This is a genomic window from Mycobacterium tuberculosis complex sp. N0072 (assembly GCF_030323725.1).
Taxonomy (GTDB): domain Bacteria; phylum Actinomycetota; class Actinomycetes; order Mycobacteriales; family Mycobacteriaceae; genus Mycobacterium; species Mycobacterium tuberculosis.
The window spans coordinates 3448224-3678381 of record NZ_CP040689.1 but is presented as its reverse complement, the minus strand read 5'-3'; the positions used below and the strand labels follow the sequence as shown (position 1 = coordinate 3678381).

Sequence of the window (230158 nt, the reverse complement as noted above, 5' to 3'; positions counted from 1 at the left end):
GATCACGCCCACCACTCCCAGCGGATGCCAGGTTTCCAGGAGCCGGTGCCCAGCGCGCTCTGACGCGATGGTGCGGCCGTAGAGCTGGCGTGACAGACCCACCGAGAACTGGCAGACGTCGATCATTTCCTGCACTTCGCCGCGCGCCTCGGCGGTGATCTTGCCTACTTCGACTGTGACCAGTGTCGCGAGGTCCTGCTGGTGTGCGGTGAGCAGCTCGCCGAGCCGGGCCACGAGCGCGCCGCGCACCGGGGCCGGCGTGCTTCGCCATGCCGTAAATGTTGCGGCCGCCGCGGCGATCGCGTGGTCGGCCTGCTCCGGGGTGGTCGGTGCGATGCTGAACAGCACGTCGCCGGTGATCGGTGTGCTCGCGGGCAGGCTGTGTTCGCCCGGCTCGCCAAGGGCGGCGGTTACGCCGATCGCTTGGCAGGCTTCGAGCACCTGGGCTCGTAACGCGTCAGTGGTTATCAGCGCCGCTCCTCCTGGGCGAGCGCGTCATAGAGCGCATACGGGTCGTGAATGTGTCGGCCGATTGCCCCGGCCAACCAATCGACGTTGTAGCCGGCATCGTCGGGTCCGTCACCGGTTTGCGAGTCGCGATCCAGGTTGGAGCGGAAGATGCCCGCGGCCGAAGCGGGCAGGAAGTCTTCGTAGACGATCGGCGCTGACGGGTCACCACCTCGGTAGTAGGCCAAGCCTTGAGCGGCCATCTCCGCATCCGTCGAGGGAAAGTGAGTGGCCCAGACCGCGGCCGGATCTGCGGCCGCCATCGCGGCTTCGTAGCGTTCGCGCCCTCGCGGGGTCAGCGCGACACCGCGCGCCTCGACCTCACCGAACCGCACCCGCAGGATTCCCGGCGTCACGGTACCGTCCTCGTCGCGAAACATGCGTGGTTCGGCCAGCGCGCGAAATGAGGTTTGCCGCAACAACACATCGGGTCCGTCGGTGCGGGGAGGGCCTTGGATGGTGTCGATCATGGTGATGCCGCGCTCGGTCATCCGACGGTACAGATCGTCTATGTCGAGCACCCGAGGCGTCAGATGGTTGATGTGTGTGGAGCCGACTCCAGCGATATCAGCGGCCACCGCCGACACCCTGGACAACTCGTCGTACCAGGATTTCTCGACCGGTTCCCGCGACAGCGCAAACGCGGCCACCGCCGCGGCGACGAAAGCCGGTGCGTCGTCGGCATCGCAGCCGCCGTCAGCCGCGATTGCCCGCGCCTGGGCGAGCAACGCGGGGTCAAAGAGTTGCCGGCGCGCGAGGAAGGTCTGCACTCGGGTGCGTAGGTCGGCATCGAAGTACCGCCGATCCTCGATGGCCAGCATCGAGGTGAACACCCGAAACGGGTTGTGTGCCAGCTCGTTCGCATCGATTGGGCGAAATGCGGTGGACACCACTGGAATTGGTGACTCAGCGGTGCGCAGATCGTAGTAGCCGACCGGCAGCATCCCGAACGCGGCGAACAGGTCGGCGACCGCAGCGAGTTCGGCCGGGTTGCCCACTCGGATGGCGCCGTGGCGCTCGGCGGTGACGCGCTGAAGCGACCCCAGCCGCTCGGCTCGCCGATGCCGGGTCAGGTAATCGGAGTTGACTTGTGCGCATACCTCGACCAGCGTGCCGTAGGCGGGCACCTCAGCGGCGTACATGGCTGACAACCCGGCGGCGAAGCGCGCGCGCAGCTGGCCAGTCTGCAGTCTTTTCGAGCGGCTCATGCGGCACTGCCGTTGCGATAGTCTCCGGCCATGAACGAGGCGCTCGACGATATCGATCGGATCCTGGTGCGCGAACTGGCCGCCGACGGACGTGCGACGCTGTCAGAGTTGGCCACGCGAGCCGGGCTGTCGGTCTCGGCGGTCCAATCGCGAGTGCGCCGGCTGGAGTCTCGTGGTGTGGTCCAGGGATATTCGGCGCGAATCAATCCCGAGGCGGTTGGGGATTTGTTGTCGGCGTTCGTGGCTATCACTCCTCTTGATCCGTCTCAACCAGATGATGCCCCCGCGCGCCTAGAACATATCGAGGAGGTCGAGTCCTGTTACTCGGTGGCCGGCGAAGAGAGCTACGTCTTGCTGGTGCGCGTCGCGTCCGCACGGGCGCTCGAGGACCTGTTGCAACGGATCCGGACAACGGCGAACGTGCGGACGCGAAGCACGATCATTCTGAACACTTTTTACAGCGATAGGCAGCATATACCATAATGTTTCCAGCATAAATATCAATATTCCGTAAATCCTGCTATCATAGCGTCATGGCCGCCGTCGTGAAGTCCGTCGCTCTTGCCGGTAGACCAACAACACCAGACCGGGTTCATGAGGTGCTAGGGCGCAGCATGCTGGTCGACGGTCTGGACATAGTGCTCGATCTGACCCGTTCGGGCGGTTCATATCTGGTCGACGCTATAACGGGTCGGCGCTACCTGGACATGTTCACATTCGTTGCCTCCTCGGCACTGGGTATGAATCCCCCGGCGCTGGTGGACGACCGGGAGTTCCATGCCGAACTCATGCAGGGCGCGCTGAACAAGCCCAGCAATTCCGACGTGTACTCGGTGGCGATGGCCCGCTTCGTCGAGACCTTCGCCCGTGTCTTGGGCGACCCGGCGCTGCCGCATCTGTTCTTCGTCGAAGGGGGCGCCCTGGCGGTGGAGAACGCGCTCAAAGCCGCGTTCGACTGGAAGAGTCGGCACAACCAAGCCCATGGGATCGACCCGGCGCTGGGCACTCAAGTGCTCCACCTGCGCGGGGCATTTCACGGCCGCAGCGGCTATACCCTGTCGCTGACCAACACCAAGCCGACCATTACCGCCCGGTTCCCGAAATTCGACTGGCCACGCATCGATGCGCCGTACATGCGGCCCGGCCTGGATGAGCCCGCTATGGCCGCGCTAGAGGCCGAGGCGCTACGCCAGGCCCGCGCGGCATTCGAGACCCGCCCGCACGACATCGCGTGTTTTGTGGCCGAACCCATCCAGGGCGAGGGTGGCGACCGCCATTTCCGCCCGGAGTTTTTCGCTGCGATGCGCGAGCTGTGCGACGAGTTTGATGCACTGCTGATCTTCGACGAAGTACAGACCGGCTGCGGGTTGACCGGAACCGCCTGGGCATACCAGCAGTTGGATGTCGCACCCGACATCGTGGCGTTCGGCAAGAAGACGCAGGTATGCGGAGTGATGGCCGGTCGGCGGGTGGACGAGGTCGCCGACAATGTGTTCGCGGTCCCATCACGGCTCAACTCGACATGGGGTGGCAATCTTACCGACATGGTGCGCGCCCGCCGCATCTTGGAGGTCATCGAAGCCGAGGGCCTGTTCGAGCGGGCGGTGCAGCACGGTAAGTATCTGCGCGCCCGGCTTGACGAACTCGCCGCGGACTTCCCGGCAGTGGTTCTCGATCCGCGCGGCCGCGGGCTGATGTGTGCGTTTAGCCTGCCGACCACCGCCGACCGTGACGAGTTGATCCGCCAGCTGTGGCAACGTGCGGTGATTGTGTTGCCGGCCGGTGCAGACACCGTGCGATTCCGTCCACCGCTGACGGTTTCAACCGCCGAGATCGACGCCGCGATAGCCGCGGTGCGCAGCGCGTTACCGGTGGTGACGTAAGGCAGCCGCCAAGAGCGGGATGGAGATTCGCCGATGCACGAAGTAGGTGGGCCGTCACGCGGCGATCGGCTAGGCCGGGATGACAGCGAGGTGCACTCGGCGATTCGGTTTGCTGTTGTGGCCGCTGTCGTCGGGGTCGGTTTCCTCATTATGGGAGCGTTGTTGGTCAGCACGTGCAGCGGCGTCGACACCGCGGCCTGCGGCCCGCCCCAGCGGATCCTGCTGGCGCTGGGGGGCCCGCTGATCCTGTGTGCGGCCGGGCTGTGGGCGTTTCTGCGCACCTACCGGGTATGGCGTGCGGAAGGTACCTGGTGGGGATGGCACGGAGCCGGCTGGTTTTTGTTGACGCTGATGGTGCTGACGCTCTGCATAGGCGTCCCACCGATCGCCGGCCCGGTCATGGCACCGTGAGCCGTCGGCCAGGTCGGCCGCGGTCAACAAATAAATGGGTCAGATCCCTCCACAACCCGTTCGACGAGTTCTACCGTTGATGGTAGTGCCTGGTAATGGGCAGAAATGGCGGAATAGGACGGAAACGGAGGAGGCCATGGGCGACACCTATCGTGACCCCGTCGACCACTTGCGGACGACGCGGCCGCTTGCCGGCGAGTCGCTGATCGACGTGGTGCATTGGCCTGGGTATCTGTTGATTGTGGCCGGTGTCGTCGGCGGCGTCGGAGCTCTTGCGGCTTTCGGCACCGGACATCACGCCGAGGGCATGACCTTTGGTGTGGTGGCGATTGTCGTCACAGTGGTTGGTTTGGCGTGGCTAGCGTTCGAGCATCGGCGGATACGCAAGATTGCCGATCGCTGGTATACCGAACATCCCGAAGTCCGGCGGCAGCGGCTGGCCGGCTAGACATCCTAGTGCGGCTGGAAATCCCGGCATCGCGGGGTTTCACCGGCAGCTGCGAATGGGTATCACGGGTACACCATGATGAATCCCGACCATGTTGCGTTAGATCCCCACTACCAGCAGGTCCGACCATGACCGACCAGCTCGAAGACCAGACCCAAGGCGGGAGTACTGTCGATCGAAGCTTGCCGGGAGGGTGCATGGCCGACTCGGATTTACCCACCAAGGGGCGCCAACGCGGTGTCCGCGCCGTCGAGCTGAACGTTGCTGCCCGCCTGGAGAACCTGGCGCTGCTGCGCACCCTGGTCGGCGCCATCGGCACCTTCGAGGACCTGGATTTCGACGCCGTGGCCGACCTGAGGTTGGCGGTGGACGAGGTGTGCACCCGGTTGATTCGCTCGGCCTTGCCGGATGCCACCCTGCGCCTGGTGGTCGATCCGCGAAAAGACGAAGTTGTGGTGGAGGCTTCTGCTGCCTGCGACACCCACGACGTGGTGGCACCGGGCAGCTTTAGCTGGCATGTCCTGACCGCGCTGGCCGACGACGTCCAGACCTTCCACGACGGTCGCCAGCCCGATGTAGCCGGCAGTGTCTTCGGCATCACGTTGACCGCCCGACGGGCGGCATCCAGCAGGTGACGGCGCGCGCTGCCGGCGGTTCTGCATCGCGAGCTAACGAATACGCCGACGTTCCGGAGATGTTTCGCGAGCTGGTTGGTTTGCCTGCCGGCTCACCGGAATTCCAGCGGCACCGGGACAAGATCGTTCAGCGGTGCTTGCCGCTGGCCGATCACATCGCGCGGCGGTTCGAGGGTCGCGGCGAACCGCGTGACGACCTTATTCAGGTCGCGCGGGTCGGGCTGGTCAACGCCGCGGTTCGCTTCGACGTGAAGACCGGGTCGGACTTCGTCTCCTTCGCGGTTCCTACCATCATGGGCGAGGTCCGACGACACTTCCGCGACAACAGCTGGTCGGTCAAGGTTCCCCGGCGTCTCAAGGAACTGCATCTGCGGCTAGGTACCGCCACCGCCGATTTGTCGCAGCGGCTCGGGCGGGCGCCGTCGGCATCGGAGCTCGCCGCGGAGCTCGGGATGGACCGCGCTGAGGTTATCGAAGGTTTGCTGGCGGGTAGTTCCTACCACACCTTGTCCATCGACAGCGGTGGCGGCAGCGACGACGATGCCCGCGCAATCACAGACACCCTGGGCGACGTGGATGCGGGTCTTGACCAGATCGAGAATCGGGAGGTGCTTCGTCCGTTGCTCGAGGCGTTGCCCGAGCGGGAACGAACGGTCTTGGTGCTCAGGTTCTTCGACTCGATGACCCAAACGCAGATCGCCGAGCGCGTCGGTATCTCACAGATGCACGTGTCGCGGCTGCTGGCCAAGTCATTGGCACGGCTACGGGATCAGTTGGAGTAGCCGCCGGGCTTACTTGATCTCGGCGAGCACCGTGCCCTGGGTGATGGCCGCGCCCGCCTCGACCGCCAGCCCGGTGATGGTGCCATCCTTATGCGCGGTGACCGGGTTTTCCATCTTCATCGCCTCGAGGACCACCACTAGGTCGCCGGCCACGACCTCTTGCCCTTCTTCGACCGCGAACTTAACTACGGTGCCCTGCATAGGCGCGGTCACCGCGTCACCGGAGGCCGCCGCGCCGGTGTGCGCACCCCGCTTGCGCGGCTTGGGCTTGCGCCGGATGACACCGACCGGGTCGCAACCGCCGCCATTGGACAGCGCGAGATCAGCCGGCAGCGAGACTTCGACGCGGCGACCGTCGATTTCGACGACCACCTTCTGACGCGGCCGGGCGTCCTCGTCGAGAGGTTCGCCGTCGGTAAAGGGCTCGATGGTGTTATTCCACTCGGTCTCGATCCAGCGGGTATGTACCGAAAAGCCGTTCGCGTCGCCGATGAATGCCGGGTCGGACACCACGGCGCGGTGAAACGGGATGACCGTCGCCAGGCCTTCGACACCGAACTCGTTCAGCGCGCGCCGGGCCCGCGCCAGCGCCTCGGCGCGGTCGGCACCGTGCACGATCAGCTTGGCCAGCATCGAGTCGAACTGGCCGCCGATCACCGAGCCGGTCTCGACACCGGAGTCCACCCGCACACCGGGGCCGGACGGCGGGTGGAACTTTGTCACCGGCCCGGGCGCCGGTAGGAAGTTACGCCCCGCGTCCTCGCCGTTGATCCGGAATTCGATGGCGTGCCCGCGCGGGGTGGGATCCTCGGTGATGTCCAGCTTTTCGCCGTTGGCGATCCGGAATTGCTGCAGCACCAAGTCGATGCCCGCGGTTTCCTCGGTGACCGGGTGTTCTACCTGAAGGCGCGTGTTGACCTCCAAGAACGAGATCAAGCCGTCCTGACCGACCAGGTATTCGACGGTGCCGGCGCCGTGGTAATGGGCCTCTTTGCAAATCCGTTTGGCCGAGTCGTGGATCTCTTTGCGTTGAAAGTCGGTCAGGAACGGTGCGGGCGCCTCCTCGACCAGCTTCTGGTAGCGGCGCTGCAGCGAGCAGTCCCGGGTGCCGGCGACGACGACGTTGCCGTGCTGGTCGGCGATCACCTGTGCTTCGACGTGGCGCGGCTTGTCGAGATAGCGCTCCACGTAGCACTCACCGCGGCCGAACGCGGCCGTGGCCTCGCGCACCGCCGACTCGTACAGCTCCGGAATCTCGTCGATGGTGCGGGCCACCTTCATGCCCTTGCCGCCGCCGCCGTGGGCGGCCTTGATCGCGATCGGCAGGCCGTACTCCTCGGCGAATGCCACCACCTCGTCGGCGCCTTTGACCGGATCGGGGGTACCCGGCACCAGGGGCGCCTGAGCGCGGGCCGCGATGTGACGGGCCGTGACCTTGTCGCCCAGGTCGCGGATCGACTGCGGGCTGGGGCCGATCCAGATCAGGCCGGCGTCGATCACCGCCTGGGCGAAGTCGGCATTTTCCGCTAGGAAGCCGTAGCCGGGGTGGATGGCGTTGGCCCCGGACTTGGCTGCCGCGTCGAGGATCTTGGCGAAGTCCAGATAGGACTCCGCCGAGGTCTGGCCGCCCAGCGCGAACGCCTCGTCGGCCAGCCGAACATGCGGGGACTCGGCGTCGGGTTCGGCGTACACCGCCACGCTGGGCAGGCCGGCGTCGCGGGCCGCCCGGATCACCCGCACTGCGATCTCGCCGCGATTGGCGACGAGAACCTTAGAGATCCGAGCGATCCTCGAGCCGGCGTGACTAGCCACTGCGCCTCCTGTCGGGCTGATTCTTCGTCTCTAAGAGATTTTCTTACAAGTCTTGTCGGGGGAAGTTTAAGCGTCGCGCCGCTGACCCGCTCACGCGGTTCCTCGATTCAGTCCGCTTCGCGCAGCCGGCGCTTGATCCGGGCCAGCATCGCCGACATTCCCCGCAACCGCAGTGGGCTGATCAAGGCAGCCAGACCCAGCTCGGTGTAGAAATCCTCGGGCACCGCCAAGATGTCGGCGGCCGGTTGCTCGTCTAGGCCGGCGGCCAGGATCGAGGCGAACCCGCGCGTGGTTGGCGCTTCGGCCGGCGCGCTGAAATGCAGGCGCACCCGGTTGGGGTCACTCGCGTCGACGTGCAAAAACAGCGGAGACTGGCACTCGGGGACCGGCTCCATAGCGGACTCGGCCAGGTGCGACGGAAGCGCCGGCAGCTCGTTGGCGAATTCCAGCAACAGCCTCAGCTTGTCTTGACCCTGGACTTCGGCGAAGTCGGATACCACCTCTGCTAGCGGCGCGGGCAGGCTCGCGGGCGCGGTCATACGACGGGTACCACTCCTGGTTCTTCGCCCGCGACGATCGGCACTCGCACGGCGTTGCCCCACTCGGTCCACGAGCCGTCGTAGTTCCGTACATCTGCCTTGCCCAGCAGGTGTGTGAGCACGAACCAGGTATGGCTGGAGCGTTCACCGATGCGGCAATAGACGACGGTTTGGTCGTCCGGGTTTATGAAGTCATAGAGCCGTTCCAATTCCTCGCGGCTGCGAAACCGTCCACTTTCGTCGGCGGCCTTCCCCCACGGAATGTGCACCGCCGTGGGGATGTGACCGGCCCGCAGCGCCCCTTCCTCGGGGTAATCGGGCATATGGGTGCGCTTGCCGGTGTACTCCTCGGGAGAGCGTACGTCGATCAGCGGCTGAGCGCCCAGGATGGCCAGCACGTCGTCTCTGAATGCGCGGATGGGTGCATCGTTGCGCTGCACGACGGGATAACCGGTGCAGGTCTTGGTCGGGACGTCCAAGGTGGTTTCCCGGCGCTCGGCGAGCCAGAGGTCACGGCCGCCGTTGAGGAGTCGCACGTCGGCGTGACCGAACAGCGTGAACACCCACAACGCATAGGCGGCCCACCAATTGCTCTTGTCGCCATAGATCACCACGGTGTCATCGCGGGCGATGCCCTTGCGGTCCATCAATTCGGCGAACTGCTCGCCGTTGATGTAGTCGCGCACCCGTGGGTCGTTGAGGTCGGTGTGCCAGTCGATCTTGACGGCGCCGGGAATATGGCCGACGTCGTAGAGCAAGACGTCCTCGTCGGATTCGACGATCGCCAGGCCCGGCGCGCCCATGTGTGCCGACAACCAGTCGGCGGTCACGAGCCGTTCGGGATGGGCGTAGGCCGACAAGGTGGGGCTAGGGTCTGCGGGAAGCGGCACATCATCGAGCCTACCGCTGGCGACCTGGCCCAGTCCGAAGCTACTGCTGCTTGTGCGCTGGGCCGCCCGCATTTCCTGCCCACAGTGCGGCGACGGACAGCCCGCATCGCTGCACGAGCGACCGCAGCAACGGCAGGCTCAAGCCGATCACATTCGACGGATTGCCCTGCACGCCGTCGATGAACCAGCCGCCCAGACCGTCCAGGGTGAATCCACCCGCGACCCGCAGCGACTCCCCACTGGCCAGGTAAGCCTCCAGATCGGAGGCCGAAGGTGTTCCGAAATATACTGTGGTTATTGCTGTTTCAGCAGCACGGTACACGGATTTGTTGTCCTGCAACCGGATAACACCGTGGCCCGTATAGAGTTGGCCGGCCCGGCCCGCCATCGACCGCCACTGCTCGCGCGCCTCGTCGATTGACGCTGGCTTGCCGAGTAGCCTGCCTTCGATGTAGAGCATCGAATCACAGGCAACGACAACGCAATCCGCGGCCACAATGCGTTGCGTTCCGGTCAGCGTGGTCGCGACCTGCGCGGCCTTTGCCGCGGCCAGTACGCACACCACATCGCTCGGGACCGCGTCCGGCCCCAGCGCCGCGATGACGACATCCTCGTCGACGTGCGAGGCGATGACCAGCGGCTCAATGCCGGCATCACGAAGGACTTTGAGCCGGCCAGGGGAGGCGGACCCGAGCACCAGCCGGGTCATCGGCGCATGTGCGTCATTTCTTGCAGTGTGATGCGCTGCCAACTGAAGACGGGGTACCGCAACTGGTCGACCGGCAGCCCCCACCGGGTGGGCTCGGGTTGCGCGGGCGGGGTTGAACCGCTGATACTGCCCAGCACCGCGATCAACGCGGCCAGCTCCTGATCGGTGGGTTGTCCCCGCAGTATCTCGATGTGGGGCTCGTGCGGATGCAGCGGCTTCTCGGTCACAGGGGCCGGATTGTTCGTCTCGTTCCCGTCACTCACTTCGTTCGTTCCGCTCACTCGACTCACAGGGGCCGGATTGTTCGTCTCGTTCCCGTCACTCACTTCTGCCGGATTGTTCGTCTCGTTCCCGTCACTCACTTCTGCCGGATTGTTCGTCTCGTTCCCGTCACTCACTTCGTTCGTTCCGCTCACTCGACTCACAGGTTCGTTCCGCTCACTCGACTCACAGGGGCACGTTCCCATGCTTTTTGGGCGGCAGCTGCGCGATCTTGCGTTCCAGCAGCCGCAGCGCGGTCCCGATGTAGCCGCGAGTATGCGACGGCGGGATCACCGCGTCGACGTATCCGCGTTCGGCGGCCACGTACGGGTTGACCAGTGTGTCCTCGTACTCCTGCTGGAGCCGCAGCCGCAGCTTGTCGATGTCCTCGCCGTTGGCGGCGGCCTCGGCCAGCTGCTGGCGGTACACGAAGCCCACTGCGCCGGAGGCGCCCATCACCGCGATCTGCGCGGTCGGCCACGCCAGGTTGACGTCGCAGCCCATGTCTTTGGAGCCCATAACGCAGTACGCACCGCCGTAGGCCTTGCGGGTGATGACCGTGATCTTTGGCACGGTGGCCTCGCCGTAGGCGTAGAGCAGCTTGGCGCCGCGCCGGATGATGCCGTTGTATTCCTGGTCGGTGCCCGGCAGGAAGCCCGGGACGTCCACCAGCATGACGATGGGGATATTGAAGCAGTCGCAGGTCCGCACAAACCGGGCCGCTTTCTCCGAGGCGTTGATATCCAGGCAGCCGGCGAAGTGTGTCGGCTGGTTGGCGACAATGCCGACTGGCCGGCCGTCGATGCGCCCGAACCCCACCACGATGTTTTGGGCGTAACCGGCCTGTATCTCCAGGAATTCGTCGTCGAGGAGCCGGGTGATCACCTCGTGCATGTCATAGGGCTGGTTGGGCGAGTCCGGGATCAGCGTATCCAATTCGAGGTCCTCGTCGGTGAGGTTCTCCTCGATGGGCCCTGTCGGGGCTGCGGCTTGGTATCGGGGCGCGTCGGTGGAGTTGTTGGGCGGCAGGTAGCTCAGCAGCTCGCGAACGTAGTCGAAGGCGTCCTGTTCGCCCGATGCGGCGTAGTGTGCCGTACCCGACTTGGCCATGTGGGTGTGGGCGCCGCCGAGTTCTTCCATGGTGACTTCCTCGCCGGTGACGGTCTTGATGACGTCGGGCCCGGTGATGAACATCTGGCTGGTCTGATCGACCATGATCACGAAGTCGGTCAGGGCGGGGGAGTAGACGTGCCCACCGGCGGCGGCTCCCATGATCAACGAGATTTGCGGGATGACGCCGGAGGCCAGGATGTTGTTGCGAAAGATACGGCTGTACAGGCCCAGCGAGACGACACCTTCCTGGATGCGCGCGCCAGCACCGTCGTTGATGCCGATGAGCGGACGGCCGGTCTTGATCGCCAGTTCCTGGACCTTGACGATTTTCTCGCCGTACACCTCGCCAAGGCTGCCGCCAAACACCGTGGCGTCCTGGCTGAAGATGCACACGTCGCGCCCGTCGATGGTGCCGTAGCCGGTGACCACGCCGTCGCCGAGCGGGCGTTTTTCACCGAGATTGAAGTTGGTGCTGCGGTGTTTGGCCAGCGCGTCCAGCTCGACGAACGAATCCTCATCCAGCAACGCGTAGATACGCTCGCGAGCCGTCAGCTTGCCCTTGGCGTGTACTTTTTCGACGGCATCCTCACCGACGGGGTGCAGCGACTCTTCCCTGCGTTTGTGCAGCTCCGCCAGCTTGCCCGCGGTGGTGTGGATGTCGATGGTGTGCTCGGTGGACCGCTCTGCGGAATGAGCCGAGCGGTCGGTAACGCTTGTCATGGGAGTCGATGTTATCGGCTGCCGCACACTACTTCCTTAGGCTGGGGCGGTGACCGACCGCGATCGGCTCAGGCCGCCTTTGGACGAACGCTCACTGCGCGACCAGCTGATCGGTGCTGGATCCGGGTGGCGCCAACTTGACGTCGTGGCCCAAACCGGTTCCACCAACGCCGACTTGCTGGCCCGGGCGGCATCCGGGGCCGATATCGACGGGGTGGTGTTGATCGCCGAGCATCAGACCGCTGGGCGGGGGCGTCATAGCCGCGGCTGGGCGGCCACTGCCCGAGCGCAGATCATCCTGTCGGTCGGTGTGCGTGTGGTCGACGTCCCGGTGCAAGCGTGGGGCTGGCTGTCACTGGCCGCGGGTCTGGCGGTGCTCGATTCGGTGGCCCCCCTGATTGCAGTCCCGCCGGCCGAAACGGGCCTCAAGTGGCCCAATGACGTGCTGGCCCGGGGTGGCAAGTTAGCCGGCATCCTGGCCGAGGTCGCGCAGCCGTTTGTGGTACTCGGTGTGGGACTCAACGTCACCCAGGCCCCCGAAGAGGTTGATCCCGACGCGACCTCATTGCTGGACCTCGGAGTGGCGGCACCGGACCGCAACCGCATAGCCAGCAGGCTGTTGCGCGAGCTCGAAGCTCGGATCATCCAGTGGCGCAACGCCAACCCACAACTGGCGGCCGACTACCGTGCTCGCAGCCTGACCATTGGGTCGCGCGTGCGCGTCGAGCTCCCCGGTGGCCAGGACGTCGTCGGGATCGCGCGTGACATCGATGACCAGGGTCGGCTGTGTCTGGACGTCGGCGGTCGAACGGTAGTTGTTTCAGCGGGCGACGTGGTGCATTTGCGTTAACTCGCGCGGAGCTGGCGTCCCCAAAAGATTAAGGTCGCGGGCATGAGCTATCCGGAGAATGTCCTGGCCGCTGGCGAGCAGGTCGTTCTGCACCGCCATCCGCACTGGAATCGCTTAATCTGGCCCGTCGTGGTGCTGGTCTTGCTGACCGGGTTGGCGGCGTTCGGGTCCGGATTCGTCAACTCGACACCTTGGCAGCAGATCGCTAAGAACGTGATTCACGCGGTCATCTGGGGGATCTGGTTGGTGATCGTCGGCTGGCTCACGCTGTGGCCATTCCTGAGCTGGCTGACCACACATTTCGTGGTGACCAACCGGCGGGTGATGTTCCGGCATGGTGTGCTGACCCGCAGCGGGATCGACATACCGCTAGCACGGATCAACAGCGTGGAGTTCCGGGACCGGATCTTCGAGCGGATTTTTCGCACCGGGACGTTGATTATCGAGTCCGCGTCACAAGATCCGCTCGAGTTCTACAACATTCCGCGCCTGCGGGAGGTGCATGCGTTGCTGTATCACGAGGTTTTCGACACCCTGGGCTCCGACGAGTCGCCCAGCTGAGCGAACCGGTTGGCCCGGTTACGCCAGGCCCGCAGCAGGGTGACGTTGCCGTCCTCGAAGCCGCCCTCCAAGACGTCCTCGAAGACTTCGGCGATGCCGCCCGCGGTAAGGGCGGATTCCAGGGCCTTGTCGGGGTTGCGGGCGAACTCGTCGGGGAACACCCAGCGCCGAAACGCCCAGAAGCGGAACGCCATTTGCAGCAAGTTGCCAATAATGTAGGCCGAGATGAAGTCGGCGATGTTTTCCATGGTCAGTGACACCGTTGGCACCCGTAGCTGCAGGATGTAGCTGGAAAACCACAACGGCGCCATGCTCAGCAGCACTCCCACGCCGCTGAACGCAAAGAACAGCAGCGCCTCATGGTGGCGCTCGCGACCGCCGCGGTCGCGGAAGCTCCACTCCCTGTTCAACACGTAGGACGCGATGACGGCGACGATGCCGGCGATCACCTTCGCGGTCACCGGCTTGGGTTCGAGAACCGTCAGCTTGAGGGTGTAGAAAATTGCTGTGTCGATGATGAATGTGGTGCCGCCGACGATGGCAAATTTGATCAGCTCATGGTGGCGCTGCGCATAGGGCTGGACCACCCCGGGAAGGCGCGCGATGGTGGCATCGGCAAAGGACACAACAAGTGAGTGTACGGACGAACACAAAATCGACGCAAAATGATACGTAACGGTTTGGCTGCCGTGGCCGGCAAGTACGCCGGTCAGATGCCGTGACACCATGATGGCCGTGGCGAGCTCACGCACCCCGGCGGTCACCTCGTTCATTGCCCCCCTCGTTGCGATGGTCGGTGGCGGTCAGCTGGCCCGGATGACCCATCAGGCTGCCATCGCGCTGGGGCAGAACCTCCGTGTATTGGTCACCTCGGCAGATGACCCTGCCGCGCAGGTCACCCCCAACGTGGTGATCGGCTCGCACACCGATCTTGCCGCCTTGCGCCGCGTTGCGGCCGGCGCCGACGTGCTGACCTTTGACCACGAGCACGTCCCGAACGAGCTGTTGGAGAAGCTAGTCGCCGATGGCGTCAATGTCGCACCGTCGCCGCAGGCGCTGGTGCACGCCCAGGACAAACTCGTCATGCGGCAGCGTCTGGCTGCAGCAGGCGTCGCCGTGCCCCGCTACGCGGGCATCAAAGACCCCGACGAAATCGACGTCTTCGCCGCACGTGTCGACGCCCCGATCGTGGTCAAGGCAGTGCGCGGGGGTTACGACGGCCGGGGCGTTCGGATGGCACGTGATGTGGCGGATGCCCGTGATTTCGCTCGCGAATGCCTGGCTGACGGCGTGGCGGTGCTGGTCGAGGAACGGGTGGACCTGCGCCGCGAGCTGTCGGCACTGGTGGCGCGTTCGCCGTTCGGCCAGGGTGCGGCGTGGCCGGTGGTCCAGACGGTGCAACGTGACGGCACGTGTGTGCTGGTGATCGCGCCGGCGCCGGCGCTGCCCGACGACCTGGCCACCGCGGCGCAACGGTTGGCGTTGCAGCTGGCCGACGAACTCGGTGTGGTCGGCGTGCTCGCCGTCGAGCTGTTCGAGACGACCGACGGGGCGTTGCTGGTCAACGAGCTCGCGATGCGGCCACATAATTCCGGGCACTGGACCATCGACGGGGCGCGCACCAGCCAGTTCGAGCAGCATCTGCGCGCGGTCTTGGACTACCCGCTCGGCGACAGCGACGCCGTGGTGCCCGTGACGGTGATGGCCAATGTGCTCGGCGCCGCGCAGCCGCCGGCCATGAGCGTCGACGAGCGGCTGCACCATCTGTTTGCGCGAATGCCCGACGCCCGGGTTCACCTCTACGGCAAGGCCGAGCGACCCGGTCGCAAGGTGGGGCATATCAACTTCCTTGGCTCCGATGTCGCCCAGTTGTGTGAACGCGCTGAGCTGGCGGCACACTGGTTGTCCCATGGGCGGTGGACTGACGGATGGGACCCACACCGCGCCAGCGACGATGCAGTGGGGGTACCACCCGCGTGCGGGGGACGAAGCGATGAGGAGGAGCGGCGCCTATGACTCCTGCCGGCGAGCGGCCCCGGGTCGGGGTGATCATGGGCAGCGACAGCGACTGGCCGGTGATGGCCGACGCTGCGGCGGCGCTGGCCGAGTTCGACATTCCGGCCGAGGTTCGGGTTGTTTCGGCCCATCGCACCCCTGAGGCGATGTTCAGTTATGCGCGCGGCGCGGCCGAGCGCGGTCTCGAGGTGATCATCGCCGGAGCGGGCGGGGCCGCGCACTTGCCCGGTATGGTCGCCGCCGCGACGCCGCTGCCGGTGATCGGGGTGCCGGTACCGCTGGGCAGGCTGGACGGCCTTGACTCCCTGCTGTCGATCGTGCAAATGCCGGCCGGGGTTCCGGTGGCCACGGTGTCCATCGGGGGCGCCCGTAATGCCGGACTGCTGGCGGTGCGGATGCTGGGAGCCGCCAACCCCCAGCTGAGGGCCCGGATCGTCGCATTCCAGGACCGGCTGGCCGACGTCGTGGCGGCCAAGGATGCGGAACTGCAGCGGCTTGCGGGTAAGTTAACCCGCGACTAGCACGGAGATTAGGAGGGCTCCAAGATGGTTGGATGGGCCGGAAACCCGTCGTTCGATCTGTTCAAGCTGCCCGAGGAACACGACGAAATGCGATCGGCGATACGGGCTTTGGCGGAAAAGGAGATCGCTCCGCATGCCGCCGAGGTGGACGAGAAGGCGCGGTTCCCCGAAGAAGCGCTAGTGGCGCTCAATTCCTCCGGTTTCAACGCCGTCCACATTCCGGAGGAGTACGGCGGTCAGGGTGCCGACTCGGTAGCTACCTGCATCGTGATCGAAGAGGTGGCCCGCGTCGACGCGTCCGCGTCGTTGATCCCCGCGGTCAACAAGCTGGGCACCATGGGCCTGATCCTGCGGGGCTCCGAGGAGCTGAAGAAGCAGGTGCTGCCGGCGTTGGCCGCCGAAGGGGCGATGGCTTCCTATGCATTGAGTGAACGCGAGGCCGGCAGTGACGCGGCGTCCATGCGGACGCGGGCCAAGGCCGATGGGGATCACTGGATTCTCAACGGCGCCAAGTGCTGGATCACCAACGGCGGCAAGTCGACCTGGTACACGGTGATGGCGGTGACCGATCCCGACCGGGGCGCCAACGGCATCTCGGCGTTCATGGTGCACAAGGACGACGAGGGGTTCACCGTCGGTCCGAAAGAACGCAAGCTCGGGATCAAGGGGTCACCGACCACCGAGCTGTACTTCGAGAACTGCCGCATCCCCGGCGATCGCATCATCGGTGAGCCCGGTACCGGTTTCAAGACCGCGCTGGCCACGTTGGACCACACCCGTCCCACGATTGGCGCGCAGGCCGTGGGTATCGCCCAGGGCGCGCTGGATGCTGCCATCGCCTACACCAAGGACCGCAAGCAGTTCGGTGAGTCGATCAGTACGTTTCAGGCCGTGCAGTTCATGCTGGCCGACATGGCGATGAAGGTGGAGGCGGCTCGGCTGATGGTTTACTCCGCCGCCGCCCGCGCCGAACGCGGTGAGCCGGATCTGGGCTTCATTTCGGCGGCCTCGAAGTGCTTCGCCTCCGACGTCGCGATGGAGGTCACCACCGATGCCGTACAACTGTTCGGCGGCGCCGGCTACACCACCGACTTCCCGGTCGAGCGGTTTATGCGCGACGCCAAGATCACCCAGATCTATGAGGGCACCAATCAGATTCAGCGGGTAGTGATGTCGCGGGCGCTACTGCGCTGATTCGTGGTCGACGGGGCGGTCGGCCGGCTCGTCCGGGCAGATGATGCCGTTCGGACCCACCTCGTATACCCGGGCGGTCGAGATGTCGAAGAATATGCCGATGACCTGTAGATCAGCAGCGGCGACCGCGGTCGCCAAGATCGGGTGGCGGGTCAGCCTTTCCACCTGAACGGCAACGTTTACGATGCTCAGCTGGTCGGCTTCGGGGTAACCGGCGGATTCGGCGCTGCGGCGTGCCGGGTGGTGATTGCGGAACACCACCAGGCTGTCGTGGGCATTCTCGAGCCAACGCATCATGGGAGTCGTCGTGTTGGCCGGGTCGTCTTCCAGGAGCGCCGTCATCGCAGCACACGACGAATGTCCGCAGACGACAACCGAGCTGACGCCGAGCTGGTTGACGGCGAAGTCGAGTGCCGCGTCAACCGATCGGTCGTCCGGATCGGTCGGCACCAGGTTGCCGAGGTTGCGGACGGTGTACAGGTCGCCGGGGCCGCTGGCGGTGATGACGTTCGGCAGAATCCGCGAGTCGGCACAGGTGAGGAACAGCTCATACGGGTCCTGTGAATCGGTCAGCCCGGCGATATGCGGGTGCAGCACGGCCGCGCCATTGCGGTGATACTCGTCGATGCGGTCGAGAACCGAAGCGCTGCCGCGGTCTTTGCCGCGCGCTGATCGCCACGGAACCAGTCCAATCGGATCAGACGCGAAGTGGCGCTTCGGTGGTCGGGCGTGTGCGTGGTGCAGTTTGGCCGGCGACGTTTCCACGATCGCTACCACTCCGCCCCTCGTCTCGTGGGCGCGCCGCCAATCGGAGATGGCCTCGGAAACGGAGTCGTCGATGTAGTCTGCGTTCAGGTTTAACGTCACCTCCGACCCTTCCGGCAGCTTCGAGAGCACCGTGGTCAGGCGGGGCAGCAGCAGGAAGCTCAACGTGCCGTCGATATCGACCCGCCATCGCTTGGACTGCTCGCCGCCGACCGGCTTGACCTCGACGGGCGCGCGTACCACCCGCACCAACAGGAATACGATCGCCACGACCAGCCCGATGGCCACGCCTTCCAGCAGATTGAGGAACACCACACACACGATGGTGATGGCGTAGATTACGAAATTTCCTGTGCGCCAAGCTAGTTTGATGTGCGCCAGCTTGACCAGCTGGGCACCGATCACGATGAGCAGGCCGGCCAGCGCCGCCTTGGGAATCAGTTCCACCAGGTTGGTGAACAGTGACGCAAACAGCAGGATCCACACTCCGTGCAGGATCGTCGACATCCGGGTTCGGGCGCCGGCGGCCACGTTGGCCGAGCTGCGCACGATGACACCGGTGATGGGCAGCCCGCCGAGCAATCCGGACACCACGTTCGCGCTGCCCTGCCCGACCATCTCCCGGTTGAAGTCGGTGCGCGGGCCGTGATGCAGCTTGTCGACACCGACCGCCGACAGCAGCGATTCGACGCTTGCGATCAGCGCAATGGTGAGGACACCGAGCGCGATGGCGCTGATCTCATGAGACCACGGCTGTCCTCCCGGGGACATTTCGGCAAGTTTGGGCAAGCCAATCGCGTCGAAGAAGTTGCCCTGCAGGTCGATTCGTTCGGTTTGTAGCACGGGTAGCAACGCAAGCACGGTCGCGCCCGCGATGGCTACCAGTGGGCCGGGAATGATACGCACCTTGGCGGGCAGCTTTGACCACATCAACAGGATCGCGATAACCGTCCCGCCGACGATCACTTCGTGCAGTTCGTGATGGAGGATGCCGTCCGGCAACGCTACGATGTTCCGCCACGCCGAGCTGTGCGACGTACCACCGAGCAGAACATGAATTTGCTGCAGCGCGATGGTGATACCGATGCCGGCCAGCATGGCGTGCACCACGACCGGGGCGATGGCCAGCGCGGCGCGCGCCATCCGACTTAGGCCGAACACGATCTGCAGTGCACCCGCGGCGATCGTCATCAGACACAGCATCGGCCAACCGAGCTCATCGATCAGCTCGGCGACCACCACGGTCAGACCCGCGGCCGGGCCGCTGACCTGAACCGGCGACCCACCGACCGCCCCGGCGACAATGCCGCCTACGACGGCGGCGATCACACCGGCGATTATCGGGGCCCCGGAGGCGATCGCGATCCCCAGCGAAAGTGGCAACGCAACAAGGAAGACGACAAGTGATGCGGGAACATCGTGCCGCAGATTAGCCAGCATCCACTGTGATCGCGATGCGGGCGCCTCGGTGCAGCTGTTGACTGCGGTGCTCATGTGTTGACTCCTCGGAATGGTCACAGCGTCAGGGCCGGGCCAGAAACACGGCATTGTGTTCGCCGGCGGTGGGCGGGGGATCGGTGACGACCGCGCGGAAGCTGGCGTAGCGCGCCGGTGTGCGGATCACCGTGATGGTGTCCGCCCCGCGACCGACTTCCAGGGTGAGGTCGTTCTCGGCGAAAAGGGGGGTGTCGACGACCTGTTTCCAGGTATGGGCGAGGCAGGCCATGAGGCCGTTTGCCTGCAGCAACTGGACCCATTCGGTGGCGGTCTTGCTGGCCAGTGCCAATTCCAACTCGGCGGTCAACTCGGCGTAGTTGATCGACCGGGAGCGTTGTTCGGCAAATCGTTGATCTTCAACGAGGTCAGGCCGGCCGATGAGGTAGCACAGCTTCTGCCAGTGTTTGGGCACATATGCGCTGATGACGATGTACCCATCGGCGGTGCGAAACGCGTCCGATGGCTGGGTAGCGAAGCCGACTCCCTTGCGCCGCTTGGCCTTCGGTGCCGGTTCAGGCTTCGGCTGGTCGCTAGCGGCCCGATTGAGATGCATCATCAGCTGGTTGGCTTGTAGTCCCACCGCGACGTCGTACATCGCGACCTGGACGACGTCGGCCACCCCGTTCCGCTCGCGGTGCAGCAGCGCGGCCAGCACGGCCTGGGCCAGCACGTGACCGCTGGCGTTGTCGACGAGCTGAAATGGGATGATCTGTGGCTTGCCCTCAGGCGTGGGCATTCCGGTGGTCATGCCGGCCTCGGCGGCCACCACCAGGTCGATTCCCGGCCGGCTGCCGTGCGGGCCGTTGCCGCCGTAAGCGGTTAGGCGCGCGTAGATCAGGTTGGGGTTACGAGAGCGCAAGTCATCAGGGCCTAGGCCCAGCTTTTCCATGGTGCCGGGCCGAAACGCCTCCAAGACAACGTCGGCGGTGTCCGCGAGCCGCAGCATCTGCTGCTTGGCCTGCTCGGTGGTTAGGTCCACCGTCACCGACTTCTTGCCACGATTGTTGGGCAGAAAGTAGGTGGCCAGGGGCGGGCGTCCGGGTAACACCGAGGTGATCTGACGGGCCGCTTCACCGCCGGGCGCCTCCACCTTGATGACTTCAGCCCCCAGGTCGACCAGCACCTGCCCGGCCAGCGGCCCGGCCACGTTCTGGGTGAAATCCAATACCCGAAACCCGTCAAGTGGTTTGGCGGGGTTGCTGGTCGGCATCGGTGGTGACCTTCCCTGGCGTGCGGCATCCTCCCTGAACCATACGGGTTCGCGACGCCGCGGCGACCGCCCGGCATGTCTTGCCTCTACCATCGTCGGGATGGAGACGACGACGGAACACCGCGATGAATCCACGCTGGATTCGCCCGTGTCGGTGGCGCGAGAGGCCGAATGGCAGCGGAACGTTCGGTGGGCCCGCTGGCTGGCGTGGGTCAGCCTGGCGGTATTGCTCACCGAAGGTGCCGTGGGGCTGTGGCAGGGTATTGCGGTCGGATCCGTCGCGTTGACCGGGTGGGCGCTGGGTGGCGGATCCGAGGGCCTGGCCAGCGCGATGGTGCTCTGGCGGTTCACCGGCGACCGCACTTGGTCCGCGACCGCGGAGCACCGCGCACAGCGTGGAGTTGCGGTGTCTTTTTGGCTGACGGCCCCCTACCTCGTTGCCGAATCCATCCGCCACCTAGCCGGCGAGCATCGTGCCGAGACCTCGGTGATCGGCATCGGACTGACGGCCATCGCCCTGCTGCTGATGCCGGTCCTGGGCTGGGCCAACCACCGAGTGGGTGAGCGGCTGGGATCGGGGGCCACCGCGGGCGAGGGCACCCAGAACTACCTGTGTGCTGCTCAGGCCGCCGCGGTTCTGCTTGGGCTGGCGATCACTGCCGTGTGGTCGAACGGCTGGTGGATTGACCCCGCGATCGGGCTGGCCATCGCCGGTATCGCGGTCTGGCAGGGCATCCGCACCTGGCGTGGTCACGGCTGCGGCTGCTAGCGGTCCAGGCGGTAGCGGATCAACCGGGAACTGTTGGCCACCACCGCCACCGACGACGCGTTGTGCAGGATCGCCGCCAGCACCGGCGAGAGCGCACCGCCCGCGCCGATCAGCAGCCCGGCCGCGTTGACGGCGATGGACATGCCGTAGTTCTGCCGGATTACATCCACTGCCCGCTCGCCCAGGTCCCCAACGTCGAGCAGGCGGTGCAGGTCGTCGTTGGCCAGCGCGACATCGGCGGTCTCGACGGCGACGTCGGTTCCGGCAAGGCCCATGGCGATCCCGATATCGGCGGCGGCCAGCGCCGGGGCGTCGTTGATGCCGTCGCCGACCATCCCGACGACGTAGCCGTCGTCCTGCAGCTCGCGCACCGCCGCGAGCTTGTCCTCCGGCATGACCTCGGCGCGCCACTCATCAATCCCCAGTTCGTCGGCGACAACCTGGGCGATCTCCGGGTGGTCGCCGGTGAGCATGACGATCCGGCGAATCCCATTGGCCCGCAGCTTCGTCAGCACCTGGGCCGCCTCCGGACGCACCTCGTCGCGCAGGCTGATCAGGCCGACCAGCGTGCCGTCCACCGCGAGCAGCAGCGGGGTCTCCGCCTGGCGGCGCAGCTTGTCGACCCACTCCGACGCCTTCTTGGACACCCGAACTTTTTCGGCGCGCAGCAACGACGGACTGCCCAGCAGCAGGGTCCGACCGTCGGCCCAGGTCCGCATGCCCAGGCCGACCAGCACCTCGCACTCCTCGTGTGGTGGGATGCTGATGCGGCGTTCCTCCGTCGAGCGGATCACCGCCTCGGCCAGCGGATGACGTGAGTGGATCTCCGAGCTGGCGGCATAGGCCAGCACTTGCTCGGGCTCCCAATCTTTATGCATGGCAACGATATTGGTGACCACGGGGCGGCCCACGGTCAACGTCCCGGTCTTGTCGAACACGATGGCGTCGACGCGGCCCGCCTGCTCGAGGTGGGATCCGCCCTTGATCAGGATGCCACGGCGCGCGCCGTTGCCGATCGCTGCGCTGATCGCGGTCGGGGTGGACAGTCCCACCGCGCACGGGCATGCGATCAACAACATGGTCATCGCGCGCCGCACGTCGCCGGTGATCAGCAACGCGATGGCCGAGACGATGAACGAGGTGGGAACGAAGCGGCGGGAGAAGTTCTCGCCCACCGTCTGGATGGGTGCCCGGTCGAGCTGAGCCTCTTCGACCCTGCTAATGATGCGACCGATGGTGGTTTGGTTGCCTACCGCGTGGGCGCGCACCACCACGCGTCCGCGCACCACGACCGAACCGGCGTGCACGCGCGTTCCGACCACGACGCTGACCGGCAGGTTTTCCCCGGTGATCGCGGACTGATTGACGATCGCTTCGCCGTCGACCACCTCACCGTCGACCGGTATCGCGACGTGCTCGTGGACCACCACCTCGTCACCGATCTGCACGGTGTCGATCGGGACCTGGATTTCGGTGGCCGCGTCGGAGCCTGCAGAAGGATCGGTGAGGCGCACCCAGGCCGTGTCCTGGTTGCCGCGCAGCAGCTCCGAGATGGCCCGCCGGGTCCGCCGCAGCGTCAGATCCTGCAGGTACTCACCGATGTTGAGCAACCACAGGACGGTGAGTGCGACCACGTTCTCGCGCAGGATGAGGCTTGCCACCGTCGCCGCGGAGACCAGGGCATCGGTGCCGGCCTTTCCGGAGCGCAGCGAGCGCAGCGCGCCACGCAGGAACGGATACCCGGTGAAAATGGTGACACCGGTGGCCACCGTCCGCCCGGTGGTTCCGAGCAGCGGTGGCCGCGCGAACACGTAGCGGCGCACCCCGAGCAAGGCCAGTGCCACCCCGCCGATGACCATCCGGAGCACGTCGGTGTTGCGGATCTCGGCCGAGTGCGGCGCACGCGCGGGGATCAGTTCGGCGGCGACGTGCGCGGCGCCCTTGATCGCCGCCAGCACCGCCGCGCGGTCGGCGCGTCTGGGTGAATACCACACGACCACGGACCCGGTGCGCGGGTAGGCGTGCACGACGCGCACACCGTTCTGCTTGGCAACGGCCTCTTCGACCGCGACCGCGCGCCGGGAATCGCAACGGACCCAGTCGACTTTGACCCGCATGCGTCCGGCCGCGTCCGATACCACTTCCAGGGTCATGGCGAGGCGCTCAGTGGTCGTGGTCGTGCAGGTCGCTGATCGCTGGAGTGGGCGATTCCTCGCCGATGCGCTCACGAGCCTCGGCCATCACGTCGGCCACCTTTAGGCGGGCCGATTCCGCGGCTTCCTCGGCCTTGCGGGTTCCGCGCAGACCCAGCGCTGCTGCCGATACCGCGGTCTGACGAAGCGGCGCTTTGGCCGCGGCCTTTTTTAAGATCTCGTAGGCGGTCACGCCGGCCAAGCCGGTGATCACCGTCGTTGTCGCCTTCGCCAAGAACACTTGTATCGCCATTGCCTGTACCTTTCTTCCGGGTCTGTAATTGCAGCGGCAGCTCGTTGCAGTGACATTAACATCTATATATCGCGATATCAATATGTATTGCTCTGATGCCTTCGCCTGCTGGACGCGGCCTGCGTCACAGGACGCGGGTGACCTTTTCGGTCGCAATCCTGCGCTGCAGCATCGCCGGATCGGGATTGGCCACCTGCACCAACGACGCACCGGCGGCCAGGATCGCCAGCAGGCCGTCCACCAACTCATCGGGTCCGGCCCAGGAAGCGGTGGACAGCACCCGATCCGCCGCCGTCAAACCCCTGGCGGCCGCGGACGCCGCGCAGTCGCGCAGGATCTGCTCGACGGATCTACCGGCAAGCACCGGACCGGGGTTGTGTTCGGGAACTATCTGGTCGCCGTGTACCCGCACCGCGGTCGCATAGTCGGTGACGCCGACCGGCAGGCCGGTTGCCGGTCGACCGAATGGATCCAGCGACAGCACGGCTACCTCGCCGGCTACCGCCGCGCTGTTGACGACGGCGTCGGCTTCGGCCAGACGGTCGGCGGTGCACAGTGCCACATCGGCGGGAGAATCGTCGAGTATCGCTTGCGCACCGATCCACCACACGCCGAACAACACCGCCGCGGTCTGCCAATGGGCCGGTAATAGGATCGCGACTCGGCTGGCGGGTCCGGCCGCCAGCTCGTCGCGCAACAGGTTGCCGGTCTTGGCGGCCCAGTTAGCCAGTGTCACCGCGGATAGCTCGATGCGCTCACCGGTGGCATCGTCATAGTAGGTGATGCGCGGGCCGACCGGGTCGGCGCGCAGCATCGGATCCAGGATCGCCCCGCTCAGGGTGGTCGGTGTGGTCAGTTGATGCACTCCGGCGCGTCGGAGCCGGCGGTAAGGATTGGCGACGGCGGGGGAGTCGTGTCGTCGGCGGACCCGAGGTTGAACGCGCGGGCCGGCGATACGACGCCGTTCGGATCACTACCCCCCAGCCCGGAGCCCGGACCGCTGTAGTCGTTGGCCAGCACCACCCGCACCGACCCAGGCGCGATTGACGCATCGGCGACCACCGGCAACCCGCCCAGTTCCTTGGCGACCTGCTGTGCGCCCAGGTCGTCGGCCTTTGCGGCCCGCACCTGGCTGCCAGGCACGTGGTCGCCGTCGTTGTTGCCGACGGATCCGGTGGTAAACCCCTTGGAGCTCAACACCTTTGACACCGCTGCCGCAAGCCCGTTGATATCGGTGTCGTTGACCACGTTGGCCGTGGTCTTGGCGGGTGTGTAGGCCAGCTCGTCGGTCTTGCCCTGGTCCTGCTCGTGCAGCAGGCCGACGACCCAGTCCTGCACCTGACGCGGATCCACCCGCACCACGCTTTGCATGCCGTCGTCGCTCCAGCCGGCGCCGTCGAGCACCGGGATGGTGGCGAAGGCAACGTTACCGCCGGCCAGCTTCTGCAATTGGCGGACGAAATCCATGATGTCCCACCCGGAGGACAGCACCACCGAGCGCTGCACGGCCTGCTCCAACCGCTTCAGCGTGGCGGGGCTGGATAGCGTCTGTCCGGAGATGACCCGGTGGGCCAACGCCGCCATCACCGCCTGCTGACGTACCACCCGGTCCAGGTCGCCGCGGGGCAGATCATGCCGCTGGCGAACGAAGCTGAGCGCTTGCGGACCGTTGAGCTTTTGCCGCCCGGCTGGAAAATCGGCACCCGAAAGTGGTTCGTATACAGGCTCTTTGAGGCAGACGTCGACGCCGCCGAGTGCGTCGGCGATCAACGCGAAACCGAGCAGCCCGATCTCGGCGTAGTGGTCGACGGTGACGCCGGTCAGATCGGCGACCGTCTTGATCAACGCCTCACGCCCGGCCTCGGTGCCGGCGGCGGCCGCTTCGGTCGGCGAGGCACCGGCTTGGACCAGGCCGGCCCGCTTGGTCTCTCTGGTTTGCCCGTAGACGCCGTTGATCTTGGTCTTACCCAGACCGGGAGCCGCGACGTAGGAGTCCCGCGGTATAGAGATTGCGGTCGCCGACTTTCCGTTGTTGGGTACCCGGATCAGGATGATGGTGTCGGTGTTGGTGGCTTCCTCGTCGCCGGCGTGCAATGTCGCCAATTCCTCGGCGCTCAACGGGTTGCCGTGCGCGTCGGTACGGCTGTCCAGGCCGACCAGCAAAATGTCGATCGCGCCGTCGTCGCCGCCGTGCCCCAGCGAGGGCGCCGACATGTGGAAGATGCCGTCTTCGAACGACCGGACACTGCTCCACGCCACCCCGGTGCCAAGGACGATCGCGACGGCCAGTGCCGTGGAAATAGCCCGAGCGGTACGAACCGTACGAACCACACGTTGCGCAGACATCACACTAGACTACTTGTGTAACGGCGCCCTGTCGGGTAGCCAACCCCGGCGTGCCCGAGGCGTGCCAGACTCAAACACATGGCGGGCAGGTCAGAAAGGCTAGTCATCACCGGTGCGGGCGGGCAGCTGGGCAGCCATCTGACGGCACAGGCCGCCCGGGAAGGCCGCGATATGCTGGCGCTGACTTCCTCGCAGTGGGATATCACCGACCCCGCTGCGGCCGAGCGGATCATCCGACACGGTGACGTGGTGATCAATTGCGCCGCCTACACCGACGTCGACGGCGCCGAGAGCAACGAGGCAGTCGCCTATGCGGTCAATGCCACTGGCCCGCAACACCTCGCCCGTGCGTGCGCTCGTGTGGGTGCTCGGTTAATCCACGTCTCCACCGACTACGTATTCGATGGCGACTTCGGCGGCGTCGAGCCCCGGCCCTACGAGCCCACCGATGAAACCGCGCCGCAGGGCGTGTATGCCCGCAGCAAACTCGCCGGCGAGCAGGCTGTGCTGGCAGCGTTCCCGGAGGCTGCCGTGGTACGGACCGCCTGGGTCTACACCGGCGGGACCGGCAAGGATTTCGTCGCCGTCATGCGCCGGCTGGCCGCCGGACACGGTCGGGTGGATGTGGTCGACGACCAGACCGGGTCGCCGACCTACGTCGCCGACCTGGCCGAGGCGCTGCTGGCGTTGGCCGACGCGGGCGTGCGCGGACGCGTGTTGCACGCCGCTAACGAGGGCGTGGTCTCCCGGTTCGGTCAAGCCCGCGCGGTGTTCGAAGAATGCGGTGCCGACCCACAGCGGGTGCGTCCGGTCAGCAGCGCGCAGTTTCCGCGGCCCGCGCCGCGTCCGAGCTATTCCGCGCTGTCGAGCAGGCAGTGGGCGCTGGCGGGCTTGACGCCGCTACGGCACTGGCGCAGCGCACTGGCCACGGCGCTGGCAGCACCTGCGAACTCAACTTCGATCGATCGACGGTTACCCTCAACGCGTGACTGACGTCCTGCCGGTGGTAGCGGTGACCTACTCGCCGGGGCCCCATCTAGAGCGGTTCCTGGCGTCGTTGTCGCTGGCCACCGAGCGGCCGGTCAGCGTGCTGTTGGCAGACAACGGCTCCACCGACGGCACCCCGCAGGCCGCGGTGCAGCGCTACCCCAACGTGCGGCTGCTGCCCACAGGGGCCAACCTCGGGTACGGAACCGCGGTGAATCGGACGATCGCCCAGCTCGGTGAAATGGCGGGCGATGCCGGCGAACCCTGGGTCGATGACTGGGTGATCGTGGCCAACCCGGACGTGCAATGGGGCCCGGGCAGTATCGATGCACTACTGGACGCCGCCTCCCGCTGGCCCCGCGCGGGCGCGCTGGGCCCGCTGATTCGGGACCCCGACGGGTCGGTGTACCCGTCGGCGCGGCAGATGCCCAGCCTGATCCGCGGCGGCATGCACGCAGTGCTCGGGCCGTTCTGGCCGCGCAATCCGTGGACGACGGCCTACCGGCAGGAGCGGCTGGAGCCCAGTGAACGGCCGGTGGGTTGGTTGTCGGGGTCTTGCCTACTGGTGCGCCGGTCGGCGTTTGGCCAGGTCGGCGGATTCGACGAACGTTACTTCATGTACATGGAGGACGTCGACCTTGGCGACCGGCTTGGCAAAGCCGGTTGGCTGTCGGTGTATGTGCCGTCAGCCGAGGTTCTGCACCACAAGGCGCATTCGACGGGTCGCGACCCGGCAAGCCATCTGGCCGCCCATCACAAAAGCACCTATATCTTCTTAGCCGACCGACATTCTGGTTGGTGGCGGGCTCCGCTGCGCTGGACCCTGCGGGGATCACTGGCGCTGCGTTCCCACCTCATGGTGCGCAGTTCACTGCGCAGGTCCCGCAGACGGAAACTGAAGCTGGTAGAAGGGCGGCACTGAGTTGGCAACTCACCAAGTCGATGCGGTGGTCCTGGTCGGTGGCAAGGGTACCCGACTGCGGCCGTTGACGCTGTCGGCGCCCAAGCCAATGCTGCCTACCGCCGGACTGCCGTTCCTCACCCATCTGCTGTCGCGGATCGCCGCAGCGGGCATCGAGCACGTGATCCTGGGTACGTCCTACAAACCCGCAGTCTTCGAAGCGGAGTTCGGCGACGGGTCCGCACTGGGCCTACAGATCGAATACGTGACCGAGGAGCATCCCTTGGGGACTGGCGGCGGCATCGCCAACGTTGCCGGCAAGCTGCGCAACGACACCGCGATGGTGTTTAACGGCGATGTGCTCTCGGGCGCGGATCTGGCCCAACTGCTGGACTTCCACCGAAGCAATCGAGCCGATGTCACGCTGCAACTGGTGCGGGTGGGCGACCCGCGGGCATTCGGCTGCGTACCCACCGACGAGGAGGACCGCGTAGTCGCCTTTCTGGAGAAGACGGAGGATCCGCCGACCGACCAGATCAATGCCGGCTGCTATGTCTTCGAACGCAACGTCATCGACCGGATTCCGCAGGGCCGGGAGGTTTCGGTGGAACGCGAGGTGTTCCCGGCCTTGCTCGCCGACGGCGACTGCAAGATCTACGGCTATGTCGATGCCAGCTATTGGCGGGACATGGGCACACCGGAAGACTTCGTTCGCGGATCGGCGGATCTGGTGCGCGGCATCGCCCCGTCTCCGGCCTTGCGTGGTCACCGCGGTGAGCAGTTGGTGCACGACGGTGCGGCGGTATCTCCCGGTGCGTTGCTGATTGGCGGCACCGTCGTGGGGCGTGGTGCCGAAATCGGCCCCGGCACCAGATTGGACGGCGCGGTCATCTTCGATGGTGTCCGGGTGGAGGCCGGGTGCGTGATCGAGCGTTCGATCATCGGCTTCGGTGCTCGCATCGGACCGCGGGCGTTGATCCGCGACGGTGTGATCGGCGACGGGGCCGACATCGGCGCGCGCTGCGAGTTGTTAAGTGGTGCCCGGGTATGGCCCGGTGTCTTTCTTCCCGACGGCGGGATCCGTTACTCGTCCGACGTTTGAGCTTCTTGCGCCGAGATCGACATCGTTGGCCGGGCACGCGAGGCGCTCACCCGCCGCGGTTATCGCCGAGATCCGCGCTTGGTCCTGCGGTCGCGGAGCGTGAGCCATGCCGCTCGGCAACCTGCGACCAGGCGCGGCGACAAGCCGAGCCCGTCGATCAGAACGTGACGGTCCACGACGTCGAGCGCCTTGTCGATCTCGTTTGCTTTCAGCAGGAGATCAACATCCTGGGCAAGTTCTGCGCTCCCGTACGCCGGCGGTGGCATAGGTAGTTGCTCGGCTTCCCTAGGCTCCAACTCCAAGATGCCGCCCCCATAACTGCGGCCCATGATCTCGGCGAACGCGAATGTCGCGCTGTTGTGGAACACCGCGGCAAGAGTTGCCGGATCGACGTTCGGGTCGAGCCGGACCCGGTGCACGGTATCGGTGCTGGTCGCCGCGGCAGCGTTGACGGTCAGCCGCGGGGCGAAGTGGATCTGGCGCAGCATAAAGAGGTCGGGCATCCACAGCGATGGTGTGCTCCACCATGGCTTGCGGATCGAGCACTTGTAGCCGAGGTGGACGCCGGCCGCTTCACCCGCGGTGATGTGAGCGACGAGAGCTGGATCGGTTGGATAGTCCGCGGCGTCGAGTAGCCACGTTCGGTGGTTGCCGGCGACATCGCATGCCCGGCAATCCTCGTCATAGATCAGCCCGCTGAGTTGGGCGCTGCGAGAGACCAGGGGAACGCAGTGCGCTCGCAATCCCAGCGCTTGTGCCTTGGCATCGGTGAACGTGAAGAAGCTGTTGCGGCCGGTCACGATGCCCACATCCACGTCGGCCAGTTCGCCGAGCCTGATCATAGTGGCGGACTGTTTGAGTCCTCGCAGTAGCCGGATTTGAGCGGGGTCGAGGAAGTACTTGGTCCACTTCTCCTTTTCGTGGAGAAGCGCCGGCGCTGACTCATTGGTGAAGTCCTTGTCCCCCAGCGCGTTCAGATCGTTCGCATCGCCGAGCCTGACGGTGCGTATGTGTGCAGGACCGGGACCGACGACGCCGCAGAACAGCACAACTTCCTGCAGGATTCCGTCGAACACCAGCCGCTCGAAGGTAACCAGGGTGATCTCCCGATAGCGGCTCAGCAGGAATTCGCGTAGCTGCGCCGCGTAGGTGACTTGAAGCAATTCCGCCGGGACCACCAGGCCCACTCGGCCGCCGTCACGCGCTAGCGTCGTGCTCGCCACGACAAACGGGACCCAGGCATTGGTCAGTTTGGTCGGTCGTAGGCCCACACGCCGCATCAATTCGAGTGCCGGATCCCGTTGTTCGGATGCCCAGTTTCCGAAGCGGATGTAGGGCGGGTTGCCGGCAACGCCATCCCAGCTGCCGAGTTGGGTCTTGTGCAGCCAGGTAAAAAGGTTCTCAGTGTCGACGGACGCGAAGTCCCGCGACTTTTTCGCCTCGCGCGCAACGAGTTCCACACCGTGCGCGTGGTCTGTGATGGCGGAGAGTTCGCGCAGGATTCGGCCATCGCCGCAGGATGGTTCGAGGATCTTCGGCCCCGCCTGGTGAACCCAGTGGGCAAGGAATCGGGCCACCGCCGGCGGCGTGTAGTAGCCCCCGCGCACCTTGTCAGCGGACGCAGCCGTTTTGCCGGCGAACGTCGTCATGGGACAAGTATCAAGGGAGCTACCGACATATCTGATGACCGCACCAGGGCGCGTCGGATGACTAGGTTGCATGGGGTGGCTGTCCCTGGAATCGGGCCGGATAGCAGCGGTACACGTCGGCGCTTGGGAAGGTTACAGCTGGTTGGCGTTCGGAACCACCAATGGGATGTTGCCGAGCATCACCGACAGTGCGCCGCCCACAGCGGCATCTATCACGGCGCCTAAGTCCTGTCGTCCTTCTTGGAGAATTTCGAGCCGAGGAGCCACTTTTGACCGAACGCGGTGAATTGATCCGTCGGGAGGTTGATGGTTGGCATCGGCTGCAGGACCGCCATGTCTGGGTAGCCTATCGTCGCTAGAGCGAATGTCACTTCAGGATCAGCAAATCGGCGGCAGGCACCGGGTCGCGCAACCCGGACGGCTCGTCGGCATATCCGATCGCGATGGCGCCCAACGGCTCCCAGTCGACTGGCAGGTCCAGCTCGTCGCGGACCAGGTCAGCGGCAAAGATCGTCGAGCCGATCCAGCAACTGCCCAGCCCGCGCACGGCCAGCGCGACCAGCAAGGCTTGTACGGCCGCTCCGACGGCGACCGTGAACATGGTGTGCTCGGCGTCGGTGCGGGCGGCATCGGGGTAGCTGTGTGCTCCGTCGGGCACCAGCATCGGTATGACGACTTCGGGTGCGTCATAGAGGATCTGGCCGCGTGCCACCCGGCGTTCTATCGCGTCGGCGGGCAAGCCGTCACTGGTGAGATCAGACCGCCACTTGTCTTTCATCCGATCTAGCAGCCGCGCGCGGATGGCCGGTGTCTGCAGCCACACGAATCGGGTCGGCCGGGTGTGATGTGGGGCTGGCGCGGTGAGGGCCTCGGCGACCGCAGCCTCGACGAGGTCGCCCGGCACCGGATCGGTGCTAAACCGGCGAACGGACCTGCGCAACAGTTGGGCTTGCTGGCGACCCAGCTCGAGCGCTTCGGCGGTCCCGAGCCAGAACAGGTCGTTGGCGCCCGGCCGCAGCAGTTGCCGGGCTGTCGAGCCGTCGTCGGACACGCCGAACCCACGCACCACCGCCACCGGCGTCGCGGTCAGTTTGCCTTTGACCAAGTCGGCGGCCGCGGCGATCTCGTCGGCGACTGCGACCTCGGTGACCACCAACTCATTGCCGTATGGGTCGCGGACACCGGCATAGTTGCGCAGCACCGCCAGACCGGCAGCGCCGACTGCGGCATCGGTCTGGCCGTTGCGCCAGGCGCGTCCCATGGTGTCGGTGATGACCACGGCGACGGTGACGCCGAGCCGCTCGCGCAGCCCGGCGCGCAAGGTTGCGGCACTGGCGTCAGGATCGACCGGCAGCAGCGCTAACTCGGACCGGCCGACGTTGGATCCGTCCACGCCGGCGGCCGCCTGAACCAGCCCGAGTCGATTCTCGGTGATCAACGTGCGGTCCTTGCGCGCCAACACGCGCACTGCCTCATCCTCGATCAGCTTGCGGCGCAATCGGTCTCTTTGCTCGGGGTCTTCGGGAGCCGGAACCAGCCGGCCCTCGCATTTGGACACCACCTTGCTGGTAACCACCACGACGTCACCGTCGCGTAGCCACGGTGCCGCCGCGGCGACGGCGGCGCTCAGATCGTCGCCGGGACGGAATTCGGGCAGCCCGATGACGGGCAGGATCTCGATGGTCGAGGCGGAGCCATGTTCGGGGCCGGTCAAGCTACCACTCCCGCAAGGTCGCACCCGGCGCGAACCATCTCAGCCGTCGCGTTCGGGTCGGTCATCAGCAGCGGCACCGACCGCACCGTCACCCCGTCAATCTCAGCGTGGTCGCCGTCGTGCACCAGCCAGCAGTCCAGTATCCCGGTGGCGCACCGCGCGCCGTAGTGCCGGCCCACAGCGGCCGCGGTGGAATCCACCCCGATAACCGAAAGGCACGTATCGGCCATGCCGCGCAACGGCTTTTCGCCGATGATCGGCGAGTAGCCGACGATCGGTGCGGTTGCTTCCCGCAACGCCGCGCGAATCCCGGGGACGGCCAGGATGGCGCCGATGCTGACCACCGGATTAGACGGCGCCAGCATGATGATGTCGGCGTCGGCCAGGGCGGCGATCGCTTCGGTTGCAGCGCTGGACTTTTCAGCGCCGACAAAAGCAAAGCTGTGCGTCGGCACCTGGGCACGGTAGCGCACCCACCACTCCTGAAAATGGATCGCCTTGCGGCTTTCGTCGACCGGGTCGGTGATCACTACATGGGTTTCGCAACGGTCGTCGGTGGCAGGCAGCAAGCGGGCGCCCGGTTGCCAGCGATCGCATAGGGCCTCGGTGATCTGTGACAGGGGGTAGCCGGCCTGCAGCATCTGGGTGCGCACCAGATGGGTGGCCAGATCGCGGTCCCCGAGCTCGAACCAGTCGGGCTGCACGCCATAGCGCACCAGTTCCTGCATGGCGTGCCAAGTTTCGTCACGCTGGCCCCAGCCGCGCTGGGGGTCCACCCCGCCGCCCAGGGTATACATGCAGGTGTCCAGATCCGGGCAGACACGCAGCCCGTGGATCCAGGCGTCGTCGCCGACGTTGACGACAGCGCTCAGTTGGTGGTCGGCGTCCGAGTGGGCAGAATTGGCAGCAAACTGGCCCAGGCCGAGCAGCTGCTGGACCCCGAGCAGGAAGCGGGCGCCGCCGACTCCACCGGCCAGAACGGTGACCTTCACATCGCAGGACAGTACCTCCCGGCGCCCATCACCAAACGTTGGTTACGAGTCACGCTCGACACGCCGGGACCCAACCACAACAGAACCGCGGAAATTTTATTACGAGATGATATGGAAATGCGCCGGCACACTTGACCCGCGTCCCCAACTTGTGTCTAATCACATCAGTGTCATTTCGCGGTTGGCCGGCCGGTTTCGGTGTCGCAGACCGAGATTCGATCACTTGTTCGAATTGGGTTAACTGTACATCAAAACAGTGGGAAACCATTTCACTATCTATCGAGTGAGGAGGCGGAGGCATGTCCTATGAACACCTTCGGGGTGTAATGGGAGGCACACCGCATACCACTACCGGATCGGCTACCGCATCAGCAACGGCAGTTTTGCGACCGCATCTGAGTTTGGTTCCCGAGGCGCCGGCGCCATTCGAGGAACCTCTGCCGCCGGAAGCCACCGACCAATGGCAGGACCGTGCGCTATGTGCGCAAACGGATCCCGAAGCGTTCTTCCCGGAGAAGGGCGGCTCCACGCGTGAGGCCAAGAAGATTTGCATGGGCTGCGAGGTGCGGCACGAGTGTCTGGAGTACGCCCTGGCTCATGACGAGCGGTTCGGCATCTGGGGTGGTCTTTCCGAACGCGAGCGCCGCCGCCTCAAACGCGGGATCATCTGACCCGGCCGCCGGAGTCGGCGGCGCGAACTAGTCGTCGATCGTCGGGTCGATGACGGATGGGTCGACGTCCAGGTAGATGGCCACCTGGGCCACCAGGATTTCGTGCAGCAATTCACCAAGTTCCTCGGTGTCCTTGGCCCGTCGTTCAATTGGTTTGCGAAACAAGACGATTCGCGCGCGCGTCGCATTTCCGCGGACGTCCACGCCGGCCGGGATGAGCCGGGCCAGCGCGATCGGTCCGTCGGCGATGACTTCCGGCGGCCACTGCACACTTTCGGGATCTTTGGCTGCGATCCTCGGGATCTCGTCGACCGCGATGTCCAGCTGCGACACCCGCTCCTGCCAGCGTCGCTCGATGGGTTCGTAGGCTTCCAGCACTGCCATGTCGAACCGCTCGGCCCGGCTGCGCCACCCCGGGACTGTCGGCGGCAGCAGTGGCCCGCGCATCTCGCGGCCCCGCCGGATTGCTCGCCGCGCTACCGACCCGCCCCGCGACCGACGGCTCCACGAGGAGCTGCGGGAATCGCTCACGCGCCGATGGTAACGGTTAAACATCGCGGCGTGGACGGATGCGCGTGTCCGGCGCTTCGGCGGCGTTGGTGCACGATAGCCTTTCGGTCGTGAACGTACCCCGTCGCTGCTGCCGGCCCGGGTGTCCGCACTATGCAGTGGCGACGTTGACGTTCGTCTACTCGGACTCGACGGCGGTGATCGGTCCGCTTGCCACTGCGCGGGAGCCCCATTCGTGGGATCTGTGTGTCGGCCATGCCGGTCGCATCACTGCACCGCGCGGGTGGGAACTCGTGCGTCACGCCGGGCCGCTGCCCAGCCACCCCGACGAGGACGACCTGGTGGCCCTGGCGGACGCGGTGCGCGAGGGTGGCCCGAGCGCGGGGCGCCGGCATCATCCAGGCGGAAATGGCGCGCCACTGCATGGTTTCGACGATTTTCCCGCTGCGGCGACCGGAGCGCCCACCGGGGGTGGCGTGCTTGCGCCGCCCGAGCCTGGGGCCGGGCGCCGGCGCGGACATCTACGGGTGTTGCCCGACCCCGCCGACTAGTCTTCCCATGCTGTTCGAGACCGATTCGGCCCGCGTCGTTCGCGGGCCGATAGGCTGGCGGCCAAGAGTCGCAGAAAATCTAGGTTGTCAGGAGCCCGCGCATGTCTTGGCCCGCCGCGGCTGTGGACCGCGTTATCAAGGCTTACGACGTACGCGGGCTGGTCGGCGAAGAGATCGACGAGTCGCTGGTTACCGATCTCGGCGCCGCATTCGCGCGGTTGATGCGGACCGAGGATGCGCGACCAGTGGTGATCGGTCACGACATGCGGGACAGTTCGCCGTCGCTGGCCGACGCGTTCGCGGCCGGGGTGACCGGGCAGGGCCTCGACGTGGTGCGAGTTGGTTTGGCGTCCACCGATCAGCTTTATTTCGCCTCGGGGCTGTTGGACTGCCCGGGAGCGATGTTCACCGCGAGCCACAACCCGGCGGCATACAACGGCATCAAGATGTGTCGGGCCGCCGCCAAACCAGTCGGAGCCGATACCGGGCTGACCGCCATCCGTGACGACCTGATCGCCGGCGTCGCACGATACGACGGGACGCCCGGAACCATTGCCGACCAGGACGTGCTGGTCGACTACGGGGCGTTCCTGCGATCGCTGGTGGACACCTCGGGGCTACGTCCGTTGCGGGTGGCCGTGGACGCCGGCAACGGCATGGCCGGTCACACCGCGCCGGCGGTCCTTGGGGTGATCGACTCGATCACCTTGTTGCCCTTGTATTTTGAGCTCGACGGATCGTTTCCCAATCACGAGGCCAATCCGCTGGACCCGGCGAACCTGGTGGATCTGCAGGCCTATGTGCGTGACACCGGCGCCGATATCGGGCTTGCTTTCGACGGCGACGCCGACCGCTGCTTCGTGGTCGACGAACGCGGCCAGCCGGTCTCGCCGTCGACGGTTACCGCATTGGTGGCCGCGCGGGAACTCAACCGGGAGATCGGCGCCACCATCATCCACAACGTGATCACCTCCCGCGCGGTGCCCGAGCTGGTCGCCGAGCGCGGCGGTACGCCGCTGCGTTCGCGGGTTGGGCACTCCTATATCAAGGCACTGATGGCCGAGACCGGGGCGATTTTCGGTGGTGAACATTCGGCGCACTATTACTTCCGTGACTTCTGGGGTGCCGATTCCGGAATGCTGGCCGCACTGCATGTGCTGGCCGCCCTCGGTGAGCAGAGCAGACCGCTGTCGGAGTTGACCGCGGACTACCAACGCTATGAATCCTCCGGCGAGATCAACTTCACCGTGGTCGACTCTTCGGCCTGTGTGGAGGCCGTGTTGAAATCGTTCGGCAACCGGATTGTCAGTATTGATCACCTCGATGGCGTGACCGTTGACTTAGGCGACGACAGCTGGTTCAACCTGCGCAGCTCAAACACCGAGCCGTTGCTGCGGCTCAATGTGGAGGGCCGCAGCGTCGGGGACGTTGACGCGGTGGTACGTCAGGTCAGCGCTGAAATCGCTGCCCAGAGCGCACATGCGAAGGCCGGACCGTGAACGTCGCCCGGGCGATCGATCTCGAGGACACCGAAGGCCTGATCGCTGCCGACCGGGGTGCCCTGCTGCGGGCCGCATCGATGGCCGGCGCACAGGTGCGTGCCATCGCTGCCGCGGCCGACGAGGGCGAACTGGACTTGCTGCGCGGTAGTGACCGTCCCCGCTCGGTGATCTGGGTGACCGGCCGGGGGACCGCTGAGACCGCCGGGACCATCCTGGCCTCGACGCTAGGTGCCGGGGCCGCCGAGCCGATCGTGCTCGCCAGTGCGGCGCCGCCCTGGGTCGGGCCGCTTGACGTGCTGATCGTTGCCGGCGACGACCCCGGCGACCCGGCGCTGGTCGGGGCCGCCGCGATCGGGGTGCGCAGGGGCGCGCGGGTTGTCGTGGTGGCACCGTATGAGGGTCCGCTGCGGGACAGCACGGCCGGTCGCGTCGCGGTGCTGGAACCGCGGCTGCGGGTTCCTGACGAGTTCGGGTTGTCCCGGTACCTGGCCGCGGGTCTGGCGGCCTTGCAAACCGTGGATCCCAAGCTGCGCATCGATCTGGCGTCGCTGGCAGACGAGCTGGATGCTGAGGCGCTCCGCAACAGCGCCGGCCGAGAGGTGTTCACCAACCCGGCCAAGGCACTTGCCGCTCGCGTTTCCGGTTGCCAGCTGGCCCTGGCTGGAGACAATGCCGCGACGCTGGCGCTGGCCCGGCATGGGAGTTCGGTCATGCTGCGGATCGCAAACCAGGTTGTGGCCGCTACCAGGCTTTCGGATGCGGTTGTGGCGCTACGTGCCGGGACGCCGCCGGATGCGCTGTTCCATGACGAGGAAATCGATGGGCCGGCACCGCAGCGGCTGCGGGTGTTGGCGCTGGCGCTGGCCGGCGAGCGGACGGTGGTGGCCGCTCGGGTTGCCGGGCTCGATGACGCCTATCTGGTCGCGGCTGAGGATGTGCCGGAGCTGCTCGACGCCCCCGTGGGATCCGGGGGGGCGGTATTGGCCGTTCGGCTGGAGATGGCCGCCGTGTATCTGCGACTGGTGCGAGGATAGATCGCCGGTGGAACTGCTACGTGGCGCGTTACGCACCTACGCTTGGGGATCGCGCACCGCTATCGCCGAATTCACCGGGCGTCCGGTGCCGGCCGCTCACCCCGAGGCCGAACTATGGTTCGGTGCACACCCGGGTGATCCGGCTTGGCTGCAGACGCCGCATGGCCAAACCTCGTTGCTCGAAGCGTTGGTCGCGGATCCGGAGGGGCAGCTCGGCTCCGCGTCGCGCGCGCGATTCGGCGATGTGTTGCCGTTCTTGGTCAAGGTGTTGGCGGCCGACGAGCCACTATCGTTGCAGGCCCATCCGAGCGCCGAGCAGGCGGTTGAGGGCTACCTGCGGGAAGAGCGAATGGGCATTCCGGTGTCCTCACCCGTCCGCAACTACCGCGACACCAGTCACAAGCCAGAGTTATTGGTGGCGCTGCAGCCGTTCGAGGCGCTGGCCGGATTCCGGGAGGCGGCTCGCACCACCGAGCTGCTGCGGGCGCTGGCCGTATCCGACCTCGACCCGTTCATCGACTTGCTGAGCGAGGGGTCCGATGCCGATGGTTTGCGTGCGCTGTTCACCACCTGGATTACCGCACCCCAGCCCGACATCGACGTGCTGGTGCCTGCCGTGCTGGACGGCGCTATCCAGTACGTCAGCTCCGGCGCAACGGAATTTGGCGCCGAAGCCAAGACAGTGCTGGAACTCGGCGAACGTTATCCCGGCGACGCCGGTGTGCTGGCGGCGTTGTTGCTCAACCGCATCAGCTTGGCTCCTGGGGAGGCGATCTTCCTGCCGGCCGGCAACCTGCACGCCTATGTGCGTGGTTTCGGTGTGGAAGTGATGGCCAACTCCGACAACGTGTTACGCGGTGGACTTACCCCTAAGCACGTCGATGTGCCCGAGTTGTTGCGGGTGCTGGACTTCGCCCCCACGCCGAAGGCTCGGCTGCGGCCCCCGATCCGGCGCGAGGGGCTGGGGCTGGTCTTTGAGACGCCCACCGATGAGTTCGCGGCCACGCTACTGGTGCTCGACGGCGATCACCTCGGCCACGAGGTCGACGCGTCGTCCGGCCATGACGGTCCACAGATCTTGTTATGCACCGAGGGTTCGGCGACGGTGCACGGGAAGTGCGGGTCGCTCACGCTACAGCGCGGCACGGCCGCCTGGGTGGCGGCCGACGACGGCCCGATCCGGCTGACCGCCGGCCAACCCGCCAAGCTGTTCAGGGCGACCGTCGGGTTGTGACGGGTTGCCGACGCTCACGCTGCTCTTTTAGCCACAATCGCAGATTGTGAGCAATGGCGCGACCGATGATCGGTACCGACGGCACCATGTACAGGCTGTCCAGCAGCGAAAACCGTCGCAGAAACCATTCGGCGAGAACAGGATCGGTTTCTGCGGCCCCGAGGAATTGGTCGAACAGCGAACCGGCTGGGCGCCACCATCGGGGAAGGGGCTCAGCGGTGGCGTGGTGGAAACTGATGTCGCCGATTGCGTTCATCATCCACACCGGATAGGTGGTCTTGGCGGTGGCCCGATTGAGTTCGGCGGCCAGGTCGCCTTTCATAGCTGAGTTGCGGGCTTTGAGCGCCCGTCGTAGGTGGCCGGCTTGCAGTGAGGTCATCGTCATGCCCTGCCCGAAGGTGGGATTGAAGCTGGCCACCGCATCGCCGAACGGGACGATTCCGCGCGGGAAACGTTCCAGCTTGTCGTAGCGACGCCATCTGCTGGCTGGGAAAGCATGAAACGCCGGACAGCCGATCGGTTGGGCTTGCGCCAGCGCGGCGGTGAAGCGGGCCGGCAGCAGTTTGTCCGCGAGTGCACGCATCTCGTCGAAAGTCGGCGGCGGTTTGGCATCGGCCACCCCGAAGGTGGTGAGGACCCAGGTGCCGTCCTCGTAGCACAGCATGCCTAGCCCCAGCGACTGATCGTGTGAGGCGCCGGCGACCACCACCTTCTCGGCGATCAGCCCGTCGGGAATGCGAAATTGGTGGCTGGCATAGCTGATGCCGATGTCCACGGTGTCTTCGGCCGGCCGCCGATATCCCCACTGCGTCAACCAAACCGGCAGTCGGGTACCCCGGCCGGCTGCGTCGACGACAAGGTCGGCAGCTATGAACTCTTCGCGTTCCCGATCTTGGCCGCTACCAGGGGAATCCAGCAGCACGCCGACCACTCGCTGCTGCCTGCGCTCGAACTGTGGCTCGGTGACCAGGCGCCGCACAATCTGGACGTTGGAGAGCTGCAGGACCCGTCGCCGCAGCTGCCATTCCAGGTGCGGCCGGCTGGGCACGTAGGCGGTGAACTCCTTGCGCAGGGTATGCCCCGTCCCGAGGACATGGCCGGCGGCGCCCAAGTAGATACAGTCCGGCCGGTTCTCAAGCATGGGCACGCCCGCGGCCACCATGTCGTGCAACAGGCCGGGGAACAGGCTGTCGAATTCCTGCGCCCCGCGGGCCATCAACATGTGCAGGTGTCGGTCTTGAGGGACCGTGGCCCGGTTCGCCGGCGCTTCCGGCAACTCGTCGCGCTCGAAAACCGTCACCGTGGAGTAGAAGTCCGAGAGCACCCGCGCGGCGCACAACCCGGCGATGCTAGCTCCGATCACCACGGCGTGGTCCTTCGGGTTCCCTACGCGACCCGTCATCCTCGCAGAGTACCCAGTACTGTGCGGTCACAACGAGTGCGAGAGGACGGGTGCATGGCCGGTCGACGGCGCATGAAGTCGGTAGAACAGTCAATCGCCGACACCGACGAGCCCACCACTCGGCTGCGCAAGGACCTCACCTGGTGGGACCTGGTTGTTTTCGGCGTCTCGGTGGTGATTGGCGCCGGAATATTCACGGTTACCGCGTCGACCGCTGGCGATATCACCGGCCCGGCCATCTGGATATCGTTTCTGATCGCGGCGGCGACCTGTGCGCTGGCCGCGCTGTGCTACGCCGAGTTCGCCTCGACGCTGCCGGTGGCCGGCAGCGCCTATACCTTCTCTTATGCCACCTTCGGGGAGTTCTTGGCCTGGGTGATCGGCTGGAATCTGGTGCTGGAACTGGCGATGGGTGCGGCCGTGGTCGCCAAAGGCTGGTCCAGCTACTTGGGCACCGTGTTCGGATTCGGTAATGGCACAGGCCATCTCGGATCGCTGCAGCTCGACTGGGGTGCGCTCGTGATCGTCACGTTGGTGGCGACCCTGATCGCGTTGGGCACCAAATTGTCGTCGAGATTTTCCGCGGTGGTCACCGCAATCAAGGTGTCGGTGGTCGTCTTGGTGGTGGTCGTCGGTGCCTTCTACATCAGGGCCGCCAACTACTCGCCGTTCATTCCCGAGCCCGAAGTCCAGCACCACGGCGGCGGGCTCGATCAATCCGTCTTCTCGTTGCTGACCGGAGCCCAAGGCAGCCACTACGGATGGTACGGCGTGCTGGCCGGGGCATCGATCGTGTTCTTCGCGTTTATCGGGTTTGACATCGTGGCCACCATGGCCGAGGAGACCAAGCGTCCTCAACGAGACGTCCCTCGAGGGATTCTCGCGTCGCTGGGGGTCGTGACCCTTCTCTACGTCGCGGTATCGGTGGTGCTGTCGGGCATGGTTCCATACACCCAACTGCGGACCGTACCGGGCCGCGGGCCGGCAAATCTGGCCACCGCGTTCCAGGCCAACGGGGTGTACTGGGCCAGCGGCATCATCTCCGTCGGCGCGCTGGCCGGGCTTACCACGGTGGTGATGGTGTTGATGCTCGGGCAATGCCGCGTGCTGTTCGCCATGGCGCGCGACGGCTTGGTGCCGCGGCAATTGGCCAAGACCGGTTCGCGCGGCACCCCGGTCCGGGTCACGGTGCTGGTCGCGGTGTTGGTGGCCACGACGGCGTCGGTGTTTCCGATCACCAAGCTTGAGGAGATGGTCAACGTCGGGACACTGTTCGCGTTCATCCTCGTCTCGGCCGGAGTGGTCGTGCTGCGCCGGACCCGACCCGACCTTCAGCGGGGGTTCACAGCTCCGTGGGTGCCGTTACTTCCGATCGCCGCAGTGTGCGCGTGCCTGTGGCTGATGCTGAACCTCACCGCGTTGACTTGGATCCGGTTCGGGATCTGGCTGGTGGCCGGAACCGCGATTTATGTCGGCTACGGGCGCCGGCACTCGGCGCAGGGCCTTCGGCAAGCTCGAGAGAGCGCGACCCGGAGGTGTTGAACTAGCTTCGCCGCGTATTTACAAATTGCGTTATATGTCTAGACATAAGACGCAAACTGCTCTATTGTCAAATCCCAACGTGGTGTGGCTCATGAGGAGGTTTGGCATATGACCACGCAAATCGGCTCTGGTGGACCCGAAGCCCCCCGGCCGCCCGAAGTCGAGGAGTGGCGGGACAAGAAGCGTTACCTGTGGCTTATGGGCCTCATCGCCCCGACGGCCTTGGTGGTGATGCTGCCGCTGATCTGGGGGATGAACCAGCTCGGCTGGCACGCCGCCGCGCAGGTGCCGCTGTGGATCGGACCGATCCTGCTCTACGTCTTGTTGCCGCTTCTTGACCTACGCTTCGGGCCCGACGGGCAGAACCCGCCCGACGAGGTGACCGACCGGCTGGAGAATGACAAGTACTACCGCTACTGCACCTACATCTACATCCCGTTCCAGTACCTCAGCGTGGTGCTGGGCGCATACCTGTTCACCGCCGCAAACCTCAGTTGGCTCGGCTTTGACGGCGCCTTGAGCTGGGCGGGCAAGCTTGGGGTGGCGCTGTCGGTCGGTGTGCTTGGCGGCGTCGGTATCAACACCGCCCACGAAATGGGGCACAAGAAGGATTCGCTGGAGCGGTGGCTGTCCAAGATCACCCTCGCCCAGACCTGCTACGGGCACTTCTACATCGAGCACAACCGTGGCCATCACGTCCGGGTGTCCACACCGGAGGACCCGGCGTCGGCGCGGTTCGGCGAGACGTTGTGGGAGTTCCTGCCCCGCAGTGTTATCGGCGGCTTGCGCTCGGCCGTTCATTTGGAGGCCCAACGGCTGCGTCGGCTCGGCGTCAGCCCCTGGAATCCCATGACGTATCTGCGCAACGACGTGCTCAACGCGTGGCTGATGTCGGTGGTGTTGTGGGGTGGGCTGATCGCGGTCTTCGGCCCGGCGCTGATCCCGTTCGTCATCATCCAGGCAGTCTTCGGCTTCAGCCTGTTAGAGGCCGTCAACTACCTCGAACACTACGGACTGCTACGGCAGAAGAGCGCCAACGGCCGCTACGAGCGCTGCGCCCCGGTGCACAGCTGGAACTCCGACCACATCGTCACCAACCTGTTCCTCTACCACCTGCAGCGACACAGCGATCACCACGCCAACCCCACTCGCCGCTATCAGACACTGCGGAGCATGGCGGGTGCGCCCAACCTGCCCAGTGGGTATGCATCGATGATCTCGCTGACCTACTTCCCGCCGTTGTGGCGCAAGGTAATGGATCACCGGGTGCTGGAGCACTACGGCGGCGATATCACTCGGGTTAACCTGCACCCGCGCGTGCGGGAGAAGGCACTCGCCCGTTACGGAGCCTCGGCATGATGGCCGCCTACCGGTGCCCGGTCTGCGACTACGTCTACGACGAGGCCAACGGTGATGCCAGGGAAGGCTTCCCAGCCGGCACAGGCTGGGATCAAATTCCCGACGACTGGTGCTGCCCGGACTGCGCGGTGCGCGAGAAGGTCGATTTCGAAAAGATAGGAGGGTAACTAAGTGAACGACTACAAACTGTTCCGCTGTATCCAATGCGGCTTTGAGTACGATGAGGCGCTGGGTTGGCCGGAGGACGGCATCGCGGCCGGCACCCGCTGGGACGACATCCCCGATGACTGGAGTTGCCCGGATTGCGGTGCGGCAAAGTCGGATTTCGAGATGGTGGAGGTGGCTCGCTCGTGAGCACTCCAAGCGCTACTGTCGCGCCTGTGAAGCGGATACCCTATGCCGAGGCCTCGCGGGCCCTGTTGCGGGATTCGGTGCTGGATGCGATGCGGGATCTGCTGCTGACCCGCGACTGGTCCGCCATCACGCTGTCCGACGTGGCCCGCGCGGCGGGCATCAGCCGGCAGACCATCTACAACGAATTCGGTTCCCGGCAAGGCCTGGCGCAGGGATACGCGCTGCGCCTGGCCGACCGATTAGTGGACAACGTCCATGCATCGTTGGACGCCAACGTCGGCAACTTTTACGAAGCGTTCCTGCAGGGCTTTCGGTCGTTCTTCGCCGAGTCGGCGGCAGATCCGTTGGTCATCTCGCTGTTGACCGGTGTCGCCAAGCCCGATCTGCTGCAACTGATCACCACCGACAGCGCGCCGATCATCACCCGCGCGTCGGCCCGGCTGGCGCCGGCCTTCACCGATACCTGGGTGGCCACCACCGATAACGACGCCAATGTGCTCTCGCGTGCGATCGTGCGGCTGTGCTTGAGCTACGTGTCGATGCCGCCCGAGGCCGACCATGATGTCGCAGCGGACCTAGCACGGCTAATAACGCCGTTCGCGGAGCGTCACGGTGTGATCAATGTCCCCTGACCTGCGGGGCTGACCGACGGCGGCTACAGTGACTGCAAGAGCGTACCTAGGCTAAGTAGCCCGCTCGGATCCCTGTGAGCCCCCAAAGAAGGATGAAAGCCCCTATGACCGGAAATTTGGTGACCAAAAATTCGCTGACCCCTGACGTTCGTAACGGCATCGACTTTAAGATCGCCGACCTGTCACTAGCGGATTTCGGCCGCAAAGAACTCCGGATCGCCGAGCACGAGATGCCCGGCCTGATGTCGCTGCGGCGCGAGTATGCCGAGGTGCAACCCCTGAAGGGGGCCCGGATCTCGGGTTCGCTGCACATGACGGTGCAGACCGCGGTGTTGATCGAAACCCTCACCGCGCTGGGCGCCGAAGTCCGCTGGGCCTCGTGCAACATCTTCTCCACCCAGGATCACGCCGCCGCCGCCGTCGTGGTCGGCCCGCACGGCACCCCCGACGAGCCCAAGGGTGTCCCGGTGTTCGCGTGGAAGGGCGAGACGCTCGAAGAGTACTGGTGGGCCGCCGAGCAGATGCTCACCTGGCCGGACCCCGACAAGTCGGCCAACATGATCCTCGATGACGGCGGTGACGCCACCATGTTGGTGCTGCGCGGCATGCAGTATGAGAAGGCCGGCGTGGTGCCGCCCGCCGAGGAGGACGACCCCGCCGAGTGGAAGGTCTTCCTGAACCTGCTACGGACCCGCTTCGAGACCGACAAGGACAAGTGGACCAAGATAGCCGAGTCGGTCAAGGGCGTCACCGAGGAGACCACCACCGGCGTGCTGCGGCTCTACCAATTCGCCGCGGCCGGGGATCTGGCCTTCCCGGCGATCAACGTCAACGACTCGGTGACCAAGTCCAAATTCGACAACAAGTACGGCACTCGGCACTCCCTGATCGACGGCATCAACCGCGGCACCGACGCGCTGATCGGCGGTAAGAAGGTCCTCATCTGCGGCTACGGCGACGTCGGTAAGGGCTGTGCGGAGGCGATGAAGGGCCAGGGAGCGCGGGTCTCCGTCACCGAGATCGACCCGATCAACGCGCTGCAGGCCATGATGGAGGGCTTCGACGTGGTCACCGTCGAGGAGGCCATCGGGGACGCCGACATCGTCGTAACCGCGACCGGCAACAAAGACATCATCATGCTCGAGCACATTAAGGCGATGAAGGACCACGCGATCCTGGGAAATATCGGCCACTTCGACAACGAGATCGACATGGCCGGGCTGGAGCGCTCCGGGGCGACACGGGTCAACGTCAAGCCTCAGGTCGACCTGTGGACCTTTGGCGACACGGGCCGCTCGATCATCGTGCTGTCCGAGGGGCGGCTGCTGAACCTGGGCAATGCCACCGGGCACCCCTCGTTCGTGATGAGCAACAGCTTCGCTAACCAGACGATCGCCCAGATCGAGCTGTGGACCAAGAACGACGAGTACGACAACGAGGTGTACCGGCTGCCCAAGCACCTCGACGAGAAGGTGGCTCGAATCCATGTCGAGGCCCTTGGCGGTCACCTGACCAAGCTGACCAAGGAGCAGGCCGAATACCTCGGCGTCGACGTCGAGGGTCCCTACAAGCCGGACCACTACCGCTACTGAGTGCCTCCCACCCGCGAGCAGACGCAAAATCGCCCATTTTCATGACGAAAAGGGCGATTTTGCGTCTGCTCGCGCCGCCACCGACAGGGCCGCGCCGTGCTAATCGCGATTGAGGGCGTTGACGGCGCTGGCAAGCGGACGTTGGTGGAAAAGCTGTCCGGGGCCTTTCGAGCAGCCGGGAGATCGGTGGCCACACTGGCGTTCCCGCGCTACGGACAGTCGGTGGCCGCCGACATCGCAGCGGAGGCGCTGCACGGCGAGCACGGTGACCTCGCATCGTCGGTGTATGCGATGGCGACGCTGTTCGCGCTCGACCGCGCTGGCGCGGTCCACACGATCCAGGGGCTGTGTCGCGGCTACGACGTGGTGATCCTGGATCGCTACGTCGCCTCCAACGCGGCCTACAGCGCGGCGCGCCTACATGAAAACGCGGCCGGGAAGGCAGCGGCCTGGGTTCAGCGGATCGAATTTGCAAGACTCGGGTTGCCCAAGCCCGACTGGCAGGTGCTCCTTGCGGTCTCTGCCGAGCTCGCCGGGGAACGATCCCGCGGCCGTGCCCAGCGTGACCCCGGTCGGGCGCGCGACAATTACGAACGCGACGCTGAACTTCAGCAGCGCACCGGTGCGGTCTACGCCGAGTTGGCGGCCCAAGGGTGGGGCGGCCGGTGGCTGGTTGTCGGCGCCGATGTTGATCCGGGCCGACTAGCGGCGACTTTGGCGCCTCCAGACGTGCCAAGTTGAGGGTATTTGCCCTAATCAAGCAAGAAACGCCCGTGTGGTGCGCCAGTTTTGTCCCGATGTGGTGACACCATGGACACCATGAGGCAAAGGATTTTGGTCGTTGACGACGACGCTTCGTTGGCTGAGATGCTCACCATCGTGCTGCGGGGGGAAGGCTTCGACACCGCGGTCATCGGCGACGGTACTCAGGCTCTGACCGCGGTGCGCGAGCTGCGCCCCGATCTGGTGTTATTGGATTTGATGCTGCCCGGTATGAACGGCATCGACGTGTGCCGGGTGTTGCGCGCCGATTCCGGTGTTCCGATCGTGATGCTCACCGCAAAGACCGACACCGTGGATGTGGTGCTGGGTCTGGAGTCGGGCGCCGACGACTACATCATGAAGCCGTTCAAGCCCAAGGAGCTGGTTGCGCGGGTGCGGGCGCGGCTGCGCCGCAACGACGACGAACCCGCCGAGATGCTGTCCATCGCCGACGTAGAAATCGACGTACCGGCGCACAAGGTCACTCGCAACGGTGAGCAGATCTCGTTGACACCGCTGGAATTCGACCTGTTGGTCGCATTGGCGCGCAAGCCGCGCCAGGTGTTTACTCGTGATGTGCTGCTCGAACAGGTATGGGGTTACCGGCACCCAGCCGATACCAGGCTGGTGAACGTGCATGTCCAGCGTCTGCGGGCCAAGGTCGAAAAGGATCCCGAGAACCCGACTGTGGTGCTGACCGTTCGAGGAGTGGGGTACAAGGCCGGACCTCCGTGATCCGCGCCGGCGACGATGCAGAGCGCAGCGATGCTAAGGAGCGGCGCCGATGATCTTCGGCTCGCGCCGACGCATTCGGGGTCGCCGGGGTCGCTCTGGCCCGATGACACGGGGCCTCAGTGCGTTGAGTCGAGCCGTAGCTGTCGCGTGGCGCCGATCGCTGCAGCTGCGGGTCGTGGCGCTGACCCTTGGACTATCGCTAGCCGTCATCCTGGCGCTTGGCTTTGTGCTGACCAGCCAGGTCACCAATCGTGTCCTCGACATCAAGGTCAGGGCGGCGATCGACCAGATCGAGCGGGCACGCACCACCGTCAGCGGGATCGTCAACGGTGAGGAGACGCGCTCACTGGACAGTAGCCTGCAGCTTGCGCGCAACACTCTGACGTCGAAAACCGACCCCGCTTCGGGGGCTGGCCTCGCCGGTGCGTTCGATGCGGTGCTGATGGTGCCGGGTGATGGGCCGCGCGCTGCCTCTACTGCCGGACCCGTCGATCAGGTGCCCAACGCGCTGCGCGGCTTCGTCAAGGCCGGGCAGGCCGCCTACCAGTACGCCACGGTGCAGACCGAAGGTTTCTCCGGGCCGGCCCTGATCATCGGGACTCCGACGTTGTCGCGGGTGGCCAACCTGGAGCTATACCTGATCTTTCCGCTGGCGAGCGAGCAAGCCACGATCACGCTGGTGCGTGGCACGATGGCCACCGGCGGCCTGGTACTGCTAGTCCTGCTCGCCGGCATTGCGCTGCTGGTGTCGCGTCAGGTGGTGGTGCCGGTGCGGTCGGCGTCGCGGATCGCCGAACGTTTCGCCGAGGGACATCTGTCCGAACGCATGCCGGTGCGCGGCGAGGACGACATGGCCAGGCTGGCGGTGTCGTTCAACGACATGGCCGAGAGCCTGTCCCGACAGATCGCCCAGCTGGAGGAGTTCGGCAACCTACAGCGCCGGTTCACCTCCGACGTCAGCCACGAACTGCGTACGCCGCTGACCACGGTGCGGATGGCGGCCGACTTGATCTATGACCACAGCGCCGACCTCGACCCCACGCTGCGGCGGTCCACCGAGTTGATGGTTAGCGAGCTGGACCGATTCGAGACGTTGCTCAACGACCTGCTGGAGATCTCGCGGCATGACGCCGGGGTGGCCGAGTTGTCGGTTGAGGCGGTCGACTTGCGCACAACGGTCAACAACGCGCTCGGCAATGTGGGCCACCTGGCCGAGGAGGCCGGTATCGAGTTGCTGGTGGATCTGCCCGCCGAGCAGGTGATCGCGGAGGTCGATGCGCGTCGGGTAGAACGGATCCTGCGCAATCTGATTGCCAATGCCATCGACCACGCCGAACACAAACCGGTGCGGATCCGGATGGCCGCCGACGAAGACACGGTCGCCGTCACCGTGCGTGACTACGGGGTTGGGCTGCGGCCTGGTGAGGAGAAGCTGGTGTTTAGCCGGTTCTGGCGCTCGGATCCCTCACGGGTACGTCGGTCCGGCGGCACCGGGCTGGGTTTGGCGATCAGCGTCGAGGATGCCCGATTGCACCAGGGTCGGCTTGAGGCGTGGGGCGAACCCGGCGAGGGCGCCTGCTTCCGGCTGACGCTTCCGCTGGTGCGCGGCCACAAGGTCACCACCAGCCCGCTGCCCATGAAACCGATCCCGCAGCCAGTTCTGCAACCGGTCGCGCAACCGAATCCGCAACCGATGCCACCGGAATACAAGGAACGTCAGCGCCCACGTGAGCACGCGGAGTGGAGCGGTTGATGCGGCTGACAATTTTGTTGTTCCTTGGTGCAGTGCTGGCCGGCTGTGCCAGTGTGCCCAGCACGTCGGCCCCGCAAGCCATCGGAACCGTCGAACGTCCGGTGCCGTCGAATCTGCCCAAACCGAGCCCGGGTATGGATCCCGACGTGCTGTTACGCGAGTTCCTCAAGGCCACAGCCGACCCGGCCAACCGGCACCTGGCGGCGCGTCAGTTCCTCACCGAATCGGCTTCCAACGCCTGGGACGACGCCGGCAGCGCGTTGTTGATCGACCACGTGGTGTTCGTCGAAACCCGAAGCGCCGAGAAGGTTTCGGTGACCATGCGGGCAGACATTCTCGGCTCGCTCTCGGATGTGGGGGTGTTTGAGACCGCCGAGGGTCAACTGCCGGATCCGGGCCCGATCGAGTTGGTCAAGACGTCCGGTGGTTGGCGCATCGATCGCCTACCCAACGGGGTTTTCCTGGACTGGCAGCAGTTCCAAGAAACGTACAAGCGCAACACCCTGTACTTCGCCGACCCCACCGGCAAGACCGTGGTTCCCGATCCGCGCTACGTCGCGGTGTCCGACCGCGACCAGCTGGCCACGGAGCTCGTCTCCAAACTGCTGGCGGGTCCACGCCCGGAGATGGCGCGCACGGTGCGTAATCTGCTCGCTCCGCCGCTACGACTGCGCGGGCCGGTGACTCGGGCCGACGGCGGAAAGAGCGGAATCGGCCGCGGGTACGGCGGCGCGCGAGTCGACATGGAGAAGCTGTCCACCACCGATCCGCACAGCAGGCAATTACTTGCCGCACAGATCATCTGGACCTTGGCCAGGGCCGACATCAGGGGGCCGTACGTGATCAACGCCGACGGCGCCCCGCTGGAAGACAGGTTTGCCGAGGGGTGGACCACTTCCGATGTCGCGGCCACCGACCCGGGGGTGGCCGACGGTGCCGCCGCGGGGTTGCACGCCTTGGTGAACGGATCACTGGTGGCGATGGACGCACAGCGAGTCACCCCCGTGCCCGGGGCCTTCGGACGGATGCCGGAGCAGACGGCGGCCGCCGTATCACGCAGCGGGCGTCAGGTGGCCTCGGTGGTGACGCTGGGGCGCGGGGCTCCGGATGAGGCGGCGTCTTTGTGGGTCGGCGACCTCGGCGGCGAGGCGGTGCAGTCCGCCGACGGGCACAGCCTGTCGCGGCCCAGCTGGTCGCTGGACGACGCGGTCTGGGTGGTGGTCGATACCAACGTCGTGCTGCGAGCGATACAGGACCCGGCATCGGGGCAACCCGCGCGGATTCCGGTGGATTCGACCGCGGTGGCCAGCCGCTTCCCGGGGGCGATCAACGATCTTCAACTGTCCCGTGACGGGACGCGCGCCGCGATGGTGATCGGTGGGCAGGTGATCCTCGCCGGCGTCGAGCAGACCCAGGCTGGCCAGTTCGCCCTGACCTACCCTCGGCGGCTGGGTTTCGGGCTGGGTTCCTCGGTGGTGTCGTTGTCCTGGCGAACCGGTGACGACATCGTGGTGACACGCACCGACGCCGCCCATCCGGTGTCTTATGTAAACCTCGACGGGGTGAACTCCGACGCGCCGTCCCGCGGGTTGCAAACTCCACTGACGGCGATCGCGGCCAACCCGTCGACTGTGTATGTCGCCGGCCCGCAAGGGGTGTTGATGTACTCGGCGTCTGTCGAAAGCCGACCAGGCTGGGCGGACGTACCGGGGCTGATGGTGCCGGGGGCGGCGCCGGTATTGCCCGGATGAGTGCTGTGCCTGCGTTTTTCGCGACCTGAGCACACCGGCTACCCTCGCAGTGAGGAGGCGCTTGTTGATGTCGCCAAGAGTTCCCCGGCTGCGTTGGGATGATCCCTTCCGTGCCTTGGACATGCTGGCCTCGCTGTGGTCGTCGACCGGGATGTCGCTGGTCAGCGCGGGAGCCGCCCAGGCAGTTGCGGCGCCCTACCGGACGTTGTTCACCACCTTGCAGCAGCTGCTCATCGGCAAGGAAGTCACGGTTCGGATTGGGGACCATGACGTGGTGCTGACCGTCACCGAGCTGGACTCGGCACTGGAACCGCAGGGGCTGGCCGTCGGCCAGCTGGGCGAGGTTCGGGTGGCCGCTCGCGGCATCAGCTGGGATCAGCATCATTTGCACAGCGCCGTTGCCGTCCTGCGCAACGTGCACATCCGCCCGGGTGTGCCGCCGCTGGTGATCGCCGCTCCCGTCGAGTTGTCGTCCGCCCTGCCGACCGAGATTTTCGATGATGTGCTCCGTCAAGCGACGCCGCAGCTGCGCGGTGAGTTGTCCGAGAGCGGAGCGGCCCGGCTGCGCTGGGCGCGCCGGCCCGACTGGGGAGGTCTTGAGGTCGACGTCGACGTGGCGGGCACAACCTCCCAGACGACACTGTGGCTGCGACCGCGCACCGTGATCACCGGACAACGGCGGTGGACACTGCCGGCACGGACACCGGCCTACCGAGTGCCACTGCCTGAGCTGCCGCATGGGCTGCGCATCACCGACGTCAGCCTCGCAGCCGATTGTTTGCAGCTCTCTGCGTTGCTTCCGGAGTGGCGAACGGAGCTGCCGCTGCGTTATCTGGAAAGCGTGATTACCCAATTGAGTCAGGGTGCGCTCAGCTTTGTCTGGCCGCCGCTGCGCAGCGGCGCCGATTGACAGCACTGCTGTCACCGGTGACCGCGACACTTGGTGTGTGCTTGACCTCGTCCTGCCGCTGGAATGCGGTGGCTGCGGTGCGCCGGCGACCCGCTGGTGTGCCGCCTGTGCCGCCGAGCTGTCGGTGGCTGCCGGTGAACCGCACGTGGTGAGTCCTCGTGTTGACCCACAGGTGCCGGTGTTCGCGCTCGGCCGCTACGCGGGCGTGCGTCGTCAGGCGATCCTCGCTATGAAAGAGCACGGCCGTCGCGACCTCGTCGCGCCACTGGCGTGCGCGCTGATTGTCGGTGTCGACCACCTGTTGTCCTGGGGCATGCTCGAAAACCCGCTGACGATGGTGCCTGCGCCGACGAGACGGTGGGCGGCGCGACGGCGTGGGGGTGACCCCGTCAGCCGGATGGCGCGGATTGCGGGTGCCACCCTTGGGCGCCACCATGACGTCACCGTCGTCCCGGCGCTGCGGATGCGAGCGCTAGCCCGGGACTCGGTAGGTCTTGGGGCGTCCGCGCGCGAGCGCAACATCACGGGTCGGGTGCTGTTGCGGGGCCAGCGGCCGCGCAACGAAGTCGTGCTCGTCGACGACATCATCACCACCGGGGCGACGGCGCGCGAGTCGGTCCGGGTCTTGCAGGCCGCCGGTGTGCGGGTGGGTGCCGTGTTGGCGGTCGCGGCCGCGTGAGGATCTGCCTGAGCCGGTGCAGTTGCCAAGACAACGTGAAGAACTCGAAACAGGTCGGTCAATTTGGTGGCACGGTGAGCCGAACACGGGCTAACGTCGAGATCAACCTTTAACGACTCACGCTCGCGCTTCCCAGGTTGAATCAGCATCCCGCGATAGGAGGTGAGCAATCGACATCTTGCTCCGGCGGGCAGCCTGCGGCGGTAACTTCTCCAACCGCTCCCACCCCGTCGGCGCGTCTCCCCGAAGGCCAGGCACGCAGGGCGCGTGTGACGTGGAAAGAGAAACGAGTTGTCACGTATGTCAAGGCTAGCCGTGGATTCAGGTCAGGTTCTGGCCGAACCGAAATCAAACGCTGAGATCGTGTTCAAGGGCCGTAATGTCGAGATCCCCGACCACTTCCGCATCTACGTTTCGCAGAAACTCGCCCGCTTGGAGCGGTTCGACCGGACCATCTACCTGTTCGACGTCGAACTCGACCACGAACGTAATCGCCGCCAGCGCAAGTCCTGTCAGCGCGTGGAGATCACCGCGCGTGGGCGAGGGCCGGTGGTGCGAGGTGAGGCCTGCGCCGACAGCTTCTATGCCGCGCTTGAATCAGCGGTCGTCAAACTGGAGAGCCGGCTGCGCCGCGGTAAGGATCGCCGCAAGGTGCACTACGGCGACAAAACCCCGGTTTCGCTGGCCGAGGCGACCGCGGTGGTGCCAGCGCCGGAGAACGGCTTCAACACCAGACCAGCCGAGGCACACGATCACGACGGTGCCGTCGTCGAGCGGGAGCCTGGGCGGATCGTTCGCACCAAAGAACACCCGGCCAAGCCGATGTCGGTCGATGACGCGCTCTACCAGATGGAGCTGGTTGGACACGACTTCTTCTTGTTCTACGACAAGGACACCGAACGGCCGTCGGTGGTCTACCGCCGGCACGCCTACGACTACGGCTTGATCCGTCTGGCGTGATCGGCGGCGCGCGCCGCGTCGTCACCTACCATGGGAGTCGCCTTATCTAAAGACTCCTACACATGCGGGGACATAGCTGTGCTGTCGAAGTTGCTGCGCCTTGGCGAAGGTCGCATGGTCAAGCGCCTCAAGAAGGTGGCCGACTATGTCGGCACTTTGTCCGACGATGTCGAGAAACTCACCGACGCCGAGCTGAGGGCGAAAACCGACGAGTTCAAGCGGCGGCTGGCCGACCAGAAAAACCCAGAAACCCTCGACGACCTGTTGCCCGAGGCCTTCGCCGTGGCCCGCGAGGCCGCCTGGCGGGTGCTGGACCAGCGGCCGTTCGACGTGCAGGTGATGGGTGCGGCCGCCCTGCACCTGGGCAACGTTGCCGAGATGAAGACCGGTGAAGGCAAGACCCTGACCTGTGTGTTGCCCGCTTACCTCAATGCGCTGGCCGGCAACGGCGTGCACATCGTCACCGTCAACGACTACCTGGCTAAACGCGACAGTGAGTGGATGGGCCGCGTGCACCGCTTCCTCGGGCTTCAGGTCGGGGTGATTTTGGCCACCATGACACCCGATGAACGCCGGGTGGCCTATAACGCCGACATCACCTACGGCACCAATAACGAGTTTGGGTTCGACTACCTGCGCGACAACATGGCGCACTCACTGGATGATCTGGTGCAGCGCGGGCACCATTACGCCATTGTCGACGAGGTCGATTCCATCCTGATCGACGAGGCCCGCACCCCGCTGATCATCTCCGGTCCCGCCGACGGCGCCTCCAACTGGTACACCGAGTTCGCCCGGTTGGCGCCGCTGATGGAAAAGGACGTCCACTACGAGGTCGATCTACGCAAACGCACCGTCGGCGTGCACGAGAAGGGTGTGGAATTCGTCGAAGACCAGCTCGGCATCGACAACCTGTACGAGGCCGCCAACTCGCCGTTGGTCGGCTATCTCAACAACGCTCTGAAGGCCAAAGAGCTGTTCAGCCGCGACAAGGACTACATCGTCCGCGATGGTGAGGTGCTCATCGTCGACGAGTTCACCGGCCGGGTGCTGATCGGCCGCCGCTACAACGAGGGCATGCACCAGGCCATCGAGGCCAAGGAGCACGTCGAGATCAAGGCCGAGAACCAGACGCTGGCCACCATCACGCTGCAGAACTACTTCCGGCTCTACGACAAGCTCGCCGGCATGACCGGCACCGCCCAGACGGAGGCGGCCGAGCTGCACGAGATCTACAAGCTGGGCGTGGTCAGCATCCCGACCAACATGCCGATGATCCGTGAAGACCAGTCCGACCTGATCTACAAGACCGAGGAGGCCAAGTACATCGCGGTGGTCGACGACGTCGCCGAGCGCTACGCGAAGGGACAGCCGGTGCTGATCGGCACCACCAGCGTGGAGCGCTCGGAGTATCTGTCGCGGCAGTTCACCAAGCGGCGCATCCCGCACAATGTGCTCAACGCCAAGTACCACGAGCAAGAGGCGACCATCATCGCGGTGGCGGGCCGCCGCGGCGGCGTCACCGTCGCCACCAACATGGCCGGTCGCGGCACCGACATTGTGCTGGGCGGCAACGTCGACTTTCTCACCGATCAGCGGCTGCGCGAACGCGGCCTGGATCCGGTGGAGACGCCCGAGGAGTACGAGGCGGCCTGGCACTCCGAACTGCCCATCGTCAAAGAGGAAGCCAGCAAGGAGGCCAAGGAAGTAATCGAGGCCGGCGGCCTGTACGTGCTGGGCACCGAGCGCCACGAGTCGCGGCGGATCGACAACCAGTTGCGTGGCCGGTCCGGCCGCCAGGGGGACCCCGGGGAGTCGCGCTTCTATTTGTCGCTGGGTGACGAGCTGATGCGCCGCTTCAATGGCGCGGCCTTGGAGACCTTGTTGACCAGGCTGAACCTGCCCGACGACGTGCCGATCGAAGCCAAGATGGTCACCCGGGCCATCAAGAGCGCCCAGACCCAGGTCGAGCAGCAGAACTTTGAGGTCCGCAAGAACGTCCTCAAATACGACGAGGTGATGAACCAGCAGCGCAAGGTCATCTACGCCGAGCGCCGGCGCATCCTCGAAGGCGAAAACCTCAAGGACCAGGCGCTGGACATGGTCCGCGATGTCATCACCGCCTACGTCGACGGCGCGACCGGCGAAGGCTATGCCGAAGATTGGGATCTGGACGCGTTGTGGACGGCACTCAAAACCCTCTATCCGGTGGGGATCACCGCCGACTCGCTGACCCGCAAGGACCACGAATTCGAGCGCGACGATCTCACCCGCGAGGAGTTGCTGGAGGCACTACTCAAGGACGCCGAACGTGCCTATGCCGCACGGGAAGCCGAACTCGAGGAAATCGCCGGCGAGGGTGCGATGCGCCAGCTGGAACGCAACGTGCTGCTCAACGTCATAGACCGTAAGTGGCGTGAACACCTCTACGAGATGGACTACCTCAAGGAGGGTATCGGGCTGCGCGCGATGGCGCAGCGCGATCCGTTGGTCGAGTACCAGCGTGAGGGCTACGACATGTTCATGGCCATGCTCGACGGCATGAAAGAGGAATCGGTCGGCTTCCTGTTCAACGTCACCGTGGAGGCGGTCCCCGCCCCGCCGGTTGCCCCGGCTGCCGAACCCGCAGAGCTTGCCGAATTCGCCGCCGCGGCCGCAGCCGCCGCGCAGCAACGCAGCGCGGTCGATGGTGGCGCGCGCGAAAGAGCTCCAAGTGCATTACGCGCCAAGGGTGTTGCCAGCGAGTCGCCCGCTTTGACCTATTCCGGTCCCGCGGAGGATGGCTCGGCTCAGGTGCAGCGCAACGGCGGTGGAGCCCACAAGACGCCGGCCGGAGTGCCGGCCGGTGCTAGCCGGCGCGAGCGGCGCGAAGCCGCCCGCCGACAAGGCCGCGGCGCCAAGCCGCCGAAATCGGTCAAGAAGCGTTAGCGCGTAGGTTGCAGATGGGTGTATCGGTTTCTCAGTTCCCAGAAGTCACTTCCCGGCACACCCCGCGCCCCGGCGCGCATGCACATTTCGTTGCACGGCGGCAAGGGGTTCGCTAATCTCACCCGTCGTCGCCGACCTTCGTCGGCGTCGGTTCTGCTGGTAGCGGGGTTCGGCGCTTTCCTGGCGTTTCTCGACTCGACAATCGTCAACATCGCGTTCCCGGATATCCAGCGTTCCTTCCCGTCCTACGACATCGGGAGCCTGTCCTGGATTCTGAACGGCTATAACATCGTCTTCGCCGCCTTCATGGTTGCGGCCGGCAGGTTGGCCGATTTGCTGGGCCGCAGACGGACATTCCTGTCCGGTGTGCTGGTGTTCACCATTGCGTCCGGGCTGTGCGCCGTCGCCGGCAGTGTCGAGCAGTTGGTGGCGTTCCGGGTGCTGCAGGGCATCGGGGCTGCGATACTCGTGCCTGCTTCGCTCGCACTGGTCGTTGAGGGCTTCGACGCGGCGCGCCGCGCGCACGCTATCGGCCTGTGGGGTGCGGCGGCAGCGATCGCGGCTGGCCTGGGCCCGCCGATCGGCGGGCTCCTCGTGGAGTGGGCCGGCTGGCGGTGGGTGTTACTGGTCAATGTTCCGCTGGGCATCGTCGCGGCGATCGCCACCAAGCGCATGCTCGTCGAGAGCCGCGCCTCGGGCCGGCGCCGCATGCCTGACTTGCGCGGTGCGCTGCTGCTTGCGGTAACGCTCGGGTTGGTTACCCTCGGTTTGGTCAAGGGGCCGGACTGGGGTTGGTTGAGCGTGGCCACCGTCGGTTCGTTCCTGGCCAGCGTCCTGACCTCGGTTGGGTTCGTGCACAGCTCGCGGTCGCACCCCGCGCCGCTGGTCGAGCCGGCGCTGTTGCGTAGCCGGTCGTTCGTGGCGGGCAACCTGCTCACGCTGGTCGCCGCAGCGGGTTTTTACTGCTATGGCCTTACCCATGTGCTTTACCTCAACTATGTGTGGCACTACTCGCTGCTGAAGGCGGGTTTCGCGATCGCGCCCGCTGCGGTGGTGGCTGCCGTGGTGGCGGCGGCGCTGGGTCGGGTTGCCGGTCGGCATGGGCATCGCGTCATCGTCCTCGTTGGTGCGCTGGTCTGGGCCGGCAGCCTGGTGTGGTATTTGCAGCGTGTCGGGTCCGAGCCGGATTTCCTCCGCGTGTGGCTGCCGGGCCAACTGCTGCAGGGCATCGGTGTCGGCGCGACGTTGCCGGTGTTGAGCAGTGCAGCGCTGGCCGAGGTCGCCAAGGGCGGCAGCTATGCCACCTCGTCGGCGGTCGTTAGCACCACTCGCCAGCTCGGTGCGGTGCTCGGTGTCGCGGTGATGGTGATCTTGATCGGTAAGCCGGAGCACGGTACTGCCGAGGAGGCGTTGCGGCGCGGATGGGCTATGGCTGCCATCTGTTTCATCGCGGTGGCTGTCGCGGCCGCGGTGCTGGGTAGAACCAACCGCAACCCCGTCCAGATGCCGGCGCCGGAGCCCGCGATCGCGCCGCGGTTGGAGCCACCGATTCCCCAGCCGGCGGCCGCGCCGATTGAGCATTGGGCGGCCGGTGACGCCGATCCGCTGGGGAATCTGCCGCTATTTGCCGGCCTGGACGCGGCCACCTTGGCACAGCTCGGGGAGCACGTTGAGGACGTCGAGTTGGAGGCGGGTTGCTATCTCTTCCACGAAGGTGACCCGTCCGATTCGCTTTACGTGATCCGCACGGGTCGCGTGCAGGTGCTGCAGGACAGCATCGTTCTCAAAGAACTGGGTCGCGGGGAGGTTCTCGGGGAGCTTGGGCTACTTATTGACGCGCCCCGGTCCGCGACGGTCCGGGCGTTGCGCGACACCAAGCTAGTGCGGCTCACCAAGGCACAGTTCGACGAGATCGCCGACCATGGTGCGCTGGCGGCGTTGGTAAAGGTGCTGGCAACGCGGCTGCGGGAGGCACCGCCACCGGCGACTGACTCGACGTCGCCTGAGGTGGTCGTTTCGGTGATCGGAGTGAGCGGCGACGCGCCCGTGCCGGCAGTGGCCGCTGGCCTGCTTACCGCGCTGTCGGCGCGGTTGCGTGCCGTTGACCCCGGCCGGGTCGACCGCGACGGCCTTGATCGCGCGGAGCGAGTCGCCGACAAGGTAGTGCTACATGCCGCGGTCGAGGATGCCGGCTGGCGGGACTTCTGCCTGCGCGTCGCCGACCGGATAGTGCTGGTCGCGGGAGATCCCAACCCACAAGCCGCGCGGCTGCCGGCGCGTGCGCGGGGTGCCGACCTCGTGCTGGCCGGTCCGGCCGCCAGCCGGGAGCACCGGCGTCAGTGGGAGGAATTGATCACGCCGCGATCGGTTCATGTGGTTCATTACCGACGCATCTTGGAAAACGTACGCCCGCTCGCCGCACGCATCGCCGGCCGCTCGATCGGTCTAGTCCTCGGCGGCGGTGGCGCGCGCGGCTTTGCGCACCTCGGGGTTCTTGACGAGCTAGAGCGGGTCGGGGTCACCATCGACCGGTTCGCCGGCACCAGCATGGGGGCGGTTATTGCGGTGTTCGGAGCGTGCGGTATGGACGCGGCAACAGCGGACGCCTACGCATACGAGTACTTCATTCGGCACAATCCGCTCAGTGACTACGCGTTTCCGGTCAGGGGGCTAGTCCGTGGTCGACGGACGCTGACCCTGTTAGAAGCAGCGTTCGGGGACCGACTGGTCGAGGAGCTGCCAAAGGAGTTCCGTTGCGTTAGCGTCGATTTGCTTGCCCGCCGACCGGTCGTACACCGCCGAGGCCGACTCGTCGATGTCATTGGGTGTTCCCTTCGGCTGCCGGGCATCTATCCGCCCCAGGTCTACAACGGTCGACTGCATGTGGATGGCGGTGTGTTAGACAACCTTCCGGTCTCGACCCGGGCAAGTCCTGATGGCCCATTGATCGCGGTGAGCATCGGCTTAGGTGGTGGCGGGCCGGGCTCGGCTCGACAGGACGGCTCGCCAAAAGTGCCAGGAATCGGCGACACCTTGATGCGCACGATGACAATCGGCAGCCAGCGTGGGGCGGATGCCGCACTCAGTCTTGCGCAGGTCGTTATCAGACCCGACACCGGTGCTGTTGGGCTGCTGGAGTTTCACCAGATCGACGCCGCCCGCGAGGCGGGACGCGTTGCGGCCCGCGAGGCCATGCCGCACATCATGGCACTGTTGAATCGCTGATTGGCGCCAATCGGGCCGAACGCCCCAGCTGCACACTCCTGCGGAGCAGAATCAGGTTATGAAGCGTTATTTGACGATCATTTACGGGGCCGCGAGCTATCTGGTATTCCTGGTTGCCTTCGGGTATGCGATCGGTTTCGTCGGCGACGTAGTGGTGCCACGAACCGTAGATCACGCGATCGCGGCGCCGATCGGCCAGGCGGTCGTGGTCAACTTGGTGCTGCTGGGCGTGTTCGCCGTCCAACATAGCGTGATGGCACGACAGGGTTTCAAACGCTGGTGGACTCGATTCGTGCCGCCCTCGATCGAGCGCAGCACCTATGTACTGCTGGCCAGCGTTGCGCTGTTGTTGCTGTACTGGCAATGGCGAACGATGCCGGCGGTCATCTGGGACGTGCGGCAGCCGGCTGGCCGGGTGGCGTTGTGGGCGTTGTTCTGGCTCGGGTGGGCCACGGTGTTGACGTCGACTTTCATGATCAATCATTTCGAATTGTTCGGCCTACGGCAGGTGTATTTGGCTTGGCGCGGAAAGCCGTACACCGAGATCGGTTTTCAGGCTCATCTGCTCTACCGGTGGGTACGCCACCCGATCATGCTCGGATTCGTCGTCGCGTTCTGGGCGACGCCCATGATGACGGCGGGGCACTTGCTTTTCGCGATCGGCGCGACGGGCTACATCTTGGTCGCGTTGCAGTTCGAAGAGCGCGACCTACTCGCGGCGCTGGGCGACCAATACCGCGATTACCGCCGCGAGGTGTCGATGTTGTTGCCGTGGCCGCACCGGCATACCTGAGTCAACGAGATTGCCCGTACCGCTTCTATCTTGGCCGCATTTCGTCAAGGATTGACTCCTATGGACGTCAAGGAGGTGCTGCTGCCGGGGGTGGGCCTGCGATACGAGTTCACCAGCTATCGCGGTGACCGGATCGGCATCGTTGCCAGGCGCAGTGGCGGTTTCGACGTCGTCCTGTATGGCCGCGATGATCCGGACGAAGCCCGACCGGTTTTGCGGCTCACCGATGAAGAGGCCGAGGCGGTGGCTCAGATTCTGGGTGCGCCGAGGATCGCCGAGCGATTTACCGAGCTGACGCGTGAGGTGCCCGGGCTTAAGGCCGGTCAGATTCACATCCGGGCGGGTAGCTTGTTTGTGGACCGGCCGCTGGGTGATACCCGTGCGCGCACCCGTACCGGCGCGTCGATTGTGGCGATCGTGCGTGACGAGGATGTGTTGGCCTCGCCGGGCCCGACTGATGTGCTGCGAGCCGGAGATGTCCTCATCGTGATCGGCACCGAGGACGGGATCGCCGGGGTCGAACAGATCGTCGAAAAGGGCTGAACCGGTGGAGGTTTCGAGGGCGCTGTTGTTTGAGCTCGGCGTCCTGTTGGCGGTGCTTGCGGTGCTGGGTGCAGTGGCACGACGATTCGCGTTGTCGCCGATTCCGGTGTATTTGTTGGCGGGTTTGTCGTTAGGCAATGGCGGCATCTTGGGGGTGGCCGCCGCCGGTGAGTTCATCGCTACCGGTGCGCCCATCGGTGTCGTGTTGTTGCTTTTGGCCCTGGGTCTGGAGTTTTCTGCGACCGAGTTCGCCAGCAGTCTGCGCCACCACCTGCCGTCGGCGGGTGTCGATATCGTCCTCAACGCCACGCCCGGTGCGGTGGCGGGCTGGCTTTTGGGGTTGGACGGTGTTGCCATCCTCGGTCTGGCCGGGGTCACCTACATTTCCTCCTCGGGTGTGATCGCGCGGCTGTTGGAGGACCTGCGTCGGCTCGGCAACCGGGAAACGCCGGCTGTGCTGTCGGTGCTGGTGCTCGAAGACTTCGCGATGGCGGCCTACTTGCCGCTGTTCGCGGTTCTCGCGACAGACGGCAGCTGGCTCGAGGCGGTCGTGGGCATGACGGTGGCGATCGCCGCTTTGCTTGGGGCGTTCGCGGCGTCGTATCGTTGGGGTCATCATGTCGGCCGGTTGGTGACTCATCCTGATTCCGAACAATTGTTGTTGCGGGTGCTGGGCATCACCTTGATCGTGGCGGCGGTGGCCGAGTCGCTGCACGCGTCGGCGGCTGTGGGTGCGTTTCTGGTAGGCCTCACGCTTACCGGGGAGACCGCAGACCGGGCACGCATGGTGCTGACTCCGCTGCGTGACTTGTTCGCCACGATCTTCTTCCTGGGAATCGGCCTGTCGGTTGACCCGGGAAAGCTCGTTTCAATGCTTCCGGTAGCGCTGGCCCTGGCCGCTGTCACCGCAGCGACCAAGGTGGCCACCGGGATGTTCGCTGCCCGGCGGGAGGGAGTGGCACGGCGTGGGCAGCTGCGTGCTGGCACCGCGCTCGTTGCCCGGGGGGAGTTTTCTTTGATCATCATCGGGCTGGCCGGTGCCTCGATCCCGGGGGTTGCCGCCTTGGCCACGGCGTATGTGTTCGTCATGGCGATCGTCGGTCCGATACTGGCCCGCTACACCGGCGGTGGGCTGCCGGCCGCCGCAGTAGCTTCGAACTAGGGTGTGGGCCGGCGATCTCACCCGATGTGCAGGGCGACCATCAGCCATCGGGTTTCGTTACCGGCGGGCCGTTGTTCCACCCGGCAGGCGATCGCATGGATCCGGTCCCCGCGACTGTAGGTGCCGAAGACCTCGGCGGCGGTGTCCGCGGTGTCGGGTCCGGCCGGTGTCAGCCGGATGCGGCGCAGCATGGCCGCGCCTTGTTGGTGTCCGGCCGCCGTGCGGCTCACCGCGAGCACGGAGTCGACGAGGCCGGGTGCCAGCAGGGGGCGCAGCTGGCCCACCGGGCGGCGGCGGTCGATGACCTCCAGCACTCGGCGTAGCGCGGCATCGGCGAAGGTCCCCGCTTGACGCAGCCGCGGTGACTTGGCCGTGGAGGTGACCGCTGCCGGTGCCCGGCCGCTCGGCCTGATTGGTTGTCGGCGAGCTAGCTGCGGGGTGTGCGGCCGCCGGGCTGCGTGCGATGATTGCCCGCACGGCGGGATGTTTCGCGGCGGCGGCTCGTACTCGACGACGGGTGTGACGGCGAAGGTGTCGCCCGGTGAGTTCGCGATAGGACTGATGGTCAAGGGGCACCCTCCAGCATCATCGATCGAACGAGGAGCCTGCTGGAGAGTGGCAGACGAGTGTTGCGCAGCGGTTTGGTTGCTGGCCATCATCGCACAATGCGGGCTTGCGTGTACCCGCGCCGTGAAGTGGTCGGGCTAACCGTTAGCGTGGGCGACGACGTGACTCGTCGCGACGAATTGACAAGGAGGACAGGGCCGTAGTGGTCACCCGGTTGTCTGCATCGGACGCCTCCTTCTATCAGCTGGAGAACACAGCCACCCCAATGTATGTCGGGTTGCTGTTGATCCTGCGCCGTCCGCGTGCCGGATTGAGCTACGAGGCACTGCTGGAAACCGTCGAACAGCGGCTGCCGCAGATACCGCGCTATCGTCAGAAAGTCCAGGAAGTGAAATTGGGCCTGGCCAGGCCGGTGTGGATCGACGATCGCGACTTCGACATCACCTACCACGTCCGGCGGTCGGCCCTGCCGTCGCCGGGTAGTGACGAGCAACTGCACGAGCTGATCGCACGGCTGGCCGCTCGGCCGCTGGACAAATCGCGGCCATTGTGGGAGATGTATCTCGTCGAGGGTCTGGAAAAGAATCGCATTGCCCTCTACACCAAGTCGCACCAAGCCCTGATCAACGGGGTGACCGCGCTGGCGATAGGCCACGTGATCGCCGACCGGACGCGGCGTCCACCGGCGTTTCCGGAAGACATCTGGGTCCCGGAACGGCGGCACCACGCGGTTGCTGCTGCGCGCGGTCGGGGACTGGCTGGTGCGGCCGGGCGCACAACTACAGGCCGTCGGATCCGCGGTCGCCGGGTTGGTAACGAATTCCGGCCAACTCGTCGAGACGGGCCGCAAGGTTCTCGATATCGCCCGCACGGTGGCACGGGGCACCGCGCCCAGTAGCCCGCTCAATGCCACCGTGTCGCGTAATCGGCGATTTACGGTTGCCCGTGCAAGTCTTGATGACTATCGCACGGTGCGGGCTCGCTACGACTGTGACGTCCACGACGTGGTGCTGACGGTGATTGCCGGTGCCTTGGGCAACTGGCTGATGTCACGCGGTGAAGCTGTGGCACCGACCGCGACTGTTCGGGCGATGGCGCCGCTGTCGGTCTATGCCGACGACCAACTCGACTCAACCGGCCCTGGTCAGGCGATCAGCCAGGTGACACCGTTCTTGGTTGACCTCCCGGTGGGGGAGGGCAATGCCGTAGTGCGGTTGTCGCAGATCGCGCACGCCACCGAATCCAACCCGACCGCCGCCAGCCTGGTCGATGCCAGGACTATCGTCACGTTGTCGGGGTTAGCACCGGCCACTTTGCACGCCATGGGGGTGCGGGTCGCCACTAGCTTTTCGGCACGGTTGTTCAATCTGTTGATCACCAATGCCCCCGGAACCCAGTCGCAGATGTACATTGCGGGTACCAAGCTGCTGGAGACCTACTCCGTGCCGCCGCTACTGCACAACCAGGCGCTGGCCATCAGCGTGACGTCGTATAACGGGATGTTGTATTTCGGCATCAATGCCGACCGCGACGCGATGAGCGATGTCGATCTGCTGCCGGGGCTGTTGAGCCAAGCACTGGACGAGCTTCTGGAGGCTTCGCGGTAGTTGTTAGGGGTCGATGGTGATGTGTGGATATACCATCCGTTGATGTGAGCACCGCGACCAACGACGGCGCGTCGTCGAGAGCGAAGGGACACAGATCAGCTGCGCCGGGCCGGCGCAAGATCTCCGATGCCGTCTACCAAGCCGAATTGTTTCGGCTGCAAACAGAATTCGTGAAGCTGCAAGAGTGGGCCCGGCATTCGGGTGCGCGTCTGGTGGTCATCTTCGAAGGCCGTGACGGAGCTGGTAAGGGTGGCGCCATCAAACGGATCACCGAGTACCTCAACCCGCGAGTGGCTCGTATCGCGGCATTGCCCGCGCCGACGGATCGCGAGCGGGGTCAGTGGTACTACCAGCGTTATATTGCCCATCTTCCCGCCAAAGGTGAGATAGTGCTCTTCGATCGGTCCTGGTACAACCGCGCCGGTGTGGAGAAGGTCATGGGTTTCTGTACGCCGCAGGAGTATGTGTTGTTTTTGCGGCAGACCCCGATTTTCGAGCAGATGCTGATCGATGACGGGATTCTGCTTCGCAAATACTGGTTTTCAGTCTCAGACGCCGAACAGTTGCGCCGATTCAAGGCTCGACGGAATGACCCGGTCCGGCAATGGAAGCTCAGCCCAATGGACCTGGAATCGGTGTATCGGTGGGAGGACTATTCGCGCGCAAAGGACGAGATGATGGTGCATACCGACACCCCCGTCAGCCCCTGGTACGTGGTGGAGTCTGATATCAAAAAGCACGCGCGGCTGAACATGATGGCCCACTTGCTGTCCACGATTGACTACGCAGATGTGGAAAAGCCAAAGGTCAAGCTGCCGCCACGGCCGCTTGTGAGTGGCAACTACAGGCGTCCGCCCCGCGAGTTGTCGACATACGTCGACGACTATGTGGCCACGTTGATCGCCCGGTGACGCAAGTCTACATCCCGGCCACCCTGGCCATGTTGCAGCGACTCGTTGCCGATGGCGCGTTGTGGCCGGTCAACGGCACTGCTTTTGCAGTGACGCCGACGTTGCGTGAGTCGTACGCCGAGGGTGACGACGAGGAGCTTGCCGAGGTGGCGCTGCGCGAAGCGGCGTTGGCGTCGTTGCGTCTGCTAGCGGCGGACATCGGCGCCACCGCAGACGCCCTGCCGCCCAGACGCGCGGTGCTGGCCGCCGAGGTCGACGATGCCACGTACCGTCCCGATCTTGATGACGCGGTCGTCAGGCTGGCGGGGCCAATCACGATCGATCAGGTTGTCGCCGCATATGTCGACAATGCCGGCGCTGAGCCGGCCGTGATGGCGGCGATTGCGGTCATCGATGCCGCTGACCTGGGCGACGAGGACGCTGAGCTGGTGGTCGGTGACGCCCAGGACCACGATCTCGCCTGGTACGCCAACCAAGAGCTGCCATTTCTGCTGGACCTGCTCTGACGATGCCGTGGGTGTGACGCAGTCTGCGCGTCCGGGCCTAGATACGGAACCGTAGGTTACGGTACCGTAGCTTTGTTGGGCGGAAGCTAAGGCCGAGCAGGAGCTTCCTATGAGCAAGAAACACACGACGCTTAACGCCAGCATCATCGACACCAGGCGCCCCACCGTCGCCGGAGCCGACCGGCATCCGGGCTGGCATGCGCTGCGCAAGATTGCCGCGCGCATCACGACGCCATTGTTGCCCGACGACTACCTTCACCTGGCAAATCCGCTGTGGTCCGCGCGGGAATTGCGGGGGCGCATCCTAGGGGTCCGCCGAGAGACGGAAGACTCCGCGACCCTGTTCATCAAACCGGGCTGGGGCTTCAGTTTCGACTACCAGCCGGGCCAATACATCGGGATCGGGCTGCTGGTCGACGGGCGCTGGCGCTGGCGGTCGTATTCGCTGACGTCGAGTCCGGCGGCATCCGGGTCCGCGCGCATGGTGACCGTCACGGTGAAGGCGATGCCCGAGGGCTTCCTGTCCACCCACTTGGTGGCCGGGGTAAAGCCAGGGACCATTGTGCGGCTGGCTGCGCCCCAGGGCAATTTCGTATTACCGGATCCGGCGCCCCCGTTGATTCTGTTTTTGACTGCCGGGTCGGGGATTACGCCGGTAATGTCGATGCTTCGAACGTTGGTGCGCCGCAACCAAATCACCGACGTAGTGCACCTGCATTCGGCGCCCACCGCAGCTGACGTGATGTTCGGTGCCGAGCTGGCTGCCCTGGCGGCCGACCATCCCGGTTATCGGTTGTCGGTGCGCGAGACGCGCGCCCAGGGCCGGCTGGACCTGACCCGGATCGGTCAGCAGGTGCCGGACTGGCGTGAACGCCAGACCTGGGCGTGCGGGCCGGAGGGCGTGCTCAACCAGGCCGACAAGGTCTGGTCATCGGCGGGTGCCAGCGACCGACTGCACCTGGAGCGGTTCGCAGTGTCCAAAACGGCGCCCGCTGGAGCGGGCGGGACCGTCACGTTCGCCCGAAGTGGCAAGAGCGTAGCCGCCGATGCTGCCACGTCGTTGATGGACGCCGGTGAGGGCGCCGGCGTGCAGCTACCCTTCGGCTGCCGGATGGGCATCTGCCAGTCGTGTGTGGTCGACCTGGTGGAAGGCCATGTTCGGGATCTGCGCACGGGCCAGCGGCATGAGCCCGGAACCCGGGTCCAGACCTGCGTGTCGGCCGCCTCGGGTGATTGCGTGCTGGACATCTAGTGTTACTCATAGGTAACCTACGGAATCGTAAGTTACGATAGCGTAGGTCATCGGCCGTATGACGCAGGGAGAAGACGATGGCGATCACTGACGTCGACGTATTCGCGCATCTGACGGACGCCGACATTGAAAACCTGGCCGCCGAGCTAGATGCCATCCGCCGAGACGTTGAAGAATCGCGCGGCGAACGCGATGCCCGCTACATCCGCCGCACCATCGCCGCACAGCGGGCGCTCGAGGTGTCCGGTCGGCTACTGCTGGCTGGCAGCTCACGACGCCTCGCCTGGTGGACAGGTGCCCTGACCCTTGGCGTGGCCAAGATCATCGAAAACATGGAGATCGGCCACAACGTCATGCACGGCCAGTGGGACTGGATGAACGACCCGGAGATTCACTCCTCGACGTGGGAGTGGGACATGAGCGGATCGTCCAAGCACTGGCGCTACACCCACAACTTCGTGCACCACAAATACACCAACATCCTCGGTATGGATGACGACGTCGGATACGGCATGCTGCGCGTCACCCGTGACCAGCGCTGGAAGCGCTACAACATCTTCAACGTGGTGTGGAACACCATCCTTGCGATCGGCTTCGAGTGGGGAGTTGCGCTGCAGCACTTGGAGATCGGCAAGATCTTCAAGGGTCGGGCCGACCGCGAGGCCGCTAAAACCCGGTTGCGTGAATTCTCAGCCAAAGCGGGCCGCCAGGTGTTCAAGGACTATGTCGCGTTCCCGGCGCTGACCTCGTTGTCCCCGGGGGCGACGTATCGGTCCACTTTGACCGCCAACGTGGTGGCCAACGTGATCCGCAACGTGTGGTCCAACGCGGTGATCTTCTGCGGCCATTTCCCGGATGGCGCAGAGAAATTCACCAAGACGGACATGATCGGTGAGCCGAAGGGCCAGTGGTACCTACGGCAGATGCTGGGCAGCGCAAACTTCAACGCTGGGCCGGCGCTGCGGTTCATGAGCGGCAATCTGTGCCACCAAATCGAGCATCACCTCTATCCGGACCTGCCGAGCAACCGGCTTCACGAGATTTCGGTGCGGGTGCGTGAGGTCTGCGACAGATACGACTTGCCATACACCACGGGCTCGTTCTTGGTGCAGTACGGCAAGACCTGGCGCACCCTTGCCAAGCTGTCGTTGCCGGATAAGTACTTACGTGACAACGCTGACGATGCACCCGAGACCCGCAGTGAGCGGATGTTCGCTGGTCTGGGGCCGGGTTTCGCGGGCGCCGATCCGGTGACCGGACGTCGTCGGGGGTTAAAGACCGCGATTGCCGCCGTGCGGGGTCGGCGGCGCAGCAAGCGTATGGCTAAGTCGGTCACCGAACCCGACGATCTGGCAGCCTAAGATTGCTCGGCGCGCGACGAGCATGCGGCTAGTCAAGTCTGGCTGAGCACTGCCAGTAGTCGCCGGGCGGCCGCGGCGCGGCGGGCAGCGGGCCCGGACAAGGTATCCAACGCGCATTCGGGATCGGCCGGCGGTCCCATGTGCCCGCACCCGCGCGGACACTCGCGGGTTGCCTCGGCGAGGTCAGAGAAAGCCAATAGCACGTTGTCGGGCTGGATATGAGCCAACCCGAATGAGCGGATTCCTGGGGTGTCAATCACCCAGCCGGAACCGGACAGCGTATCTCCCAACGGCAGCGCCACCGACCGAGTCGACGTGTGCCGTCCCCGGCCGATCTCGGTGACCTCACCAACCGCCCGATCAGCTTCGGGTACAAGACGATTCACCAATGTCGACTTGCCGACCCCGGAATGCCCGAGCAGGACGGTGATCTTGCCGGCCAGCAGGTCCGCCACCGCGAGCAGAGGATCATCGACGCCTGCGGCGGTTACGGTCAATTCCAGGTCGGCGAACTGCTTGCCGAACGGTTCCGCCGGGGCGAGGTCGGTCTTGGTCAGGCAGAGAATCGGGGTCAGCCCGCCGGCGTAGGCGGCGATCAGCGCCCGGTCGACCAGGCCGGTGCGTGGCGGCGGGTCTGCCAGCGCGACCACGATCAGCAGTTGGTCGGCGTTGGCGACCACCACCCGCTCGGTGGGGTCGGTGTCATCGGCGGTGCGTCGCAACACGGTTCGTCGCGGTGCTCGCCGCACGATGCGGGCCAGGGTGTCGGGCCGCCCGGACAGGTCACCGACCACGTCCACGTCGTCGCCGACCACGATCGGGGTGCGGCCGAGCTCGCGGGCGCGCATCGCCGTGATTCGGCGATCGGGGCGGCCGCCCAGCACACACCCCCAGCGGCCGCGGTCGACGCTGACCACCATGGCGGCCTCGGCGTCGGCGTGCTCGGGACGGGTCTTGGTCCGCGGCCGCGAACTCCTGCCGGAGCGCACCTTGACGTCGGACTCGTCGTAGTCGCCGGGCCTCAACCGCCGGACCCCTGCCCGGTTGCCCGCCTCGCCCGCTGGCCGCTGCGCGGCTGGGGGTACCCCCACCCCTGGCCGGGTCCGACCATCTCGGCCCACAGCCGCGGAAACTCCGGCAGCGTCTTGGTGGTGGCGGCGATGTCGTCGACCTCGACTCCGGCCACCCGCAGCCCAATGATCGCGCCGGCCATCGCCATTCGATGGTCCGCGTATGCCCGCCAGATGCCGGGCCGCAACGGCGTCGCGGTGATCACCAGACCGTCGGGTGTTTCCCGGCAGGTGCCCCCCAACCGGTTGATCTCGGTGCTCAGCGCGGCGAGCCGGTCGGTTTCGTGGCCCCGCAGATGGGCAATGCCGCTTAGTCTGGACACCGATCCCGGGGATGCCAGCGCCGCCAGCGCCGCGACCGATGGCGTCAGCTCGCCGACGGCGCGCAAGTCGACGTCAAACCCGTCGTATCCCGTTGGACCGCGCACCTCGAGGGATGAATCAGCATGAATGACAACGGCATTGAGCTGCCGCAAAATTGCCAAGATGTGGTCGGCGGGTTGCACGCTGACTCTAGGCCAGCCGGTGATGCGCACGGTGCCGCCGCTGACCACGGCCGCTGACAGGAAAGCCACCGCGTTGGTCAGGTCCGGTTCGATGTCCCAGCGCCGCGCCGCCACCGGACCGGGGCGCACCTGCCAACGGTTCGGTGTCGAGTCGTCGATGTCGACTCCGGCTTGCCGCAGCATCGCCGCCGTCATCGCGATGTGCGGCGCAGACGGCAGCGACGAACCGGTGTGTTGGACGGTCAGGCCATCGGTGAACGATGCCGCGGACAGCAGCAGCCCGGACACGAACTGTGAGGACGCCGACGCGTCGATGGCCACGGTGCCGCCGGCGAGCGACCCGTTGCCGCGAACCCGAAACGGTAGACCGGTGCCGTCGACGGCGACGCCGAGCTCGCGCAGCGCATCCAGCAGCGGTGCGATGGGCCGTCCCCGGGCTTGCTGATCGCCGTCGAAGGTGACCGGGACGGAGCCCAGCGCCGCCAGCGGCGGAACAAACCGCAACACCGTGCCCGCCAAGCCACAGTCCACCCGAGCGCCGGGCCCCGGTTCGATTCGGCCGCTGACCGTCAGTTCCGAACCCACACCGTCGACGCGCAGGCCCAGGGTCTGCAGCGCGTCCAGCATCAGTTCGGTGTCGCGGCTGCGCAGCGCGCCGGAGATGGTCGATGCGCCCCGGCCTTGTGCGGCCGCCAGCGCCGCTAGCACCAGCGCCCGGTTGGTCTGCGACTTCGAGCCTGGAACGGTCACGGTAGCGCGCACCGGCGTCGGCGCCGTTGGGGCTGGCCATGTCTTCACCGCTTCATCCTGCCGTGTCGGCGGGTGTCGTGGGTACCAGGCACCATAGGAAGCATGTGCGGACGGTTTGCGGTCACCACTGATCCGGCCCAGCTGGCCGAGAAAATCACGGCCATAGACGAGGCCACCGGGTGCGGTGGCGGGAAGACGAGCTACAACGTGGCACCCACCGACACGATCGCGACAGTGGTGTCCCGCCACAGCGAGCCCGACGACGAGCCCACCCGCCGGGTGCGGCTCATGCGCTGGGGACTGATTCCGTCGTGGATCAAGGCCGGGCCCGGCGGCGCACCCGATGCCAAAGGCCCACCGCTGATCAACGCCCGCGCCGATAAGGTCGCCACGTCGCCGGCGTTCCGGAGTGCGGTCAGAAGTAAGCGTTGCCTGGTGCCGATGGACGGCTGGTACGAATGGCGCGTCGACCCCGACGCCACCCCGGGGAGGCCGAACGCCAAGACGCCGTTCTTCCTGCACCGCCACGACGGCGCCCTGTTGTTCACGGCCGGGCTGTGGTCGGTTTGGAAGTCTTACAGGTCCGCCCCACCGCTGCTGAGCTGCACGGTGATCACCACCGATGCCGTGGGCGAGCTGGCCGAGATCCATGACCGGATGCCGCTGCTGCTGGCCGAAGAGGACTGGGACGACTGGCTGAATCCAGACGCCCCGCCGGATCCTGAGCTGCTGGCCCGCCCGCCGGATGTGCGCGACATCGCGCTGCGCCAAGTGTCCACGTTGGTCAACAACGTGCGCAACAACGGGCCTGAGCTGTTGGAGCCGGCCAGGTCGCAGCCCGAGCAGATCCAGCTGCTGTGAGGGTCTGTGCCCACGCGTGTGACGCTGCGGCGAATCCAAGCGCGATTTCTTGCCGCGCCATTACGCTCGCCGGGCGCTCGCGGCAGGTTTGCCTGAAGCCAGTGTGAGTCCGACAATCGCGGGGTGCGCTTTGCGAAGCTGTCCGACGGGCTATCAGACGGGATCGTCACTCTATCGCCACTGTGCCTGGACGATGTCGATGCGCATCTGGCTGGGGGGGACGAACGGCTAGTGCGTTGGCTTAGCGGTATGCCCTCGACTCGAGCAAGCGTCGAAGCGTACATCCGGCACTGCCGCGAGCAATGGGTGACCGGCGGGCCGCTGCGCTCTTTCGGCATCAGGACGGTTGCCGAAACAATAGTGGGTACGATTGATCTGCGTTTCGACGGCGAGGGGCTGGCTAGCGGGCAGGTCAACGTTGCCTATGGGCTCTACCCCAGCTGGCGAGGGCGTGGACTCGCCACTCGCGCAGTCGATCTGGTGTGCCAGTATGCGGCCGAACACGGCGCGACCGAAGCGGTGATCAAGGTGGAGCCGGAGAACTCCGCATCGGCGAGGGTGGCGTTGCGGGCGGGCTTTGCTTTCGTGCGGCGGATCTGTGAGCAGGACGGAACCGTCTTCGACCGGTACGAACGTGTCCTAAGGGCAAAGATGCACGCCGATGAGGTGGATATCGACGAGGATCTGGTGCGGCGTCTGCTGCGTGCACAATTCCCACAGTGGGCGGATCTACCCATTGCACCGGTGCGCTCGGCGGGCACGGACAACGCAATGTACCGGCTAGGCGAGGACCTGGCCGTGCGCATCCCGCGCATTGGCTGGGCCATCGAGAGCCTTCGGACCGAGCAACAGTGGCTGCCGCGGATCGCTGCGCATCTAGGCGTTGCCAGCCCAGTTCCGGTGGGGTTGGGGAGCCCGGCTGAGGGGTTCGGTTGGCCGTGGTCAGTGTGCCGCTGGGTTGCGGGTGAGAACCCGTCGGCAGCCGAGTTCGTCGAGCCCAATCGGGCCGTCGAGGACCTGGCTGACTTCATCACCGCCTTACGGGCCACCGACCCCATGGGCGGGCCGCCCGCCAAGCGGGGTGCGCCGCTGGGGGAGCAGGATGCCGAGGTACGCGCAGCGCTGGCGGCCCTCGACGGGATCATCGACGTCCACGCGGCAACTGCCGCGTGGGAATCAGCCCTACGCGTTCCTCCGTATGCGGGGCCGCCGATGTGGTTCCACGGTGACCTGTCCCGGTTCAACATCCTGACAGCGCAAGGACGCTTGACGGGCGTCATTGACTTCGGTCTGATGGGCGTCGGTGACCCCAGCGTCGACTTGATCATCGCGTGGAACCTCCTGTCGGCGCCCGCCCGTGCTCAGTTCCGCGTCGCGGTCGGCGCCGCCGACGACGACTGGATGCGCGGGCGCGGCAGAGCTCTGGCCATCGCCTTGATCGCGCTCCCGTACTACCAAGACACCAACCCGCCGCTGGCGGCCAGCGCGCGCTACGCCATCGGTGAAGTCCTCGCCGATTTCCGGTACGGCGCTAGGCCCGGATGTTAGCGATGATCGCGCTGATCAAGGTGATCAGGTCCGGCGGGGCCACCGTGACGGCCCAATGCCGTTTGCCGGCACCGCAGTACCCGGTCCCAGCTCAAGGCCGACACATCGACCACGGTCCGCAGCCGCTTGCGCTGACCGAACGGGGAGATGCCGCCGACCACGTAGCCGGTGGCTTGTTCGGCGGCAGCGGGTTTAGCCATGGCCGCTTTGGGCACCCCTAGGGCCGCCGGCCGCCTTCAGCGACAACTTCGACGGCACCGGCACGATCGCGACGGCCCGCTCGTCGGGCAACTCGAGGATCAGGGTTTTGCTGTCGCTAGGCCGGGAGGTACCCCGGCGGGTTGGCGTCTTCCACCCACAGGTCGACGCCGAGCGTCGCACCTGGGACGCAGTCGTAGACCGACAAGTCGGTGACGCCGGATTCGACGAGCACGTCCTCGCACAGCAGCGTCTTGCCGGTGTATTCGGTGGCGGGCTTGTTGACGATGACGTAGGCCGCGTCGGCGTATACCTCGGGCTTGCGGGACCGCGCCATCGCCTCGTCGCCGCCCAGCAGGTTCTGTACCGCCGCGGTGGCCACCATCGTGCGTGGCCACAACGTGTTCGACGCGATGCCGTCGGCGCGTATCTCCTCGGCGATTCCCAGCGCGCACAGCGTCATGCCGTACTTGGCCATCATGTAGGCCGTCGGCCGCAGCCACTTCTTCTCCAGCAGGATCGGCGGGGACAGCGTCAGGATGTGCGGGTTCTCACGGCCTTTCATATGGGGAATGCACGCTTGGGATACTGCGTAGGTGCCACGCACCTGGATGCCGTTCATCAGGTCGAAACGCTTCATTGGCACCTCGGTGATGGACCCTAAGTTGATCGCCGAGGCATTGTTGACGCAGATATCGATGCCCCCGAACTGCTCCACGGTGGTGGCCACCGCGGACGCGACCGCATCCGGGTCGCGGATATCCCCGACGATCGGCAGTGCCTGGCCGCCGGCTTCCTCGAGTTCCTTGGCGGCCGTGAACACCGTGCCTGGCAGCTTTGGATGCGGCTCGGCGGTCTTGGCGATCAAGGCAATGTTGGCGCCGTCGCGCGCGGCCCGCTTGGCGATCGCAAGGCCGATACCGCGACTGGCGCCAGAGATGAACATGGTCTTGCCGTTGAGTGACATGGCGTCACCCTAACGCCCTGCTCGATTCCACCGGACTGCGGGACAGGCCGCATGCGATTCAGCGCTGGAAATAACCCGCTGGCGAACACGGTTGATTGGTTCGGTTCCTGCAGCCACGTGGCTGGCCAGACCGGTGCAGACAGTGTCGGTCGCGGCCTCTACATTGGGACGAGGGGAGTCTGGTGTCAACGGCGACGAGCCTGTTGGGTGAGAAGCGGTTGGCTCGCATGCTCGCACGTCCGGTGTCCGCGCCGGTGCTGTCCGGCGACACCGCAAACGAAGGGACCCAGTTAATCAAGATGGCCGACATCGATGGTGTAACCGGTTCGGCGGGTCTGCAGCCTGGGCCGTCTGAGGAGACAGACGAGGAGTTGACCGCGCGTTTCGAGCGCGACGCGATTCCCCTGTTGGACCAGCTGTACGGCGGTGCGCTGCGGATGACGCGCAATCCGGCCGACGCCGAGGACTTGCTCCAGGAGACGATGGTGAAGGCCTATGCGGGATTTCGTTCGTTCCGGCACGGTACCAATCTCAAGGCCTGGCTCTACCGGATACTGACCAACACCTACATCAACAGCTATCGCAAGAAACAGCGGCAACCGGCGGAGTATCCGACCGAGCAGATCACCGATTGGCAACTGGCGTCCAACGCCGAGCATTCCTCGACCGGGCTGCGCTCGGCTGAAGTCGAAGCGTTAGAAGCGTTGCCGGACACCGAGATCAAAGAGGCGCTGCAGGCATTGCCGGAAGAGTTCCGGATGGCGGTCTACTACGCCGATGTCGAAGGTTTCCCCTACAAGGAGATCGCCGAGATCATGGATACTCCGATCGGCACCGTGATGTCGAGGCTTCATCGCGGCCGACGTCAGTTGCGCGGTCTTTTAGCCGATGTGGCCAGGGATCGGGGGTTTGCCAGGGGCGAGCAGGCGCACGAGGGGGTGTCGTCATGAGCAGCCCGGTGTCAAGCCGCCGTTTGGCGAACTTGGTCAAGGAGAGCCTGCAGGGCTCGGTGTTGGGTGGGGTCGTAAGCGATGCCGTCTTGCCAGCGGTGTCAGATGACGTAAAGCCAGGCGCGGGCGAGGATGCGTACCGCGTGCCGGTGGTCGTGGCCGCGGGCTCGGGTGCGGTTGTGCAGGTCGGCGGCCTAGAGGTTGGCTCGGCGGCTGTCGCCGGCGAAGTCGCAGACACCGTTGCGGAGTTGTTTGTCTGCCGCCCAACCGAACCCGACGTGGGTGACTTTGTCGGACTAGCCGGTGGAGCGGGCGACGCCGGCCAAGCAGGCCAGCAATTCGGGCTGGGCGTCGGCGTGCGGGGCGAGTCGTTCGGCGCTCGTCGGCGCTTGGCCCTGTCGACGGTCGGCGCGTCCGGGGCAACCGCCGGACTCCGCAAAACTCATGATGGACATCACGGCTGTCAAGCGCGCGGGGCGCTAACCCAGCGGCGCCTCTACATCGGCAATCCATCCGAGATCACCGACACAAGGATGGTGCACCAGTGAGCGAAAATTGCGGTCCGACCGATGCGCACGCGGACCACGACGATTCCCACGGCGGCATGGGTTGCGCGGAAGTGATCGCCGAGGTGTGGACCCTGCTTGACGGTGAATGCACCCCGGAAACCCGCGAGAGGCTGCGGCGACACCTCGAGGCCTGCCCGGGGTGCCTGAGGCATTACGGGCTCGAGGAACGGATCAAGGCGTTGATCGGGACCAAGTGCCGAGGCGACAGGGCCCCCGAGGGCTTGCGGGAGCGTCTTCGGCTAGAGATCCGCCGGACCACCATCATCCGTGGAGGGCCCTAGCGCAGTGCGTTAGGAATTGGGCCGCTTGCCGTGGTTGGCCTTGCTGTACTTGCGGTCACGCTTCTTACGGCCACGCTTGGCCATCGGAACCTCCGTCATTGCTCAGGTGCGGGCAGGCAGCGGCCGCCCGGTCATTGCCCAGTTTCTCATGCGGCGTCGCGCGCGACCCCAATAGCCCGCGTGCCGCGCTCCCCAGGGTTCTTATGGTTCGATATACCTGAGTTTGATGGAAGTCCGATGACCAGCAGTCAGCATACGGCATGGCCGAAAAGAGTGGGGTGATGATGGCCGAGGATGTTCGCGCCGAGATCGTGGCCAGCGTTCTCGAAGTCGTTGTCAACGAAGGCGATCAGATCGACAAGGGCGACATCGTGGTGCTGCTGGAGTCGATGAAGATGGAGATCCCCGTCCTGGCCGAAGCTGCCGGAACGGTCAGCAAGGTGGCGGTATCGGTGGGCGATGTCATTCAGGCCGGCGACCTTATCGCGGTGATCAGCTAGTCGTTGATAGTCACTCATGTCCACACTCGGTGATCTGCTCGCCGAACACACGGTGCTGCCGGGCAGCGCGGTGGACCACCTGCATGCGGTGGTCGGGGAGTGGCAGCTCCTTGCCGACTTGTCGTTTGCCGATTACCTGATGTGGGTTCGCCGCGACGACGGTGTCCTGGTGTGCGTTGCGCAATGCCGGCCGAACACCGGGCCGACGGTGGTGCATACCGACGCGGTAGGCACCGTCGTCGCCGCCAATAGCATGCCGCTGGTCGCCGCGACCTTCTCCGGTGGTGTCCCGGGACGGGAAGGCGCTGTCGGCCAACAGAATTCATGTCAACACGACGGCCACAGTGTCGAAGTCTCCCCGGTGCGCTTTGGCGATCAGGTGGTGGCGGTGCTGACACGGCATCAACCCGAACTGGCGGCGCGACGTAGATCCGGCCACCTGGAGACCGCCTATCGGTTGTGCGCCACAGATCTTCTCCGGATGCTGGCGGAGGGCACCTTTCCCGACGCAGGGGACGTGGCGATGTCGCGATCTAGCCCGCGCGCGGGTGACGGCTTCATCCGTCTCGATGTCGACGGTGTGGTCTCTTACGCCAGCCCCAATGCCCTATCGGCTTACCACCGAATGGGTTTGACCACCGAGTTGGAGGGCGTCAATCTCATTGACGCGACGCGCCCGCTGATCTCGGACCCGTTCGAGGCGCACGAGGTAGACGAGCATGTGCAGGACTTGCTGGCCGGGGATGGAAAGGGTATGCGGATGGAGGTCGACGCCGGCGGCGCCACGGTGCTGCTGCGGACTCTGCCGCTGGTGGTAGCTGGTCGCAATGTCGGCGCCGCGATATTGATCCGCGACGTGACCGAGGTGAAGCGGCGCGACCGAGCCCTGATATCCAAGGACGCCACGATCCGGGAAATCCATCATCGGGTTAAGAACAACCTGCAGACGGTGGCCGCGCTGTTGCGGCTGCAGGCTCGCCGGACGTCCAACGCCGAGGGGCGGGAAGCGCTGATCGAGTCGGTGCGCCGAGTGTCGTCGATTGCCTTGGTCCACGATGCGTTGTCGATGTCGGTGGACGAGCAGGTGAACCTTGACGAGGTCATCGACCGGATTCTGCCGATCATGAACGATGTGGCATCGGTGGACAGGCCGATCCGGATAAATCGGGTTGGCGACCTCGGTGTGCTCGACTCCGACCGCGCCACGGCGCTGATCATGGTGATCACCGAGCTGGTGCAGAACGCGATCGAGCATGCGTTCGACCCGGCGGCGGCGGAAGGGTCCGTGACGATTCGAGCGGAACGCTCTGCGCGTTGGCTCGATGTCGTCGTGCACGACGACGGGCTTGGTCTGCCGCAAGGTTTCAGCCTGGAGAAGTCGGACAGCCTGGGCCTGCAGATCGTGCGGACCTTGGTCTCTGCGGAATTGGACGGCTCGTTAGGTATGCGGGACGCCCGCGAACGTGGCACCGATGTGGTGCTACGGGTACCGGTCGGACGCCGGGGACGGTTGATGCTGTAGCGCGCTACGCAACAGTGCGGCCCCGACGTATGTCGGGGCCGCACTGTGCAGAACTGAGTCGTCAGACCCCGGTACGGGCTTTCGTGCGGGCGTTGCGACGCTTCAGCGCGCGCCGCTCGTCTTCGCTCATGCCTCCCCAGACGCCCGAGTCCTGGCCGGTATTCAGTGCCCAGCTGAGGCACTCTGTGGTGACCGGGCACCGATTACAGACCAGTTTCGCGTCAGCGATCTGCGCAAGTGCCGGACCACTGTTTCCTACCGGGAAGAACAGTTCCGGATCCTCGTCACGACAGACCGCCTTGTGGCGCCAATCCATTAGTCGTTACTCCTCACTATGTGCGCAGCGGTACGCACAGGCGTTTCTTCTTGGCTGGTAACGGGTGCACAAGAAAGGCTTCTGTACCCCTACATTTCTCTACATGCAACCTTTTGATCGTTTCACAGGCTCAACAGATGTCAATAGTGTTACGTAAGCGCGTGGGCTATCTCACTCTGGCGATCTCGTTCCACAGCCCTTACCCAGTTGTACTACACTACGCTGCCAGTTTCGCCCAACGTTTGTGTCGCACACCCATCACATCTTTGTTTCTGCAGCTCAGATCCGCTTTCTTGCGGGCGGGGCAACTACGGCGAGGGCGTCGGGAACAGCTCGGAACGTCATCGTCTCGCGCACGCCGAGGTAGTCCCCGTCGAATTGGCTGGCGATCGGGGGCCCCATGGAGGTGACGCGTAGACACGCGACGTCGTCGTTGTTGATGACGTGGTTGAACTCGAACTTGGGCTGTTTTGCGAACATCTGCCGAACCACCCTCAGGGTCGGGACCACCTTCATGCTGGTGGTGGCGAACACTCCCAGCCCCGACTCGAACCTGCAGTCGGGATTGGTCCATACCGGCCGGTTGTTTGCGTAAGTCCACGGACTGGAGTTGGACACGAACACAAAGTGCACTCCGGTAATTGGATCGCGGTTGGGAAGTTGCAGCGTAAGAGCCGGTTCGCGACGAGTGCAGGCGAGCACCGCGCGCACCGCAGCGCGAATATAGCGCCACGCCGTAACCTTGCCGCCTTTGTCGCGTTCGGCCTCTACCGCGGCCACGACCTCGGCGTCGACGCCCATGCCGGCGTTGAACACCGCCCACCGCTCACCGCAGTCGATCAGCCCGATGCGGCGCCACTGCTGGTGGCGGCCGTAGTCGTCGAGCAGCTGGATGAGTTGGTTGGTGGCAGCGATCGGGTCCGCGGAAATCCCTAGCGCGCGAGCTAGTACGTTGGCCGAGCCGCCGGGCACAACCGCAACGGCTGGCACCGGTCGGACCGGCGTCGTGCCGGGGCGCCCCAGCATGCCGTTGACTACGGCGCTTACCGTGCCATCGCCGCCATGCACCACGACCAGGTCCACCCCGTCGGCTACCGCCGCCTGTCCGAGTTCGGTCCCGTGACCGCGGTGGTTGGTGTGCTCAACCGTGAGCTGAAGGCGGCTTTCGAGGGCGTGCGCCAGCAGGTCGCGGCCGGCTGGTGTGGTGGCGGTCGCAGTGGGGTTGACGATCAGCACTGCACGCATGACGCACGAGCTTAGGCCGTGTGACGATGCGGGCCGGGTCGGCCCGTTGAGGAGGACGGCAATGGGCTTAGGCCGTGTGACGATGCGGGCCGGGTCGGCCCGTTGAGGAGGACGGCAATGGGCCTAGGCCGTGTGACGATGCGGGCCGGGTCGGCCCGTTGAGGAGGACGGCAATGGGCCTGGGTGGTGTGACGATGCGGGCCGGTCACGGCCGGGTGACTACGCTGATGCTGTGCCTGTTCGAGCCCCGGCCGCCGTGCGCGGCGCCGGACTGATCGTCGCCGTGCAGGGTGGGGCCGCCCTGGTGGTGGCCGCGGCGTTGCTGGTGCGCGGACTCGCGGGCGCCGACCAGCACATCGTCAATGGCCTGGGCACCGCAGGTTGGTTCGTACTGGTCGGCGGAGCAGTGCTCGCCGCCGGATGCAGGCTGGCGGTTGGCAAGCTTTGGGGTCGCGGGCTGGCGGTGTTCGCCCAGCTGCTGCTGCTGCCGGTGGCGTGGTATCTGATTGTGGGTTCGCATCAGCCGGCGATCGGGATCCCGGTGGGAATCATCGCGCTTGGCGTGCTGGTATTGCTGTTCAGTCCGCCTTCGATCCGCTGGGCCGCCGGGCGTGATCAGCGTGGTGCGGCCAGCGCAGCCAACCGCGGTCCTGACAGTCGATAGATAGTCCACTCGTGCTGCGGTTGCCCGCCGATGCGGTCATACAGTGCGATTGCATCGGAATTCCAGTTCAGCACCGACCAGGCCAACCGCGTGTAGCGGTTGTCGACGCATTCTCTGGCCAGCGTCGACAGCAGGCCACGGGCCAAGCCGCGGCGGCGAAACCTCGGCCAGACGAACAAGTCCTCCACATAGATGCCCGCGACGCCGTCCCAGGTGGAAAAGTTCAGAAACCACAGCGCCATCGCGGCAACTCCGCCATTAACCTCAGCGACGTGGCCTCGCATCGTCGGGAAATCTCCGAAAAGTGCTGTATGTATTTGTGTTTCGGTGACAGTGCATTGATCGGCAGCATACTCGAATTCCGCCCAGCGCGTGAATCATGGCCACGATGTCGGCGGTATCCGCCGGTGTAGCGCGGCGGATGGTATCGGTCACTGCTCAACTCCCAGTGCGGTCAATATCGTGGCGAACTTCGTTGTGGTTTCTTCAAGTTCGTCATCGGGGTCTGATTCGGCGACGATGCCACCGCCAGCGTGCGCAAGGGCTGCGCGTCGATCAGCCGAAAGTTGCGCGCACCGGATAGACACCACCCAATGGCCGTCGCCCCGGCCGTCGCACCAACCAACCGCGCCGGCGTAGAAGCCACGGTCGCCCTCGAGTTCGGCGATGAGCTCGGTGGCAGCTTTTGTCGGGACCCCACCAACCGCCGGGGTGGGATGTAGCGCCAAAGCCAGATCGATTGCCGTCGTCGAGATGTTGCGCAGCCGGCCGGTGATCGCGGTGCACAGATGCCAAACGGCTGCGGTGCGGTTCAACTGGGGCTGGGCTGGGATTGTCAGGTCCTCGCATAGTGGCTCTAGGGCTACCCGCATCGTGTCGACGACCAATTGGTGTTCGTGTCGGTTCTTGGCCGAACTGGCTAGTGCGGCCGCGTTGGCGGCGTCGAGTTTGGGGTCGGCGGCGCGTGGGGCTGAGCCGGCAAATGGCTTGCACATGACGCGATTGCCGGATCGTGCGACCAGAAGCTCTGGGCTGGCGCCGACCAGGGCTGCCCCGGTGTCGTCGTTGCCCGCAGAGGTGAGGTCGACGAGATAGCCGTAAGCGGTCGGGTCGGCGACGACCAACCTGCGCAACAGTACCCGCGCGTCCAGCGGAGCATCGGCGGTCAGTTGCACGGCGCGCGCGAGCACCACTTTGTGCAACGGGCCGTCGAAGGCGGCCAGCAGATCCCGTGCGCGGCCGATCCGGGTCAGGTAGTCGGCAGGTGGCGGAAGGGCGGCGGCGACGCGTACCTTGGGCAGCGGGCCGGTCGGCCAGTCAGGCAGCTTCCGGGCCCGCAGCACGCCATCCGGCACCATCAATGCGGCGGGTCTGCTCACGTCGAAAGGCAACGCGCCCAACAGTATTGGTGCTGTACCTGAGCGAAGTGCCGCTTGCGCGGCCCGCACGTCGCAGTATCGTGTCCGCACCCCGCGGGCAATCAGGGTGCCTCTTGGTCCGCACAGTGCGAACGGTGGTTCTGGGTGCAAGGTTGCCACGTGTGCGCTCACCCGGCTGCGATCGGCTGCGGATGACCGGTCAACCCGAGCACGGCGAGCTGACGCACGCCGTGCTCGAACCCGCAGATCCCGATCGAGGCGGTGGGCATCGCGAAACGGCTGCCTTCGGCGAGCGGTAGCTGGACCCAGCGCGTGATCACCGCGCGGGAGAAGTGGCCATGGCTGACAAACAACACGTCGCGTGAGGACATGTGCTCCAGGGCCAGCGCGACGGCGCTGTCAGCGCGATCGTTTACCTGTGCGACGCTTTCTCCAGCTGGGCAGCCGTGCGTCCACACCAGCCAATCGGGTTCGGATTCCCGGATCTGCGGCGTCGTAAGGCCCTCATAGGAACCGTAATCCCATTCGGCGAGCAGCCCAGTTACCTCATTCACCGTCAGGCCGGCCAACTTGGCAGTATCCAACGTCCGTCGACGCGGGCTACAGATGACAATCGGGTCGTCAAGTTCGAGTTCACCCAGCAGCTGACCAGCCAGCTCTGCCTGCGTTCGCCCGGTATCGGTCAGCTCGACCTCGGTACCGCCGGTGTGCCGGCCCAGCGTCGACCAAGCGGTCTCGCCGTGGCGGAGCAGTAGCAATCGGTGGTTGCGCACGCCCATACCGACAGATTGTGCCCGACGACATCCTAGGCCTGTCGCCCGAACCACTGTGCGAGCAGCATGCCAGGATGACACTGTGACTGCGCGGGCGACGACGAAGGGAGAGCACGATGAGGTGGGGGTCCCTGCCGCTTGCGGGGGAGAGCGGCGCCTATGACTGATACCCGGGTGCTAGCGGTGGCCAACCAGAAGGGCGGGGTGGCCAAGACGACTACGGTCGCCTCGCTCGGTGCGGCGATGGTGGAAAAGGGACGGCGCGTGCTGCTCGTCGATCTGGATCCGCAAGGTTGTCTGACCTTCTCCCTTGGTCAAGATCCCGACAAACTACCGGTGTCTGTGCACGAGGTGTTGCTCGGTGAAGTCGAGCCCAACGCCGTGCTGGTCACCACCATGGAGGGAATGACGTTGCTGCCGGCCAACATTGACTTGGCGGGCGCCGAGGCAATGCTGCTGATGCGGGCAGGCCGTGAGTACGCGCTCAAACGCGCGTTGGCCAAATTCTCCGACCGGTTCGACGTGGTCATCATCGACTGTCCGCCGTCGCTGGGTGTGCTCACCCTCAACGGGCTGACGGCCGCCGACGAGGCCATCGTGCCGCTGCAGTGCGAGATGCTGGCGCACCGGGGTGTCGGCCAGTTTCTGCGGACGGTCGCCGATGTCCAGCAGATCACCAATCCGAATCTGCGGTTGTTGGGTGCACTGCCGACGCTGTACGACTCTCGAACCACCCACACCCGTGACGTGTTGCTCGATGTCGCCGACCGCTACGACCTACAGGTGCTGGCTCCGCCCATCCCCCGTACTGTGCGCTTCGCTGAGGCCAGCGCCTCGGGCTCGTCGGTGATGGCTGGGCGCAAGAACAAAGGCGCGGTGGCCTACCGCGAGCTGGCGCAGGCGCTGCTCAAACACTGGAAGACAGGTAGGCCGCTGCCCACCTTCACGGTGGACCTGTAGCGCGAGCAGACGCAAAATCGCCCGAAAGCCATCGGTTTCGGGCGATTTTGCGTCTGCTCGCGCCAACATAGGCGATCAACCCAGAGCGACTAGTGTGTCGCCACGTTGCTCAATGACCCTGGATCCAGAAACTGCCGGGATCACTGCTGACGTGCTTGGCGGCCGGGTCACCGGGATATAACGGTTGTTGGCACCGCTGACCGGGTCATAGACACCGATCCCGCCGGTGACCGGCACCAGGAGTTGACCTGCCATCATCACCCCTGGCCCCACCGGCGCAGTCGTCTCGCCAGCGGCAATGGTGTAGCGCTGGGTCAGGTTGCCCGCGTCGAAGACCAACAACGCGTCGCCCGTCCACCAGGTCACCAGGTTGCCGGTCCGCGACGCCACGGCCGAAGTTGACGGTGGCTTGGCCAGCAGCGTGCTCGAAACTGTGGCGCCGGTCTCGTCGATCACGTCGACTCTCGGTTGCGCGCCTGATCTTGCAGGCAGGTACACGGCGGTGTTGTTCTGCGATACCACCAATACCCGGGCGCCCGAACCCGGCCGGACCCCCGGTTCCGGGACAATGCGCTGGATGGGCTCGTCGTCCTCCTTGCCCGGGCGTAACAGCACAAGCCGCAGGTCAGCCTGGTTCGTACACGCTTCAAGCACCGATACGGCCGCCGAGCTGGCCGCCGCCGACTCCAGCGTGCACCCGGACTGCAGGCCGCGGTTCGACGGTTTCACCCGGGCATCGATCTCGCCGTAGGCCAGCATCCGGACCATGTCTGAACGCCACAGTTCCAGGCGCGTGTCCCCGGCCGACAACACCGTGGTGCCGTCGGAAAAAAGACGCACCCGCGGATCCGCGTAGCCGCTGCGGGCGGCTCCCCGGCGACCGGTGGATCCATCGATGGTGCTGACCTGACCGCAACCCCGGTCGTACCGATAGACCGCGACGGCGTAGTGGTAGACCCAGGTCACCCCACACAGATCGGTGTCTCGGGCGTAACTCCAGAGCGACTCACCGGTGGCTGGGTCGCGCCCGTCCACCTGGCGTCCGTCGCCAGTAGCCACTGTTCCGCCCACCACCACGGGAACGCGGGTGGCTGGGCTGGCGGCGGTCCACAGCTGCTTCAGCGAGGTCGGGACCTCGCGAGCCGGGGCCGGGGTGGGCACCGCAACCGCCGCCGGCCGGCTGATGGTGGCGCGGGCGTCGCTGGTCCACCAGATCAACGACGCGGCCACGGCCACCACGACCGCGATCGTCGCGGCGGCCGCGATATCGGTCTTGGTGCGGCGCTCCGGTTTAACCATGCGGTGGGCGGGTCAGTTAGCCCGCGCGGCGAAGCCGTCCTGGGCGTGCGTCGGGCGTCGGCGGCGGCGACGACGGCGTCGCGCAGCTTCGCCGTTGCCGGACCGGGAGCCGGACACAACATCGGACCCGGAATCTGATGCGGTGCCGGAGCCCGGCTCCGAGGTGGCGTCGCCGCCCACGATTGGGCTGCTGATTGGGTTGGTGCCGGGGTGTCCGGTGACGGGTTTGCCGCCGCGGGTGCGCCGACGCCTGGGGGTATTGCGGGCGTGCTGTGCCGTTTTCTGGCCGTCGCAGTCGGTGTCACGTCGCCTGCCCTGCGATTTGCGCGCCGGGCCGACGGTACCGCCGGCCGTGGCCGGGATGGCCAGCTCGGCATACAGATGCGGCGAGTTGGAGTATGTCTCGGCCGGATCGGGGGAGCCCAGGCCCAGTGCTTGGTCGATCATGCTCCAACGGGGCAGCTCGTCCCAGTCCACCAGGGTGACCGCGACCCCGGTTCGGCCGGCACGGCCGGTGCGACCGATGCGGTGGACGTACATCTTCTCGTCTTCGGGGCACTGATAGTTGATCACGTGGGTAACGTCGTCGATGTCGATGCCGCGGGCGGCCACGTCGGTGGCCACCAATACGTCGATGCCGCCAGTGCGAAACGCCTTGAGCGCCTTCTCGCGTGCCAGCTGTCCGAGATCACCGTGCACGGCGCCGACTGCGAAACCGCGCTCGGTCAACTCGTCGGCGACCTTCTGGGCGGTCCGCTTGGTGCGGGTGAAGATCATCGTCGCGCCGCGGTCACGAGCCTGCAGCACCCGGCTGACTAACTCCACTTTGTCCAACGCATGGGCGCGGTAGACGAACTGCTCGGTCGCGTCGTGAACCGCTGAGGAATGTGGTGCCTCAGCCCGGATATGCGTGGGCCGGACCATGAACGTTCGGGCCAGCGTGATGATCGGGTCCGGCATGGTCGCCGAAAACAACATCGACTGTCGGTCGGCGGGAATTTGCCGCAGGATTCGCTCGATATCGGGCAGGAAGCCCAGGTCGAGCATCTCGTCGGCCTCGTCGAGCACCAACACGGATAGCCCGCCCAGCTGCAGGTGGCCCTGCTGGCACAGGTCGAGCAGCCGACCCGGGGTGCCGACCACGACGTCGGCGCCGGCGCGTAGCGCCTCGATCTGCGGCTCGTAGGGCCGTCCCCCGTAGATGGACACCACCGACAGCCGGCGCCGTACCGCGGCAGCGTCGTCTGTGTCGGGGCCGGCGGTCAGGTACTTGCCCGCCGTGGCCAGGTCATCGGTGACCTGTAGACACAGCTCGCGGGTGGGGACTACGACCAGGGCCCGCGGAGCGCCAGTGAGCGGTCTCGTGCCGTCGCCGGAGGTGATGCGCTGCAGCAGCGGCACGCCAAAAGCGAACGTTTTGCCCATGCCGGTGCGGGCCTGGCCGATCACGTCCTCGCCGTCGAGCGCGAGTGGCAGGGTGAGTTCCTGGATAGCAAAGGGCCGTTTGATGCCCTCTTCCCCTAATGCGCGGACTATTTCGTCGCGGACTCCAAGTTTGGCAAATGTTGATTCAGTTGTGTGTTTCACTGCGGTCATACGAGGGTAAGCGGCCTTTCGGTGACGGTGTCGGTCGTGTGTCGGTGTTTCTCTGTCGCGGTTCACGCGCGCATGAGTTCCGACTCCGATTACGTCGCCGAGTCGCCGGCCCCTAGCACAGTCCAGGCGGGGCAGACTCCATGCACGCACATTTCGCCGGTAGCGGCAGTCGAACCAATGCCGCCACCTAACGAGCATGATAGCTGGTCGGCCAGCAGGTTCCCATTTGCCGCTGAGCCTGCCTACTAGAGTGTTGCCATGCCATCGCCCTCATCCGCCGATCAGGTGGCCGATTCACCCAGGCCACGGCTGCCGGCGGATCATCCCGGCGTCAACGAATTGTTCGCGTTGCTGGCCTACGGCGAAGTTGCCGCCTTCTACCGATTGACCGATGAGGCGCGCATGGCCCCGGATCTGCGGGGAAGGATCTCGATGGCATCCATGGCCGCCGCCGAGATGGGGCACTACGAGCTGCTGCGCAATGCGTTGGAACGTCGCGGCGTCGACGTGGTGTCGGCGATGTCGAAGTACACCTCAGCGTTAGAAAACTACCACCGGCTGACGACGCCGAGCACATGGCTGGAAGCCCTGGTGAAGACCTATGTTGCCGATGCGTTGGCCGCCGATTTGTATCTGGAGATCGCCGACGGGCTGCCTGACGAGGTTGCTGACGTGGTGCGGGCGGCGTTGTCGGAGACCGGGCACTCTCAGTTCGTCGTCGCCGAAGTGCGCGCAGCGGTGACGGCCAGCGGCAAACAGCGCAGCCGACTGGCGCTGTGGTCGCGTCGTCTGCTCGGCGAGGCGATAACGCAGGCCCAGCTGGTGTTGGCCGACCACGACGAGCTGGTCGACCTGGTGGTGTCCGGTAGTGGTGGACTGAGCCAGCTTGGTGCCTTCTTCGACCGGTTGCAGCAGACCCACGACCAACGCATGCGGGAACTGGGTCTCAGCTAGATCCCAGATCTAGCGAGTGCATGTCGCGATGATCGCATTGTTGGTTGACGCCACCACCGTCTGAGCGCCGGTATTGACGATCGAGCAGTTGAGACGACTGTAAAGGCTGGTCGCGACGACCGATTCGGTTTGCACGCCGGGGTTCAGAACGACCATCTTCGTCCACGGCAGCGACACGTTGAAGTCGGTCACCGGGAAGCCCCGCGCATCGGTGTAGACGACGTTCACCAGGTCGAACAGCTGCTTGGTGCCGGTCACGCGGTAGACGACGGTGCGCGGATTCAGCGGCGCCGGCGGTGGCACAGCAGTCTGAGGTGGCGCGGCGGTGGGGGTTCGCGTCGGCACGGTAGTAGGCCCGGTGCCCGGCGGTGCCACCGTGGTGACCGTCTCCGGCGGGAGCTGCGGCCGCAAGGTGCTGGGCGAAGGGTGGGGTGACGTGCTGGTCGGGGCCGTTGGTCGTGGCGAGGTGGATATCACCGTGCGCGGGGCTGGTGCCCCGACAATGGCCTTGGTCGACGTGCTATCTCCGCTGTTGATAATGACTGCGGTCGCGACCGCGCCAAGCGCCACCACACTGCCGAGGATCGCAGCTACCGGGCGCCATCGGCGGTCAGCCGCCCAGGCAAACTCGCCTTCCGAACAGGTCCGGCCAGCCCCGAAGCCGCTCGAGCTCTCGTCGTCCGGGTAGTCCTGGACTTCCCGGACGTTCCGAACGCACTCGTAGAGGTCGTTAACTGTGTTACCGATGGTGCTGATGTTATCGAGCCCCTGCCGGCGGATGGGGTGTCTGGCGGCGTGTCGGGCTGGCCTAGACCTAACCGTTATGGGGGCCAGGGGCGTCTACTAGCCTGCTGGTGACACGCCTGTGACGGAATGCCAATGGAAGGGGCCACCGTGGAGGTCAAGATCGGTATCACGGACAGTCCGCGCGAGCTGGTGTTCTCCAGTGCGCAGACGCCCAGTGAGGTAGAAGAACTCGTCAGCAACGCGCTGCGCGACGACTCTGGTTTGCTGACCCTGACCGACGAGCGGGGCCGTCGCTTCCTAATTCACACCGCCAGGATCGCCTATGTCGAGATCGGTGTCGCAGACGCCCGCCGGGTGGGCTTCGGCGTCGGGGTGGACGCCGCAGCTGGGTCCGCCGGAAAGGTTGCTACGAGCGGGTAAGCGGGACGTGGGACAACCCGCCCCAGGCGAACCGCACGGTGCCCTCGACGGCGTCGGACTTGGAAATCGGCTTGTCGGCGTCCAGCCAGTATCTGGCGCAGTCGACGCTCATTCCGACCAAGCCCACCGCGATCATCCGGGCGCGGTGCGGGTCCAGTCCGGAATCGGCGCTGATCAGCGCGAACACTGCGTCGATGCACGATTCGGTGGCCACCCGCACCTGTGCGGCGACCTCGGGCTCGGTGACGAAGTCGTTCTCGAAGATCAGCCGGTAACCCTGGCTGTCGTGCTCGATGAAGTCGAAGAACGCCTGGACGGCCACGTGCAACCGCTGCCGGTTGTCGGTAGTCGTGCTCAGCGCCTGATGCACGCCGGACACCAGGTTTTCCACGTGCCGATGAAGCACAGCCAGGTAAAGTTCTAACTTGCTCGAAAAATGTTGATACAGAACGGGTTTACTGACTCCCGCCCGATCCGCGATCTCGTCCATACCGGCCGCGTGGTAACCCCGATCGACGAAGACGTCACTGGCAACGACAAGCAATTGGCCGCGGCGCTCGTCGCGAGGCAGTCGGTTGCCGCGCCGGTTCGGGGCCGGAACGTCTTCGTCTGGCCGAGCGCTGCCGGACGATCTGAGGGCACGTCGCTGCGCTGTCTTGGCGAGATCGCTCATCAGTCCTCAATCTGATCACACTAATTCGAGGGCCACTGTGCCAACCCCCACCGCCGCGCGTCTGTCGGAATGACATTACTACCTGCGGCATCGGTAGCGGCGGGATAGTTTGTTGGGTGTTGCATTCGGGCGCGCCAGGGTCGCGACCCGGGCCAGCTGTGTCATCCTGAGGAAATGACGTCTCCGTGGCCCGCCGGAAGCACGAGTCGAGTACCCGTGCTGCGTGACGAGTGGCGTGAGCCGCTGCGGGCCCTGCGCGACCCGCTCGCCGCGACTGACAGACGGGTCCGGGCCCGCCGCGACCGGAAGCGTCAATGGCGCAAACAAACCTGGTTGGGGCGGTTCGTGTCCACGTACGGCTGGCGCGCCTACGCCCTGCCGGTTCTGATGGTGCTGACCACGGTGGTGGTGTACCAGACGGTGACCGGGACGAGCACGCCAAGGCCCGCGGCGGCCCAGACCGTCCGGGACTCGCCGGCCATTGGTGTGGTGGGGACCGCGATCCTCGACGCACCGCCTCGCGGTCTTGCAGTGTTCGATGCCAATCTGCCGGCCGGGACGCTGCCGGATGGCGGCCCGTTCACCGAGGCTGGTGACAAGACCTGGCGTGTCGTTCCGGGCACTACTCCCCAGGTCGGTCAAGGCACCGTCAAAGTGTTCAGGTATACCGTCGAGATCGAGAACGGTCTTGATCCCACAATGTACGGCGGTGACAACGCATTCGCCCAGATGGTCGACCAGACGTTGACCAATCCCAAGGGCTGGACCCACAATCCGCAATTCGCGTTCGTGCGGATCGACAGCGGAAAACCCGACTTCCGGATTTCGCTGGTGTCGCCGACGACAGTGCGCGGGGGGTGTGGCTACGAATTCCGGCTCGAGACGTCCTGCTACAACCCGTCGTTCGGCGGCATGGATCGCCAATCGCGGGTGTTCATCAACGAGGCGCGCTGGGTACGCGGAGCCGTTCCATTCGAAGGTGACGTAGGTTCCTATCGGCAATATGTGATCAACCACGAGGTCGGTCATGCCATCGGTTACCTGCGCCACGAGCCGTGCGACCAACAAGGCGGTCTGGCTCCGGTAATGATGCAGCAGACGTTTTCCACCTCCAATGACGACGCGGCCAAGTTTGACCCCGACTTCGTTAAGGCGGATGGAAAGACCTGCCGATTCAATCCCTGGCCCTACCCGATTCCCTAACCCGGGGAAGCAAAGGTGGCAAGCTGGGCGTTGAGGTATTTGCAGGACGACGCGCAGCAGACGTTTCGGATATAACCGAGGAGATATTCGGTGTCGACATCCTTGCCGCCACTAGTTGAGCCAGCATCCGCGCTCAGCCGTGAAGAGGTAGCTCGCTACAGCCGCCATCTCATCATTCCTGACCTGGGTGTTGACGGGCAGAAGAGGCTCAAGAACGCGCGAGTACTGGTGATCGGCGCCGGCGGGCTCGGAGCACCCACGTTATTGTATCTGGCCGCCGCCGGCGTCGGCACCATCGGCATCGTCGACTTCGATGTGGTTGACGAGTCGAACCTGCAGCGCCAGGTCATCCATGGGGTAGCTGACGTCGGGCGCTCCAAGGCTCAGTCGGCGCGCGATTCGATTGTCGCGATCAACCCGCTGATCCGGGTGCGACTACACGAGCTGCGGCTTGCGCCGAGCAACGCCGTCGACCTGTTCAAGCAGTACGACCTGATCTTGGATGGCACCGACAACTTCGCCACCCGGTATCTGGTCAACGACGCCGCGGTGCTGGCTGGCAAGCCGTACGTGTGGGGGTCGATTTACCGCTTCGAGGGCCAGGCATCGGTGTTTTGGGAGGACGCCCCCGACGGGTTGGGTGTCAACTACCGCGACCTGTATCCCGAGCCGCCGCCGCCGGGCATGGTGCCGTCCTGTGCTGAAGGCGGGGTGCTGGGCATTATCTGTGCCTCGGTCGCATCGGTGATGGGCACTGAGGCGATCAAGCTGATCACCGGGATAGGTGAAACACTGCTTGGCCGGTTGCTGGTGTACGACGCGCTGGAGATGAGCTATCGCACGATCACCATCCGCAAGGACCCATCGACACCGAAGATCACCGAGCTGGTCGACTACGAACAGTTCTGCGGCGTGGTTGCTGACGATGCCGCCCAGGCGGCCAAAGGTTCCACCATCACGCCGCGCGAGCTGCGCGACTGGCTGGACTCCGGCCGTAAGCTGGCACTGATCGACGTTCGCGATCCCGTGGAGTGGGACATCGTGCATATCGACGGAGCCCAACTGATTCCGAAATCGTTGATCAACTCGGGTGAGGGTCTGGCCAAGCTCCCCCAGGACCGCACCGCCGTGCTGTACTGCAAGACGGGCGTGCGCTCGGCCGAGGCATTGGCTGCGGTCAAGAAAGCCGGTTTCTCCGACGCGGTACACCTGCAGGGTGGGATCGTCGCGTGGGCCAAGCAGATGCAGCCCGACATGGTGATGTACTAGGACCGATACAGGCCCAATACACCCCGATGGGCTCTACTAGGCTGACCGGTGTGAATGTCGAGCCGCCGCCCGAGCACGTGTTGGTGGCGTTCGGTTTGGCAGGTGCGCAACCCATCCTGTTGGGTGCCGGTTGGGAAGGTGGCTGGCGATGCGGCGAGGTGGTGTTGTCGATGGTGGCCGACAACGCCCGCGCGGCCTGGTCGGCCCGGGTGCGCGAGACGTTGTTCGTCGACGGCGTACGCCTGGCTCGGCCCGTCCGATCGACCGACGGCCGGTACGTGGTGTCTGGTTGGCGGGCAGACACGTTCGTCGCCGGCGCGCCGGAGCCTAGGCATGATGAGGTCGTCTCGGCGGCGGTGCGGCTGCATGAGGCCACCGGAAAACTGGAACGCCCCCGATTCTTGACCCAGGGACCCGCGGCGCCCTGGGCCGAGATCGATGTGTTCGTCGCCGCAGACCGAGCTGGGTGGGAGGAGCGGCCATTACAGTCGGTCCCACCGGGCGTGCCGACCGCCCCCCCGGCAGCGGACCCCCAGCGATCGATCGATCTGATCAATCAGCTTGCCGGGTTGCGTAAGCCGACCAAGAGCCCGAACCAGCTGGTGCACGGAGATCTTTACGGTACAGTGCTTTTCGCGGGCACCGCCCCTCCAGGGATCACCGACATCACGCCCTACTGGCGGCCCGCATCCTGGGCGGCCGGGGTGGCCGTCGTCGACGCGCTGTCCTGGGGTGCGGCCGACGACGGGCTCATCGAGCGGTGGAACGCGCTGCCGGAGTGGCCCCAGATGTTGTTGCGCGCGTTGATGTTCCGCCTAGCAGTGTACGCGCTGCACCCACGATCCACCGCCGAAGCGTTTCCCGGCCTGGCCCACACCGCGGCCCTAGTGCGGCTAGTGCTCTAAACCTACTCAGCCCGGCGGAAACTCATAGCGGATCTCGCTCAGCGCCACCCGGCCGTCAACACTGAGAACGCCCTCTGCGCGCAACAACTCCAACTGCCGGGTGGCCAGGTGCTGTGCTGGGCGCCCGGAGGCTCTGATCACCCGGTGCCAGGGCAGATCCGAGGAATCGGTCCGCATAATCCAGCCGACAATACGCGGACTGGAAAGCCCTGCGAGAGCTGCGATGTCGCCGTAGGTGGACACCCGGCCGAGTGGGATGGCCGCGACCAGTGAGCGCACCAGCTCCACCTGTTCGTCGGTCACCGGCGCCATGGCTAGCGCGGTCCCAGTCGACTGCGGATCACCGCCGCGACCTCAGTGGGCTTGGCTTGGGGCACCATGTGCCCGCAGTCGAAGTCTAGTAGCTCAAAATCGGCTCCTAGCCGTTTGTCCAGGGCCGCGAGCAGCTGGTCGCTGACGTACGCCGGTGACGCACGGACCGCCCGAACCAGCGTGGTTGCCGTTCCCACCGGCGGCAGCACGATGTCGCGGGCCAGTTCGCTCCAGTAGCACACCATCGCCGGCAGGCTGATACGCCAACCGTACCGACCGTTGGGCAATGCGACGAGGTGCTCGTCGAGTTCGGCGTCGAGCACTGGGGGGTCCACGTCCGCCCAGGCACCGGTCGCCTTCTCGGCCCGGGCCTCGGCGGGGTCCAGGTAGTCGGGAGAGGCCAGCATGGCGTCGACCACCTCGCGTACCCGGGACCCGTCCAGAGCGACCGCCGGGTCGAGCAACACCAGCGCCGCGACCTGGTCTGGGCGGGCCGCGGCCAGGTGCATAGCGACAGCGCCGCCGAAGGAGTGTCCGACCACCACTACCGGACCGTCGCCCTGATTGTCGAGGAGTGCTGCCAGGGCGGACACGTTGGCGTCGATGGTCCACGGCGCGGCCCATGGTGACCTACCGTGGCCCAGCAGATCGGGTGCGGCGATGGGGATTTCGGGCAAGTGATGGGCTAACCGGTGCCAGATGCGCCCGTGCTCGGTCACTCCGTGGATGGTCAGCACCCGCGCGGGCCCTGACGGGCCGTAGCGCTGTACGTGAAGGTCGATGATCACGCGTCGATGATGCCAGCCCGGCGACGCCTGCTACCGGTCGATTTCTTCGTCGTCGGCGACCGGAACGACGAAGGCTTGGTCGACGACGTCGGCTTCGCTGGCGTCTCGGTCGCCGGCGCCGCCGCTGAGGTAGGCGGTGTCCAACCCGGCTTCGTCGTCGAAATCGACAGCACGCCCTTGCTCCACCGCATCGGCTTCGGGTATTTCGTCCTGTGGACCGCCGCCTACGACCGCCGCCATGGTAGCCACCCCTCACATCGCGTTTTCGGTTTTCTTGCCAGCTCCAGTATCCGAGCTTGTCAGACCCTCGTGATGTCATGCGGCTATGTCACATATCTGGGGTGTCGAGGCGGGTGCGGCCCTCGCGCCGGGTTTGCGCGGTCCGGTGCTTGTGCTGGGCGGCCCGGGCACCGGTAAGAGCACACTGTTGGTTGAGGCCGCGGTCGCTCACATCGGCGCCGGCACCGACCCGGAGTCGGTTCTGCTGCTGACCGGTTCCGGCCGAATGGGCATGCGGGCCCGCAGTGCGCTGACGACGGCGCTGCTGCGGTCGCGCACCAACGGCCCTTGCCGGGCGGCGATCCGCGAACCGGTGGTACGCACCGTGCACAGCTACGCCTATGCGGTCTTGCGCAAGGCCGCACAGCGCGCCGGTGACGCCTTGCCGCGGCTGCTTACCAGCGCCGAGCAGGACGCCATCATTCGGGAACTGCTGGCCGGGGACGCCGAAGACGGACCGGCCGCCACCACCACCTGGCCTGCGCATCTGCGGCCCGCGCTGACTACCGCCGGCTTCGCCACCGAGCTGCGAAACCTGTTGGCACGTTGCGCCGAACGCGGCCTGGACCCGCTGGAGTTGCAGCAACTGGGCCGTCGCCGCGGCCGTCCGGAATGGATCGCCGCCGGTCAATTCGCCCAGCGGTACGAGCAGGTGATGTTGTTGCGGGGTGCGGTGGGGCTGGCGGCGCCGCAGGCCACGGCGCCGGCGCTGAGTGCCGCCGAACTGGTGGGGGCAGCTTTGGAGGCCTTCGCGGTCGATCCTGAGTTACTGGCCGCCGAACGCGCCCGGGTCCGGACCCTTTTGGTCGACGACGCCCAACAACTTGATCCGCAGGCGGCACGCCTGGTCCGGATGCTGGCGGCGGGCACCGAGCTGGCCCTGATCGCCGGTGATCCGAACCAAGCGGTGTTCGGGTTCCGCGGCGGCGAGCCCACCGGCCTGCTGGCCGACGATCCGCCGCCAGCAGGTGGTGCCCCCATTCCGTCGGTGACGTTGACGGTCTCTCATCGGTGTGCACCCGCCGTGGCGCGGGCCGTCACCGGCATCGCACGACGGCTACCGGGTCGAAGCGTCGGTCGGCGAATCGAGGGCACCGGGACCGAGGTCGGATCGGTGACGGTGCGCCTGGCCGGTTCGGCGCACGCTGAGGCAGCGATGATTGCCGACGCGCTGCGACGCGCGCACCTGATCGATGGGGTGCCTTGGTCGCAGATGGCGGTGATCGTCAGGTCGGTGCCGCGCGCTGTGCGGTTGCCGCGCGCTCTGGCCGCCGCCGGGGTGCCGGTGGCCCCACCTGCAGTTGGCGGGCCGTTGTCCGCGGAGCCGGCGGTACGGGCGCTGCTCACGGTGCTCGAGGCGACGGCTGACGGGCTCGACGGCGACCAGGCGCTGCTCCTGCTCACCGGGCCGATTGGTGGTGTGGACCCGGTATCACTTCGCCAGCTGCGCCGGACTCTGCAACGCGCACGTCCCGGCCAGACTTCGAGGAAGTTCGGCGACCTGCTGGTGGAAGTGCTCGGCGGCGACGCGCCGCCATCGGGGCCAGGGTCGCGGGCACTGCGGCGCGTGCGTGCCGTGCTGACCGCGGCCGCGCGCTGCCACCGCTCAGGAAGTCTGGGTGGCCAGGATCCGCGCCACACGCTATGGGCTGCCTGGCAACGGTCGGGTCTGCAACGCCGCTGGCTGGCGGCCAGCGAGCATGGTGGTGCGGCGGCTGTCCAGGCCACCCGGGACCTGGAAACGGTGACCGCCTTGTTCGACATCACCGACCATTACGTGTCCCGCACCTCGGGTGCGTCCCTGCGCGGACTCGTCGAGCACGTCACCGCGCTGCAGCTGCCGGTTGTGCGACCCGAACCGGCAGCCCCGACAGAGCAGGTCATGGTCCTTAGCGCACATGCCGCGCTGGGACACGAATGGGATCTGGTAGTTATCGCCGGCCTACAGGACGGCTTGTGGCCCAACACGGTTCCACGTGGCGGTGTGCTTGGCACCCAGCGGCTGCTGGACGAACTCGACGGTGTCACGAAGGATGCCTCGATGCGCGCGCCGTTGCTGGCCGAGGAGCGCCGGCTGCTGGTGACCGCGATGGGGCGGGCCCGGCGGCGGTTGCTGGTGACCGCCGTAGATAGCGACGCGGGCGGGGGCGGGCACGAGGCGGTGCTGCCATCGGCGTTCTTTTTCGAGATTGCCCAGTGGGCCGACGGCGATGGCGAACCCGTCGCGATGCAGCCGGTCTCGGCGCCGCGCGTGTTGTCGGCTGCGGCGGTGGTAGGCCGGTTACGCGCTGTGGTGTGCGCGCCTGCCTGCGCGGTAGATGACGCCGATCGCGATTGTGCGGCAACGCAATTGGCCCGGTTGGCCAAAGCCGGTGTGCCAGGTGCCGACCCGTCCGAGTGGCATGGCCTGGCCCCGGTCAGCACGAGTGATCCGTTGTGCGATAGCGACGATCTCGTCACGTTGACGCCGTCGACTTTGCAGGCACTCAACGACTGCCCACTGCGCTGGCTGGCCGAGCGGCACGGCGGAACAAACACCCGCGAGCTGCCGTCTGCCGTCGGATCGGTGTTGCACGCACTGTTTGCCGAGCCGGGCAGGAGCGAATCCCAACTGCTGGCTGAACTGGACCGGGTGTGGGGCCATCTGCCGTTCGGCGCTCAGTGGTATTCGGCCAACGAGCTTGCCCGGCACCGCGCGATGATCCAGGCGTTCGTACAGTGGCGAGCTCAGAGTCGATCCGAGCTGACCGAAGTTGGCGTGGAGGTCGACATCGATGGGGCCCTCGAGGACGGTAGCGGTCAAGCCAGAAAAATTCGGTTGCGTGGCCGGGCGGATCGGCTGGAACGCGACCCGGCCGGCCGCCTGGTGATCGTCGACATCAAAACCGGCAAGACACCGGTCAGCAAGGACGATGCCCAGCAGCACGCCCAGCTGGCGATGTATCAGCTGGCGGTGGCCGAAGGCTTGGTGCGCGCCGGGGACGAGCCCGGCGGTGCCCGGCTGGTCTATGTCGGCAAAAGCGGGGCCGCTGGCGTCGCCGAACGCAAACAGGATCCACTCACACCGGCCGCGCGCGACGAATGGCGCAACCTCGTCCGGCAGCTGGCCGCGGCGACAGCCGGTCCCCAGTTCATCGCTCGGCGCAACGACGGGTGCACCCACTGCCCGCTGCGGCCGGGCTGTCCGGCCCACGTCCGAGGGTCGGCGCCATGACCCAAACCGCGGCACCGGCACGCTACAGTCCAGCTGAACTAGCCTGCGCGCTAGGACTTTTCCCGCCCACCGCTGAGCAGGCCGCGGTAATCGCCGCACCTCCCGGCCCGCTGGTCGTCATCGCGGGAGCCGGCGCCGGAAAAACCGAAACGATGGCTGCCCGGGTGGTGTGGCTGGTTGCCAACGGCTACGCGGAACCCGGCCAGGTGCTGGGATTGACGTTCACCCGCAAGGCCGCGGGCCAGCTGTTGCGCCGCGTTCGGTCCCGTCTGGCCAGGTTGGCCGGTATCGGCCTCGGCTGCGGCGACCCGGCGGCCTGCGCTCCGGTAGTCAGCACCTACCACGCCTTTGCCGGCTCGCTACTACGCGACTACGGCCTGCTGCTACCGCTGGAACCCGATACCAGGTTGCTGAGCGAGACCGAGCTGTGGCAGCTGGCATTCGATGTGGTCAGCGGGTACGACGGCGTGCTGTGCACCGACAAGAGCCCGGCGGCGGTCACCTCGATCGTGGTGCGGTTATGGGGCCAGCTTGGCGAGCATCTGGTCGACACCCGCGCGCTTCGCGACACCCACGTCGAGCTGGAACGGCTGGTCCACGCTCTGCCGGCGGGCCGCTATCAGCGTGACCGCGGCCCCAGCCAGTGGCTGCTGCGGATGCTGGCCACCCAGACCCAGCGCGCGGAGTTGGTGCCGTTGCTTGACGCGTTGGGTGAGCGGATGCACGCCGGCAAAGTGATGGATTTCGCCATGCAGATGGCCTCGGCCGCACGGTTGGCGGCGACCTCTCCCCAAGTTGGCCAGGATCTGCGGAGGCGCTACCGGGTGGTGTTACTGGACGAATACCAGGACACGGGGCACGCGCAGCGCGTTGTGTTGTCGTCGCTGTTTGGCGGCGGCGTTGATGACGGGTTGGCGCTGACGGCTGTCGGTGACCCGATTCAGTCGATCTACGGGTGGCGCGGCGCTTCGGCGACGAACCTGCCCCGGTTCACCACCGACTTCCCCTTATCGGACGGCACCCCCGCGCCGGTGCTGGAGCTGCTGACCAGCTGGCGCAACCCGCCGCAAGCGCTGCGCGTGGCCAATGGCATATCGGCGGAGGCGCGGCGGCGCTCGGTTGCGGTGCGCGCGTTGCGGCCGCGTCCGGATGCCCCGCCTGGAGCCGTCCGCTGCGCGTTGCTTCCCGACGTGCAGGCCGAACGCGAATGGATCGCCGACCACTTGCGGATGCGTTACCAGCGGGCAGAAGCGGACGGTGTCAAGCCGCCCACCGCGGCGGTGCTGGTACGCCGCAACGCCGACGCCGCCGCTATCGCTGATACCCTGCGGGCCCGCGGAATCCCGGCTGAAGTTGTCGGGCTGGCCGGCCTACTGTCCATCCCCGAGGTCGCCGAGGTGGTGGCCATGCTGCGCCTGGTTGCCGACCCAACGGCCGGGGCGGCCGCGATGCGGGTGCTGACTGGCCCACGGTGGCGGCTCGGCGCCCGGGACCTCGCCGCGCTGTGGCGGCGTGCGCTGACGCTGAGTGGCGAATCACCGTCAACGGCGTCGCCCGAATCGATCGCGATGGCGGCCAGCGCGGACGCCGACAATCCGTGTCTGGCCGACGCCATCAGCGATCCAGGTTCCGCCGAGGGGTATTCGGTGGCGGGATATGGGCGCATCGGCGCCTTGGCCGGTGAACTGAGCGCGCTGCGCGGTCGCCTCGGTCATTCCCTGCCCGACCTAGTAGCCGAGGTGCGCCGCGTGCTTGGCGTCGATTGCGAGGTGCGGGCCTCGGCCCCGGTCTCAGGTGGCTGGGCCGGACCCGAGCACCTTGATGCGTTCGCCGACGTGGTCGCGGGGTACGCCGAACGGGCCAGCGCTAGGTCCAGCGAGGCGTCGGTTGCGGGCCTGCTGGCTTATTTGGACGTCGCCGAGGTGGTCGAGAACGGTTTGCCGCCTGCCGAGTTGACCGTCGCCTGCGACCGGGTCCAGGTGCTGACCGTGCACGCCGCCAAGGGCTTGGAATGGCAGGTGGTGGCGGTGGCACACCTGTCGCGCGGAGTGTTTCCGTCGACGGTGTCGCGCAGCAGCTGGCTTACCGACCCCGCCGAACTACCGCCGCTGCTGCGTGGGGATCGCGCCTCGGCCGGCGCGCACGGCATCCCCGTACTGGACACGTCAGCTGTCGCTGACCGAAAACAGTTGTCGGACAAGATCTCCGAACATCGTCGCCTGCTCGATCGGCGGCGCGTTGACGAGGAGCGTCGACTGTTGTACGTGGCCGTTACCCGGGCTGAGGACACTCTGCTGGTGTCCGGCCACCATTGGGGGCCCACCGGGACAAAGCCGCGCGGGCCATCGGAATTCCTGTGCGAACTCAAGGACATCATTGACCGTTCGGCCGCTGCCGGTGATCCTTGCGGAGTCGTCGAGCAGTGGGCGTCGGCGCCCGCCGGCGATGAGCGAAACCCATTGTGTGACAACGCTATCGAGGCGGTTTGGCCCGCTGATCCGTTGGCCGCACGTCGCGGCGATGTGGAGCGGGGCGCGGCGCTGGTGGCGGCGGCCATGTCGGCCGACTTGCCCGGAAGCACCACCGACATCGATCATCCCCCGCGCCCGGGCGATGCCCCCTGGTCCACTGACGTCGATGCACTGTTGGCTGAACGTGCGCACGCGGCGCGGGGAGCACCTGCCCGTGGTCTGCCGAACCATTTGTCGGTCAGCAGTTTGGTGGAGCTGGTCGGCGACCCGGTCGGTGCGCGGCAGCGGCTGATGTGTCGGCTGCCAAAACGCCCGGACCCGCACGCGTGGTTGGGCGATGCATTTCACGCCTGGGTTCAGCAATTTTACGGTGCTGAACTGCTGTTTGACCTGGGTGACCTGCCAGGTGCAGCGGACCGCGAGGTGGGCGATCCTGAGGAGTTGGCCGCGTTGCAGAGGGCGTTCACCGCATCATCGTGGGCGGCTCGCACCCCGGCGGCGGTCGAAGTGCCGTTCGAAATGCCGATCGGCGATACCGTGGTGCGCGGCCGCATCGACGCGGTGTTCGTCGACCCCGACGGCGGTGCCACCGTGGTGGACTGGAAGACCGGCAAGCCGCCGCACGGGCCGGCAGCCATGCGGCAGGCCGCTGTCCAGCTCGCTGTCTATCGACTGGCCTGGGCCGCATTGCGGGGATGTCCGACATCCTCGGTGCGTACCGCCTTCTATTACGTGCGCAGCGGCATCACGGTCGTCCCCGACGAGTTACCCGCTCCCGGCGAGTTGGCCATGCTACTGACCGACTGCGCCGGTCGGCGGTCGGACACCTGACGTGGTTACCATTTGTGTCGTGCGTTTGGCGTGCATTGGGGCTAACCGGTGACGGATTTCGGTGGCCGGTAGCTGGCGGCGGTTGCGGGGGCTCGACGAGAAGCTGACCGCGCAGCCTGGTTACGCGCTTGTCGGCGTGCTGCGCATTCCCCAAAGGCGGGCCAGTCCAGCTCGCGTTATTTCACGCCGGGTGGTCGTCGCTGTGGTGGCGTTGCTGCTCACCGCCGGGATCGTCTACGTCGACCGCGACGGCTACCTCGACGCCCAGGGCGATCGGCTGACGTTTCTGGATTGCCTCTACTACGCTGCGGTGACGCTGTCGACGACCGGCTACGGCGACATCACGCCCATTTCCGAATTCGCGCGAGCGATCAACATCTTCGTCATCACACCGCTGCGGATTGCGTTCTTGATCTTGTTGGTCGGCACGACTCTCGAAGTCCTCACGGAAACATCCCGTCAGGCGTACAAGATCCAGCGTTGGAGGAGCAGAGTGCGCAACCATACCGTCGTCATCGGCTACGGCACCAAGGGCAAAACGGCGGTGGCCGCGATGGTCAGTGACGAGTTAGTTCCGGGTGAAATTGTGGTCGTCGACACCGATTCGGGTGTCCTCGAACGTGCCGCGGCAGCCGGTCTGGTCACCGTGCATGGTGATGCCACCAAGTCCGACGTGCTGAGGTTGGCCGGCACTCAGCATGCGTCTTCGATCATCGTCGCCACCAGTCGCGACGACACCGCTGTGCTCGTCACGTTGACGGCGCGCGAGATTGCGCCCAAAGCCAAGATCGTGGCGTCCATCCGGGAGGCCGAAAACCAGCACTTGTTGCGGCAGTCGGGTGCGGACACGGTGGTGGTCTCCTCCGAGACCGCCGGGCGGCTGCTCGGCATCGCTACCACGACGCCCAGCGTCGTGGAGATGATCGAGGATCTGCTGACCCCGGAAGCCGGCCTGGCCGTTGCCGAACGTGAGGTGGAGCAGGCCGAGGTGGGCGGGTCTCCGCGGCACCTGCGCGACATCGTGCTCGGCGTGGTACGTGACGGCCAGCTGCTGCGCATTGGGGCGCCCGAGGTGGACGCCATCGAGGCCAGCGACCGGCTGCTCTATATTCGCCAGGTGGGGCGCTAGTGGCGATCGCAAGCGCGGCGGAGCCGGGCGCGGCGGGTCGCCACCAGGTGGGGCGCCAGTGACGAACGTAAGCGGCGTGGATTTTCAGCTGAGAAGCGTTCCGTTGCTTTCGCGCGTCGGCGCCGACCGGGCCGACCGGCTGAGGACCGACATGGAGGCGGCCGCCGCGGGATGGCCAGGCGCGGCATTGCTGCGGGTGGATTCCCGCAATCGCGTGCTGGTCGCCAACGGCCGGGTGTTGCTTGGCGCGGCCATCGAGCTGGCCGACAAGCCACCGCCAGAGGCGGTATTCCTGGGTCGCGTCGAGGGCGGCCGCCACGTCTGGGCGGTGCGGGCAGCGCTGCAGCCGATCGCTGATCCCGACATACCAGCCGAGGCGGTGGACCTTCGTGGGCTCGGCCGAATCATGGACGACACCAGCAGCCAACTGGTGTCGTCGGCATCGGCGCTGTTGAACTGGCATGACAACGCACGATTCAGCGCCCTAGACGGCGCGCCGACGAAACCGGCCAGGGCCGGCTGGTCACGGGTCAACCCGATCACCGGTCATGAGGAGTTCCCCCGTATCGACCCGGCGGTGATCTGCCTGGTTCACGACGGCGCTGATCGTGCCGTGTTGGCTCGCCAGGCGGCGTGGCCGGAACGGATGTTCTCGCTGTTGGCTGGCTTTGTCGAGGCCGGAGAGTCGTTCGAAGTCTGCGTCGCCCGGGAGATCCGCGAGGAAATCGGCCTGACCGTTCGCGATGTGCGCTATCTGGGCAGCCAGCCGTGGCCGTTCCCGCGGTCGTTAATGGTTGGCTTTCATGCCTTGGGTGACCCGGATGAGGAGTTCTCGTTCAGCGACGGCGAAATCGCCGAAGCCGCGTGGTTCACCCGCGATGAGGTGCGCGCAGCGCTTGCCGCCGGCGATTGGTCCAGTGCGTCGGAGTCGAAACTGCTACTGCCCGGGTCGATCTCGATCGCCCGCGTGATCATCGAATCGTGGGCAGCGTGCGAATGAAAGTCCACGTCGTTAACCCGCGATCTTTACCAGCTTCGCTTTGACCTCGTCCGCGCTCGGGTTAGTCAGCGTCGACCCGTCGGCGAACTTCACCGTGGGAACAGTTCTGTTGCCGCCATTGACCGAGCCGACGAACTCCGCGGCCGCACGGTTGTGTTCGATGTCGACCTCGTCGTAAGCGATTCGGTTGGCCGTGAGCGCTGTTTTGAGTCGAAGGCAATAGCCACACCATGATGTCGTATAGATGGTGAGCGCAGCGGTGATCATGACACGCTAACCTAGCGCGGCGACGACCCGGGCGGTGTGGCGGCTCGGCAGTTGTTCATGTCGCACGCCCCATGGCGTGGCGACACGCCCGGTCTGTCATCTACCGCTGCCAAGATGGACGTCATGTCGATAGCCAGCGACCCATTGATTGCCGGGCTGGACGACCAGCAGCGCGAAGCCGTACTGGCTCCGCGTGGACCGGTGTGCGTGCTGGCCGGTGCCGGAACCGGCAAGACCCGCACCATCACTCACCGGATCGCTTCGCTGGTCGCGAGCGGTCACGTCGCCGCCGGGCAGGTGCTGGCTGTGACATTCACCCAGCGCGCGGCGGGCGAAATGCGCAGCCGGTTGCGCGCACTCGACGCCGCGGCACGGACCGGTTCGGGCGTCGGCGCTGTGCAGGCGCTGACCTTTCACGCGGCCGCGTATCGCCAGCTGCGGTACTTCTGGTCGCGCGTAATCGCTGACACCGGCTGGCAGCTGCTGGACAGCAAGTTCGCCGTGGTGGCCCGCGCCGCCAGCCGCACCAGGCTGCACGCCAGCACCGATGATGTGCGTGACCTGGCCGGCGAGATCGAGTGGGCCAAGGCGTCCCTGATCGGCCCCGAGGAGTATGTGACCGCAGTGGCGGCCGCACGCCGAGACCCCCCGTTGGACGCCGCGCAAATCGCGGCTGTCTACTCCGAATACGAGGCGCTCAAGGCCCGCGGCGACGGCGTCACCTTACTTGACTTCGACGACCTGTTGCTGCACACCGCGGCCGCGATTGAAAACGACGCCGCGGTGGCCGAGGAGTTCCAGGACCGGTACCGGTGTTTCGTCGTGGACGAGTACCAGGACGTCACCCCCCTGCAGCAGCGGGTGCTCTCGGCCTGGTTGGGTGATCGGGACGACCTGACCGTCGTCGGCGACGCCAACCAGACCATCTACTCGTTTACCGGGGCTTCGCCTCGTTTCCTACTCGACTTCTCGCGGCGGTTCCCGGACGCCGCGGTGGTGCGGCTGGAGCGTGATTACCGGTCAACTCCGCAGGTGGTGTCATTGGCTAACCGGGTGATCGCCGCCGCCCGGGGCCGTGTTGCCGGCAGCAAGCTACGGTTGTCCGGCCAGCGTGAGCCGGGTCCGGTCCCGTCGTTCCATGAGCATTCCGACGAGCCCGCCGAGGCTGCCACGGTGGCGGCGTCAATCGCCCGGTTAATCGCATCGGGCACTCCGCCATCCGAGGTAGCCATTCTCTACCGAGTCAATGCGCAGTCAGAGGTTTATGAAGAGGCGTTGACCCAGGCGGGTATCGCCTATCAGGTTCGCGGTGGCGAGGGGTTTTTCAACCGTCAGGAAATCAAGCAGGCGTTGCTTGCCTTACAGCGTGTGTCCGAACGTGATACCGATGCCGCGTTGTCCGACGTGGTTCGCGCGGTGCTCGCACCACTGGGGCTGACGGCACAACCGCCGGTCGGCACCCGCGCCAGGGAACGCTGGGAAGCGCTCACCGCGCTGGCCGAGCTGGTCGACGACGAGCTGGCGCAGCGTCCCGCACTGCAGCTGCCAGGCCTGCTTGCCGAGCTACGCCGGCGGGCGGAGGCGCGGCACCCACCGGTGGTGCAGGGCGTCACGCTGGCCTCACTGCACGCCGCCAAGGGACTGGAATGGGACGCGGTGTTCCTGGTCGGATTGGCTGACGGCACGCTGCCCATCTCACATGCGCTGGCACACGGCCCCAATAGCGAGCCCGTAGAGGAAGAGCGTCGGCTGCTCTACGTCGGAATCACACGGGCCCGAGTCCATTTGGCGCTCAGCTGGGCGCTATCACGGTCCCCGGGCGGGCGCCAGAGCCGCAAGCCCTCGCGGTTCCTCAACGGCATTGCGCCGCAGACGCGCGCCGATCCGGTGCCGGGCACATCCCGACGCAACCGGGGCGCCGCAGCGCGCTGCCGGATCTGTAACAACGAGCTGAACACTTCGGCGGCCGTCATGCTGCGGCGGTGTGAGACGTGTGCAGCCGACGTCGACGAGGAGTTGTTGTTGCAGCTCAAGTCCTGGCGTCTGAGCACCGCCAAGGAACAGAACGTCCCCGCCTATGTCGTTTTCACCGACAACACCCTGATCGCGATCGCCGAGCTGCTACCTACCGACGACGCGGCGCTGATCGCGATCCCCGGCATCGGTGCCCGCAAGCTGGAACAATACGGATCGGACGTGCTGCAGCTGGTTCGCGGTCGGACCTGAACCGGGCCTGTACCGGCAAACGCGCAGGTCAGAAAATCGGTTGTGGTCAGCTGCTGCCACCGGTTAACCTCCAGGTCGCATTCTGCTGCCAGCCTGGAGATGGCATTGGGGGGCTGGCAACCGCGCGCGACACGAGAGGAGGGCGGCCGCGGTGATTGACAACAACGCATTTGGTGTCGGCGCGGCTGCCGCGGTGCCAACCGCGGGAACCCCCCATAGCAAGAACCGTGTCGCCGCCGCGACTGACGAGTCCGTGGAGCGGGGCTCTACGTAAGCGCTACGTAATCAGCCCCGTTTCGCCAGATGGCCACGGACCCGAAGTCACAGGATCCGTGGCCAAACTTTCGGGACATCTGCCCACCGCAGCATCCCTGGTCCGGATCACTTTCGAAGAACCGCCACCAGACCAGGAAGCAGGTGAAACAGGACGTGTCGGTACTGACAGTCCCCAGACAGACCCCCAGACAAAGATTGCCGGTTTTGCCGTGCCACGTCGGTGATCCCGATCTGTGGTTCGCCGATACCCCGGCCGGTCTCGAGGTAGCCAAGACACTGTGTGTGAGCTGCCCGATCAGGCGGCAGTGCTTGGCCGCGGCGCTTCAGCGGGCTGAACCCTGGGGCGTTTGGGGTGGTGAGATATTCGACCAAGGCTCGATCGTGAGTCACAAGCGTCCGCGCGGACGTCCGCGCAAGGATGCTGTTGCATAGCCCGCGATGGTGCGCCCGCCGGCGCGAGCCGGCTCAGACGACGATCGCGTCGGGCTCGGCGAAACCCGGGATCAGCTCCTCCGACAGGGCCTTGATCGGCACATGCGCGTCCAGCTGGCATAGGATCGCGCCCACCGATGCGATAACCCGCATCGGAATCGCGAGCTTGGCCGGCAGGTCCATCTGGCGCGCCGTTCTGATCTGCGCAACCGAGCGGTCGATCTGACTGACGGTCATTTTCTGTAACCACTTGCGGGTGTAGTGGAAGACCTCGACCTGGATGGGCTCGACGTATTGGCGCAGCATCTCGTCGATCTCGCGAACCGACACCTGTCGTCCTCGCTGGATCAACCCGGCCTTCTCCATCGTCGGCAACAGGAGGTCGTAGTTCTTCTCGCGGGCCAGTCGAATCGTCATCCCGAGCTCTATCGGGAAGCCGCCGGGCATCGGTGCCACGGCACCGAAGTCGATGATGCCCATCCGGCCGTCGGGCAGCAGCATGAAATTACCGGGGTGGGCGTCGCCGTGCATCAACCCCAGCCGCCGTGGTGCGTCGAAGGTGAGCTCGGCGAGCAGCGTACCGATCAGATCACGCTGCTCGGTGGTCCCGTGACGGATGATCTCTGCCATCGGCACACCTTCGATCCACTCCTGGATCACCACCTTCGGTGCGCTTGCCACGACGTGAGGCACCTGGAAGCGCGGGTGGTCGTGGTACGCCTTGGCGAAGGCGCGCTGGTTGGCGGCCTCCAGCCGGTAGTCGAGTTCCATTTCGGTGCGTTCAACCAGTTCGTCGACCACCCCTTGGACGTCGGCGCCGGGTGAGAGCTGTTTGAGCACGCCGACCATGCGCTGCATGGTCTTGAGGTCCGCGCGCAGCGCCTCGTCGGCGCCGGGATACTGGATCTTGACGGCCACTTCTCGGCCGTCCGACCAGATTGCTTTGTGCACCTGGCCGATGCTGGCAGATGCCACTGGGGTGTCGTTGAACGAGCTGAACCGCTCCCGCCATTTGGTGCCCAGCTGTCCGTCGAGTACCCGGTGCACCTTACTGGCGGGCAGCGGTGGGGCGTCCTTCTGCAGCTTGGTCAGTGCTTCCCGGTAGGGTTCGCCGAACTCGTCGGGAATGGCGGCCTCCATCACCGACAGCGCCTGGCCGACCTTCATCGCGCCACCCTTGAGTTCGCCGAGGACGGTAAACAACTGATTGGCGGCCTTCTCCATCAGCTCGGCGGTAACCTCGTCTTTTGACTTACCGGTCAGTCGCTTGCCGAGCCCGAGCGCCGCCCGACCGGCGAAGCCGACCGGGATGCTGGCCAGCTTCGCATTGCGCGCGGCGCGGCCCCGTTTGATATCTGACACACTCCCATCATCCATGACGGTTATCCGGTCGGGGTGTTGATCTGGTAACAACTGCCTGGGTGCGGACGGTTGAGCTTGCCCCGAGTCGACAAGCGTCGACAAGCGCCGACAAGCGCCGACAAGCGTTGTGGTGTTGGCCGCATCAGTGAAATGTGCAGGAGGGTGGACCGCAAGAAACCATGTCAGCAAGATCAACGCAGCACGACGCTGCCGACGCCCTGTTCAGAGCGATCATCGAAACGCTGGACAAGCACCGCAACGAGCGCACCCTGACAGAGGACGTGCTCGACACCTTGGCCAGAGCCTATGCGTCAATCTCGACCAACGTGCCGGAGCAGGGACGACTGGGTTAGACGTAACGTCAACAAAAACACCGCGGATGCCTGGTCCATTGTCGCGCCACGATAGAGCCAGCGTTGAGATCGAACTCCAAGGTGGTGTTCAGCGCCGACGGGGGCTCAGGGGTCGCCTCCTGTCCACGCACGGCGGCGATCACCCGGTTCACTTGGCTGAGCGCCAGCGCCGCCGTCGCTAACAACGTGGCCCGGTCGGCCACCCCGACGGTGTCCCGCAATTGGGCGGCGATGGCCGGCCACGCGGCGTCGCGGTCGCTGCGATGCAGGTCAGCGCAACCGAGACAGCTGGTCACGCCGGGGACCACCAGGGGCCCGACCATCCCGGTGCCGTCACGAACCCGAACGGGAAGATGCGGAACTCTCTCGGTGTGCAGATCGCGCACCATGTGCGGATCGGCCACCAGATAGTCCGACAACACCACCAGATCCACGCCCGCGGGAGTCACCGCCGCATGTGGTTGGCTGCTGTGCCTGATCCGGGCACCGGAGCAGCGCAGCGCCTGGACGAGCAGGTCTGACAACGGCCCGCGACCGTGGACCCGGATGGACGCGGCGCGACGCCGGGAATCCAGGTTTCCGGGGTTGGCTAGGGGGGTCGCTACACCCGCGCCAACCAGTTGCGCGACAAGGTTCGCCATGGCGTCACCGTCAACCAATCCACGCTCGGCGGCTTGGCGCTGCAACTCGGTGATTGGTATCGGTGATCGCATGGACCGCAGCAGCGCGGCCAAACCTGTCGCGGTTAATCCACGCGGTGGACGGACGAGCACAGCCCGACGAGGATCCCAGCCCACTTGCACGGCACCGTCGGGTCTTAGCAGCACCGGCATCGCAGGATTCAACGAATACAGAGCAGACGCAGCCCGCCGCATGACCTGAGACGGTGCCACACTGCGAGCAGACACACCGCTCAGTTATCCACAGGACCGCCATCGTGGCCGGAGTCGTCGGCGCCGCGGGCCTGCTGGTCCCGCTCGAGTTCGGCGATCGCTTCGTCGATACCGCTGGTGTCGCCGCCGATGACACGGTCGATAAAGGCGGCCGGGTCGTCGAGATCGTCAGTGGCGGGCAGCAGGTCCGGGTGCTGCCAGACGGCGTCGCGGGCGTCCATGCCGACGGCCCGGGTGAGGCGCTCCCACAGCGCTCCGGCCTCCCGCAGTTTGCGTGGCCGCAGCTCCAGCCCGACCAACGTCGCAAAGGTCTGTTCGGCGGGGCCGCCACTGGCTCGGCGTCGGCGCAGCGTCTCGCTGAGCGCTGCCTCACCCGGAATTCGCTCGCCCAGCGCCGCAGTCACCACGGTCTGCACCCAGCCTTCGATCAGGGCGAGCAGTGTTTCGAGTCGTTCCAATGCCTGCGTCTGGGCCGGCGTTGCCTTGGGCTCGAATACTCCCTGGCTCAGCAGCTGTTCCATGGCGGCGGGATCGGCCAGCGACGTCGGATTGATATCGCGGGCCAGCTCCTCGATTCCGGTCATATCGATCTTCATGCCCATGGCGTAGGCCTCGACGGCGCCGAGCAGTTGACTGGCCAGCCAGGGAACGTGGCTGAACAGGCGGTGATGTGCGGCCTCACGGGTGGCCAGGAACGTCAGAATCTCGCTGCGCGGTTGCTCGAGTCCGGCGGCAAACGATTCGACGGCGCCGGGCAGTATTGCGGCCACCCCCTTGGGCCCCAGCGGTAGACCGATGTCGGTAGACGTCAGCACCTCACGGGACAGCCGGCCCAGCGCTTGGCCCAGTTGCGAACCAAACGCTATGCCGCCCATCTGCGACATGATCGACAGCAGCGGGCCGGCCATGCTCTTGGCCTCTTCCGGCAGCGACGACGCCCAGACCGTGGAGATCTGCTGGGCCATGGGATCGCACAGCCGTTTCCAGGTAGCCAAGGTGTTGTCGACCCAGTCGGTGGGGCTCCAACCCACCGCCTTGGTGGCGCCAGCGGGTAGCGAGGTTGCCCCGTCAAGCCAGGTGTCGGCCAGATGCACCGCGTCGGCGATCGCCGAGTTCGTGGCCGCCGGGATGGGCGCGATGAACCCGATCGAGCTCGACGCGACCTGCCGGGCCAAGTCGTAGTTGACCGGTCCTGAGGTTTTGCCCGCGGCCATCGCGGTGCCGACGCCGCCGAACATCTCTCCTAGGCGGGTGAAGATTTGCCCCAGGTCGGCCATGTTGAATTCTCCACCGATGCCGAACGCGCCCAACGGATTGGCGCCCGATCCGGAATCGGCACCGTCCTTCCCGCGCTTATCGCGCCCAGACGGATCTTCCGGGGGGTCGTCTCCGGAAGAGAAGCCGAAAGGCAGGTCACCCATGACCTCACCGGTACTCACCGCGGGAACAGAAGGTGCGATCAGCGGTCACGCTCGCAGCTGAACCAGCCCGGCCAGGTCCGTCTAGTGTATGCGGCGTGAATAGGCGGATATTGACCTTGATGGTCGCGCTGGTGCCGATCGTGGTATTCGGCGTGTTGCTCGCCGTGGTAACCGTGCCGTTTGTGGCGCTGGGACCCGGCCCAACGTTCGACACGCTCGGCGAGATAGACGGCAAGCAGGTGGTCCAGATCGTGGGCACCCAGACCTACCCGACGTCAGGTCACCTCAACATGACGACGGTCTCCCAGCGCGACGGTCTAACCCTGGGTGAAGCCCTGGCCCTGTGGCTTTCGGGTCAAGAACAGTTGATGCCACGCGACCTCGTCTACCCTCCGGGCAAGTCGCGGGAAGAGATCGAAAATGACAACGCCGCTGATTTCAAGCGCTCCGAGGCCGCCGCTAAGTACGCCGCTCTGGGGTACCTGAAGTATCCGAAAGCAGTCACCGTCGCCTCGGTCATGGATCCAGGGCCATCGGTGGACAAGCTGCAGGCCGGTGACGCCATCGACGCCGTCGACGGCACTCCGGTGGGCAACCTCGACCAGTTCACCGCGCTGTTGAAGAACACGAAACCGGGCCAGGAGGTGACGATCGACTTCCGCCGCAAGAACGAGCCGCCCGGCATCGCGCAGATCACGCTGGGCAAGAATAAGGATCGCGACCAAGGCGTCCTGGGCATAGAGGTGGTGGACGCGCCGTGGGCGCCGTTTGCCGTGGACTTCCACCTCGCCAACGTCGGCGGCCCTTCGGCCGGACTGATGTTCAGTCTGGCCGTCGTCGACAAGCTCACCAGTGGCCACCTGGTTGGGTCGACGTTCGTCGCAGGCACCGGCACGATCGCCGTCGATGGCAAGGTGGGCCAGATCGGTGGCATCACCCACAAGATGGCCGCTGCTCGAGCGGCCGGCGCGACGGTGTTTCTGGTGCCCGCGAAGAACTGCTACGAGGCAAGTTCCGACAGCCCGCCCGGTTTGAAGTTGGTGAAGGTCGAGACGCTTAGCCAGGCGGTGGACGCGCTGCACGCGATGACGTCGGGCTCGCCGACGCCGAGCTGCTAGCTCGCGCCGGCTGCTGCGGATGGTTGCGGTGCGTAGAGTTATGACCGTCGAGAAAGTCTCAACCAGCCAGAACGATCAGGGAGCGTAGCTAGTGGGAATGCGGTCCGCCGCAAGGATGCCGAAACTGACACGGCGCAGCCGGATTCTGATCATGATCGCACTGGGTGTGATCGTGCTGCTGCTCGCTGGCCCGCGTTTGATCGACGCTTACGTCGACTGGCTGTGGTTTGGTGAGCTTGGCTACCGCTCAGTGTTCACCACCATGCTGGCTACCCGCATCGTGGTGTGCTTGGTTGCCGGGGTGGTGGTCGGCGGCATCGTGTTCGGCGGGCTCGCCTTGGCCTACCGCACTCGCCCGGTGTTCGTCCCGGATGCCGACAACGATCCGGTTGCACGGTATCGCGCCGTCGTGCTGGCACGCCTGCGGCTAGTCGGCATCGGAATCCCCGCGGCGATCGGCTTGCTGGCCGGCATCGTCGCCCAAAGCTACTGGGCTCGGATCCAGCTGTTCCTGCACGGCGGTGACTTTGGGGTTAGGGATCCGCAGTTCGGGCGGGACCTCGGCTTCTACGCGTTCGAGTTGCCGTTCTACCGGCTGATGCTCAGCTACATGCTCGTTTCGGTATTTCTGGCATTCGTGGCGAATCTGGTGGCGCACTATATCTTCGGTGGCATTCGGCTATCCGGACGCACCGGTGCGCTGAGCCGCTCGGCGCGCGTCCAGTTGGTTAGCCTGGTCGGGGTACTGGTGTTACTTAAAGCCGTTGCTTATTGGCTGGATCGGTATGAGCTGCTGTCGCACACGCGTGGCGGCAAGCCGTTCACCGGTGCCGGGTACACCGATATCAACGCCGTCCTGCCGGCGAAGCTGATTCTGATGGCGATTGCGTTGATTTGCGCGGCCGCAGTGTTCTCGGCGATCGCCCTGCGGGACTTGCGGATTCCGGCGATCGGCCTGGTGTTGTTGCTGCTGTCGTCGCTGATTGTCGGCGCCGGCTGGCCGTTGATCGTCGAGCAAATCAGCGTCAAACCCAACGCTGCGCAAAAAGAGAGCGAATATATCAGCCGAAGTATCACCGCAACTCGGCAAGCCTATGGCCTGACGTCTGATGTGGTGACCTATCGCAATTACAGCGGTGATAGCCCGGCTACCGCGCAACAGGTCGCTGCCGACCGCGCGACTACCTCGAACATCCGGCTACTCGACCCGACAATCGTTAGCCCGGCGTTCACCCAGTTCCAGCAGGGCAAGAACTTCTACTATTTCCCGGACCAGCTGTCGATCGACCGCTACCTCGACCGCAACGGTAACCTGCGCGACTACGTCGTCGCGGCCCGCGAACTCAACCCGGACCGGTTGATCGACAACCAACGGGACTGGATCAACCGGCATACCGTGTACACCCACGGGAACGGGTTCATCGCCTCACCGGCCAACACCGTGCGCGGTATCGCCAACGACCCGAATCAAAATGGCGGTTACCCCGAATTCTTGGTCAACGTCGTCGGGGCCAATGGCACCGTGGTGTCTGATGGGCCGGCGCCACTGGATCAGCCGCGGATCTACTTCGGTCCGGTGATCTCTAACACGTCCGCGGACTATGCGATCGTTGGACGCAATGGCGACGACCGCGAATACGACTACGAAACTAACATCGACACCAAGAGATACACCTACACCGGAAGCGGTGGAGTCCCGCTCGGTGGTTGGTTAGCCCGTAGCGTGTTCGCTGCGAAGTTCGCGGAGCGAAACTTTTTGTTCTCCAATGTGATTGGCTCCAACAGCAAGATCTTGTTCAACCGCGATCCGGCGCAGCGGGTGGAGGCGGTCGCGCCGTGGCTGACGACAGACAGCGCTGTGTATCCCGCGATCGTCAACAAGCGACTGGTGTGGATCGTCGACGGCTACACCACGTTGGACAATTACCCGTACTCCGAGCTCACCTCGCTGTCCTCGGCGACCGCGGACTCCAACGAGGTGGCGTTCAACCGGTTGGTCCCGGACAAGAAGGTTTCCTACATCCGCAATTCGGTGAAGGCCACTGTGGATGCCTACGACGGAACGGTCACGCTGTACCAACAGGACGAAAAGGATCCGGTGCTCAAGGCCTGGATGCAGGTCTTCCCCGGCACGGTAAAGCCTAAGAGCGACATTGCGCCGGAGCTTGCCGAGCACCTGCGGTATCCCGAGGACCTGTTCAAGGTGCAGCGCATGTTGTTGGCCAAATACCACGTCAATGATCCGGTGACGTTCTTCTCCACATCGGATTTCTGGGACGTGCCGCTGGACCCGAATCCGACCGCCAGCAGTTATCAGCCGCCGTATTACATCGTCGCGAAAAACATTGCTAAGGACGATAATTCAGCCTCATATCAGTTGATCAGCGCGATGAACAGATTCAAGCGTGACTATCTGGCCGCCTACATCAGCGCCAGTTCCGATCCCGCGACCTACGGCAATCTCACGGTGTTGACCATCCCAGGCCAGGTCAACGGGCCCAAGTTGGCCAACAACGCGATCACCACCGATCCGGCGGTGTCCCAGGACCTCGGTGTCATCGGACGCGACAACCAAAACCGCATCCGCTGGGGCAACTTGCTCACGCTCCCGGTGGCCCAGGGCGGACTGCTCTACGTCGAACCGGTCTATGCATCCCCGGGAGCCAGCGACGCTGCTTCGTCCTACCCGCGGCTGATCCGGGTGGCGATGATGTACAACGACAAGGTGGGATACGGCCCCACGGTGCGGGATGCGCTCACCGGCTTGTTCGGGCCCGGGGCCGGTGCGACGGCTACCGGGATCGCGCCCACGGAGGCAGCGGTACCACCGAGTCCCGCTGCGAATCCACCGCCGCCTGCCAGTGGACCCCAACCGCCGCCGGTGACTGCGGCGCCCCCGGTTCCCGTCGGGGCGGTCACCTTATCGCCGGCCAAAGTTGCTGCGCTGCAGGAGATCCAGGCTGCCATCGGCGCGGCGCGGGATGCGCAGAAGAAGGGCGACTTCGCCGCCTACGGGTCGGCGCTGCAGCGACTTGATGAGGCCATCACCAAGTTCAACGACGCCGGGTAGTCAGTCGGGGCGCTCGCGGCGAGCAGACGCAGAAGTCGCCGATTTCACCGGAAATCGGGGACTTCTGCGTCTGCTCACGGGTGCTCGTCGGCTCCCGGATCCGCGTGGTCGTCCCCTCGAACCCGGCCTCGCCCCACACCCCGTCGGCCACCTCGCCGCATCCACGGATTCACCGCGGCCCAGCGGGGCTGGGACCGGGGGGGTCAATGCGCGCCGGGCTCCATTGGGCAGTGATGAAGTCGGGATTGTCGAACTCGCCGTGGTGATCCGGTGTCCCGGTTTGGAAAACGGCGAAGCACGCCTTCACGGCCAGCAGGTAGCGCAGCCGCGGACCGGGACGGTGGAAGGCCATACCGTATCGGTGCACCACATTCTTGCGAACCTGCGTGCCCAGACCGAGCTGGAACTTCCCGCTGGTAGCTTCCTGGAGCTCCCACGCCGCGGCTGCCGGGACGAAGGGACCGCGCGGGAACGCCAACGCGATCCCGGTGGACAGCTCAAGGCCGGGCGCGGCCGGCGAGGCGACAGTTGCGTTTGAGATCGACGGTGCGGCCGTTTTCGGGGAACAGAGAACCCTGCGGCCTGGGCGACGCGCCAGGTCACCGAGCTGGCTGAGCGGCTGCGGAATCATCATCGCATCGACGCGTACGGCGCAGCTGTATGCCCGAGCTCCGCTGATCTGGGCGGTCGTACTCCGGCACCCGCGATTTGGCGAGCTTCGTGCGTGTTCGGTAGCCTGGCATTTACCGACGCGGGGTGGAGCAGCTCGGTAGCTCGCTGGGCTCATAACCCAGAGGTCGCAGGTTCGAATCCTGTCCCCGCTACCAGCGGAAATGACCCCAGAGGTGCGACCTCTGGGGTCATTTTCATGCCCGATGGGAACGGATTTGGGAACATTAGTCTTGCTAATTGCTTGGCTTGCTATTTAGCTTGCTTGCGGTCTGAACGTCAGTCTTCGCCGATCAGGACTGCGGCTGCTGTCCTGGGCTGCTTAGCGGTAACCCGGGTTTCGGGCGTGCGGATCGGTCTGTAGGGGCCTCTGAAATCGTCTCGGGCCAGCCCCGTTTGGCGGGCGTGGTGTTTGCGAGAGCGGGCGCGATGATGAGGTCTCGTCGGTGATGCGCGCGGTGGTCAGGTGAGGTGATAGCCGAGGCGTCGAGCGGCGCGCCAGCATTGCTAATGCGAAGGCTGCCGCAACGCGCAATGGTTATCGGTGGTGGCGCCCATCCGGTTCGCAGCGCCCCGCGCCGCGCCAGGTATGTCGGAGTGCGCGGCTATCGTGACCCGCCGGGAGGACCGGGAGATGGGAAAGCAGGGAGACCGCAAGGCTAGAAAGCAGCGTGCTCAGGAACGGGAGCAGCACCGTCGTCAGGCGAGCGCCAACCGCGAACCGTGACGCGGCCGGTGGCGGCATCAAGATGCCGCCACCGGCCGCGCCGGATGCCCCTGTACAACGGCCCGACTACTCCGAAACCGACTGGGACGCGCTACGGGCCGCTTATCCACGTGACGCTGAACGGGTGAAGCGGGCCATGTTCATTGTGTCAGCGGCAACCGAAAACTGATCAGGTGTCGGCAAGGTGGTTTCTAGGCGGTGTCGCAACACATCTCTAGGTTCTGGAGGTTGTGTTGTCATCGTCTCGTCGCGTGAAAAAGGGTCCGGGCCGGCGCCCACAGTCGGCCAAGCGTCAACGGTTTATGGAGCTGCGGGCTCGGGGCTGGTCCATCTCGGCAGCGGGTCGTGAAGTTGGAGTATCCCGGACTGCAGCAAACAATTGGGCGCGGGGATACAAGACCTATCGGCGTGGCGAAGCCGTCGGATTCGTGCCCGCGCTCGATCGTTTGGCTGTGCGCCAAATTAGTAGTCGCTATCTGTCCGAGGAGGAGCGGATCAACATCGCCGATCTGCGCCGCTCGGGCCTAAGTATCCGCAAGATCGCCGACCAGCTCGGACGGGCACCCTCGACGGTGTCGCGGGAGCTACGCCGCAACAGTCGCCGCGATGGCCAGTACCGGCCGTTCGAAGCGCATCGCTGGGCGGTTCAACGCCGAGTCCGCCGTCACCGGCGTCGGATCGACAAAAACCCCGACCTTTGTGAGCTGATCGCCGAGCTGCTGGCCCAGCGGTGGAGCCCGCAACAGATCGCCCGGCATCTGCGACGGAAATACCCCGATGACCGGTCGATGTGGTTGTGCCACGAAAGCATCTATCAGGCCGTCTATCAGCCTCAATCACGATTGATCCGGCCGCCGCAGGTCAAGTCGCCACACCGTGGCCCTCTGCGCACGGGACGAACTCATCGCCGCGCCCATCTGCGTCCTGGCCGTCGCCGCCCGCGCTTCGCCCAGCCGATGTTGTCGATTCACCAGCGGCCGTTCGATCCCGCCGACCGCTCCGAGCCTGGCCACTGGGAAGGAGATCTCATCGTTGGTAAGAACCAGGGCTCGGCGATTGGCACCCTCGTCGAGCGACAGACACGTCTGATTCGGCTGCTGCACCTGCCGACCCACGACGCTTACTGCCTGCGCATCGCGATCACCGAGACCATGAGCGACTTGTCGGTGACGCTGGTCCGGTCCATCACGTGGGATCAGGGCATCGAAATGGCCCGGCACATCGACATCACCGCCGACCTGGGCGCGCCGGTCTACTTTTGCGACTCCCGCTCACCGTGGCAGCGAGCCAGCAACGAGAACTCCAACGGTCTGCTACGGCAATACTTCCCAAAGGGCACCAGCCTCAGCACCTACACGCCCGACCATCTGCGGGCTGTCGAATACGAGATCAATAACCGACCCCGCCAAGTCCTCGGGCACCGCAGTCCCGCTGAACTTTTCACCGCGCTGCTAACCTCACCAGACCATCAATTGTTGCGACGTTGACTAGAACCCACCTTGCCGCGCTCTGGTCAGTATTCAGTTGCCGCCGACAGGAAGAGGGTATGTGATGCAGTGACCACCTCGGCAGACCCCACCAGCGTTCGGAGGGTGAGGATCAGCGGGTAAGGCGGCATTCGTAACAGGTCGCCGGTGAAGTTGGAGGCGCGTGTATGTTCGGCGATGCTGGCCCATTCCCGCTCAGTAGGATGATCCATTCCCCGGGGGCCCCTTCCCCAATCCTCTAGTCGTTCAGCTCAGGCGGCTGAGCAGGCCCTTACCCTCGCTTCGCTGCAGAGCGATGACTTGGGCCTCGAGTTCCTTCAGCGCCTCGTATAGCGCCTCAGTGACGGTAGGTCCGCCCTTGTTGTATCGCTGGGCGATATCCCAAACCGATGCCGAAAGCGGAAGACGATCGGGCCTCGCATCCTTGAATCCGTTCATATCGAGAACAGTAATCATGACCCCCGACAAGCTCGTCGAAGGATTCCGGCACCCCGGAGAACCCCGTCGCCACCCACGACGCGACGTCGGCTACGGCCCGGTGGCTCCGCTGGCTGCATTGCATCGCGGCACGCCGCCGAAACGCCTCCGTAGCCGCGTCGGGGATGAGCACTATCTTCGGGTAAGTGGAGTATGTTCAGCTGTTTTCCAAGGGGCGCCTCAACGATCTCGCTGGCTCCTTAGCCGGATTTCTCGGAAAGGCGAGCCAAGCCACGGCGCAGCGTCTTCAGAGCTGGGACGCCGACGACCTGCTGAACACGCCCGTTGATGACGTCGTCGAACAGCTCGTCGAATTGGGTTCGGTCGAATGCCCCGATCTGCGCGTCGACGACGCTTTCATGCTGCCAGCCACCGAGGTCGACCAGCAGTACCGGGATTGGGGCGAACAGCGCACCCGACGCGTGACGAGGCTCGTTCTCGTGGTGCCCTTCGAGGGGCATAAGGACATCTTTAACCTTCGCCCGGACCAGTTCACGACCATGCCGCCGCAGGTACTGCGGCTACAAGGTCACGAAATCCACCTGGCGATCGACAATCCGTCGAATGACGCCGCGGCGATCAACGCGGCGTTTCATAAGCAGATCGCGAATATTGAGAAGTACCTCGGTTGGTCGCGCCGGCAGATCGACTTGCACAACCAAGGACTGCGCAACGAGCTACCGGGCATGGTGGCGAGGCGCCGTGAGCAGCTCTTAGCGACCCGAAACCTCCAGGCCGAGATCGGCTTCCCTGTACGCCGCAGGAAGGACGCCGACACATACGCAGCTCCGATCAGTCGGAAAAGCGTGCGTCCGCGGCCACACCGCCCAGCGGGCGCGAGGGCAGCATTCAAGCCGGAGCCTGCAATGCAGGATGAGGACTACCAGTCCGCACTTCGGGTGCTCCGTAACCAGCGGAACGCGTTGGAGCGCACCCCATCTGTCGCCGCCAAGCTCGACGGGGAAGAAATCCGAGACATGCTGCTCGTCGGCCTCAACGCACAGTTTGAAGGCGATGCCGGGGGCGAACTCTTCAACGGCGCAGGCAAGACCGACATTCTCATTCGCGTCGACGACCGCAACATCTTCATTGGCGAATGCAAAGTATGGTCGGGCCCAAGAACCATGGACGATGCGCTGAAGCAGCTATTCGGCTACCTTGTGTGGCGCGACACCAAGGCCGCGATCTTGCTCTTTATCCGCAACAAAGACGTGACCGCGGTCATCGATAACGCCATCGCCAAGATCAAAGAGCACCCGAATCATAAGCGCTGCCCCGCACATCGGGCCGGTGCAGACCAGTACGAGTTCACCATGCACGCCGACGGTGATCCCGAACGCGAGATTCACCTGACATTGATTCCCTTTGCATTACGCCCGACAGCAGAGGTGCCAACGACGACCATTCCGTGAGCCGCCCCAGTCGCGCAAAGCCACCGCGACGGCGGCTAGGCCATTCCGTTGTCTGATCGCGTCCTCGCATCAAGTGGGGCTTTGGTCAACGAAGCGTTAAGTGCTCAGACCATCCGCCACACAGTTGAGGAACCTACAGCCCGTCCGGTCTCGAAGCCTTTAACGTCGTCGGCGCCGGATTGCTTCGGCTCCTGCACGTGTCAGCGTTGCAAGCAATCTGCGCACGGAGTCGGGCATGTGTTCGTGCGGACGGATCAGCGGGAGTAGGTTGGCGAGCCGCGGAGGCGGTTGACGGACCTCGGATCGCTCGGGCTCGATGTTGGGCAGTGCGTGAACGAACACGGCAAGTGTTTGACAACCGGGGAGCGCCGCCGCCGGGGCCAGTACGGCGTCGAAGTTGGCATCGCGGGCGGCGGCGATGGCCTGGGTGGTGGTGTAGTCGTCGGACAGAAGATCTGTTTCGTCCACACCTAGATGGGATCGAGTCCTCTCGTCTGTGAGGTCGAGTACCTGGAGTGTGACCGCCACTCGACCGACGCGGCGACGGACCTCGAATGGATCGACCCCGTCATCGACGAAGTGGCGGAACAACTCCGCCCATGCACCTTGCTCTTTGTTCGATGCGTACCAGACTCCCGGCTCGCCCGTTCGGTGGTAACGGCCAGGACCTCGGGCGGGGTCGGCGCAGGAGGTCACAGGGTGACGTGTGGGGCCTTGGTGCCAGTAGGTGCCTTTGAGCGTTCGCCGCGGTGCGGTGGCGATCGCGTCGGCAAGCTTCACACGTAGGCGCCGTCGATAAATGACTCCGCCGCGCTTCGCACATCCTCGTAGCGATCCTTGGCGAGCAGGTCAACCGGGCGCTGCCCGTCGAGGAGCCGGTTTTTGGCGTGCAGCCACTGGCCGACACCTCGGGGGGTAAGCGAATCCGAGAGCAGGAGGACGAGGTCACGAAGCTGCGCCAGCCGGTCGTACCGCTCAGGGCGGATGTCGCCGGTCCGCCACCCGCGTACCGCCCGATCGGACACCTGTATGACCGCGGCGACGTCGACCTGGGTGACGCCGAAGGGCTTCAGGGCATCGACGATCTCGCTGGCCTCGACCGCCCGGTCCAGGGTGACCGCCATCGTGGTTCCTCCGCAACTTCCGGTTCTACTACCGTAAACGCTACCGCTTATCGACCATGATGACAACGGAGGCGCCCTAAGTGGTGCTGCCGATGGACCCTCACTAGCTCCGCGACCACATGGAGGCGAGGTGCTGTAGGTCCACCAAGAGTCTGACCGATTTCGGCCTGGGATTGCTGCTGATTGCTGTGTTGGGAACGGATTTGGGAACAGAACAGGCCGAAACGAATCCGTACAACCGCGACGCGGCGGAACAGGCTGGACGGCGGAATAGAGGCTGATCTGGACGTATGAGACCGACCGCGATGGGAGAGATTGCGACTGGTTAGCTCATAACCCAGAGGTCGCAGGTTCGAATCCTGTCCCCGCTACCGGCGAAATGGCCCTCGGAGGAGACTCCGGGGGCCGTTTTCATGGGCGGGAACACTTTTGGGAACATGCGCATAGCTAAGGATCTGGTTGGGAACAGATTGGGAACACGAGCTGTGCTGGGGCTTGGGAGATCGAGACCGGCCGGAAGTGTGGGCGTGAGTTAGCTCAGGCGGTCAGCTCGACAGTATTTTCGCCGAACTCAGCGACGATGCGCAGGTGCCCGCCCAGGGCGGCAACGTAGGCCTGCAGGGTGCCGAGTTCGGTGTGGGACAGGTCGCCGCTCTCCAGCTTGGAGACACGGGCCTGAGAGACCCCCATCAGCGCCGCGACGTCGGCCTGACGTGCGTGGCCTAGCGCCTTGCGGATCTCGGCCAGGCGGTGCGCCAGGACGGCATCGCGCATCTCCTCGCGTGCCACGGCGGCCCGCTGCAGATCCACGCGGCCCTGCGCGACGGCATCGGCGCGAATGTCACGCCAGTTGCGGGCCATGGTCATCCACCTCCGTGCTCGCTCGCCAGCCAGTTCTCGGAGCGCTGGTCAGCGATTGGAATGTTGTTGTCGTACCAGCGTTTCCAGTTGCCTGCCTTGTCACCGCCCAGCAGCAGGATCGCCTGCCGGGCCGGGTCGAAGGCGAACAGGATCCGGATGCTGGTGCCGGCGGGGCGCAGCTCCTTCATGTTGTGAAACGTTGAGTCGTTCACTTTGTCGACCACCGGGCGGCCCAACGTCGGCCCCTCCATTTCGAGCAGGTCGATGGCGCCGGTGACCGAGGCCATCGCATCCCTGTTGAGCGCGAAGAACCACCGTTCGACCTGCGGGAGCAGGATCACGGCCAACGCTTCCGCACCAGTATAACCTCTAGGTTATATCTCGTGGTGGCGGCGGTGCGCGGTCATCGTCGGGCCAACTGTCACCGAGCAGGAACGAGGCAGCCTGCTCGGCCGCTGCAAGCTAAACCCGGCGTTCACCACCGAGGCGCTGCCGTCGCCATGCAGCTGACCACAAATGCCAGCTGCGCCGAAGGCCCAGCGCGGACGGCAAACACCTTCCGTTGCAACACCTTCGGATGCAGCTTGGACGGAAGGTGACCAGTCACCACGACATCGACCGTTTCGGCGTCGCCAGCACCGCGGACGAATCGGTGTACCGGCCGTTGCCACCTCGCCTCCGGCTTGCGCAGGTCAATCTCTCACGTCGTCGTTGCCGCACGCAGAGTGATATGTACAAATCACGGTTCAGTGAGTGTACAGTTCAAAGTGTGGATGTATCCGTGACCGAGTTGCGCGCGCACCTCAGCGATTGGCTCGATCGAGCTCGGGCCGGTGGCGAGGTCGTCATCACCGAACGTGGGATTCCGATCGCACGACTCGCTGCGCTGGACAGCACAGACACCTTGGAGCGTCTCACGGCCGAAGGCGTGATTGGCAAGGCGACCGCGCAGCGGCCCGTAGCCGCGGGACGGCCCAGGCCCCGACCGCAGCGGCCGGTGTCTGACCGGGTCAGCGACCAGCGGCGCTGACCGTGCCGCTCGTCTACTTCGACGCCAGCGCCTTCGTCAAACTTCTCACCACCGAGACAGGGAGCTCGCTGGCGTCCGCTCTATGGGACGGCTGCGACGCCGCATTGTCCAGCCGCCTGGCCTACCCCGAAGTCCGCGCCGCACTCGCTGCAGCGGCCCGCAATCACGACCTAACCGAATCCGAGCTCGCCGACGCCGAGCGTGACTGGGAGGACTTCTGGGCCGCCACCCGCCCAGTCGAACTCACCGCGACGGTTGAACAGCACGCCGGCCACCTCGCCCGAGCACATGCCTTACGCGGAGCCGACGCCGTTCATCTGGCCAGCGCATTGGCAGTCGGCGACCCCGGCCTGGTAGTCGCCGTTTGGGACCGACGCCTGCACACCGGAGCCCATGCCGCCGGGTGCCGAGTCGCCCCCGCCCAACTCGACCCGTGATCCGACCGCTTGACGTTAGCCATATCGGGTTTGGGGACCGCCGCCCCAGGGCATCCGCGGCCGACGGCTCCGCGTCGGTTGTTCAGCTCCCGAAAAGGGGTGACGTGAAGTCTGCCGAGGAGATCATGGAGATTTTGGAAGCCTACGATTTGACCGGTTCGTTGCGTGATGCGCGGAGCTGGTGGGGTGCTTGCATCACACGGTCGCGGGTATGTGGCCGCGCGGGAGCTCGGTGTGAGCTGGTTGAATAGCGCGTCGACTAGCGCTAGAGCCGCCCATCGTTGCCGCACGATGATTGGGGGCAGAAGCTCCAACCTGCTCTTGAAATATGGCGATCGGTATGCGCCTACAGGCTGGAGACGGATTGTCCGTTCCAGAGGAGATTGATGGGTAGAGCCATCAACCGGTCGCCGAACGGCAAAGCCCGGGCACCAGTGTAGAAGAGAACTCCGGTGATGAATTCGTCGCCGAGTCGGTCACGCGCGAATGACAAGTGTCGGAAATCATGGACGTTCACTGTCGCCGAGGCTTTGACCTCGACACCGACGACGCGACTGTCTGGGGTCTGAAGAATGCAGTCGATCTCCCGTCCGTCTCGATCGCGAAAGTGATACAGGTCAACCTCGAGTTCGGTCGCCGCACGTAGCTTCATCAGCTCGTTGATCACGAACGTTTCCATGATCGGGCCCGCGCCCTCCGCGGTTGGCCTGGCCAGGGAGTCGGCGCTTTGCCCGCGCAACCAGGCCGCGAAGCCACTGTCGACGACGTGGATCTTTGACCGCTTCTTGATCTTCGCGGTCAGATTCCGCGACCAGGCGGGCAGGCGATGTACCAGATAGACCGTCTCGAACAACGCCAGATCCGAACGGATCGTCCCCGCGTCGACCCCGATGACCCGCGCCGCTTCGGCCACGTTCAGCTCCTGCGCGGTGATAGCGGCCAGGTAGCGCATGAACCGCGGCAGGCGATCCGTCTGCTCGATCCGCTTCAGCTCGCGCACGTCGCGCTGCGTCACCGTGCGCAGATAGTCCGAGAACCACCGGCTGCGGGCGCGACCCGCCGGGCGCTGCACAACTTCCGGAAAGCCACCCGCGCAGGCCAGCTGCAGATACTCATGTCGCGTGACCGGGGCGGGCTCCGTGCCCAGGACCACTTGGGGTTCAGTGAACAGTTGCGCAATGATCTCCGGCCGGACACCCGATCGTTCAGCGACAGACAGCGGCCAGAGGTCGAGGATCGCAACCCGTCCGGCCAGTGATTCCGACAGCGTCGGCACCGTCAGGAATCGGGTCGACCCTGACAGGAAGAACTGTCTGGGCCGGCGGTCACGATCGGTTGCCGTCTTGATCGCCAGGATCAACGGATCCCCGGCGCACTGGACCTCGTCCAAGAACGTCGGGCGCGGCGCGGACATGATGTACCCCTCGGGATCGGCTCGCGCCGACGCGCGTTCGACGTCAACATCCAACGAACGCAGCCATCCGCCTAGCTCGGCGTGCAATTGTTGGAGCAGCGTCGTCTTACCAGCCTGCCGTGGACCATTGATCAGCACGACACGGGTGTACTCCGCAACCTCGCGCAACTGTTCGAGCATGTGCCGCTCGATCAGCTCGTGACCAGCCTCATCATGCACCACAACGTCAAAGTACTCCTGTTTTGTCGTACATCTGATCCCGATTTGTCGAATAGTTTGTCCTGTTTTGTCGACCATTGGATCTTGTTTTGTCGAAAGACGTATCTTGATCTGTCGACCATCGTCGGGCTTGTGGCTGTAGTCGACCTTCCAGGGGCTGGTGATTGGTCCCAGGCAGCGATGGCCGTGAGCACACAATGCCGGTGCAGGCCGATATCCTTATGCCAGCGATGATCCCGACTGGATCCCCGTTGTCGGTGACCGCGGTTGGGTGGACATCACTCATGCGATCAACGGTGTGTTGCTGGCTCAACGCCAGTTCCGTCGGCAATGTCCCTTTGGTGCACCACATCACGCCGAGCACCGTCGTCCGCCCCAACGCCAGCGGGGTTGCGCAGATTCGAGCAGGCGGTTCTTGAGGGACCGGCTCGTAGCGTAATGAGCTTTTTGCGAACGGATTCGGAAACGTCGTCCGTCAACAGGCCCTCGTACGCAACATCGACCGGAAGCTGAAGTAGCTCCTCGAGTTCGATCCGGGTTCCGGACAGCCGAAGCCGCTCTTCTTTGTCCTCGGCCGCCGTCACCAGGCCGCCGGGTCAGCGGAAGCGGACGTTCAACGTCGCCTGGCCAAAGGTCTTCCGGCCGCCAGTCATCGCGGCGACGGTGACGACACCCGTGGGAGTTGCCGGGTCCAGCGACTTGATTCGGCCGCTGTATTCGATGTCTGCTCCCTCGGTGGCCTAGCCGATCGCGGTGCCGAAAGCACCCCGTAGCGGGTAACCGCACCGGGATCGCTCGACCACGCGGAGCAGGCCGACGCCTATTAGCGTGGCCGCAAGATGATCACCGGAATCCCACGCTCGGTCCAGCTTTGGCAAGAATCGAAGTCGGCGTAGGCGTCTACTGGGCGCGGCCATAGGCGCGCCCGCTCGTCCGAGCTGGCCACGACGGCTCTCACCGGGCGGCGATCGGATCCGATCTGAATGTGGGTGTCGGGATTGGGCGGCAGGTTGCGATACCACTGCGGGTTTTCTGCCTGCCCAAGGGCAGAGGCAACGACGATGACATTGTTACGGTCGGTGATGTAAAGCAGTGGTGCGACGAAGTTCTTGCCGGACTTGCGGCTCCGGTGTTCGAGTAGCAGTGTCGGCACCGGTTTGCGGAATCCGGCGCCGAGTCGCAACTTGCAGCCGACTCGTCCGCCGGTGCGGTGATAGATCCATGGGTGCGCTCTGCCGATACCGCGAAACGGTGGGGAGGAGCGGCGAATCCAACTGGTCTGGGCGTGGCTTTGGTGGTCATGCGAAATCGCTTCACGACTCGAGAAACTGCAGGGCATCGTCCACAAACTGTGCGTGGTGCTGGAATATCCCGCCGTGGCCGGCGTCGGGATAGATGCGCAGCGTGGCGTCGGGCAGCCGGTCAGCGAGGTCCAACGAGTTGCTGGTGGGCACCATCGTGTCGTCGTCACCGTTTGCGATCAGGACCGGATGGCCGATGCTCGTCAAGTCCGAAGGCTTTTGCGTGCCCCATGCATGGATGGCCTTGAGCTGGGAGCGGAACGCGCGCACTGTAATCGATTTGTCGCGATTGTCCTTCCGTTCCTTGAGCCGCTTCACGAACTGTCGCGCCGCCGATTTGCCGCTGTCGGTTCGCGTGAAGAACCGCAACTCCTTGGGATCCCTGAAAGTCAGTGTGGCCTTGATGCTCTCGCGGATCGTCCCGAAAGTAACCTTGCCGATGCCGACACCACCGGCCGGTCCGGTACCCGCGAGGATGATCTTGCGAACGAGCTGCGGTTCTTGCTGCGCGATCACCTGCGCGACGAAGCCGCCCAACGAGAATCCAAGGAGATCAACCTGATCGAACCCCAGGGCACGGACAAAGGCGATCGCATCGTCGGCCATGGTGGTCACGGTGTCCGGCGTCTGGCCTTCCGAAGCGCCGACACCGCGGTTGTCGAAAGTGACCACTGGATGCTTGGCGGCGATGCCGTCGACGACCCGTGGATCCCAGTTGTCTAAGACCGCGCCCAAGTGGTGCAGAAAGATCACCGGCACGCCGGCATCAGCACCGAGCCGCCGGTAGACAAAACGCGTTCCGCCCACATTGATGCTCTTCGTGGGCGCGTCCTGGTATGTCGCGCCGATGTCGCCGGCCTGTCTCTGGGGCACGCCGACTCCTTGTATACTGATCGGTGTACTTATAACCGACACTGTACATCGGTTAATGCGACACGTAAACTTATCGGTGTACTTTGGTTGCGGAGATGCACCGACATGGACCTCGACAACCTCCGCCAACGGCTAGCGAGCGCGCGATGACGCACCGGGCGAGCGCGCTCATCAGCGCACAGGAGTGGTTCTCCGCTGGGGAGAGGGTGGGCTACGACGCTGAGCGGCCGGGCATCAACCCACGTTCGCCGCTGCGCGCGTTCATACGGCGCGCTGCTGGGACGGGGGTCACGCGAACGTTCCTGCCTGGCTGGCCGGATGGTTCCTACGGTTGGGCGAAGGTGGAAGCTTTCTTGAGCTCGCGATTCCACTTCCCCCGCATCTACCTGGACTACATCGGCCACGGCGACTCCGACAAACCCCGGGATTACCCGTACTCGACCTTCGAGCGCGCGGATCTCGTCGAAGCCCTCTGGCACGCCGAGGGGATAGCGCAGACCGTCGTCGTTGCCTTCGACTACTCCTGCATCGTCAGCCTTGAGCTGCTGGCGCGGCGGATCGATCGCGAGCGGGCGGGAAACGATCAGCGGACCCGAATCACGGCTTGCCTGCTCGCCAACGGCGGCATCTTTGCCGACGGCCACACCCACGCCTGGTATACGACGCCGCTGCTCACATCGCCGCTCGGCGCGGCGATCACGCCGATCGGCCAGCGCTCATGGCGCATGTTCGCCCCATTCTTGCGCCCCGTCTTCTCGCGCGGATACCCATTAAGCGCAGCGGAGATGAAGGAGCTCCACGACGCGATCAGCCGGCGCGACGGCGTGCGCGTGCTGCCCGCCACGGCGGGCTTCGTGGACGAGCATCGCGAGCACGCAGCGCGCTGGGACCTGGCGCGGATCATTTCGGCGCTGGGCGATGAGGTCGCCTTTGGTGTGGTGGGCAGCGCCGAGGATCCATTCGAGGGAGAGCAACTGCGGCTCGCCCGAGAGCGGCTTGCGGATTCGGTGGAAATCACCGAGCTTGCGGGCGGCCACCTGACGACAGCGGAGCAGCCCGATCGGCTCGCCGAGGTTATTGCGGCCCTGCCCGAGCGTTCCTAAAGAGGGGGAACGCGGAAGCCGCCTAGGACTTCGGTGAGCAGGGCGGCGAACTCTACGGTGGTGCGGTCTCCGCCCGCGGGCCCCATCGCCTGGATGCCGATCGGGAGTCCGGTAGCTGTGGTGGTGATGGGCATGGTGGTGGCCGGGGTGCCGGCGATGTTGGCCAGCGCGTTCCATTTGAGTTGGTCCCAGTACGATCGTGAGACGCCGTCGACGTCGATGGTGCGGCCCAACCGGTCGTGGTCCTTGTTGTGGTGGAGCGGCGCGGGGGTGGGCGTGACGGGCAGGAGCAGCACGTCGAACTCGTTGAAGAATCCGGCCCACCGGTCGCGCATTTCGTGGCGCGCCGCATCGGCGAACAACCACGCACGGTGGCTCTGTAGCGTCGCACCCAGGGCGTTGGCGGCTTCGCCCCGAGGATGCCGAACCGCGCGTAATCCGAGCGCGGCGGCGGAGGCTGGGCTGAGGGTGGACCGGTCGACAGCGAAGGCGCCGAACACCAGACTCTGGAAGATGTTGTGCGACACCGCCATATCGACCGGGATGGTGGCGGGCTGCTCAACGACGTGTGCGCCCGCGGCGCGCAGCGCGGCGACAGCATCATCCATGGCCCGACGCACGTCGGCGTCAATTGGGCAATGCGGGTCCTCGGCCCAGACCGCGACCCGGAAGTCTTTGAGCGCGCCGGCTCGTGGCGGAGCGAGCGCATACGAGAATCCTCCGTCCGCCCGCATCGGCCCGACGGTCGCCTCCAGTGCGGGGATGATGTCGCGGGCACCGCGCACCTGCACGCCCGCGCAGGCCATGTCGGCTTGCCCCCATCGCCCGGGATTACCTGGTGCGCTGGGAATGTGCCCGACCAGAGGAACCGAGCGCCAGGTCGATTTGTGGCCGTACAGACCGCAGTAATGAGCCGGGATCCTGGTAGAGCCGCCGATCTCCGAGCCGTAGTCGAAGCTGGTCAGCCCGGCCGCGGTGGCGGCCGCCCCGCCGCCGGCCGAGCCGCCGGACGTGCGCGCGGCGTCCCATGGGTTGTTGGTGCGGCCGAAGACCGGATTGCTGGCCTGGACGTCCTGGTTGCCGGTGGGCATGTTTGTCTTGCCCATGATGATCGCGCCGGCCCGGCGCAACCGGGCGACCGCCTCGGCGTCCTGGGTGGGTACATAGTCGGCAAGGTCGCGGCGACCGCAGGTCGTGCGCATGCCGGCCGTCTCATAGCTGTCCTTGACGGTGATCGGCAACCCATGCAACGGGCCGAGTTCGTCGCCGCGGGCTCGTGCCGCATCGGACCGCTTGGCGACGCGTCGGGCGGCGTCGGGGTCAACGGTGACGATCGCGTTGAGCGACGCGTTGTACGTGTCGATTCGGGAAAGATACAGCTCGACTAACTCCGCGCTGGACACCTTCTTGGCGGCGAGCACCGCGAGTTGAGCGGTCGCCGGTAGCCAGGCAATATCGTCTGAGGCCTTGGCGGACATGGCCATATCGACTTTCGGACTCAGTTACCCATCAACCGCGCGATACGTTCCCGCGCAGGGACATTCAGCGACGCGCGCACCTGACGGCTCATCTCGTCGGCCAGCACGTCCTCCTTGCCAGCCTCTATTCCGTCGAGCACCTGGCGGACCACATCGGCAGGATCGGACTTCGGCGCGTCGGCGAATCGACCCATGTCGGTGTCGACCAGCCCCACGTAGACGCCCACCACCTGCACACCGCGCGGCGCCAGCTCGATACGCATCGACTCCGTCGCGCTCCACATCGCCGCCTTGGACACTCCATAGCTCATGCCAAGGGGAAGCCAGGCGAGTACCGAGGAAACGTTGACGATGGCACCGGATCTCTCGGCGATGCGGTCGGCGAACGCGGAGGCCAGCGCGAGCGGTCCGAACAGGTTCGTCTCCAGCTCGCCGCGAAGCGCGGATGTGTCCTTGTCGAGCACCGAGGACGCCCGGGAGATGCCGGCATTGTTGATCAGAATGCCGACATCGGTTGCTAAGTCGGCTGCCTCGGCGACCGACACCGCGTCGGTGACGTCGAGTTGGAGCGGAATCACGCGCGGATCGCTAACGTCGATTGCCAGCGGGTTGCGGGTAGCGGCATAGACCTTTGCCACTTTGCGACCGAGAAGCTGAGCGACGTATTCGCGGCCCATGCCGCGGTTGGCGCCGGTGACGAGCACGGTCCGCTCGGCTAGTGAAGTCATGAGACCTCCTACAGTAAACCGATTGGTGTACTTTGTGCTTTGACGGTACACGCGCTAAGGGGTGTTGTAAACAGGTCGGTATACTCAGCACTATGCCGCCGGTCACCAGAACAACGGAACCCCCCAGGCGCGGGGGCCGCGGCGCTCGTCAGCGTATCTTGAAGGCGGCTGCAGAGCTGTTCTACTGCGAGGGCATCAACGCCACCGGGGTCGAACTGATTGCGAACAAGGCTTCGGTATCCAAGCGGACTCTCTACCAACACTTTCCGAGTAAGTCCGCGTTGGTGGAGGAGTACCTGCGCGGGCTCCGGCAAGCCGCCGGCGAGGCCGACAAGATGCCCAAGGCATCCAACGCGACACCACGCGAGCGGCTGCTCGCATTGTTCGATCGTCCAAACAGGGGCGATGGGCGGATGCGAGGTTGTCCATTCCACAACGCGGCGGTCGAGGCGGCCGGGGAGATGCCCGGAGTCGAGCGGATCGTCCACTCGCACAAACGCGACTACATCAAAGGCCTCGCCCGGCTGGCCCGAGAAGCCGGCGCAGCGCATCCGCGCAGCCTGGGCAATCAACTCGCCGTGCTGTTCGAGGGCGCGGCCGCACTGTCCACCTCCCTCGACGATGCCGGCCCCTGGGCGCACGCCCGAGCGGCAGCGGAGGTCCTGATTGATCAGGCAACGGCCCGTCCGGTCTGAACTCGTCATCGCAATGGATGGGGATTCGTCCACGCTCACGTTGTGAGATGGCCGGCGGCCAGGGTTTAGGATCGCCGAATGTCCGTTGCGCTGCTTCGGGAAATGTTCGATCGGATGGTCGTCGCCAAAAACGCGGAGCTGATCGAGCACTACTACGACCCAGACTTCCTGATGTACTCCGACGGGCTGAGCCAGAGCTTCGCAAAATTCCGCGATAGCCACCGCAAGCTCTACGCCACGGCGATCAGCTACGCGGTCGAATACGACGAGCACGCATGGGTAGAGGCCCAGACAAGGTTGCCGGGCGGGTGTGGATCACCACGTCGCGACCTGGCGAGGAGCCGACCCGCATCGAGGTGGTACTCATTGCCGCCTACCGCAACGGCCGAATTCACCGGATCTGGGAGACGACGTGGCCGAGTTGGCGCAACGTGGCCGCCCTCGACGATTACTGAGACGACTACTGATCGGCTGGCGATGCGAAACCAGCTGAGAGCAGGGGCCGCGACGTTATTATTCTGTGATCCTATGCTTCAGCGATTTCCAGCTACCCGTAAGTAACTGCACGCTAGAGTGGGCGACATCCGGAAGGCGGCAACGGGGCCGCGTCGAAGGGGGAGCGGCGATGAGTGCTCGGAGACCCACTCGAAGCAGCGGGGCTACCCAGATTCCAGACGTCCTACCGCCTAGCCGCACCTTGACCGTCCGTGCGGCGGACGGCACCCCGTTACACACCCAGGTGTTCGGGCCGCCTCACGGCTATCCGATTGTGCTGACGCACGGTTTCGTCTGCGCCATCCGGGCCTGGGCATACCAAATCGCCGACCTGGCCGGCGACTACCGGGTGATCGCCTTCGACCATCGCGGCCACGGTCGAAGCGGTGTCCCACGGCGTGGCGCCTACAGCCTCAATCACCTTGCGGCCGACCTCGATTCGGTGTTGGACGCTACGTTGGCCCCGCGCGAGCGTGCGGTGGTCGCTGGGCACTCGATGGGCGGCATTACCATTGCCGCCTGGTCGGACCGCTACCGCCACAAAGTCCGCCGCCGCACGGACGCCGTCGCGCTGATCAACACCACCACCGGCGACCTGGTGCGCAAGGTGAAACTGCTGTCGGTGCCACGCGAGTTGTCCCCGGTTCGGGTGCTGGCCGGCCGGAGCCTGGTCAACACGTTCGGCGGGTTTCCACTCCCCGGCGCGGCCAGGGCCTTAAGCCGGCACGTGATCTCCACGCTGGCGGTCGCCGCCGACGCGGACCCCAGCGCCACGAGACTGGTCTATGAGTTGTTCACCCAGACGTCTGCCGCGGGGCGCGGCGGCTGCGCGAAGATGCTCGTCGAGGAAGTAGGGTCGGCACACCTCAACCTGGATGGTCTGACGGTGCCAACCCTGGTGATCGGCGGCGTACGTGATCGACTAACGCCGATCAGCCAGTCCCGCAGGATTGCGCGCACCGCGCCCAATGTCGTCGGCCTCGTTGAACTGCCCGGCGGCCACTGCTCGATGCTGGAACGGCACCAAGAGGTGAACAGCCACCTGCGGGCGCTGGCCGAATCGGTGACCCGGCACGTCCGGGACCGGCGGATCAGCTCATAGCAGGGCGGCGACCTCGGCGGCGGCACGCTGACCGGATCTGACGGCGCCGTCGAAATACCCGGTCCATTCGTCCGCGGTCTCAGTGCTCGCCCAGTGAATCGGACCGACCGGCTCACGTAACCAGTGACCGTATTTCGTCCACGACCCCGGCGGTACCGCCGCGGTCGGACCACCCGGCGCGAATTCCTCTGTACCCCAACGATAGTCAACATAATCAAGGGGGTCGAGCGCTTCGTCGCCGAACAGCGACGCAAAGCAGCGCAATGCATCGCGGCGGCGCTCTTCGATGGGTAGCGAGTCGAACCCGCGAGCATCGACGAACCCCATCAGAATGCCTGGCCCGTCGGCGTGCGGACTGACGTCGAAGGTGATGAACACCGGCGCCTCATCGGACAGCGCCTGGCCGGAATACCCGCTGGCCCGCCAGAACGGCGTCGAATAGGCCGCGTAGGCCTTGCTCAGCCGGCCCTGCGGCCAATGGTGGGCGAGCTGCTGATATTCCGGCGGCAGCGGGGGATCGAACTCGATGGCCACGCGATGGGCCGGTGGAATGGCGACGATGACGAACCCGGCCTCGGCCTGACCCTGATCGGACGTGACCGTCACACCCGCTCCGTGCCGGTCGATGCGACGCACCGCGGCGTTGAGCAGGACGCGTGCGCCGAGTTGGGCGGCGGCCGCCTGGGCGATCTGCTGTGTCCCCCCGGCACACGGTCCTGCTGGGCACCATTTTTGACGTCGAGCAGCCGGTCCAGGCCGCCGGCCGCGCGTACGTAGCGGGCGGCGTGCAGCATCGAGACATCGTCGGGCTCACAACCCCAGGTCACCCGGGTCATGATGGCCATCAGGTTCCGCGAGGACGATGTGGCGCGCACCAAGCGCAACCACTCCCCGAGCGACACGTCGTCGAGTTCACGCGCGCGCCGCGCATCCCAGGGGGCGGCCACCGGAACGCCGCGGGCAATTCGCTCGAATTGCCAACGCAACCGGCCGATGTCGATGAGCCCGGTCAGCGACAGCTTGGGGATGGTGCCACGATAGCTGCGTGCCGATCCCCGCCACTGGATGACGTTTCGGCCGTCGCGGTGGGTCGGGGTTGTCGGGATCCCCAGCTCGGTGGCCAACGCCAGCACGGCGTCTTGGGTCGGGCCGATGAACGAGCCGCCCATATCCGCGGGCACCCCTGCCACGCGACCGGTTAACGAGCGGCCGCCCACCCGATCGCGGCCTTCGAACACCAGCACCTCGTGACCCTGTCGCGTCAGCTCGCGGGCCGCGGCCAGCCCGGCGAAGCCCGCGCCCACCACGACAACATCGACAGTCCACGGTGGGTTTGTCACCGCTCTAGTCAACCGCATTTCGGCGGTTCCGGTCGGCTATTCCGGCTGCCGTCGTTTTCGGGCCGTTTCCCGGCCGGCGCCCAGGAACCCTGGACTCGCGAATGCGGATAGCCTCACCGGTGCCGAAGTAAGCCTGAAGCGCCTAGGGCGCCAGCGTAGACCAGTCGGCGAACCCCGATGGGTCGTGGCGGCCCAGCGCCCCGTGTTCAAACAGACCCCAGCCCTGCACTGGATTCCCGTCGCCGTCGCGGCATAGCGCGCGACCGACGTGGTCGATGACGCCGAAGCCGGCCCGCGCGATGATCGTCGGATCGGTCATGTCGTAGGTTCTTCGCTCGACGAACTTCTCGCCCTTCCACATGCCATGTGACCAGTCTGAGTCACCCCCGTAGCCGCCACCGACATGGGTCGGCACCGCCAGTTTGGACTCCACGTCGAAGTGCACCGGCGCGCCGTCGGGGGTGCTTGCCTCGATCGTCGCCCCGGTCGGGATGCGGGTGCCGGAGCGGTAGTGGATCCGCACCCGCGGCCAGCCCAGCTGCTCGACGTGGCCGTCACGCCAGATCCGGGTGCAGTCGTTGAGCGAGCGGAACCCGTCGGGTTCTTCCTGGATGATCAGCACGACGGCGAAGTCGTCGAAGGCCAACGGCACATACAGCCACCACATGCCCTCGAAGGGTGGGTCGGCGGGCCGGCCCGCCGGTTCTGGTTCCCCCACCGGCCGGATGCCCCAGGACCGGTCCCGGCTGCCGAGCCAGGTCGCCGGATCGACGGCGATCCGTTCGCCGTCGACGACGATGCGGCCGCTCCAGGTGCCCAGCTGCGCGAAGCGCTGCGCATCCAGGGTCACCCGGTTGCCGGAGCGCAAGACGTGCGGCTGTTCCTGGACGACGTCGAACAGGCCCTCCCAGGTGAGATCGGCCGCCACACCTTCGGTTTCGTCGAGCACGATACGCAGTTTTCGCAGCGGCTCGACGACCTCCACCCGGTAACCGTTGACGTGCTGGTGTAGCCGGTCGGAGTCGATGGCATCCGAAAGATGCACCGCGGTCTGTATGTCCGCACGCCTGATCAGCACGAACGCGTCTTTCACGCCCAGGTTAGGGTAGTAGCCGATACCGGTGATCAGAAAGATGTTCCCGGTGCGGTCGTGGGCGTTGAAGTAGGAGCGGTCGTAGAAGTTGCGGTCGGAGGAGCCCGGCCAGGCGATCGGCTGGGGAAGCTGATGTAGCGGGTACTCGTCGAGTGGGCCTAGCATTTGCGGCATTAGTGCTCCTCTCCAAGAAGATGCTTCATCAAGCCGGCGTGATAGAACAGCGACTCCACATCGTCGGGCTTCTCGATCTCGCCGAAGTGCACTCGCCGCGCACCGGTGCGCATGAACACGCATGCCCACATGACCCCGGAGTACACGTAAAACCAGTGCAGGTCACCAAGTTCCACGCCGGTAAGCGCCTGGTAGGTGGCGCGCACATCGTCCTCACGCATCACCTCCGGCAAACCCGGCAGCGTCGCCAAACCGGCAAGCTCCTGAAATACCCTGTGCGCAAATATCATCCACGCGACGTCGAGTTCCCGTGGACCCAGCGCCACCATTTCCCAGTCCAGCACCGCCACCGGCTGAAAGTCTCGGTACAAGACGTTGCCCACCCGCGCGTCCCCCCACAGCAACACCGGCTCGCGCGCGGCAGCGTCGTCCGGCCAGTGGCTTTGCAGCCACTCGAAAGTCCGTTCCAGTAGTGGGGATCGACCGATGCCTTCCACCGCGAAGTCGTACCAGGACCGTACCCAGTTGAAGTGCCGGTGCAGCGTGGTATCGCTGGTGCGGCCCTGGGTGAGGAAGCTAAACGTGTTCTGGGCGTTAGGGATTGAATGTAGTGTGGCCAACGCTGCGACGGTGGCGTCCTGCAGTTGGCGCTGGCGCTCGGCGGGCGCGTCGGCGAACCAGTTGTCACCGAACGTGTACGGCATGACGTCGGGCGGCACCACGCCCTCGACGTAGTCCATCAGAAAGAACGGAGTTCCCAGCACGTCGCCGGTGGTCTCGATCCAGCGCACCCGCGGGACGGGAACGTCGGTCAGCTCTCCGACCAGCCGGATCACTTCGAATTGGTGGTCAAGCCGATACGTCGGGAACACCGGCACGTCCTCGGCGGCCGGCGCCACCCGCGCCACCAGCTTCTGCTGGATCGATCGCCCGTCTTGTTGCCACCGCGCGGTCAAGATGATGGTTTCCGACGACATGCCGGTGGAGTCCACGCCACTTTCCACGGTCACCTCGGGTGCCGCCCCACCGGGCAACACGCTCGACAGCCAGCGCGATATCACCGCCGGCAGGGTGGTCACGTCGCGGCTCGAGCGCTGGAGTCGGTCGATGGCTCCGATTGCCGGTTCGTTGGCCACAAGCGCCTCCCTGGTGCGGCAATTACGCTACTTTAGGTAGCGTTATGAAAGCAGACCTGCCCTCCCTTGACAAGGCCCCCGGCGCCGGGCGGCAGCGTGATCCGCGCATCGACTCGGCGATCCTGTCGGCGACGGCGGAACTGCTTGTGCAGATCGGGTATTCGAACCTCAGCTTGGCCGCGGTCGCCGAACGCGCCGGCACCACCAAATCGGCGTTGTACCGGCGGTGGTCGAGCAAGGCCGAACTAGTGCACGAGGCCGCGTTTCCCGCCGCGCCCACCGCGCTGCAGGCTGCGGCCGGTGATATCGCCGCCGACATCCGAATGATGATCGCGGCCACCCGCGATGTGTTCACCACCCCGGTGGTGCGGGCCGCGTTACCCGGTCTGGTAGCCGATATGACCGCAGACGCTGAACTCAACGCCCGGGTGCTGGCGCGTTTTGCCGACTTATTCGCCGCGGTGCGCATGCGCCTGCGCGAGGCCGTCGACCGCGGCGAGGCGCATCCCGACGTGGACCCGGACCGGTTGATCGAGCTGATCGGGGGCGCCACCATGCTGCGGATGCTGCTGTACCCGGACGACATGCTGGACGACGCGTGGGTGGACCAAACCACCGCGATCGTCGTGCGAGGGGTCCACCGCGCCGCTCCTGGCGGCAGTGTCGTCTGACGTGCCAGTATGAACCAAGCCAGGTTGAACCAACCCCCAGGCCGCAACGGCGGCAGGCAACCGGTCGAGTGGTGTGCGTATGCCCGGTACTAAGCCCGGTAGTGACAAACCGACAGGGCGCGTCGTCGTCGTGATCGTGCTCTTGATGCTTGCTGGCGCTGCCCTGCGCGGCCACCTGCCGGCCGACGACGGTGCACCGCTCGCGGCGGCCGGCGGCAGCCGGGCGGCGCTGATGTTCATTGTCGCCGCACTTGCCGCGACGCTCGCGCTGATAGCGCTCGCCATCATCACCCGGTTGCGACATCCGCTCCCGGTGGCGCCCAGCGCGGGGGAGCTCTCGGCAATGCTTGGCGGTGCAGCAGGGCGTCCGAACTGGCGTGTGCTGTTGCTCGGACTCGGGACAATCCTGGCCTGGCTGCTGATTGCGATACTGCTGGCACGGTTGTTCGTGCCCGATGATGTCGGTCCTGCTGCGCCCATACCGGATTCAACCGCTACGCCGGATGCTTCCAGCACCACGCCGTCGCGCCCGCAACCGCCGCAAGACAACAATGACGACGTGCTCGGCATTCTCTTTGCCAGCACAATCGGCCTGTTCTTGATGGTCGTCGCGGGGTCGCTGATTACCTCGCGACGACAGCGCAAGTCGGCACCGGCTCGTATCAGTGGCGATCGCATCGAGTCTCCGGCGCCCTCGGCGCGTTCGGAATCACTGGCGCGTGCCGCCGAGATCGGACTGGCCGAGATGGCCGACCTCCGCCGCGAACCACGGGAGGCGATAATTGCGTGTTACGTGGCGATGGAGCGTGAACTGTCGCATGTTCCCGGTGTTGCCCCTCAGGACTTCGACACCCCGACCGAGGTGCTGGCCCGAGCCGTCGAACACCGTGCGCTCCATGGTGCTAGTGCCGCCGCGTTGGTGAGCCTGTTCGCCGAGGCGCGTTTTAGCCCGCACGTGATGAACGAGGAGCACCGTGAGGTGGCGATGCGTTTGCTTCGACTGGTTCTTGACGAACTGAGCACTCGGACCGCTATATGAAAAGGCTTATCGCCCTGGGGATTTTCCTCATCGTGGGGATTGAGCTGCTGGCGCTGATACTGCACGACCGTCGGCTCGTGCTCGCCGCGTCGGGGCTCGCCCTGGCTCTGGTGCTGCTCAACGTCCGCCGGATGCTGGGCAACCGGGACGAACTCACGGCTGCGCCGGACTCCGACGATCTGGGGGAGGGGTTGCGCCGGTGGCTCTCCAACACCGAGACGACGATCCGGTGGTCGGAGTCCACTCGAGCCGACTGGGACCGGCATTTGCGTCCGATGCTCGCACGACGGTTCGAAATCGCCACCGGCCATAGACAGGCCAAAGACCCGGTTGCCTTTGCTGCCACCGGCCGAATGCTTTTCGGCGACGAATTGTGGGAATGGGTCAACCCGAACAATGTGACGCACACCGGCGACCGTCAACCAGGCCCCGGCCGTGCGGCACTGGAAGAAATTCTGCAGAAGTTAGAACAGGTATGACTCAACGATGATTATGCCGGCCGCGACGACCACCGCCCACTGCGAGGCGGTGCTCGACGAAATCGAACGTGTGGTGGTGGGGAAGCGCTCTGCACTGACACTCATCCTCACCGCCGTGCTCGCCCGTGGCCACGTGCTCATCGAAGATCTCCCTGGCCTCGGCAAGACGCTGATCGCGCGATCCTTCGCCGCCGCGTTGGGGCTCGATTTCACCCGAGTGCAATTCACGCCTGATTTGCTGCCGGCCGATCTGCTCGGCTCGACCATCTATGACATGCAGTCCGGTCGTTTCGAATTCCGGGCCGGGCCTATTTTCACCAACCTGTTGCTCGCCGACGAGATCAACCGGACGCCGCCGAAGACGCAAGCGGCACTGTTGGAGGCAATGGCCGAGGGCCAGGTGAGCATCGATGGCCAAACCCATAAACTGGCAATGCCATTCATCGTTCTGGCGACCGACAATCCGATCGAATACGAGGGCACATATCCACTGCCGGAGGCGCAACTGGATCGGTTCGCGATCCGGTTGGAACTGCGCTACCTCTCCGAGCGAGACGAGACCTCGATGCTGCGCCGTCGCCTGGAACGCGGTTCTGCGGATCCGACGGTGAATCAGGTGGTGGACTGCCACGATCTGTTGGCCATGCGTGAATCGGTCGAGCAGGTCACCGTGCACGAGGACGTCTTGCACTATGTGGTGTCGTTGGCCAACGCTACCCGGCACCATCCGCAGGTGGCCGTCGGCGCCAGCCCGCGAGCCGAACTCGACCTGGTCCAGCTCTCCCGTGCCCGCGCTCTGTTGCTCGGCCGGGACTACGTCATACCCGAAGATGTCAAGGAACTTGCGACCGCGGCCGTCGCGCATCGGATCACATTGCGCCCGGAGATGTGGGTGCGCAAGATTGCGGGCGCTGATGTGGTCTCAGAGCTGTTGCGGCGTCTGCCTGTTCCCCGAATTAGTGGAACGTAGCGGGTTGGCTGGATGAACTACGGCGCGATGTGATCCAAACGTGTGAAGTCGAGTTGCGCTGGCGTGCATCACAACTGACGCTGGCGATTGCCACCTGTGCCGGAGTTGCGCTAGCCGCAGCGGTCGTCGCTGGTCGTTGGCAGCTGATTGCGTTCGCGGCGCCGCTGCTCGGCGTGTTGTGCTCGATCAGCTGGCAGCGTCCGGTCCCGGTGATCCAGGTGCACGGTGACCCGGATTCGCAGCGATGTTTCGAGAACGAACATGTGCGAGTGACCGTGTGGGTCACAACGGAATCCGTGGACGCCGCGGTCGAACTCACGGTATCGGCGTTGGCGGGAATGCAGTTCGAAGCTCTGGAATCCGTGTCACGCCGGACGACAACGGTTTCCGCGGTGGCGCAACGCTGGGGGCGCTATCCTATCCGGGCCCGGGTCGCCGTCGTCGCACGCGGTGGGTTGTTGATGGGAGCCGGAACCGTCGACGCCGCCGAAATCGTCGTGTTTCCGCTGACACCGCCGCAGTCGACGCCACTGCCGCAGACCGAATTGCTCGACCGCCTGGGAGCTCATCTCACCCGGCACGTCGGGCCGGGTGTCGAATACGCCGACATTCGCCCATATGTCCCGGGCGACCAGCTACGTGCCGTGAACTGGGTGGTAAGCGCGCGCCGTGGCCGACTGCACGTGACAAGGCGGTTGACCGACCGGGCCGCTGACGTGGTGGTGTTGATCGACATGTATCGACAGCCGGCGGGTCCGGCGACCGAGGCCACCGAACGAGTCGTGCGGGGTGCTGCTCAGGTGGTGCAAACCGCGCTGCGAAACGGTGACCGTGCTGGGATCGTTGCGCTGGGCGGCAATCGGCCGCGATGGCTGGGCGCCGACATCGGGCAGCGCCAGTTCTATCGGGTGCTCGACACCGTGCTCGGCGCCGGGGAAGGGTTCGAAAACACCACCGGGACGCTGGCTCCGCGCGCAGCTGTTCCCGCAGGAGCGGTTGTCATTGCGTTTTCCACGCTGCTGGATACCGAGTTCGCGCTGGCGTTGATCGACCTGCGTAAACGCGGCCACGTCGTGGTTGCTGTCGACGTTCTTGATAGCTGTCCGCTCCAGGACCAACTGGATCCCCTGGTGGTCCGGATGTGGGCGCTGCAGCGCTCCGCGATGTATCGCGACATGGCCACCATCGGGGTCGACGTGCTGTCCTGGCCGGCGGATCACTCGCTTCAGCAGTCGACGGGTGCGTTGCCCAATCGCCGTCGTCGCGGACGGGGCAGAGCTAGCCGGACGAGGCTGCCATGACCTCGTTTGCGCACCCGGGTACTCGTGGGCTCTCCACGGTGTTCGGACTGATGATGGTGGGGTCGGCCGCTGTGGGATCGCACGGGCTGGCTGTTGTCGTGGGGCTTGCCGCGGTGATTGCGGTAGGGGTGGCGGCGGTGTTTCGCCTGGCGGCAACGCTTGCCGTGGTGTTGTCGGTGGTGATGATCGTGGTGTCCGGCCCGACGCATGTGCTTGCCGCATTGTCGGGGTTTTGCGCCGCCGTCTACCTGGTGTGCCGATACGGGGCCGGTGTTGTCGCCGGGAGCTGGCCGACGACCGTTGCCGCCGTTGGTTTCACGTTCGCTGGGTTGGCTGCGACGTCGTTCCCGCTGCAAGTGCCATGGCTGCCGTTGGCGGCACCGTTGGCCGTGTTGGCTACCTACGTGCTGGCCACCCGTCCGTTCTCGAGGTGAACCGCCGGCTGGCCGGTCGGGCCGGTGCGCGCTGTTGACAATCGGTTATCAGTCGATAACATGGAGGGTATGTTATCAACTGATAACCGAGCCGAGCTCGGAGACATCCTTACCGACATCGGGGATTACCTCGACGACAATCCACCGGCGCTAAGCCTGCCGCCGGCCGCCTACACCTCATCGGAGCTGTGGCAGCTGGAGCGGGAACGGATCTTCAACCGGTCCTGGATGCTTGTCGCGCATGTCGACCAACTCGCCAAGACCGGTGACTACGTCACCGTGTCCGTCGCAGGGGAGCCGGTCATGGTGGTGCGGGACGTCGACGGGCAGCTGCACGCTCTTTCGCCGATCTGCCGGCACCGGTTGATGCTGATGGTGGAACCCGGTGCGGGGCGCATCGACACGTTGACCTGCCAATACCACCTGTGGCGCTATGGGCTGGATGGCCGGTTGCGCGGAGCGCGCCATATGGCCGCCAACTTAGACTTCAACCGTAGGGAGTGCCGGCTTCCGCAGTTCGCCGTGGCCACCTGGAATGGATTGGTGTGGATCAACCTGGATGCCGATGCCGAACCAATCGCGGCGCATCTGGACCTGACTGACGACGAATTCGCCGGCTATCGGCTCGGTGAGATGGTGCAGGTCGAGTCGTGGTCGCATGAGTGGCGAGCTAATTGGAAGGTGGCGGCGGAAAATGGTCATGAGAACTACCACGTGCTCGGCCTGCATCGCCAAACCCTGGAGCCGTTCGTTCCTGGTGGGGGCGATCTGGACGTTCGGCAGTATTCGCGGTGGGCGTTGCGCCTCAGGGTTCCCTTCACCGTTCCAGTAGAAGCGAAGTCGTTGCAGCTCAACGAGGTTCAGAAAAGTAATCTGGTCGTGTTGTGGACGTTTCCGAACAGCGCGCTGGCCATAGCGGGCGAGCGGGTGGTGTGGTTCGGCTTTATTCCGCAAAGCATCGACCGGGTGCAGGTGCTCGGCGGCGTGCTCACCACCCCCGAGTTAGCCGCCGATGCGGCAGCAACAGCTCAGACGTCGCAGTTCGTGATGGCGATGATCAATTACGAGGACCGGCTCGGACTGGAGGCCGTGCAGGTTGGGGCGGGCTCGCGATTCGCCGAACGGGGTCACCTTAGCTCGAAAGAATGGCCCGGCATGCTCGCGTTCTACCGGAACCTCGCCATGGCGCTGGTTGGCGACCACCCAGGTGCCAGCTAGCCTTGCCGGCATGCCGAGGCAGGCCGGCCGCTGGAGCCCAACGGCACTCCGCATCCTGGGGGCCGCTGCCGAGCTCATCGCGCTGCGGGGTTACAGCTCCACCTCGACGCGAGACATTGCCGCAGCCGTCGGGGTGGAGCAGCCGGCCATCTACAAACACTTCTCGGCCAAACGCGATATCCTTGCGGCCCTGGTGCGGCTCGCCGTGGAGTGGCCGCTTGAGCTGTTCGGTCACATCACCGCGATGCCGGTTCCGGCGGTGGTCAAGCTGCACCGCTGGCTGACGGAATCCCTGGACCACCTGCATGCTTCGCCCTATGTGCTGGTTTCCATCCTCATCACCCCGGACCTGCATCAGGAATCCTTCGTCGCGGAGCGGGAGCTAGTCGCGGAGATGGAACGCGCGCTGGTTGGCCTGATCGAGACCGGCCAAGGCGAAGGTGATGTGCGCGCAATGCATCCGTTATCGGCTGCCAGGCTGGTGCAGGCGTTGTTTGACGCTCTGGCGCTGCCGGAATTCGCGGTCAGCCCGGACGAGATCGTCGAGTTCGCGATGACGGCGCTGTTGTCGGACCCTGATCGGCTAGCCGAGATCCGGGCAGCAGCAGATGCTTTGGAGATCCAGACCGCACCCCCCGACCGCGGGCTCTAGGCGTGCGCAAACGAGGTGGCCGAGGGTGGCGTGCTTCTGACGGGAACCAGAATTTTCACGAAATCGCCGTTATTCGTCGCGCCGTTTTCCTACAGTTTGTTCTACGAGTACAGAGACGTGCACCGTTGCCTGAGTCATTGGCCGGGACGTCCTGTAGGGGAAGGGGCTGGGCTGATGAATTATTCGGTGTTGCCGCCGGAGATTAATTCGTTGCGGATGTTTACCGGTGCGGGGTCTGCGCCGATGCTTGCGGCATCGGTGGCTTGGGATGGTTTGGCCGCGGAGTTGGCGGTGGCGGCGTCCTCGTTTGGGTCGGTGACTTCGGGGTTGGCGGGTCAGTCCTGGCAGGGTGCGGCGGCGGCGGCGATGGCCGCGGCGGCGGCGCCGTATGCGGGGTGGTTGGCTGCTGCGGCGGCGCGGGCCGCTGGCGCGTCGGCTCAGGCCAAGGCGGTGGCCAGTGCGTTTGAGGCGGCGCGGGCGGCGACGGTGCATCCGATGCTGGTGGCGGCCAACCGTAATGCGTTTGTGCAGTTGGTGTTGTCGAATCTGTTTGGGCAGAATGCGCCGGCGATCGCGGCCGCTGAGGCGATGTATGAACAGATGTGGGCCGCCGATGTGGCCGCGATGGTGGGCTATCACGGCGGGGCATCGGCGGCCGCGGCGGCGTTGCCATCGTGGCAGCAGGCATTGCGGGGCCTGCCGGGGTTGGGTCAGGTGGCCAGCGCGATTTCCGGCGGTGCGGCTAGCATGTTTGCCGCCCCAGCGGCTGCGACAGCGGCTGTCACCCCGCCGGCGCTGAACACGGGTCTGGGGAATATTGGCAGCTGGAACCTGGGTGGCGGAAACGTCGGTTTGTTGAACTTGGGCAGCGGGAACTTTGGCAGCCTGAACCTGGGTGGCGGCAACACCGGCAATGCCAACCTGGGCGGAGGAAACTGGGGCTTTGCCAACCTGGGGAGCGGCAACATTGGTAACACCAACTTCGGCAACGGCAACCAAGGCAATCTCAACTTTGGCAGCGGGAACCTCCTCGGCAACGGAAACTTCGGTTTCGGAAACGCCTTCGGTGACGGAAACCTGGGTAGCGGCAACGTCGGTAGTACAAACCTCGGTAGCGGGAACTTTGGTTCGTTCAACGTGGGTAGCGGCAACATGGGGATGAGTAATATCGGGTTCGGCAACCTCGGTAACAACAACCTGGGCTTTGGGAACAACGGCAATAAAAACATCGGTTTTGGGCTCACCGGTGACAATCTGGTGGGCATTGGTGCGTTGAACTCGGGAATCGGGAACATGGGTTTCGGGAACTCTGGGAACAACAACATTGGCTTCTTCAACTCCGGCAATGGCAACGTGGGCTTCTTTAACTCCGGGGACGGCAACACCGGCTTCGGCAACGCGGGCGATGTCAACACCGGCTTCTGGAACGGGGGACCCTTCAACACCGGTTTTGGGAACGGTGGTAACACAAACTTCGGTTTTGGTAACGCGGGCTTCCAGAACATGGGCCATGGAAACGCAGGTGGTGTCAACGTGGGCTCCGGAAACGCGGGCTTGGCCAACACCGGCGATTTCAACTCGGGCGGTGTGGTCAGCGGGATCGGTGGAAACACTGGCTCGTTCAACTCGGGCAATCTGAACACCGGCTTCGGAAATGCCGGCGATCTCAACACAGGCCTATTCAACTCGGGTGACGTCAACACCGGCATCGGCAGCACGGTCGATCAGCCTGGTTCGGTCTCGGGCTTCGGTAACACCGGCACCAGCGTCTCGGGCTTCAATAATTCGGGTAACCTTACCTCGGGCTTTGGGAACATGAACTCGAACGTCTTCGACTCCACCTCAGGCTTCCAGAATATTGGCGACGCGAATGTCGGCTTCTTTAACTCGGGCAACTCCAACGAGGGCTTCTTCAACACGGGCATGTTTAACAACGGCATCTACAACTCGGGCGTGGCCAGCACCGGCATCGCAAACTCCGGTAATGCCAGCTCCGGTGTCGCCAACTCAGGTGACAACTCCTCGGGTGCCTTCAACCAGGGCGATAACCAGGCCGGGTTCTTCGGCCAGCCGTAACGCCTACCGAGCCCGACGTTGCTGGGGGCGATTAGCCGGCACGATGAGGTACCGCGGCGGCAATGTGGCAGGAGTCGCGGTGACCAGGGTGGCGATCGGTGGGCCCGAATTTTTCGCAATGTACAAGTGTTTTGACAAATCGCCGATATTGGTGCCGTGATTTCCCTACAGTTTGTTCTTACGGGTGGAGTAGCGTGCGCGAACGCCTGTGTCATCGGCGTCGCGCGCTGGGGAAGGGGCTGGGCTGATGAATTATTCGGTGTTGCCGCCGGAGATTAATTCGTTGCGGATGTTTACCGGTGCGGGGTCTGCGCCGATGCTTGCGGCATCGGTGGCTTGGGATCGTTTGGCCGCGGAGTTGGCGGTGGCGGCGTCCTCGTTTGGGTCGGTGACTTCGGGGTTGGCGGGTCAGTCCTGGCAGGGTGCGGCGGCGGCGATGGCCGCGGCGGCGGCGCCGTATGCGGGGTGGTTGGCTGCTGCGGCGGCGCGGGCCGCTGGCGCGTCGGCTCAGGCCAAGGCGGTGGCCAGTGCGTTTGAGGCGGCGCGGGCGGCGACGGTGCATCCGATGCTGGTGGCGGCCAACCGTAATGCGTTTGTGCAGTTGGTGTTGTCGAATCTGTTTGGGCAGAATGCGCCGGCGATCGCGGCCGCTGAGGCGATGTATGAACAGATGTGGGCCGCCGATGTGGCCGCGATGGTGGGCTATCACGGCGGGGCATCGGCGGCCGCGGCGCAGCTGTCGTCGTGGTCAATTGGTCTGCAGCAGGCGTTGCCAGCTGCGCCATCGGCGCTGGCCGCCGCGATCGGCCTCGGCAACATCGGCGTCGGGAACCTGGGCGGCGGGAACACCGGTGACTACAATCTGGGCAGCGGAAATTCCGGCAACGCCAACGTAGGTAGCGGAAACTCCGGCAACGCCAATGTGGGCAGCGGAAATGACGGTGCCACGAATTTGGGCAGCGGAAATATCGGCAACACCAATCTCGGCAGCGGAAACGTTGGCAATGTCAATCTGGGCAGCGGAAACCGAGGCTTTGGAAACCTCGGCAACGGAAACTTTGGCAGTGGGAACCTGGGCAGTGGAAACACCGGAAGTACCAACTTCGGCGGCGGAAATCTCGGTTCCTTCAACTTGGGCAGTGGAAACATCGGCTCCTCCAACATCGGTTTCGGAAACAACGGCGACAATAACCTCGGCCTCGGGAACAATGGCAACAACAACATCGGTTTTGGGCTCACCGGCGACAACTTGGTGGTCATTGGCGCGCTGAACTCGGGCATCGGGAATCTAGGTTTCGGGAACTCGGGTAACAACAACATCGGTTTCTTCAACTCTGGCAACAACAACGTGGGCTTCTTCAATTCGGGCAACAACAACTTCGGCTTTGGAAACGCGGGCGACATCAACACGGGCTTCGGAAACGCCGGCTTCTTCAATATGGGCATCGGGAACGCGGGCAACGAAGACATGGGCGTCGGGAACGGCGGTTCCTTTAACGTGGGCGTTGGCAATGCGGGCAACCAAAGTGTGGGCTTTGGCAACGCGGGCACCCTAAACGTGGGCTTCGCAAACGCGGGCAGTATCAATACGGGATTCGCGAACTCGGGCAGCATCAATACGGGCGGTTTCGACTCGGGCGACCGGAACACCGGGTTTGGAAGCTCGGTCGACCAATCCGTTTCGAGCTCGGGCTTCGGCAACACCGGCATGAATTCCTCAGGCTTCTTTAACACGGGCAATGTTTCGGCTGGCTATGGGAACAACGGTGACGTTCAGTCGGGCATCAATAACACCAACTCCGGCGGCTTCAACGTCGGCTTCTATAACTCGGGTGCCGGCACCGTGGGCATCGCAAACTCTGGCCTGCAGACCACAGGCATTGCGAACTCGGGCGCCCTCAACACGGGTGTGGCGAACACGGGTGACCACAGCTCGGGGGGCTTCAATCAGGGCAGTGACCAGTCGGGCTTCTTCGGTCAGCCCTAACGGATTCAGCGCAGCAACTGGGCGGCCTGGTCGGCCAGGTCGAGCACCGGCTGCGGGGCGATCCCCAGCACCACGGTGACTACCGTGCATACCGCAATGGCGGCCTTGCTCAGCACGCCGGGTGCCGCCACGTGTGGTGTGTCACCGGATTCTTCGGTGAAGAACATGCTCACGATCACCCGCACGTAGAAGTAGGCGGCGACGCCGCTGGAGATCACGCCGACGATTACCAGCGGCACCGCGCCGGCGGAAGCGGCGGCCCTAAACACCGCGAACTTGCTGACGAATCCACTGGTCAACGGGATGCCGGCGAAGGCCAGCAGAAACATCGACAGCATCACGCCCACGATAGGTGAACGCTGTCCCAGCCCGGCCCAGTGGGACAGGTCGGCATCCTCTGAACCCGCTGAGCCGTCGGCGCCTCGGACCAGACCCACGATGGCAAACGCACCCATCGTGCTGAAGCTGTAGGCGACCAGATAGAACAACGTCGCGGAAAGACCCGCCGGATTATCGGCGATCACGCCGGTAAGTATGAAACCGACGTGCGCGACCGATGAATAGGCCAGCATACGCTTGACGTTGGTCTGGTTTACCGCGGTGACGGTGCCCACCGTCATGGTGAGGATGGCAATCGCCCACAGCACCGGGCGCCACTGATCGTGCAGCGGCGGCAGCGCGACATAGACCACCCGGAGCAGCGCACCGAACGCCGCGACCTTGGTGGCGGCCGCCATGAACCCGGTGATCGGGGTGGGTGCGCCCTGGTACACATCGGGAATCCAGGAGTGGAATGGCACCGCGCCGACCTTGAATAGTAGGCCGACCGCGAGCAGCGCGACGCCGGCCAACGCCATTGAGTCGTCGGTGCGCGCTGCCAACGCATCCCGAATACCCGGCAAGGTCAGCGTGCCGGTCGCGCCGTATAGCAACGCGACGCCGTAGAGGAAGAACGCCGACGAGAAGGCGCCCAGCAGGAAGTACTTCATCGCGGCTTCCTGCGACAGCAGGCGGCGATTCCGGGCCAGCCCACACATCAGGTACAGCGGCAGCGATAGCACCTCCAGCGCAACGAACATCGTCAACAGGTCGTTGGACGCGGGAAACACCATCATGCCGCCGACGGACAGCATCGCCAGCGGGAAAAGTTCCGTCTGGGTGGCTCCCGCCCGTTCCGCTTGGCGCTCAGCATCGCTGCCGGGCACGGCGGAAGCCTGCGGGGTAAACGAATCGAGTCCAGGGAGCCGCGCCACAGCGAGGGTGTTCTGGCGTTGCGGACTCACCCGGGCGCTGCGTTCGGCCATGAAGACGACTGCCATGATCGTGACCAGTAGTACGGTGCCTTGCAGAAACAGGGTCGCTCGATCCACGGCTATGGCCCCCAGCACCGCGGCGTGACCCGACCCGTGAATCGACCTGGCCACCACGATGACCGCGATGAGTGCCACTGCCGACCCGCCAAGGGCGAGCGTCACTTGGGCGCCATAGCGCCACCGGCGCGGCAGGAAAGCCTCGGCCAGCACACCGGCGACCGCAACCGAAAAGACGATGAGCATCGGAGCGAGCAGGAAGTACTCGACGTGCGGGGCGGGCAGGATCATGGGTGCGGTCCTTCGGCTGTCCGGGAGGCGCCCACGGCCGGAACCGGGTGTGCCACGCTGGGCGCGGGATCATGCTGGCCGATGGTGGTCATGGTGTTCTCGACCGCCGGATTGATGATGTCGAGCACAGGTTTGGGGTAGACCCCAAGCACGAGTAACAGCGCGATCAACGGTGCCACCACGATCATCTCGCGGCCCACCAGATCCCCTATGCGTTCGTTGCCTTCGGCTACCGGACCGGTCATCACCCGCTGGTAGAGCCACAGCATGTAAACGGCCGAGAGGACCAGTGCGGTAACGCCGAACGCCGCCGCCAGCCAGTAGCGGCTGAAAGTGCCCAGCAGAACCAGGAATTCGCTGATAAACGGGGCTAGGCCGGGCAGCGATACGGTGGCCATGGCCGAGACCATGAACGCGCCGGCCAGGATGGGCGCCACCTTCTGGACACCGCCGTAGTCGGCGATCGATCGGCTGCCGCGCCGCGCTATCAAGAAACCGGCGATCAGGAACACCGCCGCCGTGGACAGGCCGTGGTTGAGCATGTACAGCGTCGACCCGCTCTGGCCCTGGGTGGTCATGACGAAGATGCCTGCGATGATGAACCCGAAGTGCGAGATCGAGGTGTAGGCGATCAGCCGCATCATGTCGGTTTGGCCGATCGCCACGATCGCGCCGTAGATCACCCCGATGATGGCCAGCGTCACGATCAGCGGACGGAAATACGTTGACGGGTCAGGAAACAGCTGCAGGCAGTAGCGCAGCATGCCGAAGGTGCCGACCTTGTCCATCACCGCCATCATCAGCACCGCGGTCGCTGGGGTGGACTCGACGGCGGCGTCCGGCAGCCAGCGATGGAACGGCCACAGCGGAGCCTTGATCGCGAACGCGAACATGAAGCCCAAGAACAGCGCCTTGAACACCGCCGGGTCCGCTCCGTAGCGGCCCGCCGCCACGCCGGCCACGATCTCACGGAAGTCGAAGGTGCCCGAATCGTACTGTGCGGTCACCACATACAGCCCGATCACCGCCGCCAGCATGATCAACCCGCCAAACAGGTTGTACAGCAAGAACTTCACCGCGGCACGCGAGCGTCCGGCCCCCTGGCCGAAGCCGCCGATGAGGAAGTACATCGGGATCAGCATGGCCTCGAAGAACACGTAGAACAGCAGCACGTCCAGCGCGATCACCGACATCAGCACCATCGACTCGATGGCCAGCGTCAATGCCACGTAGGCGTGCACGCCTCGGGTGCGTTCGCCACCTGACGATCGCAAGCGCGGCGGAGCCGGGCGCTGGGGGTACCTCCCGCTTGCGGGGGACAGGTCGTCAGCATCGGTTGCGTCGTTCCAGCCGGCCACCAGCAGCAACGGAATCAGCACTGTGGTCAACAACACCAGCACCACTGCGATGCCGTCCACACCAAGGGTATAGCCGGCGCCGAACGCCGGTATCCAGGAATGCTTTTCGACGAACTGATACGGCTCGGCGCTGGGCTTGAATTCGGCCGCGACGACGATCGACACCGCCAACGTCAGGACGCTGACAACCATACCGGCCCACTTGGCGAGTCGGCGCCGACCGGGTGGTAGCAGGATGATCAGCACCGCACCTGCCAGCGGCACCAGCCAGAGCACGCTCAGCCACGGCACGTTATTCACCACAGCTGCACCACCAGCAGCGCCGCCGCCACTAACACCGCTCCTACCAGCATCGATAACGCGTAGTTACGGGCGAAGCCGGTTTGCATTTGCCGCAGGCGATTCGAAGTCTGGCTCACGAGCGTCGCCAGCGCGTTAACCGAGCCGTCCACACCCGCGTCGTCCACCGCGACCACCGCGTTGGTCAATTGCGCACCAGGGCGCATGAACACCTCCTCGTTGAAGGCATCGCCGTACAGGTCCGCACGTGCGGCCGCGGTCAGCGCCGACACCCGAACCGGGGCAACCCTCGGGATCGGCGCGGTGCCGTACATCCGGTAGGCCACCGCGATACCGACGGCGACCACACCGAGCGCCAGGGTGGTGGCGACCCAGGTCGGCAGCGCATGGGTGGCCTCTTCATGAGATCCGACAACTGGCTGCAGCCAATGCCGCAACGTGCCACCCACCGCGAGCAGGCCACCGGAGAACACCGAGCCGACGGCGAGCAAGATCATCGGCCAGGTCATCACGGCCGGTGCCTCGTGCGGATGGGCGCCTGGCGTCCAACGCTTTTCGCCGAAGAAGGTCATCAGCATCACTCGCGTCATGTAGAACGCGGTGACGCCCGCACCCAGCAGCGCGGCACCGCCCAGCAGCGAGCCCCGGATGCCGCCGGCGCCCAATGCGGCCTCGATGATCGCATCCTTGGAGAAGAAGCCCGCGAACGGCGGTACCCCGATAATCGCCAGATACGCCAGGCCGAAGGTTGCGAACGTGACCGGCAGGGCGGCGCGCAGACCACCGTAACGGCGCATGTCCTGCTCTTCGTGCATCGCGTGAATCACCGCGCCGGACCCAAGGAATAGGCCGGCCTTGAAGAAACCGTGAGTGAGCAGATGCATGATCGCAAACGCGTAGCCGGCCGGACCCAGGCCCGCGGCCAGCACCATGTAGCCGATCTGGCTAATGGTCGAGGCTGCCAGCGCACGTTTGATGTCGTCCTTGGCGCAGCCGATGATCGCCCCAAACAGCAGCGTCACCGCGCCGACGATGACGACCGCCAGTTGGGCGGTGGGCGCCAGGTTGTACAGCGGGCCCGACCGCACAATCAAATACACTCCGGCGGTCACCATGGTGGCGGCGTGGATCAGCGCGGACACCGGGGTGGGGCCCTCCATCGCGTCGCCAAGCCAGGCTTGCAGCGGAACCTGCGCGGACTTGGCGCACGCCCCCAACAGCATCAACAACCCGATCGCGGTCAGCACTGCGCGACTTGCGGCGGGTACGCCGGCGAACACGCCGGCATACGACAGGGTGCCGAAAGTGCTAAACGTCAAGAACATACCCACCGCTAGGCCGGCGTCCCCAACCCGGTTCATCACGAATGCCTTTTTGGCCGCGGTGGCCGCCGACGGCTTGTGGTACCAGAAACCGATCAACAGATACGACGCCAGGCCCACACCCTCCCAGCCGACGTACAGCAACACATAGTTGTCGGCGACCACCAGCAGCAGCATCGAGGCCAGAAACAGGTTGAGATAGCCGAAAAACCTGCGCCGGTCCGGGTCCTCGGCCATGTAGCCGACCGAATAGATGTGAATCAGCGATCCGACCCCGGAGATCAGCAGCACGAAGCACATGGACAACTGATCGATCTGCAGCCCGAAGTCGACTTGGAGTCCGCCGGCGGGTATCCAGGTGAACACCTGCTGATGGATCGCGCGCTCGAGCCCATCGCGACCGAGCATGTCGGCCAGCAGCATCGCGCCCACCCCGAATGCCGCCAGCGCTGCGGCACAGCCCAGCAGGTGGCCCCACGCATCGGTGCGTCTGCCGCCGAACAGCAAGATTGCGGCACCCGCCAGTGGCAGTGCCACCAGCAGCCAGGTGTAGTGAGTCCCCAAGGAAGTTGTCACGGTGGCGTCGTCAGCCTTTGAGTAGATTCGCGTCGTCGACCGACGCCGATTTGCGGGTACGGAAAATCGTCATGATGATGGCCAGGCCGACGACCACTTCGCAGGCGGCCACCACCATGGTGAAGAACGCGATCATCTGGGCGTCGAGATGGCCATGCATGCGCGCGAAGGTGACGAACGCCAGGTTAACGGCATTGAGCATGAGCTCGACGCACATGAACATCACGATCGCGTTGCGTCGCAGCAGCACACCGGAGGCTCCGATGGTGAATAGCAGCACCGAAAGATAAAGGTAGTTGGCCGGATTCATGATGCACCGCCTTCTAAAGAGCCGGAGACGGCTCCGGGCGAGGGTGTTTGCAGGCCGTCGGCCCCGCGGGTGCGCAGCATCCGGGGGACCGACAATTCGGAATAGGAACCGTCGGGGAGCAGGGCGGCAACGTCGACCGCGTTGTGGCGCGCGTAGACACCCGGGTTGGGCAGCGGGGTGGGGTGCCCGCCGGGACGGAAGCGTTCCTGGGAGAGTTCGCGCTGGGTCTTGCGGCGCTCGAAACGCTCCCGGTGCGCTAGCACCATCGCCCCGACGGCGGCGGTAATCAACAGCGCACTGGTCAACTCGAACGCCCACAGGTAACGGGAAAAAATCAGCGCGGCCAAGCCTTCGACGTTGCCGTTGGCGTTGGCGACGGTTAGTCCGGCAAAACCTCGGGTCGCCACCTGGCCGATGGTGCTGATCAGGAGAACGCCGAACCCGACACCGGTCAGCACCGCGGCGACCCGCTGCCCGCGCAGCGTCTCCTTCAGTGATTCCGCGGAGTCCACACCGATCAGCATCAGCACGAACAGGAACAGCATCATCACCGCGCCGGTGTAGACAACCACCTGGACGACACCCAAAAACAGCGCGTCCTGGGCCATGTAGAACACCGCCAGGATGATCATGGTCATCGCCAGAAACATCGCTGAGTACACGGCGTTGACGGCCAGCACAACCCCGACCGCGCCCAGCAGCGCCAACGCACTGAGCACCCAGAACATCACCGCTTCCCCGGTGGAGGTGCGGACGATGACATCTGAAGCCAGCACCGCGGTCATCGGGAATCTCCGGTGGTCTGGCTCTCACGCACGCCCCGCAAGCCCTCGGCGGTCACATTGCCTAGGTAGTAGTCCTTATCGGTGGCACCGGGCGCCCGCGGATGCGGCGGCGCGGCCATCTCGGGCAGCAGCGGGGCCAGCAGCCGGTCCTTCTCGTAGATCAGGTCGGCGCGGTTGTCGTCGGCCAGTTCGTAATCATAGGTCATCGTCAGCGCCCGCGTCGGGCACGCCTCGATGCACAAACCGCAACCGATGCAACGCAAATAGTTAATCTGGTACACCCGGCCGTAGCGTTCGCCCGGCGAAAACCGCTCCTCTTCGGTATTGTCCGCGCCCTCGACATAGATTGCGTCGGCCGGGCAGGCCCAGGCGCACAACTCGCAGCCGATGCATTTCTCCAGGCCGTCCGGATACCGGTTGAGCTGATGACGGCCGTGGTAGCGCGCTGCTACCGGACCGGGCCTTTCCGGATACTCCTCGGTGACCGTCTTTTTGAACATCGAACCAAGCGTTACCCCGAATCCGGCTACGGCGTCCAGTAACTTAGTCCGGCGACGACGCGGGCCGGAGTCAGCCCGAGATGGGGGTACCGCCCGCTTGTGGGGGAGAGCCGGACGATCAGTGTTAGCCACCTGCATTCTCCTTGGTTGCACCGGCTAGCAGCGGTGGTGTCGGAAATGCCGGTTCAGGGCTGGTGCCTTCGTCCCCGCGTTGCCGTGCCGATGCGCGAGCGCCGGGAGCGCTCAACGGCTTTCGCAACAACAGCACCATGGCAGCGGCAACGACAATGCTGCTAAACACCAGAGTCGGGGTCCAGTACTGGTAGCCCTGGTTGCGTAGTGAGCGGATGATCGCGGCGACCATCACCCACACCAGCGAGACGGGGATCAATAACTTCCAGCCCAGCGCCATGAACTGGTCGTAGCGCAGCCGCGGCAGCGTAGCCCGCAGCCAGAAATAGATGAACAGAAAGCCCCACACTTTAGCGGTGAACCAGATCAGTGGCCACCAGCCGGTGTTGGCGCTCGCCCACATGTTCAGCGGCCAGGGAGCATGCCAGCCACCGAAGAATAGGGTCGCGGCCAGTGCCGAAACCGTAGTCATATTGACGTACTCGGCGAGCATGAACATCGCGAACTTCAACGACGAGTACTCGGTGTGGAATCCCGCGACCAGCTCGCCCTCGGCTTCGGGCAAATCGAACGGCGCCCGGTTGGTTTCACCCACCATAGAAATGAGATAGATGACGAATGACGGCAACAACAGGAAGGCATACCAGACACCGTCTTGTGCGGCCACGATCTGCGACGTCGACATGGTGCCGGCCATAAGGAACACCGTCGCGAACGACAGGCCCATCGCGACCTCGTAGGAGATGACCTGCGCGGTGGAGCGCACCCCGCCCAGCAGCGGGTAGGTGGACCCGGACGCCCAACCGCCCAGCACGATGCCGTATACCCCGATCGCCGACAGTCCCAGGATGAACAGCACGGCGACGGGAAGGTCGGTTATCTGCAACGGTGTCCGGTGGCCAAACACCGACACCTCGGGACCAAACGGGATGAACGCGAAAGCGGTGAATGCCGGAATCACCGAAATGATCGGCGCCACAAAATATACGAATCGATCGATGCCACCGGGTGTGATGCTCTCTTTGAGCGCCAGCTTGATGCCGTCAGCCAGGCTCTGCAGGGCTCCTTTTGGGCCAACCCGGTTGGGGCCGGGCCGCAACTGCATCCGGCCCAGCAGCTTGCGTTCGGCCAGGATCGCCACCAGCACCGTCAGCATGAGGAACACGAATACCGCGATCGCTTTGGCCGCCACCAGCCACCAGGTGTCGTGGCCGAACGTGGTCATGGCCGCCACTCCTTGCGCGAGGGTCCGCACTGGTACATCAAAATCGGTGTGTCGGCGTACTGGGGGCACCTCCCGCTTGCGGGGGAACACGCGCGCTCGCGGCAAGGGGAGACGCTCATGAGCCCGCTCCGATTTTCACGATGCTGCCGATTGTCACCCTCAGCTGTCGGTGCACCGTCGAGCCCGCCGAGTTCAGCGGAAGCCACACGACGCGGTCGGGCATGTCGGTGACACTGCACGGCAAGGTGATTGAGCCGCGTGACGTGCTGACCGTGACCGCCTCGCCATCGGCGGCGCCGATCTCGGCTGCCGTATCCGGCGACAGCCGTACCACGGGTGTGCGCGCGGTACCGGCCAGATATGGTTCGCCGTCCTGCAGGCGGCCCTCGTCGAGGAGCATCCGCCACCCGGTCAAGATCGCCTCACCAGCTTCGGGTTGGGTCGGCCCGGTGGCCGCGATGTGGGGACCGGCAGCGTGTTTGCCGTCCCAGATACCGAGCGCGGCCAGCTCCTCGCGGGCCGCCTCCACGGTGGGCACGCCCAGATGGACACCCATGTCGTCGGCCAACGCGTCCAGCACCCGGTGATCCGACTGGCCAGCTTGCAGTGTGCTGCCGCGCAGCGCGGGTTCGAATGTACGGTAGCGACCCTCCCAGTTGACGAACGCGCCGGCTTTCTGGGTCGTCGGCGCGACCGGGAACACCACGTCGGCGCGTTCGGTGACCGCACTGTGTCGCAGCTCCAGGCTGACCACGAAACCGGTGGCGTCCAACGCGGCCAGCACGGCGTCCGGGTCGGCGAAGTCCGCGGGTTCGATACCCCCGACCAGCAGCGCAGCCAACGTCTCGTCGGCAGCGGCGGCCAGGATGCCGTCGGCGTCCCGTCCAGCCGCGGCAGGCAATTCGGCGATATGCCACGCCGCACACACCTGCGCGCGGGCGACCTCGTCGGCCAGCGGGCGGCCACCGGGTAACAGCGTGGGCAACGCTCCGGCTTCCAGCGCTCCGCGTTCCCCCGCCCGCCGCGGCACCCACGCCAAACGGGCGCCGGTCGTATCGGCCAGCCGAGCGGCCGCCGACAATCCGCCCGGTACCGTGGCCAAGCGCTCCCCGACCATGATGACCGCGCCCGGGGTGGCCAGCAGGTCGCCCACTGCACCGGTGGCCAGATCGTCCAGCGCCGCGGGTTCGCCACCAGGAACGGTTTTGATCAGCCGGCCCGACATTTTGTGCAGGCCACCAGTGGCAAAGGGGGCGATCGTGTACACCGGGACGCGGTGTCTGCGAGCGGCCTTGCGTAACCGCAGAAACACGATCGGCGACTCGTCTTCGGGCTCGAATCCCACCAGCAGCACCACCGGAGCCGATTCCAAATCGGCATAGCTGACCGCCATATGCCGCCCGGCGATGCGGGCCGCCAGGAAGTCGGCCTCCTCGGCCGAGTGCGGCCGGGCGCGGAAGTCGATGTCGTTGGTGCCCAACGTGATCCGCGCGAACTTGGCGTACGCGTAGGCGTCCTCCCAGGTCACTCGGCCGCCGACCAGCACCCCGGTGCGGCCCCGCGCTGCCGCCAGTCCCTGGGCGGCCACCGCCATTGCGTGCGACCACGAGGTGGGCACCAGCGCGCCCTTGGGGTCCCCACCGTCGCGGATCAGGGGAGTGGTGATCACGTCCGGCTGGGTCGCGTACGTGAAGGCCCACCGGCCCTTGTCGCAGTTCCACTCCTCGTTGACTTCCGGGTCGTCACCGGCCAGCCGCCGCAGCACCTTGCCGCGGCGATGGTCGGTGCGTTGCGCGCAGCCCGACGCGCAGTGCTCGCAGACGCTGGGGCTGGAGACCAAATCGAACGGACGCGCGCGGAACCGGTAGGCGGTCCCCGTTAGCGCCCCCACCGGGCAGATCTGCACCGTGTTGCCGGAGAAGTACGACTCGAACGGTTCATCGGCGTAGATACCGACCTGCTGCAGGGCGCCGCGCTCCTGCATATCGATGAACGGATCGCCGGCGATCTGGTCGGAGAACCGGGTGCAGCGGGCGCACAGGATGCAACGTTCGCGGTCCAGCAGCACCTGCGCGGAGATGTTGATCGGTTTGGCGAAGGTACGTTTGGCCTCGGTGAAGCGAGAATCCGTGCGGCCGTTAGACATTGCCTGGTTTTGCAGCGGGCATTCACCGCCCTTGTCGCACATCGGGCAATCCAGCGGATGGTTGATCAGCAGCAGTTCCATCACACCGTGCTGGGCCTTGTCGGCAATCTCGGAGGTGAGTTGGGTGCGCACCACCATGTCGTCGGTGGCCACGGTGGTGCACGACGCCAGCGGCTTGCGTTGCCCTTCGACCTCGACCAGGCATTGCCGGCAGGCGCCGACGGGCTCCAGCAGCGGGTGGTCGCAGAATCGCGGGATCTGGATTCCCATCAGTTCGGCGGCGCGAATCACCAACGTGCCCTTGGGGACGCTGATTTCGACGCCGTCGATGGTCAGTGTCACCATCTCCGGTTGGCCTACCCGGATGTCAGTGTCGGCCGCCTGGGTCACGCGTCCACTCCGTTCGCGACGAGCATGGAGTCTCGGGGGTCGAATGGGCAACCGCCTCCTTCGACGTGGGCCAGGTACTCGTCGCGGAAGTGCTTGATCGACGACATCACCGGACTCGCGGCACCGTCGCCCAACGCGCAGAACGACTTTCCCAAGATGGAATCGGAAATGTCCAACAGTTTGTCAATGTCTTCATGGCTACCCCGGCCGGTTTCCAGCCGCTCGTAGATCTTATCCAGCCAGAAGGTGCCCTCCCGGCACGGCGTGCATTTCCCACACGATTCGTGCTTGTAGAACTCGGTCCAGCGGCGCACCGCGCGCACCACGCAGGTGGTCTCGTCGAAGATCTCCAGCGCCTTGGTCCCCAGCATCGAGCCGGCCGCACCCACACCCTCGTAGTCCAGCGGCACATCCAGATGCTCGTCGGTGAGCAGCGGGGTCGACGAGCCGCCCGGTGTCCAGAACTTCAGCCGGTGCCCGGCGCGCACCCCGCCTGCGTAGTCGAGCAACTCGCGCAGCGTAATGCCCAGCGGCGCCTCGTACTGGCCGGGGCGGGTGACGTGGCCGGACAGCGAATACAGGGTGAAGCCAGGCGATTTCTCGCTGCCCATCGACCGGAACCAGTCGATGCCGCCCAGGATGATCGATGGGACACTGGCGATCGTTTCGACGTTGTTGATCACGGTCGGGCAGCCATACAGACCGGCCACCGCGGGGAAGGGGGGCCGCAGCCGCGGCTGGCCGCGCCGGCCTTCCAGCGAGTCGAGCAGGGCGGTCTCCTCGCCGCAGATGTAGGCGCCCGCGCCGGCGTGTACCACCAGCTCCAGATCGAATCCGGAACCTCCGATGTTGCGGCCTAGGAAGCCGGCGGCATAGGCCTCGGCCACCGCGTTGTGCAGCCGGCGCAATACCGGCACCACCTCACCGCGTACGTAGACGAACGCGTGATGGGCGCGGATCGCGTAGGCGGCGATGATGACGCCTTCGATGAGCACATGTGGCGTCGCCAGCATCAACGGAATGTCTTTGCACGTACCGGGTTCGGACTCGTCGGCGTTGACCACCAGGTAGTGCGGCTTGGCCGCGGCGCCGGTGTCGCCCTGCGGGATGAACGACCACTTGGTCCCGGTGGCAAAGCCCGCGCCGCCGCGTCCGCGTAACCCGGAATCCTTGACGATGCTGATCACGTCGTCGGGCGGCATCGTCAGGGCTTTCTGCAACGCCTGATAGCCCCGATAGCGATCGTGGCGTTGATAAGTGGCCAGGGTCCACGACTCCGGGTCGTCCCAGTGGCGGCTGATCACCGGGGTCAACGGGGTGGCCTGCGTGGTCATTCGTCCGCTCCGGGGGTTGGTGGCGCCTGCATGTCGTTCTTCCTTGCCACCTGCAGCCCGGCCAGGGTGGGCGCGCCGGGACCGCCCTGGCCTTCGTCGGGACGCTGGTCGGGTAGACCCGCCAGGATGCGCGATGTTTGCCGGAAGCCGCACAGCGGCGCGCCGCGGGTGGGCGCCTTCGGTGTGTCGGAGCGCAGCGAGTCGACGAGTTCGCGCGCGGACTCCGGCGTCTGGTTGTCGAAGAATTCCCAGTTGACCATCACCACCGGTGCGTAATCGCAGGCGGCGTTGCATTCGATGTGTTGCAAGGTGACCACACCGTCGGAGGTGGTTTCGTCGTGGCCGACGCCGAGATGCTCTTTGAGGCGGTCGAAGATGGCGTCGCCGCCCATGACGGCGCACAGCGTGTTCGTGCACACACCCACCAGGTACTCGCCGGTGGGGCGCCGGCGGTACATGGTGTAGAAGCTGGCCACCGCCGACACCTCGGCCCCGGTCAGCCCGAGTTGATCGGCGCAGAACCGCAAACCCGCCGGCGTCAGGTAGGAATCCTCGCCCTGCACCAGGTGCAGCAACGGCAACAGCGCCGAGCGCCTGTCGGGATAGCGGCCGATGATCTCCTTGGCGTCGACCTCCAGCCGCGCCAGTACGTCCGGCGGATACGACCGCGGAGCGCCCTCGACGACAAACTGGTTGGGTTCGTCCGGTGGCGGTCCGAGCCGGATGAACACCGGCTGACCGGGTGGCTGTGTCACCGGTCCACCCCGCCCATGACCGGGTCAATGCTGGCGACCGCCGCGATCAAATCGGCGACCATCCCGCCTTCGCACATCGCGGCGACGGACTGCAGGTTGGTGAAGGAGGGATCCCGGTAGTGCACCCGGTAGGGGCGGGTGCCACCGTCGCTGACCATGTGTACGCCGAGCTCACCACGGGGGGACTCCACCGCGACGTAGACCTGGCCCGCCGGCACCCGGATGCCCTCGGTGACCAGTTTGAAGTGGTGGATCAGCGCTTCCATCGAGGAGCCCATGATTTTGGCGATGTGCTTGGGTGAGTTGCCCAGGCCGTCGGGCCCCACCTGCAGGTCGGCCGGCCAGGCGAGCTTGCGATCGGAGATCATGGTCGGGCCGGGTCGTAACTTGTCCAGACACTGCTCCACGATCTTCATCGACTCCCACATCTCTTTGACGCGAATCATGTAGCGCCCGTAGGCATCACAGCTGTCGTCGGTGATCACATCGAATTCATAGTGCTGGTATCCGCAGTAGGGCTCGCTTTTCCGCAGGTCGTGGGGCAACCCAGTGGAACGCAGTATCGGGCCGGTGATGCCCAGTGCCATGCATCCGGTCAGATCCAGGTATCCGACGCCCTGGGTGCGGGCCTTCCAGATGGCGTTTTCGTTGAGCAGCTCGCCCATTTCGCGCAGTGGTTGGCGCAACTGCTTGAGTGCTTCCGCGATTTCGGTGGCCGCGTTGGGCGGTAAGTCCTGCGCCACGCCGCCGGGTCGGATGTAGGCGCTGTTCATCCGCAAACCGGTGATCTTTTCGAACAGCGTGAGCACGATCTCGCGTGCCCGGAAGCCGACGAACATCGGAGTCATGGCGCCCAATTCCATGCCCCCGGTCGCCAATGCGACCAAATGCGACGAGATCCGGTTGAGCTCCATCATCAGCACGCGGATGACGTTGACCCGCTCGGGTATCTCATCGGTGATGCCGAGCAGCTTCTCCACGCCGAGGCAGTAGGCGGTTTCGTTGAAAAACGGTGACAGGTAATCCATTCGGGTCACGAAGGTGACGCCCTGGGTCCAGTACCGGTATTCGAGGTTCTTCTCGATTCCGGTGTGCAGGTAGCCGATTCCGCACCGGGCTTCGACGACTGTTTCGCCCTCGATCTCCAGGATTAACCGCAACACCCCGTGGGTAGACGGGTGCTGGGGCCCCATGTTGACGACGATGCGTTCACCGGGATCCGCGCTGCGCGCGGCGTCCACGACCTGCTGCCAGTCCTGCCCGCCAGCGACCAGGACGGTCTCGCCGGCGCCGCCAGCCGAGTCGGCGATTGCCGTCATCAGTTGTAGCCCCTCCGCTCGTCGGGCGGGGGTATCTGCGCGCCCTTGTATTCGACCGGGATGCCGCCGAGAGGGTAGTCCTTGCGTTGCGGATGCCCCTGCCAGTCATCGGGCATCTCGATCCGGGTCAGGGCCGGATGGCCGTCGAAGATGATCCCGAAGAAGTCGTAGGTTTCCCGCTCGTGCCAGTCGTTGGTCGGATAGATCGCGAACAGGGAAGGGATGTGCGGATCACTGTCCGGCGCAGACACTTCCAACCGGAGGCGACGGTTGTGGGTGATCGACTGCAGCGGGTAGACGGCATGCAGCTCCCGACCCGTCTCGTGCGGGTAGTGCACCCCGCTCACCCCAAGACACAGCTCGAATCGCAATTCGGGTTCGTCGCGCAGCCGCTGGGCGACCCGCGGCAGTAGATCCCGGCGGACGTGCAGGGTCAGTTCATCGCGGTAGACCACGACTTTCTCGACGGCGTCCTCGAATTCGACGCGCTCGTGCCGCAGTGCCTCGGCCAGCCGGTCGACGATATCGTCGAAGTAGCCGCCGTAGGGCCGGGGGCTGCTGCCAGGGAGGACGACTTGGCGCACCAACCGTCCGTAACCGGAGGTGTCACCGGTGCCCGAGACGCCGAACATGCCGCGGCGAACGTCGACCACCTCCGCGGTGGGGGAGTCCGGGCGGCCTTCCTGGGCGTCTTGGTTCGGCGGGCTCATCGCAGCAGTCCGCGCATCTCGATGGTGGGCCGGGCCAACAACGCCGCCTCTTCGGCCTCGGCGATAGCGCGTTCCCGGTTGATACCTAATGGCATCTGCTGAATCTTTTCGTGCAGCTTCAGGATTGCGTGCAGCAGCATCTCCGGGCGCGGCGGGCAGCCGGGTAGGTAGATGTCGACCGGAACAACATGATCCACGCCCTGCACGATCGCATAGTTGTTGAACATCCCACCTGACGAGGCGCACACACCCATGGCCAGAACCCATTTCGGCTCCGCCATCTGGTCATAGATCTGGCGCAGTACCGGCGCCATCTTCTGGCTGACCCGGCCCGCCACGATCATCAGATCTGCCTGCCGCGGCGTGGCCGAGAACCGTTCCATCCCGAACCGCGCAATGTCAAACCTTGGTCCCGCGGTCGCCATCATCTCGATCGCACAGCACGCCAATCCGAATGTTGCCGGCCACAGGGAGTTTTTGCGGACATAGCCCGCCACCTTCTCGACGGTCGACAGCAGGATCCCGCCGGGCAGCTGTTCTTCCAGTCCCACGCCCTACCTCAATCCCACGTCAGGCCCCCGCGGCGCCACACATACGCGTAGGCCACGAACACCGTGAGCATGAATATCGCCATCTCGACCAGCGCGAACGTGCCCAGCGAGTCGTAGCTGACCGCCCACGGGTAGAGGAACACAATTTCGATGTCGAAGACGATGAACAACATCGCGGTCAGGTAGTACTTGATGGGGAACCGCTGCCCGCTCGCCGCGCCGGGGCCAATGGAGGTTCTGGCTCCAGTGCTAGCGGGCTCGATCCCGCATTCGTAGGCGGCCTGCTTTGACCGGTTGAACCGCGACGGGCCGACCAGGCTCGCGATCACCACCGACACCACGGCGAAGGCGGCGGCCAGCGCCGCCAGTACCAGGATGGGTATGTAGACGTTCAACTCGCTCCATGATCCGTCGTACGGGGCCGCCAGCGCGGCGGCCGGGCGGTGACCGGGCTGCCGTGACGAACCGGGGCTTCGGGCCGTCACAGTGACCTTCAACATAGTCGCGCAACGGCCACCCCACATTCCCGGGGTCAGGCTGGTGCATACCTGTGCGAGTCGAAGCAGAACCCGTGGCTGGGTCCGGCGTCGGTCGCTGCGAAGCAAAACTGGGGATTGCGCGTCCCGGCGAATTGTATGAATGTTGGTCTAACCCCCTGATAAGCGCAGCATTTGTTGTTAATCTCGGCATTTGCCGGTTAATCGTTGGCCGTATTGAGGTCGGCGTGGCATCGAGCAGCGAAGCGGAAGGACGGGAGCTGTGAGTTTCGTCGTGCTGCCGCCGGAGATCAATTCCTTGCGAATGTTCATCGGTGCAGGCACTGCGCCGATGCTGGCGGCGGCGGCAGCCTGGGACGGGCTTGCCGAAGAGTTGGGGACCGCGGCGCAATCATTTGCGTCGGTCACGGCCGGGCTGGCGGGTCAGGCGTGGCAGGGTCCGGCAGCCTTGGCGATGGCGGCAGCGGCGGCTCCCTACGCGGGGTGGTTGACCGCGGCAGCGGCTCAGTCGGCCGGGGCGGCGGGACAGGCGCGCGCAGTGGCCAGCATCTTCGAGGCGGCGCAGGCGGCGACGGTGCTTCCGGCGGCGGTGGCCGCCAACCGCGACGCATTCGTGCAGCTGGTGATGACGAATTTGTTCGGGCAGAACGCGCCGTTGATTGCTGCCGCCGAGGGTGTGTACGAGGAGATGTGGGCCGCGGATGTGGCCGCCATGTCGGGGTACTACTCCGGGGCATCGGCGATTGCCGCGCAAGTGGTGCCGTGGGCGAGTTTGCTGCAGCGATTTCCGGGTTTGGGTGCCGGCGCCACCGGCGCTACTGGCGGTGAGAGCGTCGGCACCGGCGCTACTGGCGGCGAGAGCGTCGGCACCGGCGGCGGTGAGAGCGTCGGCACCGGAGGTGCAACCGCTAGCGGCGGGGGCGTCGGCTACGTCGGAGGCGGCGTGGCTAGCGCCGGGTTAGCGGCCGGTGATCCGGCCCATGGCAGTGTAGGCCAAGGGAATTTCGGCGGTGGCGATGTTGGCGCCGGAGACGTCGTCGCGTCGAGCGCTACCAGTGCCCATGCCGGCGTTGTGAGCCCCGGCTTCATCGGTGCCCCGCTCGCGCTCGCCGCTCTGGGTCAGATGGCACGTGGCGGCACTAACTCTGCCCCGGGAACTGCCACCGAGTCAGCTCGAGCGCCAGAGCCGGCGGCTTCCGCGCCACCGGAAGCCGTTGTGGAAGTTCCAGAACTTGAAGTTCCAGCAATGGGGGTGCTGCCAACTGTGGATCCGAAAGTTGCGGCCAAGGCCGCTCCGCTGTCGACAACGCGGGTAGGCCAATCCGCGGGTTCTGGAATTCCGGAATCGACACTACGCACCGCGCAAGGTCAGCAGGCTTCAGAGACTTCAGCGGCGGAGGAGACAGCGCCGTCGTTGCGGCCGGAAGCGGCAGCGGGCCAATTACGACCTCGGGTAAGACAGGACCCGAAGATTCAAATGCGGGGCGGCTGAACGTTCGCGCCGCGAATGCCGGCCGCGTCCGGTTAGTGGGCGGGTGCGCGCAACAGTGAGAGCACCGTGCGGCCCAGCACGATGGGGTCGACGGGATGCGGCACTGCGGCCTCGGCCCGCGACCAGCTGGCCAGCCAGGTGTCGTCCGGACGGCCGGTGAGCACCAGGATGGGCGGGCAACTGGCAAGTTCGTCTTTGAGCTGTTTGGCGATTCCCATGCCTCCGGTCGGTGTCGCCTCACCGTCGAGGATGGCCAAGTCGATGCCCCCCCGATCCATCTGGCGTATCACCATCGGACCGGTAGCCACTTCGACGTAGGTCAAATCGGGCAGATCCGGGTGCAACCGTTTGCCCAGGGCCCGCATCACCCGTTCGCGGGTCTGGACGTTGTCGCTGTAGACGAGGATCCGCAATGCGGTGCTGGAGTCGGGCACGGTGTCAGATGGTACTGGTGTCCATCGGACGCCTAGGGTGTAATCCCGCACGAGATTTCGGCGGTTGTGTACGTGACATATGGGCACAACAAGGCCAGAGTGAATATATGACCGAACAGGAAATGACCGAGCAGTGGTTAGAGGGCTGTGCGGTTCAGCGGATTATGTTCCGCGACGGTCTGGTGCTGAACTTCGACGATTACAACGAGCTGGTCATCTCGGTACCACTACAGCTGACTCTGCCGGCCATCGAAACCTCGCCCGCAGAAGTGGTCGCCATCGACCCAAACGACCCAGCCGACCACGAGCGTCCGCTCTTCGATTTCGCCGGGGCAACCTGCACAGCTTTCGTCTGGTATGACACCGGAGATCTCCATCTTGAGTTCTCCGACGGTCATCAGATCGACGTGCACCCCGATGATCGCGTCACCGCATGGGAACTGTATGGCAAATACCACGGATACGCCGCGTGCCTGGCGCCAGGCAAGCTGCGAGTTGTGCGGCATGACGTAGCCGACGCCAACGGCGACCAGTGAGGAAGCGGCAAATTGGCCAGAGCACGGCGGCGACGCGTCCCGGGAGGGGCGTTAGTCGCGCACGCGTAGTACGACCTTCCCCTTGGCGGTGCGATTCTCCAGCGATGCAATCGCCGCAGCGGCTTGGTCCAGTGGGTAGACCACTGGTTCGGGAGGAGGCAGCTTGCCCGAGCGTAGCAGCCGCTCGAGTTGTGACCACTGCTGGGCCAGCGCATCGGGGTGGGTCAGCGACCAGGCGCCCCAGCCTACCCCGACAACGTCAATGTTGTTGAGCAGAAGGCGGTTTACCTTCACGGTGGGAATCTCGCCGCCAGTGAAGCCGATGACCAACAGCCGTCCTCCCGCAGCAAGCGAGCGCAGCGAATCGGTGAACCGGTCGCCGCCGACCGGGTCTACGACGATGTCGACACCACGGCCGTTCGTCAGCTCCTGTACCGCGTCCTTGAACCCCTCGGCCAACACCACATCTGTCGCCCCGGCCACTGTCGCAAGCTCGGCCTTCTCCTGCGTGCTGACCACCGCGACGGTGCGAGACGCCCCGAGCGCCGGCGCTAGTCGCAACGTCGATGTGCCGATCCCGCCTGCCGCCCCGTGCACCAGCACCGTCTCACCGGCCTGCAGCCGGCCCCGGACCGCCAGCGCGAAGTACACCGTCAGGTCGTTGAACAGCACGCCCGCGCCCGCCTCGAAAGTCATGTTGTCCGGCAGCTTGAACACGCGCTCGGGCGACAATACCGCGACTTCGGCCATGCCGCCGGTGAGCATCGTGAGGCCGACAACCCTGTCTCCGGAACGCACTTGGCTGTTATCCGGCGCCGATCGAACCACTCCGGCGATCTCGGCGCCGAGCACGAATGGCGGCTCCGGGCGGTACTGGTAACGGCCACGGGTTAGCAGTGCGTCCGGGAAGGCCACGCCGGCAGCGTGCACCTCGATGACCACACCGGCGCTCGTGGGTTCGTCGACCTCGGCCACCTCGACCGCATCTGGTCCCTCCAGCCGAGTCACCCGTACCGCGCGCATGCCGACCAGCCTACTGGCGGGGGTGCAGACGGGCGCCAGCAGACGCAAAAGCCCCCGATTTCACTGAAATTCGGGGGCTTTGACGTCTGCTCGCCGAGGCTATTTGAGCTCGGACGACGACAGGCCCAACAGTCGGCGTGCGACCACCAGCTGCTGGATCTGCTGGGTGCCCTCGAAGATGTCCAGGATCTTGGAGTCGCGGGCCCACTTCTCCAGCAGTGATTGCTCGGAATACCCGGTAGTTCCTGCCAATTCGACGGTTTTGCAGGTGACGTCGCTGGCCATCCGGCCCGCCTTGGCCTTGCTCATCGAGGCTTCTTTGGAGTTGGGGATGTTGTTGTCGGCCTGCCAGGCTGCGCGCAGGGACAGTAGGTAGCTGGCCTCCCAGTCGGCCTCCATCCGCAGGAACTCGGCGGCCGCGGCGCTCTGGGTGTGTGAGGGCTTGTCGTAGGAGATCTCCACGCCGGCCCCGGTGAGGACACTACGGATTTCCTCCAGTGCGGCACGGCCGATCCCGACGGCCATGGCGGCCACAATCGGCCGGGTGTTGTCGAAGGTCTCCATCACCCCGGCAAAGCCCTTGCCGACCTCGATTTCCGGGTTCCCAAGTAGGTTGCCCTTGGGGATACGGGCGTTGTCGAACCGGATCACCGCAGTATCAGAACCCTTGATGCCGAGTTTGTGTTCAAGTCGTTCGACGGTCACGCCGGGATGCTCACGGGGCACGATGAACGACTTAATCGCCGGGCGGCCCAAGGATTTGTCCAGCGTGGCCCAGACCACGATGTGGGTGGCGCGGGAACCGGCGGTGACAAAGATCTTCTCGCCGTTGATCACGTACTCGTCGCCGTCGAGGGTGGCGGTCGTCGACACTGCCGCCGAGTCCGATCCGAATTCCGGTTCGGTGATGGCCATCGCTGCCCACACTTTGCCCAGCCGCTCCAGCTGCTCGTCGGTGGCTACCGCGGAGATGGCTGCGTTACCCAGCCCCTGATAGGGCAGCGACAGCATCATCGCGACGTCGCCCCAGCTGGCCTCCATCGTCTGTACCACGGCGGCCATGTTGGCACCGTTGTGGTTTTCGTCCTTGCCTTCGTCCTCGTCGCGAAGCGAATGGGCTCCGGCAAAGTTGAACGATTCGGCGGCGCCCTCGAACAAATTGATCAGGGTGTCGAGTTCGACCGGGTAGGCATGTTCCTTCAGGTCGTACTTGCGGGCTATCGGCCGCATCATCTCCGCAGCGCCCTGATGGGTCTTGACGATGATCGCCTGCAGCTTGCGCGGCAGTTCCAGATTTATTGCCATGATTGATCTTTCAGCTCGTTCTAGATGACAACAACGCCCTCGGCGACGCCGATGGCTCGCAGGTCGCGGTACCAGCGCTCAACCGGATGCTCCTTGGTGTAGCCGTGGCCGCCCAGCAGTTGCACCCCGTCCAGGCCGATCTGCATGCCCTTGTCGGAGCCAAGCCGCTTGGCTAGCGCCGCTTCCCTTGCGAACGGCAGACCCTGCTCGGCACGGGACGCCCCGCGCCAGGTGATCAGGCGCAGGCCGTCGAGCTCGATCGCGATGTTGGCGCACATGAACGCCACCGCTTGGCGATGAGCGATCGGCTCGCCGAAAGCCTGGCGTTGTTTCACATACGGGACGACGTAGTCGAGCACGGCGTGAGAGGTACCGACCGCCAGCGCCGCCCAACCCAACCGGGCCAGCGCAAGCGCCTCGGAATAGTCGTTGTCGCTGGCTTCGTCCTCGCCCAGCCGGGCGTTAAGCGGGACCGACACCCCGCAGAGTTCGACCTGGCCCAACGCCGCGCCGCGAATCCCCATGCTCGGATCCGCCTTGACGGTCAGGCCGCTGGCCGCGGACTCGACAATGAACAGTGCGGGCTTGCCGCCCAGCTGCGCGCCGACAATAAACAGCTCGGCGTCGGCGGCGGCCGGGATCAACGACTTCACGCCGTCGAGCCGGTAACCGGACGGGGTGCGCACCGCGGTGGTCTTCAGCCGGGTGGGATCGAATAGTGGCTGCGGTTCGGTGATGGCCACGCAGGCCTGCGGAACGTTCTCGCCGGCGAACTCTTTGAGATAGGTGGCCTGCTGATCGGCGCTGCCCCAATGGGTGAGCGCGGACGCCACCCCGCCAGGCGCCAGGATCGGCAGTGCCAGGCCCATGTCGCCATACGCCAGTGCCTCAGCCACCAGCACGTTGGTGACGCTGGAGCGGTGTTCGGCGATACCGTCGAAGTCCTCGGGGATGTTGATCGCGGTAATGCCCAGCTCGGCGGCCTTGGCGGTCAAGTCGGACGGGTAGGTCGCGGCGTCGTCGGCGTCGTGCGCGGCGGGTCGCAGTACCTCTTCGGCGAATTCGTCGACGGTCTCGATGATCAGCTTCTGGTCGTCATCGGGCGTCAGATCGAAGTAGTCTCGGCCGCTGGACTTCAGCCGGGTCGGTCCGCCCCGCAGGCCTTGCACCCGCTGGAACTGACGGGTGGCGGCGCCGGCAGTGGCAAACATCGTCTTCACGCCGTAGCGCAGTGATCGGTTCAGCGGATCGCGCAGGCGGTATTTGTCCAGGAACTCCTGGCCGACAATCGGGGTTAGCAGCGCCAGTGCGACGTCGATGCCGGTCCGTTTGTGGGGCGCCAGGCCGACACCGGTCGTGCGGCCGCGTCTATCGGTGCGTGCGCCGGAGGGTTTTGCAGCATTTGCAGCAGAGGTGGTGTTGGTCATACGGCAGCCTCGGTCATCGGGGTGATAGCGGACCACCCTATCTTACTCCGGAGTAAGATAGGGGTGCTTGTTAAGTTGTTCACATCCGGGACAAGCTGGTCAGCAAGGGCAGCCGGCGCTGGCCCCAGTGTCCGGCCGGTCCGTCGTACACGCCAGGCATCTGATAGCCGCATGCTTGGCAGCGGCCGTCCTCGGTGAGGGCGTAATGTCGTATCGAATACCAGTCGCGAACGATCACCGTTGCCCGGCAGCCTGGGCACGAGGTGCTGCCACCCACGGCATCGTGAACGTTTCCGGTGTAGACGAAGCGCAGGCCTTCGCCAATGCCGATCTCGCGGGCTCGGGTCAATGTGGCGGGTGGTGTAGCCGGGGTGTCCATCATCTTGTAGTCGGGATGGAACGCGGTGAAATGCACCGGCACGTCGACGCCCAGGTTTTCGCGGATCCATCTGCATTCGGCAGCGACTTCCGCGTCGCTGTCGTTACGTCCGGGAATCAGCAGGGTGGTGATCTCCAACCACACATTCGTCTGGTGCCGCAGGTAGGCCAGGGTGTCCAGGACGTTGCGCAGGTGACTGACGCAAACCTTGCGATAAAAGTCTTCGGTGAATGCCTTTAGGTCGACGTTGGCGGCGTCGACACGCCGGTAGAATTCCGCGCGGGGCTCAGGACACATGTACCCGGCCGTCACCGCGACGGCTTTGATTCCCTGGTCGTGGCAGGCGTCGGCTACATCGGCGGCATACTCCCAGAAGATCGTTGGGTCGTTGTAGGTGAATGCCACGCTGCGGCAACCCAATTCGTGTGCGGTCCGGGCGATGTCGGCCGGGGCCGCCCGACTGGCCAGGACGTCGATCTCGCGGGACTTGGAGATATCCCAGTTCTGGCAGAACTTGCACGCCAGGTTGCACCCGGCGGTGCCGAAAGACAGCGTCGCCGAACCTGGCAAGAAGTGGTTGAGCGGCTTTTTCTCGATCGGATCGACACAGAATCCGCTAGAGCGTCCGTAGCTGGTGAGCTTCACTTGATCGTCAAATCGGCCGCGGACGAAACACAGGCCACGCTGTCCCTCGTGAAGTTTGCATGCGCGTGGACATACATCGCACTGGATCCGGCTGTCGTGCAGTCGGTGCCAGTGTTTGGTTGCGATGGTGAACGGGTCGCTCATGGCGCTCTCGAGCGCCAGGTTACCCGGCGTTGAGCCGTGTCAGCACCTCGTCGTGCAACAGACCGTTGGTTGCAACGGCGCTGCCCCCGTGTGGGCCGGCGACGCCGTCCAGGCTGGTGAGCCGCCCGCCCGCCTCACGCACCACGATGTCCAGTGCCGCCAGATCCCATACCGACACTTGCGGTTCGGCGGCAATATCGACGGCGCCCTCGGCCACCAGGCAGTAAGACAGAAAGTCGCCGTAAGCACGCACGCGCCACACGGTATCGGTCAACCCGATGAAGCGTTCACGTAGACCCAGCCGCGCCCACCCGGACAGACTGGAAAACGACAAGCTCGCCGAATGCAGCTCTGCCACAGAGGAAACCGACAGCCGGTGTGGACGCGCACCATCGACGGATGCGAACGCGCCCCGGCCGCGTGCCGCCCACCACCGCCGTTGCAGCGCCGGCGCACTCACCACACCGACCGACGGGACGCCATCTTCAAGCAGCGCGATCAAACTGGCCCACACCGGCACCCCGCGCACAAAGTTTTTGGTGCCGTCGATCGGGTCTACGATCCACTGCCGTCCGGTGAAGGTCGTTGATCCGCCGAACTCCTCGCCCAAGACGCCGTCGCCGGGCCGGTCGCGGCCCAGCGTCTGGCGCACGTCGGATTCGACCGCCCGATCGGCGTCGGTCACCGGCGTCAAATCCGGTTTGGTGTCGATGCGCAGATCGAGCGCCCCGAACCGGACCCGCGTCAATTCGTCCGCACGGTCGGCCAGAGCCAGCGCAAGCATTAGATCGTCGTGGCTCACTGGTGCACCATCCTTTCGCCGAGCGTGTACCCAGTGCGATTTTTCGCGTGCGTTCTTGCACTGAGTTCACGCTCGGCGTAATAACGGCTCATGCCAGCAGTCCTACCATGGCCGGGTGGGATGGGAGTTTGGCGTGCTACTCATACTGATCGCGGTCCTAGCGGTATTTCTTGCTCCGCGGCTTATCCCGCGCGGCCCGCGGGGAGATCTGGCCAGCGGCACGCTCCTGGTGACCGGAGTCAGCCCGCGACCGGACGCAGGCGGCCAGCAGTATGTCACCATCGCCGGGATCATCACTGGGCCCACGGTCAATGAGTACGCCGTGTATCAGCGCATGGCCGTCGACGTCGACCAGTGGCCGACCGTCGGTCAAATACTTCCGGTGGTGTACTCGCCGAAGAATCCTGACAATTGGACGTTTACGCCCAACGGGCCGCCTGTCGGTTAGGCGCCGGGTTACCCTGCCGCGGGTGGGTGGGCCATCACCGTGAGCCGAACCCCGTATCGAGGTAGGACGCCGGAGGCTCGCCCTGCTGCCACTGGCACCCCCGGTACACCTGGCATCCCGTGCTCGGCCACGTCGGTCCCCGGGAGTGTGGTCAGGCCGGCGGGCGACAATGCCGAGACAGGGCGCGTCGAGGGCGCGGCCCAGCTCGGTGGGACCGATAGTTGCCCAATCGAGTTTGCCCGGCCGACACTCGCGAGCACCGTGTTGCCGACGCTCGCCGCACCGCCGGCACCCGACGCAGACACCCCACCGCCGGGACTGGTCGCGGAAACCAACTCGCCGATCCCAAAGTCGCCCGGTGTCACCTCCGCGGGATTCTCGTCGCCGACGTTCAAAAGGCCTAGGTTGCTCTCGGCCCCGATGGTCCCGGCAACAAAGGACTCGACATCCTGCGTCACACCTACCGTGGCATATCCAGCGAATATGGCGTCAAGGAAGGTGAAGTCCTCAGGGATGAAGCTCGGAATCGTCAGCGCTTGCAGCGCTTGGGTCACCGTCTCAATCAGCAGCGACAGTGGGTCGGTGGCCTGGCTGACCGCGGCGGCCTGAGCGGTCAGGCCGGCCGGGTTGGTGGTCTGCCGCGGCGGGGAGAACGGTGTCAGCAGGGCCGCAGCCGCTGAGGCGGTGGCGTAACCGTACATCGCGGCGGCGTCCTGGGCCCACATCTCGGCGTACTGTGCCTCGGTGGCCGCGACCGCCGCAGTGTTCTGGCCGAAGAAGTTCGTCGCGATCAGTGCTAGCAGCTGTATCCGGTTGGCCGCTACCACCGGTGGCGGCAGGGTCATTGCGTATGCTTGCTCGAAGGCCAGCGCTGCCGCCCTGGCTTGGATCGCTGTTTGCTGTGTCTTTTCGGCGGTCGTGTACAGCCAACCGATATAGGGAGCGGCCGTCACCGCCATCGATTCCGCTGCCGGTCCACGCCAATGCAAGGCGGCCAGTCCGGACAGCACCGATCCATATGCCTCGGCTGTGGTGGCCAACTCGGCGGCCAGCGAATCCCAGCCGCCCGCGGCAGCCAACAGCGATCCTGCCCCAGGGCCGGTGTACATCCGGGCGGAGTTGACTTCCGGTGGTAACAGTGCGAAATCCATTGTGTCTCAGCTCCTTACATTTGTGCGGATACGGTGTCGTGCTGGTCGAGAACTGAATGGGTCAAGGTGGGGCTCCGCTCGGGCGCAGGCCGGCTGATACTTGTTGACCAGTGCGGCAACTCGTGCCGCGGCCAGTGTACAACTGGGCGGGCAGGTTGTATGGCAGTCGACTGACGGCGGATCGGAGATTGATCGACGCCGTGCCGGCCGCATCGAGATGCGCTCTCACAGCGCGGCTATGCCCAAATATTCTGTGGGTCAAGCGATATGCAGCCGATGGACGGCCGCTGGTTCGGCAGCTGTCGGCAACTGTAAGCCATTTCTGGGACTTTGCTGTGAAAAGCTGGGCGATGGTTGTGGACCTGGACGAGCCACCCGTGCGATAGGTGAGATTCATTCTCGCCCTGACGGGTTGCGTCTGTCATCGGTCGATAAGGACTAACGGCCCTCAGGTGGGGACCAACGCCCCTGGGAGATAGCGGTCCCCGCCAGTAACGTACCGCTGAACCGACGGGATGTATCCGCCCCAGCGAAGGAGACGGCGATGAGCGATCCTCGGCCAGCTCGGGCAGTGGTCGTTGGTATCGACGGGTCAAGGGCGGCAACGCATGCGGCGTTGTGGGCGGTCGATGAGGCGGTGAACCGAGACATTCCGCTGCGACTGGTGTACGTCATCGATCCGTCCCAACTGTCCGCCGCCGGCGAGGGCGGTGGGCAATCAGCGGCCCGAGCGGCGCTGCACGACGCCTCTCGGAAGGTCGAGGCCACCGGGCAACCGGTCAAGATCGAAACGGAGGTTCTGTGCGGCAGGCCGCTCACCAAGCTGATGCAGGAGTCCAGGTCCGCGGCGATGCTGTGCGTCGGTTCGGTGGGGCTTGATCATGTCCGCGGTCGCCGGGGTTCGGTCGCGGCGACCCTGGCTGGGTCGGCCTTATGCCCCGTGGCGGTGATTCACCCGTCGCCGGCCGAGCCAGCGACAACCTCCCAGGTCAGCGCGGTTGTCGCGGAGGTGGACAATGGTGTGGTGCTGCGGCACGCATTCGAGGAGGCCAGGCTGCGCGGAGTTCCGCTGCGGGCCGTGGCTGTCCACGCTGCTGAAACACCCGATGACGTCGAACAGGGCAGCCGGTTGGCGCATGTACACCTGAGCCGTCGGCTCGCCCACTGGACCCGGCTCTACCCCGAGGTGCGGGTGGATCGGGCCATCGCCGGCGGCAGTGCGTGCCGTCATCTGGCCGCCAACGCAAAGCCGGGTCAGCTGTTCGTCGCGGACTCACACTCCGCGCACGAATTGTGCGGTGCATACCAGCCCGGATGCGCCGTACTTACGGTACGCAGTGCCAACTTGTAGGGAGCGGATCTTGGGAGTGGTGCCCTGGTGGTAAAGGTCTTCTTGGTCGATGACCACGAGGTGGTGCGTCGTGGTCTGGTTGACTTGCTTGGGGCCGATCCCGAGCTTGACGTCGTAGGTGAGGCGGGTTCGGTCGCCGAGGCGATGGCCAGGGTTCCTGCCGCGCGCCCAGATGTCGCGGTGCTGGATGTCCGGTTGCCCGATGGCAACGGCATTGAACTGTGCCGCGATCTGTTGTCCCGCATGCCCGATCTGCGCTGTCTGATCCTCACGTCCTACACCTCTGACGAGGCCATGCTAGATGCGATTCTCGCCGGTGCCAGCGGATATGTCGTCAAAGACATCAAGGGAATGGAGTTGGCGCGCGCCGTCAAAGATGTGGGCGCTGGACGGTCGCTGCTGGACAATCGGGCCGCGGCCGCGCTGATGGCCAAGCTGCGCGGTGCCGCCGAGAAGCAGGACCCGCTATCAGGCCTTACCGACCAGGAGCGGACGCTACTGGGCCTGCTTAGCGAGGGCCTGACCAACAAGCAGATCGCCGACCGAATGTTCCTAGCCGAAAAGACGGTGAAGAACTACGTGTCGCGGTTGCTGGCCAAGCTGGGCATGGAACGTCGGACGCAAGCCGCGGTATTCGCGACGGAGTTGAAGCGCTCGCGGCCACCCGGTGATGGACCATGACAACAGGGGGCCTCGTCGACGAAAACGACGGCGCCGCAATGCGTCCACTGCGTCACACGCTCTCCCAACTACGCCTGCACGAGCTGCTGGTCGAGGTGCAGGACCGGGTCGAGCAGATCGTCGAGGGCCGGGACCGCCTCGATGGTCTGGTGGAGGCCATGCTCGTGGTCACAGCGGGCCTGGACCTGGAGGCAACCCTACGCGCTATCGTGCATTCAGCGACCAGCCTTGTCGATGCGCGCTATGGCGCTATGGAGGTGCACGACCGGCAGCATCGGGTATTGCACTTTGTCTATGAAGGCATCGACGAGGAGACCGTTCGGCGGATCGGCCACCTACCGAAAGGCCTAGGCGTCATCGGGCTGCTCATCGAAGATCCCAAACCGTTACGGCTGGACGATGTTTCTGCGCACCCGGCCTCGATTGGTTTTCCGCCGTATCATCCGCCGATGCGTACCTTCCTCGGGGTACCGGTTCGGGTGCGCGATGAATCGTTCGGCACTCTGTACCTGACTGACAAGACCAACGGGCAACCGTTCAGCGACGACGACGAGGTTCTGGTCCAGGCGCTGGCGGCCGCCGCGGGTATCGCAGTCGCGAATGCCCGGCTCTACCAGCAGGCTAAGGCGCGTCAGTCGTGGATCGAGGCCACCCGTGACATCGCCACCGAGTTGTTGTCCGGCACCGAACCCGCGACGGTGTTCCGGCTTGTCGCCGCGGAGGCGCTCAAGCTGACGGCGGCTGACGCTGCCCTGGTAGCCGTTCCCGTCGACGAGGACATGCCTGCCGCTGACGTGGGGGAGCTGCTGGTGATTGAAACAGTCGGCAGCGCTGTGGCTTCCACTGTTGGGCGAACGATTCCGGTGGCGGGCGCGGTGCTGCGGGAGGTCTTCGTCAACGGCATTCCGCGACGGGTCGACCGGGTCGATTTGGAAGGCCTGGACGAACTGGCCGACGCAGGTCCGGCGCTGCTGTTGCCGCTGCGGGCCAGAGGTACCGTAGCGGGTGTCGTTGTTGTGCTGAGTCAAGGCGGTCCAGGGGCTTTCACCGACGAACAACTCGAGATGATGGCCGCGTTCGCCGACCAGGCCGCGCTGGCTTGGCAATTGGCCACTTCGCAACGTCGGATGCGCGAACTCGACGTACTGACCGACCGGGATCGTATCGCCCGTGACCTCCATGACCATGTCATCCAGCGGCTCTTCGCGATTGGCCTGGCTTTGCAGGGTGCTGTCCCGCACGAACGTAATCCTGAAGTGCAGCAACGACTCTCGGACGTGGTAGACGATCTGCAAGACGTTATACAGGAAATCCGGACCACCATTTATGACCTGCACGGAGCATCGCAGGGTATCACTCGGCTCCGGCAGCGAATCGATGCGGCCGTAGCCCAATTTGCCGACTCGGGGTTGCGCACCAGCGTTCAATTCGTGGGTCCATTGTCGGTGGTCGACAGCGCGCTCGCCGATCAGGCCGAGGCGGTGGTTCGGGAAGCGGTCAGCAACGCGGTTCGCCATGCGAAGGCCAGCACGTTGACCGTCCGGGTCAAAGTCGACGACGACTTGTGCATCGAGGTGACCGACAACGGCCGCGGGCTGCCCGACGAGTTCACCGGAAGCGGCTTAACGAACCTGCGGCAGCGGGCAGAGCAGGCCGGCGGCGAATTCACCCTCGCCAGCGTACCGGGCGCGAGCGGAACAGTGCTGCGATGGTCAGCACCGTTGTCGCAGTAGCTCTTCCGGCCACTCAACGACCTGGGACAGTTCGCGCCGTGGCGTCGGTGGCAACGGGTCGGCATTGATCGGTGCCCAACCCACTCGCAGCAGCATCTGGGGGTAGCCGCCGGCGCCGAACACCTCGGCACGGACCGCGTCGCGGGTCTTGGCGATCTCCAGCGGTTCGGTGATCGGGCAGCACGCCAGCCCCATTGCCGTCGCGGTCAACAAGACGATGCTGGCGGCCTCGCCGGCGCGCAGCCGGGCCAACCGGTCGTCTGTCTCGGTGCCTAGTGCCAGGATCGCGGCGCCGTCGTCAGCGGGTAAGACGTCGGACGGCTGAGACAGACCGGGCCCGGCGAACAGGCGACCGGGGATCGGGGCACTGGGGTCTGATGGCGGCTCGTTGCGGGCGGGAACCCCGGCCACTGAACCGTAGCGCCCACTCCAAATGGTGAGCTCGCGCAGATATTCCTCGTCGGTCACGTGGTCCAAGACAGCCTGCGCCACAATGGCTTTCATTCGGTCTAGGGCACTGACCTGCCGCAGCATGACCCCGCCACGGGCTGCTCTTGCGGCCATCAACGCGATGTCACCTCCTGGCACCGGCCAGCAACTGTAGGCGCGCCGATCGGTGCGTCGCCGCGGTATGGCCGCCGCCAAGGCGACATCGGCCTGATCGGGAACAAGCGGTTGTACCCCGATGGTGGCCAGATGGCAGCGGTCCTTGGGATCGGGGAAACGGTTTACCTTGGCCTGCCAGCCCAGCGACGCCAAAGCGACGACGCAGTGGTGCAATGCCACACCACAGCTGAGGATCAACTCACGCCCGTCCGGATCGGTGCTACGCAGCTGCATATCGGGTCTAGAGAACAGCTCCAGACTCGTCGGGCATACCCGCCACCGCCACGGCTGCGTGTTGTGGATGGAGGGGGCCCGGACGGCCAGGGTGAGAACCGTTCGCACGGTTTCGGCGTCCGGGAAATGGGTGTTCATGGCTGCCGGGCCTTTCCCATCAACGGCTGCGGTCATCTATTAAGGATCGCGCGTCGACAGCCGCGGTGGCAGAGCACGAAGGCTCGCCAGCGGAGGACCTTTGGCCCTGCCTCAACGGCTCCTCGCAGCGGAGAGTGGTACTGACGGTTGCAGATAATCCGGATCACCGGGGAAGGCGCTGACCATGAATCACCTAACGACACTTGACGCCGGGTTTCTCAAGGCAGAAGACGTGGATCGGCACGTGAGTCTGGCAATCGGCGCTCTGGCGGTCATCGAGGGGCCGGCTCCCGATCAGGAAGCCTTCTTATCGTCGCTCGCTCAACGCCTACGTCCCTGTACCCGGTTCGGGCAGCGGTTACGCCTGCGCCCGTTCGACCTCGGTGCACCCAAATGGGTGGACGATCCCGACTTCGATCTTGGCCGTCATGTGTGGCGCATCGCCTTGCCGCGGCCTGGCAACGAAGACCAGTTATTCGAGCTGATCGCCGATCTGATGGCGCGTCGTTTGGACCGGGGTCGACCGCTGTGGGAGGTCTGGGTCATCGAAGGCCTGGCGGACAGCAAGTGGGCGATCCTGACCAAACTGCACCACTGCATGGCCGACGGAATCGCGGCGACTCACCTGCTAGCTGGGCTCTCCGATGAAAGTATGAGCGACAGCTTCGCGAGCAACATCCACACGACCATGCAGTCGCAATCCGCATCTGTGCGGCGGGGTGGATTCCGTGTCAATCCAAGCGAGGCGTTGACCGCGTCGACCGCCGTGATGGCAGGCATCGTTCGCGCGGCCAAGGGTGCCAGTGAGATCGCGGCCGGCGTGCTAAGTCCCGCCGCGTCGTCGTTGAACGGGCCGATCAGTGATTTGCGTCGCTACAGCGCAGCAAAGGTCCCTCTCGCCGACGTCGAACAGGTGTGCCGGAAATTCGACGTCACCATCAATGATGTTGCGCTTGCCGCGATTACGGAAAGCTACCGCAACGTCCTCATCCAGCGGGGTGAGCGGCCTAGGTTTGATTCGCTGCGTACGCTAGTGCCGGTCTCGACGCGTTCCAACAGCGCTTTGAGCAAGACCGATAACCGTGTTTCGTTAATGCTGCCCAACCTGCCGGTGGATCAAGAGAACCCGCTGCAGCGGCTGCGGATCGTGCACTCGCGGCTGACTCGGGCCAAGGCGGGGGGACAGAGACAATTCGGAAATACTTTGATGGCGATTGCCAACCGCCTTCCGTTCCCCATGACCGCATGGGCGGTCGGGCTGTTGATGCGGCTGCCGCAGCGTGGTGTTGTCACCGTGGCGACAAATGTGCCGGGTCCACGACGGCCGCTGCAGATTATGGGCAGACGGGTGCTTGACCTATACCCGGTTTCGCCGATCGCGATGCAACTGCGCACCAGTGTCGCGATGCTCAGCTACGCCGACGACCTGTACTTCGGGATCCTGGCCGACTACGACGTGGTAGCAGATGCCGGCCAGCTGGCGCGAGGAATTGAAGACGCCGTCGCACGGCTGGTGGCGATCAGTAAGCGGCGCAAGGTGACTCGCAGGCGCGGAGCGCTATCGCTGGTTGTGTGACGAGGCCTCGCAGGCAAAGGTCTGGCTGCGGTCCGGTTCCGGACCGAACCTGAAGTGGCGGCCGGTGATCTCCCACGGGATCACCCGCACACAGTGACGTTTCAGCGTCGCGGTCCACGGTAGTAACTGGGCGCGTTCGGCTTCGCGGACCCCGCGTCGGTCGTCAGCACCTGGGCGCGAACCTTGACGATCACGCTCCAGCCCTCGGCAACGTTGTGGTCGTCCGCCTCGAAAGCCACCGCGCACTTCGCGACGGCTGAAAATAATTTGGCGCCCTCCGCGGTACGAAACAGCACGGTGCGGCCTTGCACCACGAAATTGACTGGAAGATCCCAGGCTCATCAGCAAAGGTGGTAACTAGCCGACCGAGTGCAACGCTGCCCAGCCGGTGCCAACTTTCGTCTTCTGACAGCACGGTAACGGAATCGTCGATCATGGCTCAACCGTTCGACTTGACTCACCAAGAATGCCCGCGAAACACCCTCGGTGCCTCACGTAAATATGCCCGCGACATGGTGACCGTCGTGAGGCATGGGAAGTGGGTTGTCGATGAGATCTCGCGCGGAGGTCACCAGCAGGTACGCCAAGGCGTATGTGCAGGCTTTGAAGAAGAGCCGGGGCCGGATTTTCGACCAGGTGGTTGACCTGACGGGCTAGTCACGTGATAACGCGCGGCCGGCTTGTCGCAGCGGCCAAGCTATCGCCGGGGCTGGGCCGCAGTGTTGCCAAGCGGCGGCGCAAACCGCGTTCGCTGAAGTACTCCTATGACGCGCTGAAGGTGTTGCAGAGGGTGTGGTCCGCCTCGGGTGGGCAGTGCGGGAAGTATCTTGCCGCCTCGATGGTGCTGCAGCTTGATGGGTTGGAACGTCACGGTGTGTTGGAGTTTGGGCGTGACCGCTATGGCCCCGAGGTGCGTGAGGAGCTGTTGGCGATGAGTGCGGCCAGCATCGATCGTTATCTGAAGACCGCGAAGGCCAAAGACCAGATATCGGGTGTGTCGACGACGAAACCCTCACCACTGCTGCGTAATTCGATCAAGGTTCGCAGGGCCGGCGATGAGGTCGAGGCGGAGCCGGGGTTCTTCGAGGGCGACACCGTTGCCCATTGCGGTCCGACGCTCAAAGGCGAGTTCGCCCACACCCTGAACTTGACCGACGTGCACATCGGATGGGTGTTCACCCGCACCGTCCGCAACAACGCCCGTACCCACATCCTCGCCGGGCTCAAAGCTTCTGTCACCGAGATCCCGCATGGGATAACGGGTTTAGATTTCGACAACGGCACCGTGTTTCTCAACAAGCCGGTCATCAGCTGGGCCGGCGACAACGGTATCTACTTCACCCGCTTTCGCCCGTACAAGAAAAACCACTAGGCCACCATCGAGTCCAAGAACAACCACCTGGTCCGCAAGTACGCGTTCTACTACCGCTATGACACCGCCGAGGAACGCGCCGTGCTCAACCGGATGTGGAAGCTGGTCAACGACCGCCTCAACTACCTCACCCCGACCATCAAACCGATCGGGTATGCCAGCAGCGCCGACGGCCGCCGCCGACGCCTCTACGATGCCCCACAGACGCCGCTGGACCGGCCACTGGCCGCAAGGGTGCTCTCCGCGGCCCAGCAGGCCGACCTGATCACCTACCGAGACAGCCTCAACCCCGCCCAGATCGGCCGCAAAATCGCCGACCTGCAGAACCGACTCCTCATCTTGGCCAAGGAGAAAACCGAGCAGCTCTACCTCGCTAACATCCCCACCGCCCTACCCGACATCCACAAAGGCATCCTGATCAAGGCGGGCTGAACCAACCCGTTTCACGGGCATTTCTATCTGAGGCATTACGCCCTTTCTCGGGCGTCTGGCGAATCTGCAAGACGCTGTCCAGCGGCCGCCGTGGTGTGGGGGCGGGAACTGCTGCCAACGGCGGGGCTATCCCTACCCGGATCAAGGCTTGCGGCTCGCCTCGCTGCCTCGTCAGGCCCCGCACGATGTCACGACTGTCACTGGATTCGATCAGATGGGTCAACGTGCAGGTAGCCATGCCGGCCATGGTGCACTCGAGTAGGATGGTCGACAGCACTTCGCCACACCTCAGTGCGTCGGCTCGCGTGTCGCTAGGGGTCGACAGCACAAGGACTTTCGATCGGTCATCAGCTAGCTCGGCACGGCGATTCTGGTAGCTCCGGACCGGGAAGTCACGGCCCAGGTCAACCCGCAAGCGTTCGGCGTCTGATGCCAGCGTATCCGGCGGCACACCATGGGCCAGCACGAACGGTGAAGTCCACCATTCGAGTTCGGCGTGATAGTACGGATCGTCCCGCCGCAGGACTTCGCTGAGTTGTGACGCTACCACCAGTCGTGTTCGCTGGTCGTCGGATACCACATCAAGCATCGCAACGTCTTTGTCGACGGCGTCGCGCAGCGCGGGCTCAAACAGGTGCCAGTACATCGGGCTGTCAAACGGAAGCCGATCGGTTCGGCGCTGCAGAATCGCCTGGGCGCGGTTTCGCTGTCCCGCCGTGACGTGATCGATGGGACTGAATTCGACGGTGGCCAACTGGTCAGGTTGGTTCGGCTGGGGAAAGCGAGTGATATTCGCCTGCCAGTGCGCGGCCGTCATGGCGATGCGAAGGTGATCGAGTACGGCACCGCAACTGATGATCGCTTGCCGGCCGGAATGGTCGGTGGCCGGCACCGTTCGGTGGCGGTTGACGAACAGGTGCACAGTAGTGTGCTCGGAGCCGCTTTCGGCCACCCAACGCCAGGGCTGGCTGTTGTGCACCGACGGCGCCCGGCATGCCAGCAAGACTGCGTTCTTGAGCACCTGTATGTCCACAACGTTGACGGTATGGTCATCCGGTTTGATCAAATAGGGTCATTGGTCCTCTCAATGAAATCCCTTGCGTCACTGTCGTTTCAGCGGTGTCTGCGCGAGAATTCTAGTTTGGTCGCGGCGCTGGACCGGCTCGATGCTGCGGTCGATGAGCTGAGCGCTTTGTCGTTTGATGCGTTGACCACTCCGGAGCGGGATCGCGCCCGTCGCGACCGGGACCATCATCCTTGGTCCCGCTCCCGCTCGCAGTTGTCGCCACGAATGGCGCACGGTGCAGTGCACCAATGCCAGTGGCCGAAGGCGGTTTGGGCTGTCATTGACAATCCATGAAGATGCCTGCCGCATCATATCCGTTGTGCTCGTTGTTCTAGAAGTCCGGCGTGCTGAGCCATCGGTGCGTCACGATGTGTCGATTCATTCGGTAACGATTGTTTAGTTAACCCTTGTACGAGACCCTTCTGGGCGGCTGATTGGGCTGGGGTTGCGATGGTTTTGGGCTTTTCGTGGCTGCCGCCGGAGATCAACTCGGCGCGCATGTTTGCCGGAGCCGGCTCGGGGCCGTTGTTTGCGGCGGCCTCGGCGTGGGAGGGGCTAGCCGCGGATTTGTGGGCATCGGCATCGTCGTTTGAGTCGGTGCTCGCCGCGTTGACGACTGGGCCGTGGACCGGTCCGGCGTCGATGTCGATGGCTGCTGCCGCGTCTCCGTATGTCGGGTGGTTGAGCACGGTGGCGTCGCAGGCGCAGCTGGCGGCCATTCAGGCTCGCGCGGCAGCGACGGCGTTTGAGGCCGCGTTGGCGGCCACGGTGCATCCGACGGCGGTGACGGCGAATCGGGTGTCGCTGGCGTCGTTGATAGCGGCGAACGTTTTGGGTCAGAACACCCCGGCGATCGCAGCCACGGAGTTCGATTACCTGGAGATGTGGGCTCAGGATGTGGCTGCGATGGTGGGCTATCACGCTGGGGCAAAGTCCGTGGCGGCGACGTTGGCGCCATTTAGTCTGCCGCCGGTGAGCTTAGCCGGGTTGGCCGCGCAGGTGGGTACCCAGGTTGCCGGGATGGCGACGACGGCGTCGGCTGCCGTGACGCCGGTGGTCGAGGGTGCGATGGCGTCGGTGCCGACCGTGATGAGCGGGATGCAGTCGCTGGTGTCGCAGCTGCCGTTGCAACATGCGTCGATGTTGTTTCTCCCGGTCCGCATCCTGACGTCGCCGATAACGACGTTGGCGAGTATGGCGCGTGAAAGCGCGACCAGGTTAGGTCCGCCGGCTGGCGGGTTGGCTGCCGCGAATACGCCGAACCCGAGTGGTGCGGCTATTCCGGCGTTCAAGCCGCTAGGCGGTCGGGAATTGGGTGCGGGGATGTCCGCTGGCTTAGGGCAGGCTCAGTTGGTGGGGTCGATGTCGGTGCCGCCGACGTGGCAGGGGTCGATACCCATTTCGATGGCTTCTTCAGCGATGTCCGGGTTGGGTGTGCCGCCTAACCCAGTCGCGCTGACGCAGGCGGCCGGGGCCGCCGGTGGTGGTATGCCGATGATGCTGATGCCAATGAGTATTAGCGGTGCCGGCGCTGGTATGCCCGGTGGGCTGATGGATCGTGATGGTGCGGGTTGGCATGTCACGCAGGCACGTCTCACTGTGATTCCACGAACCGGGGTTGGCTAGCAGCGCGGGTCAGTATTCGTAGTCCGGTCTGTGTGACGGAGGTCGGAGCGGGCTCCGGCTCGACAACATCGAATCAGCTCGCTTGCATTGAGGGGCGTAGTTATGCCAAACCGATGGGAAGGAGATCCTTATCGCTCTCGGTCAGTTCCTCTACCTTAGCGCCGTTGCCGCCACGCAAGTCAACCCTGCCACGCGTGACTCGGCCGACGAGATCGTCCATGGGCAATTGGCGAAGAATTTTGTGGTAGAGCGCACGTATCGTGGGTGCCGGCTCAACACCGAGTTCCTCTGCGAGCGTGGACTTGAGTCTATGATATGCGTCGATTGCCGCGGACTGGTATTCGTTCACGTAGTAGCCGAGCATTAACTGCTTCCATAACGACTCGCGATAAGGATGCATCGCAACGAGTCTTTCCAATTTAGGGATAACGACGTCGGCGCGTCCGCAGGCGATTGCAGCTTCGGCCAGCTTCGTATGGACGAGGAGCTCATCTTCGGTCAACGCCCTGCTGAACATTTGGACAAACATAAAGCTGCGTAGGTCCCCCAGTACTGGACCGCGCCAATTCTGCAAGGCCGAATCTAGATAACGGATCGCCTCGCTAAAATATCCTTTGGCAGAAGCGCGCAGTCCCGATTCTTTCGCTGCCACGAAACGGTCGAGATCGCATTGCTGTCGATCTCCAATGAGAAGGCGATAGCCCGGCGGCTCACTAACCAAGATGTTGCGCGAATCAACGCCTGCATCGCTCAGGGTCCGGCGAAGGTTGCAAATGTACGTGTGGACGGTGCGTCGGGCTCGTGCAGGTGGCGACTTCTCCCAGATTGCCTGGACCAGTGCGTCGGCCGCTACGACTTGGTTCCGGGATAGCAACAGCATGGCGAGCACGGCACGTTGTTTCGGCGTTCCCAATGGCAGTTTGGTGCCCCGGAGGTTTAGTTCCAGTGGTCCTAAGACGTTGAATTGCACAGCACCTGCCGTCGTTGCGTTCAAAACTCCACTCCTGTGATTGGGCGAAAACGGCCGTTGCCCCACAAGATCCCGCCGGCTTGTCCGGTGCCGGGGGCCGATCGGCGCCGTTGCCGATCAACGGGGGCCCAACAAGAGTCGCCGCCGCCACCCCTACCGACTCCGGGGCCACGCTGACAAACAGCATCGAAACCTCCTACCGCCAAATGTCGACGACTCGGCCGCGCTCACCGTCCGCTTCCGCCGAGGTGGGCAACCGGCCAACCCCAACGATCCCGAACGCGCCACGGACGGGCGCAGGAACAAACCTCACCAACATCGCCAGAATGTGGTGCACAATGCACCTGGTGCCTCGATCTCATCTCGTGGTAGTGCCGAGACCCTCACAGCGCGGACGAGCGCGGCGGACCCCTGAACCACTCCGGGTTTCATGCACACTTCGTTACGTGTGACCGGTGTGCTGCCCGATCGGTTGTTGAACCAGCGTTTCGATGTCGCCGGAGTCGAGGTCGACCAGCCGGGCGGTCAGCCAGTCACTGTGGTGTTCGCCGAGGGCGGGTGCGAGCTGGCCGGCGAGGTCGTGGACGTGCTGGCGAGCGTGGTAGAGGTCCACGATCGGGGTGGCTTCGGGCAGGATCGCGGTGGCCAGGTTCCAGATCCAGGGGGCGCCATCCCACGCCCGCAGGTGCGGCAGTGGTAGCAGGCGCGGAGCAACCGGACCCGGTCCAGCACGGTATCGAGGTTCTTGTCGCGGTAACCGACGAACCACGCGCAATGCCCTTGCCCGCAATCGATGCGCTGGCCCCGGTGCCCGGTGTCGGCGCCCAGCAGCTGCTCCAGCAGCGAGGAGCCCAGCCGGGTCATCGCAGTGCGGATCGCCAACTCCACTGCGACCAGGTCGGCACCGAGGATCCCAGCGCACCGACCGCGAGCGCAACCAGCCGCTCTACCTCGGCGGTGAACTCCGCCGCGATCTGGTCGCAGAGCCCCCTTTTTTGTGCCCCGTTGTGCCGGCCGGGGGCGCCGTGGCCGCCGGGTTCGGTGGGCGGGCCTCGCAGATCGCCTCGTTGACCGCCACGATCTGCTCACTGACCTGCGCGAAACGGTGATAGTTGGCCAACTCGGCGCGCACCTTGTCCACCTCCTCGACCGAGAGCTGCCGCCCCTTGGTACCCCGCCCGGCCACCGTGCGCGTCCACAAATATCGCGGCCCATGCCCGGGGTGACCCTCTTGCGCGCACACACAATTGGGCTTGCCGCAGCGGCGATAGTTCTCACTGATCGAGCCGCGCCGGAAATCGCCGGTCGCGGCCAACTGGTCATACAGTCGCGCTCGCCGCTGCTCCAGATCCTCCAGCGAGTCCTCGCCCACCCGCGTCTCCCCATTCTGGTTGTTTATCCAACAACCAGAATACACCGCGCCCAGCCTCAACTCCCGCTACCTACATTCGTGTTGCACACCCACCCCGCGCCGGGGCTGTGCCTTCATCACTCGCAAAGAGATGCTCGACCCCGGCTCCGCCGCGCCGAGGCGGGCACACCAAGATCCTGCACCGCCTGATGAGCCGCCAACCGATCATGGGCCCAACCCCAATTAGGGGCCGTCGGTTGCGGGTAGTGCGTGAGGAGTTTGCGTGGTTGCGGTCCCGGCTGCCGACGTTGTGGACGAACTCGTATTTTGTGGCCACCGTTGGCGGTTTCGGCTTGAGTTGACCGAGGAGCAGGAGCGGTTGGATATTCCAGGGCGGCTTTCATCCGTCGGAGAAGTCAACAGTCCCTTGCTGGCACGCGGGGTCACGTCGGCCAGGTAACAAGGAGTTCCTTGATCCCCACCGAATGTAGGCCCTTACCCCGTCGTTCCAAATCCTCAAACGGTCTTGCGAGTTGAAGTTGCGGAAATCGCTGGGTAAGCGAGGTGAAGAACGTCGTCAAGCACATGCGTGAATACGCTGAGGCCGGGCAAGCATGTGGACCATATCCAAATGCTATGTGTTCGTTCGGATTACGTTCGACATCAAACTCATCGGGGTCCAGGAATTGGTCGGAGTCGCGGTTAGCCGAAGTGATAGAGGTAAATGCTGGGCTCCCCGCCGATAGCGCGGTTCCGGCAATGACGACATCCTCGGTGACAACTCGCAAGTGCTCAATTTCAGTTGCCGGATTAAACCGGACTATTTCTTCAACCGCACGAGCGACACGGCCTGGGTCTTCAACGAGCCGTTCATATTGATCGCGGTGGTGCAGCAGGCTCGCCAGCCCGTTTGTGATCACGGCGATCGGTGTGTCGACTCCTCCGATCACGACGGTGAGGAGCATGCCGACAACCTGCTCGTCGGTCATGGTGGACTGTTGCCGGTTCGCCTGGGCGATCGTGCTAAGTAGGTCATCACCCGGTTCGGCGAGCTTGCGGTGCAGTATGTCGATGACCATCGTGCACAGTGCTGACCACCGCCGGCTCACCTCCTCGTCGCCGATCTCACACACGGACATCGCCGCATCCACGTGCGCCGCGAGCTCGTGCACGGTTTCGGGCTCGACCCCGAGTAGCTTGGCCATGAGCTGTTCTCCGATAGGGACACTTACTATTTCCTGGAAGTCCACCGGTGGTTCCGCGGCTGCCAGATCGTCGAGCGCATTGTCGACGATCTGTTGGACAACGGGCCGCATGCGTGCGATGAAGCCGGGATTTAGGCCCTGCGCGAGCAGACGGCGGGCCGCGGTGTGTTGGGGCCCATCGATGCTCAACAAGCTGGGGCAAAGCTGCACGAACGGCACGAACGGGGGCGACGACGGGTGCGCTGCCGCCCTGCAGCTGAAACGCTTGTCGGACAGCACTCCCTTTACATCGTCAAAGCGAGTGACGAGCCATGCTGTGTGCCCCGAGGGCAACTCTATCGGGGCTACCGGACAGCTGTTTCTCAGTTCCGACAGCATTGGGGACGGCTCCGTCGGGACCGGCCGGTCGAACGGGAACGTCGGAATCGAGGTGCTTGTCATCGCACTCCTCTCGGATCGTTATCGCATGCCACGTTTTGCTCTTCCGGGTACATCGACATCCCGCCAACCCATCGCCCTGGGGCGAGATCCTCAAACGGGAACGTCACCCAACCTCGCTCGAATCGCGCGACATCGCGAGCCCAACGTGCCCATTGTCGTGGGAACCTCTTCACAGATTGTCAATTAACCGGGCTGCTGAACCGCCCCGGTTTCATGCACACCTCGTTAGCTTCCGCGGGTGGGAGGCGGCGCGGTCGGTGCATCAGACTGGCGGTATCGGAGCGGTGCGAAACGGGTTCTCAACAAAGGACGTGCGCATACAACCAGGGACCGTTCACAGTGACCGTTGGGCGATGATGCGCCGCGACGGCTCTGAACCATCGGTGTCGACCACCCGAATCACCGTGAAGCCGGCGGGAAGTTCAGACTCGGGCTGGCCTGGCTTCAAGCACCATTCGGCTCGACGGGTATCCCGAGCGACATCGATGGGCCGCCGCCATGCCTCCCACGCCACTACACCGCCCGGCGCCACAGCCTCGCAAGCCTGGCGAAAAGTGGGCGGATGCCAGAATAGTCGGCAAAGTACCAGAGCAAAGCGTCCATCCCCCGACTGCCAGGAGCAGAGATCGGCGTGCACCAGTGTGAGGCGATCGGCCAATTCCCGTCGGGTCGCTTCGAGCTCGAGCTGAACCAACGCGGTATCGGAAACGTCGATCGCAGTCACGCAGCGGCCCGCCGCGGCTAGCCCCAGCGCGGTGCCGGACCGACCGCACGCCAGTTCCAGAACCGGCCCTTCTGGCACCCCGAACTGCAGCACGTCGCCGAGCCAGGATATGGGCGCAAATACCGCCTCCGTGGGGTCAGCGCACTCGTATTTCGCGTTCCAACGAATGCGGTCCGGGTGGTCGGCGAGCAGGGCCGATGGAGACGGACTCATGGTCTATCGCCGACCCATTCAGCACCGGTCGAGCTGAATTCCTTCTTCCAAATCGGCACTTCCTGCTTAAGCAACTCGATACACATACGCGCGGCGTCAAATGCCTCCGCACGGTGGGGAGCTGACGCGCCAATAACGACCGCGGCATCACCGATTTGCAATTCACCGGTCCGGTGCGCGACAGCAACGCGGACACCCTCGGCCTTGTCTTCACACCGTCCGATGATCGACATCAATGTCCGAATCACCATCGGCGGATACGCCTCGTAGAACAACCGCGTGACATCATGCCCGGCATTGTGGTCACGCACGTTTCCCACAAATATGACAATGCCGCCTTGTTCGGGGCCCGAGACGGCGGCTAGCACTTCGTCCACACTCAGCGGCTGATCAGTGAGCCGACAGTAAGGGTAGGCACCTTCAGCTACCACATTGGCCATTCAGACATCCTTCCTAGCTATCAGGTGATCTTGACGTCTACCTCGTGGATGCCCGCGCCCGAGGGCTGCACCACCGCGTCGCCGTTGCCGGCCGCCGACAGCGCGCGCAGCGTCCAGGATCCGGGCGCGGCGAAGAACCGGAAATCGCCGGTGGCCGACGCGACGACCTCCGCGGTGAACTCGTCGGAGGAGTCCAGCAGCCGCACGAACGCGCCGCCCACGGCCTGGCCGTCACCGTCCACTACGCGGCCGGTGATCACCGTTTCTTTTTCCAGGTCGACGCTGGCCGGCAATGTCAGTCCTTGCTTGGGTCCAGAGCACATATCAGCTTCCCAACTCGATCGGGGCGCCCACCAGGGAGCCGTATTCTGTCCAACTGCCGTCGTAGTTCTTGACGTTTTGGTGTCCGAGTAATTCCCGCAACACGAACCAGGTGTGCGAGGACCGTTCCCCGATTCGGCAGTAGGCAATCGTTTCCTTGCTGTTGTCTAGGCCGGCGTCGGCGTAAAGCTTGGCCAACTCCTCATCGGACTTGAAGGTGCCGTCCTCGTTGGCGGCCCTGCTCCACGGCACGTTGATGGCACCAGGAATGTGTCCGGGCCGCTGGCTTTGTTCCTGCGGCAGGTGCGCGGGGGCCAGGATCTTGCCGGAGAACTCGTCGGGAGAGCGCACGTCGATGAGGTTCTTGACGTTGATGGCCGCCAGGACCTCGTCGCGGAATGCCCGAATCGTGTTATCCGGCGGGGAGGCGGTGTAGGAGGTCACCGGCCGGCTGACCGGGTCGCTGGACAGCGGGCGTCCGTCGAGCTCCCACTTCTTGCGGCCGCCGTCGAGCAACTTGACCTTCTCATGGCCGTAGAGCTTGAAATACCAGTACGCGTAGGCGGCGAACCAATTGTTGTTGCCGCCGTACAGGATCACCGTGTCCTCGTTGGCGATGCCACGCTCGGACAGCAGCTTGGAGAATTGCTGGGCGTCGACGAAGTCACGTTTGACCGGATCCTGCAGGTCGGTGCGCCAGTCCAACTTGATCGCGCCGGCAATATGGTCACGGTCATATGCACTGGTGTCCTCGTCCACTTCGACGAAAACGACCTTCGGCGCGTGCAGATTGCTCTCAGCCCAGTCGGCGGAGACCAGGACATCGCAGCGTGCCATGGCGGGAATCCTTTCGCATAGTTCGGTGCTAGTACACCAACAAGGAGGAGTCGATGGTTCGTGTCCACTCCGCGATACCGCCGTCGAGATGCTTCACGTTGTGCAGTCCGGCTGCTTTCAACGTGGTTAGCGCCTGGGCCGATCGGATTCCACTCTTGCAGTACAGGACAATTTCCTTGTCCAGCGGTAGCTGGGCTAGGCCCGCCGCCGAGCCGATTTCGCCTTTGGGTATCAAGATGCTGCCCGGAATGTGCGCGATGTCGAACTCGGCGGGCTCTCGCACGTCGACCAAGAGGAAGTTCTGGTCCGACTGCTGTTTGGTTCGCAACTCATCACAACTGATCACTAGTTCGGGATCCACCGATTGTGTCGATGCGCAGCTGACGCTGTCATCTACCAATTCGGTGATCGTGGGCGCATCGCCGCAAATGGCGCAGTCAGGATTCTTCGCGATCCGGATTTGATGGTATGTCGCGTCGAGAGCTTCATACATGAGCAGGCGACCGACGAGGGGAGTTCCGACTCCGGTAAGGAGCTTCAGCACTTCAGTTACCTGGATCGACGCAATCGTGGCGCAGATGGCACCGAGTACACCGCCTTCAGCGCACGACGGCACCAATCCGGGCGGGGGCGGAGCTGGATGAAGGCATCGATAACACGGCCCCCGGCCGGGCCAAAACACACTGGTCTGGCCGTTGAATCGGTAGATCGACCCCCAAACATATGGTTTGCCGGCCAAGACCGCGGCATCATTGATCAGGTAGCGCGTCGTGAAGTTGTCTGTGCCGTCAACAATGAGGTCGTGATCGCCAAAAATTTCCAGTGCGTTGTCGTGGGTGAGCATTTCGCGATATTGCGTCACCCGGACGTGCGGGTTGATTTCCGCCACCGCCTCGGCTGCTGATTCTACTTTCGGCCTACCCACGTCGGATGTGCCATGAATGATTTGGCGTTGCAGATTCGACTCATCCACGTGGTCTCCATCGATGATGCCGATGGTACCGACTCCGGCGGCCGCAAGATACAGGAGAGCAGGCGAACCCAATCCTCCGGCGCCGATACACAATACGCGCGCATCCTTCAGCCGCTGTTGGCCGTTGACGCCGATATCCGGGATGATGAGGTGCCTGCTGTACCTGCGCACCTCATCGCGGGTCAGCGATATCTGCGACGGTGCCGGGATCAAGGCTTCAGTCATGATTGCTCTCCTCCTGGCCAAGGCCAGGGACGTGGTGTACGAGTGAAGGTTCCTCGCGTGATCCTTCGGGTGGCAGTCTAGGTGGTCAGTGCTGGGGTGTTGGTGGTTTGCTGCTTGGCGGGTTCTTCGGTGCTGGTCAGTGCTGCTCGGGCTCGGGTGAGGACCTCGAGGCCCAGGTAGCGCCGTCCTTCGATCCATTCGTCGTGTTGTTCGGCGAGGACGGCTCCGACGAGGCGGATGATCGAGGCGCGGTCGGGGAAGATGCCCACGACGTCGGTTCGGCGTCGTACCTCTCGGTTGAGGCGTTCCTGGGGGTTGTTGGACCAGATTTGGCGCCAGATCTGCTTGGGGAAGGCGGTGAACGCCAGCAGGTCGGTGCGGGCGGTGTCGAGGTGCTCGGCCACCGCGGGGAGTTTGTCGGTCAGAGCGTCGAGTACCCGATCATATTGGGCAACAACTGATTCGGCGTCGGGCTGGTCGTAGATGGAGTGCAGCAGGGTGCGCACCCACGGCCAGGAGGGCTTCGGGGTGGCTGCCATCAGATTGGCTGCGTAGTGGGTTCTGCAGCGCTGCCAGGCCGCTGCGGGCAGGGTGGCGCCGATCGCGGCCACCAGGCCGGCGTGGGCGTCGCTGGTGACCAGCGCGACCCCGGACAGGCCGCGGGCGACCAGGTCGCGGAAGAACGCCAGCCAGCCGGCCCCGTCCTCGGCGGAGGTGACCTGGATGCCCAGGATCTCTCGGTAGCCCTCGGCGTTGACGCCGGTGGCGATCAAGGTGTGCACTCCGACGACGCGGCCTGCCTCGCGCACCTTGAGCACCAGGGCGTCGGCGGCGAGGAAGGTATACGGGCCGGCATCGAGCGGGCGGGTCCGAAACGCCTCTACGGCTTCGTCGAGCTCTTTGGCCATGATCGACACTTGCGACTTGGAAAGCTTTGTCACACCAAGTGTTTCGACCAGGCGCTCCATCCGGCGAGTGGATACTCCCAGCAGGTAGCAGGTCGCCACCACGCTGGTCAGTGCGCGTTCAGCTCGCTTGCGGCGCTGCAGCAGCCAGTCCGGGAAATAGCTGCCCTGGCGCAGCTTGGGGATCGCGACGTCGATGGTTGCGGCACGGGTGTCGAAATCACGGTGGCGGTAGCCGTTGCGCTGATTGGACCGCTCATCGCTGCGTTCGCGGTAGCCCGCCCCGCACAGGGCGTCGGCTTCAGCCCCCATCAAGGCGGCGATGAACGTCGAGAGCAGCCCGCGCAGCAGATCCGGGCTCGCCTGTGCGAGTTGGTCAGCCAGAAGCTGCTCGGTGTCGATAAGATGAGAAGAGGTCATTGCGTCATTTCCTTCGATTGACTTTTGCTGGTCGTTTCGAAGGATCACGCGATGACCGCCCACTACTGGGCTACGACACGCCCACCGGCCTTACCTGCCCGTACACCACACCCCTGGACGTAACTCTCCTCCTGGGTCAGTGAGGTAGTCGGCAAGCCGAGTCAATGCGATGGATCGGTCCAGGGGTTCATTGCTCGTCGGTTTTCGGAGTTCCGGTACAACAAGTCCGTCTTGTGGCTGAGGAAACCGCTATACACCGATGGACGCGTGGGACGAGTGGAGGCCGCCACCACATCCGAAGCGCTGATGCGGATTTGGAACCAACCGCACTGGATAAGGGTCTCGATTGATGTGCCGAAGATGATGGCTCTCACTCCGCTGAGCACGCTGGCCGCCGCGCACATCGGGCATGGCTCGGCGGTGGATATCAGCACGTGATTTGAAAGCTCCGGCAATGTGCTCATTGCGGCCCGTAGAACGTTGGTTTCGGCGTGAGCGAAGCGATCCCCCGATTCAAAATAGGTGTTGCCACCCGAGAATGCTCGGAGTGTCGTAACATCAAGCAGCGCAGCGCCAAACGGTGCCGTGGCATGTCGCGCTGTGTCGATCGCAAGTTCCATCGCTGCCTCGATGATGTCGGCTGTCACCCCACTGTCGGCTGGCCATCCGAACGGCAGGCGCGCCGCCACCACCTGCGTACCTTCGTCGTCAATCACCGTCGCCACCCGCGTACTGCAGTGCTTGCTTCAGCGAACTCGCAACGAAGGGCTGCAACTGTTTGAGCATGACTCGGTCGGGTGGCTGCAGTGAAGCTCCGGTGACCAAGACGGAAATGGCTCCGACCGCGCTGGCAGCAGCGGCGTCCTCAAGCGAATCGCCGATGTGCACCACGCGAGTGGGATTCAGAGAGCGCTGCATGATCAGTTCTGCCAGCATCATGGGTTTTTCTTGGTCGGGCCGAGTCCGGCCACGGATTTCGTTGAACCACTTGGCAATCCCGTATTTTTGGACGAAGTGCATAAGCTCGTCGTGAGGCGCCAGCGATAATAAGAACTGCCCAGCGGCGCTGCGGTTTCCCTGCGCCAGAACGTCGTACGCATCTTCGACGAGTGTGACTTCAGCTTCTCGCGATCGATAGATTCGGCGAAAGGTGGATTGGACGCGTTCCCACTCGGACGTCAAGAGATCTCGACCGCACGCATTCTCGAAAAACGTTCGTAGTGGGCGTGCGAACCGTTGGATCAGCTGCTGTTGCGAAAGAGGCTCGAATCCCTCGTTGACCAGCGTCTGCCCAACCGCGTCGAGAAGAATTGTCCGGTCGTCGCACAGCGTCCCGTTCCAATCCCAAACGATGGTGAATCCATCCCTGCTGGTCATCTATGCGACCCGACTATTCGGGTGCGGCGAATTTCGGTCGTTCTGCACGCCGGCACTGGAACTCCCACGTTGCCGAACAGCGGCGACGATGAGAGCGCATTCACGGCCGGTCATCCCCTTGTTCAGCCTCCGGCTACCTGCGGGATGAAGGCGACCTCATCACCATCGCCGAGAACGGTCGACAGCGGCGCGATGAATTGGTTGACCGCCATCTGTACTCGCTGACAATGATCGCGAAGGCGAGGGTATTTTTGCTGGAGTTGATCAACAAGATTCCCGACATCGGTACCGTTCTGAACCTCTACTTCCTCCCGAGGCGTTTCGTCACACGCCTCACGAACGGCACCGAAGTAAAGAACATTCACTTTAATCATTCAGACACTCACCTACTTATCGGGACTGACAGGCCAAATCAGAAGCACTTCGGCGATAAACTCCGGACCGGCCGCCGCTTTTCTCTTGGAGCACGATCTGAGAAATCTCCATGGCTCGATCGACGGCTTTGCACATGTTGTAGATAGTCAAGGCGGCGACTGAAACTGCGGTCAACGCTTCCATTTCCACGCCGGTACGCCCCAGCGTGGTGGTTGTCGCCAGAATCTTCACCCGGTCAGGCTCGCACGGCGTGATAGTGACGCTGACAGCGTCGAGCCCTAACGGGTGGCATAGCGGAATAAGATCACCCGTACGTTTCGCCGCCGCGATGCCAGCTATCCGGGCCGCCGCCATGACGTCACCCTTAGCAGCGGCACCGTCGGAAATCATCCTCAAGGTAGACGGCTTCATGATCACGAGCCCTGACGCTTTGGCAACCCTCAAAGTCACGGGTTTCTCGGACACATCGACCATTCGTGCCGCACCACGCTCATCGATATGTGTCAGCGCGAGTGCATGGTCGATCATCGTGCTGGCCTGTCAGCGAATTCTGTCGCATACATCGCCTCGACGGACGCCGCAAGATCGAAGTCGATGTCGGTCAGATAGCCCAGCTTGCGCGTCCACGCCGTCACGCGCACCGAACGCTTGTCCAGTACAGCGATATCGGGATGGTGATTGATATCGTTTGCTATTGATGCGACCCTATTCATGAAGTCAATGGATTGGTCGAAATTTGTGCACTGAAAAGCGCGGCTGAGTCGCATGTCGAGAAGCTGCCAGCCAGGTAGTGCTCCGAGTTTCTCTGACACGGCCGCGTCGGCAAGTGCGGCCAGCCTCCCCTGACATACGTTGTGCTTTCCCTCGGATGCATCGTGGGATGCTCGTTGCTCGTGTTGCTCAGGGGTGCTGACCGTCATGGTTCCTTCCTCAACTGTGGAGTCGTTGATCAATCGACTGTTCGTTCGGCTTACCCGCCCCTGGTGTGCATCTCCAGATGCGGGTCGGCCTTTAACGTGCTTAATGGCAGGAACACTCCGCGCTCGCGTTGGGCAAGACGCTGCTCTGCTCCGCGATCCGTTCGTCGCCGCCATCCGGTTGTCACGGTTTCCACCAAGTCATCGTGAGTCGCGCCTGCACGCAGCGGCTCCCTTAGGTTGATACCCGATATTGCGTACAAGCAATGCAGCCATAAGCCATCGGCGGTCAACCGTGAACGGTCACAGGTTGCGCAGAATGGCTCCGTTGTCGACGCGATAATTCCGAAGGTAGTTCCGTCCGGAAGCGCATATCGATTGGCGGGCGCCGTATCATGTTTGGGCAAAGGCTCAATACGTCCATACCGTTTCTCAAGGGACTCGAGCATGTTCGCTTTGGTAAAGACCTTCTCCCATGCCCAGTGAGTTGCGCCGCCGACGTCCATGTACTCAATGAACCTGACTTCCGCGTTAACAGTCCGAGCGAATTCGATCAGATCAGCCAGCTCATCGTGATTGGCACCACGCATCACCGTTGTGTCTATTTTTGTGTCCGTAAATCCCGCGGCTGCGACAGCCTTGATACCCGCGATGACCTTATCGTGGCTATTACGCTGACTTATCGCCTTGAAGCGCTCGGGTTGCAACGTATCAAGACTGACAGTGATGCGTTTCATACCCGCAGCCTTCAGGCCGTCAACGCGGTCGGCGAGAAGGACGCCGTTCGTCGTGATCGCTAAGTCTCTCAGACCTGAATCTTCGCCGACCTTTGCGCTCAATGTCCTCACTATTTCCGGCAAATCTGGGCGGATCAGCGGTTCGCCACCGGTGATTCGAACTTTACTTACCCCAACGGAAAGGAAAACATCTACAATGGCGCTGATTTCTTTGACGGATAGCAAATCTTGCCGCGGCAACCATGTGTAGTGCTCTTCGGGCATACAATAACGGCATCGCAAATTGCACTGATCGATAACGGAAAGGCGTAGGTCCCCCATCATCCGGCGACAACGGTCTTTTACTCGCACTCTCGGGGATGGAGCTACCATATCAGGCAGCGTAGGCGTACTCATTTTCCTATCATCTTTTCGATCCTCCACTTTGGACGCAGTCGGTTAGAGCGCCTCAAGAGAGTTTCGTACAAGGGTTAACTAACAATCGTTACCGAAATGCATCGGCGCATCGTGGCGCAGCGCATGAGCCTGCGTTTATGGCGCGTTGTTAGGGCGGAATCCGACCACTCATGTGCGAGCTTTCGTTCAGACCAGGTGAGCGGCTGCAGCGCGCGAGGGGTTCCGGATATGGGGTCGCCGGGTGGGCAGGCTCAGCACGTCGGACTTCTAGAACAACGGGCACAACGGATATGATGCGGCAGGCATCTTCATGAATTGTCAATGACAGCCCGAACCGCCTTCGGTCACAGGCATTGGTGCGCCGCATCGTGCGCCATTCGTGACGACAACAGCGAGCGGGAGCAGGCCAAGGATGACGGTTCGTCGGCTCATCGCTGCTTGCATTGTGGTAGTCAGCTGGCATCCTGAAGGGCATGCCAGGCAAGGAAATCGATCGAGTCCGGGCGACCAGTGCCCTCGCAGTGATTAGGCAGCACCCGGTAATGGTGTTCTTCGCGCTGTCGCCGGTACTCGCCGCATTGGGTGTCATGTGGTGGCTAGCCGGTGCTGGATGGGCTATCGTCGCGGCCCTGGTGCTGGTGGTCGTCGGCGGAGCCATGATCGTCCTCAAACGCTGACACCATCAGCATGCGTTCGTGGTGGGGTTGGGGCACAGTCGAGGACGCGCTCTCCGATCAGGAGACGCAAGCGCTACAGTCGCGAGTCGCGGCACTGGTGTCCGGCCATGACCTGAGCGACCACCCGCCGCCGGACCTGACCGCGCTCGGTTTGGCGGCCCCACGGGTCAGCCCGCCGGCATCGCTGGCCGCGCTCTGCTCAAGCGATCTCGTCGATCGGGCCGGACACGCGCGCGGCAAAGCGTATCGCGACATCGCACGCAACCTGCAGGGCCAGCTCGACCACCTGCCCGACCTCATCGCCCGACCCCGCAGCGAGCAGGACGTGATCGACGTGCTGGATTGGTGTGCGCGCGAGGGGATTGCGGTCATCCCATACGGTGGTGGCAGCTCGGTGGTTGGCGGTGTCGAGCCGCGCTTCGATGAGCCGGTGGTCACGGTCGACGTCACTGCCATGAGCGCGGTGCTTGAGATTGACCGTGTCAGCCGTGCCGCGCGCATCCAGGCGGGTGCGTTCGGCCCCTCGATCGAGCATCAGCTTCGCCCACACGATTTGACACTGCGCCATTTCCCGCAGTCCTTCGGCTTCTCGACTCTCGGTGGCTGGTTGGCCACCCGCTCCGGCGGACACTTCGCCACGCTCTATACCCATATCGACGACTTGACCGAATCGCTGCGGATTGTCACCCCGGTGGGGATCAGCGAGTCCCGGCGGCTGCCCGGAAGCGGTGCCGGACCATCCCCGGACCGGTTGTTCCTCGGGTCCGAGGGGACGCTTGGCATCATCACCGAGGCGTGGATGCGGCTGCAACACCGTCCGCGATGGCAGGTCACGGTGTCCGTGGTGTTTGACGACTGGGCCGCCGCGGTCGCCGCGACCCGGACGATCGCTCAGGCGGGGCTGTACCCGGCCAACTGCCGGCTGTTGGATCCGGCCGAGGCGTTGCTGAATGCCGGCACGTCCGTTGGTGGCGGGCTGTTGGTGTTGGCGTTCGAGTCTGCCGACCACCCGATAGACCCGTGGCTGCACCGGGCGGTGGCGATCACCGCCGAACACGGCGGCACGGTGACCGCGCAACGTAGCCGCGGAACTACAAGCGACGCAACGGAACACAACGCAGCCGCGAACTGGCGCTCGGCGTTTCTGCGCATGCCGTATCAACGAGACGCGCTGGTTCGCCGCGGAGTTATCGCCGAAACATTCGAAACCGCTTGCACCTGGGACGGATTCGATACTCTACATGCCGCGGTGACCGATGCCGCTCGGACCGCGATCTGGAAGGTATGCGGGACCGGAGTAGTGACCTGTCGATTCACCCATGTCTACCCGGACGGCCCGGCTCCTTACTACGGCATCTATGCCGGCGGGCGCTGGGGGTCGCTCGACGCGCAGTGGGACGAGATCAAGGCTGCCGTGTCCGAGGCGATCAGCGCCAGTGGCGGTACCATCACCCACCACCATGCGGTCGGTCGCGACCACCGCGCTTGGTATGACCGGCAGCGTCCCGACCCGTTCGCGGCGGCCCTGCGGGCGGCGAAGTCCGCACTCGACCCGGCCGGGATCCTCAACCCAGGGGTGTTGCTCGGTCGCTGATCAGCCGAGCCCAATCCGCAACAGCTCGGCCAGGCTGGCCAACTTGACCCGGGGACGCCCGTGCGGCTCGCCGGCGGCCCGCTCGAAAGCGTCGATCACCTGCCAGTGGGCCGACGTGACCAGCTTCGGCTGGCGTGCTGCTAGCCAGTCGGCCACCTGGTCGGCATGATCTTCCGGAAAGCTCTTGCACTCGGCGCCCTCCTTGGCGTTGCCAAGATCCTTGATCAAGGTGTCGACGGTGTCTTGGGCGTCCTTCTTGTTGGTCCCGATCACCCCGGTCGGCCCGCGCTTGATCCACCCGACGACGTATTCGTTGGGGCTGCCGTTGATTCGGCCGCCGACGTTGGGGATGGTCCCGCTCTGGTCGTCGAACGGCAGCCCGGGCGTGGGCACCCCGCGGTAGCCGACCGACCGCACGACCAGCTGAGCTGGCAGCTCCTCGCGCTCGCCGGTGTCCTTGGCCGCCACTCGCCCGCTGCCGTCGGAGACCAGCTCGTTGCGGCCCAGCACGATCCGCTCCACTTTGCGCTTGCCCTTGATCTCGATCGGAGAGGTCAAGAACCGGAACACCATGCGGCGGTGTCCCGGGCGGGGTTCGCGGTCCGCATAGCCACGCAGCACCTTGATGTTCTGCTTGCAGACCTTGCCCACCGCGGCCGCGTCCTCGTCGGTAATGCCGTCCAGCTCCGCCGGATCGATCACCACGTCAACCCCGTCGAGGTCGGCCAGCTCGCGCAACTCCAACGTGGTGAACGCGGCCTGCAGCGGACCTCGGCGCCCTACGATCACCACCTCCTGGATACCGCGTGGGCGTAGCGATTCCAAAGCGTGATCGGCGATATCGGTGCGTGCCAACACGTCGGGATCGGTGAGCAGAATCCGTGCCACGTCTAGCGCGACGTTTCCATTGCCGATAACTACGGCCCGGGCGCCCGACAGATCGGGTGATACCTGCTCGAAGTGTGGATGTGCGTTGTACCAGCCGACGAAATCGACGGCGGCGATACTGCCCGGCAGGTCCTCACCGGGGATGTTCAACATGCGATCGGACTGCGCGCCGACGGCGTAGATCACGGCGTCGTAGCGCTCGGAGAGCTCGCCGGGCTGGACGTGTTCGCCGACGACCACATTGCCGAAGAAGCGGAAGCGGGGGTCCTCGGCCGTCTTTTCGAATTGCTTGCTGATCGACTTGATCTTGGGGTGATCCGGCGCGACCCCGGAGCGCACCAGCCCCCAGGGAGTCGGCAACATCTCCAGCATGTCGACGGCCATGTCGAGGTCCTCGGTCGTGTCGGCGGCCTTCAGCAAGGATGCCGCGGCGAAGAACGCCGACGGCCCGGAGCCCACGATGGCGATGTAATAGGGACGCATACTCGAGCCTTCTGTGTTGTGCCCGGCTGCGGCGCAAGGGGCTGCGAATGGGCTGGGCCGCAGTCGTGCGGTGCACATGACGGTCATCTGATGCTAGACGCTGATGCCGGTAACCTTGGCTGCTGTGGACCCCGACCGTCAAGCCGACATCGCCGCCTTGGACTGCACCCTGACCACGGTGGAGCGGGTGCTCGACGTCGAGGGTCTGCGCAGCCGCATCGAGAAGCTCGAGCATGAGGCATCTGATCCGCACTTGTGGGACGACCAGACCCGGGCGCAGCGGGTGACCAGCGAGTTGTCGCACACCCAGGGAGAGCTGCGGCGCGTCGAGGAGCTAAGGCGCCGCCTGGACGACCTGCCGGTGCTCTACGAGCTGGCCGCCGAGGAAGCGGGCGCGGCCGCCGCCGATGCCGTCGCCGAGGCCGACGCGGAGCTCAAGTCGTTGCGCGCCGACATCGAGGCCACCGAGGTGCGCACCCTGCTGTCGGGGGAATACGACGAGCGTGAGGCGCTGGTCACCATCCGGTCCGGCGCGGGTGGGGTGGACGCCGCAGACTGGGCCGAGATGCTGATGCGGATGTATATCCGCTGGGCCGAGCAGCACAAATACCCCGTCGAGGTGTTCGACACCTCCTATGCCGAAGAAGCCGGCATCAAAAGCGCCACGTTCGCCGTGCACGCACCGTTCGCCTACGGCACGTTGTCGGTCGAACAGGGCACCCACCGGCTGGTGCGGATCAGCCCGTTCGACAACCAGAGCCGGCGACAGACGTCGTTCGCCGAAGTCGAAGTGCTGCCGGTGGTGGAGACCACCGACCACATTGACATCCCCGAGGGCGATGTCCGCGTCGACGTCTATCGCTCCAGCGGGCCCGGCGGGCAATCGGTGAACACGACAGACTCAGCGGTGCGGCTCACCCACATTCCCAGCGGTATCGTGGTCACCTGCCAGAACGAGAAGTCCCAACTGCAGAACAAGATCGCGGCGATGCGGGTTCTGCAAGCAAAGTTGTTGGAACGCAAGCGCTTAGAAGAACGCGCCGAGCTCGACGCGTTGAAGGCCGACGGCGGCAGCTCCTGGGGTAACCAGATGCGTTCCTATGTGCTGCACCCATATCAGATGGTCAAGGATCTGCGCACCGAGTACGAGGTCGGCAATCCGGCGGCCGTTCTGGATGGAGACCTCGACGGATTCCTGGAAGCCGGGATCCGGTGGCGCAATCGACGTAATGACGACTAGCGGCACAGTTCTGGCCACCTCGATAGCACAGCACTGGCATAACTTCTGGCGCGGTGAAATCGGCGACTGGATCCTCAACCGGGGCCTGCGCATCGTCATGCTGCTGATCGCAGCGGTGCTGGCGGCCCGCTTCGTGACTTGGCTTGCCAACCGGGTGACCCGGCGCCTCGACCTGGGGTTTACCGAAAGCGACGCGTTGGTGCGCTCGGAGGCAACCAAGCACCGCCAGGCCGTAGCGTCGGTGATCTCGTGGGTGTCGATCGTCCTCATCTATGTCGTCGTTGTGTACGAGGTCATCGATGTGTTGCCGGTTCCGGTCGGTGCGTTGGTGGGGCCGGCGGCGGTGCTCGGCGCCGCGCTGGGCTTCGGTGCCCAACGCCTGGTGCAGGACCTACTCGCCGGGTTCTTCATCATCGTGGAGAAGCAGTACGGGTTCGGCGATTTGGTCGAACTCAGCATGGTGGGGTCACCGGAGAACGCGGCCGGCACGGTGGAGGACGTCACGCTGCGGGTGACCAAGCTGCGTTCCAGCGAGGGTGAGGTGTTCACCGTTCCCAACGGGAACATCGTCAAGTCGGTCAACCTGTCCAAGGACTGGGCCCGCGCGGTCGTGGACATCCCCGTCCCGACCAGCGCCGATCTCGGCCGCGTGAACGAGGTCTTGCATCAGGAGTGTGAGCACGCGCGCCACGACTCGCTGCTGGGAGAGCTGTTGTTGGATGAGCCCACGGTCATGGGCGTGGAGCGCATCGAAGTGGACACCGTCACCCTGCGACTGGTGGCCCGCACCCTACCCGGCAAGCAGTTCGAGGCGGGCCGGCAGTTGCGGGTGCTGGTGATCCGCGCGCTCACCCGCGCCGGGATAGTCACCGCGGCCGATGCGCGGGCCGCGGTGGCAGAAAGTCCGGAGCAGTAGCGTGAAGCTCAGCAACCAGAAACGGCACTGGCCGGGCTATCTGTTCGGCCGGATCCGCACGTCGACCCTGGTGTTGATCGCCGCGTTCCTGGCGGTGTGGTGGATTTACGAGACCTATAGGCCACAGGCACCAGGTCCTGGTGACTCTCCGCCGACCCAGGTGGTGCCGCCGGGCTTCGTGCCCGATCCTGACTACACCTGGGTGCCGCGAACCAGAGTGCAACCACCCACCGTCAAGGCGACGCCGACCACCACGTCGAGCACACCGCCGGTCAGCCCGCCCGAAACCACGACCGATTCGGCTGTCCCGCCGCCGTTTGAGTTGCCGCCGCCGTTCGGCCCGGGCACCACGACCCCAACACCACCGGCACCGCTACCGCAGCCCGGGCCGGGTCCGACGGCCGGCACCTACCCCAAATCCGAGCCACCGACCCGTTGATTTCGCCTGCCCGCTAATCTCACCGCTACACTGGCGTGCCGTGATGATCACCCTGGACCATGTCACCAAGCAGTACAAATCGTCGGCGCGTCCGGCGTTGGATGACATCAACGTCAAGATCGACAAGGGTGAGTTCGTCTTCCTGATCGGCCCGTCGGGTTCGGGCAAGTCAACCTTCATGCGGCTGCTGCTGGCAGCGGAGACGCCGACCAGTGGTGATGTCCGGGTCTCGAAGTTTCATGTCAACAAACTCCGCGGTCGCCACGTACCGAAGCTGCGTCAGGTGATCGGCTGCGTCTTCCAGGACTTTCGGTTGCTGCAGCAGAAGACGGTGTACGACAACGTCGCCTTCGCATTGGAGGTCATCGGCAAACGCACCGACGCGATCAACCGGGTGGTCCCCGAAGTGCTCGAGACGGTCGGTCTGTCCGGCAAGGCCAATCGGCTGCCAGACGAGCTGTCGGGCGGCGAGCAACAGCGCGTTGCGATCGCCCGCGCCTTTGTCAACCGGCCGCTGGTACTGCTGGCCGACGAGCCCACCGGAAACCTCGACCCGGAGACCAGTAGGGACATCATGGACTTATTGGAGCGGATCAACCGCACCGGCACGACGGTGCTGATGGCCACGCACGACCACCACATCGTCGACTCGATGCGCCAACGGGTGGTTGAGTTGTCCCTGGGCAGGCTGGTACGCGACGAACAGCGTGGCGTCTACGGGATGGATCGCTAAGTGCGTTTCGGTTTCCTGCTAAATGAGGTCCTGACCGGCTTTCGTCGCAATGTCACCATGACGATCGCGATGATCCTGACGACCGCGATCTCGGTCGGATTGTTCGGCGGCGGTATGTTGGTGGTCCGGTTGGCCGACAGCTCCCGGGCCATCTATCTCGACCGGGTGGAATCTCAGGTCTTTCTCACCGAAGACGTTTCCGCCAACGACTCGTCCTGCGATACCACTGCGTGCAAAGCGTTACGGGAGAAGATCGAAACGCGATCCGACGTCAAAGCGGTGCGTTTCCTTAACCGCCAGCAGGCCTATGACGATGCCATCCGCAAGTTTCCCCAGTTCAAGGACGTGGCGGGCAAGGATTCGTTCCCGGCGTCGTTCATTGTCAAGCTGGAGAACCCCGAGCAGCACAAGGACTTTGACACCGCTATGAAGGGGCAGCCCGGCGTCTTGGACGTGCTGAATCAAAAGGAGCTGATTGACCGGCTGTTCGCGGTCCTTGATGGTTTGAGCAATGCCGCGTTCGCGGTCGCGCTGGTTCAGGCCATCGGGGCGATTCTGTTGATCGCCAACATGGTCCAAGTGGCTGCCTATACGCGGCGCACCGAAATCGGCATCATGCGCTTGGTCGGTGCCAGCCGCTGGTACACCCAGCTGCCGTTCCTAGTGGAGGCGATGCTGGCCGCGACGATGGGTGTCGGCATCGCCGTAGCGGGCTTGATGGTGGTGCGGGCTTTGTTCCTGGAGAATGCGCTCAACCAGTTTTATCAAGCCAATCTCATTGCCAAGGTTGACTATGCGGACATCCTCTTCATCACGCCGTGGCTGCTGCTGTTGGGCGTGGCGATGTCGGGGTTGACGGCTTACTTAACGCTGCGCCTCTACGTGCGGCGATAGCTGTGTCCAAGTCGTCGCGTGGCGGCCGGCAGATCGTTGCCAGCAATCGCAAAGCCCGGCACAACTATTCGATCATCGAGGTGTTCGAGGCCGGGGTTGCGCTGCAAGGCACGGAGGTGAAGAGCCTGCGGGAAGGGCAGGCGTCGCTGGCCGATTCGTTCGCCACCATCGACGACGGCGAAGTGTGGCTGCGCAACGCGCACATCCCGGAATACCGGCACGGCAGCTGGACCAACCACGAGCCGCGACGCAACCGCAAACTGCTGTTGCATCGCCGCCAGATCGACACCTTGGTCGGCAAGATCCGCGAAGGCAACTTCGCCCTGGTGCCGTTGTCGCTGTATTTCGCCGAAGGCAAGGTCAAGGTTGAGCTTGCGCTGGCCCGAGGCAAGCAAGCCCGCGACAAACGCCAGGACATGGCCCGTCGTGATGCCCAGCGTGAAGTGCTCCGCGAGTTGGGTCGGCGCGCTAAGGGCATGACCTGATCGAGAACTGGGCAATGTGAGGTTTAGCATCACTTTGTGACCACACCGGGCCGTCCCCTTACCACACTGGACAAGTCCGACGTGCTGGCCGGGCTGTTCGCCGTTTGGCACTCCCTGGATGCGCTGCTCGATGGACTGCTCGAGACGGACTGGCAGGCAACGAGTCCGCTGCCCGGTTGGGACGTCAAGGCCGTGGTGTCGCACATCATCGGCACCGAGTCATTTCTGCTCGGCATCGCCGCACCAGAACCAGACACAGACGTCTCTGCGCTTGCGCATGTCCGCAACCCCATCGGCGTGATGAACGAGTGCTGGGTGCGTCATCTGGGCACAGAATCGGGTGTGGGCTTGCTGGAGCGGTTTCGCGCAGTGACTAGCCAGCGCCGCAAGGTCTTAGCGAGCCTTTCCGATGACGAATGGAATGCGCCGACGACCACCCCCTCGGGCCCCGACAGCTACGGGCGGTTCATGCGGATACGCATCTTCGACTGCTGGATGCACGAACAGGACATCCGCGCGGCGGTGCAGCGCCCGTCGTCCGACGACGAACTCGGCGGGCCGGCGTCACCGCTGGTCCTCGATGAGATAGCGGCCACCATGGGGTTCGTCGTCGGCAAGCTGGCCAAAGCGCCCGACGGCTCCCGCGTGCTGTTGGAGCTGACCGGCCCGCTGTCTCGCAGCATCCGCGTTTCCGTGGACGGTCGAGCGCGGGTGGTCGACGACTTCGGTGGGCCGGCGCCGACGGCGACGATCCGCCTGGACGGACTGCAGTTCACCAGGCTCGCCGGCGGGCGCCCGATGAGCCCGGCGCGCAGCCAGGATGTGGAACTCGGCGGCGACAAGGAGCTGGCCGGTCACATCCTCGAGCGCCTGAACTTCGTGATCTGACCGGGAAGTTAATGGCGTTGCCGGTTGTTGAGAGCGGCGTAGGATTGATGGTCCTGCCGAAGGTCGGCAGGGATGCGAGGGGCTGAACGGTTTCGACTTCGCGCATCGAATCAAGGGAAGCGTGCCGGTGCAGGCAAGAGACCACCGTAAGCGTCGTTGCGACCAAATAAGCGCCGATTCACATCAGCGCGACTACGCTCTCGCTGCCTAAGCGACGGCTAGTCTGTCAGACCGGGAACGCCCTCGGCCCGGACCCTGGCATCAGCTAGAGGGATCCACCGATGAGTCCGGTCGCGGGACTCCTCGGGACAACCACAGCGACTGGGATCGTCATCTCGGCTAGTTCGCGTGACCGGGAGATCCGAGCAGAGGCATAGCGAACTGCGCACGGAGAAGCCTTGAGGGAATGCCGTAGGACCCGGGTTCGATTCCCGGCAGCTCCACCGAAGGGCCAGGTCGGTGGCCCATTTGCAGATGCGACGGCCATCACAGACCAAGGTATCGTGCCACGGCGTGTTCCACCTTGGCCATTTGGTCACGGTCCAGATAGTCGACCGGATCGCCGTGCACATAGACGATGCCGATCGTCCGGATCTGATCCACCAGGAACCGTGTCTTTGTTCCCATGACTTCCAGCTCTGGTCGGAAAACCGCAGGTTGGGCGCTTGTCGACGTCGGCACCACGGTTACTACACTCCACGGCATCGAGCCGGGGCTGATGACCACGGCGTAGCGCCGCCCGCGTTGCTCGTGGCCTCGCTTCGCATCGCCGAAGTCGACCCTGTAGACCGCTCCCCGAATCACCACGCGTCCGGTTCAGTGGAGACATCCTCGTCTCGAAGTCGCTCAGCGTCGGTGCGAGCTTGCTTGATCCACACTTCCCGTTCGAGCAGCTGCAGTGCCCGCCGGATGACGTCGCTCTTGCGCTCGCCGCTGCGCATTGCGGCCTTGATGATCTGCTCGTCTTTTTCAGTAGGTCGGAAGCCGATGGTCGCGGTCATGAGTACGACGATAGCTGATGTTGCACAATCGTATAGCAATTGTTCAACGCATAGCGGCACCCCAACGCCCGCGTTCGCCGCCTCATTCCTTCTTGACGCCATCAACGCCCCGCGCGTAATCGCAGGTCGTTTTGCGTCGGAGAGTGTTCGATTCCCGGCGGCTGCACCACACGGATCGGTGCCGTCACGTTTGCCGGTCTAACTTTGGGAATTCGCGCAAACTGGCACGTGACTACTCGGCGTGGGCATAAGCTCCGGCTACTCGGCGATCGGTAGTGGCTGGGCAACTGGGGAAGTTGCCGTGAGGTGGCGGGAGCGGCGTGGTGTCTTATGTTGTTGCGTTGCCGGAGGTGATGTCCGCCGCGGCCACAGACGTGGCTTCGATTGGTTCGGTGGTCGCGACGGCGAGCCAGGGTGTCGCGGGTGCCACCACGACGGTATTAGCCGCTGCCGAGGACGAGGTGTCAGCCGCGATCGCGGCTTTGTTTTCCGCCCATGGTCAGGACTATCAAGCTCTTAGCGCACAGCTTGCGGTGTTTCATGAGCGGTTTGTGCAGGCATTGACAGGCGCGGCCAAGGGGTATGCCGCCGCCGAGCTGGCCAACGCTTCGCTGTTGCAGAGTGAATTCGCCAGCGGTATCGGGAACGGTTTTGCCACGATTCACCAGGAAATTCAGCGGGCCCCCACGGCGCTGGCCGCCGGATTCACGCAGGTTCCGCCTTTCGCGGCGGCGCAGGCAGGGATCTTCACCGGCACGCCGTCAGGGGCTGCCGGATTCGACATCGCTTCGCTGTGGCCGGTGAAACCCCTGCTGAGTTTGTCTGCGCTCGAAACTCACTTTGCAATCCCAAACAATCCACTTTTAGCGCTCATTGCCAGCGACATACCGCCGCTGTCGTGGTTTCTTGGCAACTCCCCACCGCCGTTGCTGAACTCGCTGCTGGGACAGACGGTCCAGTACACCACCTATGACGGGATGAGCGTCGTGCAGATCACGCCGGCTCATCCAACCGGCGAATACGTGGTTGCCATTCACGGCGGCGCGTTTATCCTGCCGCCGTCAATCTTCCACTGGCTCAACTACTCGGTGACGGCTTACCAGACCGGCGCGACCGTGCAAGTGCCGATTTACCCGTTGGTGCAGGAAGGAGGCACTGCCGGGACGGTAGTACCGGCGATGGCCGGGCTCATCTCCACGCAAATCGCGCAACACGGGGTCTCCAACGTCAGCGTGGTCGGGGACTCCGCGGGCGGCAACCTCGCACTGGCGGCCGCCCAATACATGGTGAGCCAGGGCAACCCAGTACCGTCGTCCATGGTGTTGCTGTCCCCGTGGCTCGATGTGGGGACCTGGCAGATCAGCCAGGCGTGGGCAGGCAATCTTGCGGTCAACGACCCGCTGGTCAGTCCGCTGTATGGGTCGCTGAACGGTCTTCCGCCGACGTATGTCTATTCGGGCTCGCTTGATCCGCTCGCACAACAAGCGGTTGTCCTCGAGCACACAGCCGTAGTCCAAGGAGCGCCGTTCAGCTTCGTACTGGCCCCCTGGCAAATCCACGACTGGATACTGCTCACCCCCTGGGGTTTGCTGTCCTGGCCGCAGATTAACCAGCAACTCGGTATCGCCGCCTGATCCGGTTCCGCCAGGCCGACCGCGCACATGGTTTTCAGTAGGTGTCGGGCTCGCATTCGGCGAGCCGCGCCCAATGCGGGCTGGGGAAAGCCTAGTCCTGGCTCGGCATCCCGTTCAGCTTCCGAATCGTTTGAACTTCGCCGTCCCGATACGGCCGGCCGTTGGGGTGTAGCAGGTCGTGAAACCACACCTTCGGGGGCGCGCGGTAGGGGTGATCCCACGAATCCCACGGCAAATAGGTCTGAGTCTTTCCCGCCACCAAACCCCAATTGAACGCACCAACGTTGTGCCGCTTAGCAATCGGCAGGATTCCCTCGACAGTGCTGCCTTGGGACCGCGCCAGGTACTCGGTGCACAGGATTGGCCGCTGCAACGGAGCGAGCTCAGCGATGCGGCCCTCGAATTCGGCCGGCGCGGCGTAACTGTGGAAGGTGATCACGTCGGCGTTGTCGAGTTGAATGGCGCTGATGGTGCTGCGGCGTCCGGGATCTCCCCAATTCCCTTGCCAGACACCACTGGTCAGCGGTTGAACCGGATCGACCGTGCGGGCCCATCGGAACACTTGGGGGAGGAGCTCCGCGACGCGCTCGAGCTTGTCTTTCCTTTCCACCTTGCGATACACGCGCGCGGGATTGTCGGGTTCATTCCACAGGTCCCAACCCAACACGCGATCGTCGTTGCGGAATTGGCCCAACACACCCGTGACGTAGTTGTACAGCGTGCTGGCATAGCGGCGGTCATCGAGGCGTTCAGCACCCGGACTTTGCACCCACCCGGAGTTGTGCACCCCAGCCCTTGGCGCCCGCTGCCGACCCGGTCTGGGGAGCGGGTCCCAGCAGGAGTCGAACAGGACAAAGAGCGGTTTGATGTGGTATCGCGCCGCGATGGCGACGAACTGCGCGAGCCGGGTTTGGAAACCGGGCGCGTCTTGGGCCCACAGCAGGTCGTGGAGGAAGACTCGCACGGTGTTGAACCCGTGAAACCGCGCAAGGCCCAGCTCGTTGTCGATGCGCCGGGGATCGTATGTGCCTGGCTGGAACATCTCGAGCTGGTTGATGGCGTTCGAGGTGATGTAGTTTGCACCGACGAGCCAGCCGTGCGCTTGATACCAGCGATGTGCGCGGTCGGCCGACCACCGGCCTGGTTCTCCGGCGGCGGCCCGCGGCGCTTGGCCCAGCACCGTGCCTGCCGCCAGCAGCAGCGGGAGCTTCAGGGCCGTTCGACGGTGCACAAAATGACGATAGTTTCCCGGCCAAGGTGTACGGCCTTGTTCGGCGACGTGGTTCGGCTTGCATTATCGATTCGCAACAATTTGAGGTTGGGAATCGTTATGAGGACGCCAGCTTGGCTTTAAAGCCCGGCCCCGGTTCAGGTGTCACATTGCGCGCGGTGATCTCCTCGCCGCAGTGGGTACAGATCAGGCGTGGGTCGGCGTGCTCGCCGCAGGTGTGGTGGCGCAGCTTGATCGGTGGTCCTTCTGGGCGTGGCAAGTACTCATCCCCCCACTGCATGAGGACGACGATCGCGGCGAACAGATCGCGGCCCGCTTCGGTGAGCCGGTACTCGTGTCGCTCGGGGTCGGAGGAATATGGCACCCGGTCAAAAAGACCCACCTCGACGAGCATCCGCAGCCGCGAGGACAGCGTGGGCCGCGGAATGCCAAGGTTCCGCGCGAGCTGACCGAACCGCCGCACCCCGAAGAACGCCTCACGCAGGATAAGCAGCGTCCAGCGTTCACCGACTAGCTCGAGCGCCCGGCCGACCGACTCCCCTTCGAAGCGGTGGGATAGATCGGAAACGGCCATGGTCCACCAACTGTACCTGGTTCAATGACTGAACCAAGGGTGGTAACTTCATTGAACCGCCACCGTCATCAGGAGCCGCCCGTGAACCAAAGCGAAACCGAGATCGAGATCCTCGCCGAGAAGATCGCGCGGTGGGCCCGAGCGCGATCCGCGGAAATCGAGCGCGATCGTCGGCTGCCAGACGAGCTGGTGACCCGGCTGCGCGAGGCCGGCTTGCTGCGCGCCACCATGCCGCGTGAGGTTGCGGCGCCGGAGCTGGCACCCGGGCGGGCGCTGCGGTGCGCCGAGGCGGTGGCGCGTGGTGACGCGTCAGCGGGATGGTGTGTGTCGATCGCGATTACCAGTGCCCTGCTGGTCGCCTACCTGCCGGCGCGCAGCCGCGAGGAAATGTTCGGCGGGGGGCGGGGTGTCGCGGCGGGGGTGTGGGCGCCACGTGGCACGGCCCGGTCCGTCGACGGCGGTGTCGTGGTGTCCGGACGCTGGCCGTTTTGCAGCGGGATCAACCACGCGGACATCATGTTCGCCGGCTGCTTCGTCGACGACCGGCAAGTGCCGTCGGTCGTCGCGCTGAACAAGGACGAGCTGCAGGTCCTCGACACTTGGCACACATTGGGTTTGCGTGGCACCGGCAGCCACGACTGCGTTGCCGACGACGTCTTCGTGCCCGCTGATCGCGTGTTCTCGGTGTTTGACGGACCAATCGTGGACCGGCCGCTGTATCGCTTTCCGGTGTTTGGATTTTTCGCGTTGTCGATTGGCGCGGCTGCGTTGGGCAATGCGCGCGCCGCGATTGACGATCTGGTCGAGCTGGCCGGCGGCAAGAAAGGGCTTGGGTCCACTCGGACCTTGGCGGAACGTTCGGCGACCCAAGCCGCGGCGGCAACCGCCGAGTCGGCGCTGGGCGCCGCCCGCGCCCTGTTCTACGAGGTAATCGAGGCGGCCTGGCAGGTCAGCCACGATGCCGAGGCGGTACCGGTGACGATGCGCAACCGGCTGCGGTTGGCGGCCACGCACGCGGTACGGACCTCGGCCGACGTGGTGCGCAGCATGTATGATCTGGCGGGCGGCACCGCCATCTACGACAACGCACCGCTGCAGCGCCGGTTCCGCGACGCATTCACCGCTACCGCCCATTTCCAGGTCAACGAGGCATCACGCGAACTGCCCGGGCGTGTCCTGCTCGACCAGCCGGCCGACGTGTCGATGCTATGACCGATATCGAAGTCGCCCTACCGTTCTGGCTTGACCGCCCCGACCACGAGGCAACCGATGTCGCGCTCGCGGCCGCTGACACGGGTTTCGCTGCGCTGTGGATCGGCGAAATGGCGACCTACGATGCGTTCGCGCTCGCGACCTCGATCGGGCTCCGCACGCCAAACATGACGCTGAAGGTCGGACCGCTAGCCGTCGGCGTTCGCGGTCCGGTGGGGCTGGCGCTAGGGGTCAGTTCGGTCGCTTCTCTCACCGGCTGTCGGGTTGACCTCGCGCTGGGAGCTTCCAGTCCGGCGATCGTGGCCGGCTGGCATGGCCGACCTTGGGCGCACCACGTGCCGGTCATGCGCGAAACCATCGAATGCCTGCGGTCGATATTTACCGGTGCGCGGGTCGAATACAGCGGCCGTCACGTCAACAGCCGCGGATTCCGGCTGCGCGGTGCGGCGCCCGATACGCGAATTGCGTTGGGGGCGTTTGGACCTGGCATGATTCGCCTGGCCGCGCAGCACGCCGATGAGGTCGTGCTCAACCTGGCATCGCCGTTCCGTGTCGGGCGGGTTCGTGCGGCGATCGACAGCGCAGCCGCCGCGGCCGGCCGTGCCGCGCCGCGCCTCACGGTGTGGGTGCCGGTCGCCGTCAACCCCGGTGCGGCCGCGCACTCCCAGCTGGCAGCTCAGCTGGCGGTGTACCTCGCCCCGCCCGGCTATGGCGAAATGTTCAGCGCGCTGGGTTTCGACGGCCTGGTCCGTAGCGCGCGGTCCCGGGCTACTCGCCGCGAACTGGCGGTCGCTGTCCCCAGCGAACTGCTCGACCGGGTGTGTGCGTTGGGTAGCCCCGATCGAGTGGCGGCCCGGCTCCGCGCCTACGCGGATGCCGGTGCCGATTGCGTCGCGGTCGTGCCCGCCACCGCTGAAGACCCGGGGGGCCGGGTGGCTCTGCGAGCGCTGCGACCCGGCGGGCTCTACGGCACCGCTGGCGACAACGACGGCAGACGGTAACCTCGATCGTGATGGCGGAGTCGCGATGAGCGGCGGTCTGTTCGGACTGCTGGACCATGTCGCGGTTCTTGCACGGCTGGCCGCCGCCTCGATTGACGACATCGGCGCCGCCGCCGGTCGTGCGACGGCAAAGGCTGCGGGAGTGGTCATTGACGACACGGCGGTGACGCCGCAATACGTCCACCGGATCACCGCTGAGCGTGAGCTGCCGATCATCAAACGCATCGCGATCGGGTCGGTGCGCAACAAGCTGCTGCTCATCCTTCCCGGTGCATTGCTGCTCAGCCAGCTCGTGCCGTGGCTGTTGACCCCGCTGCTGATGTTGGGCGCCACGTATCTGTGCTACGAGGGCGCCGAAAAGGTGTGCGGCGTCATCGGCGGCCGTGGCCACGACGCCGCGCCGCAGGTCGCCGAACGCGAGCTGGTGGCCGGGGCGATCCGGACCGACTTCATCCTATCCGCCGAGATCATGGTGATCGCCCTCAACGAGGTGGCCGACCAGCCATTCGTGCCGCGCCTCATCGTCCTCGTCATCGTCGCCCTCGTCATCACCGCCGCGGTGTACGGTGTCGTCGCCGTCATCGTCCAAATGGACGACGTCGGCCTGCGCCTCACCCAGACCGCGTCCCGATTCGGGCAGCGGATCGGCGGGGGCCTGGTCGCGGGGATGCCCAAACTGCTATCGGCGCTGTCAGCGGTCGGGATGGGAGCCATGCTCTGGGTGGGCGGCCACATAGTGCTTGTGGGCAGCGACCACCTCGGCTGGCACGCCCCGTACCGCCTGGTTCACCACCTAGATGACCACCTGGTGGGGTCTGCTGGTGGCGCGCTGACCTGGTTGGTCAGCACCGCGGCGTGCGCGGCGACTGGGTTGGTGATCGGAATCGTTGTTGTTGCACTTGTGCACCTGGTTTGCTTTCGACCGCCGAGGTCGCGTTCCCTGTAGCCGTCGCTAGGTCAGGTGGCGGCTTCGCCATCGCCGAAACCGGCCCGTGGGCGCCTGAATCGCGGCCATCACGGCGCTCATCGACGAGGCCGCCGACTTTGTGCGTTCCTTGGGTTCGGCGGCGGGGGGCCTGTCGCCTTCCCACCACGTCGGCTCCAGCAGCGCCGATGTCACCGCAATCGCCGGTTCGACGCTGTCGCGCCCCCACCGGCAAGCCCGGTCGATGGCCGCCGCGGACGGCGCCAGGTTCACCGGCGACAGCGTCGGCTCGAATCGGACGAGGTGGTCGGCGTAGGGCAGGTTGCGCACCATCTGCAGCTGGACCGCCTGGGTGATCGGTACCAGCCACAGATGTCGGGGGTCCCAGTGCGGATGGAAGCAGTCGAACGCCAGATAACACGCGTTGCGGGTGCCGAGCCGCCCGTCGCGGACCCGCTCCCACGCCAATTCGACCGGGACGTTGCTGGCCGCGCCGCCGTCGACCATCGCCGCGACGTCCTGGTCGGCGCACAACTCGTCGAGGATTGGCAGCATCCGCGGGTCGCTGGTTTCGTGGTGCAGCACACCGGGGATGGCCGACGAGAAAGACGCCGCGTCAACGACGTTGACGTCGCGTGTCGCGCCGTCGGCGCTGATGACGATCGGCTTGACCACCCGCAAGTCGATGAAGGCCGCGACTTGCCACATGCGTGCCGCCACCCACGGGCCGATACCGATCGGCAGAAACGGCAGCGACCGCAACGTCAGTGTAGACCGCTCGCGATGGCGGAACCTGGACGGCAGCGCCGCATAAGGCTGCCTGCGCACACCGGCGACGACGACATCGAACGGGATTGCCAGATCCGACATGCGCATCCGTTCGCCGTCCGCACGGCTGAGCAGGGTATGGGCGAACTGGTCGAAGCGCAGGGTGAACATTCCGGCCAACCCGTGGCGGCTGCGCCGCCGCTCCGGGCCCAGGATGGCGCGGTAGGACACCGTTTTGGCCCACTCGGCGTACTCGTCGATCGGCACCGGCAGTTCACGGGCCACCAGGCTGCCGATGATCGACCCGAACGACGAGCCGATCATGTAGTCGGGCACCTGGCCGGCCGCCAGCAGCCGTTGCATGCCGCCGATGTAGACGAAGCCCGCGCCCCCGCCGCCGCCGAGGACGGTCACCAGCTTCTTGTAGCCGACCTCGGCGTCGAGTTCCGTCGCGGAGAAGTCGCTGCCGTGGCGCTCGATGAGCACTCGACGCTGATCGTCCTGGTCGTCGACCAGCGTCGCCAGCACGTCTTTCGCGCCCTCCAGCGCCGTGACCGGATCGGGCTCCTCGCGCAGCGGTGCGTACAACGCGTCGACGACCCGGGACCGCCAAGGCGCGACTTGGCCGCCCACCGAGATGTCCCCGCGACCGCGGCTTCCGCCCGGCCCCGCGGCCCCCGGTTCGAAGTCGGCCAGCCTGGCGAAATTGAGGATGTAGCGCAGCTTGCGCAGCTGTTCGCCGCTCAACACGTCCGGATTGGCTAGGTGGTGCCGGACGAGGCGGTTCTCCATCTTCTGCAGCAGCAGGGCCGGTTCGGCGGCCAGCAGGTCGGCGGGGCTCAGGGATGCGGGGGGCTCCCCGGACTCGTCCTCGAACTCCTCGATCAGGTCGAGCGCTGCCCCGCGGCGACCCAGCCGGCTGAGCATCCCATCGGCAAAGGGGATCGGCATGGGGTCAATCTTCGCGGTTACCGTCCCGGCACTGCGATGGTGGGTAGCGCTGAGCTTCCCGGCCAGCAACCCAGCGGGCTGATTCCCTTGTTGATCGCGGCCGTAATGCAGTTCTGCACCACCACGTTGGGGTCGTCGCTGATCGAGCGGGACAGGATCTCGTTGGCCTTGGCCTGGGCCTCGGCAGTTCGCTGTGCTTCCAGGGCGATCGAGGTCTGCGCGCGCTGCTGGTTGAGCTGGTTGATCTTGTCCTCGGTGCTCTGGTCGTACTGGATGGTGGGCACATTGACATCGAAAATGTCGACCTGCCCGCCCACGTCCTGGCGCAGGATGTCGGCGGCGCGCTTGGCCAGCGAAGGCAGCGGGGACACGTCGAGGTTTCGCGGGTCCAGCGGGTTGAAGCCGGCGAACACCTCGTTGAGCGCCACCGAGAGGTTGCGCTCGATCAGGTTGACGCGCACGTTGTCGAAGGTCTTGTACTGCTGGAACAGTTCCGGGGCAGCGGCCTGCTTGAGTTGCCAGCGGATGCTGACGTCTGCCAGCGCGGTGGATTGATTGCCCAGCCGCACCGTGATGCGCTGATCGGTGTTGCCTTCCTTGACGTACTTGTCGATCTGCACCGCACCATCCATGGGATGGGTCATCTGCCAGGGCCACTTGCCGTGGAAGCCGTTGTTCAGGCTTACGCCGGTGGGACGGCCGAAGGTGGTCATAATCGCGAACTGGCGGGTGCCAACGATGGTGAAACAGCCCAAGAAGAAGAACACGGCCGCCGCTGCCACGGCGGCTATTGTCACTGTTTTGGCCCGGCTGCGCGTCGTGTCATCGGAGGGGAGTCGCCAGAACAATGCCGCGACGCCGGCGACGATCACGCATATCACGACGAACACGATCTGCCATGTCATTCCTGGACTCCTTTGCTGGGTCGGGGAGTACGCGGGCCAGGTGCGTGAAGAATACTGCGCCGCAGACACGTCGGCGGGCTTGGTAGTCGCACTGCAAGGTGAGCGGTGGTAGTTCGAAGAGTCCCGATGGAGGCCCCGGGTGCGCCTATCCTCGATCGCATTTGGAGCCGAATACTGGCTGGCCCCCAGCGGTTTTACGCGCGCACCACAAAACTCGGTTGATCGCTTCCTGTTCAACGTGCCTGGAGCCGTCGACGCGCTGTGCGTGACCCAATCCCGAAGACGTGAAGAGGGTCTTCACGGCGAGCAACTCGGTCCTTCAGCTGACCCCGGCGATGGACCGGCTCACCACGCGATCTTCGGCGAGCACACGCTGGTCAGCATGGAAGGCACCGCGCCGACCGGCGCTACGCCAGCCCGCCCTTCCGCGGAAAGGCGCTGAGGTCCTACGAGCGGGCCATGGAACGCGTGACCGAAAGGCGCTCGCCACCTGGCCAATGGGCGAGGAGGTCCGTTTCCGAGACCGCGCCGGCCCGATCGCGCTCGACATCGTCGCCGAGGTCATCTTCGGGGTCGCCGACAACCCGCGCGCCGAGCGGGTGCGAGCGCGGGCAATCGCCTGGCTGGACACCAGCCGCAGCACGCGGCGGGTGATCCAAACCGCATGGGGCGACAAGCCGCGGCGGCCGCTGGACCCGAAGCTACGACCGGATCACCGGCTCGCGGCTGGCGGTCGAGGCCCTGGTGCAAGAGGAGATCGACGAGCGCCGCCGCATGAACGGGCAACTCAAACACACTCAACGGCAACGGATTACCGGTCGCTGCGCCGGAGGGCCCGATCCCGCTCGATGACGACGAGGGGCTGCGTGCGTACGTTGCGCGCTACCTCGTTCCCGGCATCGTGCGGCTCGCGCCGTCCTAGCGGCTCGGGCCGTGCATCACTTCGGCACCGTCGCCGAATACTGTTCGCGCAGCACCGTTTTGAGGATCTTGCCGGTCGGGTTGCGGGGGATGGCCTCGGCGAAGATCACCTTCTTGGGCAGCTTGTAGCGTGCGAGCCTGGTTCCGCAGTACTCGACGATCTGCTGCTCGCTGACCTCGTTCTGGTCGGCAACGACGATGGCGGCGGCGATCTCGCCCCACTTCTCGTCGGGCAAGCCGATGACCGCCACCTCGCTGACCCCGGGAACGCCGATGATCACACTTTCGATCTCGGCCGGGTAGACGTTCTCGCCGCCGGAAATGATCATGTCCTTCAGCCGGTCCTTGATGTAAAGATAGCCCTCATCATCGATTTCGCCGATGTCGCCGGTCCGGAACCAACCGTTGTCGAAAGCGTCGCGGGTGGCCTCCGGGCGATTCCAGTATTCCTTGAGCAGGATGTCGGACTTGATCACGACTTCGCCTTCGCCGTGCTCGCGGATCACGCCGTCGTCACCGCGCACGGCCACGTCGGTGAACATGGTGGCGCGTCCGGCCGAGCCGGCTTTGCGCAGCGCGTCTTCGCTGAGCAGCAGGGTGCCGCCGCCACAGGATTCGGTGAGCGCGTAACCCTGCACGACCTCGATGTTCTTGGCGGCATAGATCTTGATCAGGGCCTCCGGCATGGGCGCGCCACCGGTGATGAAGTAGCGGAAGTCGGGCGCGTCGAGTTCGGCGAACTCGGGCACCTGGCGCATGAAGTTGAGGATCGCCGGCACGGCGCCACCGATACAGACCCGCTCCTCGACGATCAGTGACCACACCTTCGTCGCATCGAACTGCGGCATCGAGATCAGCGTGACGCCGCGCATGGCGCTGAAGATGACCGTCGTCAACGCCGCCACGTGGAACATCGGCAGCGGTAGCAGCAGGCGGTCGCGGTAGCGCACGTCGATCGTCGAGGCCCAGGAACTGGCCGCCGAATGCACCGATTCGTGGGTATGCACCACTCCCTTGGGATGTCCGGTGGTGCCCGAGGTGTACATGATGAACAAGTTGTCATCGCCGCCGCATTCGACCGCCGGCTCGTCTGCGGCCGCCGACCTCAGGCGTTCGGCCAACGAGTCGGCGCCTATCCAGTCGGTGACCGTGCCCGGAGGGTCGGCCTGCGCCCTGATGGCGTCGATCACCGGCGCCGACGGCGCACCGTAGATCACCACCTTGCTGCCGCTGTCGGACAGGATGAAACTCACCTCGGGTGCGGCGAGGCGGGTGTTGATAGGGACCGCTACCGCGCCGAGCTTGGCCGCGCCATAGAACAGGCAACAGAACTCGACGCTGTTGGGCATCAGCAATGCCACGCGGTCGCCCTTGGCGATCCCCAGCGCGGTGAGCACGTCGGCGCACCGGTTCGCCAGCGCGTTCATCTGCGCGTAGGTCATCCGGACGTCGGTGGACGGCTCGACGTAGGCTTGCAGCCGCGGCGAGACGGTCGCGCGTTGTCTGAGCATCCAGCCAATGTTCTTCATGGGGTTCTCGACTTCGATGTTGTGGGACTCGTTGTGCCGGCTTCGGTTTGGAGCTCGGTGAATGCCCGTTGCATGAGTTCGGCCAGCCGGGAGGGTTCGTGCACGGCTTCCGGTGCCGCGCCGATGGCGATGCACAGCGCGGTGTTGATGCTGGCGAAGGTGACGTTAAGCCCGGCGCCCGGCGGCACGATGGGCAGGCCACTGAACGCCACCAGCGGCGCACCGGCAAGGTAGAGCTGCTCGGTGGGCCCCTTCATGTTTGATATCACCACATTCGCGCTCGGCAACTTGCCGAGCAGGGGCAGGGCGTCCGCCACCGTCAGGCTGCCGAGCAGTAGCAGCGCGTAGGCCTGGCGGGACGTCGTTTGCATGCCGCGCCCTTTGTCCTTCGCGCGTGTGGTCGCCGCGTTGATTTCCTTAAGGCGCTCAACGGGACTCGCCTTGGGTGCACCCATCGGGACCAGTTCGGCGCTCACCCGGTTGCCACCGCCCTCGCCCGACTTCTCACGCAGCGACATCGGCATGAACGCCACCAGCGGCCGGTCGGTGGACGCCTGGTGTTCGGCGAGGTAGTGGTGCAGCGCGTCGTCGATGACCGTCATCACCACGTCGTTGACCGAGGTGCCGGTCGCCTTGGCCAGGGCCTTGACGTCGGCGAGCGGCAACTCGACGTTCCCGTACGCGCGCGCCGCCGATTTCGCCGTGTTGTTGAACAGAGTGCGTCGCGCCGTGAAGGGCAGGGACGCCTTGCGCGCCTTGAGGCTCAGTGCCTGCGCACCAAGGTCCGCCGCGTCCGCGCTGACGCCGAACAGGCCGCTCGGCAGCTTGGTCAGCCCCTTGATCATTCCTTGCAGTTGTCCTTGCAGTTGCGCCCTGCGCGACACCGTGGCGGGGGTGCGCCGTGGCCGGTCGGCGCCCTGCGCCGACATCCAGGGACCGGCCAGCGTCGTGTCGTCCGGTGAATCGGAGAGGAAGTTGCGCATCGCGCGCAGGCCGCCTTCACCGTCGATGAGCGCGTGGTGCACCTTGAGCAGGATCGCGATCCGGCCGCGCTCGATGCCGTCGATGATGTAGCACTCCCACATCGGGTGGCCCCTATCGAGCAGGCCGGTGTTGAGGAACGAGACCGTTTCGTGGAACTGCTGCATGGAACCCGGTGCGGGCAGGGCGAGGTGTCGAATGTGATAGCCCATGTCGGGCTCGACGGTTTCCCACGCCGCAACATCTGTGCCCAGCCATTTCAGCTTGTGATTGAAGGGCTTGGCCGCCTGGCTGTGCCGGTAGGCATCGAACAGGCGCGGCCCGAACGACGATTTCTGTCCTTTCGGCTTTTCGAAGATCGTGTAGGCGGCCATGTGGTTGGGCCGGTTGGCCCGCTCCAGCAGCAGGAAGGACAGATCGATCGGATTGATGCGGGTCATGTGGCCATCTCCTTGGGCGTGGCTTGGGCACGGGCCGCCGCGAGCAGCTCCTCGTGCGAGGCGCGGAAGCCGCCGACCAATTCCCAGGTGTTCCGAACCGCGACTGCGTCGGCCATTACGCACAGGTTGAACTGGTCGCAATAGCTCCAGACGGTCATGTTGAGCGTGGCGCCGTGGGAGATCTGCCCGGTGGAAAACCACTGGTCGACGCGCCAGCGGCCGAGATACCGCGGCTCACGCGGCCCCGGCACGTTGGACACGACCACGTTCTTGAAGGTGTCGAAGCGGCCCTTGGTGCGCGCGTTGGCACGCGCCAGGCCCGAGATGAGGCGTTCCGGCAGCAGCTCGACCACCGCGCCGACGTCGGCGTCCTTGGTCTGGGCGAAGTGCTGCTTGGTGGCCTCGGCGGCGAGGTGGGTCGCGTGTAGCCGCTCGAGCGGGTCGGCGATGTCGGCGCGTAGCCAGACGTAGTCGACCGACGAGTAGTTGCCGGGGTGGGCGCGCTCGGCCGCCGGGGTGACCGCGAGCGGCATCGTGGCCACCATCGCGTCGGTGGGAGGGGAGCCGCAACGCTCCAGATAGCGACGAACGGCACCGGCCACACACGCCAAAAAGACGTCGTTGATGGTGACGCCCAGCGTCTTGCTCACCTCGCGAACCTCGGCGAGCGGGAACGATTCGCAGGAGAACCGCCGGCTGCGCGACAGCCCGCGCTGAAACGGGCCCGGCGGTGCGGAGCGGTCGAACGTGGGCGGGACGCGCCGGTCGCCGTCTTTGGCGAACTCCCGTTCGATGCGCACCCGATCACGAACGGCCCGCACGGTCGGCGCGATCTTGCCGAGCCTGGAGGGCAGGTCCCGCAGGGCCCAACCGAGGCGTTGCCGGGTGGACGGCAGCGGCGGCGGCTCCCACGGGGGCGCAACCACGGGGGCCTCGTCAGGCGTGTCGTTGTAGAACACGGCGAGCATGTCCAGCACGCCGACGCCGTCGGAGTAGGCGTGGTGCAGCAGCGTGACCAGGGCGACGCGGCCGCCGTCGAGGCCCTCGACCACCCAGGTCTGCCACAGCGGGCGGTCGCGATCCAGCGGGTGGGCGTAGATCTGCTCGACGAGCGCGCAGAATTCCGCCATCCCGCCCGGGGCGGGACAGACGACCCGGCGCACGTGCGCGTCGAGGTCGAATTCGGGATCCTCGACCCAGATCGGGTGATGCAGGCCCAGCGGTGTGGGCAGGTACCGCAGCCGGAAGACCGGAAGCAGGTGGGCGCGCTCCTCGAACATCTGCCGCGCCTTCGGCCACGACCAGCCGTCCGGGTCGGTCGACGGGTCGAGCACGCTGATCTTGAGGGTGTGGTTGTAGGCGCTGCCGCCGTCGAGATACAGCATCAGCGCGTCAACGCCGTTGAGCCTGCGCATCATCGTCCTCTCTGGATTCGTGGTTGGTGGAAGCTGGTCAGTGCACGATCACGCCCCGAATGTTCTTGCCGTCCCGCAGATCCTGGTAGCCCTGGTTCACCTGTTCGAGGTTGTAGGTGGTGGTCACGAGTTCGTCCAGCATCAGCTGGCCGGCGTCGTAGAGGCGCAGCAGCCGCACGATGTCGTATTGCGGATTGCAGGAACCGAACAGCGAGCCCTTGATCGTTTTCTCGTGCAGCGTCAAATCGGTTCCGGAGACGTGCACGGTGAGTTTGGCCGGGTCCGCCAGCCCGGTGATGACGACGGTGCCGCCCTTGCCGATCACCGCGGTCGCGGCCGAGACCACCTCGTCGTCGACGGTGCCCACCAGGATCAGCGCCGCGTCGGCGCCCTGCCCCCAGGTGAGTTCGTCGACCTTGGCCGCCGCGCTGGCGGCGTCGGCGAAGGCATGGGTGGCGCCGAACTTGAGCGCGGTCTCGCGCTTGAAAGCCACCGGGTCCACCACCACGACGTACTTACAGCCGGCGGCGGTCGCGCCCTGGACCGCGTTGATGCCCAGGCCGCCGACGCCGTAGATGACGGCGGTGTCGCCGGCCCGCAGGTTTCCGGCATTGACCGCGGTGCCCCAACCGGACGGCACGCCGCAGCCCACCAGCACCGCGGTTTCCAGTGGCAGCCAGTCGTCCACCTTCACCACCGAATGCTGCGAGACGGTGGCCCGCTCGGCGAACGTGCCCAGCATGCACATGGCGCCGAAATCTGTTCCCTGGGAATGGAATCGGAAACTGCCGTCCGGCATGCAGCCCTCCAGGATGGTGGCCCCCATGTCGCACAGGTTCTGCCGGCCGGTGCAGCAGTAGCGGCAAGTCCCGCAGTTCGGGATGAAGCTGCACACCACGTGGTCTCCGGGCTTGACCCTGGTGACGCCGGCACCCACCTCCTCGATGACCCCGGACCCTTCGTGGCCGCCCACGATCGGGAACCGCGGTGGTAAATCACCATCGGTGAGGTGCAGGTCGGAATGGCACAGCCCGGCGGCGGTGTATTTGACCAACACCTCGCCCGGACCCGGCCCGTCGAGATCGAGCTCCATCAGCTCGAACGGTTTGCCCGCCTCGAACAGTACCGCCGCGGTGGTTTTCATCGTGGTGTCCCTTTCTAGAACTCTATGGGCCTACTTGGCCCAGGGGAAGAACTTGGCGACGCCGGCGGCAACCAGCCGCTGATACGACGAGCCCATGATGCGCGCGAGCACATCGACGGCTTTGGCCTCCAGGCCGACCACGACGCGGGCCTGGCCCTTGGCGACTCCGTTGACGATGGTTTTGGCGGCCATCTCCGGCGAATGCAGCGCCAGCCGGCGGTCGAAGAACTCCGCGAACGTCTGCTGGTCCTCGCCGTCGGCCACGGTGGCGTTGCGCGCGACGGCGGTTTTGATGCCGCCGGGATGCACGCACGTCACCTTGACCGGATGCCTGGCGACCAGCATCTCCTGGCGCAGCGCCTCGGTGAAGCCGCGCACCGCGAACTTGGCCGCGTTGTAGGCGCTTTGCCCGGGCACCGCGATCAGCCCGAACAGGCTGGAGATGTTGACGATGTGTCCGTCGCCGGAGGCAATCACGTGCGGCAGAAAGGCTTTGGTGCCGTTGACGACGCCCCAGAAGTCGACGTCGATGATGCGCTCGATGTCCTTGAACTCCGACTTGTCGACGTTGCCGTTGTACGCGATGCCGGCGTTGTTGTAGACCTGGTGCACGGTGCCGAAATGTGCGACGACGGCGTCGGCGTGGGCCAGCACCGCCTCGCGTTCGGCGACGTCGAGCCGGTCCGACTTCACCTGCGCGCCGAGCGCTTGAGCCAGGCGCACGGTTTTGGCCAGCCCGTCGGTGTCGACATCGGAAAGGGCAAGCTTTGCGCGCTTCTCGGAGAGGTTGAGTGCCAACGCTCTGCCGATGCCCGAGCCGGCCCCGGTGATGACGGCGACCTTGCCTTCGAATGAGCTCATTTGACTACTCCCCGTGGTTGTCCCTGCGATTGGTGGAGGTGGCCGCGCAGCCTTGCCCCGAGGTCGGCGATCGCGTCGCGGGCTTCGGGGAGCAGACTGACCTGCAGATGGAAGTCGTGCCACATGCCCGCGAACCGGCGATGCTCGATGCTTGTTTTCGAAGCGGCGCAGGCGGTTTCGATCTTGTCCGCGTCGACGCAGATCGGATCGTCGCCCGCGGTCTGCATGACGATGGGCGGCAGGCCGCTCATGTCGCCGTAGACCGGGGAGATACCGGGCAGCCGCGGATCGGAGGACCCTACGTAGCGCGGCGCCCATTCGGTGCACATCGACGGAAGAATGAGCGGATCGCGCAGCGCCGGTCGCGTCGCTTCGATGTCGACGGCGAGATCGGCCCACGGGCAGATCAGGCCGAGTGCGGCCGGGGCCTGGATGCCGCGATCGCGCAGCGCCATGGCCAGCGCCAGGGTCAACCCTCCGCCAGCCGAATCACCGGCGATGACGGTCGTTTTCGGGTCGAGCCCGTCGTCGAGCAAGCGGGTGTACACCGCAGCCATCTCTTCGAGGGCCACTGGATAGTGGGCGTGCGGTGCGCGGGTGTAGTCGGGGACCAGCGCCGTCATTCCGGCCGCCGCCGCGAGCTGGGCGGCCAGGCCGCGGTAGCCCCGGGCGCTGCCCAGGGCGTAGGCACCGCCGTGCAGGTAGATCAGCGTCCCGCTGGTTGCCGCATGGGGGGGTTGCACCCGCTGGACCGGGACACCGGCGATGCTGACGCGCTGAAAGCGGGTGCCCTTGGGGGCGCGCGCGCCGGCCGTCAGCGTCGCCAGCAGGACTCGACGGCCGGCAATACCCAGCCGGCGGGAAGCGAACAGTGGCCGGGCACCACGTAATACGGACCGGATGACGTTTTTGCGCAGGTTCATGATGCTCAGGCCGCCGCGTGGTCTTGGGCCGCTGCGGCGAAGTGCAGCACGCCGTCATCGATGGGGTCTTCGAGCAGGATCTTGGCGTCCTTCTCGTAGTGCATGAGCACCCTCCACGGATGCTTGGAGCCCTGGCGCGGCATGATGTCCTGGCCGCGCTTCACATAGCCGGAGTTCAGCTGGTCGAACATGCCAACGTCCAGCGCGCAGTCCTGCGCATCGCGCGGCGTTGCCACCGTGTAGCCGTTGTCGGCCATGTGCCGCAGCAGCCGGCACAGGTAGGCGCCGGCGATGTCGGACTTCAGGGTCCATGACGCGTTGGTGTAGCCGATGATCCAGGCCAGATTGGGGGCGTTTTCCAGCAGCACACCCTTATAGGTCATCTTCTCCGGCAGCTGGTATTCGGCGCCGTCCACGATGAGTCGCATCCCGCCCAGCATCTGGATGTTCAGACCGGTCGCGGTGACGATGATGTCGGCCTCGATCTCCCGGCCGGACTTGCACAGGATGCCCTTCTCGGTGAAGGTCTCGATCTGATCGGTCACCACCGACGCCGCGCCCGAGGCCAGCGTCTTAAACAGATCGCCGTTGGGCACGGCGCACAACCGCTCGTCCCACGGCAGGTAGTTCGGGGTGAAGTTGCTCATGTCCACGGAGCGGCCGAGGCGGCGTCGTACCTCCCACAGCAGCAATCGCCGCATCAGCTTGGGCCAGCGCCGGCAGGCCTGGTAGAGCTTTCGCTGGATGGCGATGTTGCGCCTGCGGCCAAACTCGTAGACCCAGCGATCCGGCAGGAAGCGGCCCAGGACTTCGGAGATCTTGTCGACCGCCGGCAGCGAGAAGATGTACGACGGGGATCGCTGCAGCATCGTCACGTGCGCGGCACTGCCGGGGTTGGAGCCGGCCATCGCCGGAACCAAAGTGACCGCCGTTGCGCCGCTGCCGATGACGACGACCTTCTTGCCGGAATAATCGAGGTCTTCGGGCCAGTGCTGCGGGTGCACGCACCGGCCGCCGAACCGGTGCACGCCGGGGAAGTCCGGCAGATAACCCGCGTCGTAGTTGTAGTAGCCGGTGCAGCTGATGAGGTAATCGCAGGTGTAGGTCCGGGTTTCGCCGGTCGCCTCGTGCACGCCCGCGACGGTCCAACGGCACTGCCGGCTCGACCACTCGGCGGTGTTGACCTTCAGGCCGTAGTGAATCTTCTCGTCGACGCCGAACTCCGTGGCGGTGTCGGCGATGTACTGCCGGATCGACGCGCCGTCGGCGAGCACCTTCACGTGGCGCCACGGGCGGAACTTGTAGCCGAAGGTGAACATGTCGGAGTCCGAACGAACTCCCGGGTAGCGGAACAAGTCCCAGGTGCCGCCCAGGCGCTCCCGTCGTTCCAGGAGGGCGATTGTCTTGTCGGGGAACTCGGCCGTCACGTGACAGGCCGTCCCGATGCCGGATAGGCCGGCGCCGATGATCAGGACGTCGAAATGCTGGTTCATGGCTCCAGCATGGTGGAGGACCCCCGCCACGTATTGACACTTTGCGACAGCCTTTTATCATTTTCCGACAGGAGGTGATGGAGCTGGGCAGCCTCATCCGCGCCACCAACCTGTGGGGGTACACCGACCTGATGCGCGAGCTCGGCGCGGACCCGCTGCCGTTTCTGCGGCGCTTCGACATCCCGCCGGGCATCGAACACCAAGAGGACGCGTTCATGTCGCTGGCCGGGTTCGTGCGCATGCTGGAGGCCAGCGCCGCCGAGCTCGATTGCCCGGACTTCGGACTACGCCTTGCACGCTGGCAGGGCCTGGGCATTCTCGGCCCGGTAGCGGTGATCGCGCGCAACGCTGCCACCTTGTTCGGCGGGCTGGAGGCGATCGGTCGCTACCTCTACGTCCATTCGCCCGCCCTGACGCTGACGGTTTCATCAACTACCGCACGGTCCAACGTCCGGTTCGGCTATGAGGTGACCGAACCGGGGATTCCCTATCCGCTGCAGGGATACGAGCTGAGCATGGCCAACGCCGCCCGGATGATCCGCCTGCTGGGCGGACCGCAGGCGCGGGCGCGCGTTTTCTCGTTCCGACATGCGCAACTGGGCACCGACGCCGCCTACCGCGAAGCGTTGGGTTGTACCGTTCGGTTCGGCCGGACATGGTGCGGGTTCGAGGTGGACCACCGGCTCGCCGGTAGGCCCATCGACCATGCGGATCCGGAAACCAAGCGCATCGCCACGAAATATTTGGAATCCCAATACCTTCCGAGCGATGCCACGCTCTCCGAGCGGGTCGTCGGGTTGGCCCGCCGCCTGCTGCCGACCGGCCAATGCAGCGCCGAGGCCATCGCCGACCAACTCGACATGCACCCACGAACGCTGCAGCGGCGCTTGGCTGCCGAGGGCCTCCGGTGCCATGACCTCATCGAGCGCGAACGCCGTGCGCAAGCGGCAAGGTACCTCGCCCAACCGGGGTTGTATCTGAGCCAAATCGCGGTGCTGCTCGGCTATTCCGAGCAGAGCGCGCGCAACCGGTCGTGCCGGCGCTGGTTTGGGATGACACCCCGGCAGTATCGAGCCTATGGTGGGGTCAGCGGTCGGTGAAACGGGTGGTGAAACCCCAGCCCCGACTGACAGAAGCGGTTCGCATTGGGGACGCCCGAATCATGGATAATCCATGACACTGGGGTGCTGCGCGCGGCGGCCGCGGCTTCACTGCTAGTGGTCTGCTATTGGTTGAGGAGGTCCTCGACGAGGAGCCTCGACCGGTCGGTGATGGTTTCGGCGGGAAAGTAGCGTGCGACAATCTCCCATACGCCGGCCGCGCTGGTGATTCGCAGCCGATCGAGCAGGAGGCGAATGTCTTCGCCGTCACGCACGCCGCGTGCCGCAACGACTTTCATCGCGAGAAGGTGCTGCGCGGGTGTGGCTACGACATGCAGGAATGGGTGATCGAAAACGGGGGCGCCTTCACCTGGTGTGCGGGAGACGTAACCGCTGGCCTGATTGTTGAGCCACGTTCGCGGCCAACCCATTTCGTCAGCGACCTCACGAATCGCTTCGAGCATAGGCCCGTCAGTTGAGAACAACGCGTCGATATCGCGAGTGGTGACACGGGAGTTGTAGGCGAGTAGCATCGCCGCCCCGCCGACAACGTGCACCTGACCGACAACGCCTCTGCGTTCCAGCTTGGCCGCCAGGGCAGTGAACGCCCGCTGGAGCTCGGTTCGGTTGAACACCGGTTCGGGCATGACACACACTCCATCGCTCGTGAGGTCGTGGCGATCTAGGTAAATGCCGCGGCGCCGGAACGGCGCCGGCGTCCACACGGCGGCAAACGCTCGTGCCGACGGGAGGTCGCTGACCCACCAGGCCGTGTCCAGAAACCGTTCGATACTCACCGACCACAAGGGTCCAGGCCGGCCCCAGCGCGCCGAAATGTATTCCGCAGCCGCGGCCAACAAAGCATCGAACCGGTGCTCACCGATCAGCGCGGGCTCGTCAACGATGAGATCGAGCGCGGATGTCCCGGTCTCATCGGCGCCGCGGAGGAACTCGAAGAAAATGCGCAGTCGTGCCCGCTCATCTTCGGTCTCTCCGATCGCGGCACCCGTCTCGGCCATGGTGAACGCTTGTGCGGCCGGCACGAGATGGTTGGCGGTTTTGAGGTCGGTGCGCGCACCCTGGCGCAGGGTGACCGCCTTGATCGCCTGCGCGGGGTAGCCGCTGACCCGGTGAATGTGGCGGCTCGACAGGATAGCGCGAGCGCGCGACGCGCTCACGCCCCAATGGCGCGCCGCGCGTTCCACCGTCCACAGATCGCTCGGCCCCATCAGCGTCAACATACGAGCGAACTGCTCGTATGTCAACTGGTGCCGGTCCTTCCCTCCGTTGGTCTGGGAACGGAGCTTTTGCGTGCGGTGGGTATCGAGCCGCGACGCCGCGGCTTGGCGATAGTGTGGGGTCACCGGCGATGAAACTGGTGGTGATACCCTCCCGGCCGAGGATAGTGACCGTCGATGACCGACGTTGATCCGCACGCGACGCGGCGGGACCTGGTCCCGAATATTCCCGCGGAACTGCTTGAGGCTGGATTCGACAATGTCGAGGAGATCGGGCGCGGCGGATTCGGCGTCGTCTACCGCTGCGTCCAGCCCTCGCTGGACCGCGCCGTCGCCGTCAAGGTATTGAGCACCGACCTGGATCGGGACAATCTCGAGCGCTTCCTGCGCGAGCAGCGGGCCATGGGCCGCCTTTCCGGGCACCCGCACATCGTGACCGTCTTGCAGGTGGGCGTGTTGGCGGGTGGGCGGCCCTTCATCGTGATGCCCTACCACGCCAAGAATTCGTTGGAGACGCTGATTCGCCGGCACGGGCCGCTGGACTGGCGCGAGACGCTGTCGATCGGCGTCAAGCTCGCGGGAGCGCTGGAAGCCGCGCATCGCGTCGGCACCCTGCACCGTGACGTGAAGCCGGGGAATATCCTGCTGACCGACTACGGGGAACCGCAGCTGACCGATTTCGGAATCGCCAGAATCGCCGGGGGTTTCGAGACGGCGACCGGGGTGATTGCCGGTTCCCCGGCTTTCACCGCGCCGGAAGTTCTCGAAGGAGCATCGCCGACGCCCGCCTCTGACGTGTACTCCCTGGGCGCGACGTTGTTCTGTGCGCTGACCGGCCATGCCGCCTACGAGCGCCGCAGCGGTGAGCGGGTGATCGCCCAGTTCCTGCGGATCACCTCGCAGCCGATCCCCGACCTGCGGAAGCAGGGACTGCCCGCGGACGTGGCCGCCGCCATCGAACGGGCGATGGCCCGCCATCCGGCGGATCGTCCCGCGACCGCGGCAGACGTTGGCGAGGAGCTTCGCGACGTTCAGCGCCGCAACGGCGTCAGCGTCGACGAGATGCCCCTCCCCGTCGAGCTGGGCGTGGAACGCCGACGCTCGCCCGAGGCGCACGCGGCGCATCGGCATACCGGCGGCGGCACCCCGACGGTCCCGACGCCTCCGACACCCGCGACCAAGTACCGGCCGTCGGTGCCCACCGGCTCGCTGGTCACCCGCAGCCGGCTCACCGACATCCTGCGCGCCGGCGGACGGCGCCGGCTGATCCTCATCCACGCGCCCTCGGGATTCGGCAAAAGCACCCTGGCGGCGCAATGGCGGGAAGAGCTCTCGCGCGACGGCGCCGCGGTCGCCTGGCTGACAATCGACAACGACGACAACAACGAGGTGTGGTTCTTGTCGCACCTGCTCGAGTCGATCCGGCGGGTCCGGCCCACGCTGGCCGAGTCGTTGGGGCACGTGCTCGAAGAGCATGGGGATGACGCCGGCCGCTACGTGTTGACTTCGCTGATCGACGAAATCCACGAAAACGACGACCGGATCGCGGTGGTGATCGACGACTGGCATCGGGTGTCCGACAGCCGCACCCAAGCTGCCCTGGGTTTCCTGCTGGACAACGGATGTCACCACCTGCAGCTCATCGTGACCAGCTGGTCTCGCGCCGGTTTGCCGGTGGGCAGGTTGCGGATCGGCGACGAACTAGCCGAGATCGATTCGGCTGCTTTGCGCTTCGATACCGACGAGGCCGCCGCGCTGCTGAACGATGCTGGTGGTCTGCGATTGCCGCGCGCAGACGTGCAGGCGCTGACTACCTCTACCGACGGGTGGGCCGCGGCGCTGCGGCTGGCCGCGCTGTCGCTGCGCGGCGGGGGCGACGCGACCCAACTCCTGCGCGGACTTTCCGGCGCCAGTGACGTGATCCACGAATTCCTGAGCGAAAACGTGCTGGACACCCTGGAACCCGAACTGCGCGAATTCCTACTGGTGGCATCGGTCACCGAACGCACGTGCGGCGGGCTGGCCTCGGCGCTGGCCGGGATCACCAATGGGCGGGCGATGCTGGAAGAGGCCGAGCACCGCGGCTTGTTCCTGCAACGGACCGAAGACGACCCGAATTGGTTTCGCTTCCACCAAATGTTCGCCGACTTTCTCCACCGTCGCCTCGAACGTGGCGGGTCGCACCGGGTGGCGGAACTGCACCGCAGGGCATCGGCCTGGTTCGCCGAGAACGGCTACCTGCACGAAGCCGTCGACCATGCACTGGCCGCGGGCGATCCCGCGCGCGCCGTCGATCTTGTCGAGCAGGATGAAACGAACCTGCCGGAGCAGTCAAAGATGACCACACTTCTGGCAATCGTGCAGAAACTGCCGACGTCGATGGTGGTTTCACGGGCCCGGCTCCAACTCGCCATCGCGTGGGCGAACATTCTGCTGCAACGGCCGGCGCCGGCCACCGGTGCCCTGAATCGTTTCGAAACGGCCCTTGGCCGGGCCGAGCTTCCCGAGGCGACGCAGGCGGATCTGCGGGCCGAGGCAGACGTGTTGCGGGCGGTCGCCGAGGTGTTCGCAGACCGGGTCGAGCGCGTGGATGACCTTCTCGCCGAGGCAATGTCGAGACCGGACACCCTGCCCCCGCGAGTCCCCGGGACCGCCGGCAACACCGCGGCGTTGGCCGCGATCTGCCGCTTCGAGTTCGCCGAGGTATATCCACTGCTGGACTGGGCCGCGCCCTACCAGGAAATGATGGGACCGTTCGGCACCGTTTATGCGCAGTGCTTGCGCGGCATGGCGGCCAGGAATCGGCTCGACATTGTCGCTGCGCTACAGAACTTCCGAACGGCGTTCGAGGTCGGCACGGCAGTGGGGGCCCACTCGCACGCGGCGCGGCTTGCGGGTTCGCTGCTCGCCGAATTGCTCTACGAGACCGGCGATCTGGCCGGGGCTGGTCGTCTCATGGACGAGAGCTATCTGCTGGGTTCCGAGGGGGGTGCAGTGGACTACCTGGCCGCCAGGTACGTGATCGGCGCGCGGGTCAAGGCGGCCCAGGGGGATCATGAGGGTGCGGCTGATCGCCTGTCCACCGGAGGCGATACTGCCGTCCAGCTGGGGCTGCCGCGCCTGGCTGCCCGAATCAACAACGAGCGGATCCGGCTGGGCATCGCGCTACCTGCGGCGGTGGCCGCCGATTTGCTGGCACCCCGCACCATCCCCCGCGACAATGGAATCGCCACCATGACAGCCGAACTCGACGAGGACTCCGCGGTGCGCCTGTTGTCCGCCGGCGACTCCGCCGATCGTGACCAAGCCTGCCAACGGGCCGGTGCTCTCGCCGCCGCCATCGACGGTACGCGCAGACCGCTGGCGGCGCTGCAGGCGCAAATACTTCATATCGAAACGCTTGCCGCCACCGGACGGGAATCCGATGCGCGAAACGAACTG

Annotated in this window: 219 protein-coding genes, 1 tRNA gene, 1 other RNA gene and 7 pseudogenes (2 of these 228 only partly in view); 114 read left to right on the top strand and 114 right to left on the bottom strand. The window is 65.1% G+C overall.

The features are described from left to right. Together amaB and hglS are read right to left on the bottom strand one after the other, a co-directional pair. Positions 1-468, bottom strand: the 5' portion of a protein-coding gene (amaB, locus tag FF952_RS17370) for an L-piperidine-6-carboxylate dehydrogenase (RefSeq protein WP_031647156.1). It extends 1044 nt beyond the left edge of the window; 468 of the gene's 1512 nt are visible here — the first part of the coding sequence; the start codon lies at positions 466-468; the stop codon falls past the left edge of the window. After that, entirely contained in the window at positions 468-1715 is a 1248-nt protein-coding gene (gene hglS, locus FF952_RS17365; RefSeq protein WP_003417184.1) for a 2-oxoadipate dioxygenase/decarboxylase, read from the bottom strand. Before hglS ends, amaB begins: the two co-directional genes overlap by 1 nt. A gap of 30 nt (positions 1716-1745) precedes the next feature. Here hglS and lrpA point away from each other — a divergent pair, with 30 nt between their 5' ends. From lrpA to sigF, 6 genes are all read left to right on the top strand, one after another. Next, a complete protein-coding gene (gene lrpA / locus FF952_RS17360; protein ID WP_003904235.1) occupies positions 1746-2198 on the top strand; it encodes a transcriptional regulator LrpA in 453 nt (150 codons plus the stop codon). A 50-nt stretch (positions 2199-2248) separates the two neighbouring features. Next, positions 2249-3598, top strand: a complete 1350-nt coding sequence (lat, locus tag FF952_RS17355) for an L-lysine 6-transaminase (protein WP_003904234.1) — start codon at positions 2249-2251, stop codon at positions 3596-3598. A 33-nt stretch (positions 3599-3631) separates the two neighbouring features. Beyond that, complete coding sequence (locus FF952_RS17350; protein WP_003417165.1) at positions 3632-4009, top strand: hypothetical protein; 378 nt, start codon at positions 3632-3634, stop codon at positions 4007-4009. Between the two features lie 136 nt (positions 4010-4145). Next, on the top strand, positions 4146-4457 hold the full coding sequence (gene usfY, locus FF952_RS17345) for a protein UsfY (protein ID WP_003900003.1): 312 nt from the start codon (positions 4146-4148) through the stop codon (positions 4455-4457). A 197-nt stretch (positions 4458-4654) separates the two neighbouring features. Further along, on the top strand, positions 4655-5092 hold the full coding sequence (gene rsbW, locus FF952_RS17340; RefSeq protein ID WP_003417160.1) for an anti-sigma B factor RsbW: 438 nt from the start codon (positions 4655-4657) through the stop codon (positions 5090-5092). Next, on the top strand, positions 5089-5874 hold the full coding sequence (sigF, locus tag FF952_RS17335) for an RNA polymerase sigma factor SigF (RefSeq protein WP_003417158.1): 786 nt from the start codon (positions 5089-5091) through the stop codon (positions 5872-5874). Before rsbW ends, sigF begins: the two co-directional genes overlap by 4 nt. A 9-nt stretch (positions 5875-5883) precedes the next feature. Here the strand turns inward: sigF and FF952_RS17330 are convergent, their stop codons facing one another. The 6 genes from FF952_RS17330 to FF952_RS17305 form a co-directional block, all read right to left on the bottom strand. Next, on the bottom strand, positions 5884-7686 hold the full coding sequence (locus FF952_RS17330) for an acetyl/propionyl/methylcrotonyl-CoA carboxylase subunit alpha (protein WP_003417156.1): 1803 nt from the start codon (positions 7684-7686) through the stop codon (positions 5884-5886). Between the two features lie 107 nt (positions 7687-7793). Then, positions 7794-8225, bottom strand: a complete 432-nt coding sequence (locus FF952_RS17325; RefSeq protein WP_003417152.1) for a SufE family protein — start codon at positions 8223-8225, stop codon at positions 7794-7796. Continuing rightward, entirely contained in the window at positions 8222-9115 is an 894-nt protein-coding gene (locus FF952_RS17320) for a sulfurtransferase (protein WP_003417149.1), read from the bottom strand. The genes FF952_RS17325 and FF952_RS17320 overlap by 4 nt, the downstream gene beginning before the upstream one ends. Before the next feature lie 40 nt (positions 9116-9155). Further along, positions 9156-9824: a nucleoside triphosphate pyrophosphatase gene (locus FF952_RS17315; RefSeq protein ID WP_003905027.1), complete on the bottom strand. Its 669-nt coding sequence runs from the start codon at positions 9822-9824 to the stop codon at positions 9156-9158. Continuing rightward, complete coding sequence (locus FF952_RS17310) at positions 9821-10291, bottom strand: acyl-CoA carboxylase subunit epsilon (protein WP_003900000.1); 471 nt, start codon at positions 10289-10291, stop codon at positions 9821-9823. The genes FF952_RS17315 and FF952_RS17310 overlap by 4 nt, the downstream gene beginning before the upstream one ends. Then, positions 10272-11918 (bottom strand): acyl-CoA carboxylase subunit beta, encoded by a 1647-nt coding sequence (locus FF952_RS17305; RefSeq protein WP_003417136.1) that lies wholly within the window; start codon positions 11916-11918, stop codon positions 10272-10274. Before FF952_RS17305 ends, FF952_RS17310 begins: the two co-directional genes overlap by 20 nt. A gap of 49 nt (positions 11919-11967) precedes the next feature. Between FF952_RS17305 and FF952_RS17300 the strand changes: the two genes are divergently transcribed. Together FF952_RS17300 and FF952_RS17295 are read left to right on the top strand one after the other, a co-directional pair. After that, complete coding sequence (locus tag FF952_RS17300; protein ID WP_003904233.1) at positions 11968-12768, top strand: biotin--[acetyl-CoA-carboxylase] ligase; 801 nt, start codon at positions 11968-11970, stop codon at positions 12766-12768. Positions 12769-12810: 42 nt separating this feature from the next. After that, positions 12811-13329: a PH domain-containing protein gene (locus FF952_RS17295; RefSeq protein WP_003417130.1), complete on the top strand. Its 519-nt coding sequence runs from the start codon at positions 12811-12813 to the stop codon at positions 13327-13329. Here the strand turns inward: FF952_RS17295 and FF952_RS17290 are convergent. Further along, entirely contained in the window at positions 13284-13955 is a 672-nt protein-coding gene (locus FF952_RS17290; protein ID WP_003417128.1) for a GtrA family protein, read from the bottom strand. The genes FF952_RS17295 and FF952_RS17290 overlap by 46 nt on opposite strands. 100 nt (positions 13956-14055) lie before the next feature. On the opposite strand from FF952_RS17290, the gene FF952_RS17285 reads away from it, so the two are divergent. The 3 genes from FF952_RS17285 to FF952_RS17275 are packed head-to-tail and all read left to right on the top strand — an operon-like array spanning position 14056 to position 17060. Further along, entirely contained in the window at positions 14056-15345 is a 1290-nt protein-coding gene (locus tag FF952_RS17285; protein ID WP_003417126.1) for a 5-(carboxyamino)imidazole ribonucleotide synthase, read from the top strand. Then, positions 15342-15866 (top strand): 5-(carboxyamino)imidazole ribonucleotide mutase, encoded by a 525-nt coding sequence (purE, locus tag FF952_RS17280; RefSeq protein ID WP_003417123.1) that lies wholly within the window; start codon positions 15342-15344, stop codon positions 15864-15866. The genes FF952_RS17285 and purE overlap by 4 nt, the downstream gene beginning before the upstream one ends. Positions 15867-15890: 24 nt before the next feature. After that, positions 15891-17060, top strand: a complete 1170-nt coding sequence (locus FF952_RS17275) for an acyl-CoA dehydrogenase (protein ID WP_003417122.1) — start codon at positions 15891-15893, stop codon at positions 17058-17060. On the opposite strand, the gene FF952_RS17270 is transcribed toward FF952_RS17275, so the two are convergent. Together FF952_RS17270 and FF952_RS17265 are read right to left on the bottom strand one after the other, a co-directional pair. Further along, a complete protein-coding gene (locus tag FF952_RS17270) occupies positions 17049-19319 on the bottom strand; it encodes a SulP family inorganic anion transporter (protein ID WP_003917141.1) in 2271 nt (756 codons plus the stop codon). The two genes, FF952_RS17275 and FF952_RS17270, sit on opposite strands and share 12 nt — an antisense overlap. A gap of 28 nt (positions 19320-19347) precedes the next feature. After that, on the bottom strand, positions 19348-20532 hold the full coding sequence (locus FF952_RS17265) for a CoA transferase (protein WP_003417120.1): 1185 nt from the start codon (positions 20530-20532) through the stop codon (positions 19348-19350). A 100-nt stretch (positions 20533-20632) separates the two neighbouring features. On the opposite strand from FF952_RS17265, the gene FF952_RS17260 reads away from it, so the two are divergent. Beyond that, on the top strand, positions 20633-21301 hold the full coding sequence (locus tag FF952_RS17260) for a cation efflux transmembrane domain-containing protein (RefSeq protein ID WP_003417119.1): 669 nt from the start codon (positions 20633-20635) through the stop codon (positions 21299-21301). Here the strand turns inward: FF952_RS17260 and ctpC are convergent. From ctpC to lcp1, 4 genes are all read right to left on the bottom strand, one after another. Further along, complete coding sequence (gene ctpC / locus FF952_RS17255) at positions 21298-23454, bottom strand: manganese-exporting P-type ATPase CtpC (protein WP_003899995.1); 2157 nt, start codon at positions 23452-23454, stop codon at positions 21298-21300. The two genes, FF952_RS17260 and ctpC, sit on opposite strands and share 4 nt — an antisense overlap. A gap of 10 nt (positions 23455-23464) precedes the next feature. Further along, positions 23465-23746: a DUF1490 family protein gene (locus FF952_RS17250; RefSeq protein WP_003417115.1), complete on the bottom strand. Its 282-nt coding sequence runs from the start codon at positions 23744-23746 to the stop codon at positions 23465-23467. 124 nt (positions 23747-23870) lie between these two features. After that, positions 23871-24611: a TIGR03089 family protein gene (locus FF952_RS17245; RefSeq protein ID WP_003899994.1), complete on the bottom strand. Its 741-nt coding sequence runs from the start codon at positions 24609-24611 to the stop codon at positions 23871-23873. Next, positions 24599-26095 (bottom strand): arabinogalactan--peptidoglycan phosphotransferase Lcp1, encoded by a 1497-nt coding sequence (lcp1, locus tag FF952_RS17240; RefSeq protein ID WP_003417107.1) that lies wholly within the window; start codon positions 26093-26095, stop codon positions 24599-24601. The genes FF952_RS17245 and lcp1 overlap by 13 nt, the downstream gene beginning before the upstream one ends. A 75-nt stretch (positions 26096-26170) precedes the next feature. Between lcp1 and rfbD the strand changes: the two genes are divergently transcribed. Genes rfbD through manB form a run of 3 tightly spaced genes read left to right on the top strand, consistent with a single transcriptional unit; the run spans position 26171 to position 29082 of the window. After that, entirely contained in the window at positions 26171-27085 is a 915-nt protein-coding gene (gene rfbD, locus FF952_RS17235; protein ID WP_031653934.1) for a dTDP-4-dehydrorhamnose reductase, read from the top strand. Positions 27086-27095: 10 nt separating this feature from the next. Continuing rightward, a complete protein-coding gene (wbbL, locus tag FF952_RS17230) occupies positions 27096-28001 on the top strand; it encodes an N-acetylglucosaminyl-diphospho-decaprenol L-rhamnosyltransferase (protein ID WP_003901582.1) in 906 nt (301 codons plus the stop codon). Between the two features lies 1 nt (position 28002). Then, on the top strand, positions 28003-29082 hold the full coding sequence (gene manB, locus FF952_RS17225; RefSeq protein ID WP_003417097.1) for a mannose-1-phosphate guanylyltransferase ManB: 1080 nt from the start codon (positions 28003-28005) through the stop codon (positions 29080-29082). A 59-nt stretch (positions 29083-29141) separates the two neighbouring features. On the opposite strand, the gene FF952_RS17220 is transcribed toward manB, so the two are convergent. The 3 genes from FF952_RS17220 to cofD all read right to left on the bottom strand — a co-directional run bounded on the left by FF952_RS17220 (position 29142) and on the right by cofD (position 33437). Beyond that, positions 29142-30803, bottom strand: a complete 1662-nt coding sequence (locus tag FF952_RS17220) for an Eco57I restriction-modification methylase domain-containing protein (protein ID WP_003417095.1) — start codon at positions 30801-30803, stop codon at positions 29142-29144. 295 nt (positions 30804-31098) lie between these two features. Further along, positions 31099-32445 (bottom strand): coenzyme F420-0:L-glutamate ligase, encoded by a 1347-nt coding sequence (locus FF952_RS17215; RefSeq protein ID WP_003900663.1) that lies wholly within the window; start codon positions 32443-32445, stop codon positions 31099-31101. Next, on the bottom strand, positions 32442-33437 hold the full coding sequence (gene cofD, locus FF952_RS17210; RefSeq protein ID WP_003417087.1) for a 2-phospho-L-lactate transferase: 996 nt from the start codon (positions 33435-33437) through the stop codon (positions 32442-32444). The genes FF952_RS17215 and cofD overlap by 4 nt, the downstream gene beginning before the upstream one ends. A gap of 326 nt (positions 33438-33763) precedes the next feature. Between cofD and FF952_RS17205 the strand changes: the two genes are divergently transcribed. After that, positions 33764-34108: a WhiB family transcriptional regulator gene (locus FF952_RS17205; RefSeq protein ID WP_003900662.1), complete on the top strand. Its 345-nt coding sequence runs from the start codon at positions 33764-33766 to the stop codon at positions 34106-34108. Between the two features lie 27 nt (positions 34109-34135). Here FF952_RS17205 and FF952_RS17200 read toward each other — a convergent pair whose 3' ends face one another. Then, complete coding sequence (locus tag FF952_RS17200; protein WP_003417076.1) at positions 34136-34555, bottom strand: metallopeptidase family protein; 420 nt, start codon at positions 34553-34555, stop codon at positions 34136-34138. Positions 34556-34728: 173 nt separating this feature from the next. Here FF952_RS17200 and FF952_RS17195 point away from each other — a divergent pair, with 173 nt between their 5' ends. From FF952_RS17195 to manA, 4 genes are all read left to right on the top strand, one after another. Further along, positions 34729-35169: a DUF3499 domain-containing protein gene (locus FF952_RS17195; protein WP_180744027.1), complete on the top strand. Its 441-nt coding sequence runs from the start codon at positions 34729-34731 to the stop codon at positions 35167-35169. Positions 35170-35270: 101 nt separating this feature from the next. Then, a complete protein-coding gene (locus FF952_RS17190) occupies positions 35271-36668 on the top strand; it encodes a phosphomannomutase/phosphoglucomutase (protein ID WP_003901581.1) in 1398 nt (465 codons plus the stop codon). Beyond that, positions 36665-37705: a hypothetical protein gene (locus FF952_RS17185; protein WP_003417056.1), complete on the top strand. Its 1041-nt coding sequence runs from the start codon at positions 36665-36667 to the stop codon at positions 37703-37705. Before FF952_RS17190 ends, FF952_RS17185 begins: the two co-directional genes overlap by 4 nt. Positions 37706-37712: 7 nt before the next feature. Further along, the gene (manA, locus tag FF952_RS17180; RefSeq protein ID WP_003417054.1) at positions 37713-38939 is read left to right on the top strand and encodes a mannose-6-phosphate isomerase, class I; all 1227 of its coding nucleotides are present in this window, start codon (positions 37713-37715) and stop codon (positions 38937-38939) included. On the opposite strand, the gene FF952_RS17175 is transcribed toward manA, so the two are convergent. After that, positions 38917-40305, bottom strand: coding sequence for an FAD-dependent oxidoreductase (locus tag FF952_RS17175; protein ID WP_003417051.1), 1389 nt, complete (start codon positions 40303-40305; stop codon positions 38917-38919). The genes manA and FF952_RS17175 overlap by 23 nt on opposite strands. A 90-nt stretch (positions 40306-40395) precedes the next feature. On the opposite strand from FF952_RS17175, the gene FF952_RS17170 reads away from it, so the two are divergent. The 18 genes and pseudogenes from FF952_RS17170 to FF952_RS17085 all read left to right on the top strand — a co-directional run bounded on the left by FF952_RS17170 (position 40396) and on the right by FF952_RS17085 (position 62021). Beyond that, positions 40396-41883, top strand: coding sequence for an amino acid permease (locus tag FF952_RS17170; RefSeq protein WP_003417049.1), 1488 nt, complete (start codon positions 40396-40398; stop codon positions 41881-41883). A 108-nt stretch (positions 41884-41991) separates the two neighbouring features. Further along, on the top strand, positions 41992-43242 hold the full coding sequence (locus FF952_RS17165; RefSeq protein ID WP_003417047.1) for an alkane 1-monooxygenase: 1251 nt from the start codon (positions 41992-41994) through the stop codon (positions 43240-43242). Beyond that, the gene (locus tag FF952_RS17160) at positions 43242-43409 is read left to right on the top strand and encodes a rubredoxin (RefSeq protein ID WP_003417045.1); all 168 of its coding nucleotides are present in this window, start codon (positions 43242-43244) and stop codon (positions 43407-43409) included. Before FF952_RS17165 ends, FF952_RS17160 begins: the two co-directional genes overlap by 1 nt. A gap of 4 nt (positions 43410-43413) precedes the next feature. Beyond that, complete coding sequence (gene rubB / locus FF952_RS17155) at positions 43414-43596, top strand: rubredoxin RubB (protein ID WP_003417044.1); 183 nt, start codon at positions 43414-43416, stop codon at positions 43594-43596. Continuing rightward, the gene (gene alkX / locus FF952_RS17150) at positions 43593-44228 is read left to right on the top strand and encodes a TetR family transcriptional regulator AlkX (protein ID WP_003417042.1); all 636 of its coding nucleotides are present in this window, start codon (positions 43593-43595) and stop codon (positions 44226-44228) included. The genes rubB and alkX overlap by 4 nt, the downstream gene beginning before the upstream one ends. A gap of 104 nt (positions 44229-44332) precedes the next feature. Then, positions 44333-45820 carry an adenosylhomocysteinase gene (gene ahcY / locus FF952_RS17145; RefSeq protein ID WP_003905024.1) on the top strand — a complete coding sequence of 496 codons (1488 nt, stop codon included), beginning with the start codon at positions 44333-44335 and terminating at the stop codon, positions 45818-45820. Between the two features lie 90 nt (positions 45821-45910). Next, positions 45911-46561: pseudogene (locus FF952_RS17140) on the top strand (dTMP kinase); the annotation flags it as partial. 69 nt (positions 46562-46630) lie between these two features. Then, positions 46631-47317, top strand: a complete 687-nt coding sequence (gene mtrA, locus FF952_RS17135) for a two-component system response regulator MtrA (protein ID WP_003899985.1) — start codon at positions 46631-46633, stop codon at positions 47315-47317. Positions 47318-47366: 49 nt separating this feature from the next. After that, on the top strand, positions 47367-49070 hold the full coding sequence (mtrB, locus tag FF952_RS17130; protein WP_003416988.1) for a two-component system sensor histidine kinase MtrB: 1704 nt from the start codon (positions 47367-47369) through the stop codon (positions 49068-49070). Beyond that, complete coding sequence (gene lpqB, locus FF952_RS17125; protein WP_003416969.1) at positions 49070-50821, top strand: MtrAB system accessory lipoprotein LpqB; 1752 nt, start codon at positions 49070-49072, stop codon at positions 50819-50821. The genes mtrB and lpqB overlap by 1 nt, the downstream gene beginning before the upstream one ends. 67 nt (positions 50822-50888) lie before the next feature. Continuing rightward, the gene (locus tag FF952_RS17120; RefSeq protein WP_003416966.1) at positions 50889-51731 is read left to right on the top strand and encodes an LmeA family phospholipid-binding protein; all 843 of its coding nucleotides are present in this window, start codon (positions 50889-50891) and stop codon (positions 51729-51731) included. 37 nt (positions 51732-51768) lie between these two features. Next, entirely contained in the window at positions 51769-52410 is a 642-nt protein-coding gene (locus FF952_RS17115; protein WP_003416963.1) for a ComF family protein, read from the top strand. A 315-nt stretch (positions 52411-52725) separates the two neighbouring features. After that, a complete protein-coding gene (gene hpf / locus FF952_RS17110) occupies positions 52726-53370 on the top strand; it encodes a ribosome hibernation-promoting factor, HPF/YfiA family (RefSeq protein ID WP_003416957.1) in 645 nt (214 codons plus the stop codon). A 78-nt stretch (positions 53371-53448) separates the two neighbouring features. Continuing rightward, the gene (gene secA, locus FF952_RS17105) at positions 53449-56298 is read left to right on the top strand and encodes a preprotein translocase subunit SecA (protein ID WP_031656837.1); all 2850 of its coding nucleotides are present in this window, start codon (positions 53449-53451) and stop codon (positions 56296-56298) included. Between the two features lie 78 nt (positions 56299-56376). Beyond that, positions 56377-59523: an MFS transporter gene (locus FF952_RS17100; RefSeq protein ID WP_003900661.1), complete on the top strand. Its 3147-nt coding sequence runs from the start codon at positions 56377-56379 to the stop codon at positions 59521-59523. A 58-nt stretch (positions 59524-59581) separates the two neighbouring features. Next, a complete protein-coding gene (gene mddA, locus FF952_RS17095) occupies positions 59582-60316 on the top strand; it encodes a methanethiol S-methyltransferase (RefSeq protein WP_003416945.1) in 735 nt (244 codons plus the stop codon). A gap of 60 nt (positions 60317-60376) precedes the next feature. Then, on the top strand, positions 60377-60859 hold the full coding sequence (locus FF952_RS17090; protein WP_003899982.1) for a cation:proton antiporter regulatory subunit: 483 nt from the start codon (positions 60377-60379) through the stop codon (positions 60857-60859). 4 nt (positions 60860-60863) lie between these two features. Continuing rightward, on the top strand, positions 60864-62021 hold the full coding sequence (locus tag FF952_RS17085; protein WP_003416933.1) for a cation:proton antiporter: 1158 nt from the start codon (positions 60864-60866) through the stop codon (positions 62019-62021). Between the two features lie 17 nt (positions 62022-62038). On the opposite strand, the gene FF952_RS17080 is transcribed toward FF952_RS17085, so the two are convergent. After that, entirely contained in the window at positions 62039-62590 is a 552-nt protein-coding gene (locus FF952_RS17080; RefSeq protein ID WP_003912151.1) for an Rv3235 family protein, read from the bottom strand. 200 nt (positions 62591-62790) lie between these two features. Here FF952_RS17080 and FF952_RS17075 point away from each other — a divergent pair. The 5 genes and pseudogenes from FF952_RS17075 (at position 62791) to desA3 (ending at position 68225) form a co-directional block, all read left to right on the top strand. Next, positions 62791-64195, top strand: a pseudogene (locus tag FF952_RS17075) (WS/DGAT/MGAT family O-acyltransferase). Between the two features lie 44 nt (positions 64196-64239). Beyond that, on the top strand, positions 64240-65106 hold the full coding sequence (gene ppk2 / locus FF952_RS17070) for a polyphosphate kinase 2 (protein WP_009938021.1): 867 nt from the start codon (positions 64240-64242) through the stop codon (positions 65104-65106). Then, positions 65103-65612: a DUF6912 family protein gene (locus FF952_RS17065; RefSeq protein WP_003416925.1), complete on the top strand. Its 510-nt coding sequence runs from the start codon at positions 65103-65105 to the stop codon at positions 65610-65612. Before ppk2 ends, FF952_RS17065 begins: the two co-directional genes overlap by 4 nt. Positions 65613-65721: 109 nt before the next feature. Beyond that, on the top strand, positions 65722-66864 hold the full coding sequence (locus FF952_RS17060; RefSeq protein WP_003416922.1) for an NADPH oxidoreductase: 1143 nt from the start codon (positions 65722-65724) through the stop codon (positions 66862-66864). A 77-nt stretch (positions 66865-66941) separates the two neighbouring features. Further along, complete coding sequence (desA3, locus tag FF952_RS17055; RefSeq protein WP_003416919.1) at positions 66942-68225, top strand: NADPH-dependent stearoyl-CoA 9-desaturase; 1284 nt, start codon at positions 66942-66944, stop codon at positions 68223-68225. Positions 68226-68257: 32 nt separating this feature from the next. On the opposite strand, the gene rsgA is transcribed toward desA3, so the two are convergent. Together rsgA and aroA are read right to left on the bottom strand one after the other, a co-directional pair. Then, positions 68258-69250: a ribosome small subunit-dependent GTPase A gene (rsgA, locus tag FF952_RS17050; protein ID WP_003416916.1), complete on the bottom strand. Its 993-nt coding sequence runs from the start codon at positions 69248-69250 to the stop codon at positions 68258-68260. Beyond that, the gene (gene aroA / locus FF952_RS17045; protein ID WP_003416914.1) at positions 69247-70599 is read right to left on the bottom strand and encodes a 3-phosphoshikimate 1-carboxyvinyltransferase; all 1353 of its coding nucleotides are present in this window, start codon (positions 70597-70599) and stop codon (positions 69247-69249) included. The genes rsgA and aroA overlap by 4 nt, the downstream gene beginning before the upstream one ends. A 54-nt stretch (positions 70600-70653) precedes the next feature. Between aroA and FF952_RS17040 the strand changes: the two genes are divergently transcribed. Both FF952_RS17040 and FF952_RS17035 read left to right on the top strand, forming a co-directional pair. Continuing rightward, positions 70654-71412 (top strand): SOS response-associated peptidase, encoded by a 759-nt coding sequence (locus tag FF952_RS17040; protein ID WP_003416907.1) that lies wholly within the window; start codon positions 70654-70656, stop codon positions 71410-71412. A 123-nt stretch (positions 71413-71535) separates the two neighbouring features. Beyond that, positions 71536-72960, top strand: coding sequence for a GNAT family N-acetyltransferase (locus FF952_RS17035; protein ID WP_003899979.1), 1425 nt, complete (start codon positions 71536-71538; stop codon positions 72958-72960). Here FF952_RS17035 and FF952_RS17030 read toward each other — a convergent pair. The 3 genes from FF952_RS17030 to FF952_RS17025 are packed head-to-tail and all read right to left on the bottom strand — an operon-like array spanning position 72957 to position 74125. After that, positions 72957-73175 carry a YbaK/EbsC family protein gene (locus FF952_RS17030; protein WP_003416902.1) on the bottom strand — a complete coding sequence of 73 codons (219 nt, stop codon included), beginning with the start codon at positions 73173-73175 and terminating at the stop codon, positions 72957-72959. The two genes, FF952_RS17035 and FF952_RS17030, sit on opposite strands and share 4 nt — an antisense overlap. Next, positions 73153-73341 (bottom strand): hypothetical protein, encoded by a 189-nt coding sequence (locus FF952_RS20855; RefSeq protein WP_003416901.1) that lies wholly within the window; start codon positions 73339-73341, stop codon positions 73153-73155. The genes FF952_RS17030 and FF952_RS20855 overlap by 23 nt, the downstream gene beginning before the upstream one ends. After that, the gene (locus FF952_RS17025; protein WP_003905018.1) at positions 73277-74125 is read right to left on the bottom strand and encodes an SDR family oxidoreductase; all 849 of its coding nucleotides are present in this window, start codon (positions 74123-74125) and stop codon (positions 73277-73279) included. The genes FF952_RS20855 and FF952_RS17025 overlap by 65 nt, the downstream gene beginning before the upstream one ends. 299 nt (positions 74126-74424) lie before the next feature. Between FF952_RS17025 and sigH the strand changes: the two genes are divergently transcribed. From sigH to rsrA, 3 genes are read left to right on the top strand one after another with little or no spacing between them, the layout of a single operon-like run. Then, complete coding sequence (gene sigH / locus FF952_RS17020) at positions 74425-75075, top strand: sigma-70 family RNA polymerase sigma factor SigH (protein WP_003416897.1); 651 nt, start codon at positions 74425-74427, stop codon at positions 75073-75075. After that, on the top strand, positions 75072-75623 hold the full coding sequence (locus tag FF952_RS17015; RefSeq protein ID WP_003899976.1) for a hypothetical protein: 552 nt from the start codon (positions 75072-75074) through the stop codon (positions 75621-75623). Before sigH ends, FF952_RS17015 begins: the two co-directional genes overlap by 4 nt. Continuing rightward, positions 75620-75925: a mycothiol system anti-sigma-R factor gene (gene rsrA, locus FF952_RS17010; protein ID WP_003416891.1), complete on the top strand. Its 306-nt coding sequence runs from the start codon at positions 75620-75622 to the stop codon at positions 75923-75925. The genes FF952_RS17015 and rsrA overlap by 4 nt, the downstream gene beginning before the upstream one ends. A 9-nt stretch (positions 75926-75934) precedes the next feature. Here the strand turns inward: rsrA and FF952_RS21015 are convergent, their stop codons facing one another. Continuing rightward, positions 75935-76009 (bottom strand): 50S ribosomal protein bL37, encoded by a 75-nt coding sequence (locus FF952_RS21015; protein WP_003416889.1) that lies wholly within the window; start codon positions 76007-76009, stop codon positions 75935-75937. A 200-nt stretch (positions 76010-76209) separates the two neighbouring features. On the opposite strand from FF952_RS21015, the gene FF952_RS17005 reads away from it, so the two are divergent. Further along, complete coding sequence (locus FF952_RS17005) at positions 76210-76425, top strand: biotin/lipoyl-binding carrier protein (protein WP_003905017.1); 216 nt, start codon at positions 76210-76212, stop codon at positions 76423-76425. A 16-nt stretch (positions 76426-76441) separates the two neighbouring features. Next, positions 76442-77947, top strand: a complete 1506-nt coding sequence (locus FF952_RS17000; RefSeq protein WP_003416886.1) for a sensor histidine kinase — start codon at positions 76442-76444, stop codon at positions 77945-77947. Positions 77948-78008: 61 nt separating this feature from the next. Here the strand turns inward: FF952_RS17000 and whiB1 are convergent, their stop codons facing one another. Both whiB1 and FF952_RS16990 read right to left on the bottom strand, forming a co-directional pair. Continuing rightward, on the bottom strand, positions 78009-78263 hold the full coding sequence (gene whiB1, locus FF952_RS16995; RefSeq protein ID WP_003416884.1) for a transcriptional regulator WhiB1: 255 nt from the start codon (positions 78261-78263) through the stop codon (positions 78009-78011). A gap of 279 nt (positions 78264-78542) precedes the next feature. Beyond that, positions 78543-79508 carry a diacylglycerol/lipid kinase family protein gene (locus FF952_RS16990; protein ID WP_003416883.1) on the bottom strand — a complete coding sequence of 322 codons (966 nt, stop codon included), beginning with the start codon at positions 79506-79508 and terminating at the stop codon, positions 78543-78545. Between the two features lie 232 nt (positions 79509-79740). Between FF952_RS16990 and FF952_RS16985 the strand changes: the two genes are divergently transcribed. Then, positions 79741-80172 (top strand): hypothetical protein, encoded by a 432-nt coding sequence (locus tag FF952_RS16985; protein ID WP_003416881.1) that lies wholly within the window; start codon positions 79741-79743, stop codon positions 80170-80172. Here FF952_RS16985 and FF952_RS16980 read toward each other — a convergent pair. The 3 genes and pseudogenes from FF952_RS16980 to FF952_RS16970 form a co-directional block, all read right to left on the bottom strand. Next, positions 80124-80607: pseudogene (locus FF952_RS16980) on the bottom strand (GNAT family N-acetyltransferase). The gene FF952_RS16985 and the pseudogene FF952_RS16980 sit on opposite strands and share 49 nt — an antisense overlap. Continuing rightward, positions 80604-81722 (bottom strand): isochorismate synthase, encoded by a 1119-nt coding sequence (locus FF952_RS16975; protein WP_003416879.1) that lies wholly within the window; start codon positions 81720-81722, stop codon positions 80604-80606. The pseudogene FF952_RS16980 and the gene FF952_RS16975 overlap by 4 nt, the downstream one beginning before the upstream one ends. Then, positions 81719-82330: an acid phosphatase gene (locus FF952_RS16970; protein WP_003416878.1), complete on the bottom strand. Its 612-nt coding sequence runs from the start codon at positions 82328-82330 to the stop codon at positions 81719-81721. The genes FF952_RS16975 and FF952_RS16970 overlap by 4 nt, the downstream gene beginning before the upstream one ends. 153 nt (positions 82331-82483) lie before the next feature. Here FF952_RS16970 and FF952_RS16965 point away from each other — a divergent pair, with 153 nt between their 5' ends. Then, positions 82484-83284 (top strand): ParA family protein, encoded by an 801-nt coding sequence (locus FF952_RS16965; protein WP_003901572.1) that lies wholly within the window; start codon positions 82484-82486, stop codon positions 83282-83284. 75 nt (positions 83285-83359) lie between these two features. Here the strand turns inward: FF952_RS16965 and FF952_RS16960 are convergent, their stop codons facing one another. Both FF952_RS16960 and FF952_RS16955 read right to left on the bottom strand, forming a co-directional pair. Beyond that, complete coding sequence (locus tag FF952_RS16960) at positions 83360-84583, bottom strand: Rv3212 family protein (RefSeq protein ID WP_003416876.1); 1224 nt, start codon at positions 84581-84583, stop codon at positions 83360-83362. A gap of 12 nt (positions 84584-84595) precedes the next feature. Continuing rightward, a complete protein-coding gene (locus tag FF952_RS16955) occupies positions 84596-86179 on the bottom strand; it encodes a DEAD/DEAH box helicase (protein ID WP_003416875.1) in 1584 nt (527 codons plus the stop codon). A 258-nt stretch (positions 86180-86437) separates the two neighbouring features. Between FF952_RS16955 and FF952_RS16950 the strand changes: the two genes are divergently transcribed. Beyond that, positions 86438-87133 (top strand): ferritin-like fold-containing protein, encoded by a 696-nt coding sequence (locus FF952_RS16950; RefSeq protein WP_003416873.1) that lies wholly within the window; start codon positions 86438-86440, stop codon positions 87131-87133. Between the two features lie 9 nt (positions 87134-87142). On the opposite strand, the gene FF952_RS16945 is transcribed toward FF952_RS16950, so the two are convergent. Beyond that, positions 87143-87703 (bottom strand): MmpS family transport accessory protein, encoded by a 561-nt coding sequence (locus FF952_RS16945; protein WP_003416868.1) that lies wholly within the window; start codon positions 87701-87703, stop codon positions 87143-87145. 324 nt (positions 87704-88027) lie between these two features. On the opposite strand from FF952_RS16945, the gene FF952_RS16940 reads away from it, so the two are divergent. After that, positions 88028-88300, top strand: a complete 273-nt coding sequence (locus tag FF952_RS16940; RefSeq protein ID WP_003416863.1) for a DUF3107 domain-containing protein — start codon at positions 88028-88030, stop codon at positions 88298-88300. Here FF952_RS16940 and fasR read toward each other — a convergent pair. Beyond that, entirely contained in the window at positions 88287-88973 is a 687-nt protein-coding gene (gene fasR / locus FF952_RS16935; protein ID WP_003905016.1) for an HTH-type transcriptional activator FasR, read from the bottom strand. The two genes, FF952_RS16940 and fasR, sit on opposite strands and share 14 nt — an antisense overlap. A gap of 174 nt (positions 88974-89147) precedes the next feature. On the opposite strand from fasR, the gene FF952_RS16930 reads away from it, so the two are divergent. From FF952_RS16930 to FF952_RS16920, 3 genes are all read left to right on the top strand, one after another. Beyond that, positions 89148-90176, top strand: a complete 1029-nt coding sequence (locus FF952_RS16930) for a DUF3152 domain-containing protein (protein ID WP_003899970.1) — start codon at positions 89148-89150, stop codon at positions 90174-90176. A gap of 90 nt (positions 90177-90266) precedes the next feature. Beyond that, positions 90267-91445: an adenylyltransferase/sulfurtransferase MoeZ gene (moeZ, locus tag FF952_RS16925; protein ID WP_003416855.1), complete on the top strand. Its 1179-nt coding sequence runs from the start codon at positions 90267-90269 to the stop codon at positions 91443-91445. A gap of 50 nt (positions 91446-91495) precedes the next feature. After that, positions 91496-92350: a TIGR02569 family protein gene (locus FF952_RS16920; RefSeq protein WP_003416850.1), complete on the top strand. Its 855-nt coding sequence runs from the start codon at positions 91496-91498 to the stop codon at positions 92348-92350. A 6-nt stretch (positions 92351-92356) separates the two neighbouring features. On the opposite strand, the gene FF952_RS16915 is transcribed toward FF952_RS16920, so the two are convergent. Genes FF952_RS16915 through FF952_RS16905 form a run of 3 tightly spaced genes read right to left on the bottom strand, consistent with a single transcriptional unit; the run spans position 92357 to position 93690 of the window. Further along, positions 92357-92662, bottom strand: a complete 306-nt coding sequence (locus tag FF952_RS16915; protein ID WP_003416847.1) for an MGMT family protein — start codon at positions 92660-92662, stop codon at positions 92357-92359. A gap of 2 nt (positions 92663-92664) precedes the next feature. After that, positions 92665-93450 carry a lipase LipV gene (gene lipV, locus FF952_RS16910; protein ID WP_003899968.1) on the bottom strand — a complete coding sequence of 262 codons (786 nt, stop codon included), beginning with the start codon at positions 93448-93450 and terminating at the stop codon, positions 92665-92667. A 30-nt stretch (positions 93451-93480) separates the two neighbouring features. Further along, entirely contained in the window at positions 93481-93690 is a 210-nt protein-coding gene (locus FF952_RS16905) for an Rv3202a family protein (protein WP_003907005.1), read from the bottom strand. 85 nt (positions 93691-93775) lie between these two features. Between FF952_RS16905 and adnA the strand changes: the two genes are divergently transcribed. The 4 genes from adnA (at position 93776) to nudC (ending at position 102374) form a co-directional block, all read left to right on the top strand. Beyond that, a complete protein-coding gene (gene adnA / locus FF952_RS16900) occupies positions 93776-96943 on the top strand; it encodes an ATP-dependent DNA helicase AdnA (RefSeq protein WP_003905015.1) in 3168 nt (1055 codons plus the stop codon). Then, entirely contained in the window at positions 96940-100245 is a 3306-nt protein-coding gene (gene adnB / locus FF952_RS16895) for an ATP-dependent DNA helicase AdnB (protein ID WP_003416833.1), read from the top strand. Before adnA ends, adnB begins: the two co-directional genes overlap by 4 nt. A gap of 61 nt (positions 100246-100306) precedes the next feature. Next, entirely contained in the window at positions 100307-101374 is a 1068-nt protein-coding gene (locus tag FF952_RS16890) for a potassium channel family protein (RefSeq protein WP_003416831.1), read from the top strand. Between the two features lie 58 nt (positions 101375-101432). After that, the gene (gene nudC, locus FF952_RS16885; RefSeq protein ID WP_003416829.1) at positions 101433-102374 is read left to right on the top strand and encodes an NAD(+) diphosphatase; all 942 of its coding nucleotides are present in this window, start codon (positions 101433-101435) and stop codon (positions 102372-102374) included. 12 nt (positions 102375-102386) lie between these two features. Here nudC and mrx1 read toward each other — a convergent pair whose 3' ends face one another. Then, positions 102387-102641: a mycoredoxin Mrx1 gene (gene mrx1 / locus FF952_RS16880; RefSeq protein WP_003416827.1), complete on the bottom strand. Its 255-nt coding sequence runs from the start codon at positions 102639-102641 to the stop codon at positions 102387-102389. 123 nt (positions 102642-102764) lie between these two features. On the opposite strand from mrx1, the gene uvrD2 reads away from it, so the two are divergent. Then, positions 102765-104867, top strand: a complete 2103-nt coding sequence (uvrD2, locus tag FF952_RS16875; RefSeq protein WP_003416822.1) for an ATP-dependent DNA helicase UvrD2 — start codon at positions 102765-102767, stop codon at positions 104865-104867. A gap of 429 nt (positions 104868-105296) precedes the next feature. After that, positions 105297-105575: a transcriptional regulator WhiB7 gene (gene whiB7, locus FF952_RS16870; RefSeq protein WP_003899963.1), complete on the top strand. Its 279-nt coding sequence runs from the start codon at positions 105297-105299 to the stop codon at positions 105573-105575. Positions 105576-105608: 33 nt separating this feature from the next. Here the strand turns inward: whiB7 and FF952_RS16865 are convergent, their stop codons facing one another. Further along, positions 105609-106952, bottom strand: coding sequence for a macrolide-binding ATPase MABP-1 (locus FF952_RS16865; protein ID WP_003416815.1), 1344 nt, complete (start codon positions 106950-106952; stop codon positions 105609-105611). A 164-nt stretch (positions 106953-107116) separates the two neighbouring features. On the opposite strand from FF952_RS16865, the gene FF952_RS16860 reads away from it, so the two are divergent. Further along, entirely contained in the window at positions 107117-107290 is a 174-nt protein-coding gene (locus FF952_RS16860; protein ID WP_015456486.1) for a hypothetical protein, read from the top strand. Between the two features lie 8 nt (positions 107291-107298). Here FF952_RS16860 and FF952_RS16855 read toward each other — a convergent pair whose 3' ends face one another. Together FF952_RS16855 and FF952_RS16850 are read right to left on the bottom strand one after the other, a co-directional pair. Further along, positions 107299-108165: a hypothetical protein gene (locus tag FF952_RS16855; protein WP_021082912.1), complete on the bottom strand. Its 867-nt coding sequence runs from the start codon at positions 108163-108165 to the stop codon at positions 107299-107301. A 38-nt stretch (positions 108166-108203) separates the two neighbouring features. After that, positions 108204-109622 carry a zinc-dependent metalloprotease gene (locus FF952_RS16850; protein WP_003416804.1) on the bottom strand — a complete coding sequence of 473 codons (1419 nt, stop codon included), beginning with the start codon at positions 109620-109622 and terminating at the stop codon, positions 108204-108206. A 77-nt stretch (positions 109623-109699) separates the two neighbouring features. On the opposite strand from FF952_RS16850, the gene FF952_RS16845 reads away from it, so the two are divergent. Further along, positions 109700-110722: a YlbL family protein gene (locus FF952_RS16845; RefSeq protein ID WP_015631536.1), complete on the top strand. Its 1023-nt coding sequence runs from the start codon at positions 109700-109702 to the stop codon at positions 110720-110722. Between the two features lie 91 nt (positions 110723-110813). Further along, positions 110814-113792: a UPF0182 family protein gene (locus FF952_RS16840; protein WP_003416795.1), complete on the top strand. Its 2979-nt coding sequence runs from the start codon at positions 110814-110816 to the stop codon at positions 113790-113792. Positions 113793-113961: 169 nt separating this feature from the next. Here FF952_RS16840 and FF952_RS16835 read toward each other — a convergent pair whose 3' ends face one another. Next, positions 113962-114423, bottom strand: coding sequence for an LLM class flavin-dependent oxidoreductase (locus FF952_RS16835; RefSeq protein ID WP_003416793.1), 462 nt, complete (start codon positions 114421-114423; stop codon positions 113962-113964). A 119-nt stretch (positions 114424-114542) separates the two neighbouring features. On the opposite strand from FF952_RS16835, the gene FF952_RS16830 reads away from it, so the two are divergent. The 3 genes from FF952_RS16830 to FF952_RS16820 all read left to right on the top strand — a co-directional run bounded on the left by FF952_RS16830 (position 114543) and on the right by FF952_RS16820 (position 116675). Then, a tRNA-Met gene (locus FF952_RS16830) sits at positions 114543-114619 on the top strand. A 513-nt stretch (positions 114620-115132) separates the two neighbouring features. After that, positions 115133-115357: a hypothetical protein gene (locus tag FF952_RS16825; RefSeq protein ID WP_003416790.1), complete on the top strand. Its 225-nt coding sequence runs from the start codon at positions 115133-115135 to the stop codon at positions 115355-115357. Positions 115358-115418: 61 nt separating this feature from the next. After that, positions 115419-116675, top strand: a complete 1257-nt coding sequence (locus tag FF952_RS16820) for an IS30 family transposase (protein ID WP_417539686.1) — start codon at positions 115419-115421, stop codon at positions 116673-116675. Positions 116676-116701: 26 nt separating this feature from the next. Here the strand turns inward: FF952_RS16820 and FF952_RS20845 are convergent, their stop codons facing one another. Both FF952_RS20845 and FF952_RS16815 read right to left on the bottom strand, forming a co-directional pair. Next, the gene (locus FF952_RS20845; RefSeq protein WP_003908177.1) at positions 116702-116887 is read right to left on the bottom strand and encodes a hypothetical protein; all 186 of its coding nucleotides are present in this window, start codon (positions 116885-116887) and stop codon (positions 116702-116704) included. A gap of 34 nt (positions 116888-116921) precedes the next feature. Then, the gene (locus FF952_RS16815; protein ID WP_003416778.1) at positions 116922-117131 is read right to left on the bottom strand and encodes a hypothetical protein; all 210 of its coding nucleotides are present in this window, start codon (positions 117129-117131) and stop codon (positions 116922-116924) included. A gap of 167 nt (positions 117132-117298) precedes the next feature. On the opposite strand from FF952_RS16815, the gene FF952_RS16810 reads away from it, so the two are divergent. Beyond that, on the top strand, positions 117299-118564 hold the full coding sequence (locus FF952_RS16810; RefSeq protein WP_003909837.1) for a hypothetical protein: 1266 nt from the start codon (positions 117299-117301) through the stop codon (positions 118562-118564). 159 nt (positions 118565-118723) lie between these two features. Here the strand turns inward: FF952_RS16810 and FF952_RS16805 are convergent, their stop codons facing one another. The 4 genes from FF952_RS16805 to FF952_RS16790 form a co-directional block, all read right to left on the bottom strand. Then, positions 118724-119344: an RES family NAD+ phosphorylase gene (locus tag FF952_RS16805; RefSeq protein ID WP_003899957.1), complete on the bottom strand. Its 621-nt coding sequence runs from the start codon at positions 119342-119344 to the stop codon at positions 118724-118726. Then, complete coding sequence (locus tag FF952_RS16800; protein ID WP_003899956.1) at positions 119341-119688, bottom strand: antitoxin Xre/MbcA/ParS toxin-binding domain-containing protein; 348 nt, start codon at positions 119686-119688, stop codon at positions 119341-119343. Before FF952_RS16800 ends, FF952_RS16805 begins: the two co-directional genes overlap by 4 nt. Positions 119689-120225: 537 nt before the next feature. Then, positions 120226-120555, bottom strand: a complete 330-nt coding sequence (locus tag FF952_RS16795; RefSeq protein ID WP_003899955.1) for a helix-turn-helix domain-containing protein — start codon at positions 120553-120555, stop codon at positions 120226-120228. Beyond that, entirely contained in the window at positions 120552-120896 is a 345-nt protein-coding gene (locus FF952_RS16790) for a type II toxin-antitoxin system RelE/ParE family toxin (RefSeq protein ID WP_003899954.1), read from the bottom strand. Before FF952_RS16790 ends, FF952_RS16795 begins: the two co-directional genes overlap by 4 nt. 230 nt (positions 120897-121126) lie before the next feature. On the opposite strand from FF952_RS16790, the gene FF952_RS16785 reads away from it, so the two are divergent. Further along, complete coding sequence (locus FF952_RS16785) at positions 121127-121579, top strand: type II toxin-antitoxin system Phd/YefM family antitoxin (protein WP_003899953.1); 453 nt, start codon at positions 121127-121129, stop codon at positions 121577-121579. 2 nt (positions 121580-121581) lie between these two features. Then, positions 121582-122016 carry a type II toxin-antitoxin system VapC family toxin gene (locus FF952_RS16780; protein ID WP_003899952.1) on the top strand — a complete coding sequence of 145 codons (435 nt, stop codon included), beginning with the start codon at positions 121582-121584 and terminating at the stop codon, positions 122014-122016. A 346-nt stretch (positions 122017-122362) separates the two neighbouring features. Here the strand turns inward: FF952_RS16780 and FF952_RS16775 are convergent, their stop codons facing one another. From FF952_RS16775 to FF952_RS16755, 5 genes and pseudogenes are all read right to left on the bottom strand, one after another. Continuing rightward, complete coding sequence (locus FF952_RS16775) at positions 122363-123652, bottom strand: ATP-binding protein (protein WP_003416640.1); 1290 nt, start codon at positions 123650-123652, stop codon at positions 122363-122365. A 287-nt stretch (positions 123653-123939) separates the two neighbouring features. Continuing rightward, a complete protein-coding gene (locus FF952_RS16770; RefSeq protein WP_003416635.1) occupies positions 123940-124233 on the bottom strand; it encodes a hypothetical protein in 294 nt (97 codons plus the stop codon). A 12-nt stretch (positions 124234-124245) separates the two neighbouring features. Next, positions 124246-124469: pseudogene (locus FF952_RS16765) on the bottom strand (hotdog family protein); the annotation flags it as partial. A gap of 3 nt (positions 124470-124472) precedes the next feature. Beyond that, positions 124473-124988, bottom strand: a complete 516-nt coding sequence (locus FF952_RS16760; RefSeq protein ID WP_003899950.1) for a nitroreductase family deazaflavin-dependent oxidoreductase — start codon at positions 124986-124988, stop codon at positions 124473-124475. Then, the gene (locus FF952_RS16755; protein WP_003416628.1) at positions 124963-125823 is read right to left on the bottom strand and encodes an alpha/beta fold hydrolase; all 861 of its coding nucleotides are present in this window, start codon (positions 125821-125823) and stop codon (positions 124963-124965) included. Before FF952_RS16755 ends, FF952_RS16760 begins: the two co-directional genes overlap by 26 nt. Positions 125824-125969: 146 nt before the next feature. On the opposite strand from FF952_RS16755, the gene mesT reads away from it, so the two are divergent. Continuing rightward, positions 125970-126926 (top strand): epoxide hydrolase MesT, encoded by a 957-nt coding sequence (mesT, locus tag FF952_RS16750; RefSeq protein WP_003416627.1) that lies wholly within the window; start codon positions 125970-125972, stop codon positions 126924-126926. Here mesT and FF952_RS16745 read toward each other — a convergent pair. Both FF952_RS16745 and FF952_RS16740 read right to left on the bottom strand, forming a co-directional pair. After that, complete coding sequence (locus FF952_RS16745; RefSeq protein ID WP_003416624.1) at positions 126923-128410, bottom strand: amidase; 1488 nt, start codon at positions 128408-128410, stop codon at positions 126923-126925. The two genes, mesT and FF952_RS16745, sit on opposite strands and share 4 nt — an antisense overlap. Before the next feature lie 14 nt (positions 128411-128424). Continuing rightward, on the bottom strand, positions 128425-129132 hold the full coding sequence (locus FF952_RS16740; RefSeq protein ID WP_003900652.1) for an SDR family oxidoreductase: 708 nt from the start codon (positions 129130-129132) through the stop codon (positions 128425-128427). Between the two features lie 92 nt (positions 129133-129224). Between FF952_RS16740 and FF952_RS16735 the strand changes: the two genes are divergently transcribed. The 3 genes from FF952_RS16735 (at position 129225) to FF952_RS16725 (ending at position 131424) form a co-directional block, all read left to right on the top strand. Next, positions 129225-129827, top strand: coding sequence for a TetR/AcrR family transcriptional regulator (locus FF952_RS16735; protein WP_003416617.1), 603 nt, complete (start codon positions 129225-129227; stop codon positions 129825-129827). Between the two features lie 275 nt (positions 129828-130102). Then, positions 130103-130282 (top strand): hypothetical protein, encoded by a 180-nt coding sequence (locus FF952_RS16730; protein WP_003917749.1) that lies wholly within the window; start codon positions 130103-130105, stop codon positions 130280-130282. Positions 130283-130452: 170 nt separating this feature from the next. Then, a complete protein-coding gene (locus tag FF952_RS16725) occupies positions 130453-131424 on the top strand; it encodes an alpha/beta fold hydrolase (RefSeq protein ID WP_010924623.1) in 972 nt (323 codons plus the stop codon). On the opposite strand, the pseudogene FF952_RS16720 reads toward FF952_RS16725, so the two are convergent. The 3 genes and pseudogenes from FF952_RS16720 to FF952_RS16710 form a co-directional block, all read right to left on the bottom strand. After that, positions 131419-132764 (bottom strand): annotated as a pseudogene (locus FF952_RS16720) (flavin monoamine oxidase family protein). The gene FF952_RS16725 and the pseudogene FF952_RS16720 sit on opposite strands and share 6 nt — an antisense overlap. A 142-nt stretch (positions 132765-132906) precedes the next feature. After that, positions 132907-134031 (bottom strand): Rv3169 family protein, encoded by a 1125-nt coding sequence (locus FF952_RS16715; protein WP_003416605.1) that lies wholly within the window; start codon positions 134029-134031, stop codon positions 132907-132909. Beyond that, positions 134031-135167, bottom strand: coding sequence for a phosphotransferase family protein (locus FF952_RS16710; RefSeq protein ID WP_003900650.1), 1137 nt, complete (start codon positions 135165-135167; stop codon positions 134031-134033). Before FF952_RS16710 ends, FF952_RS16715 begins: the two co-directional genes overlap by 1 nt. Positions 135168-135211: 44 nt before the next feature. Here FF952_RS16710 and FF952_RS16705 point away from each other — a divergent pair, with 44 nt between their 5' ends. The 10 genes from FF952_RS16705 to FF952_RS16660 all read left to right on the top strand — a co-directional run bounded on the left by FF952_RS16705 (position 135212) and on the right by FF952_RS16660 (position 145994). Further along, complete coding sequence (locus tag FF952_RS16705) at positions 135212-135838, top strand: TetR/AcrR family transcriptional regulator (protein WP_003904195.1); 627 nt, start codon at positions 135212-135214, stop codon at positions 135836-135838. A 79-nt stretch (positions 135839-135917) separates the two neighbouring features. Further along, entirely contained in the window at positions 135918-136877 is a 960-nt protein-coding gene (locus tag FF952_RS16700) for a DUF4129 domain-containing protein (protein WP_003900649.1), read from the top strand. Next, on the top strand, positions 136874-137356 hold the full coding sequence (locus FF952_RS16695; RefSeq protein WP_031680809.1) for a hypothetical protein: 483 nt from the start codon (positions 136874-136876) through the stop codon (positions 137354-137356). The genes FF952_RS16700 and FF952_RS16695 overlap by 4 nt, the downstream gene beginning before the upstream one ends. A gap of 7 nt (positions 137357-137363) precedes the next feature. Continuing rightward, positions 137364-138326 carry an AAA family ATPase gene (locus FF952_RS16690; protein WP_003416588.1) on the top strand — a complete coding sequence of 321 codons (963 nt, stop codon included), beginning with the start codon at positions 137364-137366 and terminating at the stop codon, positions 138324-138326. A gap of 29 nt (positions 138327-138355) precedes the next feature. Continuing rightward, on the top strand, positions 138356-139627 hold the full coding sequence (locus FF952_RS16685) for a DUF58 domain-containing protein (RefSeq protein WP_003905005.1): 1272 nt from the start codon (positions 138356-138358) through the stop codon (positions 139625-139627). Beyond that, positions 139624-140061 carry an integral membrane protein gene (locus FF952_RS16680; protein ID WP_003900648.1) on the top strand — a complete coding sequence of 146 codons (438 nt, stop codon included), beginning with the start codon at positions 139624-139626 and terminating at the stop codon, positions 140059-140061. Before FF952_RS16685 ends, FF952_RS16680 begins: the two co-directional genes overlap by 4 nt. 69 nt (positions 140062-140130) lie before the next feature. Continuing rightward, positions 140131-141279, top strand: a complete 1149-nt coding sequence (locus FF952_RS16675; RefSeq protein ID WP_003905004.1) for an aromatic ring-hydroxylating oxygenase subunit alpha — start codon at positions 140131-140133, stop codon at positions 141277-141279. Positions 141280-141289: 10 nt separating this feature from the next. After that, entirely contained in the window at positions 141290-141931 is a 642-nt protein-coding gene (locus FF952_RS16670) for a TetR/AcrR family transcriptional regulator (RefSeq protein ID WP_003416573.1), read from the top strand. A 174-nt stretch (positions 141932-142105) separates the two neighbouring features. Beyond that, the gene (locus tag FF952_RS16665; protein WP_031656836.1) at positions 142106-144007 is read left to right on the top strand and encodes a PPE family protein; all 1902 of its coding nucleotides are present in this window, start codon (positions 142106-142108) and stop codon (positions 144005-144007) included. Between the two features lie 247 nt (positions 144008-144254). After that, positions 144255-145994: a PPE family protein gene (locus FF952_RS16660; RefSeq protein WP_031653929.1), complete on the top strand. Its 1740-nt coding sequence runs from the start codon at positions 144255-144257 to the stop codon at positions 145992-145994. A gap of 5 nt (positions 145995-145999) precedes the next feature. Here the strand turns inward: FF952_RS16660 and nuoN are convergent, their stop codons facing one another. From nuoN to FF952_RS16590, 14 genes are all read right to left on the bottom strand, one after another. After that, positions 146000-147595, bottom strand: a complete 1596-nt coding sequence (gene nuoN / locus FF952_RS16655; protein WP_003900644.1) for an NADH-quinone oxidoreductase subunit NuoN — start codon at positions 147593-147595, stop codon at positions 146000-146002. Beyond that, a complete protein-coding gene (locus tag FF952_RS16650) occupies positions 147592-149253 on the bottom strand; it encodes an NADH-quinone oxidoreductase subunit M (protein ID WP_003905001.1) in 1662 nt (553 codons plus the stop codon). The genes nuoN and FF952_RS16650 overlap by 4 nt, the downstream gene beginning before the upstream one ends. Continuing rightward, positions 149250-151151 (bottom strand): NADH-quinone oxidoreductase subunit L, encoded by a 1902-nt coding sequence (gene nuoL / locus FF952_RS16645; RefSeq protein ID WP_003900642.1) that lies wholly within the window; start codon positions 151149-151151, stop codon positions 149250-149252. The genes FF952_RS16650 and nuoL overlap by 4 nt, the downstream gene beginning before the upstream one ends. Before the next feature lie 10 nt (positions 151152-151161). After that, positions 151162-151461 (bottom strand): NADH-quinone oxidoreductase subunit NuoK, encoded by a 300-nt coding sequence (nuoK, locus tag FF952_RS16640; protein ID WP_003416452.1) that lies wholly within the window; start codon positions 151459-151461, stop codon positions 151162-151164. Further along, positions 151458-152246 (bottom strand): NADH-quinone oxidoreductase subunit J, encoded by a 789-nt coding sequence (locus FF952_RS16635; protein WP_003416449.1) that lies wholly within the window; start codon positions 152244-152246, stop codon positions 151458-151460. Before FF952_RS16635 ends, nuoK begins: the two co-directional genes overlap by 4 nt. Then, on the bottom strand, positions 152243-152878 hold the full coding sequence (nuoI, locus tag FF952_RS16630) for an NADH-quinone oxidoreductase subunit NuoI (RefSeq protein WP_003416447.1): 636 nt from the start codon (positions 152876-152878) through the stop codon (positions 152243-152245). Before nuoI ends, FF952_RS16635 begins: the two co-directional genes overlap by 4 nt. Continuing rightward, complete coding sequence (gene nuoH / locus FF952_RS16625; protein ID WP_003416445.1) at positions 152871-154103, bottom strand: NADH-quinone oxidoreductase subunit NuoH; 1233 nt, start codon at positions 154101-154103, stop codon at positions 152871-152873. Before nuoH ends, nuoI begins: the two co-directional genes overlap by 8 nt. Positions 154104-154218: 115 nt before the next feature. Then, positions 154219-156639 carry an NADH-quinone oxidoreductase subunit G gene (locus FF952_RS16620; RefSeq protein WP_003899937.1) on the bottom strand — a complete coding sequence of 807 codons (2421 nt, stop codon included), beginning with the start codon at positions 156637-156639 and terminating at the stop codon, positions 154219-154221. Continuing rightward, positions 156636-157973 carry an NADH-quinone oxidoreductase subunit NuoF gene (gene nuoF, locus FF952_RS16615; protein WP_003416439.1) on the bottom strand — a complete coding sequence of 446 codons (1338 nt, stop codon included), beginning with the start codon at positions 157971-157973 and terminating at the stop codon, positions 156636-156638. The genes FF952_RS16620 and nuoF overlap by 4 nt, the downstream gene beginning before the upstream one ends. Then, positions 157970-158728: an NADH-quinone oxidoreductase subunit NuoE gene (gene nuoE / locus FF952_RS16610; RefSeq protein ID WP_003416434.1), complete on the bottom strand. Its 759-nt coding sequence runs from the start codon at positions 158726-158728 to the stop codon at positions 157970-157972. The genes nuoF and nuoE overlap by 4 nt, the downstream gene beginning before the upstream one ends. Next, complete coding sequence (gene nuoD / locus FF952_RS16605) at positions 158725-160047, bottom strand: NADH dehydrogenase (quinone) subunit D (protein ID WP_003416430.1); 1323 nt, start codon at positions 160045-160047, stop codon at positions 158725-158727. Before nuoD ends, nuoE begins: the two co-directional genes overlap by 4 nt. Beyond that, positions 160047-160757, bottom strand: a complete 711-nt coding sequence (locus tag FF952_RS16600; RefSeq protein WP_003416425.1) for an NADH-quinone oxidoreductase subunit C — start codon at positions 160755-160757, stop codon at positions 160047-160049. The genes nuoD and FF952_RS16600 overlap by 1 nt, the downstream gene beginning before the upstream one ends. Further along, positions 160754-161308 carry a NuoB/complex I 20 kDa subunit family protein gene (locus FF952_RS16595; protein WP_003416420.1) on the bottom strand — a complete coding sequence of 185 codons (555 nt, stop codon included), beginning with the start codon at positions 161306-161308 and terminating at the stop codon, positions 160754-160756. The genes FF952_RS16600 and FF952_RS16595 overlap by 4 nt, the downstream gene beginning before the upstream one ends. An 8-nt stretch (positions 161309-161316) precedes the next feature. After that, positions 161317-161703 carry an NADH-quinone oxidoreductase subunit A gene (locus FF952_RS16590; RefSeq protein WP_003416417.1) on the bottom strand — a complete coding sequence of 129 codons (387 nt, stop codon included), beginning with the start codon at positions 161701-161703 and terminating at the stop codon, positions 161317-161319. Between the two features lie 364 nt (positions 161704-162067). On the opposite strand from FF952_RS16590, the gene FF952_RS16585 reads away from it, so the two are divergent. Next, positions 162068-163297 (top strand): PPE family protein, encoded by a 1230-nt coding sequence (locus FF952_RS16585; RefSeq protein WP_003901551.1) that lies wholly within the window; start codon positions 162068-162070, stop codon positions 163295-163297. Positions 163298-163329: 32 nt separating this feature from the next. On the opposite strand, the gene FF952_RS16580 is transcribed toward FF952_RS16585, so the two are convergent. Then, on the bottom strand, positions 163330-163731 hold the full coding sequence (locus tag FF952_RS16580; RefSeq protein WP_003416410.1) for an Rv3143 family two-component system response regulator: 402 nt from the start codon (positions 163729-163731) through the stop codon (positions 163330-163332). Positions 163732-163838: 107 nt separating this feature from the next. On the opposite strand from FF952_RS16580, the gene FF952_RS16575 reads away from it, so the two are divergent. Beyond that, on the top strand, positions 163839-164267 hold the full coding sequence (locus FF952_RS16575) for a DUF6188 family protein (protein ID WP_003416407.1): 429 nt from the start codon (positions 163839-163841) through the stop codon (positions 164265-164267). Positions 164268-164318: 51 nt separating this feature from the next. Here FF952_RS16575 and FF952_RS16570 read toward each other — a convergent pair whose 3' ends face one another. The 5 genes from FF952_RS16570 to hisN all read right to left on the bottom strand — a co-directional run bounded on the left by FF952_RS16570 (position 164319) and on the right by hisN (position 169992). Beyond that, positions 164319-165290 (bottom strand): NADPH:quinone oxidoreductase family protein, encoded by a 972-nt coding sequence (locus tag FF952_RS16570; protein ID WP_003904999.1) that lies wholly within the window; start codon positions 165288-165290, stop codon positions 164319-164321. A gap of 99 nt (positions 165291-165389) precedes the next feature. Beyond that, entirely contained in the window at positions 165390-166595 is a 1206-nt protein-coding gene (locus FF952_RS16565; RefSeq protein ID WP_003899936.1) for an acyl-CoA dehydrogenase family protein, read from the bottom strand. A gap of 20 nt (positions 166596-166615) precedes the next feature. Further along, positions 166616-168022: an acyl-CoA dehydrogenase family protein gene (locus tag FF952_RS16560; RefSeq protein ID WP_003900638.1), complete on the bottom strand. Its 1407-nt coding sequence runs from the start codon at positions 168020-168022 to the stop codon at positions 166616-166618. Between the two features lie 79 nt (positions 168023-168101). Further along, positions 168102-169190 (bottom strand): AmmeMemoRadiSam system radical SAM enzyme, encoded by a 1089-nt coding sequence (amrS, locus tag FF952_RS16555; RefSeq protein ID WP_003416391.1) that lies wholly within the window; start codon positions 169188-169190, stop codon positions 168102-168104. A 19-nt stretch (positions 169191-169209) separates the two neighbouring features. Continuing rightward, a complete protein-coding gene (gene hisN, locus FF952_RS16550) occupies positions 169210-169992 on the bottom strand; it encodes a histidinol-phosphatase (RefSeq protein ID WP_003416388.1) in 783 nt (260 codons plus the stop codon). A 115-nt stretch (positions 169993-170107) separates the two neighbouring features. Between hisN and FF952_RS16545 the strand changes: the two genes are divergently transcribed. Then, positions 170108-170440, top strand: a complete 333-nt coding sequence (locus FF952_RS16545; protein WP_003416383.1) for a hypothetical protein — start codon at positions 170108-170110, stop codon at positions 170438-170440. An 8-nt stretch (positions 170441-170448) separates the two neighbouring features. Here the strand turns inward: FF952_RS16545 and FF952_RS16540 are convergent, their stop codons facing one another. Continuing rightward, a complete protein-coding gene (locus FF952_RS16540) occupies positions 170449-171591 on the bottom strand; it encodes a PPE family protein (protein ID WP_031680808.1) in 1143 nt (380 codons plus the stop codon). A 544-nt stretch (positions 171592-172135) separates the two neighbouring features. Between FF952_RS16540 and FF952_RS16535 the strand changes: the two genes are divergently transcribed. Genes FF952_RS16535 through dosS form a run of 3 tightly spaced genes read left to right on the top strand, consistent with a single transcriptional unit; the run spans position 172136 to position 175356 of the window. After that, positions 172136-172942, top strand: coding sequence for a universal stress protein (locus FF952_RS16535; RefSeq protein ID WP_003416373.1), 807 nt, complete (start codon positions 172136-172138; stop codon positions 172940-172942). Positions 172943-172969: 27 nt separating this feature from the next. Continuing rightward, positions 172970-173623 carry a hypoxia response regulator transcription factor DosR/DevR gene (dosR, locus tag FF952_RS16530; protein ID WP_003416369.1) on the top strand — a complete coding sequence of 218 codons (654 nt, stop codon included), beginning with the start codon at positions 172970-172972 and terminating at the stop codon, positions 173621-173623. Beyond that, the gene (gene dosS / locus FF952_RS16525) at positions 173620-175356 is read left to right on the top strand and encodes a hypoxia sensor histidine kinase DosS/DevS (RefSeq protein ID WP_003416363.1); all 1737 of its coding nucleotides are present in this window, start codon (positions 173620-173622) and stop codon (positions 175354-175356) included. The genes dosR and dosS overlap by 4 nt, the downstream gene beginning before the upstream one ends. Here dosS and FF952_RS16520 read toward each other — a convergent pair. Beyond that, positions 175336-176334, bottom strand: a complete 999-nt coding sequence (locus FF952_RS16520; protein WP_003416362.1) for an Acg family FMN-binding oxidoreductase — start codon at positions 176332-176334, stop codon at positions 175336-175338. The two genes, dosS and FF952_RS16520, sit on opposite strands and share 21 nt — an antisense overlap. Positions 176335-176518: 184 nt before the next feature. Here FF952_RS16520 and tgs1 point away from each other — a divergent pair, with 184 nt between their 5' ends. Continuing rightward, positions 176519-177910 (top strand): diacylglycerol O-acyltransferase, encoded by a 1392-nt coding sequence (gene tgs1 / locus FF952_RS16515; RefSeq protein WP_003899932.1) that lies wholly within the window; start codon positions 176519-176521, stop codon positions 177908-177910. Here the strand turns inward: tgs1 and FF952_RS16510 are convergent. After that, positions 177893-178346: pseudogene (locus tag FF952_RS16510) on the bottom strand (pyridoxamine 5'-phosphate oxidase family protein). The gene tgs1 and the pseudogene FF952_RS16510 sit on opposite strands and share 18 nt — an antisense overlap. Before the next feature lie 225 nt (positions 178347-178571). On the opposite strand from FF952_RS16510, the gene FF952_RS16505 reads away from it, so the two are divergent. Both FF952_RS16505 and FF952_RS16500 read left to right on the top strand, forming a co-directional pair. Then, positions 178572-179282, top strand: coding sequence for an integrase catalytic domain-containing protein (locus FF952_RS16505; RefSeq protein WP_003904995.1), 711 nt, complete (start codon positions 178572-178574; stop codon positions 179280-179282). A gap of 81 nt (positions 179283-179363) precedes the next feature. Beyond that, the gene (locus FF952_RS16500; RefSeq protein ID WP_003416355.1) at positions 179364-179714 is read left to right on the top strand and encodes a hypothetical protein; all 351 of its coding nucleotides are present in this window, start codon (positions 179364-179366) and stop codon (positions 179712-179714) included. Here FF952_RS16500 and FF952_RS16495 read toward each other — a convergent pair. Continuing rightward, the gene (locus FF952_RS16495; RefSeq protein WP_003416354.1) at positions 179701-180735 is read right to left on the bottom strand and encodes an Acg family FMN-binding oxidoreductase; all 1035 of its coding nucleotides are present in this window, start codon (positions 180733-180735) and stop codon (positions 179701-179703) included. The two genes, FF952_RS16500 and FF952_RS16495, sit on opposite strands and share 14 nt — an antisense overlap. Positions 180736-181230: 495 nt before the next feature. On the opposite strand from FF952_RS16495, the gene FF952_RS16490 reads away from it, so the two are divergent. Beyond that, positions 181231-182406 (top strand): PPE family protein, encoded by a 1176-nt coding sequence (locus tag FF952_RS16490; RefSeq protein ID WP_003899929.1) that lies wholly within the window; start codon positions 181231-181233, stop codon positions 182404-182406. Positions 182407-182506: 100 nt separating this feature from the next. Here the strand turns inward: FF952_RS16490 and moaR1 are convergent, their stop codons facing one another. From moaR1 to FF952_RS16475, 3 genes are all read right to left on the bottom strand, one after another. Beyond that, the gene (gene moaR1, locus FF952_RS16485; RefSeq protein ID WP_003900636.1) at positions 182507-183376 is read right to left on the bottom strand and encodes a transcriptional regulator MoaR1; all 870 of its coding nucleotides are present in this window, start codon (positions 183374-183376) and stop codon (positions 182507-182509) included. 442 nt (positions 183377-183818) lie between these two features. After that, complete coding sequence (locus FF952_RS16480; protein ID WP_003901547.1) at positions 183819-184313, bottom strand: hypothetical protein; 495 nt, start codon at positions 184311-184313, stop codon at positions 183819-183821. 9 nt (positions 184314-184322) lie between these two features. Further along, a complete protein-coding gene (locus tag FF952_RS16475; RefSeq protein ID WP_003912101.1) occupies positions 184323-184748 on the bottom strand; it encodes a DUF6788 family protein in 426 nt (141 codons plus the stop codon). A gap of 221 nt (positions 184749-184969) precedes the next feature. On the opposite strand from FF952_RS16475, the pseudogene FF952_RS16470 reads away from it, so the two are divergent. Then, positions 184970-185089 (top strand): annotated as a pseudogene (locus tag FF952_RS16470) (IS200/IS605 family transposase); the annotation flags it as partial. Positions 185090-185170: 81 nt separating this feature from the next. Here the strand turns inward: FF952_RS16470 and cyp141 are convergent. The 13 genes from cyp141 to moaA all read right to left on the bottom strand — a co-directional run bounded on the left by cyp141 (position 185171) and on the right by moaA (position 195233). Then, positions 185171-186373 carry a cytochrome P450 Cyp141 gene (gene cyp141, locus FF952_RS16465; RefSeq protein WP_003899925.1) on the bottom strand — a complete coding sequence of 401 codons (1203 nt, stop codon included), beginning with the start codon at positions 186371-186373 and terminating at the stop codon, positions 185171-185173. A 334-nt stretch (positions 186374-186707) separates the two neighbouring features. Beyond that, positions 186708-187310 carry a class I SAM-dependent methyltransferase gene (locus FF952_RS16460; protein ID WP_003899924.1) on the bottom strand — a complete coding sequence of 201 codons (603 nt, stop codon included), beginning with the start codon at positions 187308-187310 and terminating at the stop codon, positions 186708-186710. After that, a complete protein-coding gene (locus FF952_RS16455; protein WP_003899923.1) occupies positions 187307-187750 on the bottom strand; it encodes a molybdenum cofactor biosynthesis protein MoaE in 444 nt (147 codons plus the stop codon). Before FF952_RS16455 ends, FF952_RS16460 begins: the two co-directional genes overlap by 4 nt. Before the next feature lie 20 nt (positions 187751-187770). Then, positions 187771-188073, bottom strand: coding sequence for a DUF1416 domain-containing protein (locus FF952_RS16450; RefSeq protein WP_003404278.1), 303 nt, complete (start codon positions 188071-188073; stop codon positions 187771-187773). A gap of 1 nt (position 188074) precedes the next feature. Continuing rightward, positions 188075-188908, bottom strand: coding sequence for a sulfurtransferase (locus tag FF952_RS16445; protein WP_003404293.1), 834 nt, complete (start codon positions 188906-188908; stop codon positions 188075-188077). Between the two features lie 28 nt (positions 188909-188936). Further along, positions 188937-190106, bottom strand: coding sequence for a molybdopterin-synthase adenylyltransferase MoeB (moeB, locus tag FF952_RS16440; RefSeq protein WP_003899922.1), 1170 nt, complete (start codon positions 190104-190106; stop codon positions 188937-188939). A gap of 77 nt (positions 190107-190183) precedes the next feature. Further along, positions 190184-191431 carry an IS256-like element IS1081 family transposase gene (locus FF952_RS16435; protein ID WP_003904572.1) on the bottom strand — a complete coding sequence of 416 codons (1248 nt, stop codon included), beginning with the start codon at positions 191429-191431 and terminating at the stop codon, positions 190184-190186. A gap of 161 nt (positions 191432-191592) precedes the next feature. After that, positions 191593-192123 (bottom strand): nucleoside deaminase, encoded by a 531-nt coding sequence (locus FF952_RS16430; RefSeq protein WP_003901545.1) that lies wholly within the window; start codon positions 192121-192123, stop codon positions 191593-191595. Between the two features lie 16 nt (positions 192124-192139). Beyond that, the gene (locus tag FF952_RS16425; protein WP_003899919.1) at positions 192140-192808 is read right to left on the bottom strand and encodes an HAD family hydrolase; all 669 of its coding nucleotides are present in this window, start codon (positions 192806-192808) and stop codon (positions 192140-192142) included. A 122-nt stretch (positions 192809-192930) separates the two neighbouring features. Beyond that, complete coding sequence (moaD, locus tag FF952_RS16420) at positions 192931-193182, bottom strand: molybdopterin converting factor subunit 1 (RefSeq protein ID WP_003899918.1); 252 nt, start codon at positions 193180-193182, stop codon at positions 192931-192933. A 16-nt stretch (positions 193183-193198) separates the two neighbouring features. Then, complete coding sequence (gene moaC / locus FF952_RS16415) at positions 193199-193711, bottom strand: cyclic pyranopterin monophosphate synthase MoaC (protein WP_003904177.1); 513 nt, start codon at positions 193709-193711, stop codon at positions 193199-193201. Beyond that, positions 193708-194103 (bottom strand): 4a-hydroxytetrahydrobiopterin dehydratase, encoded by a 396-nt coding sequence (locus tag FF952_RS16410; RefSeq protein ID WP_003416149.1) that lies wholly within the window; start codon positions 194101-194103, stop codon positions 193708-193710. Before FF952_RS16410 ends, moaC begins: the two co-directional genes overlap by 4 nt. A gap of 50 nt (positions 194104-194153) precedes the next feature. Continuing rightward, positions 194154-195233, bottom strand: a complete 1080-nt coding sequence (gene moaA / locus FF952_RS16405) for a GTP 3',8-cyclase MoaA (protein ID WP_003900633.1) — start codon at positions 195231-195233, stop codon at positions 194154-194156. 473 nt (positions 195234-195706) lie between these two features. Between moaA and FF952_RS16400 the strand changes: the two genes are divergently transcribed. Both FF952_RS16400 and FF952_RS16395 read left to right on the top strand, forming a co-directional pair. Beyond that, the gene (locus FF952_RS16400; protein WP_003913800.1) at positions 195707-195910 is read left to right on the top strand and encodes a hypothetical protein; all 204 of its coding nucleotides are present in this window, start codon (positions 195707-195709) and stop codon (positions 195908-195910) included. A 10-nt stretch (positions 195911-195920) separates the two neighbouring features. Continuing rightward, entirely contained in the window at positions 195921-197504 is a 1584-nt protein-coding gene (locus FF952_RS16395) for an FAD-binding oxidoreductase (protein ID WP_003899914.1), read from the top strand. On the opposite strand, the gene fprA is transcribed toward FF952_RS16395, so the two are convergent. Next, positions 197505-198875, bottom strand: coding sequence for a ferredoxin--NADP(+) reductase FprA (gene fprA, locus FF952_RS16390; protein WP_003416140.1), 1371 nt, complete (start codon positions 198873-198875; stop codon positions 197505-197507). A 124-nt stretch (positions 198876-198999) separates the two neighbouring features. On the opposite strand from fprA, the gene prfB reads away from it, so the two are divergent. From prfB to ssrA, 8 genes are all read left to right on the top strand, one after another. Next, positions 199000-200115, top strand: coding sequence for a peptide chain release factor 2 (gene prfB / locus FF952_RS16385; protein WP_003416129.1), 1116 nt, complete (start codon positions 199000-199002; stop codon positions 200113-200115). Then, on the top strand, positions 200105-201031 hold the full coding sequence (locus FF952_RS16380; RefSeq protein WP_003416127.1) for a mechanosensitive ion channel family protein: 927 nt from the start codon (positions 200105-200107) through the stop codon (positions 201029-201031). Before prfB ends, FF952_RS16380 begins: the two co-directional genes overlap by 11 nt. 1 nt (position 201032) lies before the next feature. After that, positions 201033-201470, top strand: coding sequence for an Rv3103c family proline-rich protein (locus FF952_RS16375; protein ID WP_003416124.1), 438 nt, complete (start codon positions 201033-201035; stop codon positions 201468-201470). 43 nt (positions 201471-201513) lie between these two features. Continuing rightward, positions 201514-202203: a cell division ATP-binding protein FtsE gene (gene ftsE / locus FF952_RS16370; RefSeq protein WP_003416120.1), complete on the top strand. Its 690-nt coding sequence runs from the start codon at positions 201514-201516 to the stop codon at positions 202201-202203. Further along, positions 202204-203097: a permease-like cell division protein FtsX gene (gene ftsX, locus FF952_RS16365; RefSeq protein ID WP_003416117.1), complete on the top strand. Its 894-nt coding sequence runs from the start codon at positions 202204-202206 to the stop codon at positions 203095-203097. Between the two features lie 2 nt (positions 203098-203099). Further along, positions 203100-203582 carry an SsrA-binding protein SmpB gene (gene smpB / locus FF952_RS16360; RefSeq protein ID WP_003416113.1) on the top strand — a complete coding sequence of 161 codons (483 nt, stop codon included), beginning with the start codon at positions 203100-203102 and terminating at the stop codon, positions 203580-203582. A gap of 36 nt (positions 203583-203618) precedes the next feature. Next, positions 203619-204470 (top strand): maleylpyruvate isomerase family mycothiol-dependent enzyme, encoded by an 852-nt coding sequence (locus FF952_RS16355; RefSeq protein ID WP_003416111.1) that lies wholly within the window; start codon positions 203619-203621, stop codon positions 204468-204470. A 78-nt stretch (positions 204471-204548) separates the two neighbouring features. Then, positions 204549-204916, top strand: a transfer-messenger RNA (tmRNA) gene (gene ssrA, locus FF952_RS16350). A 40-nt stretch (positions 204917-204956) separates the two neighbouring features. Here the strand turns inward: ssrA and pemK are convergent. Continuing rightward, a complete protein-coding gene (pemK, locus tag FF952_RS16345; RefSeq protein WP_003416110.1) occupies positions 204957-205277 on the bottom strand; it encodes a type II toxin-antitoxin system toxin endoribonuclease PemK in 321 nt (106 codons plus the stop codon). Here pemK and FF952_RS16340 point away from each other — a divergent pair. Both FF952_RS16340 and lipY read left to right on the top strand, forming a co-directional pair. Further along, the gene (locus tag FF952_RS16340) at positions 205221-205673 is read left to right on the top strand and encodes a hypothetical protein (RefSeq protein ID WP_003899911.1); all 453 of its coding nucleotides are present in this window, start codon (positions 205221-205223) and stop codon (positions 205671-205673) included. The genes pemK and FF952_RS16340 overlap by 57 nt on opposite strands. A 118-nt stretch (positions 205674-205791) precedes the next feature. Continuing rightward, on the top strand, positions 205792-207105 hold the full coding sequence (gene lipY / locus FF952_RS16335; RefSeq protein ID WP_003901542.1) for a triacylglycerol lipase LipY: 1314 nt from the start codon (positions 205792-205794) through the stop codon (positions 207103-207105). Positions 207106-207196: 91 nt separating this feature from the next. Here lipY and FF952_RS16330 read toward each other — a convergent pair whose 3' ends face one another. Both FF952_RS16330 and FF952_RS16325 read right to left on the bottom strand, forming a co-directional pair. Continuing rightward, entirely contained in the window at positions 207197-208336 is a 1140-nt protein-coding gene (locus FF952_RS16330) for a glycoside hydrolase 5 family protein (protein WP_003904991.1), read from the bottom strand. Between the two features lie 97 nt (positions 208337-208433). After that, on the bottom strand, positions 208434-208910 hold the full coding sequence (locus FF952_RS16325) for a winged helix-turn-helix transcriptional regulator (RefSeq protein WP_003416099.1): 477 nt from the start codon (positions 208908-208910) through the stop codon (positions 208434-208436). A gap of 81 nt (positions 208911-208991) precedes the next feature. On the opposite strand from FF952_RS16325, the gene FF952_RS16320 reads away from it, so the two are divergent. The 3 genes from FF952_RS16320 to FF952_RS16310 are packed head-to-tail and all read left to right on the top strand — an operon-like array spanning position 208992 to position 212069. After that, positions 208992-210122, top strand: a complete 1131-nt coding sequence (locus FF952_RS16320; protein ID WP_003416097.1) for an acyl-CoA dehydrogenase family protein — start codon at positions 208992-208994, stop codon at positions 210120-210122. Beyond that, positions 210119-211123 carry an LLM class F420-dependent oxidoreductase gene (locus FF952_RS16315; RefSeq protein WP_003416094.1) on the top strand — a complete coding sequence of 335 codons (1005 nt, stop codon included), beginning with the start codon at positions 210119-210121 and terminating at the stop codon, positions 211121-211123. The genes FF952_RS16320 and FF952_RS16315 overlap by 4 nt, the downstream gene beginning before the upstream one ends. Positions 211124-211148: 25 nt before the next feature. Further along, the gene (locus FF952_RS16310) at positions 211149-212069 is read left to right on the top strand and encodes a DUF808 domain-containing protein (protein WP_003416091.1); all 921 of its coding nucleotides are present in this window, start codon (positions 211149-211151) and stop codon (positions 212067-212069) included. Positions 212070-212075: 6 nt separating this feature from the next. On the opposite strand, the gene FF952_RS16305 is transcribed toward FF952_RS16310, so the two are convergent. From FF952_RS16305 to FF952_RS16265, 9 genes are all read right to left on the bottom strand, one after another. Continuing rightward, on the bottom strand, positions 212076-213767 hold the full coding sequence (locus FF952_RS16305) for a patatin-like phospholipase family protein (RefSeq protein WP_003900628.1): 1692 nt from the start codon (positions 213765-213767) through the stop codon (positions 212076-212078). A gap of 17 nt (positions 213768-213784) precedes the next feature. Further along, the gene (locus FF952_RS16300) at positions 213785-214672 is read right to left on the bottom strand and encodes an Rv3090 family protease (RefSeq protein ID WP_003416086.1); all 888 of its coding nucleotides are present in this window, start codon (positions 214670-214672) and stop codon (positions 213785-213787) included. Between the two features lie 938 nt (positions 214673-215610). Further along, the gene (gene fadD13, locus FF952_RS16295) at positions 215611-217122 is read right to left on the bottom strand and encodes a long-chain-fatty-acid--CoA ligase FadD13 (protein WP_003416081.1); all 1512 of its coding nucleotides are present in this window, start codon (positions 217120-217122) and stop codon (positions 215611-215613) included. Beyond that, positions 217119-218543, bottom strand: coding sequence for a WS/DGAT/MGAT family O-acyltransferase (locus FF952_RS16290; protein ID WP_003416079.1), 1425 nt, complete (start codon positions 218541-218543; stop codon positions 217119-217121). The genes fadD13 and FF952_RS16290 overlap by 4 nt, the downstream gene beginning before the upstream one ends. Beyond that, complete coding sequence (locus FF952_RS16285) at positions 218540-219958, bottom strand: WS/DGAT/MGAT family O-acyltransferase (protein ID WP_003904170.1); 1419 nt, start codon at positions 219956-219958, stop codon at positions 218540-218542. The genes FF952_RS16290 and FF952_RS16285 overlap by 4 nt, the downstream gene beginning before the upstream one ends. A gap of 37 nt (positions 219959-219995) precedes the next feature. After that, entirely contained in the window at positions 219996-221102 is a 1107-nt protein-coding gene (locus tag FF952_RS16280) for an NDMA-dependent alcohol dehydrogenase (protein ID WP_003416075.1), read from the bottom strand. A gap of 30 nt (positions 221103-221132) precedes the next feature. Next, entirely contained in the window at positions 221133-221963 is an 831-nt protein-coding gene (locus FF952_RS16275) for an SDR family NAD(P)-dependent oxidoreductase (RefSeq protein WP_003416074.1), read from the bottom strand. Next, positions 221960-222886, bottom strand: coding sequence for an alpha/beta hydrolase (locus FF952_RS16270; protein WP_003901538.1), 927 nt, complete (start codon positions 222884-222886; stop codon positions 221960-221962). The genes FF952_RS16275 and FF952_RS16270 overlap by 4 nt, the downstream gene beginning before the upstream one ends. 5 nt (positions 222887-222891) lie before the next feature. Beyond that, positions 222892-224379, bottom strand: a complete 1488-nt coding sequence (locus tag FF952_RS16265) for a flavin-containing monooxygenase (RefSeq protein ID WP_003904169.1) — start codon at positions 224377-224379, stop codon at positions 222892-222894. A 77-nt stretch (positions 224380-224456) separates the two neighbouring features. Here FF952_RS16265 and FF952_RS16260 point away from each other — a divergent pair, with 77 nt between their 5' ends. Then, complete coding sequence (locus FF952_RS16260; protein ID WP_003904168.1) at positions 224457-225479, top strand: AraC family transcriptional regulator; 1023 nt, start codon at positions 224457-224459, stop codon at positions 225477-225479. A gap of 125 nt (positions 225480-225604) precedes the next feature. On the opposite strand, the gene FF952_RS16255 is transcribed toward FF952_RS16260, so the two are convergent. Further along, complete coding sequence (locus FF952_RS16255; protein WP_003416066.1) at positions 225605-226843, bottom strand: nucleotidyltransferase; 1239 nt, start codon at positions 226841-226843, stop codon at positions 225605-225607. Between the two features lie 51 nt (positions 226844-226894). Between FF952_RS16255 and pknK the strand changes: the two genes are divergently transcribed. Continuing rightward, on the top strand, positions 226895-230158 hold the 5' portion of the coding sequence (gene pknK / locus FF952_RS16250) for a serine/threonine protein kinase PknK (RefSeq protein ID WP_003899905.1). It continues 69 nt past the right edge of the window; only the first 3264 of its 3333 coding nucleotides appear in the window; it begins with the start codon at positions 226895-226897; its stop codon lies off the right edge, out of view.

What these genes read in the sequence shown, in the direction of transcription:
- adnB (WP_003416833.1), top strand. Translation starts at nt 96,940, where the DNA reads ATGACCCAAACCGCGGCACCGGCACGCTACAGTCCAGCTGAACTAGCC.
- FF952_RS16800 (WP_003899956.1), bottom strand. Translation starts at nt 119,688, where the DNA reads ATGGCGGTCACCCTGGACCGGGCGGTCGAGGCCAGCGAGATCGTCGAT.
- FF952_RS16815 (WP_003416778.1), bottom strand. Translation starts at nt 117,131, where the DNA reads ATGATTACTGTTCTCGATATGAACGGATTCAAGGATGCGAGGCCCGAT.
- FF952_RS16915 (WP_003416847.1), bottom strand. Translation starts at nt 92,662, where the DNA reads ATGGCGCCGGTGACCGACGAACAGGTGGAGCTGGTGCGCTCACTGGTC.
- moeB (WP_003899922.1), bottom strand. Translation starts at nt 190,106, where the DNA reads ATGACTGAAGCCTTGATCCCGGCACCGTCGCAGATATCGCTGACCCGC.
- FF952_RS16395 (WP_003899914.1), top strand. Translation starts at nt 195,921, where the DNA reads ATGCGTTCGTGGTGGGGTTGGGGCACAGTCGAGGACGCGCTCTCCGAT.
- FF952_RS16795 (WP_003899955.1), bottom strand. Translation starts at nt 120,555, where the DNA reads ATGACCATGGCCCGCAACTGGCGTGACATTCGCGCCGATGCCGTCGCG.
- FF952_RS16730 (WP_003917749.1), top strand. Translation starts at nt 130,103, where the DNA reads ATGGGTAGAGGCCCAGACAAGGTTGCCGGGCGGGTGTGGATCACCACG.
- FF952_RS16990 (WP_003416883.1), bottom strand. Translation starts at nt 79,508, where the DNA reads ATGCGTGCAGTGCTGATCGTCAACCCCACTGCGACCGCCACCACACCA.
- FF952_RS17090 (WP_003899982.1), top strand. Translation starts at nt 60,377, where the DNA reads ATGGACGTCAAGGAGGTGCTGCTGCCGGGGGTGGGCCTGCGATACGAG.
- FF952_RS16570 (WP_003904999.1), bottom strand. Translation starts at nt 165,290, where the DNA reads ATGCGCGCGGTACGGGTGACTCGGCTGGAGGGACCAGATGCGGTCGAG.
- FF952_RS16695 (WP_031680809.1), top strand. Translation starts at nt 136,874, where the DNA reads ATGAAAAGGCTTATCGCCCTGGGGATTTTCCTCATCGTGGGGATTGAG.
- uvrD2 (WP_003416822.1), top strand. Translation starts at nt 102,765, where the DNA reads ATGTCGATAGCCAGCGACCCATTGATTGCCGGGCTGGACGACCAGCAG.
- FF952_RS16520 (WP_003416362.1), bottom strand. Translation starts at nt 176,334, where the DNA reads ATGAACACCCATTTCCCGGACGCCGAAACCGTGCGAACGGTTCTCACC.
- FF952_RS16905 (WP_003907005.1), bottom strand. Translation starts at nt 93,690, where the DNA reads ATGGCGGCGGTCGTAGGCGGCGGTCCACAGGACGAAATACCCGAAGCC.
- moaC (WP_003904177.1), bottom strand. Translation starts at nt 193,711, where the DNA reads ATGATCGACCATGCACTCGCGCTGACACATATCGATGAGCGTGGTGCG.
- FF952_RS16785 (WP_003899953.1), top strand. Translation starts at nt 121,127, where the DNA reads ATGCAGCTTGGACGGAAGGTGACCAGTCACCACGACATCGACCGTTTC.
- FF952_RS16860 (WP_015456486.1), top strand. Translation starts at nt 107,117, where the DNA reads ATGTCAGCAAGATCAACGCAGCACGACGCTGCCGACGCCCTGTTCAGA.
- FF952_RS16435 (WP_003904572.1), bottom strand. Translation starts at nt 191,431, where the DNA reads ATGACCTCTTCTCATCTTATCGACACCGAGCAGCTTCTGGCTGACCAA.
- FF952_RS17350 (WP_003417165.1), top strand. Translation starts at nt 3,632, where the DNA reads ATGCACGAAGTAGGTGGGCCGTCACGCGGCGATCGGCTAGGCCGGGAT.
- nuoN (WP_003900644.1), bottom strand. Translation starts at nt 147,595, where the DNA reads ATGATCCTGCCCGCCCCGCACGTCGAGTACTTCCTGCTCGCTCCGATG.
- desA3 (WP_003416919.1), top strand. Translation starts at nt 66,942, where the DNA reads ATGGCGATCACTGACGTCGACGTATTCGCGCATCTGACGGACGCCGAC.
- tgs1 (WP_003899932.1), top strand. Translation starts at nt 176,519, where the DNA reads ATGAATCACCTAACGACACTTGACGCCGGGTTTCTCAAGGCAGAAGAC.
- FF952_RS16635 (WP_003416449.1), bottom strand. Translation starts at nt 152,246, where the DNA reads ATGACCGCGGTGCTGGCTTCAGATGTCATCGTCCGCACCTCCACCGGG.
- FF952_RS17285 (WP_003417126.1), top strand. Translation starts at nt 14,056, where the DNA reads ATGATGGCCGTGGCGAGCTCACGCACCCCGGCGGTCACCTCGTTCATT.
- cyp141 (WP_003899925.1), bottom strand. Translation starts at nt 186,373, where the DNA reads ATGACAAGCACCTCGATTCCGACGTTCCCGTTCGACCGGCCGGTCCCG.
- FF952_RS16735 (WP_003416617.1), top strand. Translation starts at nt 129,225, where the DNA reads ATGCCGCCGGTCACCAGAACAACGGAACCCCCCAGGCGCGGGGGCCGC.
- FF952_RS16700 (WP_003900649.1), top strand. Translation starts at nt 135,918, where the DNA reads ATGCCCGGTACTAAGCCCGGTAGTGACAAACCGACAGGGCGCGTCGTC.
- rsbW (WP_003417160.1), top strand. Translation starts at nt 4,655, where the DNA reads ATGGCCGACTCGGATTTACCCACCAAGGGGCGCCAACGCGGTGTCCGC.
- dosS (WP_003416363.1), top strand. Translation starts at nt 173,620, where the DNA reads ATGACAACAGGGGGCCTCGTCGACGAAAACGACGGCGCCGCAATGCGT.
- FF952_RS16410 (WP_003416149.1), bottom strand. Translation starts at nt 194,103, where the DNA reads ATGACGGTCAGCACCCCTGAGCAACACGAGCAACGAGCATCCCACGAT.
- FF952_RS16305 (WP_003900628.1), bottom strand. Translation starts at nt 213,767, where the DNA reads ATGCCGATCCCCTTTGCCGATGGGATGCTCAGCCGGCTGGGTCGCCGC.
- FF952_RS16690 (WP_003416588.1), top strand. Translation starts at nt 137,364, where the DNA reads ATGATTATGCCGGCCGCGACGACCACCGCCCACTGCGAGGCGGTGCTC.
- rfbD (WP_031653934.1), top strand. Translation starts at nt 26,171, where the DNA reads ATGGCGGGCAGGTCAGAAAGGCTAGTCATCACCGGTGCGGGCGGGCAG.
- FF952_RS16970 (WP_003416878.1), bottom strand. Translation starts at nt 82,330, where the DNA reads ATGGGCGTGCGCAACCACCGATTGCTACTGCTCCGCCACGGCGAGACC.
- FF952_RS16665 (WP_031656836.1), top strand. Translation starts at nt 142,106, where the DNA reads ATGAATTATTCGGTGTTGCCGCCGGAGATTAATTCGTTGCGGATGTTT.
- fprA (WP_003416140.1), bottom strand. Translation starts at nt 198,875, where the DNA reads ATGCGTCCCTATTACATCGCCATCGTGGGCTCCGGGCCGTCGGCGTTC.
- FF952_RS17220 (WP_003417095.1), bottom strand. Translation starts at nt 30,803, where the DNA reads ATGCAACCTAGTCATCCGACGCGCCCTGGTGCGGTCATCAGATATGTC.
- FF952_RS17015 (WP_003899976.1), top strand. Translation starts at nt 75,072, where the DNA reads ATGAGCAGCCCGGTGTCAAGCCGCCGTTTGGCGAACTTGGTCAAGGAG.
- FF952_RS16675 (WP_003905004.1), top strand. Translation starts at nt 140,131, where the DNA reads ATGTTATCAACTGATAACCGAGCCGAGCTCGGAGACATCCTTACCGAC.
- mtrA (WP_003899985.1), top strand. Translation starts at nt 46,631, where the DNA reads ATGGACACCATGAGGCAAAGGATTTTGGTCGTTGACGACGACGCTTCG.
- FF952_RS16600 (WP_003416425.1), bottom strand. Translation starts at nt 160,757, where the DNA reads ATGAGCCCGCCGAACCAAGACGCCCAGGAAGGCCGCCCGGACTCCCCC.
- FF952_RS17205 (WP_003900662.1), top strand. Translation starts at nt 33,764, where the DNA reads ATGGGAGGCACACCGCATACCACTACCGGATCGGCTACCGCATCAGCA.
- FF952_RS17270 (WP_003917141.1), bottom strand. Translation starts at nt 19,319, where the DNA reads ATGAGCACCGCAGTCAACAGCTGCACCGAGGCGCCCGCATCGCGATCA.
- sigH (WP_003416897.1), top strand. Translation starts at nt 74,425, where the DNA reads ATGGCCGACATCGATGGTGTAACCGGTTCGGCGGGTCTGCAGCCTGGG.
- FF952_RS16275 (WP_003416074.1), bottom strand. Translation starts at nt 221,963, where the DNA reads ATGAGCTCATTCGAAGGCAAGGTCGCCGTCATCACCGGGGCCGGCTCG.
- FF952_RS17005 (WP_003905017.1), top strand. Translation starts at nt 76,210, where the DNA reads ATGGCCGAGGATGTTCGCGCCGAGATCGTGGCCAGCGTTCTCGAAGTC.
- FF952_RS16725 (WP_010924623.1), top strand. Translation starts at nt 130,453, where the DNA reads ATGAGTGCTCGGAGACCCACTCGAAGCAGCGGGGCTACCCAGATTCCA.
- moaA (WP_003900633.1), bottom strand. Translation starts at nt 195,233, where the DNA reads ATGAGTACGCCTACGCTGCCTGATATGGTAGCTCCATCCCCGAGAGTG.
- FF952_RS16380 (WP_003416127.1), top strand. Translation starts at nt 200,105, where the DNA reads ATGACGACTAGCGGCACAGTTCTGGCCACCTCGATAGCACAGCACTGG.
- FF952_RS17160 (WP_003417045.1), top strand. Translation starts at nt 43,242, where the DNA reads ATGGCCGCCTACCGGTGCCCGGTCTGCGACTACGTCTACGACGAGGCC.
- nuoH (WP_003416445.1), bottom strand. Translation starts at nt 154,103, where the DNA reads ATGACCACGTTCGGCCACGACACCTGGTGGCTGGTGGCGGCCAAAGCG.
- FF952_RS17040 (WP_003416907.1), top strand. Translation starts at nt 70,654, where the DNA reads ATGTGCGGACGGTTTGCGGTCACCACTGATCCGGCCCAGCTGGCCGAG.
- FF952_RS16705 (WP_003904195.1), top strand. Translation starts at nt 135,212, where the DNA reads ATGAAAGCAGACCTGCCCTCCCTTGACAAGGCCCCCGGCGCCGGGCGG.
- FF952_RS17000 (WP_003416886.1), top strand. Translation starts at nt 76,442, where the DNA reads ATGTCCACACTCGGTGATCTGCTCGCCGAACACACGGTGCTGCCGGGC.
- FF952_RS16965 (WP_003901572.1), top strand. Translation starts at nt 82,484, where the DNA reads ATGACTGATACCCGGGTGCTAGCGGTGGCCAACCAGAAGGGCGGGGTG.
- usfY (WP_003900003.1), top strand. Translation starts at nt 4,146, where the DNA reads ATGGGCGACACCTATCGTGACCCCGTCGACCACTTGCGGACGACGCGG.
- FF952_RS17295 (WP_003417130.1), top strand. Translation starts at nt 12,811, where the DNA reads ATGAGCTATCCGGAGAATGTCCTGGCCGCTGGCGAGCAGGTCGTTCTG.
- FF952_RS16290 (WP_003416079.1), bottom strand. Translation starts at nt 218,543, where the DNA reads ATGACCCGCATCAATCCGATCGATCTGTCCTTCCTGCTGCTGGAGCGG.
- FF952_RS16460 (WP_003899924.1), bottom strand. Translation starts at nt 187,310, where the DNA reads ATGAGTCCGTCTCCATCGGCCCTGCTCGCCGACCACCCGGACCGCATT.
- FF952_RS17170 (WP_003417049.1), top strand. Translation starts at nt 40,396, where the DNA reads ATGGCCGGTCGACGGCGCATGAAGTCGGTAGAACAGTCAATCGCCGAC.
- moaD (WP_003899918.1), bottom strand. Translation starts at nt 193,182, where the DNA reads ATGATTAAAGTGAATGTTCTTTACTTCGGTGCCGTTCGTGAGGCGTGT.
- FF952_RS16950 (WP_003416873.1), top strand. Translation starts at nt 86,438, where the DNA reads ATGCCATCGCCCTCATCCGCCGATCAGGTGGCCGATTCACCCAGGCCA.
- FF952_RS16280 (WP_003416075.1), bottom strand. Translation starts at nt 221,102, where the DNA reads ATGAAAACCACCGCGGCGGTACTGTTCGAGGCGGGCAAACCGTTCGAG.
- FF952_RS16325 (WP_003416099.1), bottom strand. Translation starts at nt 208,910, where the DNA reads ATGGCCGTTTCCGATCTATCCCACCGCTTCGAAGGGGAGTCGGTCGGC.
- amrS (WP_003416391.1), bottom strand. Translation starts at nt 169,190, where the DNA reads ATGAGCGACCCGTTCACCATCGCAACCAAACACTGGCACCGACTGCAC.
- FF952_RS17120 (WP_003416966.1), top strand. Translation starts at nt 50,889, where the DNA reads ATGTCGCCAAGAGTTCCCCGGCTGCGTTGGGATGATCCCTTCCGTGCC.
- FF952_RS16745 (WP_003416624.1), bottom strand. Translation starts at nt 128,410, where the DNA reads ATGGCCATGTCCGCCAAGGCCTCAGACGATATTGCCTGGCTACCGGCG.
- FF952_RS16400 (WP_003913800.1), top strand. Translation starts at nt 195,707, where the DNA reads ATGCCAGGCAAGGAAATCGATCGAGTCCGGGCGACCAGTGCCCTCGCA.
- mesT (WP_003416627.1), top strand. Translation starts at nt 125,970, where the DNA reads ATGACGCACCGGGCGAGCGCGCTCATCAGCGCACAGGAGTGGTTCTCC.
- FF952_RS17165 (WP_003417047.1), top strand. Translation starts at nt 41,992, where the DNA reads ATGACCACGCAAATCGGCTCTGGTGGACCCGAAGCCCCCCGGCCGCCC.
- nuoK (WP_003416452.1), bottom strand. Translation starts at nt 151,461, where the DNA reads ATGAATCCGGCCAACTACCTTTATCTTTCGGTGCTGCTATTCACCATC.
- lat (WP_003904234.1), top strand. Translation starts at nt 2,249, where the DNA reads ATGGCCGCCGTCGTGAAGTCCGTCGCTCTTGCCGGTAGACCAACAACA.
- FF952_RS16680 (WP_003900648.1), top strand. Translation starts at nt 139,624, where the DNA reads ATGACCTCGTTTGCGCACCCGGGTACTCGTGGGCTCTCCACGGTGTTC.
- lrpA (WP_003904235.1), top strand. Translation starts at nt 1,746, where the DNA reads ATGAACGAGGCGCTCGACGATATCGATCGGATCCTGGTGCGCGAACTG.
- FF952_RS16955 (WP_003416875.1), bottom strand. Translation starts at nt 86,179, where the DNA reads ATGACCGCAGTGAAACACACAACTGAATCAACATTTGCCAAACTTGGA.
- FF952_RS17200 (WP_003417076.1), bottom strand. Translation starts at nt 34,555, where the DNA reads ATGCGCGGGCCACTGCTGCCGCCGACAGTCCCGGGGTGGCGCAGCCGG.
- FF952_RS17275 (WP_003417122.1), top strand. Translation starts at nt 15,891, where the DNA reads ATGGTTGGATGGGCCGGAAACCCGTCGTTCGATCTGTTCAAGCTGCCC.
- ctpC (WP_003899995.1), bottom strand. Translation starts at nt 23,454, where the DNA reads ATGACCCTGGAAGTGGTATCGGACGCGGCCGGACGCATGCGGGTCAAA.
- FF952_RS16265 (WP_003904169.1), bottom strand. Translation starts at nt 224,379, where the DNA reads ATGAACCAGCATTTCGACGTCCTGATCATCGGCGCCGGCCTATCCGGC.
- FF952_RS16660 (WP_031653929.1), top strand. Translation starts at nt 144,255, where the DNA reads ATGAATTATTCGGTGTTGCCGCCGGAGATTAATTCGTTGCGGATGTTT.
- FF952_RS16960 (WP_003416876.1), bottom strand. Translation starts at nt 84,583, where the DNA reads ATGGTTAAACCGGAGCGCCGCACCAAGACCGATATCGCGGCCGCCGCG.
- FF952_RS16535 (WP_003416373.1), top strand. Translation starts at nt 172,136, where the DNA reads ATGAGCGATCCTCGGCCAGCTCGGGCAGTGGTCGTTGGTATCGACGGG.
- FF952_RS16490 (WP_003899929.1), top strand. Translation starts at nt 181,231, where the DNA reads ATGGTTTTGGGCTTTTCGTGGCTGCCGCCGGAGATCAACTCGGCGCGC.
- FF952_RS17250 (WP_003417115.1), bottom strand. Translation starts at nt 23,746, where the DNA reads ATGGCGATACAAGTGTTCTTGGCGAAGGCGACAACGACGGTGATCACC.
- ftsE (WP_003416120.1), top strand. Translation starts at nt 201,514, where the DNA reads ATGATCACCCTGGACCATGTCACCAAGCAGTACAAATCGTCGGCGCGT.
- FF952_RS20845 (WP_003908177.1), bottom strand. Translation starts at nt 116,887, where the DNA reads ATGGATCATCCTACTGAGCGGGAATGGGCCAGCATCGCCGAACATACA.
- FF952_RS16930 (WP_003899970.1), top strand. Translation starts at nt 89,148, where the DNA reads ATGACGTCTCCGTGGCCCGCCGGAAGCACGAGTCGAGTACCCGTGCTG.
- FF952_RS16300 (WP_003416086.1), bottom strand. Translation starts at nt 214,672, where the DNA reads ATGACATGGCAGATCGTGTTCGTCGTGATATGCGTGATCGTCGCCGGC.
- FF952_RS17060 (WP_003416922.1), top strand. Translation starts at nt 65,722, where the DNA reads ATGAGCAAGAAACACACGACGCTTAACGCCAGCATCATCGACACCAGG.
- hglS (WP_003417184.1), bottom strand. Translation starts at nt 1,715, where the DNA reads ATGAGCCGCTCGAAAAGACTGCAGACTGGCCAGCTGCGCGCGCGCTTC.
- lpqB (WP_003416969.1), top strand. Translation starts at nt 49,070, where the DNA reads ATGCGGCTGACAATTTTGTTGTTCCTTGGTGCAGTGCTGGCCGGCTGT.
- FF952_RS16565 (WP_003899936.1), bottom strand. Translation starts at nt 166,595, where the DNA reads ATGGCAATAAATCTGGAACTGCCGCGCAAGCTGCAGGCGATCATCGTC.
- purE (WP_003417123.1), top strand. Translation starts at nt 15,342, where the DNA reads ATGACTCCTGCCGGCGAGCGGCCCCGGGTCGGGGTGATCATGGGCAGC.
- fadD13 (WP_003416081.1), bottom strand. Translation starts at nt 217,122, where the DNA reads ATGAAGAACATTGGCTGGATGCTCAGACAACGCGCGACCGTCTCGCCG.
- FF952_RS17310 (WP_003900000.1), bottom strand. Translation starts at nt 10,291, where the DNA reads ATGGGAACGTGCCCCTGTGAGTCGAGTGAGCGGAACGAACCTGTGAGT.
- FF952_RS16425 (WP_003899919.1), bottom strand. Translation starts at nt 192,808, where the DNA reads ATGACCAGCAGGGATGGATTCACCATCGTTTGGGATTGGAACGGGACG.
- FF952_RS17025 (WP_003905018.1), bottom strand. Translation starts at nt 74,125, where the DNA reads ATGTCACTCAACGGCAAGACCATGTTCATCTCTGGCGCCAGTCGCGGT.
- FF952_RS16270 (WP_003901538.1), bottom strand. Translation starts at nt 222,886, where the DNA reads ATGAACCTGCGCAAAAACGTCATCCGGTCCGTATTACGTGGTGCCCGG.
- ahcY (WP_003905024.1), top strand. Translation starts at nt 44,333, where the DNA reads ATGACCGGAAATTTGGTGACCAAAAATTCGCTGACCCCTGACGTTCGT.
- nuoD (WP_003416430.1), bottom strand. Translation starts at nt 160,047, where the DNA reads ATGACGGCAATCGCCGACTCGGCTGGCGGCGCCGGCGAGACCGTCCTG.
- fasR (WP_003905016.1), bottom strand. Translation starts at nt 88,973, where the DNA reads ATGAGCGATCTCGCCAAGACAGCGCAGCGACGTGCCCTCAGATCGTCC.
- mrx1 (WP_003416827.1), bottom strand. Translation starts at nt 102,641, where the DNA reads ATGATCACCGCTGCGCTCACCATCTATACGACATCATGGTGTGGCTAT.
- FF952_RS16760 (WP_003899950.1), bottom strand. Translation starts at nt 124,988, where the DNA reads ATGCCCTGCAGTTTCTCGAGTCGTGAAGCGATTTCGCATGACCACCAA.
- FF952_RS16540 (WP_031680808.1), bottom strand. Translation starts at nt 171,591, where the DNA reads ATGGATTTCGCACTGTTACCACCGGAAGTCAACTCCGCCCGGATGTAC.
- mtrB (WP_003416988.1), top strand. Translation starts at nt 47,367, where the DNA reads ATGATCTTCGGCTCGCGCCGACGCATTCGGGGTCGCCGGGGTCGCTCT.
- FF952_RS16445 (WP_003404293.1), bottom strand. Translation starts at nt 188,908, where the DNA reads ATGGCACGCTGCGATGTCCTGGTCTCCGCCGACTGGGCTGAGAGCAAT.
- FF952_RS16560 (WP_003900638.1), bottom strand. Translation starts at nt 168,022, where the DNA reads ATGACCAACACCACCTCTGCTGCAAATGCTGCAAAACCCTCCGGCGCA.
- mddA (WP_003416945.1), top strand. Translation starts at nt 59,582, where the DNA reads ATGAAGCGTTATTTGACGATCATTTACGGGGCCGCGAGCTATCTGGTA.
- FF952_RS17190 (WP_003901581.1), top strand. Translation starts at nt 35,271, where the DNA reads ATGTCTTGGCCCGCCGCGGCTGTGGACCGCGTTATCAAGGCTTACGAC.
- whiB1 (WP_003416884.1), bottom strand. Translation starts at nt 78,263, where the DNA reads ATGGATTGGCGCCACAAGGCGGTCTGTCGTGACGAGGATCCGGAACTG.
- FF952_RS16670 (WP_003416573.1), top strand. Translation starts at nt 141,290, where the DNA reads ATGCCGAGGCAGGCCGGCCGCTGGAGCCCAACGGCACTCCGCATCCTG.
- FF952_RS17325 (WP_003417152.1), bottom strand. Translation starts at nt 8,225, where the DNA reads ATGACCGCGCCCGCGAGCCTGCCCGCGCCGCTAGCAGAGGTGGTATCC.
- FF952_RS16450 (WP_003404278.1), bottom strand. Translation starts at nt 188,073, where the DNA reads ATGTGCTCTGGACCCAAGCAAGGACTGACATTGCCGGCCAGCGTCGAC.
- FF952_RS16260 (WP_003904168.1), top strand. Translation starts at nt 224,457, where the DNA reads ATGGAGCTGGGCAGCCTCATCCGCGCCACCAACCTGTGGGGGTACACC.
- FF952_RS16455 (WP_003899923.1), bottom strand. Translation starts at nt 187,750, where the DNA reads ATGGCCAATGTGGTAGCTGAAGGTGCCTACCCTTACTGTCGGCTCACT.
- FF952_RS16740 (WP_003900652.1), bottom strand. Translation starts at nt 129,132, where the DNA reads ATGACTTCACTAGCCGAGCGGACCGTGCTCGTCACCGGCGCCAACCGC.
- FF952_RS16855 (WP_021082912.1), bottom strand. Translation starts at nt 108,165, where the DNA reads ATGCGGCGGGCTGCGTCTGCTCTGTATTCGTTGAATCCTGCGATGCCG.
- FF952_RS16315 (WP_003416094.1), top strand. Translation starts at nt 210,119, where the DNA reads ATGACCGATATCGAAGTCGCCCTACCGTTCTGGCTTGACCGCCCCGAC.
- FF952_RS17100 (WP_003900661.1), top strand. Translation starts at nt 56,377, where the DNA reads ATGCACATTTCGTTGCACGGCGGCAAGGGGTTCGCTAATCTCACCCGT.
- FF952_RS17265 (WP_003417120.1), bottom strand. Translation starts at nt 20,532, where the DNA reads ATGCCGACCAGCAACCCCGCCAAACCACTTGACGGGTTTCGGGTATTG.
- FF952_RS16310 (WP_003416091.1), top strand. Translation starts at nt 211,149, where the DNA reads ATGAGCGGCGGTCTGTTCGGACTGCTGGACCATGTCGCGGTTCTTGCA.
- nuoF (WP_003416439.1), bottom strand. Translation starts at nt 157,973, where the DNA reads ATGACCACGCAGGCCACCCCGTTGACCCCGGTGATCAGCCGCCACTGG.
- FF952_RS16715 (WP_003416605.1), bottom strand. Translation starts at nt 134,031, where the DNA reads ATGCCGCAAATGCTAGGCCCACTCGACGAGTACCCGCTACATCAGCTT.
- FF952_RS17260 (WP_003417119.1), top strand. Translation starts at nt 20,633, where the DNA reads ATGGAGACGACGACGGAACACCGCGATGAATCCACGCTGGATTCGCCC.
- FF952_RS16575 (WP_003416407.1), top strand. Translation starts at nt 163,839, where the DNA reads ATGACCGAACAGGAAATGACCGAGCAGTGGTTAGAGGGCTGTGCGGTT.
- FF952_RS16865 (WP_003416815.1), bottom strand. Translation starts at nt 106,952, where the DNA reads ATGGATGATGGGAGTGTGTCAGATATCAAACGGGGCCGCGCCGCGCGC.
- FF952_RS17305 (WP_003417136.1), bottom strand. Translation starts at nt 11,918, where the DNA reads ATGACAAGCGTTACCGACCGCTCGGCTCATTCCGCAGAGCGGTCCACC.
- FF952_RS16285 (WP_003904170.1), bottom strand. Translation starts at nt 219,958, where the DNA reads ATGCGCAGGCTCAACGGCGTTGACGCGCTGATGCTGTATCTCGACGGC.
- FF952_RS17315 (WP_003905027.1), bottom strand. Translation starts at nt 9,824, where the DNA reads ATGACCCGGCTGGTGCTCGGGTCCGCCTCCCCTGGCCGGCTCAAAGTC.
- FF952_RS16835 (WP_003416793.1), bottom strand. Translation starts at nt 114,423, where the DNA reads ATGATTCCGCAGCCGCTCAGCCAGCTCGGTGACCTGGCGCGTCGCCCA.
- adnA (WP_003905015.1), top strand. Translation starts at nt 93,776, where the DNA reads ATGTCACATATCTGGGGTGTCGAGGCGGGTGCGGCCCTCGCGCCGGGT.